At 68.8% G+C, this 230,686-nt stretch carries 195 protein-coding genes and 15 pseudogenes (2 of these 210 running past the window's edge); 95 read left to right on the top strand and 115 right to left on the bottom strand.

Annotation, left to right across the window (positions count from 1 at the left end; translation table 11 throughout):
- The 4 genes from IOD14_RS21235 to IOD14_RS21220 all read left to right on the top strand — a co-directional run.
- Positions 1-865 carry the 3' portion of an ABC transporter permease gene (locus IOD14_RS21235; RefSeq protein WP_123993010.1) on the top strand. Its footprint begins 212 nt before the window's first position, so the window shows 865 of its 1,077 coding nt (coding positions 213-1,077); its start codon lies off the left edge, out of view; the stop codon is at positions 863-865.
- Positions 866-870: 5 nt separating this feature from the next.
- Positions 871-1,788, top strand: a complete 918-nt coding sequence (locus IOD14_RS21230; RefSeq protein ID WP_212671155.1) for an ATP-binding cassette domain-containing protein — start codon at positions 871-873, stop codon at positions 1,786-1,788.
- A 124-nt stretch (positions 1,789-1,912) separates the two neighbouring features.
- Positions 1,913-2,911: a Gfo/Idh/MocA family oxidoreductase gene (locus IOD14_RS21225; RefSeq protein WP_212671154.1), complete on the top strand. Its 999-nt coding sequence runs from the start codon at positions 1,913-1,915 to the stop codon at positions 2,909-2,911.
- Between the two features lie 2 nt (positions 2,912-2,913).
- Positions 2,914-3,999 (top strand): Gfo/Idh/MocA family oxidoreductase, encoded by a 1,086-nt coding sequence (locus tag IOD14_RS21220; protein WP_212671153.1) that lies wholly within the window; start codon positions 2,914-2,916, stop codon positions 3,997-3,999.
- Positions 4,000-4,012: 13 nt separating this feature from the next.
- On the opposite strand, the gene IOD14_RS21215 is transcribed toward IOD14_RS21220, so the two are convergent.
- Positions 4,013-5,008, bottom strand: a complete 996-nt coding sequence (locus IOD14_RS21215; RefSeq protein WP_212673345.1) for a LacI family DNA-binding transcriptional regulator — start codon at positions 5,006-5,008, stop codon at positions 4,013-4,015.
- A 225-nt stretch (positions 5,009-5,233) separates the two neighbouring features.
- On the opposite strand from IOD14_RS21215, the gene iolC reads away from it, so the two are divergent.
- From iolC to IOD14_RS21165, 10 genes are all read left to right on the top strand, one after another.
- Positions 5,234-6,187 carry a 5-dehydro-2-deoxygluconokinase gene (gene iolC / locus IOD14_RS21210; RefSeq protein WP_123993014.1) on the top strand — a complete coding sequence of 318 codons (954 nt, stop codon included), beginning with the start codon at positions 5,234-5,236 and terminating at the stop codon, positions 6,185-6,187.
- Positions 6,177-7,049, top strand: a complete 873-nt coding sequence (locus IOD14_RS21205) for an aldolase (protein WP_123993015.1) — start codon at positions 6,177-6,179, stop codon at positions 7,047-7,049. The genes iolC and IOD14_RS21205 overlap by 11 nt, the downstream gene beginning before the upstream one ends.
- The gene (iolB, locus tag IOD14_RS21200; protein WP_212671152.1) at positions 7,046-7,927 is read left to right on the top strand and encodes a 5-deoxy-glucuronate isomerase; all 882 of its coding nucleotides are present in this window, start codon (positions 7,046-7,048) and stop codon (positions 7,925-7,927) included. Before IOD14_RS21205 ends, iolB begins: the two co-directional genes overlap by 4 nt.
- The gene (iolD, locus tag IOD14_RS21195) at positions 7,924-9,801 is read left to right on the top strand and encodes a 3D-(3,5/4)-trihydroxycyclohexane-1,2-dione acylhydrolase (decyclizing) (protein WP_212671151.1); all 1,878 of its coding nucleotides are present in this window, start codon (positions 7,924-7,926) and stop codon (positions 9,799-9,801) included. The genes iolB and iolD overlap by 4 nt, the downstream gene beginning before the upstream one ends.
- Positions 9,802-9,830: 29 nt before the next feature.
- On the top strand, positions 9,831-11,327 hold the full coding sequence (locus tag IOD14_RS21190; RefSeq protein ID WP_212671150.1) for a CoA-acylating methylmalonate-semialdehyde dehydrogenase: 1,497 nt from the start codon (positions 9,831-9,833) through the stop codon (positions 11,325-11,327).
- A 30-nt stretch (positions 11,328-11,357) separates the two neighbouring features.
- The gene (locus tag IOD14_RS21185; protein ID WP_212671149.1) at positions 11,358-12,308 is read left to right on the top strand and encodes a TIM barrel protein; all 951 of its coding nucleotides are present in this window, start codon (positions 11,358-11,360) and stop codon (positions 12,306-12,308) included.
- A 9-nt stretch (positions 12,309-12,317) separates the two neighbouring features.
- Positions 12,318-13,766: a sugar porter family MFS transporter gene (locus tag IOD14_RS21180; RefSeq protein ID WP_123993019.1), complete on the top strand. Its 1,449-nt coding sequence runs from the start codon at positions 12,318-12,320 to the stop codon at positions 13,764-13,766.
- The gene (locus tag IOD14_RS21175; protein WP_212671148.1) at positions 13,763-14,779 is read left to right on the top strand and encodes a Gfo/Idh/MocA family oxidoreductase; all 1,017 of its coding nucleotides are present in this window, start codon (positions 13,763-13,765) and stop codon (positions 14,777-14,779) included. Before IOD14_RS21180 ends, IOD14_RS21175 begins: the two co-directional genes overlap by 4 nt.
- Entirely contained in the window at positions 14,776-15,642 is an 867-nt protein-coding gene (locus tag IOD14_RS21170; protein ID WP_212671147.1) for a sugar phosphate isomerase/epimerase, read from the top strand. The genes IOD14_RS21175 and IOD14_RS21170 overlap by 4 nt, the downstream gene beginning before the upstream one ends.
- Positions 15,643-16,419: 777 nt before the next feature.
- Complete coding sequence (locus IOD14_RS21165) at positions 16,420-17,070, top strand: class I SAM-dependent methyltransferase (RefSeq protein ID WP_212671146.1); 651 nt, start codon at positions 16,420-16,422, stop codon at positions 17,068-17,070.
- 216 nt (positions 17,071-17,286) lie between these two features.
- On the opposite strand, the gene IOD14_RS21160 is transcribed toward IOD14_RS21165, so the two are convergent.
- Together IOD14_RS21160 and IOD14_RS21155 are read right to left on the bottom strand one after the other, a co-directional pair.
- A complete protein-coding gene (locus IOD14_RS21160; RefSeq protein WP_212671145.1) occupies positions 17,287-17,949 on the bottom strand; it encodes a response regulator transcription factor in 663 nt (220 codons plus the stop codon).
- Positions 17,924-19,096 (bottom strand): histidine kinase, encoded by a 1,173-nt coding sequence (locus IOD14_RS21155; RefSeq protein WP_212671144.1) that lies wholly within the window; start codon positions 19,094-19,096, stop codon positions 17,924-17,926. Before IOD14_RS21155 ends, IOD14_RS21160 begins: the two co-directional genes overlap by 26 nt.
- 175 nt (positions 19,097-19,271) lie before the next feature.
- On the opposite strand from IOD14_RS21155, the gene IOD14_RS21150 reads away from it, so the two are divergent.
- A complete protein-coding gene (locus IOD14_RS21150; protein ID WP_212671143.1) occupies positions 19,272-21,533 on the top strand; it encodes an MMPL family transporter in 2,262 nt (753 codons plus the stop codon).
- Positions 21,534-21,637: 104 nt separating this feature from the next.
- Here the strand turns inward: IOD14_RS21150 and IOD14_RS21145 are convergent, their stop codons facing one another.
- From IOD14_RS21145 to IOD14_RS21115, 7 genes and pseudogenes are all read right to left on the bottom strand, one after another.
- Positions 21,638-22,678 (bottom strand): LacI family DNA-binding transcriptional regulator, encoded by a 1,041-nt coding sequence (locus tag IOD14_RS21145; protein ID WP_212671142.1) that lies wholly within the window; start codon positions 22,676-22,678, stop codon positions 21,638-21,640.
- Between the two features lie 173 nt (positions 22,679-22,851).
- Positions 22,852-23,895, bottom strand: coding sequence for a Gfo/Idh/MocA family oxidoreductase (locus IOD14_RS21140; RefSeq protein ID WP_212671141.1), 1,044 nt, complete (start codon positions 23,893-23,895; stop codon positions 22,852-22,854).
- A 96-nt stretch (positions 23,896-23,991) separates the two neighbouring features.
- Positions 23,992-24,774, bottom strand: coding sequence for a TIM barrel protein (locus IOD14_RS21135; RefSeq protein WP_212671140.1), 783 nt, complete (start codon positions 24,772-24,774; stop codon positions 23,992-23,994).
- Positions 24,775-24,904: 130 nt separating this feature from the next.
- Positions 24,905-25,780: pseudogene (locus IOD14_RS21130) on the bottom strand (IS5 family transposase).
- A gap of 58 nt (positions 25,781-25,838) precedes the next feature.
- Entirely contained in the window at positions 25,839-26,609 is a 771-nt protein-coding gene (locus tag IOD14_RS21125; protein ID WP_212671139.1) for a DeoR/GlpR family DNA-binding transcription regulator, read from the bottom strand.
- Between the two features lie 185 nt (positions 26,610-26,794).
- Positions 26,795-28,969 carry an FUSC family protein gene (locus tag IOD14_RS21120; protein ID WP_212671138.1) on the bottom strand — a complete coding sequence of 725 codons (2,175 nt, stop codon included), beginning with the start codon at positions 28,967-28,969 and terminating at the stop codon, positions 26,795-26,797.
- A 191-nt stretch (positions 28,970-29,160) separates the two neighbouring features.
- Positions 29,161-30,291, bottom strand: coding sequence for a hypothetical protein (locus IOD14_RS21115; protein ID WP_212671137.1), 1,131 nt, complete (start codon positions 30,289-30,291; stop codon positions 29,161-29,163).
- 522 nt (positions 30,292-30,813) lie between these two features.
- On the opposite strand from IOD14_RS21115, the gene IOD14_RS21110 reads away from it, so the two are divergent.
- On the top strand, positions 30,814-31,263 hold the full coding sequence (locus tag IOD14_RS21110; RefSeq protein ID WP_123993028.1) for a DUF1931 family protein: 450 nt from the start codon (positions 30,814-30,816) through the stop codon (positions 31,261-31,263).
- Positions 31,264-31,508: 245 nt separating this feature from the next.
- Here the strand turns inward: IOD14_RS21110 and IOD14_RS21105 are convergent, their stop codons facing one another.
- From IOD14_RS21105 to IOD14_RS21055, 11 genes are all read right to left on the bottom strand, one after another.
- On the bottom strand, positions 31,509-31,901 hold the full coding sequence (locus IOD14_RS21105; protein WP_212671136.1) for a DUF2267 domain-containing protein: 393 nt from the start codon (positions 31,899-31,901) through the stop codon (positions 31,509-31,511).
- Positions 31,902-32,032: 131 nt separating this feature from the next.
- Entirely contained in the window at positions 32,033-32,530 is a 498-nt protein-coding gene (locus tag IOD14_RS21100) for an Hsp20/alpha crystallin family protein (protein ID WP_174269345.1), read from the bottom strand.
- A 47-nt stretch (positions 32,531-32,577) separates the two neighbouring features.
- Positions 32,578-34,359 carry an FAD-dependent oxidoreductase gene (locus IOD14_RS21095; protein ID WP_212671135.1) on the bottom strand — a complete coding sequence of 594 codons (1,782 nt, stop codon included), beginning with the start codon at positions 34,357-34,359 and terminating at the stop codon, positions 32,578-32,580.
- Positions 34,359-34,622, bottom strand: a complete 264-nt coding sequence (locus IOD14_RS21090; protein ID WP_123993032.1) for a UBP-type zinc finger domain-containing protein — start codon at positions 34,620-34,622, stop codon at positions 34,359-34,361. The genes IOD14_RS21095 and IOD14_RS21090 overlap by 1 nt, the downstream gene beginning before the upstream one ends.
- A gap of 5 nt (positions 34,623-34,627) precedes the next feature.
- On the bottom strand, positions 34,628-35,074 hold the full coding sequence (gene trxA, locus IOD14_RS21085; protein WP_212671134.1) for a thioredoxin: 447 nt from the start codon (positions 35,072-35,074) through the stop codon (positions 34,628-34,630).
- Positions 35,071-37,710, bottom strand: coding sequence for an ATP-dependent chaperone ClpB (clpB, locus tag IOD14_RS21080; protein ID WP_212671133.1), 2,640 nt, complete (start codon positions 37,708-37,710; stop codon positions 35,071-35,073). The genes trxA and clpB overlap by 4 nt, the downstream gene beginning before the upstream one ends.
- Positions 37,701-38,069, bottom strand: coding sequence for a chaperone modulator CbpM (locus tag IOD14_RS21075; RefSeq protein WP_174269346.1), 369 nt, complete (start codon positions 38,067-38,069; stop codon positions 37,701-37,703). The genes clpB and IOD14_RS21075 overlap by 10 nt, the downstream gene beginning before the upstream one ends.
- On the bottom strand, positions 38,069-39,013 hold the full coding sequence (locus IOD14_RS21070; RefSeq protein ID WP_212671132.1) for a J domain-containing protein: 945 nt from the start codon (positions 39,011-39,013) through the stop codon (positions 38,069-38,071). The genes IOD14_RS21075 and IOD14_RS21070 overlap by 1 nt, the downstream gene beginning before the upstream one ends.
- A 6-nt stretch (positions 39,014-39,019) precedes the next feature.
- Entirely contained in the window at positions 39,020-39,604 is a 585-nt protein-coding gene (locus IOD14_RS21065; RefSeq protein WP_212671131.1) for a nucleotide exchange factor GrpE, read from the bottom strand.
- 10 nt (positions 39,605-39,614) lie between these two features.
- Positions 39,615-41,531, bottom strand: a complete 1,917-nt coding sequence (gene dnaK / locus IOD14_RS21060; RefSeq protein ID WP_123993037.1) for a molecular chaperone DnaK — start codon at positions 41,529-41,531, stop codon at positions 39,615-39,617.
- 68 nt (positions 41,532-41,599) lie between these two features.
- A complete protein-coding gene (locus IOD14_RS21055; protein WP_212671130.1) occupies positions 41,600-42,127 on the bottom strand; it encodes a general stress protein in 528 nt (175 codons plus the stop codon).
- A 248-nt stretch (positions 42,128-42,375) separates the two neighbouring features.
- Between IOD14_RS21055 and IOD14_RS21050 the strand changes: the two genes are divergently transcribed.
- A complete protein-coding gene (locus tag IOD14_RS21050) occupies positions 42,376-44,133 on the top strand; it encodes a helix-turn-helix domain-containing protein (protein ID WP_212671129.1) in 1,758 nt (585 codons plus the stop codon).
- A gap of 154 nt (positions 44,134-44,287) precedes the next feature.
- Here IOD14_RS21050 and IOD14_RS21045 read toward each other — a convergent pair whose 3' ends face one another.
- Complete coding sequence (locus tag IOD14_RS21045; RefSeq protein WP_212671128.1) at positions 44,288-45,406, bottom strand: acetate/propionate family kinase; 1,119 nt, start codon at positions 45,404-45,406, stop codon at positions 44,288-44,290.
- A 644-nt stretch (positions 45,407-46,050) separates the two neighbouring features.
- Between IOD14_RS21045 and IOD14_RS21040 the strand changes: the two genes are divergently transcribed.
- A complete protein-coding gene (locus tag IOD14_RS21040; protein ID WP_212671127.1) occupies positions 46,051-46,626 on the top strand; it encodes a snapalysin family zinc-dependent metalloprotease in 576 nt (191 codons plus the stop codon).
- A gap of 138 nt (positions 46,627-46,764) precedes the next feature.
- Here the strand turns inward: IOD14_RS21040 and IOD14_RS21035 are convergent, their stop codons facing one another.
- The 3 genes from IOD14_RS21035 to IOD14_RS21025 form a co-directional block, all read right to left on the bottom strand.
- Complete coding sequence (locus IOD14_RS21035) at positions 46,765-47,493, bottom strand: SDR family oxidoreductase (RefSeq protein WP_212673344.1); 729 nt, start codon at positions 47,491-47,493, stop codon at positions 46,765-46,767.
- 882 nt (positions 47,494-48,375) lie between these two features.
- On the bottom strand, positions 48,376-49,026 hold the full coding sequence (locus tag IOD14_RS21030; RefSeq protein WP_212671126.1) for an HAD family hydrolase: 651 nt from the start codon (positions 49,024-49,026) through the stop codon (positions 48,376-48,378).
- 13 nt (positions 49,027-49,039) lie between these two features.
- Entirely contained in the window at positions 49,040-49,438 is a 399-nt protein-coding gene (locus IOD14_RS21025; protein ID WP_212671125.1) for a hypothetical protein, read from the bottom strand.
- Positions 49,439-49,616: 178 nt separating this feature from the next.
- On the opposite strand from IOD14_RS21025, the gene IOD14_RS21020 reads away from it, so the two are divergent.
- The 5 genes from IOD14_RS21020 (at position 49,617) to IOD14_RS21000 (ending at position 53,122) form a co-directional block, all read left to right on the top strand.
- Complete coding sequence (locus IOD14_RS21020) at positions 49,617-50,021, top strand: hypothetical protein (protein ID WP_212671124.1); 405 nt, start codon at positions 49,617-49,619, stop codon at positions 50,019-50,021.
- A gap of 38 nt (positions 50,022-50,059) precedes the next feature.
- A complete protein-coding gene (locus IOD14_RS21015; RefSeq protein WP_212671123.1) occupies positions 50,060-51,196 on the top strand; it encodes a sensor histidine kinase in 1,137 nt (378 codons plus the stop codon).
- Positions 51,193-51,810, top strand: coding sequence for a response regulator transcription factor (locus IOD14_RS21010; RefSeq protein WP_212671122.1), 618 nt, complete (start codon positions 51,193-51,195; stop codon positions 51,808-51,810). Before IOD14_RS21015 ends, IOD14_RS21010 begins: the two co-directional genes overlap by 4 nt.
- Positions 51,811-52,221: 411 nt before the next feature.
- Complete coding sequence (locus IOD14_RS21005; protein ID WP_212671121.1) at positions 52,222-52,968, top strand: hypothetical protein; 747 nt, start codon at positions 52,222-52,224, stop codon at positions 52,966-52,968.
- 13 nt (positions 52,969-52,981) lie between these two features.
- Positions 52,982-53,122, top strand: coding sequence for a hypothetical protein (locus IOD14_RS21000; protein WP_212671120.1), 141 nt, complete (start codon positions 52,982-52,984; stop codon positions 53,120-53,122).
- A gap of 222 nt (positions 53,123-53,344) precedes the next feature.
- On the opposite strand, the gene IOD14_RS20995 is transcribed toward IOD14_RS21000, so the two are convergent.
- Positions 53,345-55,354: a S9 family peptidase gene (locus IOD14_RS20995; RefSeq protein ID WP_212671119.1), complete on the bottom strand. Its 2,010-nt coding sequence runs from the start codon at positions 55,352-55,354 to the stop codon at positions 53,345-53,347.
- An 834-nt stretch (positions 55,355-56,188) separates the two neighbouring features.
- Here IOD14_RS20995 and IOD14_RS20990 point away from each other — a divergent pair.
- From IOD14_RS20990 to IOD14_RS20975, 4 genes are all read left to right on the top strand, one after another.
- Positions 56,189-56,341: a hypothetical protein gene (locus tag IOD14_RS20990; RefSeq protein WP_174269347.1), complete on the top strand. Its 153-nt coding sequence runs from the start codon at positions 56,189-56,191 to the stop codon at positions 56,339-56,341.
- A gap of 87 nt (positions 56,342-56,428) precedes the next feature.
- Positions 56,429-58,819, top strand: coding sequence for a DUF4135 domain-containing protein (locus tag IOD14_RS20985; protein WP_212671118.1), 2,391 nt, complete (start codon positions 56,429-56,431; stop codon positions 58,817-58,819).
- Positions 58,816-60,000, top strand: coding sequence for a hypothetical protein (locus IOD14_RS20980; RefSeq protein WP_249126003.1), 1,185 nt, complete (start codon positions 58,816-58,818; stop codon positions 59,998-60,000). Before IOD14_RS20985 ends, IOD14_RS20980 begins: the two co-directional genes overlap by 4 nt.
- Positions 59,997-61,286 (top strand): cupin domain-containing protein, encoded by a 1,290-nt coding sequence (locus IOD14_RS20975; protein WP_212671117.1) that lies wholly within the window; start codon positions 59,997-59,999, stop codon positions 61,284-61,286. The genes IOD14_RS20980 and IOD14_RS20975 overlap by 4 nt, the downstream gene beginning before the upstream one ends.
- Before the next feature lie 200 nt (positions 61,287-61,486).
- Here IOD14_RS20975 and IOD14_RS20970 read toward each other — a convergent pair whose 3' ends face one another.
- Positions 61,487-62,488 carry a winged helix-turn-helix domain-containing protein gene (locus IOD14_RS20970; RefSeq protein WP_212671116.1) on the bottom strand — a complete coding sequence of 334 codons (1,002 nt, stop codon included), beginning with the start codon at positions 62,486-62,488 and terminating at the stop codon, positions 61,487-61,489.
- Positions 62,489-62,715: 227 nt separating this feature from the next.
- On the opposite strand from IOD14_RS20970, the gene IOD14_RS20965 reads away from it, so the two are divergent.
- The 5 genes and pseudogenes from IOD14_RS20965 to IOD14_RS20945 all read left to right on the top strand — a co-directional run.
- Positions 62,716-63,606, top strand: a complete 891-nt coding sequence (locus IOD14_RS20965; protein WP_212671115.1) for a helix-turn-helix domain-containing protein — start codon at positions 62,716-62,718, stop codon at positions 63,604-63,606.
- A gap of 309 nt (positions 63,607-63,915) precedes the next feature.
- A complete protein-coding gene (locus IOD14_RS20960; RefSeq protein WP_212671114.1) occupies positions 63,916-64,242 on the top strand; it encodes a hypothetical protein in 327 nt (108 codons plus the stop codon).
- Positions 64,243-64,376: 134 nt separating this feature from the next.
- Positions 64,377-64,871, top strand: a complete 495-nt coding sequence (locus IOD14_RS20955; RefSeq protein WP_249126002.1) for a TerD family protein — start codon at positions 64,377-64,379, stop codon at positions 64,869-64,871.
- A gap of 104 nt (positions 64,872-64,975) precedes the next feature.
- On the top strand, positions 64,976-65,239 hold the full coding sequence (locus IOD14_RS20950) for a GlsB/YeaQ/YmgE family stress response membrane protein (RefSeq protein ID WP_212671113.1): 264 nt from the start codon (positions 64,976-64,978) through the stop codon (positions 65,237-65,239).
- Between the two features lie 156 nt (positions 65,240-65,395).
- Positions 65,396-65,724: pseudogene (locus tag IOD14_RS20945) on the top strand (transposase family protein); the annotation flags it as partial.
- A 151-nt stretch (positions 65,725-65,875) separates the two neighbouring features.
- Here IOD14_RS20945 and lpdA read toward each other — a convergent pair.
- The 4 genes from lpdA to IOD14_RS20925 form a co-directional block, all read right to left on the bottom strand.
- Positions 65,876-67,288, bottom strand: a complete 1,413-nt coding sequence (gene lpdA / locus IOD14_RS20940) for a dihydrolipoyl dehydrogenase (protein WP_212671112.1) — start codon at positions 67,286-67,288, stop codon at positions 65,876-65,878.
- 257 nt (positions 67,289-67,545) lie between these two features.
- Positions 67,546-68,055: a helix-turn-helix domain-containing protein gene (locus IOD14_RS20935; protein ID WP_249126001.1), complete on the bottom strand. Its 510-nt coding sequence runs from the start codon at positions 68,053-68,055 to the stop codon at positions 67,546-67,548.
- Positions 68,056-68,752: 697 nt separating this feature from the next.
- Positions 68,753-69,247: a MarR family winged helix-turn-helix transcriptional regulator gene (locus IOD14_RS20930; protein WP_212671111.1), complete on the bottom strand. Its 495-nt coding sequence runs from the start codon at positions 69,245-69,247 to the stop codon at positions 68,753-68,755.
- A 132-nt stretch (positions 69,248-69,379) separates the two neighbouring features.
- On the bottom strand, positions 69,380-70,606 hold the full coding sequence (locus IOD14_RS20925; RefSeq protein ID WP_212671110.1) for an acyl-CoA dehydrogenase family protein: 1,227 nt from the start codon (positions 70,604-70,606) through the stop codon (positions 69,380-69,382).
- Positions 70,607-70,669: 63 nt separating this feature from the next.
- On the opposite strand from IOD14_RS20925, the gene IOD14_RS20920 reads away from it, so the two are divergent.
- Together IOD14_RS20920 and IOD14_RS20915 are read left to right on the top strand one after the other, a co-directional pair.
- The gene (locus tag IOD14_RS20920; protein WP_212671109.1) at positions 70,670-71,497 is read left to right on the top strand and encodes an NAD(P)-dependent oxidoreductase; all 828 of its coding nucleotides are present in this window, start codon (positions 70,670-70,672) and stop codon (positions 71,495-71,497) included.
- Between the two features lie 384 nt (positions 71,498-71,881).
- Entirely contained in the window at positions 71,882-73,369 is a 1,488-nt protein-coding gene (locus IOD14_RS20915; RefSeq protein WP_212671108.1) for an amidase, read from the top strand.
- Between the two features lie 674 nt (positions 73,370-74,043).
- Here IOD14_RS20915 and IOD14_RS20905 read toward each other — a convergent pair.
- A pseudogene (locus IOD14_RS20905) lies at positions 74,044-74,667 on the bottom strand (FAD-dependent oxidoreductase); the annotation flags it as partial.
- Between the two features lie 82 nt (positions 74,668-74,749).
- Between IOD14_RS20905 and IOD14_RS20900 the strand changes: the two are divergent.
- Complete coding sequence (locus tag IOD14_RS20900) at positions 74,750-75,202, top strand: hypothetical protein (RefSeq protein ID WP_212671106.1); 453 nt, start codon at positions 74,750-74,752, stop codon at positions 75,200-75,202.
- Between the two features lie 49 nt (positions 75,203-75,251).
- On the opposite strand, the gene IOD14_RS20895 is transcribed toward IOD14_RS20900, so the two are convergent.
- The 3 genes from IOD14_RS20895 to IOD14_RS20885 all read right to left on the bottom strand — a co-directional run bounded on the left by IOD14_RS20895 (position 75,252) and on the right by IOD14_RS20885 (position 77,470).
- Positions 75,252-76,313 (bottom strand): LLM class flavin-dependent oxidoreductase, encoded by a 1,062-nt coding sequence (locus tag IOD14_RS20895; RefSeq protein ID WP_212671105.1) that lies wholly within the window; start codon positions 76,311-76,313, stop codon positions 75,252-75,254.
- Entirely contained in the window at positions 76,313-76,846 is a 534-nt protein-coding gene (locus IOD14_RS20890; RefSeq protein WP_212671104.1) for an SRPBCC family protein, read from the bottom strand. The genes IOD14_RS20895 and IOD14_RS20890 overlap by 1 nt, the downstream gene beginning before the upstream one ends.
- Before the next feature lie 114 nt (positions 76,847-76,960).
- Positions 76,961-77,470, bottom strand: a complete 510-nt coding sequence (locus IOD14_RS20885; protein ID WP_249126000.1) for a helix-turn-helix domain-containing protein — start codon at positions 77,468-77,470, stop codon at positions 76,961-76,963.
- 95 nt (positions 77,471-77,565) lie between these two features.
- On the opposite strand from IOD14_RS20885, the gene IOD14_RS20880 reads away from it, so the two are divergent.
- Positions 77,566-78,462: an SDR family oxidoreductase gene (locus tag IOD14_RS20880; RefSeq protein ID WP_212671103.1), complete on the top strand. Its 897-nt coding sequence runs from the start codon at positions 77,566-77,568 to the stop codon at positions 78,460-78,462.
- A gap of 48 nt (positions 78,463-78,510) precedes the next feature.
- On the opposite strand, the gene IOD14_RS20875 is transcribed toward IOD14_RS20880, so the two are convergent.
- A complete protein-coding gene (locus tag IOD14_RS20875) occupies positions 78,511-79,194 on the bottom strand; it encodes a TetR/AcrR family transcriptional regulator (RefSeq protein WP_212671102.1) in 684 nt (227 codons plus the stop codon).
- 209 nt (positions 79,195-79,403) lie between these two features.
- Between IOD14_RS20875 and IOD14_RS20870 the strand changes: the two genes are divergently transcribed.
- The 3 genes from IOD14_RS20870 to IOD14_RS20860 are packed head-to-tail and all read left to right on the top strand — an operon-like array spanning position 79,404 to position 82,805.
- The gene (locus IOD14_RS20870) at positions 79,404-80,375 is read left to right on the top strand and encodes an enoyl-CoA hydratase/isomerase family protein (protein WP_212671101.1); all 972 of its coding nucleotides are present in this window, start codon (positions 79,404-79,406) and stop codon (positions 80,373-80,375) included.
- 7 nt (positions 80,376-80,382) lie between these two features.
- Positions 80,383-81,303 carry an alpha/beta fold hydrolase gene (locus IOD14_RS20865; protein WP_212671100.1) on the top strand — a complete coding sequence of 307 codons (921 nt, stop codon included), beginning with the start codon at positions 80,383-80,385 and terminating at the stop codon, positions 81,301-81,303.
- 35 nt (positions 81,304-81,338) lie between these two features.
- On the top strand, positions 81,339-82,805 hold the full coding sequence (locus IOD14_RS20860) for an AMP-binding protein (RefSeq protein ID WP_212671099.1): 1,467 nt from the start codon (positions 81,339-81,341) through the stop codon (positions 82,803-82,805).
- 41 nt (positions 82,806-82,846) lie between these two features.
- On the opposite strand, the gene IOD14_RS20855 is transcribed toward IOD14_RS20860, so the two are convergent.
- On the bottom strand, positions 82,847-83,617 hold the full coding sequence (locus IOD14_RS20855; RefSeq protein ID WP_212671098.1) for a SpoIIE family protein phosphatase: 771 nt from the start codon (positions 83,615-83,617) through the stop codon (positions 82,847-82,849).
- Positions 83,618-83,721: 104 nt separating this feature from the next.
- Positions 83,722-84,594: an alpha/beta hydrolase gene (locus IOD14_RS20850; protein WP_212671097.1), complete on the bottom strand. Its 873-nt coding sequence runs from the start codon at positions 84,592-84,594 to the stop codon at positions 83,722-83,724.
- A gap of 65 nt (positions 84,595-84,659) precedes the next feature.
- On the opposite strand from IOD14_RS20850, the gene IOD14_RS20845 reads away from it, so the two are divergent.
- On the top strand, positions 84,660-85,265 hold the full coding sequence (locus tag IOD14_RS20845) for an ABATE domain-containing protein (RefSeq protein ID WP_249125999.1): 606 nt from the start codon (positions 84,660-84,662) through the stop codon (positions 85,263-85,265).
- 34 nt (positions 85,266-85,299) lie between these two features.
- On the opposite strand, the gene IOD14_RS20840 is transcribed toward IOD14_RS20845, so the two are convergent.
- Positions 85,300-85,809, bottom strand: a complete 510-nt coding sequence (locus IOD14_RS20840) for a helix-turn-helix domain-containing protein (protein ID WP_212671096.1) — start codon at positions 85,807-85,809, stop codon at positions 85,300-85,302.
- Positions 85,810-85,911: 102 nt separating this feature from the next.
- Here IOD14_RS20840 and IOD14_RS20835 point away from each other — a divergent pair, with 102 nt between their 5' ends.
- The 3 genes from IOD14_RS20835 to IOD14_RS44375 all read left to right on the top strand — a co-directional run bounded on the left by IOD14_RS20835 (position 85,912) and on the right by IOD14_RS44375 (position 90,005).
- Positions 85,912-86,925 (top strand): NADP-dependent oxidoreductase, encoded by a 1,014-nt coding sequence (locus IOD14_RS20835; RefSeq protein ID WP_212671095.1) that lies wholly within the window; start codon positions 85,912-85,914, stop codon positions 86,923-86,925.
- Positions 86,926-87,509: 584 nt separating this feature from the next.
- Positions 87,510-87,866 carry a hypothetical protein gene (locus tag IOD14_RS20830; RefSeq protein WP_212671094.1) on the top strand — a complete coding sequence of 119 codons (357 nt, stop codon included), beginning with the start codon at positions 87,510-87,512 and terminating at the stop codon, positions 87,864-87,866.
- Positions 87,867-89,018: 1,152 nt separating this feature from the next.
- A complete protein-coding gene (locus tag IOD14_RS44375) occupies positions 89,019-90,005 on the top strand; it encodes a hypothetical protein (RefSeq protein WP_249125998.1) in 987 nt (328 codons plus the stop codon).
- Positions 90,006-90,223: 218 nt separating this feature from the next.
- On the opposite strand, the gene IOD14_RS20820 is transcribed toward IOD14_RS44375, so the two are convergent.
- Positions 90,224-91,041, bottom strand: a protein-coding gene (locus IOD14_RS20820) for an IS5 family transposase (protein ID WP_249125966.1) whose coding sequence is annotated in 2 segments (ribosomal slippage) — positions 90,224-90,690 and positions 90,690-91,041 — 819 coding nt in all. Because the reading frame shifts where the segments join, the coding sequence is not laid out codon by codon here.
- Positions 91,042-91,343: 302 nt separating this feature from the next.
- Between IOD14_RS20820 and IOD14_RS20815 the strand changes: the two genes are divergently transcribed.
- Together IOD14_RS20815 and IOD14_RS20810 are read left to right on the top strand one after the other, a co-directional pair.
- Positions 91,344-97,391 carry a DNRLRE domain-containing protein gene (locus IOD14_RS20815; protein ID WP_249125997.1) on the top strand — a complete coding sequence of 2,016 codons (6,048 nt, stop codon included), beginning with the start codon at positions 91,344-91,346 and terminating at the stop codon, positions 97,389-97,391.
- A gap of 2 nt (positions 97,392-97,393) precedes the next feature.
- The gene (locus IOD14_RS20810) at positions 97,394-97,594 is read left to right on the top strand and encodes a hypothetical protein (RefSeq protein WP_212673536.1); all 201 of its coding nucleotides are present in this window, start codon (positions 97,394-97,396) and stop codon (positions 97,592-97,594) included.
- 280 nt (positions 97,595-97,874) lie between these two features.
- Here IOD14_RS20810 and IOD14_RS20805 read toward each other — a convergent pair.
- A pseudogene (locus IOD14_RS20805) lies at positions 97,875-98,382 on the bottom strand (AAA family ATPase); the annotation flags it as partial.
- Positions 98,383-99,049: 667 nt separating this feature from the next.
- Between IOD14_RS20805 and IOD14_RS20800 the strand changes: the two are divergent.
- A complete protein-coding gene (locus IOD14_RS20800; protein ID WP_212671092.1) occupies positions 99,050-99,268 on the top strand; it encodes a hypothetical protein in 219 nt (72 codons plus the stop codon).
- Between the two features lie 68 nt (positions 99,269-99,336).
- Here the strand turns inward: IOD14_RS20800 and IOD14_RS20795 are convergent, their stop codons facing one another.
- Together IOD14_RS20795 and IOD14_RS20790 are read right to left on the bottom strand one after the other, a co-directional pair.
- Positions 99,337-100,101 carry an IS5 family transposase gene (locus IOD14_RS20795; RefSeq protein ID WP_212671091.1) on the bottom strand — a complete coding sequence of 255 codons (765 nt, stop codon included), beginning with the start codon at positions 100,099-100,101 and terminating at the stop codon, positions 99,337-99,339.
- Between the two features lie 55 nt (positions 100,102-100,156).
- Complete coding sequence (locus IOD14_RS20790) at positions 100,157-100,909, bottom strand: AAA family ATPase (RefSeq protein WP_212671090.1); 753 nt, start codon at positions 100,907-100,909, stop codon at positions 100,157-100,159.
- Between IOD14_RS20790 and IOD14_RS20785 the strand changes: the two genes are divergently transcribed.
- Positions 100,851-101,390 carry a hypothetical protein gene (locus tag IOD14_RS20785; protein WP_249125995.1) on the top strand — a complete coding sequence of 180 codons (540 nt, stop codon included), beginning with the start codon at positions 100,851-100,853 and terminating at the stop codon, positions 101,388-101,390. The genes IOD14_RS20790 and IOD14_RS20785 overlap by 59 nt on opposite strands.
- Here the strand turns inward: IOD14_RS20785 and IOD14_RS20780 are convergent.
- The 3 genes and pseudogenes from IOD14_RS20780 to IOD14_RS20770 form a co-directional block, all read right to left on the bottom strand.
- Positions 101,301-101,921: a transposase gene (locus IOD14_RS20780; protein WP_212673339.1), complete on the bottom strand. Its 621-nt coding sequence runs from the start codon at positions 101,919-101,921 to the stop codon at positions 101,301-101,303. The two genes, IOD14_RS20785 and IOD14_RS20780, sit on opposite strands and share 90 nt — an antisense overlap.
- Positions 101,918-102,457 (bottom strand): winged helix-turn-helix domain-containing protein, encoded by a 540-nt coding sequence (locus tag IOD14_RS20775; protein WP_212671088.1) that lies wholly within the window; start codon positions 102,455-102,457, stop codon positions 101,918-101,920. Before IOD14_RS20775 ends, IOD14_RS20780 begins: the two co-directional genes overlap by 4 nt.
- A 501-nt stretch (positions 102,458-102,958) precedes the next feature.
- Positions 102,959-103,120: pseudogene (locus tag IOD14_RS20770) on the bottom strand (ATP-binding protein); the annotation flags it as partial.
- A 170-nt stretch (positions 103,121-103,290) separates the two neighbouring features.
- Between IOD14_RS20770 and IOD14_RS20765 the strand changes: the two are divergent.
- The 3 genes from IOD14_RS20765 to IOD14_RS20755 all read left to right on the top strand — a co-directional run bounded on the left by IOD14_RS20765 (position 103,291) and on the right by IOD14_RS20755 (position 104,603).
- A complete protein-coding gene (locus IOD14_RS20765) occupies positions 103,291-103,458 on the top strand; it encodes a hypothetical protein (RefSeq protein WP_212671087.1) in 168 nt (55 codons plus the stop codon).
- A 223-nt stretch (positions 103,459-103,681) separates the two neighbouring features.
- The gene (locus IOD14_RS20760; protein ID WP_212671086.1) at positions 103,682-104,077 is read left to right on the top strand and encodes an NUDIX domain-containing protein; all 396 of its coding nucleotides are present in this window, start codon (positions 103,682-103,684) and stop codon (positions 104,075-104,077) included.
- Between the two features lie 337 nt (positions 104,078-104,414).
- Positions 104,415-104,603 carry a hypothetical protein gene (locus IOD14_RS20755; RefSeq protein WP_212671085.1) on the top strand — a complete coding sequence of 63 codons (189 nt, stop codon included), beginning with the start codon at positions 104,415-104,417 and terminating at the stop codon, positions 104,601-104,603.
- Positions 104,604-104,783: 180 nt separating this feature from the next.
- Here the strand turns inward: IOD14_RS20755 and IOD14_RS20750 are convergent, their stop codons facing one another.
- The 3 genes from IOD14_RS20750 to IOD14_RS20740 form a co-directional block, all read right to left on the bottom strand.
- Complete coding sequence (locus IOD14_RS20750; RefSeq protein WP_212671084.1) at positions 104,784-105,080, bottom strand: hypothetical protein; 297 nt, start codon at positions 105,078-105,080, stop codon at positions 104,784-104,786.
- Positions 105,077-105,274 carry a YlcI/YnfO family protein gene (locus IOD14_RS20745; RefSeq protein WP_249125994.1) on the bottom strand — a complete coding sequence of 66 codons (198 nt, stop codon included), beginning with the start codon at positions 105,272-105,274 and terminating at the stop codon, positions 105,077-105,079. Before IOD14_RS20745 ends, IOD14_RS20750 begins: the two co-directional genes overlap by 4 nt.
- A 953-nt stretch (positions 105,275-106,227) precedes the next feature.
- On the bottom strand, positions 106,228-107,796 hold the full coding sequence (locus tag IOD14_RS20740) for an RHS repeat-associated core domain-containing protein (RefSeq protein ID WP_249125993.1): 1,569 nt from the start codon (positions 107,794-107,796) through the stop codon (positions 106,228-106,230).
- Positions 107,797-108,089: 293 nt separating this feature from the next.
- On the opposite strand from IOD14_RS20740, the gene IOD14_RS20735 reads away from it, so the two are divergent.
- From IOD14_RS20735 to IOD14_RS20720, 4 genes and pseudogenes are all read left to right on the top strand, one after another.
- The gene (locus IOD14_RS20735) at positions 108,090-109,085 is read left to right on the top strand and encodes a hypothetical protein (protein ID WP_212671083.1); all 996 of its coding nucleotides are present in this window, start codon (positions 108,090-108,092) and stop codon (positions 109,083-109,085) included.
- A gap of 341 nt (positions 109,086-109,426) precedes the next feature.
- Positions 109,427-110,362 carry a DUF6192 family protein gene (locus tag IOD14_RS20730; RefSeq protein ID WP_212671082.1) on the top strand — a complete coding sequence of 312 codons (936 nt, stop codon included), beginning with the start codon at positions 109,427-109,429 and terminating at the stop codon, positions 110,360-110,362.
- Positions 110,362-110,775, top strand: a complete 414-nt coding sequence (locus tag IOD14_RS20725) for a hypothetical protein (RefSeq protein WP_212671081.1) — start codon at positions 110,362-110,364, stop codon at positions 110,773-110,775. The genes IOD14_RS20730 and IOD14_RS20725 overlap by 1 nt, the downstream gene beginning before the upstream one ends.
- Positions 110,775-110,957 (top strand): annotated as a pseudogene (locus IOD14_RS20720) (transposase); the annotation flags it as partial. The gene IOD14_RS20725 and the pseudogene IOD14_RS20720, both read left to right, overlap by 1 nt.
- 238 nt (positions 110,958-111,195) lie before the next feature.
- Here IOD14_RS20720 and IOD14_RS20715 read toward each other — a convergent pair.
- The 4 genes from IOD14_RS20715 to IOD14_RS20700 form a co-directional block, all read right to left on the bottom strand.
- The gene (locus IOD14_RS20715) at positions 111,196-111,924 is read right to left on the bottom strand and encodes a cation transporter (protein WP_212671080.1); all 729 of its coding nucleotides are present in this window, start codon (positions 111,922-111,924) and stop codon (positions 111,196-111,198) included.
- The gene (locus IOD14_RS20710) at positions 111,921-112,259 is read right to left on the bottom strand and encodes a metalloregulator ArsR/SmtB family transcription factor (RefSeq protein WP_212671079.1); all 339 of its coding nucleotides are present in this window, start codon (positions 112,257-112,259) and stop codon (positions 111,921-111,923) included. Before IOD14_RS20710 ends, IOD14_RS20715 begins: the two co-directional genes overlap by 4 nt.
- A gap of 66 nt (positions 112,260-112,325) precedes the next feature.
- Positions 112,326-113,423: a magnesium and cobalt transport protein CorA gene (locus IOD14_RS20705; RefSeq protein WP_212671078.1), complete on the bottom strand. Its 1,098-nt coding sequence runs from the start codon at positions 113,421-113,423 to the stop codon at positions 112,326-112,328.
- Between the two features lie 63 nt (positions 113,424-113,486).
- Complete coding sequence (locus tag IOD14_RS20700) at positions 113,487-114,512, bottom strand: magnesium and cobalt transport protein CorA (RefSeq protein ID WP_212671077.1); 1,026 nt, start codon at positions 114,510-114,512, stop codon at positions 113,487-113,489.
- 56 nt (positions 114,513-114,568) lie between these two features.
- On the opposite strand from IOD14_RS20700, the gene IOD14_RS20695 reads away from it, so the two are divergent.
- Complete coding sequence (locus tag IOD14_RS20695) at positions 114,569-114,985, top strand: metalloregulator ArsR/SmtB family transcription factor (RefSeq protein ID WP_212671076.1); 417 nt, start codon at positions 114,569-114,571, stop codon at positions 114,983-114,985.
- An 11-nt stretch (positions 114,986-114,996) separates the two neighbouring features.
- Here IOD14_RS20695 and IOD14_RS20690 read toward each other — a convergent pair whose 3' ends face one another.
- From IOD14_RS20690 to IOD14_RS20670, 5 genes are all read right to left on the bottom strand, one after another.
- Positions 114,997-115,674: an MgtC/SapB family protein gene (locus IOD14_RS20690; protein ID WP_212671075.1), complete on the bottom strand. Its 678-nt coding sequence runs from the start codon at positions 115,672-115,674 to the stop codon at positions 114,997-114,999.
- Positions 115,675-115,678: 4 nt separating this feature from the next.
- A complete protein-coding gene (locus tag IOD14_RS20685) occupies positions 115,679-117,073 on the bottom strand; it encodes a nitrate/sulfonate/bicarbonate ABC transporter ATP-binding protein (protein ID WP_212671074.1) in 1,395 nt (464 codons plus the stop codon).
- Positions 117,074-117,107: 34 nt separating this feature from the next.
- Positions 117,108-118,862: an ABC transporter permease subunit gene (locus IOD14_RS20680; protein ID WP_212671073.1), complete on the bottom strand. Its 1,755-nt coding sequence runs from the start codon at positions 118,860-118,862 to the stop codon at positions 117,108-117,110.
- A 277-nt stretch (positions 118,863-119,139) separates the two neighbouring features.
- A complete protein-coding gene (gene lysA, locus IOD14_RS20675; protein ID WP_212671072.1) occupies positions 119,140-120,474 on the bottom strand; it encodes a diaminopimelate decarboxylase in 1,335 nt (444 codons plus the stop codon).
- Between the two features lie 14 nt (positions 120,475-120,488).
- A complete protein-coding gene (locus IOD14_RS20670) occupies positions 120,489-120,824 on the bottom strand; it encodes an SAV_915 family protein (RefSeq protein ID WP_212671071.1) in 336 nt (111 codons plus the stop codon).
- A 275-nt stretch (positions 120,825-121,099) separates the two neighbouring features.
- Here IOD14_RS20670 and IOD14_RS20665 point away from each other — a divergent pair, with 275 nt between their 5' ends.
- On the top strand, positions 121,100-121,666 hold the full coding sequence (locus IOD14_RS20665) for a universal stress protein (protein WP_212671070.1): 567 nt from the start codon (positions 121,100-121,102) through the stop codon (positions 121,664-121,666).
- Positions 121,667-121,672: 6 nt separating this feature from the next.
- Here the strand turns inward: IOD14_RS20665 and IOD14_RS20660 are convergent, their stop codons facing one another.
- The 8 genes from IOD14_RS20660 to IOD14_RS20625 form a co-directional block, all read right to left on the bottom strand.
- Complete coding sequence (locus IOD14_RS20660; RefSeq protein WP_212671069.1) at positions 121,673-124,216, bottom strand: sensor histidine kinase KdpD; 2,544 nt, start codon at positions 124,214-124,216, stop codon at positions 121,673-121,675.
- 1 nt (position 124,217) lies between these two features.
- On the bottom strand, positions 124,218-124,901 hold the full coding sequence (locus IOD14_RS20655) for a response regulator (protein WP_212671068.1): 684 nt from the start codon (positions 124,899-124,901) through the stop codon (positions 124,218-124,220).
- A 93-nt stretch (positions 124,902-124,994) separates the two neighbouring features.
- On the bottom strand, positions 124,995-125,663 hold the full coding sequence (locus IOD14_RS20650) for a potassium-transporting ATPase subunit C (protein WP_212671067.1): 669 nt from the start codon (positions 125,661-125,663) through the stop codon (positions 124,995-124,997).
- Positions 125,664-125,668: 5 nt separating this feature from the next.
- The gene (gene kdpB / locus IOD14_RS20645) at positions 125,669-127,801 is read right to left on the bottom strand and encodes a potassium-transporting ATPase subunit KdpB (protein ID WP_212671066.1); all 2,133 of its coding nucleotides are present in this window, start codon (positions 127,799-127,801) and stop codon (positions 125,669-125,671) included.
- Positions 127,798-129,462 (bottom strand): potassium-transporting ATPase subunit KdpA, encoded by a 1,665-nt coding sequence (kdpA, locus tag IOD14_RS20640; RefSeq protein WP_212671065.1) that lies wholly within the window; start codon positions 129,460-129,462, stop codon positions 127,798-127,800. Before kdpA ends, kdpB begins: the two co-directional genes overlap by 4 nt.
- A 7-nt stretch (positions 129,463-129,469) precedes the next feature.
- On the bottom strand, positions 129,470-129,559 hold the full coding sequence (gene kdpF / locus IOD14_RS20635; protein ID WP_016434100.1) for a K(+)-transporting ATPase subunit F: 90 nt from the start codon (positions 129,557-129,559) through the stop codon (positions 129,470-129,472).
- Positions 129,556-129,822 (bottom strand): hypothetical protein, encoded by a 267-nt coding sequence (locus IOD14_RS20630; RefSeq protein WP_212673535.1) that lies wholly within the window; start codon positions 129,820-129,822, stop codon positions 129,556-129,558. The genes kdpF and IOD14_RS20630 overlap by 4 nt, the downstream gene beginning before the upstream one ends.
- The gene (locus IOD14_RS20625; protein WP_212671064.1) at positions 129,819-131,660 is read right to left on the bottom strand and encodes an APC family permease; all 1,842 of its coding nucleotides are present in this window, start codon (positions 131,658-131,660) and stop codon (positions 129,819-129,821) included. Before IOD14_RS20625 ends, IOD14_RS20630 begins: the two co-directional genes overlap by 4 nt.
- Positions 131,661-131,933: 273 nt before the next feature.
- Between IOD14_RS20625 and IOD14_RS20620 the strand changes: the two genes are divergently transcribed.
- Complete coding sequence (locus tag IOD14_RS20620; RefSeq protein ID WP_212671063.1) at positions 131,934-132,479, top strand: hypothetical protein; 546 nt, start codon at positions 131,934-131,936, stop codon at positions 132,477-132,479.
- A gap of 343 nt (positions 132,480-132,822) precedes the next feature.
- Here the strand turns inward: IOD14_RS20620 and IOD14_RS20615 are convergent, their stop codons facing one another.
- Positions 132,823-135,318 (bottom strand): ATP-binding protein, encoded by a 2,496-nt coding sequence (locus IOD14_RS20615; RefSeq protein WP_212671062.1) that lies wholly within the window; start codon positions 135,316-135,318, stop codon positions 132,823-132,825.
- Between the two features lie 237 nt (positions 135,319-135,555).
- Here IOD14_RS20615 and IOD14_RS20610 point away from each other — a divergent pair, with 237 nt between their 5' ends.
- On the top strand, positions 135,556-137,133 hold the full coding sequence (locus IOD14_RS20610) for a Na+/H+ antiporter (RefSeq protein WP_212671061.1): 1,578 nt from the start codon (positions 135,556-135,558) through the stop codon (positions 137,131-137,133).
- Here the strand turns inward: IOD14_RS20610 and IOD14_RS20605 are convergent.
- Entirely contained in the window at positions 137,130-138,542 is a 1,413-nt protein-coding gene (locus tag IOD14_RS20605) for a hypothetical protein (protein ID WP_212671060.1), read from the bottom strand. The genes IOD14_RS20610 and IOD14_RS20605 overlap by 4 nt on opposite strands.
- 388 nt (positions 138,543-138,930) lie before the next feature.
- Here IOD14_RS20605 and IOD14_RS20600 point away from each other — a divergent pair.
- The 6 genes and pseudogenes from IOD14_RS20600 to IOD14_RS20575 all read left to right on the top strand — a co-directional run.
- A pseudogene (locus IOD14_RS20600) lies at positions 138,931-139,227 on the top strand (potassium-transporting ATPase subunit B); the annotation flags it as partial.
- A gap of 349 nt (positions 139,228-139,576) precedes the next feature.
- A complete protein-coding gene (locus IOD14_RS20595; RefSeq protein ID WP_212671059.1) occupies positions 139,577-140,392 on the top strand; it encodes an SDR family NAD(P)-dependent oxidoreductase in 816 nt (271 codons plus the stop codon).
- A gap of 220 nt (positions 140,393-140,612) precedes the next feature.
- On the top strand, positions 140,613-141,155 hold the full coding sequence (locus IOD14_RS20590) for a DUF1707 domain-containing protein (protein ID WP_212671058.1): 543 nt from the start codon (positions 140,613-140,615) through the stop codon (positions 141,153-141,155).
- A 204-nt stretch (positions 141,156-141,359) separates the two neighbouring features.
- A complete protein-coding gene (locus IOD14_RS20585; RefSeq protein WP_212671057.1) occupies positions 141,360-142,700 on the top strand; it encodes an aminotransferase class I/II-fold pyridoxal phosphate-dependent enzyme in 1,341 nt (446 codons plus the stop codon).
- Between the two features lie 215 nt (positions 142,701-142,915).
- Entirely contained in the window at positions 142,916-144,868 is a 1,953-nt protein-coding gene (locus IOD14_RS20580; protein ID WP_212671056.1) for an APC family permease, read from the top strand.
- Positions 144,869-144,973: 105 nt separating this feature from the next.
- On the top strand, positions 144,974-145,492 hold the full coding sequence (locus tag IOD14_RS20575; protein ID WP_212671055.1) for a hypothetical protein: 519 nt from the start codon (positions 144,974-144,976) through the stop codon (positions 145,490-145,492).
- 52 nt (positions 145,493-145,544) lie between these two features.
- On the opposite strand, the gene IOD14_RS20570 is transcribed toward IOD14_RS20575, so the two are convergent.
- The 4 genes and pseudogenes from IOD14_RS20570 to IOD14_RS20560 form a co-directional block, all read right to left on the bottom strand.
- Positions 145,545-147,515: a potassium transporter Kup gene (locus IOD14_RS20570; RefSeq protein WP_212671054.1), complete on the bottom strand. Its 1,971-nt coding sequence runs from the start codon at positions 147,513-147,515 to the stop codon at positions 145,545-145,547.
- A gap of 534 nt (positions 147,516-148,049) precedes the next feature.
- Complete coding sequence (locus IOD14_RS44370) at positions 148,050-148,262, bottom strand: hypothetical protein (protein WP_249125992.1); 213 nt, start codon at positions 148,260-148,262, stop codon at positions 148,050-148,052.
- Positions 148,259-149,041 carry a hypothetical protein gene (locus IOD14_RS44365; protein ID WP_249125991.1) on the bottom strand — a complete coding sequence of 261 codons (783 nt, stop codon included), beginning with the start codon at positions 149,039-149,041 and terminating at the stop codon, positions 148,259-148,261. The genes IOD14_RS44370 and IOD14_RS44365 overlap by 4 nt, the downstream gene beginning before the upstream one ends.
- A gap of 461 nt (positions 149,042-149,502) precedes the next feature.
- Positions 149,503-150,030, bottom strand: a pseudogene (locus tag IOD14_RS20560) (TerD family protein); the annotation flags it as partial.
- A 302-nt stretch (positions 150,031-150,332) separates the two neighbouring features.
- Here IOD14_RS20560 and IOD14_RS20555 point away from each other — a divergent pair.
- Both IOD14_RS20555 and IOD14_RS20550 read left to right on the top strand, forming a co-directional pair.
- Positions 150,333-151,150 (top strand): IS5 family transposase gene (locus IOD14_RS20555; RefSeq protein WP_249125966.1). Its coding sequence is split into 2 segments (ribosomal slippage): positions 150,333-150,684 and positions 150,684-151,150, totalling 819 coding nucleotides; the frame shifts between segments, so codons are not numbered across the junction.
- 9 nt (positions 151,151-151,159) lie between these two features.
- Positions 151,160-151,270: pseudogene (locus tag IOD14_RS20550) on the top strand (IS5/IS1182 family transposase); the annotation flags it as partial.
- A 64-nt stretch (positions 151,271-151,334) separates the two neighbouring features.
- On the opposite strand, the gene IOD14_RS20545 reads toward IOD14_RS20550, so the two are convergent.
- The 3 genes from IOD14_RS20545 to IOD14_RS20535 form a co-directional block, all read right to left on the bottom strand.
- Complete coding sequence (locus IOD14_RS20545) at positions 151,335-151,679, bottom strand: hypothetical protein (RefSeq protein ID WP_212671053.1); 345 nt, start codon at positions 151,677-151,679, stop codon at positions 151,335-151,337.
- The gene (locus IOD14_RS20540) at positions 151,680-158,573 is read right to left on the bottom strand and encodes a polymorphic toxin-type HINT domain-containing protein (protein ID WP_212671052.1); all 6,894 of its coding nucleotides are present in this window, start codon (positions 158,571-158,573) and stop codon (positions 151,680-151,682) included.
- Positions 158,574-159,478: 905 nt separating this feature from the next.
- Positions 159,479-160,108 carry a hypothetical protein gene (locus tag IOD14_RS20535; RefSeq protein ID WP_212671051.1) on the bottom strand — a complete coding sequence of 210 codons (630 nt, stop codon included), beginning with the start codon at positions 160,106-160,108 and terminating at the stop codon, positions 159,479-159,481.
- A gap of 455 nt (positions 160,109-160,563) precedes the next feature.
- On the opposite strand from IOD14_RS20535, the gene IOD14_RS20530 reads away from it, so the two are divergent.
- Entirely contained in the window at positions 160,564-164,457 is a 3,894-nt protein-coding gene (locus IOD14_RS20530) for a LamG-like jellyroll fold domain-containing protein (RefSeq protein ID WP_212671050.1), read from the top strand.
- A 164-nt stretch (positions 164,458-164,621) separates the two neighbouring features.
- Here the strand turns inward: IOD14_RS20530 and IOD14_RS20525 are convergent, their stop codons facing one another.
- The 4 genes from IOD14_RS20525 to IOD14_RS20510 form a co-directional block, all read right to left on the bottom strand.
- Positions 164,622-165,710, bottom strand: a complete 1,089-nt coding sequence (locus IOD14_RS20525; protein ID WP_212671049.1) for a site-specific integrase — start codon at positions 165,708-165,710, stop codon at positions 164,622-164,624.
- Between the two features lie 66 nt (positions 165,711-165,776).
- Entirely contained in the window at positions 165,777-165,983 is a 207-nt protein-coding gene (locus tag IOD14_RS20520; RefSeq protein ID WP_212671048.1) for a helix-turn-helix domain-containing protein, read from the bottom strand.
- Between the two features lie 216 nt (positions 165,984-166,199).
- Positions 166,200-166,766 (bottom strand): hypothetical protein, encoded by a 567-nt coding sequence (locus IOD14_RS20515; RefSeq protein WP_212671047.1) that lies wholly within the window; start codon positions 166,764-166,766, stop codon positions 166,200-166,202.
- Between the two features lie 397 nt (positions 166,767-167,163).
- Positions 167,164-168,648 (bottom strand): NF041680 family putative transposase, encoded by a 1,485-nt coding sequence (locus IOD14_RS20510; RefSeq protein WP_212673336.1) that lies wholly within the window; start codon positions 168,646-168,648, stop codon positions 167,164-167,166.
- A 319-nt stretch (positions 168,649-168,967) separates the two neighbouring features.
- Between IOD14_RS20510 and IOD14_RS20505 the strand changes: the two genes are divergently transcribed.
- The gene (locus IOD14_RS20505) at positions 168,968-169,507 is read left to right on the top strand and encodes a GNAT family N-acetyltransferase (RefSeq protein ID WP_212671046.1); all 540 of its coding nucleotides are present in this window, start codon (positions 168,968-168,970) and stop codon (positions 169,505-169,507) included.
- 145 nt (positions 169,508-169,652) lie between these two features.
- Here IOD14_RS20505 and IOD14_RS20500 read toward each other — a convergent pair whose 3' ends face one another.
- The gene (locus IOD14_RS20500; RefSeq protein ID WP_212671045.1) at positions 169,653-170,201 is read right to left on the bottom strand and encodes a hypothetical protein; all 549 of its coding nucleotides are present in this window, start codon (positions 170,199-170,201) and stop codon (positions 169,653-169,655) included.
- A 129-nt stretch (positions 170,202-170,330) separates the two neighbouring features.
- Between IOD14_RS20500 and IOD14_RS44775 the strand changes: the two genes are divergently transcribed.
- A complete protein-coding gene (locus IOD14_RS44775) occupies positions 170,331-170,465 on the top strand; it encodes a hypothetical protein (RefSeq protein ID WP_282959522.1) in 135 nt (44 codons plus the stop codon).
- A gap of 866 nt (positions 170,466-171,331) precedes the next feature.
- Here IOD14_RS44775 and IOD14_RS20495 read toward each other — a convergent pair.
- Both IOD14_RS20495 and IOD14_RS20490 read right to left on the bottom strand, forming a co-directional pair.
- On the bottom strand, positions 171,332-171,622 hold the full coding sequence (locus tag IOD14_RS20495) for a hypothetical protein (protein ID WP_212671044.1): 291 nt from the start codon (positions 171,620-171,622) through the stop codon (positions 171,332-171,334).
- Between the two features lie 322 nt (positions 171,623-171,944).
- Positions 171,945-172,784 carry an alpha/beta hydrolase gene (locus IOD14_RS20490; protein WP_212671043.1) on the bottom strand — a complete coding sequence of 280 codons (840 nt, stop codon included), beginning with the start codon at positions 172,782-172,784 and terminating at the stop codon, positions 171,945-171,947.
- Positions 172,785-172,921: 137 nt separating this feature from the next.
- On the opposite strand from IOD14_RS20490, the gene IOD14_RS20485 reads away from it, so the two are divergent.
- Positions 172,922-173,530 carry a TetR family transcriptional regulator gene (locus tag IOD14_RS20485; RefSeq protein WP_212671042.1) on the top strand — a complete coding sequence of 203 codons (609 nt, stop codon included), beginning with the start codon at positions 172,922-172,924 and terminating at the stop codon, positions 173,528-173,530.
- A gap of 81 nt (positions 173,531-173,611) precedes the next feature.
- Here the strand turns inward: IOD14_RS20485 and IOD14_RS44890 are convergent.
- Positions 173,612-173,835 (bottom strand): annotated as a pseudogene (locus tag IOD14_RS44890) (IS5/IS1182 family transposase); the annotation flags it as partial.
- Positions 173,836-174,041: 206 nt separating this feature from the next.
- Here IOD14_RS44890 and IOD14_RS44770 point away from each other — a divergent pair.
- On the top strand, positions 174,042-174,173 hold the full coding sequence (locus tag IOD14_RS44770; protein WP_282959521.1) for a hypothetical protein: 132 nt from the start codon (positions 174,042-174,044) through the stop codon (positions 174,171-174,173).
- A 139-nt stretch (positions 174,174-174,312) separates the two neighbouring features.
- Here the strand turns inward: IOD14_RS44770 and IOD14_RS20480 are convergent, their stop codons facing one another.
- Positions 174,313-174,900, bottom strand: a complete 588-nt coding sequence (locus tag IOD14_RS20480; RefSeq protein WP_212671041.1) for a TetR/AcrR family transcriptional regulator — start codon at positions 174,898-174,900, stop codon at positions 174,313-174,315.
- A 166-nt stretch (positions 174,901-175,066) separates the two neighbouring features.
- On the opposite strand from IOD14_RS20480, the gene IOD14_RS20475 reads away from it, so the two are divergent.
- Positions 175,067-175,780 (top strand): SDR family oxidoreductase, encoded by a 714-nt coding sequence (locus tag IOD14_RS20475; RefSeq protein ID WP_212671040.1) that lies wholly within the window; start codon positions 175,067-175,069, stop codon positions 175,778-175,780.
- 247 nt (positions 175,781-176,027) lie between these two features.
- Here the strand turns inward: IOD14_RS20475 and IOD14_RS20470 are convergent, their stop codons facing one another.
- The 4 genes from IOD14_RS20470 to IOD14_RS20455 form a co-directional block, all read right to left on the bottom strand.
- Positions 176,028-176,861, bottom strand: coding sequence for an enoyl-CoA hydratase/isomerase family protein (locus tag IOD14_RS20470; protein WP_212671039.1), 834 nt, complete (start codon positions 176,859-176,861; stop codon positions 176,028-176,030).
- A 117-nt stretch (positions 176,862-176,978) separates the two neighbouring features.
- On the bottom strand, positions 176,979-177,785 hold the full coding sequence (locus IOD14_RS20465) for a strictosidine synthase (protein ID WP_212671038.1): 807 nt from the start codon (positions 177,783-177,785) through the stop codon (positions 176,979-176,981).
- A gap of 28 nt (positions 177,786-177,813) precedes the next feature.
- Positions 177,814-178,680: an alpha/beta hydrolase gene (locus IOD14_RS20460; protein WP_212671037.1), complete on the bottom strand. Its 867-nt coding sequence runs from the start codon at positions 178,678-178,680 to the stop codon at positions 177,814-177,816.
- A gap of 66 nt (positions 178,681-178,746) precedes the next feature.
- Entirely contained in the window at positions 178,747-179,742 is a 996-nt protein-coding gene (locus tag IOD14_RS20455) for an NADP-dependent oxidoreductase (RefSeq protein ID WP_212671036.1), read from the bottom strand.
- Between the two features lie 158 nt (positions 179,743-179,900).
- Here IOD14_RS20455 and IOD14_RS20450 point away from each other — a divergent pair, with 158 nt between their 5' ends.
- Together IOD14_RS20450 and IOD14_RS20445 are read left to right on the top strand one after the other, a co-directional pair.
- Positions 179,901-180,524 (top strand): TetR/AcrR family transcriptional regulator, encoded by a 624-nt coding sequence (locus IOD14_RS20450; RefSeq protein ID WP_212671035.1) that lies wholly within the window; start codon positions 179,901-179,903, stop codon positions 180,522-180,524.
- A 123-nt stretch (positions 180,525-180,647) separates the two neighbouring features.
- A protein-coding gene (locus IOD14_RS20445; protein ID WP_249125990.1) for an IS5 family transposase occupies positions 180,648-181,465 on the top strand; the annotation gives its coding sequence in 2 pieces (ribosomal slippage) (positions 180,648-180,999 and positions 180,999-181,465; 819 coding nt in all).
- Between the two features lie 153 nt (positions 181,466-181,618).
- On the opposite strand, the gene IOD14_RS20440 is transcribed toward IOD14_RS20445, so the two are convergent.
- Together IOD14_RS20440 and IOD14_RS20435 are read right to left on the bottom strand one after the other, a co-directional pair.
- Complete coding sequence (locus tag IOD14_RS20440) at positions 181,619-182,629, bottom strand: enoyl-CoA hydratase/isomerase family protein (protein WP_212671034.1); 1,011 nt, start codon at positions 182,627-182,629, stop codon at positions 181,619-181,621.
- Positions 182,630-182,634: 5 nt separating this feature from the next.
- Positions 182,635-183,312: an iron-containing alcohol dehydrogenase gene (locus IOD14_RS20435; protein ID WP_282959520.1), complete on the bottom strand. Its 678-nt coding sequence runs from the start codon at positions 183,310-183,312 to the stop codon at positions 182,635-182,637.
- Positions 183,313-183,456: 144 nt separating this feature from the next.
- Between IOD14_RS20435 and IOD14_RS20430 the strand changes: the two genes are divergently transcribed.
- The 4 genes and pseudogenes from IOD14_RS20430 (at position 183,457) to IOD14_RS20415 (ending at position 188,227) form a co-directional block, all read left to right on the top strand.
- Entirely contained in the window at positions 183,457-184,368 is a 912-nt protein-coding gene (locus tag IOD14_RS20430; protein ID WP_212671032.1) for an alpha/beta hydrolase, read from the top strand.
- A 183-nt stretch (positions 184,369-184,551) separates the two neighbouring features.
- Positions 184,552-186,441 carry a propionyl-CoA synthetase gene (locus tag IOD14_RS20425; RefSeq protein WP_212671031.1) on the top strand — a complete coding sequence of 630 codons (1,890 nt, stop codon included), beginning with the start codon at positions 184,552-184,554 and terminating at the stop codon, positions 186,439-186,441.
- A gap of 136 nt (positions 186,442-186,577) precedes the next feature.
- Positions 186,578-186,854, top strand: a pseudogene (locus tag IOD14_RS44360) (ATP-binding protein); the annotation flags it as partial.
- A gap of 305 nt (positions 186,855-187,159) precedes the next feature.
- On the top strand, positions 187,160-188,227 hold the full coding sequence (locus tag IOD14_RS20415) for an alkene reductase (RefSeq protein ID WP_212671029.1): 1,068 nt from the start codon (positions 187,160-187,162) through the stop codon (positions 188,225-188,227).
- A 202-nt stretch (positions 188,228-188,429) separates the two neighbouring features.
- Here IOD14_RS20415 and IOD14_RS20410 read toward each other — a convergent pair whose 3' ends face one another.
- Positions 188,430-188,930 (bottom strand): PaaI family thioesterase, encoded by a 501-nt coding sequence (locus tag IOD14_RS20410; protein WP_212671028.1) that lies wholly within the window; start codon positions 188,928-188,930, stop codon positions 188,430-188,432.
- Between the two features lie 92 nt (positions 188,931-189,022).
- Here IOD14_RS20410 and IOD14_RS20405 point away from each other — a divergent pair, with 92 nt between their 5' ends.
- The 3 genes and pseudogenes from IOD14_RS20405 to IOD14_RS20395 form a co-directional block, all read left to right on the top strand.
- Entirely contained in the window at positions 189,023-189,490 is a 468-nt protein-coding gene (locus IOD14_RS20405) for a helix-turn-helix domain-containing protein (protein ID WP_212671027.1), read from the top strand.
- Between the two features lie 118 nt (positions 189,491-189,608).
- Positions 189,609-190,181 carry a TetR/AcrR family transcriptional regulator gene (locus IOD14_RS20400; RefSeq protein WP_212671026.1) on the top strand — a complete coding sequence of 191 codons (573 nt, stop codon included), beginning with the start codon at positions 189,609-189,611 and terminating at the stop codon, positions 190,179-190,181.
- A 347-nt stretch (positions 190,182-190,528) separates the two neighbouring features.
- Positions 190,529-190,652, top strand: a pseudogene (locus IOD14_RS20395) (AAA family ATPase); the annotation flags it as partial.
- A 243-nt stretch (positions 190,653-190,895) separates the two neighbouring features.
- Here the strand turns inward: IOD14_RS20395 and IOD14_RS20390 are convergent.
- Positions 190,896-191,492: a DinB family protein gene (locus tag IOD14_RS20390; protein WP_212671025.1), complete on the bottom strand. Its 597-nt coding sequence runs from the start codon at positions 191,490-191,492 to the stop codon at positions 190,896-190,898.
- A 269-nt stretch (positions 191,493-191,761) separates the two neighbouring features.
- On the opposite strand from IOD14_RS20390, the gene IOD14_RS20385 reads away from it, so the two are divergent.
- On the top strand, positions 191,762-192,265 hold the full coding sequence (locus IOD14_RS20385; protein ID WP_212671024.1) for a GNAT family N-acetyltransferase: 504 nt from the start codon (positions 191,762-191,764) through the stop codon (positions 192,263-192,265).
- Here IOD14_RS20385 and IOD14_RS20380 read toward each other — a convergent pair.
- The 3 genes from IOD14_RS20380 to IOD14_RS44355 form a co-directional block, all read right to left on the bottom strand.
- A protein-coding gene (locus IOD14_RS20380) for an IS5 family transposase (RefSeq protein WP_249125966.1) occupies positions 192,234-193,051 on the bottom strand; the annotation gives its coding sequence in 2 pieces (ribosomal slippage) (positions 192,234-192,700 and positions 192,700-193,051; 819 coding nt in all). The genes IOD14_RS20385 and IOD14_RS20380 overlap by 32 nt on opposite strands.
- Positions 193,052-193,558: 507 nt before the next feature.
- On the bottom strand, positions 193,559-194,935 hold the full coding sequence (locus IOD14_RS20375; RefSeq protein ID WP_212671023.1) for an IS1380 family transposase: 1,377 nt from the start codon (positions 194,933-194,935) through the stop codon (positions 193,559-193,561).
- A gap of 60 nt (positions 194,936-194,995) precedes the next feature.
- On the bottom strand, positions 194,996-195,484 hold the full coding sequence (locus IOD14_RS44355; protein WP_249125989.1) for a hypothetical protein: 489 nt from the start codon (positions 195,482-195,484) through the stop codon (positions 194,996-194,998).
- 72 nt (positions 195,485-195,556) lie between these two features.
- Between IOD14_RS44355 and IOD14_RS20365 the strand changes: the two genes are divergently transcribed.
- Positions 195,557-195,934, top strand: coding sequence for a hypothetical protein (locus IOD14_RS20365; protein ID WP_212671022.1), 378 nt, complete (start codon positions 195,557-195,559; stop codon positions 195,932-195,934).
- 10 nt (positions 195,935-195,944) lie between these two features.
- On the opposite strand, the pseudogene IOD14_RS20360 reads toward IOD14_RS20365, so the two are convergent.
- Positions 195,945-196,161, bottom strand: a pseudogene (locus IOD14_RS20360) (IS110 family transposase); the annotation flags it as partial.
- 57 nt (positions 196,162-196,218) lie between these two features.
- Positions 196,219-196,947 carry an NUDIX domain-containing protein gene (locus IOD14_RS20355; RefSeq protein ID WP_249125988.1) on the bottom strand — a complete coding sequence of 243 codons (729 nt, stop codon included), beginning with the start codon at positions 196,945-196,947 and terminating at the stop codon, positions 196,219-196,221.
- A gap of 265 nt (positions 196,948-197,212) precedes the next feature.
- Between IOD14_RS20355 and IOD14_RS20350 the strand changes: the two genes are divergently transcribed.
- From IOD14_RS20350 to IOD14_RS20335, 4 genes are all read left to right on the top strand, one after another.
- On the top strand, positions 197,213-198,766 hold the full coding sequence (locus IOD14_RS20350; RefSeq protein ID WP_249125987.1) for a hypothetical protein: 1,554 nt from the start codon (positions 197,213-197,215) through the stop codon (positions 198,764-198,766).
- The gene (locus tag IOD14_RS20345; RefSeq protein ID WP_212671019.1) at positions 198,763-199,656 is read left to right on the top strand and encodes a hypothetical protein; all 894 of its coding nucleotides are present in this window, start codon (positions 198,763-198,765) and stop codon (positions 199,654-199,656) included. Before IOD14_RS20350 ends, IOD14_RS20345 begins: the two co-directional genes overlap by 4 nt.
- A gap of 62 nt (positions 199,657-199,718) precedes the next feature.
- A complete protein-coding gene (locus IOD14_RS20340; protein WP_212671018.1) occupies positions 199,719-200,384 on the top strand; it encodes a hypothetical protein in 666 nt (221 codons plus the stop codon).
- A gap of 416 nt (positions 200,385-200,800) precedes the next feature.
- Positions 200,801-201,145, top strand: a complete 345-nt coding sequence (locus tag IOD14_RS20335; RefSeq protein WP_212671017.1) for a hypothetical protein — start codon at positions 200,801-200,803, stop codon at positions 201,143-201,145.
- Between the two features lie 247 nt (positions 201,146-201,392).
- Here the strand turns inward: IOD14_RS20335 and IOD14_RS20330 are convergent, their stop codons facing one another.
- The 15 genes and pseudogenes from IOD14_RS20330 to IOD14_RS20260 all read right to left on the bottom strand — a co-directional run bounded on the left by IOD14_RS20330 (position 201,393) and on the right by IOD14_RS20260 (position 215,296).
- Positions 201,393-202,259 carry an RNA polymerase sigma-70 factor gene (locus IOD14_RS20330; RefSeq protein WP_212671016.1) on the bottom strand — a complete coding sequence of 289 codons (867 nt, stop codon included), beginning with the start codon at positions 202,257-202,259 and terminating at the stop codon, positions 201,393-201,395.
- Positions 202,256-202,840: a carboxymuconolactone decarboxylase family protein gene (locus tag IOD14_RS20325; protein WP_212671015.1), complete on the bottom strand. Its 585-nt coding sequence runs from the start codon at positions 202,838-202,840 to the stop codon at positions 202,256-202,258. Before IOD14_RS20325 ends, IOD14_RS20330 begins: the two co-directional genes overlap by 4 nt.
- A gap of 289 nt (positions 202,841-203,129) precedes the next feature.
- Positions 203,130-203,540, bottom strand: coding sequence for a hypothetical protein (locus tag IOD14_RS20320; protein ID WP_212671014.1), 411 nt, complete (start codon positions 203,538-203,540; stop codon positions 203,130-203,132).
- Between the two features lie 63 nt (positions 203,541-203,603).
- A pseudogene (locus IOD14_RS20315) lies at positions 203,604-203,849 on the bottom strand (carboxylesterase family protein); the annotation flags it as partial.
- A gap of 46 nt (positions 203,850-203,895) precedes the next feature.
- Positions 203,896-204,900, bottom strand: a complete 1,005-nt coding sequence (locus IOD14_RS20310) for a sugar kinase (RefSeq protein WP_212671013.1) — start codon at positions 204,898-204,900, stop codon at positions 203,896-203,898.
- Positions 204,897-205,787 carry an SMP-30/gluconolactonase/LRE family protein gene (locus tag IOD14_RS20305; RefSeq protein WP_212671012.1) on the bottom strand — a complete coding sequence of 297 codons (891 nt, stop codon included), beginning with the start codon at positions 205,785-205,787 and terminating at the stop codon, positions 204,897-204,899. Before IOD14_RS20305 ends, IOD14_RS20310 begins: the two co-directional genes overlap by 4 nt.
- Positions 205,784-206,416, bottom strand: coding sequence for a bifunctional 4-hydroxy-2-oxoglutarate aldolase/2-dehydro-3-deoxy-phosphogluconate aldolase (locus IOD14_RS20300; RefSeq protein ID WP_123993083.1), 633 nt, complete (start codon positions 206,414-206,416; stop codon positions 205,784-205,786). Before IOD14_RS20300 ends, IOD14_RS20305 begins: the two co-directional genes overlap by 4 nt.
- A gap of 79 nt (positions 206,417-206,495) precedes the next feature.
- Complete coding sequence (locus IOD14_RS20295) at positions 206,496-207,314, bottom strand: hypothetical protein (protein ID WP_212671011.1); 819 nt, start codon at positions 207,312-207,314, stop codon at positions 206,496-206,498.
- Positions 207,311-208,456, bottom strand: coding sequence for a galactonate dehydratase (gene dgoD, locus IOD14_RS20290; RefSeq protein WP_212671010.1), 1,146 nt, complete (start codon positions 208,454-208,456; stop codon positions 207,311-207,313). Before dgoD ends, IOD14_RS20295 begins: the two co-directional genes overlap by 4 nt.
- Positions 208,453-209,190, bottom strand: coding sequence for a FadR/GntR family transcriptional regulator (locus IOD14_RS20285; RefSeq protein ID WP_212671009.1), 738 nt, complete (start codon positions 209,188-209,190; stop codon positions 208,453-208,455). Before IOD14_RS20285 ends, dgoD begins: the two co-directional genes overlap by 4 nt.
- Before the next feature lie 82 nt (positions 209,191-209,272).
- Positions 209,273-210,046, bottom strand: coding sequence for an SDR family NAD(P)-dependent oxidoreductase (locus IOD14_RS20280; protein WP_212671008.1), 774 nt, complete (start codon positions 210,044-210,046; stop codon positions 209,273-209,275).
- Positions 210,047-210,089: 43 nt separating this feature from the next.
- Positions 210,090-212,228 carry an alpha-galactosidase gene (locus IOD14_RS20275; protein WP_123993087.1) on the bottom strand — a complete coding sequence of 713 codons (2,139 nt, stop codon included), beginning with the start codon at positions 212,226-212,228 and terminating at the stop codon, positions 210,090-210,092.
- A complete protein-coding gene (locus tag IOD14_RS20270; protein ID WP_123993088.1) occupies positions 212,225-213,073 on the bottom strand; it encodes a carbohydrate ABC transporter permease in 849 nt (282 codons plus the stop codon). The genes IOD14_RS20275 and IOD14_RS20270 overlap by 4 nt, the downstream gene beginning before the upstream one ends.
- Complete coding sequence (locus IOD14_RS20265; protein ID WP_123993089.1) at positions 213,073-214,005, bottom strand: sugar ABC transporter permease; 933 nt, start codon at positions 214,003-214,005, stop codon at positions 213,073-213,075. Before IOD14_RS20265 ends, IOD14_RS20270 begins: the two co-directional genes overlap by 1 nt.
- Before the next feature lies 1 nt (position 214,006).
- Complete coding sequence (locus tag IOD14_RS20260) at positions 214,007-215,296, bottom strand: extracellular solute-binding protein (protein ID WP_123993090.1); 1,290 nt, start codon at positions 215,294-215,296, stop codon at positions 214,007-214,009.
- A 590-nt stretch (positions 215,297-215,886) separates the two neighbouring features.
- Here IOD14_RS20260 and IOD14_RS20255 point away from each other — a divergent pair.
- Positions 215,887-217,968: an NPCBM/NEW2 domain-containing protein gene (locus IOD14_RS20255; RefSeq protein WP_212671007.1), complete on the top strand. Its 2,082-nt coding sequence runs from the start codon at positions 215,887-215,889 to the stop codon at positions 217,966-217,968.
- A gap of 206 nt (positions 217,969-218,174) precedes the next feature.
- Here IOD14_RS20255 and IOD14_RS20250 read toward each other — a convergent pair whose 3' ends face one another.
- A complete protein-coding gene (locus IOD14_RS20250) occupies positions 218,175-219,014 on the bottom strand; it encodes an SDR family oxidoreductase (RefSeq protein ID WP_212671006.1) in 840 nt (279 codons plus the stop codon).
- Between the two features lie 157 nt (positions 219,015-219,171).
- On the opposite strand from IOD14_RS20250, the gene IOD14_RS20245 reads away from it, so the two are divergent.
- Both IOD14_RS20245 and IOD14_RS20240 read left to right on the top strand, forming a co-directional pair.
- Complete coding sequence (locus IOD14_RS20245) at positions 219,172-220,107, top strand: helix-turn-helix transcriptional regulator (RefSeq protein ID WP_212671005.1); 936 nt, start codon at positions 219,172-219,174, stop codon at positions 220,105-220,107.
- A 118-nt stretch (positions 220,108-220,225) separates the two neighbouring features.
- A complete protein-coding gene (locus IOD14_RS20240; protein ID WP_212673534.1) occupies positions 220,226-220,381 on the top strand; it encodes a hypothetical protein in 156 nt (51 codons plus the stop codon).
- A gap of 181 nt (positions 220,382-220,562) precedes the next feature.
- Here IOD14_RS20240 and IOD14_RS20235 read toward each other — a convergent pair whose 3' ends face one another.
- Positions 220,563-221,066, bottom strand: a complete 504-nt coding sequence (locus tag IOD14_RS20235; protein WP_212671004.1) for an N-acetyltransferase — start codon at positions 221,064-221,066, stop codon at positions 220,563-220,565.
- Between the two features lie 435 nt (positions 221,067-221,501).
- Between IOD14_RS20235 and IOD14_RS20230 the strand changes: the two genes are divergently transcribed.
- Entirely contained in the window at positions 221,502-222,011 is a 510-nt protein-coding gene (locus IOD14_RS20230) for a GNAT family N-acetyltransferase (RefSeq protein WP_123993095.1), read from the top strand.
- A gap of 218 nt (positions 222,012-222,229) precedes the next feature.
- On the opposite strand, the pseudogene IOD14_RS20225 reads toward IOD14_RS20230, so the two are convergent.
- Positions 222,230-222,308, bottom strand: a pseudogene (locus tag IOD14_RS20225) (IS5/IS1182 family transposase); the annotation flags it as partial.
- Between the two features lie 1,097 nt (positions 222,309-223,405).
- Here IOD14_RS20225 and IOD14_RS20220 point away from each other — a divergent pair.
- From IOD14_RS20220 to IOD14_RS20205, 4 genes are all read left to right on the top strand, one after another.
- Positions 223,406-224,338 (top strand): aldo/keto reductase, encoded by a 933-nt coding sequence (locus IOD14_RS20220; protein ID WP_212671003.1) that lies wholly within the window; start codon positions 223,406-223,408, stop codon positions 224,336-224,338.
- 330 nt (positions 224,339-224,668) lie between these two features.
- Positions 224,669-226,165 (top strand): HEAT repeat domain-containing protein, encoded by a 1,497-nt coding sequence (locus tag IOD14_RS20215; protein WP_212671002.1) that lies wholly within the window; start codon positions 224,669-224,671, stop codon positions 226,163-226,165.
- 322 nt (positions 226,166-226,487) lie between these two features.
- On the top strand, positions 226,488-227,354 hold the full coding sequence (locus IOD14_RS20210; protein ID WP_123993099.1) for a DUF4132 domain-containing protein: 867 nt from the start codon (positions 226,488-226,490) through the stop codon (positions 227,352-227,354).
- On the top strand, positions 227,351-230,686 hold the 5' portion of the coding sequence (locus IOD14_RS20205; RefSeq protein WP_212671001.1) for a DNA-binding protein. 1,569 nt of this gene lie beyond the right edge of the window; 3,336 of the gene's 4,905 nt are visible here — the first part of the coding sequence; the start codon lies at positions 227,351-227,353; its stop codon lies beyond the right edge, outside the window. The genes IOD14_RS20210 and IOD14_RS20205 overlap by 4 nt, the downstream gene beginning before the upstream one ends.

The following is a 230,686-nucleotide window of genomic DNA, read 5'->3' as shown; positions in this document are numbered from 1 at the left end:
CTACCAGTCGTCGACCCTCGGCATCATGACCGTCCCGGTGGCGCTGCTGATGATCGGCGGCGAGTTCGACCTGTCGGCCGGCGTCGCTGTGATCACCTCCGCCCTCACCGCGAGCATGCTCAGCTACCAGCTGACCATGAACGTCTGGGTCGGCGTGATCGCCGCCCTGATCGTCTCCCTCGGCATCGGCTTCCTCAACGGCTGGCTCGTGGTCAGGACCGGCTTGCCCAGCTTCCTGGTCACCCTGGGATCCTTCCTGATCCTGCAAGGGGTGAACCTCGCGGTGACCAAGCTGGTCACCGGCAACGTCGCCACCAACGACATCAGCGACATGGACGGCTTCAGCAGCGCCAAGAGGGTCTTCGCCTCCAGCTTCGACATCGGCGGCGTCCAGGTGAAGATCACCATCTTCTGGTGGCTGCTGTTCGCCGCGATCGCGACCTGGGTGCTCCTGCGCACCAGGTACGGCAACTGGATCTTCGCCGTCGGCGGCAACAAGGACAGCTCGCGAGCCGTCGGCGTGCCGGTGGCCTTCACCAAGATCTCGCTGTTCATGCTGGTCGGCGTCGGCGCCTGGTTCGTCGGCATGCACCAACTGTTCTCCTTCAACACCGTGCAGTCCGGCGAGGGCATCGGCCAGGAACTCATCTACATCTCGGCCGCGGTGATCGGCGGCTGTCTGCTGACCGGCGGCGCCGGATCCGCGATCGGCCCGGTCTTCGGGGCGTTCATGTTCGGCATGGTCCAGCAGGGCATCGTCTACGCCAACTGGAACCCGGACTGGTTCAAGGCCTTCCTCGGCGTGATGCTGCTCGGCGCCGTCCTGATCAATCAGTGGGTCCAGCGCACAGCGACCCGGAGGTGACCCCTATGACGAACCACGCAAGCGGCACCCACGGCGCCGTCCTCGCCCACGATGTCCCCGACGACGCCGAGCGCCTGATCGTCCAACTGCGCAACGCCGGCAAGGCCTACGGCAACATCCGCGCCCTGCACGGCGTGAACCTGAAGGTCCGGCCCGGCCAGGTCACCTGTGTCCTGGGCGACAACGGCGCCGGCAAGTCCACCCTGATCAAGATCATCTCCGGGCTGCACCAGCACACCGAGGGCGAGTTCCTCGTCGACAACACCCCGGTGCGCTTCTCCACCCCGCGCGAGGCGTTGGACAAGGGCATTGCCACCGTCTACCAGGACCTCGCCGTCGTCCCGCTGATGCCGGTGTGGCGCAACTTCTTCCTCGGCTCCGAGATGACCAAGGGCCCCTGGCCCATCCGCCGTCTCGACATCGAGAGGATGAAGAAGACCGCCGACCACGAGCTGCGTGAGATGGGCATCGTCCTGGACGATCTCGAACAGCCCATCGGCACGCTCTCCGGCGGCCAGCGCCAGTGCGTGGCCATCGCCCGCGCCGTCTACTTCGGCGCCCGCATCCTCATCCTGGACGAGCCCACCGCCGCCCTGGGCGTGAAGCAGTCCGGTGTGGTGCTCAAGTACGTGGCCGCCGCCCGAGACCGCGGCCTCGGGGTCATCTTCATCACCCACAACCCCCACCACGCCTACATGGTCGGCGACCACTTCAGCGTGCTGCGCCTGGGCACCATGGAACTGTCCGCGGCCCGCGATCAGATCACCCTCGAAGAGCTCACCAACCACATGGCCGGCGGCGCCGAACTCGCAGCCCTCAAGCACGAGTTGTCCCAGGTTCGTGGCGTCGACACCGAGGCTCTGCCGGAAGGGGAAGACCTCACCGCGCCCGTGGCGGCCACGGGCGAGGCGGCCGCGTCCTGACAACGGCACACGCCTCAACTGTCCACACAGGTGGGCGTCCGCGGTCCGGCCCCGGGACGTCGTTCCCAGAACGCCTGGCCGAAGGCGCCCACCGACATCCGAGCGAACAGGGGGAAAGCCTCGCATGAGCACCGTACGCGTCGGAGTGATAGGCGCCGGCAACATGGGCGCCGATCATGTGAACACCCTGCACCGTCATGTCTCAGGGGCCGTGGTCACCATGGTCGCCGACATCGACGAGGAACGGGCCGCCACCGTCGCGGACGCCGTCCCCGGGGCGCGTGTGACCGCTGCCCCCCACGCTCTGATTGATGATCCGGCGGTCGACGCCGTCGTCATCGCCTCGCACGACACCACCCACGCCGATCTGGCCGTCGCGGCCGTACAGGCCGGGAAACCCGTGCTGTGCGAGAAGCCCCTCGCCCCCACGCCGGCCGAGTGCGTCCGCGTCGTACGGGAGGAGCGGCACACGGGCGGGCGGCTGATCTCGCTGGGATTCATGCGCCGCTTCGACCCCGCGTACACAGAGCTCAGGGCTGCGATCGCGGCTGGTGCCTGCGGGTCGCCGCTGCTGCTGCACTGTGTCAGCCGCGGGGTCTCCTCGGCTCCCGGTGCCACGGACGAGCTCAGCGTCACCGGGTCGGCCGTCCACGAGTTCGACACCGTGCCCTGGCTGATCGACTCCCGGATCGAGGAGGTGAGTTGGCACGCCGGTCGCTCCACGAGCACGGCCACCGGCCTGCGCGACCCCCAACTGATACTGCTGCGCACCGCCGACGGCGCGCTGACCACCGTCGAGGTGTTCCTCAACGCCGGTTACGGCTATGACATCCGCTGCGAAGTGGTGGGCGAGCGCGGCACCTTGGCCCTGACCCACCCCGCGCGCGTCGTCACCGACGCCGCCGGCGCCCGGTCCCTCGGCCACCCGGCCGACTGGCGCCCCCGGTTCGCCGACGCCTACCGCCTCGAACTCCAGGCCTGGATCGACGCGATCGCCTCCGGCGCGCCCTCGCCCCTAGCGACCGCGGACGACGGCCTGGTGGCGAGCGCGGTGGCAGAGGCCGTCATCACGTCCATGAAGAACGGGGGCAGCAGCGTCGCCGTCCGGGTCCCGGAGGTCTGAGCATGCCCGCCTTTCCCACCGCTCTTCCCGCTCCGCGCACTCCGGCCTCGATGGATGCGCCCGTACTGCGCTGGGGCGTTCTGGGCACCGGCTGGATCGCCGAACGCTTCATCGCCTCCGTGCAGCGCCACACCCGCCAGATCTTCACGGCCGTCGCGTCGCGTGACGGCGCCCGTGCCGAGGAGTTCGCGGGCCGCCACGGCATCCCGCACGCCTACGGCTCCTACGAGGAACTGGCAGCCGCGGCGGACGTCGACGTCGTCTACGTCGCCACCGAGCACACCGCCCACCTCGACTGCGCCCGGATCTCCCTCACGGCCGGCAAGCACACGCTCGTGGAGAAGCCGCTCGCGCTCAACGCCTCCCAGGCCTCGGAGATCGCTCGACTCGCCACGGAGCGCGGCCTGTTCTGCGCCGAGGCGTTGTGGACCTTCTTCCTGCCCAGATTCGACGTCGTACGGCAGATCCTCGACGCCGGTGTCCTGGGTGGCATCCGCACCGTGCTGGCCGACCACGGCGAGCATTTCGCGGGCGGCCACCGCATTCTCCGCACCGATCTGGCCGGCGGGCCCCTCCTCGACCTGGGCACGTACCCGATCTCCTTCGCCGTGGCGGTCCTCGGCGAGCCGGTGGAGGTGCGGGCTTTCGCCCAGCCCCACCCGGCGGGCGTCAACGGCCAGACCGCCGCCCTCCTCCGCGACGCGGACGGCGGCCAGGGCATCGTCCACACCACGCTGTTCAGCGACACGCCCACCACGGCCACGGTCGCCGGAACCCACGCGACCCTGAGCCTGCCGGGCCCCTTCTACCAACCCGGCGAGGTGCTCCTCACCCCGGCGGGCGGCGGGACACCGCTGTCGTACGGCGAAGCGCGCACCGCACATGACGCCCTGCACTTCGAGGCGGCGGAGGTGGCCCGGTGCATCGGCGCCGGACGGCTCCAGACGCCGCTCCGGCCGCTGGAGGACTCCGTGTCCACACTTCGGGCGATGGACGAGATCCGCCGACTGTGCGGTATCTCCTGGCCCGGCGAGGACTCAGGAGCAGTCTGGGGAGAGGCGGCACCCCAGCCCCCACCGGCGGCCTGACCGCCGCTCGCCGTCAGCGCTTCGCCGGCGGCCCGCTGGTCCCCCGTACCACCAGCTTCGGCTCCACCACGGCCTCCCGCGGCTCGCGTTGAGGATCCTCCAGCCGTTCCACCGCGAAGCGGACGGCGTGCTCTGCCATGAGTCCCGCGTCCTGGCGCACGGTGGTCAGCCCGATCGGCATCAGGTGGGAGAGATGGCTGTCGTCGTAGCCGACCACGGACATGTCGCGCGGAACCTCGACGCCCGCGCGGGTCAGGGACATCAACAGGCCCATCGCGCTGCGGTCGTTGCCCGCGAGGACCGCGGACGGCAGCGGGTGCCCCTCCTCGCGCTCCGTCAGCAGCAGACGCCCGGTCTCGATGCCGGACTGCTCGGTGTGCTCGCCGGGGATGACGCATTCCTCGGCCTCCAGGCCATGGCGGCGCATCGCCGCCCGGTAGGCGCGCCGCCGTTCGGCCGAGCCGGGGCCGCGGCCGCCGTCGACGTGCACGATCCTGCGGTGTCCGAGCTCCACGAGGTGGTCCATCGCCTGGCGCACCCCCTTGCCCTCGGCGGAGTGCACGAAGTCCACGTGCGCGTGCGCGACCCTGCGGCTGACGGAGACCGCGACCGTACGGCGTCCCAGCTCGGCCAGGAAGTCGGGTTCGGCGAAGGAGCCGAGCACGATCACCGCCTCGCAGCGGTGACTGAGCAGCGCCTCCACGGCCTTCTCCTCGCTGCGGCCCGAAGTGGCGCCGGAGAGCAGGACCTCGTAGCCGAGCCGCTCGGCCTCGGGGTAGATCCCCTCGATCAGGTTGGTGTGGAAGGTCTGCTGGACGGTGAACATCACGCCGAGCGTGCGGCTGCGGCCACGCGCCAGCAGCCGGGCCGCGCTGTCGGGCCGGTAGCCGATCTCGTCGGCGACCCGCAGCACCCGCTGCCGGGTCTCCTCGCTCGCGCCCGGCTGATGGCGGAACACGATCGAGACGAGCGCCCGCGAGACGCCCGCCTTCTCGGCGACGTCCGCCATCGTGGGCCGCTGCTTGCCCGATGCATCCACCGTGAACCCACCTTCCGACGCCGTCCACCCTAGCGGTGATCAAGAAATCTTCCGGCAACAACCTATTGACATGACATTCGGACTGGGGTCATCGTACTCGCACTAGAGCGCGCTAGTAGAGCGCGGCAGGAACTCACCCGCGACAGCTCCCCGGAGTCCTCACCGGCGTCCGCGGAACGAAGGGAAACCAGCGTTATGCCGTTCGAAGTGCTGACCATGGGCCGCGTGGGAGTGGATGTGTACCCGCTCCAGACAGGCGTGGGACTGGCCGAGGTCACCTCGTTCGGCAAGTACCTGGGCGGCAGCCCCACCAACGTCGCGGTGGCCGCGGCGCGCTACGGACGTACGGCCGCGGTGATCACGAAGACCGGCCGGGACCCGTTCGGCGGCTTCGTGCGCACCGCACTGGCCGGCTACGGCGTCGACAGCCGCTTCGTCGGTACGTCGGACATCGCGCCGACCCCGGTGACGTTCTGCGAGATCTTCCCGCCGGACGACTTCCCGCTGTACTTCTACCGCCTGCCCAAGGCGCCCGACCTGGACATCGCCGCCGGCGAACTGGACCTGGACGCGGTCCGGGACGCGGCGGTCTTCTGGATGACGGGCACCGGGCTGAGCGAGGAGCCCAGCCGCTCGGCCACGCTGGCCGCGCTGGAGCACCGGGCGAAGGCCGGCACGACGGTGTTCGACCTGGACTGGCGGCCCATGTTCTGGGCCGACCCCGCCCGGGCGCGGACGTACTACGCCCAGGCGCTGCGGCACAGCACGGTGGCGGTCGGCAATCTCGACGAGTGCGAGGTCGCCACGGGCGAGCGCGAACCCTACGCCGCCGCGAACGCCCTGCTGGCCGCGGGCGTGGAACTCGCGGTGGTGAAGCAGGGCCCGAAGGGCGTACTGGCCATGGACCGCAGCGGAGCGGTCGCCGAGATCCCCCCGATGCCGGTCGACGTGGTCAACGGCCTCGGCGCCGGCGACGCCTTCGGCGGGGCCCTGTGCCACGGCCTGCTCTCCGGCTGGGACATGGGCCGCACGGTGTCCTTCGCCAACGCCGCCGGTGCCCTCGTCGCCGGCCGTCTGTCCTGCTCGGACGCCATGCCGACCGAGGCCGAAGTCAACACCAAGCTCGATGAGGTGACCCGTGCAGTCTGAGAAGCTGAGCCGGATCGTGTCCGCCCGCGTGGGCGACCCCGGCGCCGTCGAGGCCGCCGCAGCCCGCCGTATCAGGGCCACCTCGCTGCTGGGCGAGCACGGCAAGGCGATGATCATCGCGGCGGACCATCCGGCCCGGGGCGCGAACGGTGTCGGCTCCGACCCGACCGCCATGGCCGACCGCTTCGAGCTCCTCGACCGGCTGTGCACCGCCCTGGAACGCCCGGGGGTGACGGGGGTATTGGCCACCGCCGACATTCTCGAGGACCTCCTGCTGCTCGGCGTCCTCGACGGCAAGAGCGTCTTCGGTTCCATGAACCGGGCGGGCCTGGCCGGGTCGGTGTTCGAGATCGATGACCGGTTCACCGGCTACGACGCCGCCACGATCGCCGCGATGGGCTTCGACGGCGGCAAGATGCTCACCCGCATCGCGCTCGACGACCCGGCCACCCCGGCCGCCCTGTCCGCGACCGCGCGGGCCGTCAACGAACTCAACGACCGTCGACTCATCGCCATGGTCGAGCCGTTCATGTCGGCGTGGCAGGACGGCACGATCCGCAACGACCTGTCGACGGACGCTGTCGTCAAGTCCGTCACGATCGCGTCCGGGCTGGGCCGGCGTACCGCCTACACCTGGCTCAAGCTGCCGGTCGTCGCCGACATGGAGCGCGTCCTGGCCTCCTCGACCCTCCCGGCGCTGCTGCTGGGTGGTGAGGTGACCGACCCGCAGGCGGCGTTCGCCTCCTGGGGCAAGGCGCTCAAGCAGCCCACCGCGCAGGGCCTGGTCGTGGGCCGTTCCCTGCTCTATCCGGCGGGCGGCGACGTGGCCGGAGCCGTCGACAAGGCGGTGAGCCTGCTGTGAGCGACACCAGCAAGTACCACCTGCCCAGGGGCACTGCGGCCGACGGGCCCTACGACCTCCTGGTCACGCCCGAGTCGGCGGGCTGGGGATACTCCGGCCTGAGGATCCTGACCCTCAAGCCGGGCGAGGCACACGCCGTGTCCACCGGCGACTCCGAGTTCCTGGTCCTGCCGCTGACGGGCTCCTGCACCGTCACCACGGACGGCAGCGTCTTCGAACTCATCGGTCGGACCGGCGTGTTCGCCTCGGTCACCGACTTCGCCTATCTGCCTCCCGAGACGGAGGCCCTGATCGGCAGCGCACAGGGAGGTCTGTTCGCGCTGCCCTCCGCCCGTACCGAGCGGAGCTCACTCTCCGCCCGGTACGGGCCCAAGGAGGACGTGCCCATCGAGCTCCGCGGCGCCGGGGCGTGTTCGAGGCAGGTCAACAACTACTGCCTGCCCGGCACCTTCGACGCCGAGCAGCTGCTGGTCTGCGAGGTGCTCACACCCGGCGGCAACTGGTCGTCGTATCCGCCGCACAAGCACGACGAGGCACGGCCCGGCCAGGAGTCGGAGCTGGAGGAGATCTATTACTTCCAGGTCGCGGGGGACGGGAACGGCTTCGGCTACCAGCGGGTGTACGGGACCACCGAGCGGCCGATCGACGTGCTGGCCGAGGTGCGTTCCGGGGACGCGGTGCTGATCCCGCACGGCTGGCACGGACCGTCCATCGCCGCGCCCGGCTACGACCTCTACTACCTCAACGTCATGGCCGGCCCCGGCCAGGACCGCGCCTGGCTGATCTGCGACGACCCCGCCCACGGCTGGGTCCGCACCACCTGGGAGTCCCAGGAGATCGATGACCGGCTTCCCTTCGAAGGACTCACGCAGCGATGAACACCGTCCGGCTCACCACCGCGCAGGCTCTGGTGCGCTTCCTCGCGAACCAGTACAGCGAGCGCGACGGCCAGGAGCAGCGCCTCATCCCCGGGGTGTGGGGCATCTTCGGGCACGGCAACGTGGCCGGCATCGGCCAGGCGCTGCTGCAAGCGGCCACGACCGGCGAGGCCGACCTGCCCTACTACCTCGCCCGCAACGAACAGGGCATGGTCCACGCCTCCGTCGCCTACGCGAAAATGCGCGACCGGCTGGCCACCTTCGCCTGCAGCGCCTCCACCGGCCCCGGCTCCACCAACATGATCACCGGCGCGGCACTGGCCACCACCAACCGGCTGCCGGTCCTGCTGCTGCCGTCCGACATGTTCGCCACCCGCGCCGCCGACCCGGTGCTGCAACAGCTGGAGGACACCCGCGGCGGCGACGTCACCGTCAACGACGCCTTCCGCGCGGTCTCCAAGTACTTCGACCGCATCTCGCGCCCCGAGCAGCTCATCCCGGCCGCCCTTGCGGCGATGCGGGTGCTGACCGACCCGGTCGAGACCGGTGCCGTCACCCTCGCGCTGCCGCAGGACGTGCAGGCCGAGGCGCACGACTGGCCGGTGGCCTTCTTCCGGCGGCGGGTGTGGCACGTGGGCCGCCCGGTGCCGGAGCCGGCCGCCGTCGAGCGGGCCGCCCGTCTGCTGCGCGGCGCCCGCAAGCCGCTCATCGTGGCCGGTGGGGGTGCCGTGTACTCCGGCGCGGAGACCGCGCTGCGGGCGTTCGCGGAAGCCACCGGCATCCCGGTCGCCGACACCCACGCCGGCAAGGGCGCCGTCCCCTGGGACCACCCGTGCGCGGTCGGGGGCATCGGCTCGACGGGGTCGTACGCTGCGAACGAGCTCGCGAAGGAAGCCGATGTCGTCCTCGGCATCGGCACCCGCTACTCCGACTTCACCACCGCCAGCCACACCGTCTTCGCCCACCCGGACGTCACCTTCGTCAACCTCAACGTGGCCCGCCTGGACGCCGTCAAACACTCGGCGGAGCCGCTGGTCGCCGACGCCCGCCTCGGCATCCAGGCCCTCGCCGGTGCGCTCACGGATTGGGAGGTCGACCCCTCGTACCGCGAGCGCACCCGCCACCTGATCGCCCGCACCAGGGAGATCGAGGACCGGTGCTTCACCATCGGCCACGGACCGCTGCCCGCCCAGACCGAGATTCTCGGCGCGCTCAACTCCGTGCTGGACGACCGCGCTGTGGTCATCAACGCGGCCGGCTCCATGCCCGGCGACCTCCAGCAGCTGTGGCGTGCGCGCGACCCCAAGGCGTACCACGTCGAGTACGCCTACTCCTGCATGGGCTACGAGGTCGCGGCCGGCGTCGGCGCCAAGATGGCCGATCCCTCCCGCGAGGTCGTCGTGCTGGTCGGTGACGGCTCGTATCTGATGATGGCGCAGGAGATCGTGACCATGGTCTCCGAAGGCCTGAAGGTCATCATCGTCCTGGTCCAGAACCACGGCTTCGCCTCCATCGGCGCCCTGTCCGAGTCACTCGGCTCACAGCGGTTCGGCACCAAGTACCGCTTCCGCAACGGCGATTCAGGACAGCTCGACGGCGACGTGCTGCCCGTCGACCTGGCCGCGAACGCCTCCTCCCTGGGCGCGGACATCCTGCACGCCACGTCGGTGGAGGAGTTCCGGGCGGCGCTGGAGAAGGCCAAGGCCGCCACCCGCACCACCGTCGTGCACGTCGAGACCGACCTCTACGGGCCCAACCCGCCCGGCCACGGCTGGTGGGACGTCCCGGTCAGCCAGACCTCCGCCCTGGAGTCCACTCGCAGCGCGTACGAGACCTACGCCGCCCACAAGAAGACCCAGCGCCACTACCTGTAAGTCCCGTCCCCGCAAAGGAAACCCGCACCGTGAAGACCATCGAGCACTGGATCAACGGCTCCCCCACCCCGGGCTCCGCCTCCGACACCCAGCCGGTGTTCAACCCGGCCACCGGACAGGAGCAGGCCCAGGTCGTCCTCGGCGGCACCGCCGACGTCGACACGGCGGTCCAGGCGGCCTCCCGCGCCTTCGAGACCTGGTCGGAGTCGTCCCTCAGCCGACGCACCCAGGTCATGTTCGCCTTCCGCCAGCTGCTGGTGGAGCACGAGGAGGAGCTGGCCCGGGTCATCTCCGCCGAGCACGGCAAGACGGTCGACGACGCCCGCGGCGAGATCACCCGCGGCCGCGAGGTCGTGGAATTCGCCTGCGGCCTCGGCGACGTCCTCAAGGGCAGCTTCTCCGACCAGGTCTCGCGCGGCGTGGACGTGCACAACTTCCGCCAGCCGCTCGGCGTAGTGGCGGGCATCACCCCGTTCAACTTCCCCGCGATGGTGCCGCTGTGGATGCACCCCATGGCCATCGCCACCGGCAACACCTTCATCCTGAAGCCGAGTGAGCGCGACCCGTCGGCCGCGAACTTCGTCGCCGAGCTGTACAAGAAGGCCGGACTGCCCGACGGTGTCTTCAACGTGGTGCACGGCGGCAAGGACGCCGTCGACGCGATCCTCACCCATCCCGGCATCAAGGCCGTCTCCTTCGTCGGATCGACGCCGATCGCCAAGTACGTGCACGAGCAGGCCACTTCGCACGACAAGCGGGTCCAGGCCCTCGGCGGCGCCAAGAACCACGCCGTCGTTCTCCCCGACGCCGACCTGGAATTCGCCGCCAACCACATCACCGCCGGCGCCTACGGCTCCGCCGGCGAGCGCTGCATGGCCGTCTCCGTGGCCGTCGCGGTCGGCGACGCCGCGGACGGGCTGGTCGAGATCCTGGAGCGCAAGGCCCGCGAGGTGAAGGTCGGTCCCGGTGACGTGCCCGGCACGGAGATGGGCCCCCTGGTCACCAAGGCCGCCCAGGAGCGCGTCGAGAACGCGGTCGGCACCGCCGCCGCCCAGGGCGCCACCGTGGTCGTCGACGGGCGTGGGCTCAAGGTCGACGGCCACGAGGACGGCTTCTTCACCGGCCCGTCCTTGCTCGACCACGTCACCGCCGAGATGGACGCCTACAAGGAGGAGTTGTTCGGGCCGGTCCTGGCCGTCGTGCGCGCCCAGTCCCTCGACGAAGCGATCGCGTTGATCAACGCCAACCCCTACGGCAACGGCACCGCCCTGTTCACCGCCTCCGGCGAGGCCGCCCGCCGATTCCAGCGCACCATCCACGTCGGCATGATCGGCATCAACGTCCCCGTGCCCGTCCCGATGTCGTACTACTCCTTCGGCGGCTGGAAGGACTCCCTCATCGGCGACAACCCCATCCACGGCCCCGAGGGCATCCGCTTCTACACCCGCCCCAAGGTCGTCACCACCCGCTGGCCCGAGCAGACCCACAACATCGCCGCCGGCTTCGACTTCCCCACCTCCAACTGACCCACGCTCCCTCCCCCCGAAGGACACGCCATGGCAACGGCGCCATCCCCGCTCCGCACCACCGCCGGCAACCTGTGCCTGGGCTCCGCCCCCGACTCCTGGGGCATCTGGTTCCCCGAGGACGAGCACCAGGTGCCGTACACCCGCTTCCTCGACGAGCTGGCCACGGCCGGATACCAGTGGCTGGAGCTCGGCCCCTACGGCTACCTCCCCACCGACCCGCAGCGGCTCAAGGACGAACTCGACGCCCGCGGCCTGCAGGTCTCCGGCGGCACCGCCTTCGGCGCACTGCACCGGCCGGAAGCCTGGGACGACATGCTCGCCCACGTCCGCCAGATCGCCACGCTGACAGCCGCCGCGGGCGCCCACCACCTGGTCCTGATCCCGCCGATGTACCGCGATGAGAAGACCGGCGCGTTCACCGAGTCACCCGAGCTGACCGCCGAACAGTGGGCGGGCTTCGGCAAGGCCGCCGACCGGCTCGGCAGACTGCTGCTCGACGAGTACGACATACGCCTCGTCATCCACCCGCACGCCGACAGCCACATCCAGACCCAGCCCGAGATCGAACGGCTGCTGAACGAGTCCGACCCCCGCTACACCAACCTCTGCCTGGACACCGGGCACGTGGCCTACGGCGGCGGCGACAACCTCGACCTCATCCGCCGCTTCGGCGAACGCGTCGGCTACGTCCACATCAAGCAGATGGACCCCGCCGTGCTCGCCCAAGTGGCCGCCGAGGACCTCTCCTTCGGCGAGGCCGTCCAGCGCGGCGTCTGTGTGTCACCCCCGGCCGGTGTGCCGAACCCGGCCGACGTGGTGACCGAACTGGCAAAGCTGGCTGCCGAGTTGTTCGTGATCGTCGAGCAGGACCTGTACCCGTGCGCTCCCGAGGTGCCGCTGCCCATCGCGGTCAGCACGCGTGAGCATCTGGCGGGATGCGGGCTGACGGGCACCCGGCGCCCGAACCTCGACCGGTAGGGGGTGGCCATGGACGTCAGGGACGACGCGACTCACGCCCCCACCCGCACGAACGACGCCCCGCCCGCCGTCTCCCGGCGGCTGCGCGTCATCACCGTCATCGCCACCTTCGGCGGCCTGCTCTTCGGCTACGACACCGGCGTCATCAACGGCGCCCTGCCCTACATGACCGACGATCTCGGTCTGACCGCGGTCACCGAAGGCATGGTCACCAGCTCCCTGCTCCTCGGCGCGGCGCTGGGCGCGATCACCGGCGGCCGCCTGTCGGACGCGCGCGGACGACGCCGTACGATCCTCACCCTCGCCGTGATCTTCTTCGTCGGCGCGCTGGGCTGCACGCTCGCGCCGAACGTCGCGGTCATGGTGGTGGCCCGGTTCGTGCTCGGCCTCGCGGTCGGCGGCGCCTCGGTGACCGTGCCCGTCTACCTCGCGGAGGTCTCCCCCGCCGAGCGGCGCGGCGCACTGGTCACCCGCAACGAACTCATGATCGTCAGCGGGCAGTTGCTGGCCTTCACCTCGAACGCGGTCATCGCCCAGGTCGGAGGTGAGTCCGGCGGAGTGTGGCGCTGGATGCTCGTGCTCGCCACCGTCCCGGCCGTGGTGCTGTGGTTCGGCATGCTGGTGATGCCGGAGAGCCCACGCTGGCTGGCCTCCCAGACCCGCTTCACCGAGGCGCTCGACGTGCTCAAGCAGGTGCGCTCCCAGCAGCGGGCCGAGGCCGAGCTCGCCGAGGTGTCCGCGCTCGCCGTGAAGGAGGAGCAGGAGAAGCTCGGTGGCTGGCAGGACATGCGGTCCACGCCATGGCTGCGCAAGCTGATGTTCGTCGGCTTCGGCATCGCGATCGTGCAGCAGATCACCGGCGTCAACACGATCATGTACTACGGCACCCAGATCCTCACCGACGCCGGCTTCGCCGCCGACAGCGCGCTGACCGCGAACATCGCCAACGGCGTCATCTCGGTACTGGCCACCTTCGTCGGCATCTGGCTGCTGGGCCGGGTACCCCGTCGGCCGATGCTGATGACCGGTCAGATCGGCACCACGTCAGCCCTGTTGCTGATCGGGGTGTTCTCGCTGGTGCTGCCGTCCGGCGACGGACGGGCGTACGCCGTGCTCGCGATGACGGTCACCTTCCTCGCCTTCCAGCAGGGCGCGATCTCCCCGGTGACCTGGCTGATGCTCTCCGAGATCTTCCCGATGCGGATGCGCGGCTTCGGCATGGGCGTGGCCGCGGTGGTGCTGTGGCTGACCAACTTCGTGATCGGCCTGGTCTTCCCGTCCCTCGTCTCCGGGATCGGAATCTCCAACACCTTCTTCCTCTTCGTCGTGGCAGGCGTCTTCTCGCTCGCCTTCGTCAAGCTCTACGTCCCGGAGACCAAGGGCCGCACCCTCGAAACCCTCGAAGCCGAACTCCGGGCGCGCTTCTCCCAGCCGGACCCAGTTAGGAAACGATCATGACTGTACGTGTAGGTGTCATCGGCGCCGGCTGGATCGGCAAGGAGCACATCCGCCGTCTCACCGACACCGTCACCGGCGCCCGGGTCACCGCGGTGACCGACATCGACGCCGCCCGCGCCGCGGAGGCAGCGGCGCCGGTCGGCGCCCGAGTGCTGCCCGACGGCGCCGCCCTGATCGCCGCGGACGACGTCGACGCCGTGCTCGTGACGTCCTGGGGTCCGACCCACGCGGAGCACGTGCTGAACGCGATAGCCGCCGGGAAGCCGGTGTTCTGCGAGAAGCCCCTCGCCACGACCGCCGAGGACTGCCTGAGGATCGTCGAGGCCGAGGTCGCGCACGGCCGCCGACTGGTCCAGGTCGGCTTCATGCGCCGCTACGACACCGGCTACCGGCAGATGAAGCAGGTCATCGAATCCGGCCGGATCGGCGAACCGCTGATCGTGCACTGCGCCCACCGCAACCCGACCGTCCCCGAGTCGTACACGTCCTCCATGGCTGCCCTGGACACGGCCGTACACGAGGTGGACGTGCTGCGCTGGCTCCTGGACGACGAGATCGTCTCCACGCAGGTGCTCACCCCGCGCGCCACGAGCAAGCGGTTCGCGCACCTCAAGGACCCCCAGATCATGCTCTTCGAGACCGCCAAGGGTGTCCGGATCGACCTGGAGGTCTTCGTCAACTGCCAGTACGGATACGACATCCAGTGCGAGGCCGTCGGCGAGGAGGGCCTGGTCCGGCTGCCGGATCCGGCAGCCGTCGGTGTCCGCGTCGCCGCCCAGCACAGCACCGAGGTGCTCACGGACTGGGTGGGCCGCTTCGCGGACGCCTTCGACACCGAGTTCCGGGAGTGGGTCGCGGGAGTCGCCGCCGGTGACGAGCCCACGGGCCCCTCGGCCTGGGACGGCTACGCCGCCACCGTCATCACCGCCGCGACCGTCGAGGCCCTGGAGTCGGGCCGCGTCGTCGCCACCGACCTCAAGCCCCGACCCGCCTTCTACGGAGGTGCCGCGTGAAGATCGCCCTCGACCCGTACATGTTCCGTGCTCTGCCGATCGACGACATGGTGCGCACGGTGGCCGAACTCGGCTACGAGTACATCGAGTTGTCGCCACGCGACGACTTCATGCCGTTCTTCCTGCACCCGCGGGCGGACGACGAGCGCATCACGGAGCTGAAGAACGCCCTGCGCACGCACGGCGTGAAGCTGTCCTCCGTGCTGCCGCTGTACAAGTGGTCGTCGCCCGACGAGACCGAGCGACAGGCGGCCGTCCGCTACTGGAAGCGCATGATCGAGATCACCGCGGACCTCGAATGCCCCCTGATGAACTCGGAGTTCAACGGCCGGCCCGAACGCGCCGCCGAGAGCGAAGCCGCGTTCTGGCGCTCACTGGAGGAACTGCTCCCGCTGTTCGAGCGCGAAGGCATCGCCCTCAACCTGGAGGCCCACCCCGACGACTTCTGCGAGGAGAACACCCCCGCCGTCGACCTGGTCCGCGCCATCAACAAGCCGTGGGTCAACTACCTCTACTGCGCCCCGCACTCCTTCCACCTCTCCGGCGCGGACCCGACGGCGGACATCGCCGCGATGATGCACTACGCCGGCGACAAGCTCCAGCACGTCCACATCGCCGACTCCTTCAACCACAAGGGCTCCAGCGGCCTGCGCTACATCCTCAACCCGCCCGGCACCACGGCTCGTATCCACCAACACCTCGACATCGGCCAGGGCGAAGTCGACTGGGACACCTTCTTCGGCACTCTGCGCGAGCTGGACTTCGACGGCGTGGCCACGGCCTGCGTCTTCGCCTGGGAGGAACGGGCCCGCGAGTCCTCGGCGTTCATGCTCGACCGCATCACCAAGGAACTCGCGGCGTAGTCGTTGCGGTCTTTCCCCCGCCCCCGCCCTGTCGCGAGCCGTGGGCGGGCGGCGGCGGATCCGTCCGGCCGACCGGGCTCGCCTTGATCACCAGGGGGCGTCTGCGAGTGCCGGTCGTGGCCCCCGGGAGGGGAGCCCTGCCGCCGGAGTGGAGGGGGCGGTCGTGTCGCCGGTCCCCGCCCGCGCCGGCGTTCGCCCTGGGGATCGCCTGTGCCGGCTCGTTGCGGGGTCTTCCGCGCGTTCCGAGTCGGGGTGCCGGTAAGAACCATGTCCGTGGCACCGGCAGCAAGCGGAGAGCGCCTACTTCAGCCGGGAAGCGATCGCGCAGGCGGCCGAGCCCAAGGAACTGGTCGTCATCGACGGTGCCACCCATATCGACCTGTACGACAAGGACGAATACGTCACCCCCGCCGTCGCCAAGCTCACCGAGTTCTTCGGCAAGCACCTGGCGGGGTGACCGCCCTCCACTCCGGACCCGGCCCGCGGAGCGGGCCCGTTCCCGCGCGGTCGAACCAGGGAAGGCCCCCGGCTTGCGCAGGACCGCTCCCCGGTCGTCCCCTCCGTCGACCCGGAAGCCGGAATCCCCGTCCCCGGCACCACCACCGGTCCCCCGGCTCCGCCGGCACACCGACGACATCGAACAGGTCCGCGTCCCGTACTCCTTCTCTGAACCAACGAGGGTGTCCCGTGATCAGGTGACGGGACGGTCAGCCAGGAGGGAAGCGCCGGAATGGCTCCGGAGCACGGGCGCACGGCCCAAGTGTTAGGTTCCTGCCCGTGTTGGAACACCAGGACGAGACCAGGGCGGCCTACGACGGGGTCGTCGAGCTCTATGCGTCGATGTTCACCAGTCGGTTGGAGACGAGGCCGTTCGCGCGGAACATGATCGGCACCTTCGCGGAGCTCGTGCGTGCCACGGGGAACCTGCGGGTAGCCGACGTCGGATGCGGCCCCGGTCATCTGACGGCCATGCTGCACGACTTGGGGCTGGACGCGTTCGGGCTCGACCTCTCGCCCGCCATGGTTGCCCACGCTCGGCGGGCCCAGCCGGTGCTGCGGTTCGACGAAGCACGAATGGAGGCCCTGCCGGTCGAGGACGGTGCACTTGGCGGAGTGCTGGCCCACTACTCGATGATCCATACCCCACCTGGGGAATTGCCCGCGCTGCTCGCCGAGCAGGTGCGTGTCCTGGCACCAGAGGGCCTGCTCCTGGTGTCCTTCTTCGGGATGACCGAGGGATCTGAGCCGGTCCGCTTCGACCACAAGGTGACGCCCGCCTACAACTGGCCGGTGGACCGGTTCGCCGAACTGCTGGCCGAAGCCGGACTCGTCACGTTCGCCCGGCTGCTCCACGACCCGGAGTCCGAGCGAGGCTTCCTCGACACCCACTTGCTGGCCCGCCGCCCTCAGAGCGTGCCCCTGGCCTAGGCCGCGTATCGAGTCGTGATCATCGGGTGGTCATGGTGCGGTCTTTGATCCAAATCATCGAGGCGTGCAGGTGGAGACCGGTGAGGTAGCTGTCGGGAGTCTTGTCGTATCGGGTGTCTCACCGTCTGGGGCGGGTGAGGCACGTGGAGCCGACGTGAGCCGACCGGTGCACCGACGTCCGGGCAGGGACTCATGGGACATGGGCCGGCACCCGGCTCAGGTGGCGGGGAGGATACGGCGCGTTTCGTAGGCCCACATCGCGATCTCGACCCGGTTGCGGGCGTTGAGTTTGGCCATCAGGCTGGCCAGATGCGTCTTCACGGTGCTGAGGCTGATGTGCAGCACATCGGCGATCTCGGTGTTGGTCAGCCCGCGGGCGACGGCGAGGAGCACCTGCTCCTCGCGGGCGGTGACGGGGGAGACCGGCTGGGCCACGGGCCGGCCGGCGGGCAGGTCCGCGAACGCCTGGAGCAGACGGACGGTGACGCTGGGCGCGATGAGCGCCTCACCGTCGGACGCCGACCGTACGGCCTGGGCCAGAAGGTCCGGTCCCGTGTCCTTGAGGAGGAATCCTCGGGCGCCGGCACGCAGTGAGCCGTAGACGTACTCGTCGAGGTCGAACGTGGTGATGACAACCACGGCCAGCGGGTCGGCGACGTCCGGGCCGGCGATCAGCCGGGTGGCCTCCAGCCCGTCGAGTACGGGCATGCGGATGTCGAACAGGCAGACGTCGGGGCGTAGTTCGCGGGCCAGACGTACCGCTTCCCGCCCGTCGGCGGCCTCGCCGACCACCTCGATGTCGGGCTGGGCGTTGAGCATGATCCGCAACCCGGTGCGGATGATCGTCTGGTCGTCAGCGACGAGGACGCGAATGGACACGGCTCTCGTTCCTCGCTCTCGGCAGTTCGGCTTCGACGTGCCAGCCCCGGTCGGTACCCGGGCCGGCTCGTAGTGTGCCGCCGAGCAGGGTCGCGCGCTCGCGCAGTCCGGTAAGTCCGTATCCGTCGCGACCCCGGCCGGTGCGCCGGCCGTTGTCGTGCACGCTCACCCGTACCGTGTGCCGTTCCGCGGTGACCCGAACGACGAGCTCGGTCGCGTCGACCGCATGGCGCAGCGCGTTGGTCACCGACTCCTGCACGATCCGGTAGACGGCCGCGTCCACGGCCGGGGGCAGCGCGTCCAGTTCGCCGTCGAGCCCCAGGTCGACCCTGAGGCGACCACCCGGGGTGCTCACCAGGCGCTCCAGATCCGCGACTCCGGCAGGGGGCGCCAGCTCGGCGCCGACCCCGCGGTCGCGCAGCGCGGCGACCATGGCGCGCATTTCCTCCAGCGTGCGCGCCCCTTCCTCCTCGACCTCCTCCAGCGCCTTGACGGCGGCGGACGGGTCAGCGCCAGCGAGCACTCCGCCCGCCTGCGCGATGATCACCATGGCCGACACGTGGTGGGCCACCGTGTCGTGCAGTTCCCGGGCGAGTTGCTCGCGCTCGCGGGATCGCACCTGCTCCACCTGCCGCTCGCGAGCGGTCACCCAGAACCGCACGGCGGCCCCGAACACGCCGGGCAGCAGCAGGAAGACCAAGCCCGCGACGTTCTCGACGACCGGCGTGTCGTCCGTGACGGAACACAGCACGCCGGTCGCGAGGATCACCGCGCCGCCCAGCACGATCTCGCGTCCCGATCCCCACCGGGGCAGCGCGTACACCAGCACGAGCACGACCAGGCCGGTGTAGAGGCCGACGGGCTCGCGCGGGGCGGCGACCAGCGAGGCCACCTGAAGCAGGCTCAGCGAGCCGAACGCCAGCGTGACCATCGCCAGGGGGCGGGTGCGGCGCCACAAGGGCAGCAGGCACAGCCATACGGCGAACACCACCGCCACCGGCCGCCACACGACGTTCTCGCGCAGGGCGGCCTCCAGCACCACACCGCTCAGGCCCGCGGCGAGCAGAGCCCAGTCCCGCCACACCCGGGCGGGCGCGTCGGGCGGCCGGGGTTCGGTCCACAGGGTTCGCAGGTCTTCTCGCAGCACGGTTCTCAGCCTAGGGACCGTGGCGTGCCGCGCATCGGCCGAAAGGACGGTTCGTCACTCCGCCCCGGGGCCGACGGATCCGCGGCCCGCGGGCCGATGCCGCGGAGCGCCGTGGCGACGAGCCTCGGGATCGGCGGCCGTACAAGGACGGCCGACGAGGTGGTTGGAGGACCCGATGCTGTCAAATGCCCTGTTGCGCCTGGGCGCAAGCGCCGCCCGCCATCCCTGGCGGGTGATCGCGGCATGGCTGGTCGCCGCCACGCTCGCCGTCCTCGCCGCCGTCGCCTTCGGCGGGCGGACCACGGACTCGATGACCGCTCCGGGACTGGACTCCCAACAGGCCGCGCAACTGATCGAGAGGGCCGGCACCGGCCAGGAGGGGATGACCGCCCAAGTGGTCGTCACCCCCCTCGACGGCGCTGCGACGTTCTTCGACCACGGCGGCGCGCGCACCGCTCTGGCGCGGCTGCAGACCGAGGTGCGGCAGCTGCCGCACGTGCTCGGCACGAACGACCCGGCGGGGGCACTCGACGCACCCGGGGACACCGCCGTGCGCGGCGGCCTTGTCTCGGCCGACGGGCGGATCGCGGTCGTCCGGGTGCAGTACCCCGACCAGAGCCGGCTGTCGGCCGAAGACCTCGACGCCCTCGTCGGTCTCGGCGACCGGCTGCGCGCCGAGCTGCCGCTGCGCATCGAGATGGGCGGGAACCTCTTCTACGCCTTCTCCGACCCCGACGGCGGCGCGAGCGAGCTGATCGGCCTCCTCGCCGCGGCCGCGATCCTGTTCCTGGCGTTCGGTTCGCTCGTCGCCGCCGCGCTGCCGATCGGCATGGCGGTCTTCGCACTGACCGTCGGGGTCGCCACGATGACGGTACTGGCGGGGGTCACGGACGTCCCCACCTTCGCACCGGTCCTGGGCAGCATGGTCGGGCTCGGAGTGGGCATCGACTACGCGCTGTTCGTGCTCGCCAGGCACCGGGAGTACCTCGCGCGCGGGCTCGATCCGCACGAGGCGGCCGGACGAGCGGTGGCCACGGCGGGGCGGCCCGTGGTCTTCGCCGGCGGCACCGTCGTCGTGTCGATCCTCGGCCTGGCGGTCGCGAACGTGCCGTTCATGACGGTGGGCGGGCTTGCCGTCTCGATCGTCGTCCTGATCATGGTGCTCGCGTCGGTGACGCTGCTGCCGGCCTTCCTCGGAGCGGCCGGCCCGCGTCTGGGCCGGGCCGGCCGGATCGGCCGGGCTCTTCGGGCCGGGCGGCTCTTCCGACGGCAGGGCGCGGCGCCGGACGCCGTCCCCGCCGCCGGATGGCGGCGCTGGATCGGGCACGTCAGCCGGCACCCGGTGCCGTACGCGGTCGGCGCGGCGGGACTGCTGCTGACCGCGACGCTGCCCGTGCTCGGCCTGCGCGTCGGCCTGCCCGACGACGGCTCACTGCCCCACAGCCGTACCGAGCGCCGGGCCTACGACCTCGTCGCCGAGGGGTTCGGCCCGGGCACCAACGGTCCCCTCGTCATCGCCGCGGACCCCACCGGTGATCCGGGCGTGCTGGACCGACTCGTCGGGGCGGTAGCGGCGGATCCGGGCATCGCATCCGTCGCGCCGACGCACATCGATCGGGCCACCGGCATCGCGACCCTCGTGGTGTTCCCGACCACCAGCCCTCAGGACAAGGCCACGACCGACACCATCGCCCGGCTGCGCACCGACGTGCTGCCCACGGCGATCGGGCACGGCCCGGCCAGGGCCCACGTCGGCGGCGCCGCCGCGAGCCTGTCCGACGTGGGCCGACGCACCAGTGAGCGCCTGCCCGTGTTCGTCGCCGCCGTGCTGGCGATGTCGTTCCTGCTGCTGATGCTGGTCTTCCGCTCGATACTCGTACCGCTCAAGGCGGTCCTGCTGAATCTGCTGAGCATCGGCGCGGCCTACGGCATCATGGTCGCGGTCTTCCAGTGGGGCTGGGGAGGCTCGCTCATCGGGCTGGAAGCGACGGTTCCGATCGTGTCGTTCATCCCGATGTTCCTCTTCGCCATCCTGTTCGGCCTGTCGATGGACTACGAGGTGTTCCTCCTCTCCCGCGTACGCGAGGAGTACCTGCGCACCGGCGACAACGGCACGGCGATCGTCGAGGGCGTCTCGCGCACGGCCCGGATCATCACCTCGGCCGCCCTCATCATGGTGGCGGTCTTCCTGTCCTTCGCCGTCGCCGACGACCCCTCCACCAAAATGTTCGGGCTCGGCCTGGCCACCGCGATCTTCATCGACGCCACGGTCGTACGCATGGTGCTGGTACCGGCGACCATGACACTCCTCGGCCGGACCAACTGGTGGCTGCCGAAGTGGCTGGACCGGATGCTTCCCCGCGGCCCGGTCGGCACCGACGACACCGACGCGGAATCCACGGATGAGGCCCCGCGTCCACGGCTGGTTGACCGTTGACTCAGTTCCTGCCCGCCCTTGGCGTCCGGCACTTCAGCCCGTCACCCAGGCCGTGTTGGAGGCGCGTGGGACTGTGTGCGGTGCGAGGTTGGCCCGGGCGACGCTCAGGTGGCCGGTGCGGTGGAGGGCGGGGCCGTCGTCCCCCGGACCACGAGGTGTGGAGCGACCACCTGTTCGCCGGTACCGGTGTCGCGACCGTCCAGGCGCGCGATGGCCCGGTCCACGGCGAGGTGCGCGAGGCGGGGGATGTCCTGCCCGACGGTGGTGAGGTCGATATGGGCCAGGCGGGCCAGATGGCTGTCGTCGAAGCCGACGACGGAGATGGCGCCGGGGACGGGAATGCCGCTGCGGAGGAAGACATCGAGGACACCGGTCGCGCAGCGGTCGTTGAAGGCGAGGACCGCAGTGGGGCGCGGGTGGGAGGCGGCGAGAACCTGGGCGGCCTCGGCGCCCTCTGCCTCGGTGAGGCCCCCGGGCACGACGCGGATGTGCTCGGTGAGACCGTGGCGGCTCATGGCGGTGCGGTAGCCGCGTCGCCGGTCGGCTGCGCCGGGGGCCTTGCCGCCGTCGATGTGGGCGATGGCGCGGTGGCCCAGCGCCACGAGGTGGTCGACCGCCTGGCGGGCGCCCTTGTCGTCGGCGGTCCGTACGACCTCCAGGCCGGGGACGGGTGGCCGCAGGTGGCGGGCCACAGAGACGACCGGCAATTGCCCGGCGAGCTCCGTCAGCCGTGAGGCGGGGGCCTGTGGGCCTAGCAGGATCAGCGCCTCGCAGCGGTCGTCGAGCAGGGTTTCGACGGCACGCTGCTCACCCCGTCCGGCGCTCACGGCGCTCAGCGCGATCTGGTATCCGGCTGGTTCGGCGGTGGCGTAGATGCCCTCCACCAGGTCGGCGTGGAACGGATGCTGGAGGCCGAACTGCACGCCGAGCAGGTGGGAGCGGTGACTGCGCAGCAGTCTCGCCCGGGCGTCCGGGCGGTAGCCGATCTCCCGCGCGGCCTCCAGGACACGCTCGCGGGTGGCGGCGCCGGCCCCCTTCGCCCCGCGCATCACGATGGAGGCCAGCGCGGTGGACACACCTGCCCGCGTCGCCAGGTCGGCGAGCGTCGGCCGCTTCCCGTCCGGGACCGCCGGGGTCGCAGGCATACTGTCCTCTCCTGGTCGGTCTCGTCTGCTGGGGACCGATTGTAGAACGTTCCATTTGGGCGTTGCTTCAGGAGGGGGCTCGGCAACGGCACGGTGACGTGAGAGGTACTACCCTGGCGGCGGCCGCTCGGGCTGGAGAAGGCGCCGCCGAGGCGGCGTGCGTGTGCTCGGTGCTACGGCCGCACTGTCACCGGGCTCTCCCTGACGTCACCCACGCTGACCGCACCGCCTGTGGCGATCGAACCGATCGCGGCGAGGGCGATGCCCAGCGCGGCCCGAGCGTCCTCGCCGGTCACCGACGGAGCACGCTTGTCCCGGACGCTGTCAGTGAACTCGGCCAGTTCGGCTACGTAGGCCGCGTGGAAGAGATCCTGGTCGTAGCTGACGCACTCAGCGGCAGCGCCGGCCGCACCGTAGGACGTGAGGTGGCTGCTGCGCAGGTCACCCAGGGTGAGCATGCCGGTCGAGCCCTTGACCTCACCGCGGACGTCATAGCCGTACACCGCCTGGAAGTTGGCCTCCGCCGTGGCGATGGCGCCGTTGTCGAAGCGGATCGTCACCACGGCCGTGTCGAGCAGTCCGTGGTCCTTGAAGTCGGGCCGGATCAGGGCGTCGGCCATGGCGAAGACCTCGACGGGCTCTGAGCCGGGGTTGAGGTAGCGCAGGACGTCGAAGTCGTGGATGAGCGTCTCCAGGAAGATCGTCCATGGCGGGATGCGCGACGGGTCGTGCAGTTCGGGGTCCCGGGTGAGGGAACGCAGCAGCTGCGGGACGCCGATGTCACCGGCGGTGATCTTCTCGTGGGCGGCGCGGAAGCCGACGTCGAAGCGGCGGTTGAAGCCCACCTGGAGCGCCACGCCCGCCTCATGCGCGGCGGTGACGGCGCGGTCGGCTTCGTCGAGGGTGACGGCCATCGGCTTCTCGCAGAAGACCGACTTGCCGGCGCGTGCTGCGGCCTCGACGAGTCCGGCGTGGGTGCGGGCGGGCGTGACGATCACGACCGCCTCGATCTCGGGGTCGTCGAGCAGGTCACCGATCTCCGTGTACGTCTTGCGGCAGCCGAGACGATCGGCCAGAGCCTTCGCGGCCCCGGGTGCGGGATCGGCGATGGCGGCCAGCCGTACCCCGGGGAGGCGGCGGGCCAGGGTCTCGGCGTGGAAGGAGCCCATGCGTCCGGCGCCGATGAGGCCGACCGCGAGGGACTGGGGGGAGGTCATGACACATACTCCGTGATCTACGTCGTGGCTTCGGTGGTGGCGGCTGCCGTGGTGCGCGGACGCGAGGGCGGGGCAGATGTCCCGCGGACGCTCCTGTCAGACGGTGAAGGCGGCCCGGAAGCGTTCCAGAGCGGCCTCGCTGTCGCTGGAGGCCCATGCCTCCATGGCGACGGTGCCGTCGTAGCCGATGTCTGCGAGGGTGCGGGCGATGGCCGGGTAGTTGATCTCTCCCGTGCCCGGTTCGCAGCGGCCCGGCACGTCCGCCACCTGGATCTCACCGATGAGTCCCGCGCCGTGGGCGCTGCGCACCAGCTCGATCAGATTCCCCTCGCCGATCTGGGCGTGGTACAGGTCCAGGTTCATGCGCAGACCGGGCCGGTTCACTGCGGCAACCAGCGCCAGGGTGTCGGCAGCCTTCGCGAAGGGCACCCCGGGGTGATCGACGGCGGTGTTGAGATTCTCCAGGGTGAAGATGACCCCGGCGTTCTCGCCGAGCTCGGCGATCCGGGTGAGTGTGCGGTGCGCGGCCATCCACATCGCGCCGTTCGGCTCCCCGGGTACCGGCACCACAGGCAGCCCCTGGCCGTCCAGACCGGTTCCGTGGAGGTTCAGGCGAGTGCAGCCCAGGTGCTCGGCCGCCTTGAGCGACTCCTCGGCCGTGCACAGCAGTTCGGCGGCGCCGTCGTCATCGGTGAGGCTGCCGCTCACGTACCCCGTCATCGAGACGATCTCGGCGGACGAGCGGGCGAGGGCATCGAGATCGTGCTTCGTCCAGTCCCAGATCTCGACCTGGAAGCCGGCCTCGTGGATACGCCGCGCCCGCTCCTCGACCGGAAGGTCGCGGAAGACCATCTCCGCACAGACCGCCAGTGCGTACATCGTGGTTCTCCTCATCTCCGGACGACCGGGAACTAGAACGTTCTATATTCTCTGACCAGTACGCCAGTCACCATGAGCCACTGTCAAGTGTCCGGTGGCCATGAAGCCTGTAACGTTCTAGGGTCCGTCTTCAAACGGATCTTGCCCAGAGCAGGAATGACGCAAGACTGACCGCTGCCTCGTAGGAGGTGGCGGTCTTGTCGTATCCGGTGGCGATTCCGCGGAAGTTCTTGAGTTGGTTGAAGCATCGCTCGACGATGTTGCGCCGCCGATAGATCCGCGGGTCGAATGCCGGTGGCCGACCTCCGCGCCGACCCCGGTTGTGGCGGTATCGCTGCTGGTCCGTCTTCTCCGGAATGGTGTGCGCGATGCCGTGTCTGCGCAGGTAGGCGCGGAAGCCGCGAGAGCTGTAGGCCTTGTCCGCGACGACCCGGTCGGGCCTGCAGCGTGGACGGACGAGGCCGGTGCGTGGGACGCGGATGCGTTCCAGGAGAGGACGCGCAGATGCTGTCGTGGCGTTGGCCGGGTGTCAGCAGAAGCGCAAGCGGGCGTCCCTTGCCGTCGCAGGCGAGGTGGATTTTGGTGGTCAGTCCCCCTCGGGATCGGCCGAGGGCGTGATCGTCCGGTTCGTCCGGCCGGTGGATCCCCCTTTTCGGCCGGTGGCGGCGTGCTGGTGGACGCGGACGATCGTGGAGTCGATCTGAACGAGCCAGTCGATGTCGCCGGCCGCGTCCGCATGGGCCTGGATCTGCTGAAGGGCCCGGGTGAACACACCGTCCAGGGCGTAGCGGCGGAAGCGGGTGTAGACCGTCTGCCACGGCCTGTAGGGTTCCGGCAAGTCGCGCCAGGAGATCCCGGTCCGGATCTTGTAGACCATCCAGTTGACGACCTGTCGGTCCTCCACACGCGGACGGCCCGTCGCGGCCCGCGGTATCAGCGGAGCGAGTAACTCCCACTCCTGATCAGCAGGTTCATGACGGCGTACCACCCCACGATGATCCACCATCCGATGATCTTTGAAGACGGACCCTAGGACGGTTGGTGGAGCAGTCCGACGTGCCTCGTTACCCGTCGACGGTGGCCGAGGCTGTCGACACGACCCTGACACCTGCTTCCCGCAGGGCCACACAGGTCGCGTCGTCTTCGGATGCATCGGTGATGATCACGTCCAGGTCCTCGGGACCGCAGATCTTCACCATGCCGGTTCCGGGAAGCTTGGTCTTGTCAGCCAAGAGCACCACCCTGTCGCTGGCGGCGATCATGGCGCGGCGGGCGGGCACCTCGGCCACCGTGGTGTCCATGACCTGGCCCCCAGGCCGGAGGCCGCAAGCACCCATGAAGAGCCAGTCGGCGTGAACCTGACGGAGGTTGTCCTCGGCCATGAAGCCGTCCATCATGCGTGACTCACGAATGACCATGCCCCCCAGCAGCATCAGGTCGACGTTCTCGTCAGCGATGAGTTCGTCATACACCGCAAGGTTGTTGGTGATCACGGTGATTCGGCGACCGCGCAGATGAAGTGCCAGCCGGTGGACCGTTGTGCCACTGTCGAGAATGACCGACTGGCCGTCCTCGACCATTGTGGCTGCCCGGGCGGCAATGGCGTCCTTCTCCGCCACCTGGACTTCGGCGGCCTCGTTGAAGGGCGGCTGATCGTCCTCGATGACTGCCCCGCCGTGGACGCGGGTGATCAGCCCGTCCGCCTCCAGCTTGAGGAGGTCCCGGCGGATGGTCGCCGCGCTGGCGTCAAGCTGCTCGGCAAGGTCGGCAACGGAGGCAGTACCGCCGGAACGCAGGGACCGCAGGATGAGTTGGTGTCGTTGTTCAGCCAGCACGCAACGGGACACTACACGCCGCCGCTGAGGCAATCTGCCTGCCTCCAGGCGCAGTTGAAGGCCAGGCATGCAGACCCAGCCGGCGCGGTCGGCGAGGACGGGGACGCCCTGGCCGCGTTGGTGCAGGCATGGGCAGTGCCCGCCAGGTCCAGGAGACGCGGCGCTCCCCGGCGCCGGAGCGGCCGTCACCCATCCCGGTGCGCGGGTCCAGATCCGTCACCTTCCGCCACCACGGCCGCCCGCACCCGCTGCTCCTCGCGAGCGGAGCCGACGTCCCGTTCCAGGGGTGTGCGGCTCACGGCCGTCGCGAGGTCCTCCAAGGCCCGCTTCTGCAGTTCCGCCTCGCGCCGCACCACCGGGCTCCGGTCCCCGGCGGCGCCCTCCCACGCGTGGAGTGCCTCCTCCACGCGCCCCCAGTCCGGATTCCTGTGCTCGCGCACGTCGTCTGCCGCCTGCGCGGTGTCCGCTTCCAGGGCCTCGGCGAACCGCTGCGCCTCGGGTACGAAAGAGCTGTCGGCCCGCGGGACATGGCTCTCCATGAGCATCGCCGCCCGGTCGAACCCCGCGAGCGCCTCCTGCGCATCCTCCGCCTCCCGCGACGTCAGACCTCTGGGGCGGACCGGTTCCTGCCTTGCCTGGTCGTAGGCCTTCTGCCAGGCGGCACGTGCCTCCCTGCTCGCCAGCAGGGCCCTGCGCATGGCAGCCCGATGCTCCCGGGTCGGTTCGGCGTAACTGCGGAGCACCGCGGCGGCGTAGCGGCCGTTGGCAGCGAGCCAGTCCGCAAGCCGGCCCGCCAGCTTGGGCGTCTCCCATGCGGGGAACACCACGTACGCCAGCATGGCCAGGGCCCCGCCGAGCAGGGTGAGCACCACCCGATCCGGGACCGTCTGCTGCCATGCCTGGCCACCCATGCCGAGCAGGAAGACGACGTACGCGGCAGTGAAGCACTGGGAGTACGCGTAGCCGGTACGGATCAGCGTGTACGACAGGCCGGCCGAGACCACCGCCAGCGCGCCGAACACATAGGTGTCCGGGCCCAGGGCCCGCACCATCCCGGTGGCGAGTGCGACGCCGACAAGGGTCCCGGCGAAACGGGCTACGGCCCGCGCGTACGTCCGGTGGAAGTCCGGCCGCATCACCATCACCGAGGCGACGGGCGCCCAGTAGCCGTGGCCCAGCGGGAGCCGGGAAGCGATCAGATAGCCGAGCGTGGCCACCGCCGCCAGGCGGACGGCGTGCCGGAACACGGGCGAGTCCCGCCGGAGCTCACGGCGGACCGCCCGGACGACGACCGGGACCAGCCGGAACATGGTCGGGCGCACCAGGAACTGGGTGCCCGCGGGGCCGCGCGGCGTGGGCGTGCTCCTGTGCGCGTCGCCGCAGTCGGCGATCTCCAACGCCTCGCCGAGCAGTTCCACGAGCCGCTCGGCGGCCTGCCGCGCGGGCCCCTCCAGCACCTCGTGCTCCTCGTCGACGCGCAGCACGTCCGCTCTCGCGGGCGGCACCTCGGCGGGAGTGCCGCGGCGGACCGTACGGGCGGCCGCATCCAGGACGTCGGCGGCCGCGTCGAGCAACTCCCGTGCGCGGTCCCGCCCGGGTCCCTCCGCCGGGGCGCCGACGTCGGGGTCGGCGAGCGCGGCGAGGACCGGCCGCAGGCGCTCGGCCAGGCCCCGGGGGCCGTGGAGGACGGGCGGACGGGTCCGGGCCTGTGACGGCGTCACGGCGGCCGCGTCCCGGGCCGTCATCAACGGCTCCAGGTCGAAGGGGGCGGTCGGGTCGTGCCGCAGCCGGCGGGCGTAGTCCGCCACGGCGGCCAGGGCGTCGGCGAGCGCGTCACGATGCGCCCCCCAACGGCGGATCGGGAACAGCAGGATCAGTACGGCCTGCACCACGCCCCCGAGCGCGATCACCCCGGCATGCTCCAGGGCTCGCCCGCCACTCGTGGGCAGGGTGATGGTCACCAGCATGCTGCCGACCGTCGTCGCCGCGACGATCCCAGCGGTCGATCCGAGAGCCCACGCCATCCCCGCGGCAAAGGCCCATACGGCCAGCAGGGGAAGGAACGTCACGAGTCGCCCCGCCGCCAGGTAGCCCACGAAGGTGCTGAGCGCCAGACCCGCGCCCGCGCCCAGCGCGATCACCTTGCGCGGACGCCAGGTGCGCTGGAAGGTGGCCCCACCCGCGGAATAGGCACCGAGGGCGGCGGACGCGGCGTACGCAGGGGAGACCAGCCACAGCGCCAACCCGACGACGATCGCCACCCCGGCGGCCGTGCGCAGTGCGAGCAGGGGCTCCAGCCGCGTCTCCTCGATCGTGAGCCCTGATCGCACGACCTCCCCGAAGGTCCGCAGCCATCTCACGGGTGCGAGCCTAGCCGGAATGCCCTGCCGGGTCGCGTCGGCCGCGGCTCCGCCCCCTGACGGCGCCGCGCTCGCCGGGCGCGTGCCCCCCGGGCCGCGACCTGAGCGATCGATGACCACACTCCAGCACCGCCTGGTCAGCCCGGCGGCCACGGCTCGATCGTTCGGGAGCCTGTTGCGCCGGGGGCGGTTCATTTCGTGGGCTGATCACCGTGGTCCTCGAGCGTGTGGCGACGTTCCTGTTCGCGCTTGGAGTAGGCGGCCGCCCGGATCGCGTCGTCGCTCTCCAAGCCTGATCCCAGCGCACCGCCCACCGTGGCGACCGAAGCGACGAACCAGGACAACGTCCAGTACTCCGAGGGGTGAAGCGGGGTTCGTGTCATGGAAGCGAACACTTGGTCGTTGAGGATGAACAGCGCCCACACCAAGTTGATGAGCATCAAGCCCACGTAGCAGACAAGCACGCCGATACCCACGGTCAGGACGGTCGAGGCGTTGTAGAGAGCCGCCCTCTGCTTCGCCTCCGGCGAGCTTTCCGGTGGTCGATGCCACAGGTTCGCGTCCACGATCAGCCAGCCGATCATGATCCCGACGGACCCGACGGTGGCGATCACGAGGCGTGGCGTGCTCAGGGACGCGGCCAGGTTCCAGACGGTGGAGTTCACGGTGGCTACTGCTCCCGTGGCGAGTGCGGCCGCCAGGGCTTTCGACAAGCCCGGCACCAACCGCCACGGCCGGTTGGCGCGGACCATACCGAGGAGCACCCGCAGATAACCGCGCGCGCCGCTGACGACGTACCGAAGATCGGCGGTCTCCGTCTCGCCGATCGGGCCCGGACGGACAGGCGCGAGGCGACTGACGAAGGGCGCCAGAAGCGGCTGACTGCGTGGAGGTCCTTCAGTCCCGGTGGTCTCGGGACCCGCCAATCCGAGCACGGCGGCTTCGACGGCCCGCCGGGCCCTCGTCTGCAGCCGCAAGCCCCCCAGCGAAGGAAGAGAGAGAAGGGCCAGGCCGTGTTCGTGACTGAGATCCACCACGAGCTTGCGTCCGTGCGAGTGCAGCGGAAGGTCGGTGAGGGCCACGACGATGTCCCAGTTCTCCGCACGTCCGCGGTCCACCATCCGGCGCATCAGGGTGGGCAGGTCCTCCGTCCCTGAGGTGAAGGGCTCACTGACCACCTCGACGTCGAACCGCCGTCCCTGGCCCGACTTTTCGGCGAGCCGATCAGGAAGTGTCCGGGCCATGCGCTGCGCGATCTCCGTCGGCGCGTCCGGATCCGCCAGGAGAGCCACGACCGTAACGCCCTGAGACGACACTCGCATGACTGGATCCTCCTCGCCGACTGCCCCCGGAACCGGGGTGCCCAGGATGCCCCCGGGGTAACGCCGACGCCACGTGACACGTCGGCCTCCGCCAGCAGGTGCAGGCGGTACGACAAGATCTCCTCGGCTTCCCGGAGCAGGGCCCGCTTCCACAACCTGGCGACGATCGCGTGCGCCACCGCGCATACCTGCTTCGAGGCAGAGCATTGCGTCCTGCCCGGCGTCAGGGCGGCTGGGAGGCGGGATGGTCCCCGCCGATCGGCCGGCCCTGGCTGCTGTTCACCAGCCTCTCCCGAGCCTTCCCCTGCGCCCTCGCCGCTCCCGCCACGCGGGGTTCACCTGGCTGACGACTCCCCCGCTCGTCCGAACTCCCCGGCCAGTCGGACGCCTGGACCTGGCAGGGCGACAGAGGCAGGCCTATTGGGCCCGACAGGCGCATGCGTTCGCGCACCCCCTCGGCCAAGCTTGGGAAGCCCAGGGGGCCGGGAGTCACCCCGGCGTCCGGAGCCGGAGGTTACCGTCATGACCGTGATGTCCATCGCCAGGTTCGAAAGGTTCTTCCGCGCGGCCGCGGGGCTGGACGTCGACAAGAACGATCTCAAGCGCTACAGCGACTTCGTCGACGCCAAGCTCTACGATCTGCTGACGGTCGCCCAGGCCACTGCCAAGGCCAATGGGCGCGACGTCATCCGGACCTGTGACCTGCCGATCACCAAAGGGCTGCAGGAGAGCATTCATCACTTCCGGAAGATCGACCAGGAAGTGGAACTCAAGCCGATCCTGGAGCAGATGGCCACCCACCCCGCTCTGGACCGCACGCCGGACGAAGAGACCGAGGCGGCCTATCCGGACATCATCGGCGGGCTCAGCCTGGCTCTTGCCCAGACCTTCAAGATCCTCCACCCAGACCTGAAGAACCCTCAGACCCAGCACTGGGACGAGGCCCGAGCCGTCTTCGACCTCCTGGTGTGAATGGCGATACCTCCGCCGGCACCGCGCCAGGCGATCCGGTCCCCTTTTGCAGCGCCGCGTCCACGTCGAACTCAGCTCTCTCCGAGTGGAAGAAGGCCGCTCCGGCGGGCTGAACGTATGGCTTACGGAGCGGTGGGGCGTGCCTCGGGCGACGGGCTTCAGGTCCTCGGCCGCAGTGGCGCCAGGAGCTGATGGGCCTCACCCACCGTGGTGTCGAACGAGGTCGTTCTGGGCGCCTCGCAGGCTCAGTCCGCGAGGTCGGCCTTGCCGAACAGGACGGCGTAACCGGAGGGGAGTTGGCTGATGATCTGGTTCAGTTCCCCGCCGGTGACAGCGTCGACGACGGTGGTCAGGACCGCGCTGGCGTCCCACTGCGCCGTGCGGGGCCGGGCATGGCTGCGCTCGGCGACCCGGCGGTAGAACTCTTCGATCCCGAAGCTCTGCGCCCGCTGGGGCGTGGCACGGTCCAGGACTTGTCCCAGCGGGTCGGGCAGCTGGGATGCAAGGTCCTTGACCTCTCCCGGGCTGATCCGTTGGGCCAGCACTTCCAGCACGACGTTGGTGACATCCGCGGCTTCCTCCTGGTCCTTGTATTCGCCGCGCTCGCGTACATGGGCGAGGAATCCGTCGTATTTCATCGCTGCCTCCTTGTGCCACGGTCACCGCTGACGAGGAACCGCGTGCCGTGTCTGCGCCGCTTTGAGGGGGTGTCGTCGCCGGGCCGGCCGTGGTGCCGGAGGTGTGCCTCCGGCACCACGGTGTTCGGGTCTCAGCCGCTGCTCTGGGTGCCTTCACCCGTTTCACTGATCTCGATGTGCCGGGGCTTTGTGACCTCGGCCTTCGGGACGTTGACGGTGAGCACTCCGTCCGAGATCCGCGCGTTGATCTTCTCGGTGTCGACCTCTCCGGGCAGCCGCAGCCGGTACTCGAAGGATCCGGTGCGGCGGGTGCTACGGCGCAGGACGCCTTTGCGTTCCTTCTCCTTGATCTCTCCGGTGACCACCAGCTCCTGGCCGTTCGCTTCGACGCTGATGTCCTTGCTCTTGACGCCGGGGAGTTCGATCTCGACGTGGAAGGCGTCGTCGGACTCCGTGACATCGGCCAGGGGTGTCCACACGACTGCGGGCGCCGCGCCTCCCACTGTGGATTCCATCAGCCCGCTCATTTCACTGAGCAGTTGGTCGAACTCCGTCAGCGGATTGCGTGCCCAGCCAAGGGGCCTGTCCTGCATGGCGCCACCGCGGTGACGCCGGACGGGCGTGGCCATGTACATCGCCTCCTTCTCTTTCTCGTGATGTCGTCGCCCGCTGGTCGTCATGCGAGCCAGGCGGACTGCTTCGGGCGGGTGTGCGGGGAGGTGTCGGTGCCGCCGGGCGCGGCCGTGTGGCCCAAGTAGCGGTGCACGAAGTGGATGCTCATCGCACCTTCGCCGACCGCGGAGGCCACGCGCTTCACCGAGCCGCTGCGGAGGTCGCCGGCTGCGAAGACGCCGGGCAGGCTGGTCTCCAACGTGAGGCAGTCGCGGCCCTGGCTCTGCCACAGTTCGGGAACGGAGCAGGCCTGCGCCTCCGCGCCGGTGAGCACGAAGCCGCGCGCGTCGAGGGCGAGCGAGCCGGACAGCCAATCGGTGTGCGGGTCGGCGCCGGTGAAGACGAACAGGGCCCGCACCTCGATGTGGCGGTGCTCGCCCGTGCGGTGGTCGACCACGGTGACCGCCTCGAGCGTCTTGTCGCCGAGTGCCTCGGTCACCTCGGTGTGCAGCAGCACGCGCACTCGGGGGTGGCGCTCGATCTGATCGATCAGGTAGCGGGACATGTGCGCCTCGAGGCTCGGACCACGGACGAGCAGATACACCTGCGGTGCGTACCCGGCAAGGAACAGCACCGCCTGACCCGCGGAGTTGCCGCCGCCTACCACCGCCAGCGGGTCGGTACGGCACTGCTGGGCCTCGTAGACGGTGGCCGAGTAGTGGACGCTGGTGCCCTCCAACGGCTCGATGCCGGGCACACGGAGGCGGCGGTAGCGGGCGCCGGTGGCCAGGACGACGGTACGGGCGGTGACCTCGGTGCCGTCGGCGAACCCGACGGCGTAGTGGCCGTCCCGCCGTTCGAGCCGGACCGCCTCTGCCGGGACGCTGATCCGGGCGCCGAATTTCTCTGCCTGGAGCACGGCGCGCTCGGTGAGTTCGGCGCCGGAGATACCGGAAGGGAAGCCGAGCAGATTCTCGATGCGGGACGACGTCCCGGCCTGGCCGCCGGTGGCCAGCGCCTCGACCACGGTCGTGCCGAGGCCCTCCGAGGCGGCGTTCACCGCGGCGGCGAGACCGGCCGGACCGGAGCCGACGATGAGGAGATCGCCCCGGCCGTCTCCCGGTTCCAGGGCCGACAGGCCGATGAACCGGGCCAGTTCGGCGTTGCTCGGATTGCGCAGCAGGGTGGTGTCCCGCCAGATCACCAGCGGCGTCTGCTCCGGACCGACCCCGAAACGGCGCAGCAGCGCCTCGGCCTCCTCGTCCGTCTCCAGATCGATCCAGCGGTGCGGCAGCCGGTTGCGGGCGGCGAACTCACGCAGCCGCCGGGTGTCGGGCGAGTAGCGCGAGCCGATGATGCGGAAACCGGCGCCCTGCCCGACGAGCAGAGCGCGGCGCCCCAGGCAGGCGCGCAGCACCACATCACCGAGGGAAGAGTCCCGGGTCACCAGGTCACGCAGCTGGTCCATGGACAGGGCGAGGATCTCACCGGGGTCCTTGACCACGGCGGTGTAGAAGGCCACCTGCCCGTTGAGGAGACCGAGTTCGCCGATGAAGCGGCCAGGTCCGTGCACACGCAGCAGGCGCTCGCCGGGCGTGCCGTAGCCCTCGACGACGGCGAGCGAACCACTGAGGACGACGTAGAACGTCTCGCACCGCTCCCCCTCCCGGATCAGCACGTCACCGGCGTCAACCGCCCTCCGGCGACCGTGCTGCGCCAGGCGAGCGATCTGGTCGTCCGTCAGGCGGGGATAGGCGCCGTAGATGTCAGGAGTCTCAAAGGGGACGCTCTCCTCCGCCTCGTCCCGCACGGGCGCTGTGCCGGGCCGCGTCTCGTCGCCGGCCATCACACGAACGCCTCGTGGACGTAGCACCACCGCCAGTCCTCGCCGGGCTGGAACGACTGCACGATCGGATGGGCGTCGGCAGCCGCGTGCTTGCGTGCGTGCCTGTTCGGTGAGGAGTCGCAGCAGCCGACGTGGCCGCAGGTCAGGCAGAGCCTGAGGTGGACCCACGGGGAGCCGAGCAGCAGACACTCCTGACACCCCTGTGGGGTCAGCGGCTGGACCGGCCGGACAAGCGCGAGGTGGGGGTCTGCGTGCAGGGTCATGTGGATCACCCTTCCCGGGCCGTGATCGACTGCTCCACCCATCGCCGAAGGGCAGGGGCAGGTGCGGCACCCGCCTGCCGGGCGATGGTCTGTCCCTTGTCGAGGACCAGCAGTGTCGGTACCGCCTGGACCTCGAACCGCTGTGCCAGGCGCGGGTTCTTGTCGATGTCGACCTTGACCAGCTTGATCGTTCCCGCGAGATCGGTGGCGACCTTCTCCAGCGCGGGGCTGACCATGCGGCAGGGGCCGCACCAGGTGGCCCACAGGTCGACGACGACGGGCACGGTGGCCTGCTCGACGACCTCGGTGAAGTCGTCGTCGCCCGCGTCGGCCAACCACGGCAGCGGCTGCTTGCAGTTGCCGCACCTGGGGCGGCCCTCGGCGGCCGCGGGCACCCGGTTGGTGCGCCCGCAGTGCGGGCAGGTGACGTTGGTGGCTTGCAGGGTGCTCATGCCGCCCTCGCTCCCTTCACGTCCTCGGGCTGGTCGTAGGTGACCACCAGTTCTCCGTGCTCGGCGTCGACGCGGACCGTCGCGCCGTCCTGGACGTCGCCGCGCAGCAGGGCGCGTCCGACGAGTGTCTCGACCTCGTGGGAGATGTAGCGCCGCAGCGGCCGTGCCCCGTACACCGGGTCGTAGCCCTGGTGGGCGATCAACTCACGGGCCGCGTCAGTGAGTTCGACAGTGATGCGGCGTTCGGCGAGGCGGCGGCGCAGTTCGTCGAACTGCAGCTCCACGATGCGCTCGATCTGCTGCTCGCCGAGCGGCTTGAACAGCACGATGTCGTCGACGCGGTTGAGGAACTCCGGGCGGAAGTGCCCGCGCAGCTCCCCCATCACCAGGGCACGGGCGTCCGGCTTGATCTCGCCCTCGGCGGTGGCGCCGTCGAGGAGGTGCTCGGAGCCGATGTTGGACGTCATGATGATCACGGTGTTGCGGAAGTCGACGGTGCGGCCCTGGGAGTCGGTGATGCGGCCGTCGTCGAGGATCTGCAGCAGGGTGTTGAAGACATCGGTGTGCGCCTTCTCGACCTCGTCGAACAGCACGACCGAGTACGGCTTGCGGCGCACGGCCTCGGTGAGCTGGCCGCCTTCCTCGTAGCCGACGTATCCGGGCGGTGCGCCCATGAGCCGGCTGACGGTGTGGCGCTCCTGGTACTCGCTCATGTCGAGGCGGACCATGTTCTCCTCGGAGTCGAACAGGGTCCGGGCGAGGGTCTTGGCCAGCTCGGTCTTCCCGACGCCGGTGGGGCCGAGGAAGATGAACGAGCCGATGGGGCGGCGAGGGTCGCGGATGCCGGAGCGGGCGCGGATGATGGCGTCGGTGACGAGCTTGACGGCCTCGTCCTGGCCGATGACGCGCTCGCGCAGGATGTCGTCGAGGCGCAGCAGTTTCTCGCGCTCGCCCTCCTGGAGTCGGGAGACGGGGATGCCGGTCCAGGCGGCGACGATCTCGGCGATCTCCTCCTCGGTGACGACCTCGCGCAGCAGCCGGTTCTGCCCCTGCTTGGCGGCCAGTTGCTCCTCCTCTGCCGCCAGTCGACGCTCCAGGTCCTGCAGGCGGCCGTAGCGGAGTTCGGCAGCGCGGTTGAGGTCGTAGACGCGTTCGGCCTCCTCCGCCTCGTGGCGGACCCGCTCCAGTTCCTGGCGCAGCTCCTGCACACGGCGGATCGCCTGCCGTTCGGCCTCCCACTGGGCGTGCTTTGCGTCGGCCTCGCCGCGCAGGTCGGCCAGTTCCCTGCGCAGCTCCTCCAGGCGGGCCTTGCTGGCGGGATCGGTCTCCTTGGACAGGGCCGCGTCCTCGATCTCCAGGCGGGTCACCCGGCGGGTGATCTCGTCGAGTTCGGCGGGCATGGAGTCGATCTCCGTACGCAACCGGGCACAGGCTTCGTCGACGAGGTCGATGGCCTTGTCGGGCAGGAAACGGTCGGTGATGTAGCGATGGGAGAGCGTCGCTGCCGCGACCAGTGAGGTGTCCTGGATCTTGACGCCGTGGAAGACCTCGAGGCGTTCGCGCAGTCCGCGCAGGATGGAGACGGTGTCCTCCACGCTGGGTTCGTCGACCACGACCTGCTGGAAGCGGCGTTCGAGGGCGGCGTCCTTCTCGATGTGCTTGCGGTACTCGTCGAGGGTGGTGGCGCCGATCATGTGGAGTTCGCCGCGGGCGAGCATGGGCTTGAGCATGTTGCCCGCGTCCATGGCCCCTTCGGCGGCGCCCGCGCCGACGACGGTGTGCAGTTCGTCGACGAAGAGCAGGATGCGCCCCTGGGCGGCCTTCACCTCGGACAGTACGGCCTTGAGGCGCTCCTCGAACTCGCCGCGGTACTTGGCACCGGCGACCAGGGAGCCCATGTCGAGGGCGAACACGATCTTGTCGCGCAGGCCCTCGGGCACGTCGCCGCGGACGATGCGCTGGGCAAGGCCCTCGACGATGGCGGTCTTGCCGACGCCGGGGTCGCCGATCAGGACGGGGTTGTTCTTGGTCTTGCGGCTGAGGATCTGGGTGACGCGGCGGATCTCGGCGTCACGGCCGATGACCGGGTCCAGCCGTCCGGACCGAGCCTCGAGGACCAGGTCGCGGCCGTACTTCTCCAGGGCTTCGTAGGCCACCTCAGGGTTGGCGGAGGTCACGCGCTGGTTGCCGCGGACCTGGGTGAGCGCGCCGAGGAAGGAGTCCTGGGTCACGCCGTGCTCCTTCAGCAGGCGCCCGGCGGCGGTCGCCGAGCCCTCCGCGGTCAGCGCCAGCAACAGGTGTTCCACGGACACGTACTCGTCCTTGAGGCGTTTGGCCTCCCGCTCTGCCGCGTCCAGCAGCCGGGCCAGGCGCTGGGTGACGAAGACCTGGCCCGGCGCAGCGCCCGGGCCGGTCACCTTGGGCCGGCGGGAGAGCTCCTCGCGTACGGCCGCGCGCAGCTTCTCGGGTTCGCTGCCCGCCTGCTGCAGCAGGCGCGGGATCAGGCCCTCCTCCTGGTCGAGGAGGGCGAGCAGCAGATGTTCGCCGTCGACCTCGGTGTGGCCCAGGCCGCCGGCGGTGCTCTGGGCCTCCTGCAGGGCTTCCTGTGACTTCTGGGTCAGGCGGTTCATGTCCATGGTGGTAGATCACTCCTCCTGCCTGCATGCCGCAGCGCGGCTTCGAGCAGGCTGATGCGGTCGAGCAGGTCGAGCACCAGACCGAGGGATGCGTAGTTCAGGCACAGCCCGGTGCGCAGCCGCTGGACGCGGGCCAGGGCGGCCGGGGCCGTGGGGGCGAACACCAGCCGTCCTGAGGCGTCGGTGTCGGCGTCGACCAGTCCGAGGGCGACGAACCGGCGGATCAGGTCGGGATGGAGCCCTGAGCGGTGGGCCACGGTCTCCAGGGAGAGCATGGGTACGGGCACGATCGCGTACTGCACGCCCACCTCGTGCGTGCGTGCGCGGGACGGGGGGGCCTCGGCCGGTCGGTCGCTCATCACGTCCTCCTGGGGTCGAACGAGGAGACAGCGGCAAGTTCCTCCAGCAGCTCGCGCTCCCGCTCGCTCAGCCGGGGCGGCACCATGATCCGCAGCTCCGCGTACAGGTCCCCGTTCACGTCGCGCGGGCCCGGCATGCCCTCGCCGCGCAGCCGCAGGCGCCGTCCGCTGGAGGACCCGGCGGGCACGGTCACCTTCGCCGAGGCACCGCTCGGTGTGGGCACCGGAACCGTCGCGCCCAGCGCGGCCTCCCAGGGGGTGACCGGAAGCTGCACGTACACGTCCCGGCCGTCGAGGCGGAACCGGGGGTGCGGCTCGATCCGCACCCGCAGATACAGATCCCCTGCGGAACCGTCGCCGCTGCCGCGGCCGCCCTCACCAGCCAGCCGGATGCGCCGTCCGTCGGTGACGCCGGGCGGCACCTCCACCTCGTAGCGCCGCTGCCCGTCGGGCCCGGCGAGGGTGACGGTGCGGCGGCCTCCGCGGTAGGCCTCCTCGACGGTGAGCGGCAGTTCGGCCTCCTGGTCGGCCCCGGGGACACGCATCCGTCCGGCGCCCCCGAAGAACGAGCCGAACAGGTCGTCGACGTCGACGCCTTCCGCGCCGAAGCCGCTGGTGGCGTACCGGCCCCGGGGGCCACCCCCGGTGGACCACCGGAAGCCGCTGCCGGCTCCCGCGCCGGCACCGGCACCGGCGCCAACCCGTTCCTCCCAGTCCTCCGGGATCTTCCGGAAGTCCTCGCCGAAGCGGTCGTAGCGGGTGCGCTGCTCCGGATCGGACAGGACGCTGAAGGCCTCGTTGATCTCCTTGAACCGCTCCTCCGCCTGGGGGTCCTTGTTGACGTCGGGGTGGTACCTGCGGGCCAGGGTGCGATAGGCCCGCTGGATCTCGTCCCGCTCGGCGGTGCGCGGAACGCCGAGCACCTCGTAGAAGTCGCGTGCCATGGGCGTTCACTCCCGCTTGGCGACGGTGACGGCGGCGGGCCGCAGCTGCCGCTCTGCGTCCCCGTAACCGGGTCGCAGCACCTGCACCACGCTGTTGGGATCGGCGTCGGGTTCCTGGACGATGCCGACCACCTCGTGCCGGGCCGGGTCGAACGGCACGCCGGTCTCGGCATGGCGCGGGTAGCCCAGGCGCTCCAGGACGTTCACGGCCTGGTCACGCACAGCCCGGACGCCTTCGACAATCGCACCGGGGTCGGCGGCCGCGTGGCTCAGGGCGAGCTCCAGGTTGTCGATGACGGGCAGGAAGGCCGCAGCCGTACGGGCGCGTTCGGCCGCGGTCTCCCGCTCCAGCTCCCTGGCGTGGCGTTTGCGCAGGTTGTCGAGGTCGGCCAGGGCGCGGCGCCAGCGGTCCTCGGCCTCGCGCAGCGCCGCCGCGTGCTCGTCGTCGGCTGCGGCGCTGCCGGTTGCGGCATCGGGCCCCGGCTCAGCCTGTCCGGTCGGCGGTCCGGGCCGCGCAGGATCCCCGCGCGGCGGCTGTACGGCGCCTTCCGGCGGCGCGTCGGGCTCTCGGCCCCGGGGTGGGATGGGCATGGCGAGCACCTCAGCCCTTGTCGAACTCGGCGTCGATCACATCGTCGTCGCCTCCGACGTCGCCCGGCGCGGCTCCGCCGGCACCGGATCCGTTCGGCGAGCCGGTGCCCGCCGGACCGCCTGCGGCGCCTCCCGCCTGGTGGGCCGCGAGCCCCGCGAAGACCTGCTGGAGTTCGGACGTCAGCGGCCGGGCCTTGTCCGCCCCGACCTCGTTCTTGACCGCCTCGCGGGCCTCGGTCACCAGCATCTCGGCGCGCGCCTTCTCGTGTGCGGGGGCGGCGTCGCCGAGCTCGCCGAGGCGCTTTTCGACCTGGTAGGCGATGGCGTCCAGTTCGTTGCGGGCGTCGACCGCCTCGCGCAGTGCCTGGTCCTCGCCCTGGTTGCGCTCGGCCTCCTGGACCATCCGCTCGACCTCGGTGCGGTCGAGGTTGGAGCTCTCGCTGATGGTGATCCCCTGCTCCTTGCCGGTGTCCTTGTCCCGCGCGGTGACGTTCAGGATGCCGTTGGCGTCGATGTCGAAGATGACCTCGACCTGGGGCTCGCCACGCGGCGCGGGGCGGATGTCGGTGAGCTGGAAGCGACCCAGGACCCGGTTGTCGGCGGCCCTCTCACGCTCGCCCTGCAGAACGACGACATCGACGGCGGGCTGGTTGTCCTCGGCGGTGGAGAAGGTCTCGGAGCGGCGCACCGGGATGGTGGTGTTCCGTTCGATGATCTTCGTCATCACGCCGCCGCGTGTCTCCACGCCCAGCGACAGCGGGGTGACGTCGAGCAGCAGGACGTCCTTGACCTCACCCTTGAGGACCCCCGCCTGGATCGCGGCGCCCATCGCCACGACCTCGTCGGGGTTGACGCTCATGTTGGGGTCCTTGCCGCCGGTCAGCCTCCGCACCAGGGCCTGGACGGCAGGGATGCGGGTGGAGCCGCCGACGAGGATGACCTCGTCGATGTCGTTGTCGCTGACCTTGGCGTCGTCCATGGCCTGGCGCACCGGGCCCAGGCAGCGCTCCACCAGGTCGCCGGTGATCTGCTCGAACGTGGATCGCATGATCGTCGTCGTCAGATGCTTGGGTCCGGAGGCGTCGGCTGTGATGAACGGCAGGCTGACCTGTGTCTGGGTCACCGAGCTGAGCTCCGTCTTGGCCTTCTCAGCGGCCTCGAACAGGCGTTGCAGGGCCTGTGGGTCCTGGCGCAGGTCGATGCCGTTGTCCTTCTGGAACCCGTCGGCGAGCTGGTCGACCAGCCGGCGGTCGAAGTCGTCGCCGCCCAGATGGCTGTCGCCCGCCGTGGACCGTACCTCCACCACGCCGTCGCCGACGTCGAGGATGCTGACGTCGAAGGTGCCGCCGCCCAGGTCGAAGACCAGCACCGTCTCGTGCACCTTCTTGTCCATGCCGTACGCGAGGGCGGCCGCCGTCGGCTCGTTGATGATCCGCAGCACCTCCAGGCCGGCGATCCGTCCGGCGTCCTTGGTGGCGGTGCGCTGGGCGTCGTTGAAGTAGGCGGGCACCGTGATGACCGCCTCCGTGACCCGCTCCCCCAGCTGCTTGGAGGCGTCGTCGGCGAGCTTGCGCAGCACCTGCGCGCTGATCTCCTCGGGCGCGTAGAGCTTGTCGCGCACCTTGAAGCGGGCGGCGCCGCCGTCTCCCTCGACCACGTCGTACGCGACGGCCTTGACCTCTTCGGAGATCTCGTCGTAGTGCCGGCCGATGAACCGCTTGGCCGAGTAGATGGTGCCCTTGGGGTTGAGGATCGCCTGCCGGCGGGCCAGCTGGCCCACCAGGCGCTCGCCGGTGTCGGTGAAGGCCACCACGGACGGTGTCGTGCGGTTGCCTTCGCTGTTGGGTACGACCGTCGGCTCGCCGCCCTCCCAGACGGCGATCACCGAGTTGGTCGTGCCCAGGTCGATGCCTACTGCCTTGGCCATGAGGAACTCCTTCCGCGACGGGCGGTCTCCGTTTCGTCCACGGAGTCGGGCCCGTCTTGCGCAATGGCTCAGGTGACGACGGGACCGCTCTGCGGGTGGCTGCTCTTCCCGGCCCCGCTCCTTGTGCCGGTGCCGGTCCCGCCGGGCAGCTCGGCCAGCAGCCGCACCGCCTCGTCGGCGACCGCGTCGTCGGCGACGACGTCGTACCGGCTGGGCTGCATGAAGCTCACCGAGGCGAAGTCCCGGCGGCCACGCTGGGCCGCGTGCACCAGCAGGCCGAACAGCGCGCCGACGAGTGCTCCGAAAACCAGCCCGTACAGGGCGAGGAGCAGCCCCGACACGACCGGGTCCAGCCAGTTCAGCAGTCCGAAGATCCATCCGATCAGTGCGCCGGGCAGGGCACCGCTCGCCGCGCCCTGCAGGGCGGCCCCGCCAAGTCCCATGCGGCCGGTCACCTGCTCGACCAGGCGCACGTCCTGGCCGATGATGGCCACCCTCTCGACCGGAAAGCCCTGATCGGAGAGGTGATCGACGGCGCGTTCCGCCTCCTGGTAGGTCGTGTACGAGGCGATGGTCCTGCGGGCCTGCTCGTTCATCAGCCAGTCCTTCCTGCAGCGGTCTCCGGTGCGCCGGCGATCGATGACGGGCCCAGCCTGGCAACAAAGCAGCACGCTCCGCCTGCACCCGGCAGGTCAGAAGTCGGCGCACTCAGTCGGTCCATGAGAGCAAGGAAAAATCCAGACAACTCGGATGGCCTTGCCCGGGCTGGGTACCCAGAGCTCGCCCAGGCGTGGATCCCGCGACTCGCTCGATCGCCTCCGATGACCGCAGAACGGAGTGATCTATGGCCTGCAGTCCGTCACAGAGGCTGTCCTCTCACGTTCCCGACCAGGAAACCCGCCACCCGGGCGCCACCGCGGGCCCTGAACGGCGCGACTCCCGTCCGCTCGCGGCGCTGGACCCACACGGGCTGCTGGCCCTGTCCCACACCCTGTTCACCTGCGCGGAACAGAGCGAGATCGTGCGGTTGGCCATGCGGCACGTCAGTGCCCTTGGCCCCTACCACGCCGAGGCCGGATACCTCGCGACGGGTGACGGTTTGTCCCGCGTCCCCGCCCACGTCGCGGGAGCGCCCACGGTCGACGACGCACAGATGTCGGAGCTGGGCGAGGCCGACGGCTCCGTATCCCTTCCGGAGCGGCCCTGGAACCGGGCGTTCGGCCTGCGCGGGGCCGGCGGCCTGCTGGGCTACATCGTGGTCTCCTCCCACTCCGGGCCCGATGAGCAGGGAGACTTCCTCCTCTCGACCCTCGTGCGACTCACATCGACGGCCCTGTCACTGGCGGCCACATGCGCCTCGCAGCACGAGAGCGCCGGCGAACTGAGCCGACTCCGCACCGAACGGGACACCGCGCTACGGGGCTTGGACGCCATGCGCTCAACACTGCACTGGCAGAGGACCGTGGACGAAGCCCTCGCCCGTGTCGCTGCCCGGGGCGGCGGCGAGCACGCCATCACGCAAGCGCTGTACGAGCTCACCGGGCTGTCGGCGCTCGTCGAGGACCGGTTCGGCAACCTGAGGTCCTGGGCCGGTCCCGACCGGCCCGACCTCTATCCGGTGCGGTCCTCGACCGACCAGGAGGAGATGCTGCGGCAGGTCGCGCACGAGGCGGGCCCGGTCAGAGTCAAGGACCGGCTGATCGCCCTGGCACGGCCGCGCGGCGACGTCCTCGGCGTACTCGCCATCGAGGACCCCGAGGCGACGGCGGACGAGCACACCATGTTCGCCTTGGATCACGCCCAGCGCTCGCTCGCCCAAGAGCTCATGCACATGCGCGAACTCACCGAGGTCGAAGTGCGGCTGCGCCGCCAGCTGATCGACGACCTTCTGGAGGGCACTGACGAGACGAGCGCCTACGCCCGCGCCGAAGCCGTCGGCCACGACCTGCAACGGACTCACTACGTGGTCGTCGTGCACTGGCCGGGCAATGGCGCGACCAGCTCCTTCACCCGTGCCGTCGAGCGGGCGACGGCCACCACGGCGACCCGGCCCCTGATCACCCGTCGCGGCGACCGAATGGTCCTGCTGACCGAAGCGACGCCTGACGACGATGCCGTGCACGCGGCGCTGGCCCATGAGCTGGGAACGCCCGACGGAGCGATCGGGGTGAGCACCCCCTGCGAATCCCCGGACGGCGTTCCCCGCTGCTATCAGGAGGCACTGCGGGCCCTGGAGGTGCGGCAGAACTCCCGCCAGCGCAGCGGGACGACGTTCTTCGAAGACCTCGGGCTGTACCGGATCCTGGGGCCCGGCAACGATCTCCGGGAGCTCGAAGACTTCGTGCAGGAGTGGCTGGGCCGGCTGATCGACTACGACGCAGAACACGACACGGAACTGGTGGAGACGCTCTCGTGCTACTTCGACTGCGGAGGCAACTACGACGATGCGGCCGCCGCGCTGACCGTCCACCGCAGCACCCTGCGCTACCGGCTGCAGCGCATCCGTGAGATCAGCGACCGCGACCTGGCGGACGTGGACACCCGGCTCAATCTCCAGGTGGCAACGCGCGTCTGGAAGATCATCCTGGGCGGGAGGCACTGACCGCGGCCACCCGGAGGACCGGCGCCGCAGGTCGGCCCGGCCTCCGGAGCCCGCCGCCTGGAACGGTGCGGTGCCGGCCGGTCACGGCCCGCTCGCACTTCTCCTCCGAACGTGACGAAGGGAGGCGAGGCGAGGCCGAAGGCGCGTATGCGCCCTACGGGCCGCGGAGAAGGGTTCGGGTCTCGTGGTCGATCTGCTGGGCCTCTCCGGTGGGTACGACCACGATCGGTATGTCCGCCCCCGGCCCGCTGACGATTGCCGGACGGCTCACGTCGTCGGGCGTGCGCAGGCCGCCGGTCAGGCCGAGGGCGGTGAGCCGGGTGCACACCTCTTCGCGGACCTCGGGCTGGTCTTCGCCGATCTCCCCGGTGAAGACCAGGGCGTCGAGCCGGTCGAGGGACGCGGCCATCGCAGCGATACCGCGGCGACAGTGATGAGAGAAGACGTCCAGGGCGAGAGCGGCGCGCTCGTCGCCCGCTGCCCGGCTGCGGACAAGGTCGCGAGTGTCGTCGGAGGTGCCGGAGAGGCCGAGCAGACCGGAATGGTGATTCAGTACGTCCTCGATGTCGTCCGCGGACAGACGGTGCCGCGTCTGCAGCCAGGTCAGGGCGCCGGGGTCCACGCTTCCGCTGCGGTGGCTCATCACCAACCCCTCCAGCGGTGTGAAGCCCATGGTGGTGTCGACGCTGGTCCCGTTGCGCACCGCACAGGCGGAGCAGCCGCCGCCGAGGTGGGCGATCACCACGTGGAGCTGCTGGGGGCGCTGACCGAGCAGCTCTGCCGCCCGGCCGAGTGCCCAGGCGTAGGACAGCCCGTGGAAGCCGTAGCGGCGCATCCCGTACTCCTCACGCCAGGTGGCGGGCACCGCATACTCGCGGGCGGCGGCGGGCAGGCCGGCGTGGAAGACGGTGTCGAAGCAGGCTGCGTGCGGGACGTCGGGTAGCAGCTTCCGGGCGGTGTCCAGGACAGTGAGGGCCGGCCGGACGTGCAGCGGTGCCAGGTCGGCCACATTACCGAGAGCGGCCCGGACCTCGTCGTCGACCAGGACGTGGCTCCGCAGTCCGGATCCGCCGTGGACGATGCGGTGACCCACGGCAGTGGGCGATGGCGCTCGGGCCAGCAGCTGTCGCAGAAGGCCGGACACCTCTTCGCCGGGTGCGGAGGCGCTGTGATGTTCGGCCAGGACCTGCCCGTCGTCACCGAACACGGTCAGCCTCAGGCTGGACGAGCCAGAGTCGGCCACCAGGACCGGGCCGATGTTTCCTGCCGACACGGTGCTCCTTCCCCGCGGTCCAGGACCGCGTCGCACGGCTGTGCCCGCAACGGCTCGGCGTCTGTTCCGAGGCAGCCGGGTACCCGCCTGGCCTCGTGGAGAAACTGGGGCTCGCGGGATGAGCTCGGCGCGCCGGGACGGTGCGGCGTTCCGGCGGGCGGCCGACTGGGTGGCCGCATCAGGGCTTTTCCTGCGCGGCGCTCAACACGTTTGTCCGTGAGCGGGAGACCGATGGGCTGTTGGTGCCCGGTGCCGGCGACGGCGCACACGCCAACCTCTGCCTGGAGAGCAGCCACGAGGAGCACGACCCCGCGCGTGGGGATGATGCGGCGGGTGCGGGCCGCGGCCAGATGGTGAGAGCGGCCCGGCAAGTCGGGCGGCGTACGCCGCAGCCCTGACGGACGGTCACGCAGGCACCACCGGTGGCGTTCGGAGACCGGCCGGACAACTCTCGCTGCAGACTGGATTCTGACGGATATTCACCCATGGCAGGTACATGACGGACAGGGATTGCAGGGCATACCATCGCAACGCCCCGCAGGGGCGGTCGACGGTGCGTCCAGCCCCCACCGGACAACCCATGCCGCTCCTTCGCATCCCCGGCCCGCCCGGGCCGGATTCCCCCCACGGATGAAGGAGCACCAATGCCTCTCGGCACTTGGCTCAAGGCAGGCACTTCCGCCACAGCGCTCGTCCTCGCCATGGCGGGCGCCGCAACCGCCGCTCCCGCGGGCGAATCGTCCGCCGCGCAGGCCGCAGCGGTGACCCTTCGCTACGACGACAGCCGCGCCACAGGCTGGGAGGCCGCGATCGCGGCCGGAGTCGCCTCGTGGAACGCCAACGTGAGCAACGTCCATCTGGTGGAAGCGACGCCAGGAACCGCGGCCGAGATCGTGATCGTCGCCACCACAGGCTGGCCGCAGGCCACGCTCGGTCCCGTACGTCCCGGCCGCCAGGTCCGCGTCGAGCTCGGCAGTCAGGCCGTGGACCAGGGCTACAACAAGACCCGGATCGCCGCTCACGAGCTGGGGCACAGCCTCGGCCTGCCGGACACCAAGCCCGGCCCCTGCTCACAGCTGATGTCAGGCTCGAGTGCCGGAACGGCCTGCACCAACGCCACACCGAACGCCACCGAGCGCTCCCGCGTACAGTCCGCCTACGCAAGCGGAATCGCCGCGTTTGCGCCCGCTGACGAACGGATTCTCATCGACGCGCCCTGACCACACGCCATCAAGCGGACGTGCTTCCCGGGGATCCAGACGAGATCCCCGGGACGTGGTGAGCAGCCCTTGGCTGGCATCGGTGCTGAGGCCGATGGAGAAGCAGCCGACCGAAGTCCGTGCGGCCCGAGGGGCCCCTCAGACTGCCAACAGCGCCGCCAGGGCGCGGTCCATTGCAGCGTTGAACTCTTCCGGCGTCAGCGGCAGACGGGACTTGACGTCCCGACTCCACTGGTCGGCGAGGACCTCGGCGGAGCCCGCCTCAACACCGTCGAGCGCCGCGTCGGCCAGGTCCGACGGAGCGATCTTGTCCACGGGCCAGCCCGCCGCCATGTCGGTGTCGGCCAGGCCCAGGTGTACCGCTGTGACGAGCGTGCCCTGCTCGGCGAGCTCCAGGCGGACGCCGTTGGTCATGGCCCAAGCGGCGGCCTTGGTCAGGTGGTAGGCATTGGCGCCCTTGCCCCCGAACCACGACATGGCGGAGAGGACGTTGACGATCGCGCCCCCGCCGTTCCTGGCGAGCGCCGGCGCGAACTCCCGGATCATTCCCAGGTGGCCGAACATGTTGGTCTCCAGCTCGTGCCGCACCGCGTCCAGCGAACCAGTCACCAGGTCGGTCCCCGTACTGATTCCCGCGTTGTTGATGAGCAGCGAGACGTCCGGGGCGGCCTCGGCGGCGGCCCTCACGGATGCGGGATCGGTGATGTCGAGGGGCAGCACCTCGACTCCGGGCAGGTCCACGGTCTCCGGTCGGCGGGCCGTAGCGTAGACCGTGCGGGCGCCCCGTTCGAGCAGGCGCTGGGCGAAGGCGCGGCCCAGGCCGCGGTTGGCTCCGGTGACAAGGGCGACGGAGTTGCTGATATCCATGGCCGGAACGCTAGAACCTGACGCTGGCGTCAGAGGCAAGTGCTGGTCGTCAGGGCCAGGGGTGAGAGGAATCACCATGACCGGGCGGACTGGTGCGAGCACCTCCGTGAGGTCGGTCATGAACGCGTCGATTGTCTCTTCGCCATACCCCATGGCCAGCAGCGTCGGCACGAACGGCACCAGAGCGTCCGCGATCACCACGTCGTCGCCGCTGGCCAGAACCGAGTCAACGAACTCGGCAGATGCCGTGATCAACGTCCTCAGGCCGACGGTGCCGGTCGTCTTGAAAGCCTCAGCCACCGCGGCGAACTGCGGCCTGGTCAAGATCTCTTCCTCGCGGAAGTGGTCCACCCGCAGTCCTGCATCGGTCAGCCACCGAGACAAGCCGGCACACAACGTCGACTTGCCCACTCCGGGAGATGCTCCCCACACGGCGATCAGAACGGTCATGGCTGCCGAGCCTAGAAACGGCAGCCATCACTGCCAACCCCGCTGCATCTCCGCCCGCCTCTCCCGCCGTCGCCGGACTCGGCGCCGACCGGGCGAGCGGCGACCACGACCTGGGCGCGGCCAACAAGCTCGGCGCGTGCTGGGCACCCGCGTCCAGCTCCAGCCCGATCTTGATCATGCGCGAAGTTCGGCCCGGGCCCCACCCGGCCCGGGCTGCGGCCAACAGGCGGCCAGCGAAGTCGAGATCGAAGTCGTTGCCTGCCCAGCGGAGCTATCGCCAAGACTTGTGGATGAGTCATCAGAACCAGGTGATCGTGCCCTTCAGGAGGCGGCCAAGGTTCAGCCTGCTTCGTTCCGGCGAACCTGTGTGAGGTAGCGACAAAATTTCACGGGTTCCATCTGGTGGAGACGGCGAAGAGGGTGAGTCGTGCCTTATCTCGCCGCGCTGTTGACGTAGTCGATCGCGGTGGCGACGTCCTCGGCGACATGGGTGGGCTGGTTGGAGTCCTGGGCCCACGGCTGCCCGTTCGACACCCAGATGCTTCGAAGCCCGAGCGCGTTGGCGCCAGCGATGTCGGCGTGCGGGGAATCGCCGATGACCCATGCGCCGGTGAGGGGCACTCCGACGGTGTCCGCGGCAGCGTGGAAGATCTCCGGTTCGGGCTTCTTGCGGCCGACCTCCTCGGAGATCACCCAGCCCTGGACGAGCTGGTCGAGTCCGGTGCGGCGGATCTTCGCTTCCTGCTGGGCCGTGCGGCCGTTGGTGACGATCACGCAGGTCCAACCGCCTGCCTGAGCCTTGTCCAGGGCTTCGCGGGAGGAATCCGTCAACACAACGCGATCGGCGGCGCCACGGTCAAGCAGGTCATGGATGGCCGTGGCAGGCACGTTGCCCCCGTAGCGGTCGGTCATGGCCGCGGCGACCTCTGGGCGGGCGGTATAGCCGCTGGCATCGGCAGCCATCACCCACGTCAGGTCCGTATCGGGCAGGCGATGCTCAGTGAGGAATGCGGTGACGGCGTCACGGAAGGCCGCGTCGCGGTCGACCAGGGTGTTGTCGAGGTCCAGCATCAACAACGGCATGATTGACAGTAGATCACGAGCGATGAGCTCGGGACAGGCTGGTTTCCCGTCCAGGGTCGACGTGCTCGGTGAGGTAGATCAGGGTGGCCTGCGGGTCCATGCCGAAGGCCGCGGCGACAAGCTTGGGGTCCACGGTGTTCACCAGGTCGAGGAGGCGGATGCTGCGGATCGCTCGGGATGAGGATCCGTAGTCGTCAAGGACACGGGAGAGGAAGGCAGTTGAGGCTGAACTCCGCGCGGCCTTCGTTCCTTGGGTGACCATGACGTGCGGATTGGCCGTCGGCCACGGTGGATCCCTCGCGATCACCGCGGTCCGCTCGCCGCGGGCGAACCGCCCGCCCGCCTCATACCGGATCCGCTCACGAAACTGTCGTCGCTCGGCGGCCGGCCCGCCGCCCTGCGCGTACCGCATACCACCGGCCTACCGCAGGGATCAGCACCCGACAACAACCCGAAGAGATCAGTAACCAACTCCTGGAGCTCTCTGTCCGTGGCGACGGGGACGGCCCGTGCATCCCTGACAAATGTCATGGGCGAATCGTGGACCAGCTCACTGCCGGGCAGCCGGATGCCGGAACGACCATCGCCGTATGACAACAACCACGAGCTCGACCCACCAGGCTCTCCGTCCGGCCAAACGCCTCATCGGCTGGTATCTGGCCCTCAGCACCGCGACCCTCGTCGGCGTCGTCCTGCTGCGCCACGACGCGTCCGTCGTCGACGACGCAGTGTGGACCCGCACCGTGATCGTCGCCGCGAGTGCGATGCTCACGTATCTCTTCGCGGCCCGCGCTGCCCGGGGTTCGCGCGGCGCCTTCCGGCGGCTGCGCATCGTCACCGCCGTGATGACCGTGGCCATCGCCGTCATCACGGTGTTGCCCGGGGTGTTCCCTGTCTGGCTGCGTGTCGAGCAATTCGTGTGCGGTCTGCTGCTGCTCGCCGTCCTGATCGTCGTCAACGGCCGTGACGTACGCGCCCTGTTCCGGAACTCGTGACACCGTCCCAGGTCGGCAGCGGTGTTAGCGTGCCCGCCATGGACTCGTACGCCGCGGCGGCGACGAACCGCGATCCGCAGCGCTGGTCACAGGGCTGGCGCCGAATGGGGCTCGCCGCCGGCATGCTCGCCTACCCCGCGGCCACCGCGGTCGGTGTCGCCCAGTACACGAGCGGCGCGGTGGCGGTCGCCGGATACGGTGTGGTGGCCGCATTCTCCGTCTGCTACGTGCTGGCGGCGATCGCCTTCGGATCCGGTGCGCGGCGCAGCGTCCAGCTGTCCCTCGCGGCACTGACCGCGCTCTTTCTCGCCGCGCTGCCGTTCGCCCGGGAGTTCGCCTTCTTCCTGTGCGCGGTGGTCGTTTCCTTTGCCGTGCTCAACTGGCGCCAGTACGCCGCGGTGATCATCGCGGTCGGGACCGCCGGCGCGATCACCGTGCCGTGGGCGGTGCGGCCCTGGCACAGTGGGCCCGGCTGGCTGGAAGCCGTGGCGCTCGTGTTCACTGCCCTGACCGTGTACGCCTTCGGGGAGATCACCCGATCGAACCGAGCCCTGCTCGAGACGCGTGCCGAAGTCGCCCGGCTCGCCCAGCAGGCCGAACGCGACCGTATCGCCCGCGACCTGCACGACCTGCTCGGGCACTCGCTCACCGTCATCACCGTCAAGAGCGGCCTTGCCCGCAAGCTGGCGGCAGCCGGGGCGGAGCGTGCCGTCGACGAGATCACCGAGGTCGAGCAGCTGTCCCGGCAGGTCCTCGCGGACGTACGCGCCGCGGTGTCCGGCTACCGCGAGGTGACACTCACCGGTGAACTGGCCCGCGGACGTGAGCTGTTGCGCGCCGCCGGAGTCACGGCAGACCTGCCGCCGTCAACGGAGACCGTCGCCCCGGAGCACCAGGAACTGCTCGGCTGGGCCGTACGGGAGGGCCTGACCAACGTCGTCCGGCACGCGCGGGCGAGCCGCTGCAGCGTCGAACTGTCGCGGGCCTGCGTGGAGATCCGCGACGACGGCCTGGGCGGAGCCGCCGCCCCGGGCAATGGGCTGAACGGGCTGCGCGAGCGGGTCACCGCGGTCGGCGGCACAGTGGACGCGGGGCCCGCGCGGCCGCGGGGCTGGTGCCTGCGGGTGACGCTGCCCGAGCGGGATCACGACAACGCCGGGGAGAACGCCTCATGACGACCCAGACGATCCGGCTGCTGCTCGCCGACGACCAGGACCTGATCCGCGGGGCACTGTCCGCGCTGCTCGACATCGAGGACGACTTCGAAGTCGTCGCCGCCGTCGACCGCGGCGACAAGGTCCTCGATGCGGCGCGCGCACACCGGCCCGACGTCGCACTCCTCGACGTCGAGATGCCGGGCCTCGACGGGATCGCCGCGGCAGCACAGCTGACGGCACAGTTGCCCGCGTGCCGCGTCGTCATCCTCACCACCTTCGGCCGGCCCGGGTATCTGCGCCGGGCCATGGCCTCCGGGGCCGTCGGCTTCGTGGTCAAGGACGCACCGCCGGAGGCGCTCGCCGACGCGATCCGCCGGGTGGTACGAGGCGAACGCGTCGTCGATCCCGAACTCGCCGCAGCCACCCTGACGGCCGGCGACTCGCCGTTCACCGCACGGGAACGGGACGTCCTCGACGCAGTCCGCGGCGGCGGGTCCGTGGCGGACATCGCCGCGGCACTGTTCCTCTCCGAGGGGACCGTGCGCAACTACCTCTCGGCGGTGATCGCGAAGACAGGCACGCGCAATCGCATGGAGGCACTGCGGGTGGCCGACGAACGGGGCTGGCTGTAGGACGGGCGGGCGCGCGATGGCGGATGAGGACAGCCAGGAGCCCCGTCCTCGGCGGTGATGCCGAGTGAGGGCACGTCGCGCTGCGGCTGGCCGACGGCAACAACTGCGGCCTGCGCTGGACCGGGAAGTCCTGCAACAACTTGCAACCGAAGGCTGGCGCTGTAGCTTGCGTCGGGCCAACGAGCTGGGGCAGCAGCAGGGGTGCAGGACGTCCCTCACAGGACTGCGATCTGCTGATCCCCAGCAACAAATCGGCTGCGGCAACGTTACGCGGCCAGATAACGTGACGACGTGCGTTGATCTTCAGTGCGGCGGTGTTGCAGCCGCCGCGGACGGTGCGGCCATACCCCGTCGGCGTGACGGAGAGCGATCCGGCATGTTCAGCCCTGCGCCCTCACTGGAGAACACCACATGACCCCCAAGTCCCGCCTCACCTATGAGACGTTCCTCGCCCGTGCCACTGCCGACACCCGCGTCGTCGGGCTCGTGCTGAAGGGCTCCCATGCCCATGTCGGCATGGCCACCGAGCACTCCGACCACGATGTCTACGTGATCCTCGGCGGAAGCGCAGACGCAGACCTCGCGAGTCTTGACGGCTACCGCTCCGCGGAGCTCGACCTCGTCGTCACCACAGTCGACGCCTTCCGCCACCTCGGAGGCTACGAGCGTTACGCCCTCGCCCGAGCCCGTGTTCTCCTTGACCGGCTCGACGGCGAGATCACAGACATCGTCGCCCGCAAGGGGCGGCTCGGCGCCGACGAGGCGTTCCGAGGAGCGGCCGACTGGCTGGACGCCTACGCCAACTCCCTCTATCGATCCATCAAGAACGCCCGCGACGGCCACCTGCTCGCCGCCCGTCTCGACGCGGCCGACAGTATCCGCGCCCTGCTGGAGTTCCTGTTCGCACTCGACCGCCGTCCGCGCCCGTACAACAAGTACCTGGAGTGGGAACTGGAGAGGTTCCCCCTGCCGAAGTGCGAAACGGGAGCATTGCTCGACCGAATCGGGCGGATCATGGAGACAGGAGACCCAAGCCTGCAGCGCCAGCTGTTCGTTCGGGTCGAAAGCACGGCACGAGAAGCTGGCCACGGACCCACACTCGATGCCTGGGGCGAGGATCTGCTGCTGATGCGCCCCGTCGTCGGCGACCAATTGTGAGGACGCCCGGGCCATGACTTTCAGCCCTGATTGCCATCACGCTGAGGCCGGCGACGGCCTGGACCTTCTCGCCGACCGTGACGGGGTGCTCGACCCGCTGGCCGAGGCGTTCGACGGCTCGCAGCGGGCCGGCCGCCTGACAGGCAGTGCATGACTGGGGTGGCAGGAGGCGGCCTCCAGCACGGAACCGCGCACGTGCTGGAGGCCGACGCCGAACAAACCCGCAGTCACCCGGTGGCCGGTGTCTTCCTCGTCCACTGGCTCGGTTGGGCGCTCGTGCGCCGCCCCCCCCCTTCGGATCGTCGTAAGTCCGGCATGCCGGTCCCTCATGGGGACCCGATTCGGTTGAACAGGCGGCTGCCGGGACTCGGCCGGTTCACAGCAGGCCGGGCTGCTGCCATTCGGTGCCCAGGACGTGGTGGTCCAGGAAGTTGAGGAACGTCTCGTACCACACACGCGTGTGGTTCGGCTTCAGGATCCAGTGGTTCTCGTCCGGGAAGTAGAGGTACTTCGCGGGGACTTCGTGCCGCTGCAGTTCCTGGAAGAGCGCCGCGCCCTGCCCGACGGGCACGCGGTAGTCCTTGGAGCCGTGGATGACCAGCATCGGGGTGCGGATCTTCGCGACGTCCAGGTGCGGTGAGTCGGCCTCGTACCGCTCGGGGCGGGTCAGCGGGTCGCCGAAGATCCGCTGGAAGTACCAGGGCACGTCGGTGTCGCCCTGGAACATCCGCAGGTCCCACAGACCTGCATGGCTGATGATCGCCTTGAACCGGTCCGTGCTGGTGGCGACCCGGTTCGCCATATAGCCGCCGTACGAACCGCCGGCGAGCGCCGTACGTGAGGCATCGATGTCGTCCCGGGCCTCGGTCGCGTCGGTCAGCGCGATCACATCCGTGTAGGGGCGCCCGCCCCACTGCCCCCAGCCTCGCCGGTGATTGATCTGCCCGTAGCCGGTCGACAGGGCCGGATCCGGCAGCAGCACCGCATAGCCGCGCGCGGCGAACGGCCACGGGTTCCACCGCCAGGTCCAGCCGTTCCAGCTGGACTGCGGTCCGCCGTGGACGGCGACGAGCAGCGGAGCGGGCCGCTCGGCGGACGCGCCCTCGGGCAGTACGAGCCAGCCGCGCAGCACGAACCCGTCGTCCGCCTCCGCGTGCACCTCGGTGAGTGTGCCGGGCAGTTCCCCAACGCCACCCGGGGCCGGCAGCACGGCCGGAGTCTGGTCGACGGCGCCGGCGTCGATCCGGACGGGCGTCGGCGGCGCGTCGACCGCGTGGCGCAGGGCGTACAGCGTCCGCCCGTCAGGGGCCACGGTCAGCGAGCCGTACGCACCCGAGGCGGTCAGGCGTGTGACGCCACCGTCCGGATCGCGCCGGAAGACAGGCGCGTGCCCCTGCTCGTCGGCCGTGAAGAAGAGCGTGTCGTCCACCGGTGAACAGGCCACGCCACCAGGCCAGTTGTCGAACCCGGGCAGCAGGTCCTGCACCGAGCCGTCGGTCAGATCGATCCGGACGAGCGTCGCTTCCCAGGGGTCGTCGTACGTCGGGTAGCGCATCCGGCAGCACACGACGGCCGAGCCGTCGTGAGTGAACCGCGGCGCCTCGTAGAGGTGTTCCAGATCGCCGACGTCGTGGATCTCCTCGCCGCTGACCGCGTCGGCCACCACCACGGCGGTGCGATGCTCGTCCGGGACCCGGCCGGGCATGAACCGGCGGTACGCGACCCGTGTCCCGTCCGGCGACAACGCCGCGTCCCCCGGATCCTCCAGACCGATGCCCTGCCCGCCGACGACGACCGGCTCCGCATCAGCGCCGGCACGGACGAAGGTGTGCGGCTCCGCCGGCCCGAGGTCGTGGTCCCAGGCGCGGGTCGGCCCGGACTCGTACAGGATCGCGGTGACCTTCGCGTCCTTTCGCGCCGCGCGCAGCTTGCCGTGCGCCTCGGCGTCGGCGGCTCCCGGCAGCAGCCCCGCGGTGTGGCACACGGCGCCGGAGTCCCGGGCGACGGTGACCGCGGCGATCCCGCCCGGGTGCCGGGCCACGACGACGGCCTCCCCGCGCGGCGGCAGCGCCCACAGCGCGGCGCCCTCGTCATCGTCGCCGTCCGCGGCGGGGCGCCCGGACAGGAAGTACAGCGTCCCGTCCGGACCGAACACCGGCCCCGACTCACCCTTGTCGGACCGGGTCAGCCGCAGCGCGTCGCGCTCCCCGGTCGGATCGATCTCCCACAGCCCGGACACGAACCGTGTCCCGTCCCCGGACAGCGACTGCACGGCGGCGACTAGACGAGTGCCATCGACGGACAAGGCAAGGGAGTTGACGCGGGGGAAAGCGACAAGGGCGGACAGGTCGCGAAAGGTGGACGGGCCACCGGAAGACTCGGTCATGCAGGCGATTGTCACCCGCGCGCGACACGGACGGCCAGGGAGCATGACATGGAGCGCCCGTCCGACAGCAGCCCTTTCGGCACGGCCGCACATCCATGGATGTGACGCCGTTGGTGGTGGACAACTGGCCCTTGGCAGCCGTGACCGTGCGAGCACCCGCCTGCCGTGAGCGTCAGCGCCGTCGACGGCCTCAAGGCAACCATCATTTCGACGAGCATCGAAAACATGGCGGCGGACGTGCCTGCGCACGAACGATGTTGTGGACAGCGGATTGATCAACCGTTGAAGCACTTGCGGTGGAGCACTTGGTGGAGGTGTTGGGTTGACAGCCACGCACAACGCGGCGAGAGACGCATTGATCACGACCGTGGCCTTGGGAATGAGCACCCTCGCGCCCACGGCGGGGCCGTCCGCCGCTGCGACTGGGTTCGCCCACAGCGACTTCAGCGCGCAGGCGAAGGAGCCGGGGTCTGACCGGCGTACGGGCGCATGCTGTTCAAAGGCGCATGGACTCCCATCTGAACGAGACAGCATGTGAGCCTGCTGCAACTACCGCAACCCGGCGGGAACGTCGACAACGCCCTCAGCACGTCGTGGACTTGGGGCGGCAGCGGATGCTTCAACGGCGAGATCCGGGCCGTTCTCGCGCGACCTCGTCGCCCGTCGAAACCCCGACAGTGCACCTTCCTCACGCGAGCGGCTGAAGCAGACGACACCCGACTTGCCATTGCCAGATGCGTTTCAGCGCATCTCCCTTCGGCTCTCATCGGCCGAACACAGCCGTGCCAACCGAGCACGATTCATGTGAATCCAATCAACCCTGGAGGAATCATCATGACTCACGCACCTGCCCACGAGACGCAGGCCCGCACCGACAACCGGTCAGCCGAGGAGGACCTCGACCTCGTCATCGGCGAACTGGAGCAGCAGGTCCCGGACCGCACCAAGGCCGTGAGCAGCACCTGTATCGGCTGGTACTGCGTCTGATCTGACCCCGGCCAGGAAACCCCAACGGAGAACACATGGTGCCGCTCCGCGACATGCGGAGCGGCACCGCAGGGGAGGCAGACGATCATGACCGAGGTTCTGTGGGAGGCGGCAGCACCTGCCGGTTCGGATGACGCAGACCCCAATCGCTCCGCCGCCGCAGGGAAGGTCCTCCGGGCCCTACGGGCCGGCTCCACCGGCCGTTTGTTCCCCTCGGTGATGCGGCCCACCGAAGACGGTCTGCTCGCACACGAGCGATTCCTGGCGGGAGACGATGATGCGGCCGTCCTGGCAGCAGCCTTCGCCACACCCCGATTCGCGCCACTCACGGAACTGCTCGACGCCCTCGACGCCTGGTGTCAGCGCGCCTCGAAGCGGTATCACGACTTGCTCGCTCCCGGTCTGCTCGAGGTGACCGACAGCGGTCTCTTCGGGCCGCTGGTGACCGAGGCCTTCACTGCCTGCGCCGCGGGCATCCGCTATGAGGCCGACGAGCAGCGCCTCCGCTGGACGGCATTCCTGGACCAGTTCCTGCAGCGCCTTGCGCAGGATGTCACCGGTCCCTGGTTCGATCAGCCTTCGCTGCGACTGCCCGTGACGGGCATCGAAGCGCAAAGCGGGGAGACACACAACGGGCGCCGCAGGATCCTGCGCGTCAGCATGAGCGGAGGCGGCGCCGTCGCCTACAAGCCCCGCCCGCCGGGCGGCGAGCTGCTGTTCCTGGCCTCCGACGACTCGGTGTTCGCCTTCCTCAACTCACTGCCACCGGTGACGGGACCGGTCGACCTGCCCGTCCTTCGCTGCACGACGGGCAGCGGCCCCGATCGGCTGGAGTACACCTGGCAGGAGTGGCTGGAGCCGCCACCTGCGCAGTCGGGGCTGATTCGCTCGGCACCCGGAAGACGACTCGTCGGGACCAAACTCGGGCGCCGCCAGGCGGAACGCTACTGGCATCGAGCCGGGTCCCTCGCCGCAGCGGCGTTCCGGTTCGGCATCGCCGACCTGGGCGAGGGCAATGTCCTGTCCGGGACACGGCCGGGACAACAGGAACCGCTCCACTACCCCGTCGACCTGGAGATCTTCTTCGGCCCGATCGCACGCCTCTACGACACCGGGCTCATCGCCGATCCCGAAGCCGGCGACCACCACCACCCGGGACTCGAGGACCAGGCCCGCTGGTGCACCGTGGACGGTCCCGTCGCTCACTTCACCGAAACCACGGGCGGCGGCCTGCGGCTGACTCGGCGCAGCCGGCCCTGTGTGCGCGCCCGGACCCGCACGGTCGTCGCCGATACCCAGGGCCGCACCGGATACGGGCCGTATCTCTCCTCCTTTCTGCGGGGCATGTTCGACGCCTGGACCCTCATGTGCCGCCATCATGAGGCGATCCGTGCCTTCCTGGCACGCGCCGGACACGACCGTTACGTCCGGGTCCTGCTCAGACCGACAGCGGCATACACCCAGGTGCTCGCCGACCGGCTCACCGGGACGGGGCCGGGACTCACCCCGACACCCGATGCCGTACCGGGGACAACGCCGGAGACCGGTACGGACATGCGCCATACCGTGTTCAGCCCGGACGAGACCGCGCAAATGGATGTTCTGGACGTCCCCTACTTCTTACGCTCCGTCTCCGGTGGCCCACTGCTGAGCGTCGGACCGCCGCACAAGACCGTACCGGCGCCCGAAGACTCGCAGTGGGCCCCCGCGAGTGCCTTCATCGAGGACCGGGGTCGCGATCTGGCCGGCCTCGGTGTGGCGCTGCGAGACGCGGTGGAATACGCGTACGACCGTGTGGAGCCGTGCGCGCTGAACGCAGACGGGGTAGGTGTCCGCCTGCTCGACCGGCGCACCGGACAGGTGGGGTTCGACTGGCCGCAGGCCCGACGCCGGGTCGTCTACAGCTGGACCCGGAACACGGTCAGGATCCGCACCGATCCCCTCGTCCGTCCCCTCCACGCGGCCGATGTCCGGCGCCGCCTGCTCGCGGTCGACCGGACGGACGCGGCCTTGCGCAGCCGTTGGGCCGCCTCCGGCTTCGACGATGAGCAGACCGGAGAGAGGCTGCAGGCCCTGACCGCCGCGGCCATGCGCTGGCTGCAAGACGTAGTGCACCTGCACGGTTGGCCTGGAAGCGCTCTGGTCGGCCCGGCCGCCGCGGCTGCGGCCTGCCGACTCGTTCAGCACGCCGAGGGACCGCGGGACTTCCAGCACGAATGCCTGCGGCTCATCGAACAGGCCGCGTGCGACGGCGATCTGCCCTGGCGGCAGGTGGCCTACGTGACCGACGCGCTGCGCATCCGAGATGGCCGACCACAGCTGTACGGGACCAAGTTCCGCTTGCAGGAAGGAAAACTGGAGCCGTGCCCCATCGAGCAACCAGACCGGGTGGACGCACTCCGGCGCAGCCTGAGGATGGAACCACTCGCCCGATACGCCAGCCGCTTGCGCAGCCGATTCGAGCCGCAAGTCCAGTGAGCGAGTCCAGTTGGGATCTGTTCGCCACTCGCCACTGGGAGCAGAAGGCCGGGGTGACGGCCGCACCGGGCGGCCAGGGCACCGTCGACGCCCAACGCGCCTACGCGGCGATGGTCCAGGCGGCCAGGCCGTTCCGCGCCGGAACCCGATTCCGGGCCCTGCCCGACGTTCGCTTCCTCATCGATGACGGTCGGATCCGGGCACCGGGCGAGTTGCTGCCCGGTCCGCACGACACCAGTCCTCAGCAGTACGCCGAACGGCTCGACAAGGAGCTGCAGAGCCCGGGCCGACTGCTCGTGGTGGAGCAACCGCTCATGCTCGACCACGTCCTGTGGGGACAAGTACGCTCCCTGGTCGTTCCCTTGTGGGAGCGGGTCGGATACCCCGTGGTGCCGGTTGTCACGGAACTCCTTCTCGGCGAGCGGATCACGCAGTGCAGAGGCCTTGCCACGGAACCGCTGTATTCCACGTTGACCTGGGTCCTGCACGGCACCGTGACCGCCACCCCCCAGGACGCCCCGGCTCAGGCCGCCCTCACCGCCGAACCCGGTGATGTGCTGCACTGGCCGGCAGGCCGGCCGCACCAAGTGCGCTTCGGGCCAAGGACCTTGGCACTGCGCCTGCTGGTTCCCCGTGACCCCCGCCTGCTCACCGCGGCGGTCAAGGACGCCGTGGCCAAAATCGTGCACGAACAAGAGAGCCCGGGCTACGTCCCTTACCTGCCCTTCCCTCCGAGCGAAGCCCCCACGCCCCCTGATGTGCCCGAACTGGCCCGCATGGCACGGCTGTTGCACGAGACGACCGAGGGCGATCAGCTCGACCAAGCTCTCAAGGCGGCATGGGCGCGACGAGTCAGCGCGGCCGCGCTGGAACCTGCCCCGGACACCCGGCCCTCTGTCCCTCTCAAGCCGGGCGACCGGTTGCGGGCGGCCTCCCCGGTGGTCCGCATGCCCCTCGACGACGGCCGCACCTGGCTCTGGGCCGTTGACGGTCACGCCTTTTCCGTGCGGGGCACTCTGGGCGAACGCGTCCTGGAGCAGCTGCACCAGGGCGAAACCCCCGCCGTCCAGCAGCTGAGCACCCTGGCCGGCCCGGGCCGTGAGATATCGGTGATTGCACTGCTGGAGAAGCTGTACACGCTGCGCGGCGTGGACCTGGACCGACGGGAGAACACAGTATGAACGGGTCCGTGCCCGTGGAGACCACGTTCTCCTGGAGCACCTTCGTGCAAAAGTACTGGGACCGGTCCCCCGTGCTGTTCCGTTCCCCGTCCCTGTCCCCCGCGCCCTTCGAGGACGGCGACGTATTCCGTGCTGCCGTGCACGGCAGCCGGTCCGCGCGCCTGGACGGGCACATGCCGTCCCATGCGCAGTTCACGGTCGAGCGCAGGCAGCGGGACGTCGCGGACGATCTGCTGCCTGCCGCCGAGGACGGCTCCTTCGATGTGTACGACTCCCGTCTCGCCACCCGCCTCGACGGCCGTCGGCACGCTCTCGTGATCAACAGCTTCCACACCTTCGACCCCGCTCTGTGGTCGCGCGAGCGGACCTTCTTCGCGGGCCTGTGGGACATCGTCGGCCTGCCTCTGACGGGTGCCATCACCACCCTGTTCCACGGCACTTACGAGCACAGCCCCGTCGGGGTCCACAAGGACCGTTTCGCCACGTTCATGTTCGGTCTCCGTGGCCGCAAGCGCATGCGGTTCTGGTCGCACAGGCCGTGGGACGAGCCCGTTTCCACCAAAGTCGACTACGCCGACCACAGGAGCGAGTCATTCGCCGCCGAGATCGGCCCCGGCGACGTGCTGTACTGGCCGGCCGACTACTACCACGTAGGGGAGAGCGCTACGACGGCCCCCGCAACGAGCGTCAACGTCGGCGTGCCCCGGCACGACCACCATGTCGGCTACGAGTTGGAGACCCTGATCGCCGACATCGACCCGGACCGTCTCACCGGTGGCAGCAGCCTGGACACCCTGCTCCCCTGCCACGACGCCCCCGTCGCCGCGCCGGGGCCCCGCGCCGACGGTCTTCTGTCGGCCGCGCTCCCCGAAGGACTCAGCGCGCCGGTGAGGACTCTGCATGCCTTCGCCCAACCGGACCGGATGGCCGACCGAGTCACCACCGTCTCACTGCGCCGCTGGACAGCAGGGGGGTTCGAACCCGCTCCCGCTCCCGTCTCACCGCCTCCACTCGCTGACACCGACCTCCTGCGCGCCGATCCCCATGCGCAGATCCTCTGGGCCAGGGACAGCAAGGGCAGCACTCTGTGCGCGGCAAACGGTCACCACACCACGACACCGCTCAAGAACAGCGACATGCTTCAGCTCACTGAGGCCCTCACCTCGACGCGCCCAGCAGAAGTGGCTGCACTTCTGGAAGCCGTCTCCCCCGGCCTCCAGCGCGGCGCGGCACGCACCCTCTTGCAGCAGCTGGAGAGCTTCGGAGCAGTCCGGCGCCATTCCTGAGGTGGCCCCGGCACCATTCACGTCAGCCATGGGTGAGCATCACCCGTCAGTGCCAATGACCAGGTCGCTGAGGTTGCGCCACTGACCATCAGATGACGAGGTCCACTTGGCCCTCTCCCGCAGACCAGCACGCCGTCACAGCGTCCATCTGAAGCCTGTCGGCGCCAGGGCACCCTCCACGCTTCGGCTCGGCCGGCCTGTCAGACGAAGGGGTGTCTCTGCTCCAGCAGGGCGATACCCAGTGACGTGACGGTGTGGAGGACCGCCTTGCCTTCTTGTCGGGTGGTGACCAGGTGGGCATTGCGCAGCACCGTCGCATGGTGGCTCACGGTGGCCGGCGAGATGTGCAGACGGCGGGCCAGTTCCGTGGTGCCGCATCCGCCGACGGCCGCCCTCAGCACAGCGGCTCTGGTGCGTCCCAGCAGGTCATCGAGGGACTGAGCGGTGGACTCGCCAATGCCCTCCCACAGCGCGGTGTTGAGTGATGTTCCACTGAGGGTGGGGACGGCCAGCGTGGGTGCTCGGGCCGGGTCCAGTGGCGGATTCAGAAGTTCGATCTGCGGTGTGGAGAACATCGTCGGCGCGATGACGAGACCTCGCCCGCTCAAGTGGATGTCCGCATCGTGCGGGTGAACCACTTCGAGCACGGGTGGCCGCCAGCGGGCCCTCGGACCGCAGAGTGTGGTGAAGAGTTGTTCCACCCCGCCGTTGGCAATCGTGCCCACGTAGGCGGCTCGGACCTCGCTCAGATGAGAGCGCACCCTGCTCCAGAACGGGGCGACAGTGACCCTGTGGCAGGCTCTGAGCGCCGTGGCCACCTGGCGTCGAGCCTCACGGTCACCGTCCATCAGGTTCCGCGCCCAGGACCGGTGCGAAGGGCGGAAGTCGATGTTCTCCAGCTCAAGGCGCATCAGAGCTCGGGGCGCCGCCATGAAGTTGTCTACCGCCTCGTCGATGGATGCCGTGTCTCCCATCAGGCTCATCGCGTCGAGCAGCGGACCGCGCGCGGGCAGCAATGCGGCAAGCGGGCCGGCCTGATTGCCCAGCCGTCCACGCACCGATACCTGCCAGCGGCAGAAGGCGCGACTGGCGTCGCGATACCTCAACAGCCTCACACTGTCGCACGTCTCCGCCGCCACGCCGATCGTTGTGGCGACGCGGGTCCGCGCCAGGTCCTCAGCCGTGAAGTGAATCCGCTTCACTGGGCGCCGCACATTCAAGCCTTTCCTTCGTCACACTTGCAGGTCGAGTTCTGGCCTTGGGCTTCAGCTGCTGAGCATTCGACAACAACTGCACGTGAGCAGAATTGATGACGATTCTTGAGACGACAGCTGGATCAGGGCTCGGGTGGCCGAGCAGGCTCTAGCCTTCGGCAGCGACCGCCGGGAGTCTTGTACGAAGACGCAATCACAGCGGGGGAACATCAAGAGTGACCGAATCGATCGACCAACCCGGCGAGTACACCGGTCGTCCGACCGCATCCTTGCGTGGCATCGTCATCCGCTACCGAGGTCACCGCATGGGCAGCGCGCGGCCCGCACGGGTCACTCTTCCCTCGGCGGCCGTCACCGTCCTCCTGGGCTGGGGCCAGCCGCTGACCATCCGCAGCGGTCCAGAACAAGAAGTATCACCAGGTCCGTGGCCTGCGATGATCGCAGGCCTGCAGACGATGCCCATGCTGGCGGGTTTCGACGGATCCGCGTCTGCCGTCGAGATCGAACTCACGCCGCTGGGCGCGTACCGGCTCTTCAACCTCCCGCTGCACCACCTGGCGAAGACGGTCATCGACCCTGACCAGATCATGGGCGCAGGCTGGGCTGCGAACGCCACCGAACAGCTGGCCGCGGCATCGCACTGGCACGGCCGCTGGCGAATACTCGACACCCTGCTCACCCGGCGACTCAGTGACCGAGCGACTCCCCCAGCACCTGCCGCCGCCCAGGCATGGAGCCTGCTGTGTGAACGTGGGGGCGCAGTGTCCTTGCACCAACTGGCCCTGGACATCGGCCTGGGCCAGCGCCGCATACAAGGGCTGCTGCGCGAACACATCGGGCTGCCTGCTCAAACACTCTCCCGCATCATCAGGTTCCACAACGCCCTGGCCGTGGCATCGACCGACGTGAACTCGCTCGCCGACCTGGCCAGCCTGGCGGGATACCACGACCAGTCCCACATGAACAGAGACTTCCGAGCCCTGTCGGGACAGACACCACGCCAACTGCTCGACATCATGCGCCGAACACCAGCACGGCACAGCGTCGGGCACCTCCAAGCCTTCAACGACTTCGGTCTCCGTGACCCAGCAAGCCGCCCCACATGACGCTTAACTGCCTTACAGACAGCAGGAATTGGCCACTCACCTGCGCCAAAGACGTCTGACACCGGCCGCCGTCACGGCAGGCCGGGGCCACATTGCGTACGACGTCAAGAGCCGTCCCCGCGTGGCCGGTAGCCCAGCCACCATTTACTGGTGGTTTCAGAATGAGGTCGCGAGCGTATGGGGCGCCGCCGGATGAGCCGAGGGCCTGTCCGGTCTGCCCCATGCAGTTCTGTCTCACGGCCTGACCCACGACGGCCGGCAGCCGCGCAGGCTCACCCGGTTGGCCTAGGCACTGTGCATAGTGTGCTCATGGATCGATTCGTGGGTCGGGGCCGCCTCGAATGGTGGGCCAATCAATCGACTTGCCTTGAGATGTACGACATCGACATCACCGTCACTGTCGACGCGGTCGGCAAGTGGCAGGCAACCGGGCGGCATGCCAGCGCCCTTGACACGACCCAACGCGAGGGCTGGGACTTCCTCATGGAGATGGACCCCCACTTCTCCATTGCGTTTCCCGGTGAGGACCGCGGCGGGATCACGGTGCGAGTCGTCGAGGCCGAGGATGGAACCCTCACGCTTATGGAGGCACCGGACTGGGACGGCTCGGTGAGCGTCACCTTCGACCTCACCTGAGATCAGCTCGGAAGGGCAGGAACCCGACTTTGATGGGGCTCTTTGAGAATCCCCACCCCCTGCTCGGGGGTGACGCCAGACCTGCTCGATGGATCTCCCCACGTCGCTCGCAGCCAGCCGGTTCCAGGGGCGGTGTGTGGCCGACTCGGCCACACACCGCTCCGCCGTGTACGCCACGGCTGTCCGCAGCGGCCACAGCAACGGGTTGGCCTGCGAGGCGAGTTGGACGGCGAGGAGGAAGCGATGGTGACGGGCGGCCAGATGGGCACCTGGCCAGCGACGACGGCTCCGTACGACACACCGGGGACAACCTCACCGGCGGGGACGACGAGTCGATCGTCGTCGACCTGACCCGCGTACCCGCCCGCGTCGACCAGATCGTCTTCACCGTCAACTCGTTCAACGGCCAGACCTTCGCCGAGGTCCAGAACGCCTTCTGCCGTCTGATCGACGAGACGACGGGCACGGGGCTCGCCCGCTACACCCTCACCGGCGGCGGACGGCACACCGCACAGATCATGGCGAAGGTACGGCGCGGCGCCGGCGGCTGGGAGATGAAGGCGATCGGTGAACCCGCCAGCGGCCGCACCTTCCAGGACCTGCTGCCCACGATCAAGACGTACCCGTAGAACGCGGAGTTCTTTATCTGCCGCATACATGGGGCGGAGTGGTCTCGGTTCGAACGGGCACTCGTATGCCACCAACGACTGAACCGAGGAGTAGCAGACCGCTCATGGAGATCTCAGGCATCATCAGTGCAATCGTCATCGGCATCGTGATCGGTGTCCTCGGCCGACTCGTCGTCCCCGGACGTCAGCGCATCGGCATTCTCTGGACCATCGCGGTCGGCATCATCGCCGCGTTCGTCGGAAGCGCCATCGCCGCCGGCCTCGACGTCGCTGACACCAACGGCGTCGACTGGATCGAGTGGCTCATCCAGATCGCCCTCGCCGCCGTCGGCGTCGTCGCGATCAGCAAGGTCAAGGCCCGCCACTGACCACCGCCCAGAATCGGTTCCCCCTCCGCCACCGTCACAACACCCGGCGTCGACGTACTCCTGCGACTGCTCCACCGCGTGCGGAGACATCTGCACCAGCTTGAGGGCGGGACGGCCGGACCATGTCGCTGGCACGGCGGGGGGGGGATCCGTGACGCGCTGGCCGGCCGCTCGCGCGACCTGGCCATCGCCCGCACTCCCAAGATCATCCGGATCTGCGGATGCCAGGGCGTCCCCGTCCTCGGCGACCGCGCCTGCACCGGGGCCGGCACGCATGTCACCGCCGGCATCAAGCGTCCACCCGGCAGGGAACTCGCACCCACCCAGCGCACCGTCAACCGTGCCCTCGCCCGTGCCACACCGCCCCAGTCGAGGGCGGTGTGGCACGGCTGAAGTCACGCCGGATCTTCCGCAGGTCGCGCATCAGCCCCAACCGTATGACCGTCATCGCCAAAGCCGTCCTCACCCTGGAGAGGCAACGCTGAAGACGCTCAGTGGACTTGTTGTGCGCCGAGCCTCACGGCCCAACCCCGGCAACCGGTCCGGCGCCCGCAGATGATTTCCAAGAGAGCTAGAGCTCGCCAAGCGAAACCGATCCGAGCACAACCGCCTGTTGTCGCTGCGCCGAGGACCCGGTCACATATTGATCATGTGGCCTGCGAGGCCATGGACGGCTTCCTTGACCGCCTCGCCCAGGGTGGGGTGGGCGTGGACGTTGCGCGCGACCTCGTGGACGGTGAGATCCCACTGCTGGGCCAGGGTCAGCTCTGGCAGCAGCTCGGTGACGTCCGGGCCGATCAGATGACCTCCGAGAAGCTCGCCGTACTTGGCGTCGCTGATCAGCTTCACGAAGCCGGTCGCGTCGCCCAGGCCATGAGCCTTGGCGTTCGCGGTGAACGGGAACTTGGCCACCTGGACGTCGTAGCCCTTCTCCCTCGCCTGCGCCTCGGTGTAACCGAAACTTGCGATCTGCGGCTGGCAGAAGGTGGACCGCGGGATCATCACGTAGTCCAACTCCATGGTCTCCGCGCCCGCGATCGTCTCGGCGGCGACCACTCCCATCGCCTCGGCGGCGTGCGCGAGCATCAGCTTCGCGGTGACGTCCCCGATGGCGTAGATGTGCGGGACCGAGGTGCGGCAACGGCCGTCGACGTCGATCGCGCCGCGTTCGGTGACGCGCACGCCGGTGTTCTCCAGGCCGTAGCCGGTGACGTTCGGGGCGAAGCCGATCGCCTGCAGGACCTTGTCGGCTTCGAGCACCTGCTGGGTACCGTCCTTGCCGGTGACCGTGACACGGACCAGTGGGCTGGACTCGTCGATCGACTCGACGCGCGTCGAGGTGAGGACGTCGATGCCCAACTTCCGGTACTGCTTGGCAAGTTCGGCGGAGACCTCGGCGTCCTCCAGCGGGGCGACGCGGTCCAGGAACTCGACGATCGTCACCTTCACGCCGTAGTTGTGCAGCACGTAGGCGAACTCGACTCCGATCGCACCGGCGCCCGCGATCACGATCGACTGCGGCAGATCCTCGGCCAGGATCTGCTCCTCGAACGTCACCACACGCGATGTACGGCGCGTGCCGGGCAGCAGCTTGGGGCTCGCCCCGGCGGCGATGACGCAGTGGTCGAATCCGATGGTGCGAGTGTTGCCTTCGAAGTCGGCCACCTGGAGCGTGTGCGGATCGACGAACGTGCCACGACCGCTGATCTCCGTGATCTTGTTCTTCTTCATCAGGTAGTGGACGCCCTTGACCCGGCCGTCCGCGACCTTCCTGCTGCGACGGAAGGCCTCCCCGTAGTCGAAGGAGACCTCACCCTCGACCTTGATGCCGAAGGTCTTCGCCTCGCGCGTGAAGATGTGCGCGAGCTCGGCGTTGCGCAGCAGGGCCTTGGTGGGGATACAGCCCACGTTCAGGCAGACGCCGCCCCAGTACTTCTCCTCGACGACCGCGACGCTCTTGCCCAGCTGGGCGGCCCGGATGGCGGCTACGTATCCGCCGGGGCCCGCGCCGAGTACGACGACGTCGAAATGCTCACCCTGCTCGTCCATGGACTGTTCCTTTCCGCTGGGGCGGCCGACCTCCGACGGTGCGTCGGCTCACTCCCGATCGAACAACCAGTTCTGTTCACCGATTCAACAGCGTCAGCTTGCGCCACCGCCCGTCTCAGCACACCCCTGCGGGAGACGGGGGTGACCGGCGCGTGCGCATCTGCGCAGCGGACCGCTGCACACTGCGCTTCCTGGACCGCAAGCGCGTACACCACAGAACGGCCGGCATACGGAAAGCTGACGGTGGAGTCCTCGGTTCACTCGGACGACCTCATACGAAAGGCTGGGCCGGGGACGCTCTCGATGTCCTTCACTTCTACCGGGTGGCCTCGTTCGCAGCGAATCCCGACGTCGACGTGCCCGCCGCACTCGCGATGCCGAGCCAGTACCGCGGGCCCTTCCGGGTCGGCGCGGTACCGGTCACCCCACTGCAGCAGCCCCATCACGGCGGGCAACAGATCCATGCCCTTCGGGGTGATCACATACTTCGGCCGACTTCGCGAACCGGGCTCCTTGTACGTCTCGGTCGCGAGGATCCCTTCCTCCACCAGCATCCGAAGCCGCGTCGCCAAGAGGTTACGAGGACAGCCCAGGACGCGTTCGAAGTCACCGAACCGGGACGAGCCGTACCACACCTCACGCAGGATCAGGATCGTCCACTTCTCGCCCACGACCTCAAGAGTGCGCGCGATCGAGCAGTTGGACGTGTCCCGATCGAGCCGGGGGTCCATGCCGGCGTCCTGGGGAACTTCGGTCCACGCATCCATGGGGCCGATTCTAACCGAGTTTGAGTTCACATTCACATACCCAGCTATCGAGGCCCGCCGGAGCACTCCCCCTCACCGACGAAGAAGCCAGGGCCCACCCGGGTGGGGCGCCCGCTCCACATGGAGCCAAGGCGGCCATGGCGTCATGATCAACGGCAACGTCATGATCGAGCGCACACAGCTCGGCGAACCGGGCAACATCGCCATCGAGGACGAGCGTGATCTCGACGCGCTCTCACGCTGGGCCAGGTCAGCCCCGGGCTCGAGCCTCCCGTGCCCTGACCGACCGTCGACTCGCCGACCACCTCCTCGAACAGGGCATCCGCAACGCCCTCGCACTGCTGGATGCCGAGTAGCACGATCACCCGGTGCAGTCGGTGACCTGTCTTCCACGTGGGGAGATGAATACGGATGATCCCGGCCCGACGTGATTCCGGTGAAGACCACCTCCGACGGGATCCGCCACACCGATGGCCTCCGCATTCGCGGCTCATCCCGCCCGGGAGGCGCGTGCCCAGCCTGCACCTGGCCGAACGCGCCGCCCAGCCGGACGCCGGTGCCACCTCTACCGACTGACCTGGCCGGCATCAGCGCCGAGCGGCGCATTCGGCGCCTGCCCGGGCCGGACTTCGGACTGGTCTTCGGCAGCCCGACCTCAGCCCTCAGCGCCCTACCCCGGGACGATCCCCTGGAGCCGTTAAGCCCGTTTCCCGCCGTTCTGCTCCCGGACGGTGTCGAACAGGGAGGTCAGAGCGGGACTTCCTGCGAGACTGTCCAGGAGGACGTGAAGCGACTGTCGCTCCGTGCTGCCCAGGTCTGCGAGGATTTCGCCGTCGAGATCGACGAGCGTGCGGTTGAGTCGGGCCAGGACCTTGCGCCCTTCGCCGGTGATGTCCACGGCGTAGCGGCGACGATCCTGGGGATCTCGGGTCCGCTCCGCGTATCCGGCGCGCTCCAGGTCGTCGAGACTCGTCACCATCGTCGCGGGGTCGATGCGCAGGAACGAGCCAAGTGCCAGTTGCGGCATGGCACCGTTGTCCGCCAAAGCCTGCAGGACGCTGTAATGCCGCACTCGCAGGCCGGTCCCGCCGATGCCGTCCTCGGCGATCCTGAACGCCACCTGCCCGAGTTTGACCAGCAGGCAGATGGTGTGTTCGGCCACTGTCCCCGGTACCAGCGGAGCCTCGGACATCGTTTATTCCGCCCATGGTTAGTCGTACGTATGGTCCTGTCCATCGTACGAGAAAGCCCGAGGCGCCAGGACCGCTGCAGGCCGGCGGGATTCCCCCCTTCCGCCGGCTCACGGCCGGTGCGTCCTGGGTGGTCAGCCGACGATGGCCCGACCGAAGATCTGCCGGGCTATGACCCACTTCTGGATCTCGTTGGTGCCCTCGTAGATCTCGCCGATCTTGCTGTCCCGGTAGATCGCCTCGACGGGGCCGGGGCTGCCGTCGGCACCCAGTTCTCGCGCGAAGCCGAGGCCTCCGAAGGCCTGGACGGCGTCGCGCGCCATGTCCACCGACAGCTTGGTGGCGTAGTACTTCGCCATCGCGGCCTCGGGCTCCGGGGACGGGTTGCCCGCGTCCAGGCGCAGGGCGGCCTTGGTGTAGAGGGTGCGGGCGTTCTCGATCTCGGTGGCCCGTTCGGCGAGCAGGAACTGCCAGTGCTGGTTGGCGGCCACCGGCTTGCCGAAGGCGTGTCGCGTCGACAGGTGGGCCACAGTGTGGTCGAAGGCGGCCTGCGCCATGCCGACCCCGGCAGCCGCGATGCCGATCCGGCCGTAGGTCAGAGTGGACAGCGCATGGCGGAGTCCGTGTCCCTCGGCGCCACCGAGAAGGTCGTCGTCGGTCAGGTGCACATCCGTGAAGCGGATGTCCGCGGTCAGCTGGCCGCGGTTGCCCATCTTGCGGTCGGCAAGGCCGACTTCCACTCCGGGAAGTGCTGTGTCGACGATGAACATGCTCAGCCGGGTGCCGGTACGGGCGAGAACCACCACGAACCCGGCGACGGGCGAGTTGGAGATCCACCGCTTGTGGCCGTTCAGCACCCAGCCGGCCTCGGTGCGTATCGCCTCGGTCTGAACCGCCTGCGGGGACAGGTCACTTGAGGCGTTCGGCTCGGTGGTGGCGAACGCGCCGACCACTGAGCCCTCCGCGACCTTTCGCAGCCATCGCTGCTGTTGCTCCTCGGTGCCCTGCCGCAGAGCGTTGCCCGCCAGGATGCAGTGCACATCGAAGACGGCCGCGACGCTGCTGGAGTAGTAGGCCAGCTCCTCGATGGCCGCGGCGGTGGCGGTCGCCGGGTGGGTCAGGCCGTCGCCGCCGACCTCGCCGGGGAAGGGGATCCGGAAGACCCCCGCCGATGCAAGCCCGTCAAACACATGCCGGGGGAAGCCGTCCGTGCGCTCGTCACCCCCCGCGATCGCCACGGCGTGCGGAGCCACTTCGCGCTCTGCGATCCGGCGCACGGCAGCGCGAACGGACTGTGTCTCTTTGGGGGCGAGGAGCTCGTGGTAGAGCCGGTCGATCTGGCGTGTGGGAGTGGAAGTCATACGGGGAAGATATCATTAGCACCACGTATCATTCGCTCAGCAATCGATTTTGGAGGTTCGACCATGACACAGACGCTGGCCGACAAGACCATCCTGATGTCGGGAGGCAGCCGCGGCATCGGACTCGCCATCGCTCTGCGCGCGGCCCGCGACGGTGCGAACGTGGTGATGCTCGCCAAGACCGCCGTGCCGCATCCGAAGCTCGAAGGCACGGTCCACACCGCCGTTGACGAGATCGAGCGCGCGGGCGGCAAGGGGCTGGCCGTCGTCGGTGACGTCCGCAACGAGGACGATGTGCGCACCGCCGTCGACGCCGCGGTCACCGCCTTCGGTGGTATCGACATCGTGGTGAACAACGCCAGCGCGATCGACCTGTCGCCGTCGGAGCAGCTGGAGATGAAGCGGTACGACCTGATGCAGGACATCAACACGCGTGGCACGTTCCTGCTGAGCAAGGCCGCCATCCCGCACCTGCGCAAGGCGGGCAACCCACACATCCTCACGCTCTCCCCGCCCTTGAACCTCGCGCCGCGCTGGGTGGGGAAGCATCTCGGTTACACGCTGTCGAAGTACGGCATGAGTCTGTGCACCATCGGGCTCGCCGAGGAGCTCGCCGCCGACGGCATCGCCGCCAACTCGTTGTGGCCGCGGACCCTGATCGACACGGCCGCCGTGCGCAACGTGGTCGGCGGCGCCGGACAAGCCCGTAGTCCGCGGATCATGGCTGACGCCGCGTACGCCATCCTCACGCGTGACGCACGGAAGTGCACCGCCAACCTGTTCATCGACGACGAGGTCCTGTCGGACGCGGGCGTCACCGACCTGTCCGTCTACAGCCCTGCCGACTTCGAAGGTGATCTCGCGCTCGACATATTCGTCGATCCGGCCTGATCCCACACTGCTCACCAGATGAACGCGAGGGCGTTCTCGAGCTTCGAGTCGAAGGCGGCGCGGGACAGTTGCAGTGACCCAAGTCTTCGCAGCGGCCGAAATAGTCGGGCAGGGCGGCGGAGGGACATCCGACGCCGCCCTGGTCCCGGTGCTCGGGCGACAGATAGCCGCGAACGAGATCTTCGAGTCCCGAGCAGCCGGGCAGCCGGGCAGCAGAGTGCCGTACCGCGCCGCCTGCGTGCGTGGCTCCTCTCTGACGTCACAGGATTCTCCGTTCACTCCGCAGGGCCATTGCCTTGCACATCGTTCCGAGCCTATGGTCTGTCGAACGTAATGTTATGACTCACAGTTGATGGCACGTCAGAGTCAGAGATGAGGCATGCCGTGAGTGACATCCCCTTCCAGCCCGCGGTGGAGCAGTCACGCGCGCTGGCCGCGGGTGAGATCTCGAGCCGGGAACTCGTCGAGCTCCATCTTGAGCGGATCGCCACTCATAACACCGCGTTGAACGCGGTGGTGACCCTCGACCCCGAGCGGGCCCTTCGCGAGGCCGGTGAAGCGGACGCCGCGCGGGCGGCCGGGCGGGAGCTCGGCCCTCTGCACGGTGTGCCGATCACGGTCAAGGACAGCTTCGAGACGGCCGGGATGCGCACCGCCTGCGGGCGAACGGACCTCAAGGACTACGTGCCCGACCAGGACGCCGAGGCGGTCAAGCGGCTGCGTTCGGCCGGTGCCGTGATCATGGGGAAGAGCAACATGCCTCCGGGCAACCAGGATGTCCAAGCCGACAACCCGGTGTTCGGCCCTTCATCGAACCCGTGGGACACGAGCCGCACCTCGGGCGGATCCGCCGGGGGCGGTGCCGTCGCCACCGCCGCGGGCCTCACGGCGTTCGACTTCGGCTCGGAAATCGGCGGATCGACCAGGATCCCGTCCCACTTCAACGGGCTCTACGGGCACAAGTCGACCTGGCGGTCGATACCCCTCATCGGGCATGTGCCCTATGGCCCGGGCCCGGGACGATGGACCGAGGCCGACATGGGCTGCGGCGGCGCGCAGGTCCGCGACGCCCGTGACCTCATACCGATCCTGCGGGCAACGGTCGGGCCCGCCGACTACGACGGCGGTTTCAGCTACACACTCGCACCGCCCCGCGCGACCAAGCTCGCCGACTTCCGGGTCGCTGTCTGGGCTGAGGATCCCGCGTGTCCGGTCGACAGCGACGTCGCGGCAGCCGTGGACGACGCAGTCACTGTGCTGCGGGCGGCCGGCGCGAAGATCACGGTCCAGCCCGTCGGCCTCCCTGTCGACCTCGCGACGAATCACGGGAAGGCCTTCCAGCCCCTGCTCTTCGGCGCGGGCGACCGCACCGGCCTAGCTGCTGCCTCCAGCGCCGCGGTGCTGGCCCGGTTCGTCCAGCACCCGCGGGGTGACGCCGGTCCCGCCCTGCTCGGAACCTTCCAGTCGCACTATCACTGGCTGCAGGCCCACATGGTGCGCAATGAGATCCGGCAGCGATGGTTCGAGTTCTTCCAGGACTTCGACATCGTGCTCATGCCGGTCACCCCGACGGCCGCCCCCGCCCACCACAACAAGCTGATCGACTGGTTCGGGCGGCCATTCGAAGTCGAAGGTGTGCGACGCCCTTACTGGGACCAGGTCAAGTGGAGCGCCGTCGCCAACGTCTCCGGGGGGCCGGCGACGACCATCCCGGTGCGCCGAGGCAGGAGCGGACTGCCCATCGGTCTGCAGGCCATGGGCCCGAGCGGGGGCGATCTCACCACCATCGAGTTCGCCGCCCTGCTGGGCCGGGAAGTGGACGGCTTCGTGCCGCCTCCGGCCTTCGTCCAGACCTCCACCACTGGACCCTGACCACCCGCCCGAAAACTCCGAAGAACGACGATGCACAGCTTGAGCCGCAACGCGTCACGACTGCTGACGGATTCCGCGTCCAGCTACCCGGAACGCACCGCGATCGTCTTCGGCGACGACCCCATCACGTACGAGGCCCTCGACGCCGCGGCCAGCCCGGTGGCGAACCTGCTCGTCTCGCGCGGGGTCCAGCCCGGGGACAAGGTCGCGCTGTCCTGCCCCGATTCTCCAGCATCTGCTTCGGCATCCTCAGGGGCAGCGCAGCGGTCGTGCCGCTGAACGTGCTGTCGAAGGACCGCGAGGTCGACTACCACCTCACCGAATCCGACGCGAAGGGCGTACTTCGCCTTCAAGGCCACCCCGCAGCTGCCGATCGGGAAGACCGCCCGGGAGGGATGTCGGGAGAGCACGGGTTGCACCGAGTTCTTCCTGGTCGAGAGCGGCGGCGCGCCATGGTCCGGGGACGAGACGCCGGAGTCCAACACCTCGGTCGTAGCCGAGCAGCCCGTGACGTTCCGGACGGTCGAACGCGACGTAGACGACACAGCGGTGGCCCCCTGAACGTCCGGCGCCAACCGGCCGCTACAAGGGCGCGGAGCTGCGCCACCGCAACGTGTATGACAACGCGCTCGCCGGCATCGACCTGTTCGTTTCGAGGGGGCAGCACCCTGCTGCATGTTGATCATGTGACCCGCGAGACCGTGGACGGCTTCCTCGACCGCCTCGCCGAGGGTGGGGTGGGCGTGGACGTTGCGGGCGACCTCATGGACGGTGAGGTCCCACTGCTGGGCCAGCGTCAGTTCGGGGAGCAGCTCGGTGACGTCCGGGCCGAAGAGGTGAGCGCCTATGAACTCGCCGTACTTGGCGTCACTGATGAGCTTCACGAAGCCGGTCGCATCACCCAGGCCATGAGCCCTGGCGATCGCGGTGAACGGGAACTGCGCCACCTGGACGTCGAAACCCTGCTCCCTCGCCTGTTCCTCGGTGTAGCCGAAGCTGGCGATCTGCGCCTGGCAGAAGATGGTGCGCGGGATCATGACGTAGTCCAGTTCCATGGTCTCCGCGCGAGAGGGCGTCTCAGCAGCGACCACTCCCATCGCCTCAGCGGCGTGCGCGAGCATGAGCTTCGCGGTGACGTCACCGATGGCGTAAATGTGCGGAACGGACGTACGGCAGCGCTCGTCCACATCGATGGCACCGCGCTCCGTAACCTTGACGCCGGTGTTCTCCAGGCCGTACCCGGTCATGTTCGGGGCGAAGCCGATCGATTGGAGGACCTTGTCCGCCTGCAGGACCTGGGTGGGGATGCAGCCCATTTACGATGGTGGAGAGCCAAACCGCAAGGGCGCCTTCTAAGACCACTTCCCGGACAAGAAGGCGATGCTCGCCGAGCTGTGCACGGGGCTGCTCCAGCGGGTCGGAGCGCTCGCCGACGCGGCGTCCGAGGCGATCCGGGCGACGCCGGGCGAGCCCCCCTCGACGGCCGTGTCGGACCTCACGCACGCCTTCTTGCGGCGGACCATCGACGATCCCCTGCATCGAGAGCTGATGGCCCAGGCGCCCTCGGTGCTGGTGGAGCAGTACCGGCACATCAACGACACGGTGGCCCAGCCGCCGATCGAACGGATCTTGACCGTCCTGGCCGAACGCGGTGACGTGAAACCGGATGTTCCGGTCGCCACCGTCGCCCAGCTGCTGTTGGCCGTCCTGTGCGAGGGCAACCGGATCATCGCCGCCGCGGCGGACCGGGAGAACGCCCTGGCCAGGACGTTCCACACGATCACTCTGCTGATGTCGGGCCTGGCGGCGGACGGCGTCGGCGCGCACGGTTGACGGCGGCCAACGCCTGCAAAGCACTCCTCGACCGCACCCCGCCGTGCCACTACCGTGCCGCCGCGTCCTCGATGTCACGGACCAGGTCGATGGCCCGGCCGAGAGTGGTGAGCCGAGCATCGAGGGTCTCTCCGGCCGGATAGAAACGTACGGTGTCCACACCGGCGTCGCGCCACACACGCAGCCGCCGACGCACCATGGCCTCGGTTCCGATCAGAGTGGTCGCCAGGACCATGTCGTCGGTGACCAAGCCGGCCGCGCCGTCCCGGTCCCCGGCCTGCCAACGTGTCCGGACTTCGGCGGCCACCTCGGCCCAACCCTGGCGACTGTAGGCGTTGTTGTAGAAGTTCGTGGTCGCGGAACCCATGCCGCCGAGGCTGAAGGCCAGTTCCTTCTTGCGTCCGGCCACCATCGCGCTCAGCGCCTCCTCGTCGTCCGCGAAGGCGACCTCGGCGCCCTGGCAGACGTCGAGGTCGGCACGGGCGCGACCGGCGGCGGCCAGGCCCTGGTCCAGGTGGTCGAAGTACGCCTCCTTGGCGCCCTCGGGCACGAAACTGGTGCCCAGCCACCCGTCGGCGATCTCACCGGTCAGGTGCAGCATCTTCGGCGAGAGGGTGGCGAGGTAGACCGGAATGTCATGCTCGGCACGCATCGACAGACGCATGGGCTTCGCCTCCCCACCCGGCAGCGGAATCCGGAACTCCTGTCCTGAGTAGGAGACTTTGCCGCCCGCGGCGGCCTCCCGCACGATCTCGACGGTCTCCCGCATCCGCACCAACGGCCGGGCGAAGGGTACGCCGTGCAGCCCCTCGATCACCTGCGGCCCGGAGGGGCCAAGGCCGAGAAGGAAGCGCCCCTGGGAGATCTGCGACAGTGTGATCGCGGCGCGGGCGATGGCCATCGGCGTGCGGGTGCCGAGTTGGATGATTCCGGATCCGAGGAGCATGCGCTCGGTCTTCGCCGCGAGGTAGCCCAGCGGCGAGGGGGCCTCGGAGCCCCACGCCTCCGCCACCCAGCAGATGTCTAGACCGAGCTTCTCCGCCTCGGTGACATAGGCGACGATCTCCCGCCAGTCGCCCCCGGAAGCCTCGATCGTGGTGGAGGTGCGCATCAGAGCCTCGCCTCGCCCGCGGGCCGGGCCCTCTCGGCCAGCTTCTTGATCTCTTCGAGGGTGATGGTCATGTTGGCCTCGAACTCCCGCATGCGCACGAAGACGATCTTCTGCTCCTTCTCCGGCATGCGATCGATGGCGAAGGAGAGGCCCGAACGGGCCGGTCCCATCTGCATCCATTCGCTCAGCAGAGTGCCACCGCCCTGCGGCTCCAACGTGAACCGCCAGATCGCCGTCGGGTTCTGACGGTTCTCGACGGCCCAGGCAAGCACCCTCGGCGGCTCGCACTCGACGATGTGGGAGGTGGTGGCCCACTCCCCCAGTGCCTTGTGCTTGCTCCGGCCGATGAACCGGGCTCCCAGAGCAGGGGTGGTCCTGCCGTCCAGCCATTCGACGGACTGCAGCTCGGAGCTCATACGCGGCATCAACTCGATGTCGGACACGAGCGTCCACACCTGTTCGGGCGGAGCAGCGATCCAGGTGCGGACCTCCACCGTCGGCTTGTCCGCATAGCGCGCGCCTGTCCACTCCATGTTCCTGCAGCCTCCATGCCGATCCGAGAACTCCCATGACCAGACGTGACCAGTAAAGTTGCGTAGATAGACTCACCTGTCAAGGGAAAGCACAGCCCCGGCAGAGCCGCGGGGTCAACCGGCGAAACGCTCCCGCACATCCGGCCGTTCGGCCAGATGCGGCGGGTAGCCGGGGCCCATCCGAGGACTGGTGTTCTCCGCGGTCATCTGCTCGCCGCAGGAAGAACACACCACCTCGGCATGGGCTTCCTGTCCGCAGACCTCGTGACGCATGACCACCGGCGGGCCCTCTTCACCGGACAGCCAGCGGTCCCCCCACCGGCTCATCACCAGCAGCACACCGTAGAAGTCGCGCCCCTTCTCCGTGAGCACGTAGTCGTACCGAACCGGATCCGTCTGGTACGGCCGTCTCTCCAGCAGCCCCTCGTCCACCAGCCGGCGCAACCGGTCCGTCAAGGTGTTGCGCGCGATCCCCAGTGACACCTGGAACGCGTCGAACCGCCGGATCCCGTAGAACGCCTCACGCAGCACCAACGGCGTCCACCAGTCCCCGAGCAGGTCCATGGTGCGCGCGATCGAACAGGGCCAGTGCGCAAAGGATGTCCGCCTCATGACCGTCAGCATAGGTTCGTCCAGTCGTGAGACCCAGCAGGTGGAGCGGCGACAGTTCATCCGCGCGACATCTTGCGCTCAATAAATAACGAAGTTATGTTGCGGCCATGAAACGTGACTTGCTGGGCAGAAAGCTGGTTGTCACCGGAGCGGCGCGCGGCATCGGCGAGAAGGTGGCCCGCCTGGCCATCGCCCGAGGCGCTCAGGTGACCTTGATCGGACTGGAGCCCGATCGGCTCCGTGACCTCGCCCGCGAGCTGGGCCCCGCCGCTTCCTGGCGGGAGGCCGATGTGCGCGACGGCGCCGTCCTGCGGTCAGCGATCGACGAGGCCGCGGGGGTCATGGGCGGCATCGATCTGGTCGTCGCCAATGCCGGCGTCGTGGCGTACGGGACCGTGCGACAGACGGACGAGGCGTCGTTCGAGCGGGTCCTGGACATCAATCTGAACGGTGTCTTCCGGACCCTCAAGTACGTGACGCCCCATCTGGAGCGCAGCCGTGGACACGTGCTCGTTGTGGCGTCCGCGCTGTCCTTCATGCCGCTGGCGGCGATGGCCTCCTACGGCGCCAGCAAGGCCGCGGCCGAGCTGCTCGCCCTGACCTACCGCCAGGAGGTGGCGCACCTCGGCGTCACGGTCGGCCTGGTGCACCCCTCCTGGATCGACACGGATCTCGTCCGGGGCGCCGAGATGGACCTCCCCTCGTTCCAGGGCCTGCGCAACCGGCTTCCCTACCCGGGCAATGTCACCACTAGCGCCGACCGGGCGGCTGCCGCGATCGTCGACGGGCTCGCACGCCGCCGCAGCCGCGTGTACGTGCCGCGCGCCGTCGTCGTGGCCAACTGGGCCAAGGCAGCGCTGAATTCGCCACTGGCCTGGCCATGGGCGAGGCGCTTCGCGGCCCGTGCCGTTCCGTCCCTCGAACGGGAGGTCGCGGCGCTGGGGAGGCATGACCAGCTCACGCCGGGCCCCGGCACCTCTGCCGCCGAGACCAAGTCGCGCTAGCCGCATATGGGTTGTCCCGCGCGAGACAGCGACCTGCCCTACCGAATCTCACAGACCTTGAACGATCGAGTCGTAAAGGCGCACGCCCGCCTCGTGCGAGGCTTCGGCCCGTTCCCGCTCGTCGCCCAGACCGACAGAGAAGTTCACGCCCATCGGCAGCATCACCTGCGTCACGGGGTCCTCGAACTCGCCGAAGTGCTCGGCCAGCTCAAGGGTGATGTACCCGTGGACCAGACTCCACAACTGGGCGGCTACGACTTCAGGTTCCTGCCGCTCGGCCCTGCCGGAGTCCACGAGCCGTCGACATGCCGCAGTGATATGGACGTGGGCATCCCGGAAGGCCGGCGAATGTCCGCTCAAGCGAAGGTCCGCGTCCGTCAGCGGCCGGTACGTCGCACGAGTGGACAGGCCGAACATCAGGTCGTACAGGTGAGGGTTCTCGCGGGCCACTCGGCGGCAGGTCAATGCCATGGCGAAGAGATCCGCGATCGGATCATCCGTCACCGGCACCTGGGCGAACGCCGCGGCGAGTTCCCTGAAGCCGTGGTCGGCAACGGCGCGCATCAGTTCGGGGATCCCACCGAAGTGGCCGTAGACGACCATCGTCGACAGCCCGCTCGCGGATGCCACCGTACGCGCCTTGATGGCCGACGGCCCCTGTTCGGCCAGCAGGCCGACAGCGGCTCGCACGAGCCGCTCCGGTGCGTCATCGAGCTTCGGCCGCCCTGCCATGCCTCTCGCGCCTCCACCATTGACACTCTTGAAATAACTTGGTTATCTAACTCATCACGGCAATAGTACACATCTCGAGTGACGTGCCGTTTTGGACACGGGTGCGCTCCCCGGACGGGCTTCACGCATTGTCCCGGATTCCTGGCGTCGGCAGCCCCTCCCTCACTCGCTTTGCACTCCCCCATGAACCCAGCACGGGAGCAGAATCCATGCCATACAAAGACAAGGGTCATCTGGAGATCGAGGACCGCGGAGCCGTCCTCGTCGTCCGGGTCGACGGCGGCCCGCACCAGTTGTTCGGCCTCGACATCGCCCGTCAGCTGGACAAGCTGGTGACCCGGGTCGACCGCGATCCGAGCATCCGTGCCGTCGTCTTCACCGGGGCACATCCCGAGCGGTTCGTCAGCCATGCCGCGGTCCGGTGGCTGCAGGAAGAGGGCGCGGCGAGCCCGACGGTCGGCCGGCGCGGTGCCGCCGCCGTCGTGCGCATGGCCAAGCACGTGGACCGGTCCCGTCTCCTCGGGCCCGTGATGCGCAGGACCCCGATGCGCGGGGCCCTCCAACTGGAGCGTCTGCACACGACCTTCCTCCGGATGAACGCCAGCGGTGTCCTCTTCGTCGCCGCCCTCAACGGTTCGGCTCTCGGCCTCGGCGCCGAGTTCGCCTGGGCCTGCGATCTGCGGGTCATGGCCGACGGGGACTTCTTCATCGGCCAGCCCGAAATCCTCCTCGGCATCATCCCGGGCGGAGGCGGCACCCAGCGCCTGACCCGCCTGATCGGCACCCACCGGTCCCTGGCCGCGATCCTCGAAGGCAAGCCGTTCACGCCCGCGGAGGCGCTCGCCAACGGGGCGGTCGACAAGGTCGTGTCCCAGGACAAGGTCGTCGCGCAGGCGGTCGAACTCGCGGAGCACTTCGGCGCGCGGCCGAAGGGGTCGGTCGCGGCCGCCAAGAGGTCGGTGTACTTCGGCGGCTCGATGTCACTGGAGGACGGACTCCACGTCGAACGCGCCGAGTTCTTCACCAGGGTCATGTCGAAGGACGGCCAGGAACTGATGCTCGACTACATGGAGACGACGGACGCCACCGGCGAGCTCCCGCTCTACGACCCGGACACCTACGCCCAGGCGCTCGCCTCGGGCAGCGTGCCCGGGCACCGCTCGACGACGACGCGGCGGTGAGCCGACGATGACCACCGCGCACTCCGTCACCCGCCACGACATCACCTTCCCCTCCGGCGACAGCACCTGTGCCGGATGGCTCTACCTCCCGACCGGTGTCACCTCCCCGCCCGTCGTCATCCTCGGGCACGGCCTCGGCGCCACCCGCGAGATGCGCCTGGACGCCTTCGCCGAGCGTTTCGCGCAGGCCGGCATCGCCGCCGTGGCCTTCACCTACCGGCACTTCGGCGACAGCGGCGGCCACCCGCGCCAGCTCCTGTCGATCAAGCGTCAACTCGCCGACTGGGACGCCGCCCTCGCCTACGTCAAGGCCCGCCCTGACGTCGACCGCTCCCGCATCGCGGTGTGGGGCAGCTCCTTCGGCGGAGGCCACGCCATCACGGTCGCCTCTCGGCATCCCGAACTGCGCGCGGCCGTGGCCCAGTGCCCGTTCACCGACGGTCTCGCCTCCGCGCTCGCGCTCGGCCCGGTCGCCTCGCTCAGGATGACCCCCGTGGTCGCTCGGGACATGGCGGCCAGAGTGCGCGGCAAGGCACCCGCGATGGTTCCCATCGCCTCCGCCCCCGGTTCGCCGGCCCTCATGAACGCTCCGGACGCCTTGCCCGGATACCAGGCGCTGCAGCCGGCGGGGACGGCGTTCCGCAACGAGGTGGCGGCACGGGTCATTCCGACCATCGCCGCCTACCGGCCCGGGCGGGCGGCGAGGAAGGTCGCCATGCCGATCCTCTTCTGCGTCAGCAACACCGACTCCGTCACGCCTCCCGCCCAGACCCTCCGGTACGCGCGCACCGCACCCCGGGGAGAGATCAAGAGGTACGACGCCGGCCACTTCGACTTCTACACCGGCGAGACCTTCGAGGCCCTGGTCCGCGACCAGATCGAGTTCCTCACCCGGCAGTTGCACCCCGCGCCGGCATCGACTCCTTGACCGGATCGCACAACACCGAGACAGGTACGCCCGCCATGAACTTCGCTTCACTGCCCGACCGTCGCGCCGCTCACGACCCCGATGGGGCAGCGGTCTCGGACGGGCGCCAGTCACTCACCAACGCTCAGTTGCTGGACCGCGTCCGCGCGGCAGCGCGTCAGCTCCGGGACCTCGGCATCGGTCCCGGCGATGTCGTGGCCCTCAAGCTGACGAACCGCATCGAGTTCGTGCTGCTGTTGTTCGCCGCCTGGCGGATCGGCGCCACCATCACGCCGGTCAACCCGAGCATGACCGACGTCGAGGTGGACCGACAGGTCAAGGACTCCGGTGCGCGTCTGCTGGTGGTCGAAGACCACGCGGCGCCCGGCACGGACGGTACTGCCGTACTCGCCGTCGGCGCACTGCACGAGGAAGGGGCGAGTTCGGATCACGCACCGCATGTGGATCCGTCCGCGCTGGCTCTTCTCATATACACCAGCGGCACCACCGGGATGCCCAAGGGCGTGATGCTGGACCACGCCAACATCGACGCCATGACGGAGATGGGCCGCGTGTCCCTGGACATCGGGCCCGACGACCGGTGCCTGCTGATCCTGCCGCTCTTCCACGTCAACGGCATCGTGGTCAGCATTCTCACGCCTCTTCTCGCGGGGGCGAGCGTCGTCATCGCGGGCCGCCGGTTCGACCCGCAGAGCTTCTTCGACCTCGTCGAGCAGGAGCGCCCCACCTTCTTCAGCGCCGTGCCGACGATCTACGGCATGCTCGCTGCGCTGCCGGACGACGTGCGGCCCGACACGTCGTCGCTGAGGTTCGGAGTCTGTGGCGCCGCACCTGCCTCCGCCGAGCTGCTGAGCCGGTTCGAGGCCCGGTACGGGTTCCCTCTTGTCGAGGGGTACGGCCTGTCCGAAGGAACCTGCGGGTCCACCGTCAACCCCGTCGCGGGCCCGCGCCGTGCCGGCACCGTGGGGCTTCCCTTCCCCGGCCAGGAGATCCGGATCGTCGACGCCGAAGGTACCGAGGTGGGGCCGGGCACGGACGGTGAGGTCCTCGTGAAGGGCCCCAACGTCATGCGTGGCTATCTCGGCCGCCCTGAGGAAACGGCCAGAGTCATCGTCGACGGCTGGTTGCACACGGGCGATGTGGGGCACCTCGACGCCGACGGCTACCTGACCCTGGTCGGGCGCTCGAAGGACATGATCATCCGTGGTGGGGAGAACATCTACCCCAAGGAGATCGAGGACGTCCTCACAGGCGACCCGTCGGTGCTCGAAGCCGCCGTGATCGGCGTACCCGACGAGAAGTGGGGAGAGGTGGTCGTGGCCTACATACAGCCGCGACCAGGCGTGAGCGTCGATCTGACGGCGCTGCGGGATCTCTGTGCGCGCAGCCTCACCGGCTTCAAGCGTCCGACCGAGTTCTTCGTGGTGGAGGCCATAGCGAAGAACGCGGTCGGGAAGATCGACAAAGTCTCCTTGCGCGCTGCCCACGCCGCGGCTTCCTGAGATTCACCCCGCGCCGAGCCTGGAGTCGGCGTTTTCCGCCATCAGTCGGCACCGTCAGACGGAATCAGCTGTTGCGCCCAGATGACCTTGCCGTCGCGGTTGTGCCGCGTTCCCCAGTGTTCGGTCATCTGGGCGACCAGGACCAGTCCACGTCCACCCTCGTCGAAGGTCCTGGCACGGCGCAGGTGAGGGGCGGTGCCACCGGCGTCGGACACCTCGCATGTCACGGTGGACTGCAGGATCATGCGCAGTTGGATGGGGCTCTGACCGTAGCGGATGGCGTTCGTCACCAGTTCGCTGACCACCAGCTCCATGGTGAAAGCCATCTCCTCCAGCCCCCAGGCGGTTAGCCGGTCGGATGCGAAGGCACGCGCCTCGGATACGACAGCCGGATCGGGGGGAAGATCCAGTGTGGCGACGTGATCGGCGTCCAGCGCTCGAATACGTGCCACGAGCAGAGCGACGTTGTCGGCGGGGCGACTGGGCAGCAACGCATGGAGCAGTCCGTCGCATGTCTCCTCCAGCGAGGCGGAGGCCTGGGCGAGGACATCGGAGAGAACCGCGAGGGCAGCGTCCACATCGCGCGCGCGACTCTCGATGAGGCCGTCGGTGTACAGCACCAGAAGAGTGCGCTCATCCAGTTCGAACTGGGCGGTTTCGAAGGGAAGCCCTCCCAGGCCAACGGCGACCTGATCGGCAGCTTCGGAAAGTCGACCGTGCGGGGGTCCGCCGGGCCCCCGGAAGTGACCACAGCCGGCGGGTGTCCCGGTCTCGGCCAGGATCTGACTGGGTGGTGGCCCAGCCGGAAGCAACTGGGTCGCCCCTCGGTCCGGGAGGCTGCTCGGACGACTTGCCCTGGCCGGCCAGTGAGGCTGCGCACCCGCGCACCGGCGCCGCTATCGTCACGGTGGCAGAGTCACCGACTCGCCTCGTCGACCAGGAACGACCGCAGATGGCCCAGCAGCGCCTCCGGTTGCTCTTCCGGGATGAAGTGACCGCACTCCGGGATTTCCGCTCCGGTGACGTCGTCCGCGTAGGCGCGCCAGATCTCCAGTGTCGGCAGGCGGGACGGCAGCCCTACGGAACCCCAGAGCGCCAGTACCGGCATGGTGAGGCGGCGGCCCTCGGCGGCGTCGATGTCGTCGAGGGCGACGTCCTGCTCCATGGCGCGGTAGTCGTCGAAACTCGCGCGCAGGGCACCCGGGCGGGAGAAGGCTCGGACATATCCGTCGACCGCTTCGGGGGTCAGCCCGTGCCGGTTGTAGGTCCACCGCTCGAAGAAGTACTCGAGATACCCGCGTATGTCGTGCCCCACGAGCCGCTCGGGAAGGTCGGGCTGCATCTGGAACAGCCAGTGCCAGTACCCGGAGGCGAGCGAGGCGTCCAGCCGGCGGAACATCTCCCGAGTCGGCACGATGTCGAGCACAGCCAGCCGTTCCACCTGATCTGGGCGGTCCAGCGCCCAGCGGTGCCCCACGCGGGCGCCCCGGTCATGACCCACGACGGCGGTGGTCTCGAAGCCGAGTGCTTCGACGAGGCCCGCCATGTCGGCGGCCATCCGCCGCTTGTCGTATCCGGTCGAGGGCTTGTCGCTCAGGCCGTAGCCACGCAGGTCGGGTGCCACAACGGTGTGGTCGGCGGCAAGATCCGCCAGCACCGGCTGCCAGCAGTCGGAGGTCTGCGGCCAGCCGTGGAGCAGGACGAGCAGAGGACCGGATCCCGCGCGGAGGTAGTGCAGGCGGACCCCGTCCACCTGTGCCACGCCTGTGGTCACCTTGGGCTGTCCCATGGATGCGCCTCCCCGGCACGAACTAACCCTCTTAGACGGTTAAACCTAACGTGCAGAATGAAGGCGTGGCAACGGACGACATGTGGATCTGGGACGGCGGGCGGGTCTGTCTGGACTTCACCAACACCCTCCGCCACCGGTGGCAACCCACGCCGGGGGAGACGCTCCGGAACCCGGGCGATCTCACCCTCTGGCTTCAGCGGGCCCGACTGCTTGCACCGGGCGCCCCGGATCCCGTGGATGCCGCCGTGCTGGCATCGGGCCGACGCCTGCGCGAGGCGGTCGACCGGGCCGTACTCGCGGTCTCCGACGGACGGCTACCCTCCTCCGGCGACGTCGTGCTGCTCAATGGATCGGCAGCGCAGGCGCCCCGGCCGGCGCCGCAAATCGCCATCAAAGGCGGCCACTTGGAGCCCGCCGACACCACGACCACGGCACCTGATCCCGCGACCGCGCTGGCACTGATCGCGCAGGACGCCGTAGACCTGCTCCTGTCGACCGAGATCCGGCGCGTACGCGTGTGCGGCGCGGACACATGCGCCTTGCGCTTCCTGGACCGCTCCCCCGCCCACAACCGCCGCTGGTGCTCGATGTCCCGCTGCGGCAACCGCACCAAAGTCCGCCTCCACCAGGCCCGAGCCAGACGGAGTGAGCGCACCCCGGCGGACTGAGCCCACCCGGACTCCTGCCGCCACCGCGCTCAGCTCACTCCGCGGGCCTCAGACGAAATGCGGGGCCGGGGACGCTCTCGATGTCCTCCGCCGGCACGGCGTGGCCCCGTTCGCAGCGGATCTGGGCATCGACGTGCGCACCGCATCCGCGGTGTCGCGTCAGTACGGCCGCGCCCTCCGGGTCGGCGCGGTAGCGGTCGCCCCACTGCAGGAGCCCCATCACCGCCGGGACCAGGTCCACGCCCTTGGGTGTGATCACGTACTTCGGCCGGCTCCGCGAACCCGGCTCCTTGTAGGTCTCGGTGGCCAGGATCCCCTCCTCGACAAGCATCCGGAGCCGGGCAGCGAGAAGGTTGCGGGGACAGCCGAGGACCCGTTCGAAGTCACTGAAGCGGGACAAGCCGTACCAGACCTCGCGCAGGATCAGGATCGTCCACTTCTCCCCCACGACCTCAAGGGTCCGGGCGATCGAGCAGTTGGACATGTCCCGGTCGAGTCGGGTGTCCCTGCCGGCGTCCTGAAGAGCTTCGGTCCTCGCATCCATGGGGTGACTCTAACCCGTCTGAGTTTACTTTTCTATACTCAGCGAGTAGCGTCATGACCAGTACACAGGCGACCGAGAAGATCACGTGGAAAGGCGGCCGGCATGAAGGCATTCGTCGTCGAGAAGTACGGCAAGGACGGCGTGCGCGCCGCCGAGGTACCCGAGCCCAGCGTCGGTGACCGCGATGTTCTGGTCAGGGTGAGCGCCGCGAGCATCAACCCGCTGGACAAGATGGTCCGTAACGGGGAGTTCAAGCAGCTGTTGAAGTACAAGCCTCCGTTCGTGCTCGGTCATGACGTGGCCGGCGTCGTGACGCGGGTCGGTTCAGCCGTGCGCGGCTTCGAAGTCGGCGACGAGGTCTACGCCCGCCCGCGCGACCTGCGGATCGGAGGCTTCGCGGAGTACATCGCGATCGACATGGACGACGTCGCGCCCAAGCCGGCCTCGCTCACCTTGCAGGAGGCCGCCGCGGTGCCGCTGGTGGCCCTGGCCGCCTGGCAGGTCCTCGTGGACCAGGCCCATGTGAAGCCAGGTCAGAAGGTGCTCGTCCACGCCGGCGCCGGCGGACTCGGATCGACGGTCATCCAGCTCGCCAAACACCTCGGTGCCACCGTGGCGACGACCGCGAGCACTGACTCCGAGAAGCTGGTCCGAAGCCTCGGCGCCGACGTCGTCGTCGACTACAAGACGGAGGACTTCTCCAAGGTCCTGTCCGGCTACGACCTGGTGCTGGACGCCGTGGGCGGGGCGAACCTGGAGAAGTCGCTGACCGTGCTGAAGCCCGGCGGCCTGGCTGTCAGCGTCGTAGGCCCGCCGGACGCCGCGTTCGCCAGGCAGCTCGGCGCTCCCTCCTTCCTGGGGCTGGTCATGAACGTGCTCAGTCGCAAGATCCGCAAGCAGGCGAAGGCCCTAGGCGTTCGCTACCAGTTCTTCTTCATGCAGGCCAGTGGCTCCCAGTTGCGCGAGCTCGGCGCCCTCTACGACAGCGGGAAGCTCCGCCCGGTCATCGACAGCACCTTCCCGTTCGATCAGACGCTCGAGGCGATGGCGTACGTCGAGCAAGGTCGCACCAAGGCCGGCAAGGTCGTGGTCTCGATGACGCCCGACAGCAACTGACATCAGGCCGGCCACACGGCATACTCCTGACTCGATCACGCGGGCCGACGACGCGACGGCAGGGGCGAGAGACGCTCGCCGCGACGGGCGGAACGACATCGCGTGCTGGCGCAGATTCAGCTCGGTCAGTATCCGAGGTGGTTCTGGCGGGCGGTGACCAGGGAGCGCCAGCGGGCACGGACGGTGGGGCAGTGTCGTAGCATCACGTGCTCGGCTGGGCAAGCTGGGGCATACCGGTCCTGGCACCGACCACCCCGGACCCGATCGCGTCACCCGCATCGGAAACCAGGAGAGTTGACTGGACACCAGCCGCTGCACTCTCGGGTTTCTCACGCACGACGCCGAGGACGTCTCCTTCGGGTCAGGCGTCGCCTGCACCCATGAACATGTGGAGCGCGTCATCCGCGGGGCGTGCCACGGCTGAACACAGGCAGCCGCGGATCGCCAGCTCGGCGGGCGCGACCTGCGGTGCAGCCCTCGGCATGGACCTCACCTCGCCGGTCGTATCGACGTCGGTCGGCTCATGCAGCGTAGGGGTGAGCCATCGGGCGTCAGACAGTGCGTGACCCCGGCACAATGTCCCGGTGACCCTCTTTAGCTGCGCGAACTGCGATCACCTTCTGACGGGCGATCTCCAGGAATCACAGGCGTCCCCGGCAAGCGATCACCTGTCCGACCATCGCATCGCAGATCCGCGGGTGGCGCAGGGCACCTACGCAATCAACTACGACGCCACCCTATTTATCCTTCATCCTGACGACGTGCCAGGCACCGCTTTGCATGCCGACCTCGGGCGGCGCGCCGGCTGCTGCGGACTTCATGGCCAAGACGGCCCCAACCTCGTCTGCGCAAACTGCGGCGCCGAGGTCGCCACCAAGGAATCGGACTGCTGGACCGACAACCTGGTAGCGCTGACAGCCGCCGCAGTCGTCAGCGTCTGAAACTCAATGGTGCCGCTGAGGCCCTGCCCCGGCTGCTGGACCAGGCCCGCGCCGAGCGGCTCGCTGACCGCCGCCCTCGAACGGCTGTTGGAGCTTGAGGTTGAGACGGGAGACTCCCCGGCTGACCTCTCGGCTACTGTTCGTCTGTTTGCCCGAACCCTGGACGCTGCGGGACTTCGACGTCGCTTGATTCTCGAGATCCAGGCTCGCGGCTACCGAGGCAGCCACCAGGTCGTCCGCAAACGCCTCGCCGGCCTTCGCGTGGGCACCGCGAACCGGTCCGGGCCGACATCACGAGCGCCGCAAGACCACCTTGTGGATCATGCGACCTCGGGAGACGCTTATTGAAAGCCAGGACCAGCGACCTCTCCAAGTCTGGCTCACCCCGACCGGACATCACTCGGCGGTTTGCCAGACAGGCATTCACCCCACTGTTTGAGTGGCTCACCGAGCAACTGCAGTACCGCAGCAGCGTCGTCTTCGCCCTGCGCCGCTACGTCTACCTCACTGAGCGGTTCAACCGTGTCGCTCTGGACGCCCAGTTCCGAGAGAGGGCCCCGACCGGCGAGGAGTTGTACAAACCCACGCGAAGCCACGCTCCACGACAGGCGAACCCGACCTGATCGGTGAGCTCGATGGCGAGGACCCGATCACCCTGGACGGCAAGCTCTACTCCGGGAACGTCGCCTACGTCGCCAAGGGCGTCCGGCAGGTGTACGAGTACGCCCAGGACTACAGGAAGCACGTCGCCTACGTGGTGGTCTTCAACCGCACACCCGACCGGACCCTCGTGATCGACGGCGACGGCCCGGCCGACTCCTGGCCCCGTACTTCGAACTGGCGGGAGTCCGGGTGTACGTCGTGGTTGTCCGGGCACATCCGCCGGAGACCACCGCGAGCAAGATGGATCCGCTCAGCCCCGCCGCCCTCACCCGGAGCAACGTGCAGAAGGCTCTTGAAGACGACTGAGCACATCCGCGCTCGATTACGTTCCGTCCACCCGTCGTCGAGAGCGTGACACTTCCAGGCGTGAGGCCCGAAAACGGCTCTCAGGCCCGGGATTCCGGGCCTGATCGGGCAGCGTGACACCCGTGGGAGCGAGCCGTGATAGACAAGGGGCCTTTAGATCATCGATGCAGCCGGGGGGCAAGCGTGGCGTCTGAGGAGTTTGTGCTGGATCACGAGCTGATCTATGAGCACGGATTCGAGCCGTACGAGGGAACGGCACTCGACGTGCGCGCGGTGATCGCGAGGATGCCGCAGGAGGTCAAGGACGGGTTCCGCCTCGATGAGGTGCCCTGGGGCCGCTTCAGGCACGCTTACAGCTCGGGTGGCGATGTGCCCGAGCTTCTTGCCCGGCTGCGCGCCACGAACGCCGAGGTGGCCAGGAATGCGATGCGGCGCCTGTGGAGCAGCATCGTCCACCAAGGCACGGTCGGCTCCGTCACCCCGCTGACCGTCCCCTTCCTCCTCCGCATCGTTGCCGACCCCTCGGCGCATCACCGCGCGGACACCCTCGACCTGGCCACCGCGGCCGCCCGACAGCAGCATTGGGGGCAGGGCACACGCGACACGTTCCTCAAAGTCGCCACGCAGGACTGGCTCTACGACTGCGGCGGCTACGCGATGAACTGGTCCATCGAGGCGTCACGCATCGCCATCACCGCCGACGCCGACCTGCTCCTGCCACTCCTTCACGACCCGGACCCAGAGATGCGCACCTCTGCCTGCTACGCCCTGGCCACCGCTTCCAGCGAAACCGGCCGCATCGCAGACGCCCTTCGCACCCGCCTGGCCGTCGAGCAGAGCACCAGGGTTCGCGCGAGCCTCGTCCTGGCCGTAGCCGAACTCGCCCGCGAGCACGCCGACCCCCGCGCCGCAGTCTGGGCCCGCGCCCTTTGGCCCGACCCCGCGCAGCCGGCAGACGTCCGCGTGTCGGCCGCGCTCGCCTGGCTCTGCCTGGTAGACGACCCGGTCCCCGACGAACTGCGCACAACGCTCGACACCCTTGTCACCGATGACCTGGCCCGCATGCTCGACAACGTCCCATGGCTCGCACATGTCGACGACGAGCAAGGCCTCGCCCGCACACTCGACCAGATGCTGAACAAGCCTGAACCGGCCCTCCCGCCTTACTGACCCCAGCGAACGACGACGGATCTTTGCCCCCGAACAGGTGATCTTGCACAACTCTTGTGAATTTTATGCTGATTGATTCACCTCTTCTCTCATTTCTTGGGAAAGCATTAAAGGGACTCAAGGAACCCGCCCACCGCCCTATACGTCAATCGCGCAAGGAGCGAAGCGCGCAAAAGCGCCAATAAAGCAGCTAACCGGTCCACTGCATCTTACTGGCCCTAACAAAGCCTCTGGACGTGTCGGTGGGTGATCAGGCAGACGGCGAGGCCGAGGAAAGCTTCGTGGATGTCGTCGCGCCGTTCCCAGCGGATGCGCAGGCGGCGGAAGCCGTGCAGCCAGGAGATGGTGCGCTCGACGACCCACCGGAACGTGCCCAGGCCGGTGCCGTGAGGCTGGCCCCGTTCGGCGATCGCGGGCCGGATGCCGCGTTCACGCAGGAGCCGGCGGTACTTGTCGTGGTCGTAGCCGCGGTCCGCGAAGAGCATGTCGGGCCGCCTGCGTGGCCGGCCCACTACTCCCGCCACCGCCGGGATCTTGTCCAGCAGGGGCAGCAGTTGGGTGACGTCGTTGCGGTTTCCGCCGGTCAGCGACACGGCGAGCGGGATGCCCTGGCCGTCGGTGAGGACGTGGTGCTTGCTGCCCGGCCGTGCGCGGTCGACCGGGCTGGGTCCGCTTTTGGGCCCCTGCGTGCGGCCCGGACATGGGAGGAATCGATCACCGCCCGGGACCAGTCCAGCTGGTTCTTCGACCGCAGCCTGTTCAGCAGCAGCTGATGTAGCTGGTCCCACACGCCGGCCTCGTTCCAGGCCGCCAGGCGCCGCCAGCAGGTCATGCCCGAGCCGAAGCCCAGCTCCTGGGGCAGGTACTCCCACTGGATGCCGGTGTGCAGGACGAACAAGATGCCGCACAAGGCCTGCCGGTCGGGCACTCGCGGCCGTCCCTCGACCTGCTTGGGCGGTGGCTCGGGCAGCAACGGTTCGATGAGCGACCACAGTTCGTCCGACACGATCCACGGCCGCGACTGACGCTTCCCCATGACCACATCAACGAGCGATCAAGCACACAGTCACATGATCAACTCGCTTTTGTTAGAGCCAGTTAGAGCAATCTTTAATGCTCCTTGATCACTTGCGTGGGTTGGGTTGAACGTCTCCTGGGATCCCGTGAGCACGCCGCAGCCCTTCGGTGAAGATCAGTTCGTTTCGTTGAGCTCCGTAGTGCGGAGCATCAGGGAGGGGACTGATTGTGCGTCACAGACCTGTGACCCGTCACAGACCAAGAGGCCGCGTGCACCAAGCACGACGGCTGCGGCAGATAGCTATCAGCGTCGTGATGCTTATGGCCGCCGAGACGGCCGTGGTAGCCGAGAGCAGCGGACTTTCGTTCGCCGACAGCGCGACGAGCGCATCGTCCGCTTCCGCATCGTCTGGCACGAGTACCACGTTTGGTCCTGCGGAGGCGCAGAGCGAGGCGTCGGCAGTGCTGATGGCCCGTCTGCAGGACAGGAAGATCGAGGTGCTGTCGGCCCGGACATCGGACTCGACGACGTATGCCCTGCCCAGTGGGGAGCTGGAGACCGAGGCGTACGCGGGTCCAGTCCGGGTGAAGCAGGACGGTACCTGGAAGGACATCAACACCTCGCTGTCCGACACGGGTGCGGACTTGACGCCCGAAGCCGCAGCCGCAGACATCGCGGTCTCGGACGGCGGTGACACGGATCTGGCCTCGGTGACGAAGGGCAAGGAGTCCTTCGGGCTGGGCTGGCAGGACAAGCTGCCCACCCCCGAGGTAAAGGACAGCACTGCCTCCTACAACCTGGGCAGCGGCCAGACTCTTTCCGTCACCGCGCTGGCGCAGGGGTTCTCGGAGAACATTCACCTCGCCCAGCAGCCAGACGGCGGCACGGTCTCTTACCGGATCCCGCTGAATCTGGACGCGCTGAAGCTGTCCCAAGCCGATTCCGGCCACCTGTTGTTGAAGAACAGTGCCGACGACCTGGTCGCCGAGGCCCCAGCTCCCATGATGTGGGACGCCTCGAAGGACGACGCTTCGGGTGAGTCCGCGCACCAGGAGCAGGTCGCCACGAAGGTCGAGACTGCGGACAATGGCTCGCAGACCCTCGTTCTGACTCCGGACAAGGACTTCCTGGCCACCGCGACCTATCCGGTGACGGTCGACCCGACCTCCACCCTGGCGGTCACCACCGACACATGGGTACAGACGCCGGACTACCCCGATTCGCAGGTCTCCTCGCAGGAGCTGAAGTCGGGCACGTATGACGGCGGCACAGACACGGCCCGTTCGTATTTGAAGTTCGACATGTCGCAGTTCGCGGGCAAGCACATCACGTCGGCGACGATGTCGCTGTACAACTACTACTCGGCGACCTGCTCCACCTCCGGGGCTGCCACAGTGGCGAAGCGGATCACCTCCTCGTGGTCCTCGTCGTCGATCACCTGGGGCGCGCAGCCGTCGACCACCACCACGGGCAAGGCCTCCAACACCGGCCACTGGGGCTATACCGGCTGCGCGGCGAACTGGTCGAACTGGAACCTGCAGACGATCGCGCAGGCATGGGCGGATGGTTCTGCCAACTACGGCCTCCAGATCAGCGCCGACGACGAAAGCGACTCCTCCACCTGGCGGCGCTTCCGCTCGGCGAACTACACCACCTCCGGCTACGCGCCGAAGCTGGTAGTGACCTACAACTCGTACGCCACCACCGCGTCCCTGGCGATCTCGCCAAGTTCAGTGAACGCCTACAGCGGCAAGCGATACGTGGCCACCTACACGCCGACGCTGTCGGCGAAGGTGACAGACCCGGACGGCTCGACAGTCAAAGCACAGTTCGAGATCACCAACGACCCGTCGTACAGCGGCGAGACGTCCTACTCCTACGCCGGCACCTCATCTTCAGTGGTATCCGGAGGGACAGCGAAACTGACCATCCCGAGCGCGAGTCAGCTGGCCGGAGCACACCTGCGCATGCGGGTGCGCGGCTACGACGGCACCGACTACGGCAGCTGGTCTTCCTACATCTACTTCGTGCCGAACGTCGCCAAACCCAATGCTCCTACTATCTCGTGTGCCCCGTACAGCGAGAGCACCTGGACGCCGGCGGCTGACAGCGGCGCGACTTGCACCCTGGACACTTCATCGTCCGACGGGATGGGCTATTACTGGGGTCTCGACGACTCGTCCGTGCCTAACCGGGTCTACGACACCACTGACGGCAACGGCGGGGACGCACTGACGGTGGCGATCAAGCCTGGTGAAGACTGGCACAGGCTGTACGCCAAGACAGTCGACTCGGGCGGAAACGTTTCGGCGGCGGCTACGGAGTATGACTTCGGTGTCGGTGACGGCGCCGGTCTGCTCACCCCCGACGAAGGCGATACAGCCGCTCGGCGCGTCAGTCTGACCGCTACCGGTCAGAGTACCTACACCGGCGTGACCTACCAATACCGGCGCGGCGAGACCGACTCCTGGACGAATCTCCCGGTCGTGGATGTCACCAAGTCCTCAGACAGCTCTGCCGTCTCGGCCTGGCCGGTGACCTTTTCCGGTGGCACACCCCCGGCGCTGACGTGGAACGCCACCGACTCCCTGTCCCAGGACGGCGCTCTCGACATCCGGGTGGCCTTCACCGACGGCACCACCACCGCCTACTCCCAGCCGCACACCATCACGCTGGACCGTAACGCCGGCACCGCCCCCAGCGAGGACATCGGCACCGGATCGGTGAACATGCTCACCGGTGATTTCACTCTGTCCCCGAGCGACGCCTCGGCCTTCGGCCTGTCGGTATCGCGAACCGCTTCCTCCCGGCGCCCGACGGCTGGTGCGGACGCGGAGGGCCAGGTAGCGATCTTCGGCCCACAGTGGACCTCGGGCACCACGGCGGAAATCAGCAACTCGAACTGGGCCTACGTCCGCAGAACGTCAGCCACCTCCGTGGCTCTCGTGGACGCCCACGGCAACGAGACCGGTTTCACTGCCACTTCGGCCAGCGGCTGGAAGCCCGAACCGGGCTCGGAAGACCTCACCCTGACCGGCTCACTGACCAGCTCCTTCACCCTCAAGGACAACGGGGGCACCACCACCACGTTCACCAAGGTGGATTCGTCAGCGACCACCTGGCAGGTCTCCACCACCTACCTGCCCACCGACAACTCCACCACCAAGGTGGTCTCGGAGAAGGTCACCTCCGGCAGCACCACGCTGGCCCGGCCGAAGTACCTCATCGCGCCCACCTCGGCGGTGACGGCCTCGACGTGCGAGACCACGCCGTCGACCAAGGGCTGCCGGATGCTGGAGTTCGTCTACGCGACCTCCACGACCGCTACGTCCAGCGCGCTGGGCGACTACAGCGGGCAGGTCAAGCAGATCAAGGAGTGGGCCACCGACCCCGGTGCATCGTCGGCGACCGCCACGGTGGTCTCCCAGTACTCCTACGACAACTCGGGCCGGCTGCGCGAGCAGTGGGACCCCAGGACCAGTCCCGCGCTGAAGACCGCCTACACCTACGACAGCGCGGGCCGTGTCGCCACCCTGACCCCTCCGGGCGAACTGCCATGGACGTTCGCCTACGGCAAGGCGGGCAAGGCCGCAACTGCCGGTGACGGCATGCTCCTGTCGGCCTCCCGCCCAAACCTGACGGCGGGCAGCAAGAGCACCGTCGATGGCACGAACGCGACGACCAGCATGGTCTACGACGTGCCGCTGACCGGCTCCACGGCCCCCAACGCGATGAGCACCTCGAACATCGGAACCTGGGGCCAGACGGACGTGCCGACGGACGCGACGGCCATCTTCCCGGCCGACTCCGTGCCGTCATCCAACGCCGGCACGGACCTGGCTGCCTCCGACTACACGCGGGCCACCATCACGTACACCGACGCATCCGGCCGCGAGGTGGACACAGCCACGCCCGGAAAACACATCGCGACCACCGACTACGATCAGTACGGCAACATCACCCGCGAACTGACAGCGGCAAACCGCGAACTGGCGCTGGCCACGAGCGGTGACGAGCAAGGCGAACAGGTCGCACTGAACATCGATCAACTGAGCAGCGCGGAGCGTGCCGAACTGCTGTCGACCCGCTCGTTCTACTCCAGCGATGGACTGCGCGAAACCCAGGAATACGGGCCATTGCACCAGATCACCCTCACTTCGGCACTCAAAGCAGGTACCGGCGGCACAGACCTGGCCGCGGGCACCGAATGGCCGGCCCGGAAACACACTGTCTACTCCTATGACGAGGGCCGTCCCACCGACGGCACCGCCACCATCGCCGACCAGGTCACCACCACCAAGGTGGGCGCATACGTGGACGGTTACCCGTCCGACACGGACGTGCACACCACCACGACGGCCTACGACTGGACCAAGGGACTGCCCACCACGACCACCACCGACCCTGACGGCCTGTCCATTGCCAGAACCACGGTCTACGACGCACTGGGCAGAGTGATCAAAAGCCTTCAGCCCAAGTCGGACGGCACCGACGCGGACACCACCGTGACCACCTACTACTCGGCCACCGGTAGCGGCACCTGCAACGGCCGACCCGAATGGGCCGACCTGGTGTGCACCACCGGACCGGCTGGTTCCATCACCGGCGGCGGCACCAACCCGACCCAGCGCCCCACCAAGACGTACACATACGACCGGTGGGGCAACACCGCCACGACCACAGACAGCGCCAACGGAGTCACCCGGACCACCACCACCACGTACGACGCTGCCGGCCGCGTCACCAACTCCTCCGTCAGTGGAGGCGTAGGCACCGCAGTACCGGACACGACCACGACCTACGACCCCGACAACGGCAGACTCGCCACCATCTCCACCGGTGCCGGCACCATCACCCACACCTACGACTCACGCGGCCGCGAGATCTCCTACAACGACGGAGCGGGCAACACCTCAAGCACCGCCTACGACAGCCTGGACCGCGTGGTCAAGGTCACTGACTCGGCACCCTCCACGGTCACCTACACGTACGACACGAGCCAGGACCCCCGGGGCCTGGCAACCGGCCTGACCGACTCCGTCGCAGGCGCGTTCAAGGCCACCTATGACGCGGACGGAGCCCTGGCCACGGAGAACATGGCCGGAGCCGTCGACCTCGCCCGCACGGTCGACCCGACGGGCATGGTCACCCAACAGAGCTACACCACAAGCAGTGGAGTCCCGGTGCTGGCCGACACCGCGGACTACGACATCACCGGTCTGCGCATCGCACACACCCAGTCCGACGGCACCAGCGTCGGCTCCACCTATACCTACGACGAGGCCAACCGCCTCGCCCAGGCGGTGGACACTGACGGCACTTCCTGCACCACACGAAGCTACGGCTACGACAAGAACAGCAACCGCACATCCCTGGCCACCACTTCCAGTGACTGCGGCAGCAACGGAACCACAACGAACCAGGCTGCTTCCTACGACAGCTCCGATCGAACTGTGGACAGCGGCTACGCCTACGACGCCTTCGGCCGCACCACCACTGAACCCAGCGGATCATCGTTGGCCTACTACACCAACGACATGGTCCGAAGCCTCACCGCGGCCGCCAACCGGCAGACGTGGAACCTGGACGCTGATGGACGTCTCGCCTCTTCGGCCACCCAGACCCAAGGCACTGACGGCACTTGGACCACCACCGCGACCACGACAAGCCACTACGGCTGCGGCTGCGACTCACCCACCTGGACGGCAGAAGACACCAGCGGCACCATCACCCGGGACGTCACCGACCTCACCGGCAGCCTGGCCGCGATCACCGGAGCATCAGGCGCGACCGTCCTGCAGCTCACCAACCTGCACGGCGACGTCTCCGTGCAGTACAGTCCCGACGGCTCACAGGTCCGTGTGCTGCACACGGATGAGTTCGGCAACCCGACGGACACAGACACCGACCGGTACGGGTGGCTCGGTGGGCAGGAACGACCGACCGCCACCGCCACCGACGCCATCCTCATGGGAGTACGCGTCTACGACCCCGCCACAGGACGCTTCCTCCAGACCGACCCGGTCCCCGGGGGTAGTGCAAACTCCTACGAATACGCAGGTCAGAGCCCCGTCTCCTACGCCGACCCCGCAGGCACCTACAAGATCAGCTGGGGATGGACGCAGATGCACGTCACCCTCTCCCGAAAGCAGAACACCGCTCTCTATAGCGGGGCGGGCTGGGCCGCTGCAGCCATAGGCGGCATCAAGAAGCTCGGTGTCTACGGCCGCGCCGCGTACTACGCCTTCCTGGGCTACGGAGTCCTGGCCTGGATCGCCGAACAGTACGGCAAGTGCCTGCGAATGAACGTCCCGTACGCCTCCCCCTGGCTGGTGTACCCGTCCTATGCAAAATGCGCGAGGAGATGACAATGGACAACCCATTCCGCGACGACGGTCCCCTGGACAAAGTCACCCCATGGATAACGGCACTTCTGGCTGTAGTGCTGGCTGTGGCAGCTGTGGCTTCTGGCATCGGACTCATCATCAAAGCGATCGCCGTTCTGGCAGCCACGGCAGTGATCGCCAGAGCTGCGTACCTGATCATCCGCAGAAGACGCACATCACACTGACCTGACGACGGCCTCGTTTGTCGCTCTGCCGAAATCTGCAGCAGAGCGACAACGAGGCCGTCCTACGAAGCGGGACAAGTGACAAGCACGGAGGGCCATGTAGATGCACCAACACAAGTGACTCAACTGCCAATGTGGTCAGCGGCCCCATCGAGTCGAACGCGGGCAGTGAGAGAGAAGACTGCGCAGACCTCAAGAGAGCGGCGCGGCCGCACCCGCGGTCGGCCTCATGATCGGGGCGGGGCCAGCACCACTCAGCTGTCCACGGCGGGCAGGTGGGCAGGCCGGTGCCGTTCAGGATGCGGTCGACGGTCTCGTGCAGGGCGCTGTCGGCGCCAACGACGGTCGCGATGCCGCCGGGCAGGAGATTGCGCTCCCTGTACCAGTCGTGCAGCTGAGTCTCGTTGACGTCGTCGACGATCGGCTTGGTGGCGTGCCGGGGCGGAGGTTTCACCGAACGGAACATCCAGGTAGTAACCGTGGGTCGGGCCGCGGTGGTCGGCGCGGAGCTGGGCGAGCATGTCGCCGTAGCGATCGGCGTAGGGGATGCCTTCGACCACGACGTGGAATCCGGCGTCCAGGGCGTAGCGGGCAGTCAGGTCGATCAGGCCGATGTTCGCGGCCCCGGGCCGGTCGCGCTCTCGGAGCACGATGCGGCGGAGGTTGTCCTGGCCGACCAGGGCCAGGCCGCGGCCGAACCGCTCACACAGGCCGGCCGCAACGGACGACTTCCCTGAGGCGCTGTTGCCGCGGAGCACGACCAGCCGGGTTTCGTCGGTGCCCACCATCACGGCGGTCACGCTATCGACGGCCGGTGACAGCGTCAGGGGCGTTCCGGGACGGGTCCTGCTTCGACGCCCGGGCGGGTGCCTTTCCCCTCGCGTACGCGAGGAGGTATCTCAGCGCATGCGCCAAACTTGCCCGCTTTCCTGACACTTGACACCCACGTTTCTCCGGTCTTGATGAGTCGGTTCCGTACGGCGCGACAACCTGGTTCGAGAGCATCGCGCCGCGATGGGTCCGCGACCACGACCCGCTCTACATGCAGGGCCGTTCGGTCGTGAACACCTCCGCGGGCTTCCGGTCCGCCACCGATGTCCTGGTCAGGCTGGGCCCCGGTGACTCAAAGGAGATCGTCTGGACCGGCGAGCACCTTCGACCAAAGCATCAAGCTCACACTCGGCGGTTCGTCCAACCACCCGGCCGCTGCTTCCGAACGGGCCACCATCACCGGCATCTCTCCCGCTCAGGTGTGGACTCCCACCAGGCATGAAGGCTGAAACCAACCTGGCCAAAACTGAATCACGTTGCCCGCAGAGGAATCCTATCTTCCGCGATCAGCGACCTCTATGGTTACGATCACCGTCAACTTCGAACACCAGTATGAATTTTGGAGGCTCATCATGTCCTCAACACGCCTCGTACCTGCGAGGCGCCCTGGGTGCGGACGCGGTCATGGTGTTGCACGCGGCGTATCCGTTCAACGGCGAAGACTTCGCGTACTTCCTGCACCAAGTGTCCGGAGCGATGTTCTACCTCGGCGTCGCCAACCCGGAAGCGGGCATCAACGGGGTCCCCCACTCCCCGGACTTCGCTGCCGACGAGCACGCAATCGGTATCGGGGTCCGCGCGATGGCGGGGTTCCTGTCACACCGTCTCGATGCCCTCGCCTGAGCTGCATCCCGGTCGGCCGGGCAGCGCACCTCGCCGTGCCCTGCAGGGCACAGTGAGCCTTTCCATCCTTAGTCTGAGCTGGCCAGGTGGAGGGTGAGGACAGCCTGGACGAGGCTCGTGATTCGGGTTGTCGAGCAGCGGAGCTTGCGCAGGAGACGCCAGGACTTGAGGGTGGCGATGGTCTGTTCGACCAGTGCCCGCACCTTCGCATGGGACCGATTGACAGCCTGCTGGCCGGTGGAAAGACGGTCCCACCGGCCGCGGTACGGGAGGCGGACCGTGCCGCCCGCGCCCTGGTAGCCCTTGTCTGCCCAGCAGGTGATGCCGGCCTGGGCGAGGGCGTCGATGATGCCGTGCTCGCGTGCGGCCCGAATGTCATGGACGGCGCCGGCCAGGGCTGGTGAAGCCCACAGGAGACGGCCCTTCGGGTCGGATATGATCTGCACGTTCATGCCGTGTTTCTTGTGTTTGGCCGAGTAGAAGGGCCGGTCGGCGGCGATCCGGTCGATCGGCAGCAGCGTTCCGTCAAGGATCAGGTATGCCTTCATCGATGCGGCCCGTACTGCTTCGGCGAGAGTGGGGGCGAGTGCGGCCAGGAGTTCGACGGCCTCGGTGACGTATCGGTAGGCGGTGGTGGTGCCGATCCCGAAACCGGCCGCGAGCTGGGCGTAGGGCTGGCCGTTGCGCAGGTGGGTGAGAGTGAGCAGGGCCTGTCGGCCCGTGCTCAGGCGCCGCCATCGAGTTCCGAGAGCATGACGGTGTTTCCTCAGGCGGGCAGCGAGGAAGCGCAGGGTAGAGCTGGACACGTCGACGCCGGACGGGTAGACAAGCATTCGAAGCCTCTGGTGGAGACGGTTCTCTTGGTCGAAAACCCATCTACCAGGGGCTTCATCCGTTTGTCAGGCCAACTGCCCAGCCCGCACAGGAGGTTGGAAAAGGCTCATTGAACCGGTCGACAGCCTTCTTGATCTCGGCGTAGAAACCAGACCTCATCACTTCGAGTCCGAAGATCTCGTGCGTGAGTACCCCCACGTTCTCCCCGTAGGTCTCGATCCTGGGGCGCCGCCCCTGCGCGCGAGAACCAGAGCGGCCGATCTTGTAGACGCAGGACTTGGGGACCTCCTGGAGAACAACTGGCGAGTGCGTTGCGGTGATGGCGACACCGTTGCGCTCCGTCAGGAGGTCGGACAGCGCCCGGACGAAGGCAGACAGCAGCGGCGGATGGAGATGCGTCTCAGGCTCGTCGAAGAGTACGAGTGTCTGCTCCGCGACCAGGTCCACGAGTCGGGTAAGGGTGAGCAAGACGATCGCATGTCCGGAACTGAGGCTCATGAAGATGTTGCGCCACGAGCGTCCTGTGCCGGTCGCGAGATCGTCGTCCGAGAAGTGAACGAGGGTGTCGATCGGCCTGTTGTCGTCATCGGAGAGGAGGGGCTCGGTGACGTCAGCGAGGACAGCGGCGTCGAACTGGGGGTCGCTGGCCAGGGCAGCCACGGAATCGACCCAGCGGGCGTAGCGCCCAGAGGTCGAGATCGACTTGAGACTGTCGAGAAATTCGTCCGCTACTGAACTTGAATGAGTGATGTCGGGCTGGCGAGGCCTGCTGTTGATCCGCCAAGATCTGCGGGTGACGGAGCACAAAGACGATCTCGTGGCCTTGTTGCGCGAGCTCGATGATCCCGAGTGGCTGGAGTGGCCCCGGGACTACGACCGTGGTGGGATTGGCGCGCTGTTCAACGTCCTCGTGGAGCGGCTTGAGGACGACTTCGCTGCGCCATGTGTCAGCGAGCGGGACACGCAGGACTCCAGTGAGTACGGGCGGGTCACCGTGCCGGCTGATGCGACTGTGTGCGGAACCCGGATCGTTGTCTGCGTGAGCAAGTTCGGCTCCCTGGCACTGGTCTGCGCCGACAACCCCGGCGCCTTCTTGGGCACCGGCGAAGCGCAAGCCGAGGGCGAGTTGGACGCTGGGGATCTAGACAAGGTCATGGGGACGTTGGCCAGCCTCGGGTACGCGATCGTTCCCGAGGAGCTATTGGAGTGCGACTACACCGGGCCGAGCCAGCTGCCCTGGCATGTTCAGCGTCCCACCTGGTGGCACCGCTTCTTCGGCAGCTTCTGATGCTTGCGCGGTCAGGGACAAGCCGGTGCCTGCGAGACAGCCGTCGATCGCGTCCGGCCGGTACTGGAGCTGCTTGAGCCGGTGCTTGACCGCGCGAGTTACCTCGCCGAGGTGTGCTGCGGCGAAGTTGCCGATGTCACGCTTGACCAGCGACCAGATGCCCTCCTGCGGATTCAGGTCCGGCGCGTAGGTGGGCAGCTGGAACACGGTGAGCCAGGCGGCGTTCGCGTCGATGAACTCCCGCAGCGGCTTGGTGAGGTGGAGGCGGACGTTGTCCCAGACCAGCACGATCGGGCCGCCGAGCTGGATGCGGGCCCGGATGAGGAGGTCGCGGAAGTCCCGCCAGCCGAAGCCCTTCGGCTCGCCCTTGCGGCCCCGGTACTCGCGGACGGAGTAGATCAGCCGGGACCTTTCGCCGGTTCTGTAGCAGGCCATACCTGCCATCGAGACCCGGCCGGAGCCCCGGCCGCGAACCCGGACGACCGGGGTCTGGCCTGTCCGGCCCCACGTTCTGGCGCGCGGCGGCGTCATCGACTGGCCGGCTTCGTCCTCGAAGACGATCCAGCCGTTGCAAGCCGCCGCGGTGCTCTTACCCGCGGCCAGATCTCCTTCTTCCACAGCTCGACCGACGCGTCGTCGCGCTCGATCGCCCGACGTGTGGGCTGCTGCCACGACCACCCGTGCCGCTTCAGCAGCCGCCACGTGCCCTCGACGGTGTAGCTCACGTGGAATAGGCGGCCGATCAGAGTCTTGACCCGCGCCAGCGTCCACCGCTGGTCGGCCCAGCCGTGGACGAGCGGGCCACGCTCCAACTCCCGTTCCAGCCTGGCGATCTGGGACGGGCCGAGCCTGGGACGTCCCGGAGATCCCTTCGACCGGATTCCGGCCTCGCCACGTTCGCGCCATGCCCGGCGCCACCGTTCCACCGACCGCTCGCTCACCCGTAGGGCGGCAGCAATCTCCCGGTTCTTCTCCCCGCCCTTGAAGCGTTCCACGGCCTGCAGCCGGATCCGCTCCCGCGTGGCCCTGTCGGCGTCGGTCAGCCCGCCGCCCTGCGCGTACCTCACAGCACCACGGCTACCGAAGCCGGCCGCCCAGTGTCAGGCGAACGACCTCGACATCACTCAATCAAGTTCAGTATCTGCCGCAGCCGTCGTGCTTGGTGCACGCGGCCTTTTCTTGGTCTGTGATGGGTCACAGGTCTGTGACGCACAATCAGTTCCCTCCCTGATGCTCCGCACTGCGGAGCTCAACAAAACGAACTGATCTTCACCGAGGGGCTGCGGCATGCTCGCTGAAATCACAAGGGACGCTCAACCCAAGCTTGGGGAGTGATCAAGCAGCGGCAAAGATTGCCCTATGTCTCCGCAATCCGGTTGGCGGCAAATAGGCATCTTTGCATGATTCGCGCCATGCGCGATTGATGTGCGGGGCGGCGAACGGAGTCCTTGGGTCGCTTTAAGGTTTTCCTAAGAAATCAAAGAAGAAGTGAATTAATCGGTATGAAACCGGCATAATTCTTGCGTGAATGGCCCGGCACAGGTTCGCCGGAACATGTGCGCTTTACTGAAACTCTCGTTCGATGCGATGGCCACGCTGTTCTTCCCCTCGCTTTCGGTCAGCACCTGGAAGAGCAGTTCGGCGCCGCGTCGGTCCAGCTCCATGTATCCGAGCTCGTCCATGCAGAGGAGATCGATGCGGCCGTAGCGGGCGATGGCCTTGGTGAGCTGTGACGCGACCGGGCCTACCGGGCGCCCGCTGACGGGTCCTGACCACTCGTCCGCCGGCCTCGGAGGCCGCTCGTACCTGGCGAAGATCGAACGCTTGGGCAGGCAATTGACGGGGGAGGCAGCAGAGGCTGCCGGACGGACCGGTGGCATGGGGAGGTGCACGGATGCCGGTGAAGAGCGTGTGGGGCGACTACGCGGAGAGCAAAGCAGACATGGCGGCCATGCGGGAGGGTAAGGAGAAGCAGACCGATGCCATCGGAGAGGGACTGGCAGCTGTCGCCTACGCCCTGCTCGACGTCGCCTCTGCGATCCGCGAGCACACCGAGGCCACCCAGTAGGCCGACTCAGCTGGCGTGGTCGTCGGGCTCGGTGGCTGACGCTGTTCGCTCCTCGCTCTGGCGGCGGCCGCCGACTCCGAGCGCGCGGCGCCGGGCGGGTGGTCCGGCGGGCCGACTCCGAGCACACGGCGCTCGCGCGGTGTGCTGGCGCAGCCGGGGTCCGGTGGTGCGCCAGGAATGGGGTGCTGGCGTCGAGAGAGACCGAAAAGACGATGATGCCTGCATGCCTCTCTCCCCGGTCGCTGGCGCGGTGATCGTGCACTCTGGCCGTCTCCTCCTGATGCGCCGCGCCTCCCCGGTGGGTGTCCTGCTGTGGACGTTCCCCTCGGGGAAGGTCGAGCCGGGCGAGTCCGCGAGCGAGGCAGCGGTGCGCGAGGCCGGCGAGGAGGTGGGCGTGTCGGTGGCGCCGCTGGTGGTGTTGGGCTCGCGGGTGCATCCGTTGTCAGGGCGACGGGTGGTCTACGTGGCTTGTCGGCTGTTGGCCGGAGAGGCGCATGCGGCGTCGCCGCGGGAGGTTGCGGAGGTGGCGTGGGTCGACGGCGGCCAGCTGGCCGAGCTGGTGCCAGACGGGCTGTATGGGCCGGTGCAGGCCTGGGTCGACGGGCGACTTGCTGGATGAAGGCGGCACTCCTTCCACCCGGGCAATGATCTTCATCGGTAGCAAGGGCCTGCTCATGTTCCTAGCGGGCCGGCGACAAGCAGTTCGTCGAACTCGCCGATGAGCGCGCCGTTGTGGCGCTGACCTGATGCCAGAGCACGATTTCGTCCACATATTGAGACGGTGGCGTTCGTGCGCCCCCTTGTACACCAGGACAGCAGGGGAACCGCGGCTGCGCTCGACGCCGTGGAGGGTAGGTCTTGGGTAACCACCTGTGATGGCCCCGGCGCGTGTTCCTGGCTTCCCAACCTGAAACGCGCCGAGGCCCAAGCTCAGGCGAACCTGAGAGGAGAAGTACATGGAAGTACCTCAGTGTGTGGATGCCCCGGGAGCGGGCACGGCACACGATGCGAAGGGGTTGCACGTCATCGTCGTCATGGTGCTGATCACGGTGATCGTGCTCGCATGCGCCGACGTGAGCCCTGAGTGGCTCTCCGGCGCTGCCGCACTGGTTGGCGTATTGGCGAGCAAGGCCCAGCGCGGCTGACAGCCGGCCGCCGTCTGGAGTGAGCCTCCGTCTCGTCTTCCACGACGCGGAGGCTCGTGCCTGCCACCCAAATCTTCGCCTCGACGATCAAGGCGAAGATGACGAAGGCCGCCGAATCAGCGGCCTCTGGGGCGCGGCCGGCGTATGGCCTTCGCAATACCGGGTCTCCGGTAGGGGCGGCTACAGGTCCAGGGCGGCTCGCAGCGCCTGGTCGACGCGGGCCATCGCCGCGGGGTCGACTTCACCGAGGAGTTTCGCGCCGTCGAATCGGGCCGCTCTCAGCTGCTGGAGGTTGACGGCGACCGCGGTGCACGGGATCGGGTCTCCGATCACGACCGACATGGCCGTATCGGGATAGCGGCCGGAGGGATGCAGTACGATCGCGACCACCGCACCGTAGGCCTCTTCCAAGCCGGTCAGGGAGACGATCAGGACGTTGCGCCCGTCGCCGAGAGCCCAGATCTCTCCTCGTCTCACAGAGAGTCTCCCTCGCCCGCCAAGTCGTCGCCGAGACCCAGCGCTGCGAGCTGGTGCGCGGCGTCGAGAGTGGCGGCACGGCGAACGGCGCGCACGACGTACTGGTTCACGCTCAGGCCTGCCTCCGAGGCTGCCGCCTTGATCGAGGGCGCCAGCTCGTCGGGAATCCGCAGGGTCATCGTGGTGACAGACATGACCTCAGACTAGCCACCACTATGTGGTGGCGTAAATCAGTACCGTTAGGTTGTACCTCCTGGGTGGCTGCAGCGGTCGGCCCGGCTTCGCGGTCAGCGTTGCATCACGGTGTGCCATTCGATCTCGGTCGCCGTGGGCACGATCTTGAGTGTGTGCTTTCCGGCGGAGGACCAGATCTGGGTCCACACGCCGTTGCGATAGGCCGTGACGGTCGCACGGCTCGCCCCTGTACATCGATTTGTCCGTCGCGCGGTCCTCAAGGTCAGCCCCAGCCGGCCGACTTCGACCACGCCCCCTGCCCTGGTCAGCGCTTGCCCGGACAGCCCAGTCGGGGTCACTCGCGTGCGCTGAATGCAGGTCTGGCCCGCCGCTTCGGGGGAGTGCGGCGGGCCAACAGAGTCCACGGTGTCACAGCCTCGCGCCCGACGCATCCAGTGGAAGTGAAGTGGCTGCACTGCTACGCCGTATGGCGGCACACCCGCAGCCGTTGGCGCGCACCGGTCATCGCCCGCCAGGCGCACCTGCAGACCGGACGCTGAGACGGCGGCCCTCGCCCGAACTGGCTAATGCGTCCCGTCCCGCCATCGAGGCCTCGAGCCGCATGGAAGCCGGTTCCAGCGCCAGGGGGCGCAGAAGGCCCCTGGAAGTTCTGGTAGCCGTACCGTCCGTTTTTGCCTCAATCGAAGAGGTTGATTAGCTCAGAGATGACTGGATACATCGGAAGGAGGATGAAAAACCAGCCTGTAACTTTCACAACAGGGGCGACGCCCCCTCCTTCCTTGGAGAAAAATGCGCCAAGGTTGCGAAAGTTCGTCACGATAGCAATTCCTAGCGCGACCGGAACTATGGCGAAAAGGATTGTGTAGAGAAAACCCATAATCATTATTTTCCCCCGGCGAACATGATCGCCGGGGGAATCCTTTCGTGCATTGTTGGTTCAGGGTGCGGTGCTTCAGTTGCTGTACGGGTACCAGGTAACTCCATTACCTCGCGAATAGGTCAAGCCTATAAGCATGGGGCCTTGGAGGGCGGTTCCCTTGCCCCCAGCCCAGCCGTACTGGTAGTAGTTACCTCCGGTGGTTCTCTTTCCCCAGGCGAAGGTCCCTCCTCTGAAGCCGTTCGCCGACGTCACGCTGGCGACTTGGAATGCTTGCTCGTCGGGCTTCGCGGTATTGATTCCTGCCGATACGCCCGCATAGTTTCCCATATTTCCTCTCACTATGCCCTTGGTGCCGCCGAAGGTCAGCCCGCCTGTGATTCCGACCGTGGTAACCCCGCGCTGGAATCCGAGGTTCAAGCAAACCATGAGGCATGCGGAACCTGAGACGTAACCGTGGTCCCACATGTATTCGGCGCCCTTGTAGAAGAAGTACAGGGACATCTTCGCTTCGGGATTCATGTTGTCCCAGAGGTTCGAGCCCATTTCAGACAGGCCGTTTCCGATCCCGGATTTAATGGATGCGAGAATTCCTTTCTTGCGACGCTCGGCTTCCTGTGCTTTGCGTCGGGCCTCGGCTTGGGCTTTGAGGCGTGCGGCGATGCGGGCATTTGCTTGAGCGGCTTCTTTGAGCTGGTTTTTGTAGTAGCTGGAGGCGTAGTAGTTGCTCCAGCTCTTGTTGTAGGCGGTGAGTCGCTTCTTGTACTTCTTGGTGGTTCTGCCCTTGCTGTCGATGTAGCCGTTGGCTTTGTAGTAGTTCTTCATCACCTTGGCATTGCCGTATCCCTGGCCGGTGAAGTCGTCGTAGATCATCTGACCGTCGGGGTCGGATGCGGTGATGGGTCGGTTGTTGGCGTAGGCGTAGGCGTTCATCTGTTGGGGGTCATCGAGATCGATGAGCGGGTCGACGGAGATGAACCGGCCCAGAGCGGAGTCGTATTCGCGGGCGCCCAGGTGAATGAGACCAGTGAGATCGCTGGTGCCCCCGACGAAACCGCGGGTTCCTGGGAGTGCGGTGTTCGTCTCGGAACGCAGGCTGCCGAAGGGGAGTTGCTTGCGGCGGGTGATGGCGAGAGTGGTCATGGAGACAGCGGTCAGGGCCGTGCCCTGGTGGTCAGGCAGGAGGAACGAGAAGCCGCTGCTGGTGCGCACGGCGACAGTCTCGTCTTCGTGGGTGTAGTAGCGCACGCCTTGCTTGACGCCGTCCTTCGTGACCTTGAGTTCGTTGTCGCCCGGGAGGGTGAGGGTCTGACTCCCGTCCGCGTCACGCGTGATCATGCGGCTGCCGTCGGCGTCGTAGAGGTAACTGGTGGTCTTGCCGGATTCAGTGAGCGTCGCGAGGTGGCCTTCATCGTCCCACGTGAGGTCCTGGGTGCTCGCTCCGGTGGTGCGCTTTCTGGTGTTGCCGGCCGCGTCGTAGGTGAAGGTGCTCTTCTGGCCGTCCTTGGCGCCTCCCTTGATCGTGGCTTCCTGGACGGCGTGCGGCGGGCCGGTGCCGGCGGCTGTGGGTGTGTAGGTGGTGGTGGCGTCGGTACCGGAGAGGGCGCCGGTTCCGTGGTCGGTAAGAAGCTGTGCCAGAACCACTGATCTGTGACGTTCTGTGACGGGTGGCAGGGCCGTTCAGTGATGTGCTGAGGCAGCCATTGCGTTCGAGCACGAGTAGACGGCCCACGGAGGCCGCGGCCATCACCTCGGACTCAGGCCTGACGGTGGCATCGTCTCGGCCTCCGGGCCACCTTTGGTATCTGCTTGAACCGGACTGCCGCGGCCCGTCGCCGATATACGCCTCAACTACGCATACGGCGAGCCTATGTGAGCGGAGCCGACGGGAGGACGATGACGGTTCTTTCCTCACCAGAGCGTCGGAGGACAGTCGAATGTCCGATATCTCCTGGTCTCCAGAGGATGAAAAGGTCCTGCTGGCGGCACAGCACGAAGTACTCATGGGTGAGTCTCAATCTGAGATCGAGACTCTAGGCGAGCGGTTGGCGAACCTGCCTGTCGGACCCAAGGAGCGGAATCGCGAGCGGATCGGGGCTGTTGCGCTCGGGGCCCTCGGGGTGGAACCCGAGGTCTTAGCGGAGCCGATCGGAGACATGCGGCTAGCTCACTGCCAGGCGTTGGAGCGTCCCGTTTTTTCGCTCCAGTCCCCGGAGGACGAAAGCCTGACGATGTTCTCTCGCGCCAATGCCGAGGCAGCGACGTTAGAGGTCACAGCACGTGCCGGCGCTCTCAACGGACAGCGCTACCCGTCCGCGGAGTCGACGCCGCCCAATTCGGCGTTCAATACGGCCACGGCTTGGATAGGCGCCCCTGTTGCGCTCCCTGCGCACGAATCGCCCATACCGGGGTTGCCTCCGCTCGCGCACGGGCCGCTCATCCTTGACGTGCGTGTCGAGCTTCAAGTCGAGCACACGTGGAGCCACGCACCCGTGCAGCGGGGCACCGCAGCGAACTTGGTGTGGACGGCGCCGGGGAGTGCCGACTTGCCCCTGTATGGCAGCGCAAGGGTCTGGTGCCGCGCTGGACTGACAGTTCATGGAGCTGGCGGAGTCCGCTCGCGCAGGTCGGTCATATTCGTGGGCGAACGTGTGAATCGTAGCGGCAAGGTCACAACGGACCGTACCGACGACGGCTTGGTGACGCTTAGTCACGCAGTGGCCATCAGTTCCGAGCTTGTCGTCGCAGGGATCTTCGTGGACATCACGTGTTTCGCCTCGGCGGAAGAGTCCCCGGAGAATGAATCGGACTCGGCTTTCGCTGAATTTCAATGTGAGAACCGTGACGGTGCTTTCCCCCCGCCGTCACGCCTTAAGTTGAACCCCGAGCGAGTAAGGGTTCGCCTCTGTGAACTAGCTGCGCTTGTGAAGTGATGTTGCCCTCCGGCTTCGTCGGTTGGGATCATGCCGGCGTCGGCTGGAGGATCGTCACTCTTGTCATCCCCTGTGTCCTACCGGCACGGCTGAGGAGACGAGCATCGGCGTGGAAGGCCGGATAGCGCGGGCGGCCGAAGGTGTTGGCCGCTTCGTTCCCCCGGGGGTCAGGAGGGGACACGATCGAGCGCAAACGACGGGGTGTTCGGAACGAACCCGGGGGCATTCGGTCGGCCCTGGCGGTCATGGGTGGTGATGTGAACCCTCGGGAGCAGGCGGGCCGGTGTCATTCGCGGTGAGGGGCCGCGTTCCGGCCGTCGGGGTTGGTGATCGCTGTGCTCGTGACGATCGGGAGTGTGGACCGGGAGCGGTTCGAGGTACTGGTGAGTGACTCGCTCGACAAGGTCGAAATGGATGCACGGTGCCAATTTGCCCTCGGGGACGCCGCACTGGAGATCGAGCCCCTGCGTGGTCACGGCGGGCATCTCCCCGTCGAGGACGAGGACCAGCTGAGCGTGGAGGAATCGCTGCGGCTGTTCGCCGATCGGGTGGGGCTCTCCTTCTTCACCGTGCGGACCCAGCGGTGGGTGGCCGCGCAGTGGCCGCAGGAGCGCCGGCAGCCCGGCGTGTCCTACGACGTCCACCGGATCCTGGCCTCCTGCCCGGACCGCTTCGAGCTCATCAAGGACCCGCCGCTGAACGAACGCACCGGACTGCGGCAGTGGACCGGTGAGCTGGCGAAGAAGGCGGTGGGCTGGAAGCCCGACAGCCCGGCCACCGCGCAGGAGAAGGTCGCCGCCGTTCACGAGCTCGTACGCGACGACGAGGCGGTCGCCGCGGCGGTGGCCACTGACTTCCTGCGCCGTCCAGAGATCGCCTTCAATGCGATGCGTGACGCCACGGCCCGGGAGAACGTGAACGAGGCCCAGTTCGAGCAGGTCGAGCTGCTGGAGGAGGACGAGTTCGAAGAGGACTACGACAACACCTTCGGCGCCGACGGAGAAGCTGACCGGTTCGACGACCCCTCCCGCATCGTCCGCAGTTGGAGGAAGTCGATGGAGTACAGCGACCTGATCGCGGTCTGCCAGGGCTTCATCGCCGGCGCCGCCCGCCTGGTGCCCAAGCTGCGCACGCACGACCTGACCCAGGCCCAGGCGGAGATGCTGGGGCGGCAGGCCGAGAAGATCCGCGCGACGGCCGACTGGATGGAATCGGCCGTGGCCACGGGCAGGTTCGACCTGGACGAACAGCTCGCCCAACTCCTTCGGGACCAGTAGTGAAACGGGCGGGGCTGCCCGCCCACGTGCACGGCAGCGCGGTGAAGAAGGCCCTGCAGGAGGCGCGGCCGGCGGGACTGTCGCTCAAGCAGCTGTGCCGGGCGACCAAACGCACTCCGTCGCAGGTGTGGGCTGGCCTGCGGTACTTGCGGAAGATCGCGGTCAAGGAAGGACTGCCTCCCGTGACCTACAGCCGGAGCGAGGGGTTTCAGCTGTCCGACGACAGCGGCGTGTGGATCGCCTACGAGCGGGCGGTGTTCCGCTCCGAGCTGCATCGGGTCACCAACTTCATCACCGGGATCGTCGCCCCGCACGCGAAGAAGGAGGCTGAGGACGAATGGATCCGGCTCGTCCTCGAACAGCTCGGCGGGGTGAAGGCCACCCTGGAAGTCCTCACCCGGATGGAACGCTGATGACCAGCGCGAACGAGACCCAGCCGCCGATCGCACGCGAGCCGTGCTACCCCAGTGACACCACGGACGCCGAATGGGCCGTCCTCGAACCGCTGCTGCCTGTCCCGGCCTGCGAGTTACCCACAGGCGGCCGCCCGGAAAAACATCCCCGCCGCAACGTGATCGATGCCATCCGGTATGTCATCGGGAAGATGTCGGCCTGAGTGGGTTCCGGAAAAGACCAGGTCAGGGCCTTTTTCTCGGCTCATGGACCCGCCTGAAGGCGCCCAGAGCGTCAAACGAGCGTCACGACCGACAGGTCCATCCCTCCTGTTCCGGGGAGAACACGCCGCCACAGGAGCCTTCCGGGGACGTGCGGACGGCGACGACCGTGTGCGACGGGAACCCGTGCTGCCGATGCGGCCCGAGTCCCACATGCCGTCAAGCACCCGCGTCCGCGGCAGGCGGACAGCACGAGCAGCCAGCTCCGCAGCCGCAACCGTCCAGCTCGCCCGCTTGGGTGATTGTCCCGACAGGCACGGCACAACACGCATCACCCCGCCACGCCGCGCATCCTTCCTTGACCGCGACAGCCGCGATCACCAGGGCAGCGATCGGGTCGGCCCAGCTCCAGCCGAACAGGGAGTTGGCGAGGAGGCCGGCCAGGAGGACGGCGGAGAGGTAGGTGCACAGGAGGGTCTGCTTGGAGTCGGCGACCACGGAGGCAGAGCCGAGTTCTCGGCCTGCGCGTCGTTGGCCGGCGGACAGGAACGGCATGATCGCCAGGGAGAGGGCGGCCAGAACGATGCCCGGAGTGGAGTGCTGGGCTTCGCCGGTGCCGGTCAGGGCCCGGAGGGAGTCGACGGTGACGTAGGCGGCGAGGGCGAAGAAGGACGCCGCGATGATGCGGAGCGTGGTCTTCTCGCGGGCCTCGCGCACCGCATGGTCGGCCGCCGAGAACTGCCAGGCCACGGCCGCCGCCGAGGAGACCTCGATGACCGAGTCCAGGCCGAAGCCGACCAGGGCCGTGGAGGAGGCGAGGGTGCCGGCGGTGAGGGCGACGATCGCCTCGATGACGTTGTAGGTGATGGTCGCCGTGACGAGAAGGCGTATTCGGCGGGCGAGCGCGTCACGGCGGGCCGGGCTCGGCCCGAGGGATATCGCGGTCATCCGCAGCACCCCTGCTCGTCTGCGTCCGCGCAGGTCCGGTCGGCCTCGACGGCCAGGACTACGCCACGCAGGTCGTCCAGCGCGTGCCCGAGGCGCGGATCGGCCAGTTCGTAGCGGGTGCGGCGGCCGTCGGGGACGGTGACGACGAGGCCGCAGTCCCGCAGGCACGCGAGATGGTTCGACAGCCGGGTACGGGAGACGCCGAGCGCGTCGGCGAGGTCGGCGGGGTAGGCCGGGGCCTCGCGCAGGGCGAGCAGGACGCGGCAGCGGATCGGGTCGGCGAGAGCGCGACCGAACCGGGCCAGGACGTCGATGTCGGAGGCAGCAGTCAGCACAACCACGAGAGTACATGAAATCCTGAATTCAGGAAGAGGTGTACTCCGATGGTGCCGTTGTCGGCGTCACAACCAGCCGTTGCGTTTGAAGTTGCGGTGGAGCAGAAGACAGACGGTCGCGATGACGCCGAGGACCATGGGGTAGCCGAAGGTCCAGCGGAGTTCGGGCATGTGGTCGAAGTTCATGCCGTACACGCCGCAGATCATGGTGGGTACGGCGATGATCGCCGCCCACGCGGTGATCTTGCGCATGTCCTCGTTCTGGGCGACGGTGACCTGCGCGAGGTGGGCCTGGAGGATGGAGTCGAGCAAGGCGTCGAAGGCGTTGATCTGCTCGGTGACACGGGTGAGGTGGTCGAAGACGTCCCGGAAGTACGTCTGTATCTCCTTGTCCACGCAGGCGCGGGGCTCGGTGGCGATCCGGTCGAGGGGGCCGGCGAGCGGGGCCACGGCCCGCCTCAGCTCCAGCAGTTCACGCTTGAGCTGGTAAATGCGGCCGGCGTCGGCGTTCCGTGGGCTGTGAGGTGAGAAGACGTCGGTCTCGACCTGGTCGAGGTCGTTCTGGACGGCGTCGGCGACCGTGACGTAGTCGTCGACGACGTGGTCGGCGATGGCGTGCAGTACGGCGGAGGGGCCCTTGGCCAGCAGGTCCGGGTGGGCTTCGAGGTCCTCGCGCAGGGGGCCGAGGGAGCCGTGGCGGCCGTGGCGGACGGTGACGACGAAGTCGGGGCCGGTGAACACCATGATCTCGCCGGTGTCGACGACCTCGCTGGTCGCGGTCAGTTCGGCGTGCTCGACGTAGGTGACCGTTTTGAAGACGGAGAACAGGATCTCGCCGTACTGCTCGATCTTGGGGCGCTGGTGGGCGTGGACGGCGTCCTCGACGGCGAGGGGGTGCAGGCCGAACAGTTCCGCGACTCCGGCGAACTCCTCCTCGCCGGGTTCGTGCAGGCCCAGCCAGACGAAGCCGCCCCGGCGCTTGCGGGCCAGGCGGACCGCCTCCTCCACGGGGTCCCTTCCGGGCCGCCGGACGCCGTCGTGGTAGACGACACAGTTGACCACGCTCGAGCCCAGCGGCGAGCGGGCCGGGTGGCTGAGGTCCACGCGACGGCGGGTGCGCCGCGCCAGGTCCGCGACTTTGCGCAGGTTGCCGACCATCGACATGCGGGTTCTCCTTCACCGGGCGTTCGGGTCCGGACAGTGTGCCAAAAGGCGACAAGGCGGATGTCAGAGCCACCGCTTCCTGCGGAACACCCGGTAGACGACGGTGACCAGCGTGACCGTGGCGATGAGCATCGCCGGGTAGCCGAAGAGCCAACGCAGTTCGGGCATGTGCTCGAAGTTCATGCCGTAGACGCCCGCGACGGCCACGGGGATGGCGATCAGCGCGGCGGCGGCACTGATGCGCCGCATGTCGTGGTTCTGCTGGACACTCGTCTGCGCCAGAGCCATGGACAGGGCGTTGTCCACGAGCTCGGTCAGGGTGGTGACCCGGTCGGCGGCCTGGGCGCGGTGGTCGGCGACGTCACGGAAGTAGGCGGCCAGTTCCTTGTCGACTCCGGGGACACGGCGCTCGGCGAGGTCGCGCAGCGGCTGGGCGAGCGGTGCAATGACGCGGCGGAGTTCGACGAGCTCGCGCTTGAGCTGGTAGATGCGGCCGATGTCATGGCCGGCGTCCGGGGAGAAGGCGTCGTTCTCGATCACTTCGGCGTCGGCCTCCAGGGCGGTGACGACGTCGAGGTACTGGTCGACGACGGAGTCGGCGATGGCGTGCAGGACGGCGGCCGGGCCGTGGGCGAGGCGCTCGGGGTCGGCCTCCAGACGGCTGCGGACGCCGGTGAGCGGCTCGGAGGGGTCGTGGCGCACGACGACGATGAAGTCGCGGCCCACGAAGGCCATGATCTCGCCGGTGCCGACGAGGTCGGTGGTGGGGGTCAGCTGCTCGTGTTCGAGGTAGACGGCGGTGCGCAGGACGAGGAAGAGGGTGTCGTCGTACCGCTCCAGTTTGGGGCGCTGGTGGGCGTTGAGGGCGTCCTCTACTGCCAGCGGGTGGAGGGCGAACGCGCGGGCGACGACCTGGAGCTGATCGGCGGTGGGGGCGTGGAGGCCGATCCAGACGAAGGCGCCGGGGGTGGTGCGGGCGGCTTCCATGGCCGCCTCCGGGGACAGACGGCCCGGTCGGCGACGGCCGTACTCGTACAGGGCGCAGTCGACGACGGGGACCTGCCGGGAAGCGTTGTCGTGGGCCGTCATGGCTCACCTCCTTGCGGGGCGCGGATGTCGTCGGGACCACCGGTTAGCATATTTGCATGGAAGCGCAAGTAGCGTCATGGGACGAGGAACGGGCCGAACGGTCGGTGGCGGTGCTCAAGGCGGTCGCCGACCCCTCGCGCTACCGGCTGCTGTGGGCGCTCAGTGAGCGGGAGCTGCCGGTCAGCGGGCTGGCGGAGCTGATCGGGGCGCATGTCGCGGCCACCTCCCAGCATCTGGCGAGACTGCGGGCGGCGGGACTGGTCGCCTCCCGGCGGGAGGGGACACGGATCTACTACCGGGCCGCAGGGCGGCAGGTGCGGGCGCTGCTGGAGAGCGCGGTGCTCGCGGGTGACGCGGCAGACGCTCCCGAGGACGCGGCCGAAGCGGGCGGGACGTCGGCGGCGGCCGTCGCCGTCCCGCGGGAGCGCCCGGCCGCCGCGCGAGCACGGCGCCGCCCGGTCACCGATCACTGAGGCGTTGGCGGTCATACGGTCCGCCAGGCGGCGGAGACGACGGCCGGTTCCATGCTGATGCGGGCGACCGCGCTCTCCACCGGTGTGCTGTCGGCGCCGTCGGACGTGATCTCCGCGCGTATCCGCACCCGTCCCTCGCCCTGGCCGGTGGAGGTGACCGCGTGGAGGCGGCTGTCGGAGCCGGACAGGGACCGCACCAGCAGGGTGCGGACATGGGCCTCGTCGCGGGCGGCGACCACGGCCTCCACGTGGTACGGGGTCGGAACCTCGTCACCCGAGCCGGGCTGGCGGTCCAGGCGCTGGGCGAGTCCGCGGACGGCGGTGTTGACGGCGACGATCGCCGCCGCTCCGGTGAGCGCGTAGCCGGTGAGGCCGGCTCCGGCGAGGGAACCGACGGCGGCCGAACACCACAGCGTGGCCGCGGTGTTGATGCCGGTGACGTTCAGGCCGTCGCGCATGATGACGCCGGCGCCGAGGAAGCCGATGCCGGAGACCACCTGGGCGGCGACCCGGCTGGGATCGCCCGAGCCGAAGGAACTGGACAGCAGCACAAACAGGGCCGAGCCGGTGGCCACCAGGGTGTTGGTGCGCAGCCCGGCCATCCGCTGACGCCACTGCCGCTCGATGCCGATCAGCGCGCCGGCGCCCAGGCCCGCGCCGAGGCCGGTGGCGAAGTGGAGCGAGTTCACCGGCCTACCCCTTGCGTACGGCGTCGGTGTCGCCGTCGTCGAGGCGGTACTCCTGCGGCTCGGCGTCGTAGGAGTACAGCTCGGCGTAGCGGCCCCAGTCGGTGGCCGTCTCCAGCTGGCGGGCGACCTGTTCGCTGGTGAAGTGGTGGGCCAGCACGTCGCGGAAGAAGCCGGCACGCAGGGTGCCGTCGGGGTTCTGGCGCAGGCTGCTGGTGATCAGTCTGACCAGTGGGGCGCGCAGGGCGGCCTCGGCGAAGATGGTCTTGGACTTCTGCACGTCGGCCCCGGCGAACTCGCCGCCGGTGTCGGTGAGCAGCAGGTCGTCGCCGTGCACGACGGCGAAGCCGAGCAGGTCGAGGGCGTCGACGAGGGGCAGTACGTCGTCGACCTCCAGGCCGAGGTCGTCGACCAGGTCGGCGAGGTCGGCGCGGCCGTCGCGGTGGGCGATCATCTCGGCCAGGCCGGACAGGCCGTCCACGCTCGCGGTGGGCAGGGGGGTGTTGGAGGGGGTGCGCTTCTCCATCTCGACGGTCTCCACGGCCTCCGCCCTGCCGGGGGTGCGCCCCTCCTTGTGCCGTCCGGTCATGGTGCGGTAGACGCGGTCGATGAGGTCCTCGAAGGCGGGCGAGTTGCGGTCGCGCGGACGGTCCAGGCCGACCTCGAAGACCTCGCGGATCGTGCCGTAGGGCCGGGCGCCGAGGACGACGATCCGGTCGGCCATCAGCACGGCCTCCTCGATGTTGTGGGTGACCAGCACGATCGCCCGGGTCGGGAACTGGCCCGACTCCCACAGCTCCATCAGCTCGCCGCGCAGGTTCTCGGCCGTGAGCACGTCGAGGGCGGAGAACGGCTCGTCCATCATCAGGACGTCCGGCTCGACGACCAACGCCCGCGCGAAGCCGACGCGCTGGCGCATGCCGCCGGACAGCTCCTTGGGGTACGCCGACTCGAAGCCGTCCAGACCGATCAGGTCGATGGCCTGGCGGGCGGCCTCGGCGCGCTCGGCGGCGCCGACTCCCTTGGCCTCCAGACCGAGTTCGACGTTCTGCTGCACAGTCAGCCAGGGCAGCAGGGCGAAGGTCTGGAACACCATCGCCGTGCCCGGGTTGGCGCCGGTCAGCGGGGTGCCCTTGTAGGTGACGGTGCCTGAGCTGGTGGGGACGAGTCCGGCCAGGCAGCGCAGCAGCGTCGACTTGCCCGAGCCGGACTTGCCCAGCAGGGCGACGACCTCACCGGCGCGGACCTGCAGGTCGATGCCGGACAACACGGGCAGTTCGCCGTCGGCACCGGCGTAGGACTTGGTCAGGCCGACGGTCTCCAGCAGGACGTCGCCGTCGGCGGGGCGGGTGTGGCCGATGGCCGGGGTGGCGCGTCGGCCGCGCAGGGTGTTCAGCACCATGACGTGCTCCACATCTTTTGTAAAAGGGGGAAGTTCAGAGGGAGTAGCGGGTCTCGGCCAGCCGGTACAGGCGGCGCCACAGCAGCCGGTTCAGTGCGACGACGTACAGGCTCATCACCGCCACCCCCGCGATCAGGTGCGGGTAGTCGCCGCTCTCGGTGGCCTTGGCGATGTAGGCGCCCAGGCCGGTCGCGGTGAGCGTGGTCCCGCCGAAGGTGACGACCTCGGAGACGATCGAGGCGTTCCAGGCACCGCCGGACGCGGTGATGCCGCCGGTGACGTACGACGGGAAGATCCCCGGGATGATCAGCCGCCGCCACCGCTGCCATCCGGTGATGCCGAGGTCGTCCATGGCCTCGCGCAGATCGGTCGGGATGGCCATGGCGCCGGCGATGGTGTTGAAGAGGATGTACCACTGCGCGCCCAGCGCCATCAGCAGCGTGCCGCCGATGTTGATCGACAGGCCCGTCTTCAGGAAGAACCAGACAGCCAGCGGGAACATGAAGTTGGCGGGGAAGGACGCCAGGACCTGGACGACGGGCTGCGCAATGCGGGTGAGCCGGGGCGAGAAGCCGATCTTCACGCCGATCGGCACCCAGATCACGGTCGCCAGCGCGACCAGGATCACGACCCGGACCAGGGTGGCCAGGCCCAGCAGCAGCGGTTCGCCGAAGACCCCGAAGCCGGTGCGGTCGTAGAGGTAGTGGCCGAGGTCGGCCAGACCCCACACGATCAGTCCGCCGGCGACGAGCGTGAAGGCCACGTCTCCCCTGCGCCGCCGCACCGGGTCGACGGACAGCGGCCGGTCGTCGGTGCCCAGCAGGCGCCCGGCCCTGCCCAGCCCACGCCCCACCGGACGCAGCACCCGGCCGAGCAGCCGCGGCCAGTGCGAGGTGCGCAGGAAGTCCAGGACGTACGACCGCTGGACCTCGCTGGCCTCGGACTGCTCGTTCTTGAACTTCTCCGCCCACGCCGTCAGCGGCCGCCAGAACAGGAAGTTCACGCCGATCACCATGACCGCCATGGTGAGGATGGCCCAGCCGACCTTGGCGAGGTCGCCGTCGGCGATCGCGGCTCCGGCGTAGGAGCCGACGCCGGGCAGCGCGTACCGCTGGTTGTTGACGCTGATTGCCTCCGAGGCGACCAGGAAGAACCAGCCGCCGCCGAAGCTCATCATGCCGTTCCAGACCAGGCCGATCATCCCGGCCGGGACCTCGACCTTCCAGAACCGCATCCAGCGGGTGAAGCCGAACGACCGTGACAGCTCGTCGAGTTCACGCGGGAGAGAGGTGAGGGAGTAGTAGAAGCCGAACGTCATGTTCCACGCCTGGGAGGTGAAGATCGCGAAGATCGCCGCGCACTCCAGGCCTAGCATCGAGCCGGGGAACAGGGCGATGAACCCGGTCACGGCCACGGTGAGGAAGCCGAGCACCGGCACCGACTGGAGGATGTCGAGGGCCGGGACGAGGATCCGCTCCAGCCTTCTGCTCTTCGCGGCGGCGTAGGCGTAGCCGAAGGTGAACACGACCGAGGCGGCCAGCGCCGCGAACATCCGCAGCAGCGAGCGGGCCGCGTCGTACGGCAGCTGAGCGGGATCGGTGTCCACGTCGACGTTCTGATGGGTGCTGAAGGCGACGGTGGTGCCCTGGCCGACGCGCAGGACGACGTAGAGAAGGACGAGGACGGCGGCGGCGACGGCCGCGTCCACCCAGGAGAACTGCGACAGACGACCCGCCAGGGGCGTGCGCGCCGCCTTCTCGGGGGATCGGGTGTCGGTACGGAACGACATCACGGAGGACCTCCGCCCGCACTCTGGGCACACCCGCACGGCCCGGCCGCGGCGGACGCGCCGACGGCAGGGCAGGGCTCACCCACGCAGCGCGGGAAAGTGAAAGGCAGGGAAGGGGAGTCAGCGAGCGCCCGGGAGGCAGCGCGGACTGGGAGGGTCGGCACCCATGGCTGCCTCCGATCCGTGATGTGACTGTGCCCCGTGCGTACGCTCCACGCACGGAACCCGACTCCAAGAGTGTGCCCCTTGTTGCGTCAATACGCAAATAAGGCGGGGGCTACAGCCCCACGTCCCGGCTGCGGATGTCCTCCAGCGACTCGCGGCGGACCAGCAGACGGGCCAGACCGTCGTGCACCGCGGCCACCGGCGGGCGGCCGACCAGGTTGTAGCCGGAGGCCATGGACAGGTGGTAGGCGCCGGCGACGGGGACGGCGAGCAGGTCGCCGGGGCGGACGTCGTCCGGGAGCTCCACGTCGGCGGCGACGACGTCGCCCGCCTCGCAGTGGCGCCCGACCACGGTGACCCGGGCCGGGGCCGCGGTGCTGTGCCTGCCCACCAGGCGAGGGGCGTACCGGACGCCGTACAGGGCCGGGCGCGGGTTGTCGCTCATGCCGCCGTCCACGGCGACGTACGTGTGCGAGCCGGTGCGCTTGACGGCCAGCACGTGGTAGACCGCGACACCCGCAGGCCCCACGATCGCCCGCCCGGGCTCGATGATCAGGCGCGGGACGGGGAGTCCGTTCGCGGCACAGGCGTCGGAGAGCTCGGTGCGGACCCTGCGGGCCAGTGACGTCAGGTCCAGGGCCTCCTCGCCGGGGCGGTAGGCGATGCCGTGGCCGCCGCCGAGGTCGAGTTCGGGCAGCACCAGGCCGTGCTGTTCGTGCAGCCGCGCCATGAGGCCCACCGTGCGGCGTACGGCGGCGAGGTAGGGCTTGACGCTGGTGATCTGCGAGCCCAGGTGGCAGTGCAGGCCGGTGAGTCGGAGCTGCGGCTGGTCGAGTATGCGGGCGATGGCGTGCTGGGCGTAGCCGTCGGCGATGGACAGGCCGAACTTCTGGTCGTCGGTGCCGGTGCGGATCTTCTCGTGGCCGCCGGCGCTGATGCCGGGCACGACCCTCACCATCACCTTCTGGTGGCCGTCGGGCCCGACCGCCGCGGCCAGTCGGGCGATCTCGGAGGGGCTGTCGATGACGATCCGGCCGACACCGAGGCGCAACGCGGTGTCCAGGTCTCGGGGGGACTTGGCGTTGCCGTGCAGGGTGATCCGCTCCGGCGGGAAGCCGGTGGTGACGGCGAGTTCGAGCTCTCCGGCCGAGCAGACGTCCAGGCCGAGGCCCTCCTCCTCGACCCAGTGGGCCATGGCCCGGCACAGGAACGCCTTGGCCGCGTAAAGGACTTCGGCTTCGGGGAAGGCGTGCCGGTAGGTGCGGCAGCGGTCACGGACCTCGGCCTCGTCCAGGACGTAGACGGGGGTGCCGAAACGGTCGGCGATCTCCGCGAGCGACACACCGCCCACGGCGAGGTCGCCGTGCCGGGGCTCGGTGGTGGAGGCGGGCCACACCGACAGTTCGGCGGACGCGACCGTCGCGGTGGGTTCGTGGACTGTGGTCATCGATTGTGCCCCTCTCAGGCGATCCGCAGTGCGGGAACGGGAGTCGCGGCCTCGATCGGTGCCGGAGCCGGTGCCGAGAACTGCGGGTCCACCGTGACGGTGGTGATGCCGAGCGGCGCGGTCAGCGCGCGCAGGGCGGGCTCGGCGAGGCGGATCCACGCCTGGCCGGGGCCGAGCGTGGCGGTCAGTCGCCGTGCGGAGGTGAAGCCGACGGCCGTACGGCCGCCGAGCGGGGTGCGGAAGAGCCGGGCCGCACACCCGGAGGGGCCCGGCCGGACCGGGACGTACAGGGGTCCGGCCGGGAATCGATCGGCGGGCTCGGGGTCGTCGTCGTAGAGCTGCTCTGCCATGGAGTGCCTCCACAGGGGCGGGGAACGAGTGGTCTTGGACGCCCCGGACGCGGGGAGGCGGACCGGGGCTCGCATTCGACGTTATGCCCGGTGCCCCCGGCTTCCGGACGTGCCCTGACGGGACGCTGACGGTGATGCGGCCGACCTTGACGGAGCGCTGACGCAGCTGGTGAGAAGGCACGGAAGGACCGTCAGAAGGGCGTCAGGAACTGGCCGGAGGGGTGGTCCGAAGCCTCGTTACGGAGGTGAGATGGAAGCGTTCCGAGGAGGATCAGATGTCCGAGTCCCCCCTGCCCTCGCCCGCTCGCCTCGTGGTGGGCGTGAGCGGTTCGCCGGGCAGTCTCACCGCTCTTGTCCGGGCCGCCGACGAGGCCCGGAGCCGTGGCGCCGAGCTTTGGCCCGTGCTGGCCTGGGAGCCGCCCGGCGGAGACCTCGCCGCCCGCAGGTCCCCGGCCTCGGCCGTCCTGGTCCCGGAGTGGGAGCGGATGGCGCGGGAGACTCTGCTCACGGCGCTGCGTGACGTGTTCGGCGGCACGGGCTCCGGGCTGCCCGGGCATGCCTTGGTGGCGCGGGGCGCCCCGGGGCGGGCGCTGGTGCAGATCGCAGATCGGGAGCGCGATGTGATCGTGGTCGGCACCGGGCGGCAGAGCCGGCTGCGCCGCGCGTTCTGGCCGTCCGTCAGCCGCTACTGCCTCGCCCACGCCGCCTGCCCCGTTCTCGCGGTGCCGCCCTCCCCGCTGCAGGCCGCGCTGGAGGCCGCGCACCGCCGGAACATGCTCCGGCTGCGGCTGGACACCGGGCGGCTTCAGCGTGAGTTCGACACCGCGCCGCCCGGCGCCTGAACGCGGTCAGGACGTGGTCGCGGCCGGCAGGTCCGGCCGCTCCGGCAGCCGCTCGGGGGCGGTCGGTACGGCGAGCACCATGGTGAGGCCGCCCCCGGGCGTGTCCTCTGCGTGGATCGTGCCGCCGATCGCCTCGGTGAAGCCGCGCGCGACCGCGAGTCCGAGGCCCACGCCGGCGCCGCGAGGTGAGTCGCCGTACCTCTGGAAGGGCTCGAAGATGCGGTCCTTGGCCTCGTCCGGAACTCCGGGGCCGCGGTCGACAACCCGTACCTCGACCCGGTCGGCGATGGCACTCGCCGACACCAGGACCTTCTCCCCTGCCGGGCTGTACTTGACGGCGTTCTCGACGACGTTGGCGACCGCCCTCTCCAGCAGTCCCCGGTCGATGTGCACCATCGGCAGCGTCTCCGGGATGTCGAGTTCCACGCTGTCCTCCGGCACCCCGCCGAGCGCCATGGGCACGACCTCGTCGAGATCGGTCTCGCGGATGATGGGGGTGACGGTCCCGGTCTGGAGGCGGGACATGTCGAGCAGGTTGCCGACCAGGAGGTCGAGCCGGTCGGCGCCCTCCTCTATGGCCCTCAGCAACTCTGCCTGGTCCTCCTCGGACCAGGCGACGTCCTCGGAGCGCAACGAGGTCACGGCTGCCTTGATGCCGGCGAGCGGGGTGCGCAGGTCGTGGCTGACGGCGGCGAGCAGCGCGGTGCGGATGCGGTTGCCCTCGGCCAGTTCCTTGGCGCGGTCGGCCTCGCGCCGCAGGCGCTGGCGGTCCAGGACGACGGCGGCCTGGGCGGCGAACGCGGCCAGCACCCGGCGGTCGGCGGCCGGCAGCACGCGGCCGCGCAGGGACAGGGCCATGTCGTCGTTGACGGGAACGTCGACGTCCGCGTCGTCCGGGTTCTCGGCGGGCCGGGGCCCCACACTGCCGGCGCAGGTCCAGGGTTCCGTCTCGCCGGTCCGCTCCAGCAGGGCCACCGACTCCATGCCGAAGGTCTCGCGGACCCGCTCCAGCAGCGCCTCCAGTGAGGTCTCGCCGCGCAGGACGCTGCCCGCGAGATAGGAGAGGATCTCCGACTCGGCCCGTAGCCGCGCCGCCTGGTGCGTGCGCCGGGCCGCGAGGTCGACGACGGAGGCCACGGACACGGCCACGCCCACGAAGATGGCGATGGCGACGATGTTCTTGGGGTCGGCGATCGTCAGGGTGTGGACGGGCGGGGTGAAGTACCAGTTGAGCAGGAGGGAGCCCACCACGGCGGAGCCCAGTGCCGGGTAGAGCCCGCCCAGCAGGGCCGCCGCGACCGTCAGGGTCAGGAACAGCAGCATGTCGTTGGCGAGGCCGACGTCCGGGGTGGCACTGGTGAGCAGCCAGGTGAGCAGGACCGGACCGAGTACGCCGACGAGCCACCCCCGGATGACCCGTGAGCGTCCCAGCCGGGCTCCGCGCGCCACCGGCAGACCGCGGCCCTTGCCCACCTCGTCATGGGTGATGAGGTGGACGTCGAGGTCGGGGCCCGAGTCCCGGGCGACCGTGGCACCGACGCCCGGCCCGAAGATGCTCTGCCAGCTCCTGCGCCGGGACACGCCGAGGACGATCTGGGTGGCGTTGACCCCGCGTGCGAAGTCCAGCAGTGCCACGGGGATGTCGTCGCCGACGACCTGGTGGAAGGTGCCGCCGAGATCCTCGACCAGGGTGCGCTGGTCGGCGAGTTCCTTCGGGGAGGCCGAGGTCAGGCCGTCGCTGCGGGAGATGTACACGGCCATGACCTCGCCGCCGGCGCCCTTCTCGGCGAGGCGCGCGGCCCGCCGGATCAGTGTCCGGCCCTCGGGTCCGCCGGTCAGCCCGACCACGATCCGCTCGCGCGAGCCCCAGATCGTCGCGACCTGGTGCTCGTTGCGGTACTCGGTGAGATAGGCGTCGACGCGGTCGGCCACCCACAGCAGTGCCAGCTCCCTCAGCGCGGTGAGGTTTCCGGGGCGGAAGTAGTTCGACAGCGCCGCGTCGACCTTGTCCGACTTGTAGATGTTCCCGTGTGCCATACGGCGTCGCAGGGCCTGCGGGGACATGTCGACCAGCTCGATCTGGTCGGCCCGGCGCACCACCTCGTCCGGCACGGTCTCCCGCTGCCGCACCCCGGTGATCGACTCGACGACGTCGCCCAGTGACTCCAGATGCTGGATGTTGACGGTCGAGACCACGTCGATCCCGGCGGCCAGCAGCTCCTCGACGTCCTGCCAGCGCTTGGTGTTGCGGGAGCCGGGGATGTTGGTGTGGGCCAGTTCGTCGACCAGGGCGACCTGGGGACGGCGGGCCAGGACGGCGTCCACGTCCATCTCGGTGAAGACACTGTCGCGGTACGCGAGTTCCTTGCGCGGAACCTGTTCCAGGCCGTGCAGCATCACCTCGGTGCGCGGCCGGTGGTGGTGTTCCACGAAGGCGACCACGCAGTCCGTGCCCCGCTCGATCCTGCGGTGGGCCTCGGAGAGCATGGCGTACGTCTTGCCGACGCCGGGTGCCGCGCCGAGGTAGATCCGGAGTTTGCCGCGTGCCATGTCATCCCTCGTAGCGGTAGCCCATGCCGGGCTCGGTGATCAGATAGCGGGGGTGGGCGGGGTCGTTCTCCAACTTTCGGCGCAACTGGGCCATGTAGACCCGCAGGTAGTTGGTCTTGTTGCTCTGGGTGGCGCCCCAGACCTCCTGGAGGAGGTGCTTCTGCGTGATCAGCCGGCCGGGGTTGGTCACCAGGATCTCCAGCAGGTGCCACTCGGTCGGGGTCAGTCGCACGTCCCGCCCGCCGCGGACGACCTTCTTGGCGAGCAGGTCGATGCTGAAGTCGGCCGTCTCGACGAGGACCGTCTCGGGCACGAGCGGTGTGTCCTCGGTACGGCGGACGGCGGCCCGCAGCCGGGCGAGGAGTTCGTCCATGCTGAACGGCTTGGTGATGTAGTCGTCGGCGCCGGCGTCGAGCGCGGCCACCTTCTCGTCGGAGCCCTGACGTGCCGAGAGCACCAGGATGGGCACCCGGGTCCAGCCTCGCAGGGCCTTGATGACGTCGGCTCCGTCCATGTCGGGCAGGCCGAGGTCGAGCATGACGACGTCGGGCTGCCGCGCGGCGGCGAGCCGGAGGGCCGTGGCGCCGTCGGGGGCGGCGTCGACGCCGTACTGGCGTGCCTGCAGGTTGATCACGAGGGCCCGTACGAGCTGCGGGTCGTCCTCCACCACCAGCACCCTCGTCATGGGTGTGTGCCTCTCCTGTTGCATGGTGGTGGGAGCCGGCGGATCCGGGACGCTGTCCCGGCCGCCGGCTCCCCTCTGGGTCGTGTAAGGCCGTCACTTCTTCGCTACGAGGTCCTTGAGCGCGATGTTGAGCTCCAGGACGTTCACCCGGGGCTCACCGATGAAGCCGAGCGTGCGGCCGTCGGTGTGCTCGTCGACCAGCTTCTGCACCTGGGCGACGGTCAGGCCGTTCTTCGCGGCGACCCGGTGGACCTGGAGGTCGGCGTAGGCCGGGGAGATGTTCGGGTCCAGGCCGGAGCCGGAGGAGGTGACCGCGTCAGCCGGCACGTCCTGTGGCTTGACGGTGTAGCCGGACACGGAGTTGTCCTTGACGACCGCGGCCTTGGCATCCTTGACCTGCTGGATCAGGTCCTTGTTGTCAGCGGAGAGGTTGGTGGCCCCGGACAGGATCAGCTTGTACTGCGTGTTGACGCTGTTGGCACCCAGGCCGTTGGCCGGGCGGCCCTGGAACCACTGCAGGTCCGGATCCGGCGTCTCCTGGCCCTTCTTCAGCGGCAGGTTGTACGGCTGCCCGATCAGGGACGAGCCGACGACCTTGCCGTCCGACGTGATCTCCGAGCCGTTCGCCTTGCCGTGGAACAGCGTCTGCGCGACACCGGTGACGGCCAGCGGGTAGACGACGCCGGTCACCAGGGTCAGCACCAGCAGGGCGCGCAGGCCCGCCCACAGCAACCGGGCGGTGGTCGATACGGAGTTGTTCATGGCGTTCAGCCGATCCCGGGGATGAGGGAGATGAGCAGGTCGATGAGCTTGATGCCGATGAAGGGAGCGATCAGTCCGCCGATGCCGTAGATCGTGAGGTTGCGCCGGAGCATCTTGTCGGCGCTGACCGGCCGGTACTGCACGCCCCGCAGGGACAGCGGGACCAGCGCGATGATGATCAGCGCGTTGAAGACGACCGCCGAGAGGATCGCGGAGTCGGGCGAGGACAGGCCCATGATGTTGAGCTTGTCCAGGCCCGGGTAGACGGCCGCGAACAGCGCCGGGATGATCGCGAAGTACTTCGCGACGTCGTTGGCGATGGAGAACGTGGTCAACGCACCGCGGGTGATCAGGAGTTGCTTGCCGATCTCGACGATCTCGATGAGCTTGGTCGGGTTGGAGTCGAGGTCGACCATGTTGCCGGCCTCCTTGGCGGCCGACGTACCCGTGTTCATGGCGACGCCGACGTCCGCCTGCGCGAGGGCCGGGGCGTCGTTGGTGCCGTCACCGGTCATTGCGACGAGCTTGCCGCCCGCCTGTTCCCGCTTGATGAGGGCCATCTTGTCCTCGGGGGTGGCCTCCGCGAGGAAGTCGTCGACGCCCGCCTCCTCGGCGATCGCCTTGGCGGTCAGCGGGTTGTCGCCCGTGATCATGACGGTCTTGATGCCCATGCGGCGCAGCTCGTCGAACCGCTCGCGCATACCCTCCTTGACGACGTCCTTGAGGTGGATGACGCCCAGGACTCGGGCGCCCTCGGCGTCCTCGACGGCGACGAGCAGCGGGGTGCCGCCGGCCTCGGAGATGCGGTTGGCGGCGGTGTCCGCGTCTTCGGCGACCGCGCCGCCCCGCTCCTCGACCCACTTGATGACAGAACCGGCCGCGCCCTTGCGAATCCTGCGCCCGTCCACGTCGACACCGGACATCCGGGTCTGCGCGGTGAACTCGATCCATTCGGCGCCTGCGAGTTCGCCCTGGTGGCGCTCGCGCAGCCCGTACTTCTCCTTCGCCAGGACGACGATGGAGCGGCCCTCGGGCGTCTCGTCGGCCAGTGAGGAGAGCTGGGCGGCGTCGGCGACCTCGGCCTCCGTCACCCCGCTCACCGGCACGAACTCGGACGCCTGACGGTTGCCCAGGGTGATCGTGCCGGTCTTGTCGAGCAGCAGCGTCGAGACGTCACCGGCGGCCTCGACCGCGCGCCCCGACATGGCCAGGACGTTGCGCTGGACAAGGCGGTCCATGCCCGCGATGCCGATCGCGGAGAGCAGGGCTCCGATCGTCGTCGGGATGAGGCAGACCAGCAGCGCGACCAGCACGACCATCGTCAGGTGGGTGCCCGCGTAGTCCGCGAACGGCGGCAGGGTGGCCACGGCGAGCAGGAACACGATGGTCAGCGAGGCGAGCAGGATGTTCAGCGCGATCTCGTTGGGCGTCTTCTGCCGGGCCGCGCCCTCGACGAGGGCGATCATGCGGTCGATGAAGGTCTCGCCGGGCTTCGTCGTGATCTTGATGACGATCCGGTCGGAGAGCACCTTCGTCCCACCGGTGACGGCCGAGCGGTCGCCGCCGGACTCCCGGATGACCGGAGCCGACTCACCGGTGATCGCCGACTCGTCGACGCTCGCCACGCCCTCGACGACGTCACCGTCGCCGGGGATGATGTCGCCGGCCTCGCAGACGACCAGGTCACCGATCCGCAACTCCGTACCGGGAACCTGCTCCTCGGAGTCCCCGAGGAGCCGCCGCGCGACGGTGTCGGTCTTGGCCTTGCGCAGCGTGTCGGCCTGCGCCTTGCCGCGGCCCTCGGCGACCGCCTCCGCGAGGTTGGCGAAGACGACCGTCAGCCACAGCCAGGCGCTGATCGTCCAGCCGAACCAGTCGCCGGGGTCCTTGAAGGAGAAGGCGGTGGTCAGCACGGACCCGATCCACACCACGAACATCACGGGCGACTTGACCATCACCCGCGGGTCGAGCTTGCGGAAAGCGTCCGGCAGCGACTTGACCAGCTGCTTGGGGTCGAACAGACCCGCGCCGACACGGCCCTCGGGGGACTTGTGCCCGGTGGGTACGTCGCTGTGCGGCGCCCGGGTCGGGGTGGCTGTGGACATGGAGTCCTCTGGCTTCTCTATACGGGTGGTCATGACGCCAGCCCCTCGGCCAGCGGACCCAGCGCGAGGGCCGGGAAGTAGGTCAGACCGGTGATGATGAGGATCGCGCCCACCAGCAGGCCGGTGAAGAGCGGCTTCTCGGTGCGCAGCGTGCCCGCGGTCTCCGGGACCGGCTTCTGCTCGGCGAGCGAACCCGCGAGCGCCAGGACGAAGATCATGGGCAGGAAGCGGCCGAGCAGCATCGCGAATCCCGTCATGGTGTTGTACCAGTCGGTGTTCGCGTTCAGGCCGGCGAAGGCGGAGCCGTTGTTGTTGGCGGCCGAGGTGAAGGCGTACAGCACCTCGGAGAAGCCGTGCGCACCGGAGTTCAGCATCGAGTGCGGCGGGGTCGACAGGGCCATGGAGGCGGCGGTGAAGACGAGGACCAGGGCCGGCGTGATGAGGATGTAGCAGGCGGCGAGCTTGATCTCGCGGGTGCCGATCTTCTTGCCCAGGTACTCGGGCGTACGGCCGACCATCAGGCCGGCGATGAACACCGCGATGACCGCCATGATCAGCATGCCGTAGAGGCCGGAGCCGGTGCCGCCGGGCGCGATCTCGCCCAGCATCATGCCGAGCATGGTGATCCCACCGCCGAGCCCGGTGAACGAGGAGTGGAAGGAGTCCACCGCGCCGGTCGAGGTCAGGGTCGTGGACACCGCGAAGATGGACGAGGAGCCGACGCCGAAGCGCACCTCCTTGCCCTCCATCGCACCGCCGGCGATCTGCAGGGCCGGGCCGTGATGGGCGAACTCGCTCCACATCATCAGGACGGTGAAGCCGACCCAGATGGTGGCCATGGTCGCGAGGATCGCGTACCCCTGCTTGACCGAACCGACCATGACCCCGAAGGTCCGGGTCAGGGAGAACGGGATCACCAGCAGCAGGAAGATCTCGAAGAGGTTGGTGAACGGCGTCGGATTCTCGAAGGGATGGGCGGAGTTGGCGTTGAAGTAGCCGCCGCCGTTGGTGCCGAACTCCTTGATGGCCTCCTGCGAGGCCACGGCGCCGCCGTTCCACTGCTGCGAGCCGCCCATGAACTGCCCGACCTCGTGGATCCCGGAGAAGTTCTGGATCGCGCCGCAGGCCACGAGCACGATCGCGGCGATCGCGGCGCCGGGCACCAGGATCCGGAAGGTGCCGCGCACCAGGTCGGCCCAGAAGTTGCCGAGCTCACCGGTGCGCGAGCGGGCGAACCCTCGTACGAGGGCCACCGCGACGGCGATGCCGACGGCGGCGGAGACGAAGTTCTGCACCGCGAGCCCGGCCGTCTGCACGACGTGGCCCATGGTCTGCTCGCCGTAGTACGACTGCCAGTTGGTGTTGGTCACGAACGACACGGCCGTGTTGAACGACTGCGCCGGGTTCACCGAGTCGAAGCCGAGCGAGCCGGGCAGGACGCCCTGCAGCCGCTGGAGCAGGTAGAGGAAGAGGACACCGACCACGGAGAAGGCGAGGACCCCGCGCAGATACGCGGTCCAGGTCATCTCGGTGTCGGGGTTGGCACCGATGCCCTTGTAGATCCACCTCTCGACGCGCCAGTGCTTGTCGGCGGAGTAGACCCTGGCCATGTAGGTGCCGAGGGGGACGTAGACGAGCGCCAGTGCTCCGATGAGGGCGAGCAGCTGGAGGACGCCGGCGAGTACGGGACCCATCTGTGTCTCAGAACCTCTCCGGGAAGATCAGGGCGAGGACGAGATAGCCCAGCAGGGCGACGGCCACGACGAGGCCGACGATGTTCTCGGCGGTCACAGCTTCGTCACCCCCTTGGCGACGAGGGCCACCAGCGCGAAACCCGCGATCGTGGCGATGACGAAGGCCAGGTCGGCCATCGCGAACTCCTGGGGTGAGGTTCGATGAACAGGGACGAGTAGAGGAAAGCGCCTCTTTGGCCGGATCGGGTCGTCCGTTGACGCCTCTCTTACGGCGACGCCCACGGCTTTGACGGGACTCTTACGACCCTTGATCCATTCCAGCGGGCAGAACCGACGCAGCGGTCGATCGATCCGGCTCACAGAAGCCGGAAGCGGAGCCGGCAGATGACCGCGTCCGTCTCCCGCCGGACCGCGTAGGCGACGACGGCGCCCCGCTGGTTCTGCAGCAGCCGCTGCCACAGCCGCTCCGGCTCGGTCTCCGGAATCAGCACGGTGACGCGCGTGCCCGGCTCGGCGGCGGCCACCTCGCGGACGTAGGCGGCGATGGGGCGGCCCAGACTGCGCCGCTCGCAGGTCAGCCGGATCAGGGGGACCCCCGGATCCCAGGCGGCCCAGGAACGCTCCAGGGCGTGCAGCGCGGCCCGGTCCTCGGGGTCCGGATAGCACACGGTCACCGCGCGGACCTCGTCACCGAGGGAGGAGGCAGCCGTGAGGGCCTCCGAGGTCAGCCTGGACAGGGAGGAGACGGGGACGATCACCAGCGAGCGCTCGCGGTGCGGGGCCTCGGGGATGCGACCCCGGCCGAGTTGCTCGCCGATCCGGCCGTAGGCGCGGTGCACGGTCTCGAAGGCGGCCACCAGCAGCGGCAGGGCGATCACCACGAGCCAGGCACCCGCCGTGAACTTCTCCACGGTGACAACAACGGCCGCGACGCCGGTGAGCAGCGCGCCGAAGCCGTTCAGCAGCGCCTTGCCGTGCCGGCCCGGTCCTCGCTCGAGACGCCAGTGCCGGACCATGCCCACCTGCGCGATGGTGAAGCCGACGAAGACACCGATGGCGAACATCGGGACCAGGGTGTTGGTGTCGCCGCCGGAGAAGACCAGCAGGGCAGCCGAGACGAGCGCCAGCGCGAGGACACCGTGCCGGTGGACCTGGCGGTCGGCCTTGAGTGCGAAGACGTGCGGCGCGTAGTTGTCCCGGGCCAGCAGCTTCAGGAGCACGGGCAGGCCGCCGAAGGACGTGTTCGCCGACAGAGCCAGAAGGATCATCGTCGCGAACTGGATGACGTAGAAGGCCCAGTTGTGCCCGAGAGAGGCGTCCGCCAACTGGGCGAGCACGGTGACGCCCTGGACCGGCTGCAGGTGGAAGCGGCCGATCAGGACGGACAGGCCGATGAGCATCGCCCCGAGGACGGCTCCGAGGGCGACCTCCGCCCGCTGGGCCCGCTTGGCGCGCGGAACCCGGAAGGAGGGAACGGCGTTGGCGATGGCCTCCACGCCCGTCAGCGCGGCACAGCCGGAGGCGAACGCCTTCAGCAGGAGGAGTGCGCCCACGGCGGTGGCGTCGTCGGCGAGGACCGAGGCGTGCCCGGCGGCGGTCACCGTGCTGACCGGCTCGGACCGGAAGAGGCCGACGGCGATGAGGACGAAGATCGAGCCGACGAAGACGGCCGTCGGCACGATGAACACCCTGGCGGACTCCACGATCCCGCGCAGGTTGACGCCCGTGACCAGGGCGAGCACCGCCAGGCACAGCCACAGCCGGTCGTCGTAGAGGGACGGGAAGGCGGAGGTCAGCGCGGCGACGCCGGCCGTGACAGCGACGGCGACGTTGAGGACGTAGTCCAGGACCAGGGAGGCCGCCGCCACCAGGCTGGTGCGCGCGCCCAGGTGGGTCTTCGCGACGGCGTAGGAGCCGCCGCCGTCCGGGAAGGCCGCGATGACCTGCCGGTAGGAGGCCACCAGCACGGCCAGCAGGGCGGCGATGGCCAGTGTGACGGGCATCGTGAAGCCGAGGCCGTGCGCGCCCGCGGCCGCCAGCACCAGAACGATCGCCTCGGGGCCGTACGCGACGGACGCCATCGCGTCCAGCGACAGGGCCGCGAGGCCGGTGACGGCGCTCAGGCGGTGGCGTTCGCCGGTATCGGGCGGCTCCTCGCCGGCGGGGACGGCATTGGGCTCGGTGGTCAGTACGGACATGGGTGCGGGCTCCTTCTCGCCTCGGCCGCGCACGAGGGCTGAGGTGTGCACGACCGCACTCAGGTTCCGTCCTTTTCCGGCCTCCTCCGAGGGTTCCTTGCGGCTTCTTCGCGCCCAACCGGCCGACCTTGACGCGACATTGACGGGTGTGTGACGTGGGCGACGTCCGGATGCCCGCCGCGTCACGGGCAGGAAGCAGGGAACCGCTGGAAGTCCGTCAGAGCCGTATCAAGACGCGCCGACCGGATTCGCCGGGTGGCTACCGTCGACGCCATGGGACGCCGTGAGGACGTGTCCGGAGAGCCGCCCGACGGATCCGGTGAGGCGACGAACGACCGCGAGTGGAGGCAGGAGGTGTGGAGCGCCGTCCGCTGCGCGGGCGTCCTGCTCGCCCTTCTCCTGCTGATCGACTGGGGGTCCGGCCGGCTCACCCCGTGGCGCACCGTGCTGTGGTGCGCTCTCGCCGGGCTGCTGTTCCTCGTGCTGTGCCCCGACCGGATGTCGGCGGGCGGGAACTGGCTGGCCTCGCGCCGGCTGCTGCGCGAGCGGCGGGTTCGGACGGATCTGCTGGTGTCGGTCCGCTGCCTGGACGGCATCTCCCAACGGATCGTGCTGCGGGACGCACTCGGTGGGCGCGTGGAGCTCGACCCCGAGGTCCTGGTACGCAATCCACGGTTGTGGTCCCGCCTGGACGAGGGTGCGCGGAAGGCCGCAGAGGACGGACTCCTGCTGTGCGGAGCCACCGTCCTGCGCCGCATCTCCCGCCGGGTCGACCGCGAGACCGCCCGTGCCGTCTTCAAAGCCTCCGGTCTGGAGTGAGTGCGGAGCCTGCGCGAGGCCCGAGCGGTCGCCCCGGACCGGCCGTGTCCAGCGCCGAGCCCGTCTGATCGGCGAGGGTCACCGCCACGAGCCGGGCCTGGACCGGGGGTACGGGACCCGGGCCCGGGGTGAGCCTGAGGCGGCCGAGGCAGTGGCCGCTGTCATGCGGTGAATGTGTGCGGAGTGGGCCGCGTCCGTGATGACCTCCGGGTGGTGTGCGCGGAGCCCCAGGAAGGGGCCGACGGTGCCTGCAGTCAAGGGGAACCGGTCGCGCGGCGGCCAGGTTCCGGGTGGTGTCGGGTCCAGCCCCTGCGCGGTTTCCCTGCACTGGTCACCGTGCTCGTCACGCACCTCCCACACTCTGCTCCGTCGGTTCGGCACCCGCGTTCTGTGCGGCGAGCGGTAGCGACACGACCATGGTGAGACCGCCGCCCGGAGTGTCCTCGGGGGTGAGGGTGCCGTTCATCGCCTCGGTCAGGCCCCGCGCGAGGGCCAGTCCGAGGCCGAGTCCGGTGGTGTTGTCGGTGTCGCCGAGCCGCTGGAAGGGCTCGAAGAGCCGTTCCCGGCCGTCGGCGGGCAGACCGGGTCCCCGGTCCACGACCCTCAGTTCGACCCGGCCGGCCAGGGCACTGGCGGTGACCAGCACCTTCTTCCCGGGCGGGGTGTGGCGGTCGGCGTTGCCGGCGAGGTTGGCGATCACCCGTTCCAGCAGCGGCGGGTCGGCGAGCACCGCCGGGATCTCCTCCACGTCCGCAACGTCCACGGCGGAGACGTCCGTCAGTGCCATGGGCAGGACCTCCTCCAGGGAGGTCGGGCGCAGGTTCAGCGTGAGGGCTCCGGCCTCCAGGCGGCTGAGGTCGAGGAGGTTCTCCACCAGGCGGTTGAGCCGGGCCATGGACTCGTCGGCGGTGGCGAGGAGTTCGTCCCGGTCCTCCGCCGAGAACTCGACGTCCCGGCTGCGCAGCGAGGTGACGGCGGCCCAGCCTGCCGCCAGGGGGGTGCGCAGGTCGTGGCCGACGGCCCGCAGCAGTGCCGTGCGCAGCCGGTCGGCGGCCTTCACCGGCTCGACCTCGGCGGCGGCCTCGGCGAGCCGGGACCGCTCCACGGCGGAGCCGACGTGCGCGGCGAAGGCGGCCAGCACCCGTCGCTCGGAGGACGACAGGGTGCGACCGCGCAGGGCGAGGAAGGCACCGGGACCCGCCGGAACGGCCGTCACACCGGGCGCGTCGGGAGGCTCCTCCACCAGATCCGCCGACTCCATGCCGAAGGTCTCCCGGGTCCGCTCCAGCAGGGCCGGGATCGTCGCCTCGCCCCGCACGATGCTGCCCGCCAGCGACGACATGGTCTCCGCCTCGGCCGTCGCGCGGGCGGAACGGCGCGACAGACGCAGGGACCGGTCCACGACCGCGGCCACGGTGGCCGCTACGACCGCGAACACCGCCAGGGCCAGCAGGGCGTTCGGATCGTCCAGCGTGAACTGGCCGATGGGCGGGATGAACCAGTAGTTGAGCAGCAGGGACGCGGTCACCGACGCGATCACCGCGGAGGTGACTCCTCCTATGCAGGCCACGCCCACCACGGCGAGCAGGAACAGCAGGGCCTCGCTGGTCAGGTTCAGGGTGCCGCGCAGCTGGGCCAGGACGACCGTGAGCAGAACCGGCAGCACCAGTCCGGCCACCGGACCGGCGATCAGCCGGGCCGTCGACAGGGTGCGCCGCCGCGACGGCAGCAGGGTGCCGCGCCCGGCCCGCTCGTGCGTGACCCGGTGGACGTCGATGTCACCGGACAGCTCGGTCACGGTCTCACCCGTGCCGGGCCCGGTCAGGAACCGTGCCAGCCGACCGCGGCGGCTCGTGCCCAGCACCAGCTGCGTGGCGTTCTCCGCGCGGGCGAACTCCACCAGGGTCGCGGCGACGTCGTCACCGACCACCGAGTGATAACTGCCGCCCAGGTCCTCCACCAGCCGCCGCTGCCGGGCCAGGGAAGCGTGCGAGACCCCGGCCGCGAGGCCGTCGCTGCGGGCCACGTGCACGGCCAGCAGGTCGCCGCCCGCGGACCGGTCGGCGATCCGGGCCGCCCGCCGGATCAGGGTGTCGCCCTCCGGGCCGCCGGTCAGCGCGACCACCACCCGCTCCCGGGTCTCCCACACCCGGCCGATGCCGTGCTGCGAGCGGTATTCCTGGAGCGCCTCGTCGACCCGGTCGGCCGTCCACAGCAGCGCCAGCTGTCGCAGGGCGGTGAGGTTGCCCGGCCGGAAGTAGTTGGCGAGCGCCGCGTCGACCTTCTCCGGGGCGTAGATGTTGCCGTGCGCCAGCCGGCGCCGCAGTCCTTCGGGCGGCATGTCCACCAGCTCGACCTGGTGGGCCCGCCGTACGACCTCGTCGGGCACGGTCTCGTGCTGCGGCACCCCGGTGATCTTCTCGACCACGTCGTTGAGGGACTCCAGGTGCTGGATGTTGAGGGCGGTGATGACGTCGACGCCCGCGTCGAGCAGGATCTCGATGTCCTGCCAGCGTTTGGGGTTGCGGCCCTCACCGGGGACGTTGCTGTGGGCGAACTCGTCGACGATCACGACCTGCGGGCGGCGGGCGAGGACCGCGGCCAGGTCCATCTCCTGGAAGCGGCCGCCGCGATAGCTGCAGGGGGCGCGGGCGACGACCTCCAGGCCGTCGAGCATCGCCTCCGTGTGCGGGCGCCCGTGGCACTCCGCGAACCCCACCACCACATCCGCCCCGCGGGCGGCACGGCGCCGCCCCTCGTCGAGCATCCGGTAGGTCTTGCCGACCCCCGGAGCCGCCCCGAGGTACACCTTAAGTCGTCCGGGCCGTACGTCACTCATCGCCGCCGACGCGCTCCGCTCACTGGCTCAACTCCCCCTCTCATGAAGGAGGCTGCTCCTAAGCAAGCCCTTCCGCGAGCCCGGTGGGACGCCTGTTAGCGCTTCCTTGGCGCCGGTCCCGAAGACCTTGACACTGTCTTGACGTGACCTGCACCGGATAGGGTGAGGGCGGTGTGCCGGGAAGTCTGGTCGGCAGGGGAGCCAAGGCGGTTCCCCTCGTGAGTCCGGGGAGACGGCATGCGCGGCGTCGGGACGGTTCTCGCCCTCGTGGTCCTCGCCACGGTGGTGGCCACCTTCGCGCGCCGGTGGCGCATACCCGCCCCTTCTCTCCTCGTGGTCGCCGGTCTCGGCGTGGCGCTGCTGCCGGGCACCCCTCAGATCGAGATCAGCCCCGAGATCATCGGCCTCGTCGTGCTGCCGCCCTTGCTGTACGCCAGCGCGGAGGACATGCCCTGGCGGGAGCTGCGCGCGGTGTGGAGACCGGTCGGGATCCTCGCCATCGGCCTGGTGCTGGCCTCCGCCGCGGCCGTGGCCGCGGTGGCCGCGCTGCTCACTCCCCTGTCCTGGCAGATGGCGTTCGTGCTGGGCGCGATCCTGGCCAGCACCGACCCGGTGGCGGTGACCGCGCTCGGCCGCCGACTCGCCCTGCCGCCCCGCGTGCAGGTCCTGGTCCAGGCGGAGAGCCTGTTCAACGACGCGACCTCGCTGGTGCTCGTGCGGGTGGCCGCAGGCATCGCCGTGGCGTCCGCCGCCGCCAACTGGGGTGCGGCAGGGGCCGAGTTCCTGGTGCTCGCGGGCGGCGGCACGATGATCGGGGCCGCGGTCGCCGCAGTCGTCGCGCTGATCCGGCGCCGTACCGCGGACCCGGTGCTGGAGACGGTGATCGCTCTGGTCACCCCGTACGCCGCCTACCTCCTGGCGGAGATCGCGCACACCTCCGGAGTCACGTCCTGCGTGGTGGCGGGCGTGGTCCTCGGCGGGCGCGGCGACCGCCTCACCGACGCCCGCATCCGCCTCCAGCTGCACGCCGTGTACGGCACCGTCGTGTTCCTCCTGGAGAGCGTGGTCTTCAGCCTCATCGGACTGGCGCTCCCGGCCCAGGTGCGGGCCCTGGACGACGGCGACCGCGCCTGGCCGCTGTACGCCCTCGCCGTCGCCGCCACCCTCGTCGCCGTCCGCATGCTGTGGCTCGCGCCCCTGTCCGCGGTCGTGCAGCGCAAGGGCGGCCTGGACCGGGTGAACTGGCGGGTGCCGATGGTGCTGACGTGGGCCGGCACCCGCGGGGTGATGCCGCTGGCCGCCGCCCTGTCCATCCCGGAGCTCATGCAGGACGGCGCCCCGCTGGCCGACCGGCCGCTGGTCCTGGTCCTGACCACGTCGGTCGTGGTCGTCACCCTCGTCGTGCAGGGCTTCACCCTCGCCCCGGTCGTCCGCCGCTCCGGCCTCGCCCTGGAGCCCGCGCACACGGCGCGCGAGGAGGCCGAGGCCCGCTCCCGCCTCGCCCACGCGGGCCTGGCCCACCTCGAGGAGCTCGCGGAACTGGAGGTCGTGCCCGAGGTCGTCCTGGACCGGCTCCGCCGTGGTCTCAGCGCCCGCCTGGACGACGCCCGCGACCGCCTCGCCGAGCAGAACGGGAGCAACGGCGCGGCGACCGAGTCGGCCGACCGGGTCTACCGCCAGCTCCGCCGGGACCTGATCCTCGTCGAGGGCACCGAACTGCAGCGCCTGTACGACGCCCACACCATCAGCGACACCACGCGCCGCAGACTGCAGCGCTCCCTCGACCTGGAGGAGGCCCGGCTGGCGGACGCCTAACGGAACTCCGCCAGCCGGGGGCGCAACCCGAGCAGGGTCAGCAGAGCGGCAGCCCCCAGGAACCCGCAAGCGCACGGAAGAAGGCCGCCCACCGTCGACCTGCCCGCACCGACGGACGACGTGAAGTGGGCGCGGTTGATGCCCGCCACCTCGTCCAGCGCGGCCATCCACGCCCCGAAGTGCGCGTTGGACGTGCCCGCCGCCCACCCCATGCAGAACTCCACCGCCTCCTGTTCCTTCCCGGCCGCCAGCAGCGCGCGGATCTTCCGGTCGTCGCGCTGGTAGACGGCGTAGGTCCGCACCGTCTTCTCGGCCGCCGCCCGCTCGCCGGGGAAGGTGATGTTGTCCAGCTCGCGGCGGAACTCGCCGGTGAAGCGCAGGTCGTGGTGGTCGGTCTCGTACGCCTGCCAGGTGGTGGCGAGCCGGGAGTCGTACGTCGGGAGAGTCGCGCCCTTGACGCCGTACAGCTGCTGGGACTTGGCGAGGAACGCGTCCGCGTACTGCCCCCGGCGCCGCGGGTCGAGGAGGTAGCGGCTCTCGTCGGCGTTGGCGTCGTAGGCGATGGCGCGGGCGCGGTCGAGGGCGACCACGGAGTCGAAGGCGTCGTGCCGGGCCACGCGCAGGTCGTCGGCGGAGGCGGACAGCATCTGCGTCCCGAGGATCACGGCGAGCAGCGCGCAGACGGTGGCGGCCAGCACCGCGGGGTTGAGGACGCGCCTGAAGCGGCGGGCCAGGTACCACTGGAGGACGCCGAGCGCGGTCAGCAGCAGCACGCCGAGGGTGAGGACGGCGGTGAGCTGGGTGCCCAGGCCGGAGCGCGCCGAGGCATACTCGGCGTCGAAGGCCGCGTCGTTCGAGGCCACCAGCGTGCTTGCGGCGGGCAGGAGTCGCGTGCGCAGCAGGTCGGTCGCGCGACGGTAGTCGGCGAGGGCGCCTGCCTTGCCGCCGCGGTGGCCGGCGTTCTCCAGGGCCCGGCCGATCAGCTCCTGGTACTCGGCGAAGCCGTCGGTCAGCGACTCCACCGTCCTCTCGTCGGACCGGCTGCCCTGCGCGGCGACGGCGAGGGCGCTCAGATCGTGCCCGATCTCGCGCCGGGCCTCGCTGTAGTAGCCGACGGCCTTGGCGTACGGCGTCCGCAGTCGGCCCTGTCCCGCGTCGCCGTTGGACAGCAGGATGTTGGCGGCCTGGGCGTCCATGTCGTTGAGGGCCAGGTCGAGGTCGGCCGCGCTGGTGGTGCGGGGCGCGTCGTGACCTGCGACGCTGTTCCAGGTGCCCAGGGTGGTGAGCCCCGCCGCCAGGAGCAGGGCGGCGAGTGCGCCGGTGAGCAGGACCGTGGCCGCGCGCAGGAGGCGCAGCCGCGCGGGCACGGTGGCCCAGTAGCGACGGCGCAGAGCGGCCCGCGCGGCCACGGCCCGCTGTCTCGGGCGGCGTCCCGGACCGCCCGTCCACGGCTTCCCTCGCCGCCGCGGTCCGGGGCTGCCCCCGAGCGGGGTGACCGGCGGCCGCGCGCCGACCTCCGGCTGAGGTCTGTGCGATGTACCGGCCGTGATGGTCACGGTGCCTCCCCGTCACGCGACGGACGGTCGTCCGTCCCGCCGTTGCCGCTCAGTCTGCGACCGGATCCGGCCAGGTGCGGGCGTCGTTGACGGCCTTCTGACGGCACGCCGGGGTTGTTTGACGGGCTCTTGACGGTGTGCACGCCGGACCCGTATGAAGGCCGCAAATTCCTTGCTGAGCAGGGTTGTTCGGCCATCCGTCGCGGACAGGTTCCTGGAAGGTCCGCCGCCGGGGCCGTTGAAGTACTTCGCGATAATCCCGGCGATGTTCGCGGGCGCCTATCCGGGCCTGGAGTCACTGAACGTCATGGGCCTGCACAGCACGACCTCCGCCGTCACCTCGGCGATCATCTTCAACGCCGTGATCATCGTGGCGCTGATCCCGCTCGCCCTGCGCGGCGTGCGCTACACGCCCGCATCCGCCCATGACCTGCTGCGCCGCAACCTGCTGCTGTACTGGCTCGGCGGGCTGGTCCTGCCGTTCGTCGGCATCAAGCTGATCGACCTGCTGATCTCGCGCGTGCCCGGCCTCGGCTGAACCGGGCCCGCCCGGCTCCCCGTCAAGGCCCCGTATGCGCACGTCACACACACGTCAGAGCCCCGTCAGAGAAGACGCTCCAAGCTTGCCCCGGCCGTGCGCCACGGCTTCCATGGATGACGTGAACAGCGCCTGGCTTCTCTTCGACCGGCCCCCGAGTTCCGCTCGGCCGCCCCGTCGTGCGCCGCGCTGTGCGGAAACACCCGCGTCCGTGTCCCGCTGACGCGTTCCGCATCCCCCGGGGCGCCGTGAAGCCACACGGCGCCCCCTTCCTTGTCTTTCACTCCCGCACCTGACACCGCCCCCTTGCCAGGGCGGTGGGCCGCGGGCCTCAACCCCGGATAGGAACATGTCCGACACCACCTTTTCGTCCCGTACCGTGCTCGTCACCGGCGCCACCTCCGGCATCGGCCACGAGACCGCCCGGCAGCTCGCCGAGCGCGGCGCCACCGTGCTGCTCCACGGCCGCACCACCGAGGAGGCCCGCGCCGCCGCCGACCGCCTCATCGCCACCGCGGGCGTCGACGCCGGCCGACTGTGCACGTACGGTGCCGACTTCACCCGCCTCGACGAGGTCGAGACCCTCGCCGGCAAGGTGATCACCGAACACCCGCACCTCGACGCGCTCGTCAACAACGCGGGCATGGCCGCCCCGGAGCGGCACACGGTCACCGCCGACGGCAACGAGATCGCCTTCCAGGTCAACTTCCTCGCCCACTACCTGCTGACCTGCCTGCTGGAGCCGGCCCTGACGAGCGACCCGGGCGGCCGGGTCGTCAACGTGTCCTCGGCCCTGCACCGCACGGCCTCCATCCAGTGGTCCGACCCCAACCGTGCCCGCGCCCGCCGCTATTCCCGGCTCGCCGCCTACGCCCAGTCGCAGCTGGCGCTCACGGTCTTCGCCGCCGACCCGCGTGTCACCGCGGTCTCGGTGCACCCGGGCGTGTGCGACACCGCGCTGCTCCCCCTGTACTCCCACGAGGGCGTCTCCCCCACCGAGGGCGCCGCCCACGTGGTGCGGCTGTGCGACCCGGCCGTCGAGATCGTCAACGGCGCCTACTACGACCGCGACGAGCGCGTCGACCCGGCCCCGGCCGCGACGGAGGACCGCACCGTCAGGCGCCTCAACAAACTGGCGGACCTGCTGGTCGACCGCACCGTTTGAAGGCCCTTCACCGGCGGAGGAGCTGACGTTCATGTCGAAGCACGCCCGCGAGAAGAGGGCCCGCCGGAAGAAGAAGGCCAACCACGGCCGCAGGGCCGGCCAGAGCTGACGGAGCACCACGGACCGCAGGGGCGGGCGACGGGGAACAGCGAATCCCCGGTCGCCCGCCCCCGGTCGTCGTACCTGGTGGCCGTCGCGCGGTGCCGCTAACGTGTCGGCCATGTCGAACGACCTCCCGGACATGCGGGCATCGCACGAGGACCGCGACCACGTCGTGGAGGTGCTGCGGGTCGCCGCCGGTGACGGCCGGCTCGACGCCGAGGAACTCGACGCGCGGCTGGAGAGCGCGCTCTCGGCCCGGACGCTCGGCGAGTTGGCCGGGCTCACCGCCGACCTGCCGATCCCGCCCTCCCTCGTCAAAGGCTCAGACGTACTCGTCGTCGAGCAACACGGCGGCAAGTACGTACGGGAGGGCCGCTGGACGGTACCCGCACGCATCGCCCTGCGCACACAACTGTGCCGGGTCACCTTCGACTTCACCCACGCGGCGATCACCTCGGACGTCCTGCGCATCGAGGCGGACATGACGCACGGCAAGCTGATCTTCGCAGGCGCGCGGGACCTGGTGATCGACACCGGCGGGCTCGGCCTCACCTACTCCAAGATCAAGCTCCGCTCCAGGAACTCCACCGCCGACCCGCGCCTGCGCATCGAGCTCGTCGGAACACTCGTACACGCGAAGGTCGTCGAGCGGCGGTCGTAGCGCATCCCCCGCAGGATGCCGCCCCGGCGCTGACCCGACGTCAACCCGGCGTCAGAAAACACTCTCTGCCGATCAAGAACACATCAGGGCAGACCCGTTCTTTGCCCTCTGCGTCATAGCGTCACCGCAGGCCCACCGCCCCGGCGAGACCCGCCCGGTCGACAAGGTCCCGGACCTCCCCCATCACAGGAGAAGACGCACGACATGACCATCACTGTGCCCGCCACCCCCACTCAGGCAGGGCCGGACGACGGCCGGCTGGCCGATGCCCGGGAGAAGGACATCATGCGGTTCCGCACGGTGTCCGGCCCCGATCTCACCACCCGCAACGACGCCTACCTCGCCTGGCAGCGGGACCGCGAACAGGCCGACCTGTGGCCCTACTTCCGCCGCTACGACACGGCCCTGACCACCCGGGCGACCGCCGTGTCCGACACCGGTGTGATCACCCACGGCCCCAACTTCGGCGGCCAGGACTACCTCTCCCTCACCGGCCACCCCGCGGTCCTCGACGCCGCGCACCAGGCCCTGCGCGCCTACGGCCCGATCACCGCCGGCTCCCCCGCCCTCGGCGGCGCCAACCCGATCAGCAAGGCCCTGGAAGCCGGACTGGCCGAGGCCCTGCGCACCGACCACGTGGCGCTCTTCCCCACCGGCTGGGCGTCGGGCTTCGGCACCATCCGGGCCCTGATGCACCGCCGCGACCACATCCTGCTCGACAAGCTCTCCCACGACTCCCTGCGCCAGGGCGCCGCCGCCAGCGGAGCCACCGTCGAGTTCTTCCGGCACCTCGACAACGAGGCCGTCCGCCGCCATCTGACGGACATCCGCGCCACCGACACCAAGAACGCCGTCCTCGTCGTCACCGAGGGCGTCTTCTCCATGGACTCCGACACCCCGCAGCTCGCCGAACTCCTCGGCATCTGCCGCGAGTACGGCGCCCAGCTGATGGTCGACGTCGCCCACGACTTCGGCGCCACGGGCGAGAGCGGGGGCGGCCAGCTGGAGGTCCACGGGATCCTCGGCCAGGTCGACTTCGTCGTCGGCGCCTTCTCCAAGACCTTCGCCACCACCGGCGGCTTCCTGGCCACGCCGTCCGCCTCCGCGCGGGAGTACGTGCGCATGTTCGGCGGTCCGCAGACCTTCTCCAGCGCCATCACCCCCGTACAGACCGCCGCCGCCCTCGCGGCCCTGGGTGTCGTGACCTCGCCGGAGGGCGCGCGACGCCGGGCGGCCGTCGCCAGGGTCGCGACCCGGCTGAGGGAAGGACTGACGGCACGGGGCCTGGAGGTCATGGGCGACGTCGTCTGCCCGGTCGTACCCGTCCTCATCGGCGACACCCCGACCGGCCGCACGGCCTCGGGCCTCATCGCCCGCGCCGGCCTCATCGCCCACCTCGTCGAACAGCCGGCCGTCGCCTCCGACGCGGCCCGCTTCCGTCTCCAGACCATGGCGGACCACACCGACGACGACGTCGACACCGCGATCGGCATCCTCGACACCTGCATCCGCGAGGCCCGACAGGCCACAGCCCCGGCCCGCTGACCCCGGGGCGCACCCCGGCCGGGCGGAACCCTCGCCAAGGACCTCCGCTCGGCCGAGGTGCGGGACAAGTGGAGTACACCCGCCGCCCTTAACGGAGTCTTGACGCGTTCGGAGCACGCTCCCGTGGGCCCATGCGTCACTCTCTGCTTACGCTGGTGCCGCCGTCCGTGTGATGGCCCGAACCCCTCACCGAGCCGCGCACCAGGAGCCCTCCGATGGTCACCACCGAACGCCCTCCGCAGCGGCTGCGCGCGTGGATGCTGCAGGGCCTGTCCGAGATGGGCAGGGCGGGTGGCCACACGGGCCCCCACGCCGAACCGAAGCCCGCACACAAGGGCGAGCGGTGGTACCGGGTGATGTGCCTGACCGGTGTCGACTACTTCTCCACCCTCGGCTACCAGCCGGGCATCGCGGCCCTGGCAGCCGGCCTGCTCTCCCCGATCGCCACCATCGTCCTGGTGATCGTGACCCTGGCCGGCGCCCTGCCCGTCTACCGCCGGGTCGCCGAGGAGAGCCCGCACGGAGAGGGCTCGATCGCGATGCTGGAGCGGCTGCTGTCCTTCTGGAAGGGCAAGCTCTTCGTCCTGACCCTGCTGGGCTTCGCCGCCACCGACTTCCTGATCACCATCACCCTCTCCGCCGCCGACGCCTCCACCCACCTGGTCGAGAACCCGCACCTGAACAGCGCCCTGCACGACCAGCAGATGCTGATCACCCTCGTCCTGGTCGCCCTGCTCGGCGCGGTGTTCCTCAAGGGCTTCCTGGAGGCGATCGGCGTCGCGGTCGTCCTGGTGGGCCTCTACCTCGCCCTGAACGTCGTCGTCGTGATCGTCGGCTTCTGGCACATCATCACCGCGGGCCACGTCGTCACCGACTGGTCCAGCGCCCTGACCGCCGAACACGGCAACATCTTCGTGATGATCGGCGTGGCCCTCATCGTCTTCCCGAAGCTCGCGCTCGGCCTGTCCGGCTTCGAGACCGGCGTCGCGGTCATGCCCCACGTGAAGGGCGACGACAGCGACACGGAGGAAAGCCCCAAGGGCCGCATCCGGGACACCAAAAAGCTCCTGACGGCCGCCGCGGTCATCATGAGCGTCTTCCTGATCGCCACCAGCTTCATCACCACCCTCCTGATCCCGGAGAAGGACTTCGAGTCCGGCGGCCCGGCCAACGGACGCGCCCTCGCCTATCTCGCCCACGAATACCTCGGCGGCGCCTTCGGCACGCTCTACGACATCTCCACCATCGCCATCCTGTGGTTCGCCGGCGCCTCCGCGATGGCCGGCCTGCTCAACCTCATGCCGCGCTACCTCCCCCGCTACGGCATGGCCCCGCACTGGGCCCGCGCCGTCCGCCCCATGGTCATCGTCTTCACCCTCATCGGCTTCCTGGTCACCTGGATCTTCGACGCCGACGTCGACGCCCAGGGCGGCGCCTACGCCACCGGCGTCCTCGTCCTCATCAGCTCGGCCGCGGTCGCGGTGACCATCGCCGCCCACAAGGCCGGCCAGCGGAACTGGACCGTCGGCTTCGGGGCCATCTCGGTGGTCTTCCTCTACGTCACCGTCGTCAACGTCATCGAACGCCCCGACGGCGTCAAGATCGGCGCCTGCTTCATCGCCGGCATCATCCTTGTCTCCCTCCTCTCCCGCCTGGCCCGCGCCTTCGAGCTGCGCGTCACGCACGTTGAGCTGGACGACATGGCGGAACGATTCATCAGGGACATCGCCAGCCGCAAGATCCGCTTCATCGCCAACGAGCCCGACCAGCGCGACAAGGCCGAGTACCGCGACAAGATCGAGCAGATCCGCGCCGACAACGACATGCCGGAGCAGGAGGACTTCGTCTTCGTCGAGGTCACGGTCACCGACCCCTCCGAGTTCGAGGCAAGCCTGACGGTCCGCGGCGAGGTCCTGCACGACCGCTACCGCGTCCTGACCCTGGAGTCCTCGTCCGTCCCCAACGCGCTCGCCGCCCTCCTGCTCCACGTCCGCGACGAGACGGGCTGCACCCCGCACATCTACTTCGAGTGGACCGAGGGCGGCCCGTTCGCCAACTTCCTGCGCTTCTTCCTCTTCGGGCAGGGCGAGGTGGCCCCGGTCACCCGCGAGGTCCTGCGCGAGGCGGAACCGGACCGGGCACGCCGCCCGCGGGTGCACACCGGCTGAACCTCCGGCGCCCCCGTCAGGATGCCGTCAATACTCACCCGTACGGCGTCAGGACCCCGTCAGTGTCGGCAGCCGACCGCCCTACGGCCGCCTAGCGTCGGGGGCATGGAACGCAACGGGCCGGCGGCCGCGGCAGGCGACCGCCACTGGCGTGACAGCGCCCGGTTCGCGGTCGGCTGCGCGCTGATCTTCTGCGCCATGGATCTCCTGGTCGACTGGGATGCCGGAAGCCTGACACCTCTGCGCGCCCTGCTCTGGGTCACCCTGTCAGCCACGGTGTGCGCCGTGCTGCTGCCGCCGCGGGTGAGCGCGGGCCCCGGCTGGCTGGCGGTGCGCACCCCCTGGCGCAGGCTCGTCGTCCGCACGGACGCGCTGACCGCCGTACGGCAGCACGACGGCGTCTCCTCCCACCTGGTCCTGCGGGACGTCCACGGCCACACGTTGGAGCTCGACGCACGCACCCTCGCCGCCAACCCCCTGCTCTGGCACGAGCTCGACACGGGCGTCCGCCGCTCCCTGGAACGCGGAACGCTCCGCCACGGAGCGGACGTCCTCGACCGCCTGGGCCGCCGCATCGACGACGAGACGGCACGGGCGGTGCTCCGGGAGTCGGGACTGTCCTGACCCGGTCTGCAGATTCCGGTGACCGAGTGGGGCCCTCCGACGGCAGGGACGCCTACACCTCGATGTGCGATCCCATGATGACCGTGCGGTCGCGGGGCAGGCTGAAGTACTCGGCGGCGTCGGCGGTGATGTAGGAGGTGGCGATGAACAGCCGCTTGCGCCAGGGCGCCATCGTCGGGGCCTTCCCGCGCCGGAGCTCGATCTTGGACAGGAAGTAGGACGCCTGGTCGAGTTGCAGCGGCCCTTCGGTATCGGCCGGGTCGAGCATGGCCAGTGTGCCGGGCACGTCCGGCGTCTCCATGTAGCCGAACCGGGCGGTGACGTGGATGATCCCGTCGTCGCCGTACCCGAGGTCGTCGACAACGATCCGTCGGTCGGCCGGGACGCGAGGCACTGGCTCGGTACCGATGGACAGGATCACGACCTGCTCGTGCCGCACGTGGTTGTGTTCGACGTTGGCCCGCATGGCCAGGGGCGCGGTCTCCTTGTCCCGGTTCAGGAAGACGGCCGTGCCGGGCGCCAGGAGCGTCGGCTCCTGTCCTGTGCGGAGGTGGTCGATGAACTCGGGCAGCGGCCCTTCCTGGCGTGCTCGTTCCTCGGTGACGAGTTCGCGGCCGCGCTGCCAGGTCGTCATGACCGTGAACGCGGTGAGGCCGATCAGCAGCGGCAGCCACGCGCCGTGGACGAGCTTGGTCATGTTGGCCGCCACGAACAGCAGGTCGATCAGAAGGAGCAGGCCCCCGCCGATGCCGAGCAGCCAGCGGGGCGTACCCCACTTGGCGCGGGCGACGTAGAAGAAGAGCAGGGTGGTGATGGTGATGGTGCCGGTGACCGCCATGCCGAACGCGTAGGCCAGCGCCGCGGAGCTGCGGAAGGCGAAGACCAGGGTGAGGACCGAGACCATCAGGAGCCAGTTGATCCAGGGGACGTAGATCTGGCCGATGGTGGATTCGGAGGTGTGCGCGATGCGCAGCCTCGGCAGGTAGCCCAGCTGGGCAGCTTGGGAGGCGACCGAGTACGCGCCGGTGATCACCGCCTGGGAGGCGATCACGGTCGCCGCCGTCGCCAGGAGGACCATCGGCCAGCGTCCCCAGTCGGGCACGAGCAGGAAGAACGGGCTGCTGATGTTGTCCGGATCGTCGAGGATCAGCGCGCCCTGGCCCAGGTAGCTCAGGACGCAGGCGGGCAACACGAGGAAGAGCCAGCCCCGGGTGATCGCCCGGCGGCCGAAGTGCCCCATGTCGGCGTACAGCGCCTCGGCGCCGGTGACCGCCAGCACGATCGCGGCCAGCGCGAAGAAGGCCGTACCCCAGTGTCCGAACAGAAAGCCCAGCGCGTACGTCGGTGACAGCGCCCTGAGGATGCCCGGGTGGTCGGCGATGCCGACGACGCCGCACGTGCCGATGGCCGTGAACCAGAGGATCATGACCGGCCCGAACACCCGGCCCACCGCCGCGGTTCCCCGGCGCTGCACCAGGAACAGCACCACGATGATCACCGCGGTGATCGGCACGACCGCGCTGCCCAGCGAGGGCTCGACGACCTTGAGCCCTTCGACCGCGGACAGCACCGAGATCGCCGGAGTGATCATGCTGTCGCCGAAGAACAGCGACGCGCCGAAGATGCCGAGTCCGGCCAGTACGACGGTGGCCCGACGCCCGCGTTGTGAACTCCACCGCCGTAGCAGGGTGATCAGCGCCATGATGCCGCCCTCGCCGTCGTTGTCGGCGCGCATCGCCAGGAGCACGTAGGTGACCGTGACGATGACCATCACCGCCCAGAACACCAGCGACACCACCCCGTACACGTTGTCCGTGGTCACCGGCACGGGATGCGGGTCACTCGGGTTGAACACCGTCTGGAGGGTGTAGATCGGGCTGGTCCCGATGTCGCCGAAGACCACACCGAGCGCACCGATCACCACGGCGAGCCGCACCGCGTCCCGCGCGCTCGCCGGACGAGACTGAGGTGGCGGCGCCGCGGATACCTCGTTTCCCGCGACCTCGTGCCCACGATCGGCCATGGTGATCCTCCTCCTCGCGGACCGCGGTGCCGCAGGCCCGGTGCGTCGGAGCGGACACTACCGATGCACTAGCGCAATCGTCCGCAGGGGGCGCCTGCTCGTCCGAAGCATGTTTCCTCACTGACAATCCGTCAGAACGAGCGTCGACCGAGCGTCAAGACCACGCGCCGTAACCCCAGGCTGGACCGACGAAGCCGCAGAGGCTGCCTTCGCCTGACTCGCAAAACACCAGGTCAGCGGTGGATGATGAGCATCGGGCGAATTTGACGTCGTGTGCTTCGGGAAACAGGTCGAGCACCACAGACCACATATGGAAAGCCAAGAAAGTCGCAGGTCAGAGCCCCTTTGCGCCAGGCTCCAAAATCGCCACGCACTCCACGTGCGACGTCATCGGAAAGATGTCGGCTGGCGAGGAGGCATGCATCAGCGCAGGTCAGCGGCTATTTGCCACGCAATTGGAAGGCCCCTTCGGTCCCCGGAGCGTCAAACGAGCGTCACGACGGGCCAGAACAGAGGTCGGCCGAACGGACGCTCTCAAGGAGAATCCCAGCCGAAGCGGCGCGGCTCGGGGCCGTATGGGCTCCAGCCCTTCAGGTACGGCTTGAGGTCGTCCGGCGTCGGTTCGCGGTGGTTCGGCATGACCGGTAGTCGGCTGAGCGGGTCGCGGGCCTCGACGTACCGTCGAGCCCAGTCCAGCCACCGCCTCTCCCCTTCCGCGTCAATGTTGTCCGCTTCCTCAAGGCTCACGAGTCGGCGCTCCACTGCGTCGCAATAGGCCCGCAGCAGCATCGCTTCGCGCCAGTCGCCGGCCTGCTCACGGAGCACTTCGGCGAACTGGGCCTGCACAGCCTGTGCTCCCTCGCATTCGTCATGGCCTCTTTCCACCGGACCTCGCGGTCCGCCTCGGCTTGCGCCTCGTCCACCCTGCGCTGCGCCTCCTCCACGGCGCGGGCCTCGATCTCTCTAAGGACCGCGCCTAGCGCGTCCTCCACGACCCACCGCTTGCGATCGCCCCAGCGCCGTTGACGACCAGACCGGTTGTAGGGAAGCTCGATCACGAGTCTCCCGGAGCGTTCCGGGTTATCGGACTGGGGGAACTCCTGCTGAATCGTGACCGTGCAGGCGAAGTCGCCGACGACCACGTTCACTTCGCCCGCACGCCATGAGCGAGCCGGACTGCCCCTAACTTCGTACCCACGTCGCACGGCCTCGCCAACCAGGCCCTGCAGAAGAAGCAGCGTGCGTCGGCGAAGAGTGGATGGCATGGTCAGTCGCTCCTCGTCCCGGAGGGCTATAACCACCGGGTGCGGCGAGCGCAATTGGACCGGGACCTGGACCTGCGGCGCGTCGCTGGGCGCCTGCCCCCGGGAGTTGACGTGCGGGCCGGTCGCCAAGAACATCTCGAATCCGCTCCGGCTGTAACTCGTCTTCTCGATGCGCTTGCCCTGGGGTTCCAGACCGTGCCGCTTGGCATAGTTGATGGCGCGCCGCCACTCCGTGATCTCGTCCTCGTCGGGGTCACTCACGATCACGCGCCCTTCGGCCACGAGTCGTTCGACGAGTTCAGTCGCCTTCGCGCGTCGCGCACGAGCGACGGGGCGCTCGCTGCATGGAGTCGGACCAGTCGATGGCTTGCCGCCTGTCGCGCCCGCAGCCGCACGCTTTGCGTGCACGGGATGCTCCGGGTGGTGGCCGTTCCGCAGATAGAACGTCCCTGCCTCGGTGACCTGTAGATGCGCTCCGTCTTCGCCACGCCGGATCGCCAACAACCCTCGATCACGCAACGCATAGGCCGACCGCCACCCACCCGGCTCCCAGTCTCCGGAGTCCTCTCCGTCGGCAAGTCGACGGAGAAGTGTGTGCTGCCGTTCGTTCAGGGGAGACCAGCGATGCATGAGAGCAGCCCACACCGCCCCAACGCCCTCTGCAATGACACGTACGGGTGATAGGCCCTTGAGAGCCCGGCTCCGCCAGAGAGACCTGTCGGCTATTCCGCGACATCGACACCGTAGCCGCGAGCGAGGTCCGCGAGGCCGTGGTCGTAACCCTGTCCGATGGCACGCAGCCGCCAGCCCTCTCCTCGCCGGTAAAGCTCGGCGAGGATCATGGTGCGCTCCGTGGTGGCGGCATCCAGGGTGGCCCGCGCGGTCGGGGCCGCGCCGATCCCGCGGACGGCGGTGATCTCTACGTCCCCGACATCGGCGAAGGTCGCGGCGCCGTCGATCGCGGCAGCGATGACGACCCGGCGGACCTCCAAGGGCAGCCGCTCCAGGTCGGCGGTGACGGCCTGCTCCGTCGGACCGTCCATGGCGAGCCGTACGGTCCCATCGGGATGCTCGGGCGCGCCGTAGAAAACGAAGTCCTCGTCTCCAGCCACCTGTTCGCCCGCGTCGACCGCGAAGGCGACGACATCCAAGTCACACGAGGTCTGCTGACGCCACGCGGCGGACACCGTCCAGGCCGTGCGAGTGTCAGGCAGATCGAGGACGGCACCTCGGACGAGGACCGCCGCCGCGTCCGGCCGGTTTCCTGCCGCGTCTCGGGCGGGCGAGGTCAACCGCAACGACCGCAAGACGTGGGCGGAGTTCGGTGCGAAAGACACAGCCGGCAACACGGTGACCACGGACGGCTGCTATCCGGGCACCGGTCTCGTGATGCCGCACTGCCTCCGTAAAGGTGAAGAGTTGCCGTCCTGGCAAGAGAAGGCACCCAACACCTCTCGCAAACAGGTCCGCGCCCCATTGAGCTCCTCTTACTGGCTCTAACAAAAGCGAGTTGATCATGTGACTGTCGGCTTGATCGCTCGTTGATGTGGTCATGGGGAAGCGTCAGTCGCGGCCGTGGATCGTGTCGGACGAACTGTGGTCGCTCATCGAACCGTTGCTGCCCGAGCCACCGCCCAAGCAGGTCGAGGGACGGCCGCGAGTGCCCGACCGGCAGGCCTTGTGCGGCATCTTGTTCGTCCTGCACACCGGCATCCAGTGGGAGTACCTGCCCCAGGAGCTGGGCTTCGGCTCGGGCATGACCTGCTGGCGGCGCCTGGCGGCCTGGAACGAGGCCGGCGTGTGGGACCAGCTACATCAGCTGCTGCTGAACAGGCTGCGGTCGAAGAACCAGCTGGACTGGTCCCGGGCGGTGATCGATTCCTCCCATGTCCGGGCCGCACGCAGGGGCCCAAAAGCGGACCCAGCCCGGTCGACCGCGCACGGCCGGGCAGCAAGCACCACGTCCTCACCGACGGCCAGGGCATCCCGCTCGCCGTGTCGCTGACCGGCGGAAACCGCAACGACGTCACCCAACTGCTGCCCCTGCTGGACAAGATCCCGGCGGTGGCGGGAGTAGTGGGCCGGCCACGCAGGCGGCCCGACATGCTCTTCGCGGACCGCGGCTACGACCACGACAAGTACCGCCGGCTCCTGCGTGAACGCGGCATCCGGCCCGCGATCGCCGAACGGGGCCAGCCTCACGGCACCGGCCTGGGCACGTTCCGGTGGGTCGTCGAGCGCACCATCTCCTGGCTGCACGGCTTCCGCCGCCTGCGCATCCGCTGGGAACGGCGCGACGACATCCACGAAGCTTTCCTCGGCCTCGCCGTCTGCCTGATCACCCACCGACACGTCCAGAGGCTTTGTTAGGGCCAGTTAGCCCGCACGAAGTGCTGGGCGATCCTGCGGTATTGCCGACTCGAAGGCGATGGCGCCCATCACGCGATGCTCGGCATCGCCCACCTACACAACCTCAAGCTCGCCGGATAGCCGAGAGGCCCCATGGCAGTCAGCCGCGCCCTGACCCGATGCAAGATTATTTACAGGACAGCCCTCACCCATCAAGAGCGCTCCCGTCACCCGAGTTAACATTGATCTCATTTCTCAACTTCGACACCAGGTCTCCGTAATACGGGCTATTTGCCACCGCACCCCCCTCAGGCTTGATCGAAAGTTCCACCTGCAACTGTTCCACGACTGATAGAACCAACCGGGCCACCGAACTTCGACCATCCGGTTCAACTGACGGGAAATCAAGCCCAGTTTCATTCAGGAACCAATCGAAGGAGTCCCGGTCTGCGGGCTGAACTGTGCCCATGATGCGCTCGAGAATAACGCTCCAATTGCGTGAATTGATGAACCACGGGTCACCTTCGGTGAAAACAATTACCGCAGACATTTAGTAGCTATCTCCAAGGATGAGGAGCTTACTCGTGGGCTTCAGTCCAGGATCCGCATCCCATTTGTCAAGATGCTCGAATACAGTGTCAATCTGCCCACTCGACGCTCCCGTCAGATCAAGAACGGTGAAATTCATTCCGGTCTTGTGGTAGAGGTGGGACCGGATAGAACCCAACATCTGCTGCATGTTCCCTCGTGACCAAGCGGTCGGTCCGCCAACCGCATCATATGTTCGACCATACGAATCGACGTAATCAGGCGCGTTCGTGTCCACATAGCCGTGAAGATCCCCACCAGTAAATTGCGGATCCGCTCGCAAACGGTCTGCCGTGCCTGGCTCATCGCCCTTGAGAGCGGAAGTCGGGCACAGGTCTCCAGCGCTGTTGTGAACCAAGATCGGTGTCGATCCAGCCATCACATAATACGTGTGGAGTTGCTGGACTGTGAGGTTCCACCGGTCTGCGGTTCCCGGCGTGAGGCGTGTGGCAACTACGTCGACGTGCTGGTTACTGGCCGTATTGAGCGAGTCGCCCTTGCGAAGGCTGCCAGCCGGGACCCAGGCGTGGATGGTGTCGTCCCAGAAGGGGTGGTTGGCAGTGGTGTGGAGGGTGGCAGCGTGGCCGGTCTTGGTCCGAACCGTGAGATCGAGTAGGTCGTGGTCGTGGTTGATCCAGACGTGCTGGACGGTGCGGGTGCCCTGGTGCTTTCCGGTTTTCGGGCTAGCGGCTTGGACTTTGTCGCCCACCTTGATTTTGCTGATGGGTTTGGTTGTGCCATGAGCCATCAGGACCGCGGTGGAGGGAGCGAAGCTGCAGCCGATGCCTTCCTCCCCGAGGAGCCCTCCCTCCTCCCCGAAGAGCTCTCCGCCGAGCTCTCCACCGGCAATCAGATTGCCAGCTTCCTGGCCGGTTTTCTTAGAAGCCTGATAGTCAAGCGAGTCAGTGTCTGCGCCGAGGTCCTGCATCCAGCCGTCAACGGCACTGGCGTCTGGGCCACACCCGATCGAAAGAATTGAGCACCATGGGTGTGTCGCATCGCTTACGTGAGTGAGTACGTCAACCAGGCCGGCGACTTGGCCGAGTGCGATCGACTCGCCGTTTCCCTTGGGTCGTGTGACTGTTTGGCTTCCGCTACCAGAGGTCGAGTCCGAGCTCTTGGTTGTCGTGCCCCAGTTGTTGTATTTGATTGGTCCGCAGGTGGGGTGGCAGGTCCCTCTGCTGATGTTTTCAGGGTCGATAGGGGCGTTGCGGATGATGCCGCTTCTGCCGCCGACGACGTTGCCCTTGGGGACGCCATAGCCGCAGATGTCGGCCTGGCACAGTCCGCTGGGGTCGCTTTGGGTGACGGGATTGTCGCCGGCGTAGGTGTATCCGCCGATTTCTTGCGGGCTGGTGGCTTCGAAGAGAGGGTCGAGGCTGATGAAGCGGCCGAGGGTGGGGTCGTATTCGCGGGCGCCAATGTTGGTGAGGCCGGTGGTGGTGTCGGTGGTTTTGTTGAGGAAGGTGCGGTTGTCCGCCCAGGTTGCGGGGGTGCCGCGGGGGGTGCCGTAGGGGTCGAACTGGCGCCAGGTGGGGGTCTGGGCGGTGTTGTCGAGGTACAGGCTGTTGGTGCCGTGCTGGTCGGCGGCGAGTTCGAAGCCGTAGTTGGTGCCGGTGCCGGTGCGGACGATGGTGGCGCCGCCGGGGGCGCTGTAGTAGCGCACTCCGGTGGCCGTGCCTGCGAAGTTGTCAAGGGTGATCTGCTCGCTGCCCAGATACAGCGTGGTGGTGCTTGGGTCGATCTGGAGGAGCAGGCTGCCGGCAGCGTCGTAGATGTAGCTGGTGGTGGTGCCGGTGGTGCTGTTGGAGACGCTGGTCAGCTGTTCGGCGTTGTTCCAGACGAGAGTTTGGTCGCCGGTGCTGGTGTGGCGGTTTTGGGTGTTGCCGGCGTCGTCGTAGACGTAGCTGGTGGAGCCGGTGGTGCCGCCGGTTGTGCTTGTGCTGGTCAGGGTGTTGGGCTGGCTGGCGGAGTAAACGTTGTTGGTGACGGTGTCGCTGGCCGTGCCGGAGATGGCGTGCTGGGTCTGGGTGAGGCGATTACCGATGGCGTCGTAGGTCCAGCTGGTCCAGTACGCGCCGCCGGTGATGCCGTCACCAACGGTGCTGTGACTGCTGCTGGTGGGGGCAGCGGCGCAGCTGTCGGTGGCGGTCCAGGCATCGGTGAGACGGTCGAGAGGGTCGTAGGTGTAGCACTGGGTCTCGGCCGTGGTGCTGGAGCCGGAGCGGGTTTCGGTCTGGTGGGTGATGTTGCCGACGAGGTCGTAGCTGTAGGCGGTTTCGTCGACGCTGGCCGGGGTGGTGGTGGAGCGGGTGAGGAGCTGGTCGGTCAGGTTCCCGGTATGTGCGTCGTAGGTGTCGGTGGCGGTGGCATAGGAGGTGGAGGAGCCGAGCTGGACCTGAGCGACCTGGTTGTAGGCGCTGTAGCTGACGCTTTGCAGGTAGCTGTAGGAGGTGGAGGCCAGACCGGTGAGTTCGTCCTCGTTGTTGTAGGCGTAACCGACAGTCTCGGCAGGCAGGCCGGCACCAAGCGTGTAGCTGTCGGAACGCAGCAGGCCCAGGACGCTGGTGTAAGCGTGGGTGATCTTCCAGGTCTTGCCGAGGACTGTGCCCTGCGCGGCGGAGGGGATGATGGTTTCTTCGCCGAGGGATTCGCCGAAGACGTCGAAGTTCACGGCCTGTTGGACGTAGGCGTAGCCGCCGCTGTACGAGGTGGCGGTGGTTGCGTGGCCGACGGGGTAGGTCATGCCGGAGATCGCGGTGTTGGCGTTGTCGTATACCCAGGATGCCGTCTGGTTGCCGGGCGAACTCGTCGAACTGTAGGCGACTTGGCTGGCGGCGGCTGCGGCGTATTGGCCGGTCTTCCGGTCGAGGGCGTCGTAGGTGTACGAGACGTACACGCCGCGGACATCCTTGCTCTGCAGCAGGTTTCCGTCCGCGTCGTAGGTCATGTCCGAGGTCGTGCCGGCAGTGGGGTCGGTCTTGGTGGTCACCTCACCGGCCAGGTCGTAGGTGTTGCTCCACACCTGGTTCTTGGCGTCGGTGGTGGTGGCCTGGTGACCGTGGCCGTCGTAGCCGTAGGTGGTGGCGCTGCTGGTGCCGCCGGTGAGGTAGAAGATGCCGGTGGCGCTGTTCAGCGGTGTGGTCAGCGTGGGTGCGGCGGTGTATTCATCGAGTTCGGTGGTGCGGCCAAGGGGATCGGTGCGGGTGGTCTTGGTGACGCCCCCGGTGGGCGGGATGACAGTGGTGGCGTCGCCGTTGTAGACCGTCGTAGCGGTGGAGACGATGACCCCGTTTTTCTCGGAGGTGTCGTAGATGGGCCGGCCGAGCCCGTCGTATGTGTAGACGTCCTGGTCAGCGACCTGGTTGTCGGCCACCGATTTCAGCGACAGCGTGGGAGTGGTGGAAGAGTCCCAGTAGTCGGTGTTCTTCTTCGCCGTCCAGCCGCGAGAGTCGTACAGGGTGTCGTCGATGAGACGGCCGCCCTGCGGGGTGTAGGTCTGGCTCTGCCGAACGCGTCCCAGCGAGTCGATGATGCTGACCGAGGTGAGGTAGCCGTTGTTGTCGTTGAGAGTGTTGGTCACCACACCCGAAACAGCGCTGTTGGTCAGGGTGTAGGCGTAGGTGAGGTTGGCGAGCGAGGTGGTGGCGCGGGAGTCCTTCCACACCGAGGTCGCCCGGCCCAATGCGTCGTACTGGACGGTCGTCACCACATGGTTGGCGTCCGTGCTCGTCAGGGTCAGCCCGCGCTCGGGGTCGAATGTCGAGCTGCTGGTGTGGGCGACTCCACCGACGGTCGGCTGGGTGACGCTCTGTCCGGTGGTCAGATAGGCGGAGTTGACCGTGTAGCTGGTCGTGGTGGTGTTGCCGTTGCCGTTGGTGGTGCCGGACAGGCGATGGTAGGTGCTGTCGTAGGTGTTCTTCACGGTGGTGCGCCAGGTGAACGCGCCCGCCCCATAGTCGGTGGCGGTGCGGGTCATGGTGACCAGGCCCATGGTCGGGGCGCTGGACTGCGGGAACGTGGTGGAGAAGGTCGCGTCGTCGTAGAACGTGCGGGTGGCGGAGACGACCTGGTCGGGCCGGTTGACGCTGGCCGGTGCTGCGAGGGTGTTCAGCCCGGCGGGCACGGAGGCGACAGAGCCTTCGGTGAAGCCGGAGCAGGCGACCGAGTCCTCTTCCGTGGACGAGACGAGGCCGACGAGGTTGGCGCCGGTATTGGCTGGCGCATAGGTGGTGGCGGTGCACTGGTCGTAGTGGGAGTCGACCGGCACGGTGTGCTTGTAGACGTAGGTCGCCAGGCCGAAGTCGTCGTCCGAGCGGGTGGCGTCGTAGGTGGTGTCGGCCTCGGTGTAGCGCCAGCTGGTGGTGCCGCCGTCGGTCAGCCGCTGGCGGCTCCACACTTCGGCCGTGCCCATCGCGTTGGCGGTCAGGTCCGGCAGCCCGGAGCGGGTGCGGGTGGCGGTGGCCGCGGAGATCCAGTACGAGGTGATCGTGGAACTGTCGACGCCACCGCCGTTGCCCAGGTAGGACGTGGACTCCATTACCTGTCCGGCGAGTTGGGGTGAGTCGGTGTGGTGTCCGCCCTGGGAGTCGGTCAGCGAGATGCTGCGGGTCGAGGTGGAGGAGAGCCAGTCTCCGTCCATGCCTTGGTAGTAGGAGTCGACCTGCTTGGTTTTGGCGTCACCGGAGCCGTTGCCGGTGGTGGTGGTCACCTGCTGGTAGCCGCGCCATTGCCCGTAGGTGCGGTACTTCGGCTTGGTGTTCTCGTCGTCGTCGTAGTGCCAGGCCGCGCCGCTGTAGGCGTAGTCGGATTCCTTCGTCGCCGAGCCGCCGTAGGTGTCGGTCTCCAGGACTTCCTGCACCGCGTACTTGTTGAACCAGTCCAGCATCGGGCTGATGTAGCCGCTGGGCGTCCAGTACTCAGGGAAGCAGGAGGCGGTGTTCGAGGACGGTGTGGCGGAGGTCGAGCAGGCGGTCGGCAGGGTGTAGGAGACGCCGGTGACCCCGCCCATCTCGTTGGTGATCGCTGTGATGCGGTAGCGGAACAAGCCCGGGTAGGTGGCCGTGCTCACCCGGTTTTCCAGCGCCGAACCCGCGAACTTGACCGGCGGCATGGTAATCGCAGAGGTCGAGCCGCCTGCGGTGGTGTCCGATCCGGTGCTCTGGACGGAGGACAGCCACAAGGTCGCGCTGGTCGCATCCCCGGTATTGGGCTCGGTCTGCGTCAGGGCGTAGGAGTCGACCGTCACGTACCCGCTGGTCGAGGTGGAGTACTGCTGTGTGGTGATCGAGGTCAGACGGACGGTGGAGAAGAACGACGGCCCGTAGGCGCTGCAGGTCGCTCCGGTGGCGCAGACCAGGTCGTAGGGGACGTCGGGGTAGTAGGCGGCGTTGGAGGAGGTTTCCGCGCTGCCGCAGTTGGTGCTGGTGGAGGTGCAGCGCACCGACGTGCCGTAGACGATCTTGTCGGGGATGGTGCCGTAGGGGCCGGTGGCGGTGGTGAAGCCGTAGTCGATGTGCGTGAGGTAGGAGTCGCGTACGTACTTGACCTCGGAGGCCCCGTTGTAGGCGCCGTAGTAGTTGGTGTCCTGCTTGTAGTAGTAGGCCATCGCCGCGCCGGTGGCGGTGGTGACGTAGTCGAGGTGCCACTTGTAGGCCATGGTGCAGTAGCTGCTGGTGGCCGTGGAGTTGTAGCAGGGGTCGCCGGAGTGCGCGGCGTACACCCGCTCGGAGTCCACCGAGTTCGTCGTGTCGTTCCCGGACGCCCAGCCGGGCAGCTGGTTGCGGCCGAAGTAGTACTTGGTGCCGTCCCGCTCCGTGATCACCCAGTACGAAGTGTCATATGTACCGGATCCATTCGACGAGCCCGTCACCTTGCTGACCGTCGCACCGTCATCGCTGGCCAGTTTGTAGGTGGAGGTGTTCTTGTCGTAGACGATCGACGTCGACGAGCCGTTCAACGACATCGTCAGGACCGGACCGTCGTAGCACTCGTCGGTGGTCGTCACCGAACCGGCGCTGCCTTCCGGGGAATCGGAGCAGGGGGCGAACTCCTGTGAGACGAAGGAGTCTTGCGTGTCCCACCCGTCACCCACCCAGGACGACTGAGCCTGCGTGTTGGCGGTCTTCCCGTCGACACTGCCGGAGTCGTACGACAGCGACGCGTCCGGTGCCAGCGATGTCGAAGCGGCCGGCGATTCCACCTTGTAGGTGTAGGTGAAGTCACCCGACGATCCGGACTGGCCCCAGGAGCCGGCCGACGACAGCGTCGAGGCGTAGTTGCCCCCCGCCCCGCCCTCCTGTCCCGTCGAATCGGTTGCCGCGATCACCGTGGCTGCGCCCGAGGTCGAGGCCGTTTGCGCGGCAGCGACCGTTGAGGACGGTCCCGTGTAGACAGCCGCAACTGCCGCCCCTGCCTTGGGCTGACCGGCTCCCGTAGAGGCAGGCTTGACTGCAGTGGCTGTGGGAAGCGTGATCGCTGCTGATATGGCCGCGGACTTGGCGTCGTTGCGGGAGGTCAGAGGTGTCTGCTTGCGGCACTTGGCCAGTTGAGGAGTCGTCAGTGCGCAGGCGGGCAGTTGCACGAGGTGCAGACGGAAGGCGTAGTTACCTCCGATGGTTTGGCGGAACGCGCCATAGTCCAGACCTACCATCACGCGGGCCGAGTCCGAGGATGCAGCTCCGGCGTCCTGTGCGGGGGCAAGCGACCACACCGGCCCGGACACGCCCAATCGGGCGGAGAGCGAACGGGACTTGACGGAGACTCCCAGCGCTTTGGGGCCGGTGTAGGTGCCCTTTCTGGGAGCGAGGGCCTGGGCCCAGACCGGGGTTCCGGCGGCGGTGGCCTTGGCGCCCATACCGGCTGTGTGCGCAGGAGCGCTGAGGTGGAGGGTTCCGGTGTGGGCGGTCGGCCATGACATCTGAGTCGGTGTGATGGTGTGCCGGGTGGCTTCCGAGATGCGTACGCGCTTGGGCGAGACGGACTTCAGGCCCGTGACCGAGTGGCCCAGGTCTGCCTTGGGCAGGGCGGCCGTCGGGTGCTGTGCCGCGGGTAGCGCGCTCGCCGTGGAACCGAAGACCAGGCTGAGACTCAGGGACCACGCCAGGACCGCCGCCGACCCAACGAGCAGCCGCCGGACCCTACGGCGACTCCGCGCCACACCCGTTGTGCTGTTTCTGCGCGCGTCTCTACCTGACACGACCCACCCCTCGCCACGACGACATGCCGAAATGCCAGACGCTCGTATGGGGCTCACGCGCCTATTGCCGCTCCGCGTGATCGCTCGTCCGCAGACAAAGAATTACCTGAATGCGCAAACTCCAAGAATAAGGAGCCGGTAAAAACGAACTGTGAAGAGCCGATGAAGCGCTACAGATGCGGCCGCACCGGACATGCTCATGATGTGATCCGGATCACAGGAACCCCCTAACCAGGCACAACTGCTCATACGGTGACGCCCGTTCCGACCAAACCGCCGTGACGCCAAGCGCCCTCACAAGACCACCGGGAACCGCACATCAGGACGGTCAAGGCAAGCCCAACAGTGCTTTGCAAATACATGACCCATCACTGAGGGTTCAATCATTGCGACCAAAAATGCCGCGCCGAATTCCCCATGAGCCACAAGATTCAAGGAAAGAAAGTGCAAAAGAATAAGCGGACGCGTGTGCCCCTGGCCTGGGCACGCCGCATGATTGTTGGCGCTGCTGCTCTCGCGGTCACCGGGGCGTGGAGCGCTCCCGCTCTCGCCGACCCGGCTGGTCAATCGGCGCGCGCTGTCACGCCGCACGCAGTAGCCAAGTCGTCTACCTGGCTGACCGAAGACCAGGCCATGGCCAAGGCGCGCTCCACAGGCAAACCGGTCCAGGCGACAGCCGCCACCACAGACTCCTCCACGCTCACCGCCAACCCGAACGGCACGCTGACGCTCAGACAGACAGTGGCTCCGGTACGCCGGTTGGTACACGGACAATGGAAGAGTCTGGATCCCACCCTGGTGCGCCACGCCGACGGAACCATCTCCCCAAAGGTCACGACAGGCACGCTGTCCCTCTCCGGCGGTGGCACGGGGGAACCGCTCGCGAGCATGCGGGCCGGCAGCGGCTCCCTGGCCGTGTCGCTGCCCGCAGCGTTCGCTCTGCGCACGCCCACTCTCTCCGGTGCGACGGCAACGTACCCGGACGTGCTGCCCGATGTGGACCTCGCCGTGACCGCGCAGGACACCGGCGGGTTCAGCGAAGTCCTGATCGTCAAGAACGCCACGGCAGCCGCAAACCCTGCCCTGGCCAACCTCAACCTGTCCACCAAGGCGACGGGGGTGACCCTGGCCAGTGACAAGGCCGGTGACATCACTGCCAAGGACCACTCCGGACGCACCTTGTTCTCTGCCATCGCCCCCACGATGTGGGACTCCAGCCGTCCCGCGGCGAACACGCCAAAGGCCACCGACCCGCGCACTGGCCAAAGCGTGGACCGGCGCAACGGTGCCCCCCTCGCCTCGAGTCCCGCATCACCGGGTGACGCCGCCCGTAAGACGAGCCTGAAGGCCGCCTACCACCCGGGCCGCATCAGCCTGTCTCCCGACCGCGGACTGCTGACTGGCAAGGACACCGTCTACCCCGTCTACATCGACCCCACCATTACCTTCACACCTTCAGGGCAGACTGACACCGTCCAGGCATGGGCGTTCGTCGACAGTGAGTGGCCCGACACGGCATTCTGGAAGCCCGCCGCCTCTACCCCCGGGTCCGCTTCATGTCGGTTACACCGACTGGACCTCCGACGTCTCCACCAACCGCGCCTTCTACCAGACGAGCATCCACAGCAGTATCTGGGGCGCGCAGGACGTGATCGACTCTCATATCTCCTTCTACGAGAACTGGTCCGCTTCCTGCACCGCCGAAGCCGTCGACCTCTACTGGACCGGATCGATCACTTCGAGCACGACCTGGAACCACCAGCCCGCGAGGCTCGAATCCCTGGGCTCCCAGTCCGTCGCCCACGGCTGGTCCACCTCTTGCGGCCCCGCGGACGTCACCTTCGACATCCACGACCTCATGGTGCAGGCCGCCGCCGGCGAGTGGTCGAAGGCCACCTTCGAGTTGAAGGCCGACAACGAGAGCAACGACCTGGCCTGGAAGCAGTTCAGCAAACAGGCCACCATCACCACCACCTATGATCACAAACCCAACACTCCGACCTCGCTGACCACCAGCCCCGCTACGAGCTGCACCGCCACGACACCCACCTCGCTCGGGCTGGGCGACGTGACCCTGCGCGCCGGGGTGTCCGACCCTGACGGCACCACCAGCGGCCTCACTGCGGACTTCACTCTGAAGAACATGGCGAGCGGCAGCACGTATACGCGGGCGATCGACGCCACCAGCGGGACCACCGCCAGTACCGCCTTCTCTCACACCAGCAGCTCAGGGCCCTTCCAAGCCCTGACTGCCAAGACCGAGTTCGCCTGGTACCTCACCGTCACTGACCACGATCTGATCAGCGACCAGTCGAAGACCTGCCACTTCTACTACGACCCCACCGCCCCAGGCGCTCCCACCGTCAGTCCTGACACGTCATCGTCCACGACCCCGTGCCCGGAACTCAAGGACAGCCCCTCGGGCGGCAGCAAGTGCACTGTGGGCACCTCCGCGAGCTTCACCATCACCGACACCAACACCACTACGGCTCCCGGCAGTTACCGCTATCAGCTCAACGGCGGCAATCCCGTCAGCGTCACTGCCTCAAGCACCAGCCCCTACAGCGCGAGCTTCTCGCTGAAGCCGACCACCCAGACCAACGTCCTGACCGTCACAGCCGTGGGCGCCAGCGGCAACGTGGGCGACACCTACAACTACCTCTTCATCGCGCAGGCTCCCGCCACGGCCACCAGCGACGACCTCAACGGAGACTCCAACGCCGACCTGCTGACCGTCGGCGGCAAGAACTCGCTGCCCGCCGGCCTCTGGCAGGCCACGGGTAACGGCGGCGGAATGCTCAACCCCGCCGCCCGCAACATCGGCATCGACGGCAACGGCGTCTCCACCACCCAGACCGCCACCTCCTTCACCGGCACCCAAGTCATCACCGGCCACTTCTTCACCGGCAACGGCTTCAACGACGTCCTCGACTACAGCTACAACACCTCCACCGGGGCCATCCGCGGCGAGATCCTGCGCGGCCAGGGCGACGGCACCGACCTCCAGACACGAGCGGACGGCAGCGACTACACCCAAATAGCCGATTCCACCGCCACATTCGCATTTACCAACACGACCTTCAACGACGACGGCACCATCACCAAAACCATCACGCCTGCCACCTCGATCGCCAGCGGCGGCAACCTGTACCAAACCGTCAACGGCGACATCCCCAGCGGCTACCCGGACCTGCTGCTCCTGATCAACGGATCGCTCTACGACGAAGCCACTTTCAACGGGCGAGGCAGCTACGTCGGCACAGACCAGGCCACCGACCTGGCCGACTACAACCCCTACTGCCTGGCCCAGAACACCAGCACCACCACCTGCACGACCGGCTGGAGCGGCTGGACGATCACCAGCACCCTCGACGCAAGCGGCCTGCCGCAGCTGTTCGCCCGTGACACCAGCACCGACACCAGCGACCCCTCCCATGGCCAGCTGTGGTACCTCAGCCCCGCCAACCTCCAATCCCTGACCTACGACACCCTGTCCAACGGCGCCACCGACACCACCCTCACCTCCGTCGAGGCCGCCAGCAGCGGCTGGGACTCCGTCAGCCAGCCCACCCTTCAGGCCGCCGACATCAACAACGACCACTCCCCCGACCTTTGGACCATCAGCAGCACCGGCAGCGCTACCGCCCATGAGATGACCCTCAACGGCACCACCGCCAGCTTCACCACCCCCACCGGTCAGGCCCTGAGCACCGACACCCACGACTGGCCGCTGAACGACTACGACACCACCGCACTCACCGCCGACGACACCGCCACCAGCGCGATCACCCTCACCGGAACCAGCGGCGTCACCGCCCCGACCGGCGGCCTGTTCGACCCCGACATCCAACTCGACTCCGCCGACCACGACTACCTCCAGGGCAGCAAAGCCCTGGACCTGACCAAGTCCCTCACTGTGTCCGTCTGGGCCGACCCCACCGCCTACGGCGGCGCCGTGCTCTCGCAGAGCGGCAGCGCCGACTCCGGCATCCTGCTCCTGCCCACCAGCAGCGGCTGGCAGTTCAGCCTCAACACAGGCTCCGGCACCGCCTGGACCTTCGACACCATCACCGGCGGCAGCGTCCACCTCGGCACCTGGGCGCACCTGACCGCGACCTACGACAAACCCACCGGCGTGATGAACCTCTACGTCGACGACGTCTTCGTCGCCACCGGAAACCACACCGCCCCCACCACCGGTGCCAGCGGCAACTTCCAGCTCGGCGACGCCCTCAACGCCTCCGCCCGTACCGACTACTTCACCGGTGAACTCGCCCGCGTCCGCACCTGGACCGGCTCGGCCGTACCACCAGCCCAGCCATACACCCCGGCCGGATACCACCAAGCCGTCACACCCACCCGCATCCTCGACACCCGCAACGGCACCGGCATCACCGGCACCGGCATCACCGCCGGTGCCAGCACCGTCACCTCCGACTCCGTCACCCACCTCAAGATCGTCGGCAACAGCGTCACCTCACCCGTCAGCAGCGCCCCCACCACCGTCCCCGACTCGGTCACCGCCGTCGCCATCGACGTCACCGCCACAGGCGAAAGCGACACCGGCTACGTCACCACCTACGCCGACGGAACCCAACGCCCCATCACCTCATCCACCAACTTCGCCGCCAACACCACCGCCACCGGCTACCAGATCGTTCCGGTCGGCAACGACGGCAAGATCGACCTCTACACCCACATCGACAGCGCCGGCGGCACCACGGCCCTGATCGTCGACCTCACCGGTTACTTCACCAGCGACGCCACCGCGCCCGGAGACCAGACCTACACACCACTGACCAGCGCCATAAGGGCCCTGGACACCCGCTCCAGCATCGCCCACACCAACCTCACCAGCACCGGCACCGTGGCCGTCGGCACCAATTTCACCCTGCAGATCACCGGACAGAACAACATCCCCGCCACGGCCACCGCCGTAGCAGTCAACCTCGCCGCCGCCAACGCCGCAGGAGCCGGCTACCTCCAGGCATACGCCACCGGCTACGCCCCCACCGCCGACACCAGCCTCAGCTTCACCAGCGGAAACACCATCGCCTCCTTGTCAGGCGACGTCCCCATCGGCACCTCCGGAACCATCACCATCTCCGTCCACGGCAACGCCACCGCCGTCCTGGCCGACATCTCCGGCTACTACACCACCACAACCACCGGCCAGAAATTCCACACGCTCAACCCCACCCGCCTCGTCGACACCCGCAGCGGCATCGGCGGAACCAAGGGCGCCGTCGCCGCAAACGGCACCTACACCCTCACCACCGCCACCACCCAGCAAGTCACCACGGCCACCACCCCCACCCTCGCAGCCATGCTCACCGTCACCAACACCGCCAGCGGCGGCTACGCCACCGCCTACCCCACCGCCATCGGCAAACCCGCCACCAGCAACATCAACTGGGGCACCGGCGACACCCTCGCCAACCTCACCCTCACCCCCACCGACACCAACGGACAGATCAGCATCTACAACAACAGCTCCGGAAGCACTGACTTCGTCGTCGACTGCAGCGGCTACTACACCTGACACACAGCACTGACGCCGAAGGGCCGGCCTCTCCAGAGGCCGGCCCTTCGGCACAACGGCCGCTGGTCGCGTGCGACGACCAGTCACAACCGGCTCCACGACCCGGCGCCGTTCCGCGCATATACGCCTTCGCCCTGTCTACAGAGGACAGGGCGAAGGTCCGTTCATACGGCAATGACGAGCGGGGTTTCCATTCGCTGCCAGGCTCCAAGGACAGCCTTGTGGGCATCCGGCTGGAGGTGGGCGTACCGCTGGGTCGTCTGGAAGCTCTCGTGGCCGAGCAGATGCTGGACCTCGTAGAGCGAGACTCCCCTCTGGACCAGCCACGAGGCGCAGGTGTGGCGCATGGAGTGCGGCGGGTAATGCGGGACAAGTTGCAGCTCACCGTCGTCGCCGAAGTGATAGGCGGCCTCGACGGCTGGCCACCAGGTCTGCGTACGCCAGTTGCTGTCGGCGAGCAGGCGCCCGGAGCGGCCCTTGGTGATGGTGGTGAACACCACCGCGTCACGCTCGAGTCGGTGGATGTGGCGTTCGAGGGCCTCCAGGACGTGGGGCGGGAGCGGGACTTCGCGGCGGCTCTTGGAGCTCTTGGGGTACTCCTTGATGCCGCTTTTGGTATTGACCTCCACCACGAACAGGCGCGAGCGCCGTGTGTCGATACGCTGGCGGTGCAGGCCGGAGAGCTCTCCCCAGCGGAGTCCGGTGTAGAAGCCGAGCAGGCACATCGTCCGCCAGGCGGGGGCGAGTTCATCGAGGATGCTCTGCGCCTGGTCGGGCGTGAACCACTGCGGCGGTTTGACCGCGACGGTCGGCAGGTCGATGCTGCGGCACGGGCTCACCGCGATCACATCGTCGTCGACCGCCGCACGCATGATCGACGACATCAGGTTGTAGGCCCGCTTGATGGCGGAGGCGCCGACTCCCTTCTCGACCAGAGAGCGGATCCAGCTCTGGACGTCCATCCGGGTGATGGCCCGCATCTCCCAGTCCGCCCAGTTGGGCATGACGTGGTTCTTGATGCTGGACGCGTCGCCCCGCAGGGTGTGGGGTTCGACGATGCGGGCGTTCCACCACAGGTCGTGCCACTCCCGGAACACGGTTTCACCGGCCCGCGGGTCGCGCATGCCTCCGCGGGCGAACTGGGTCTCCAGCTCGATACCCCAGGCACGCGCCTGGGCCTTGAGGGGAAAGGACTCGCTGAACCGGTCTCCGGCCCGGTTGCGTACGGTCGCCTGCCACTTGCCGGACTTCAATTTGCGCAGGTACGCGGTACTACTCCTTCGTTCGGGAACGGTGGGGACCGGACGGACGGCGAGAGATCACCGGCGGGCACGCGGAGAAGCGACCAACCTGCTGGCGATAAACTCCTCCAGCCCGGAGGCGGGGACACGGACGCGGGAACGTTCCGTCCCGGTGCGCAGATCGACGACGGGGAGGTCTCCGGCGGCGATGAAGCGGTAGACGGTGCGGCGGTCGACGTCCAGGGCGGCGGCGACAGCGGGGATGGACAGCAAACGGGCAGGCAAGGGCGAGTCCTCGGGAACAGGGGGTGGAAGGCCAAGCCGGCGAATAGATTCAGCCGGGCTGCCAGGTGGTCCAGGACGAAGGTCAACCGCCCCGTCAGGGGAGTAGGACCACATCGCCGAGGCGCTGCGTCAGGGGATGGCCGCAGCGAGGCGTGGACCGCCGATGTTCGGGATGCGTGCGGCGGGTGGGCCCGCGCTCGTAGCGCGGGACGGAACTTACTGCTCGGGAGAGTCCGGAAGATCCAGCATCTCTTCCAGGCGATCCCAGTCGATCTCGACGTCGTCCACCCGGAAGCACTGCGGGTACCGCAAAGCAAGCCAACTCGCACTGACACCAGCCCACTCGGCGACTCCCCAAGCGGAGAGCCCCCTCCTGAGCCAATCCACCAGGCAGACCTCGCGAAGACCGGAGACCTTCTCCCCCAGGCCGGCCTCCAGCTCATCCGGCCGCAGCACAGCCTCGCGCGCCTGCCTCCACACCCGCCGATAGACCGACGACGACAGCGGTCCGCCCTGCTCACCGGGAAACAGCCGATCGCCTGGTCCCAGGTCGGCGCTGCTGATCCAGTGCCTCAGCACACCGGCAAGCTTGGGAGTAACAGGAACCTTCCTGCCCCTCTCTCCACGGACCAGCAACTCACCCAACCCCTCTTCCGGGAGGGTCACGTCGTCCACACGAAGGCCGATCGCCTCACCGGGCTGAAGCGCCGCCGCCCCCAAGGAGAGCAGGAACGGGTACACGGCCTGATTGCCGCCGGTGTCTTCCCGTACTCGTTCGAGCAAGGACCGAACCTGTACCGGGGACAGCATGGCCGCTTCGTCTATTGCAGGGACCGACACGTTTTCCTTGACTCCTCACATGGCACTTCAGGACGCACGCACGGCGCGTCCCCGGACTGGATTAAATGATCTGGACAATCGCCGGTTTCGGTAACCGGCGATCCCGTGCTATGTTGCCGCCCGCGCCACAGGATCGAGGTCACGTCACGGAGTGCCAGCGACTGCCTCCACCGCTTTCCACCAACCGTTCTAGGTTTGCTTGAAGTCGGCGCTCTATTCCAGTCTGTTCTGGCATCAACCTGTCTGCCGTCGGCGAATCATCGCGAGGGACGGACCCATCAGCACCCTCGACTGCACCACCAAACAGCCCAACAGAGCAGGCGTCTTCTAACCTTGTCATTTAACGATCGGGGTTGACTCTCCGTGGTTTCGTGCCGACTTTGTGATGGGCGGGGCGGCTGTATGCCTCGCCGGTCGCAAGGACGCGGCCCACGTCGTGACGGGTGGCCGGACCGCGGTTCTTCGAGCCACGTGGCCTTCCTGGTCCGGGTGTTGAAGGTTTCGGTGCACTGGCCGGAGAGCCGGTCTTCGTGCGCAGGTTCCTGAACCCCCGTCGGACGCGGGCGGGGGTGAGTCTGTTCGGCTCGGTCGGTTTCTCCCAGGGCCTGCGGAGGTCGGTGGCCAGTGGCCGGGCGAGCCGGAGCTGGGCGTAGGCGGCGATCACCAACCAGGTCCACCGGTCGGCCGCATCCGAACTGCGAAGCCTGGGCTTGGTCCAGCCGAGTGTCTGCTTGAGCAGGCGGAACGTGTGCTCCAGGTCGAAACGCCGGAGGAAGGACTGCCAGCAGCGGTCGACGTCCGCCGCGCTGGCTCCGGTGCCGGACCACCACAGCCAGACCGGCTTGTTCACCCCGCCGGACGGCAGTTTCTCCACGGCGAGGCGGATGACGGTGCCTTCGATGAGAGGCAGTGGTCCGTCGTGCTCGATCCAGGCCGCCCGCCGGGTGAGCCTTGGGTGCAGTCGGTCCCATGCCCGCGCGGTCGCCTTGCCGTAGAGGCGGGTGTCGGTGACCGTCACGGCCTGCTCGACGCCCCAGGTGGAGGGATCGCCGAAGACGAACTCGCCACCGTGCTTGGGTGGTCGGCCGCCCAGGGGGTTGGCCAGGGCGAACTCGTTGCGGGAGGGGGCCGGACGGCGCATCACCCGGTCTGAGCGGAGCCGGCCGAGGACTTCGACGGGCAGGTCAGCCAGCAGGTGGGCGATGCGAGGTGCGTCGTACCCGGCGTCCAGCACGACCAGGACGTGCGGGTCGCCCGGCTTCCACTGGCCGGCCTCAACGAGCTGCTCGACGACCTCGCGGATCTGGACGGTGGTCACCGCGGCGACGTCAGCGCCAGGCTCGAGGCGGACCGCGTCCAGCACCGCCGTCCACGACGTGCGGCCCGTCTCCAGCGCGGCCACGATCGAGTACGGCCAGCCGGGCACCATCTGGTGTTTGCCCTCGCCCCGGCCGAACGTATGACAAAAAGCCCGGTCAGGGCAGGTGTTGGCGTCCGGCCGCAACCACGGCGAGACGTCTGCGGCCAGCACGATCCGACCGTCCGCAGCCCTCGGCAGCGGCGTCGACACCAGGATCCGACGCAGCCGGGCGACGTCGATCCGCCCCTGGTTGAGGCCACCGTAGAGGGCCCCGTGCCCGCGGCGGTGTTCCGGGGCGAGCGCCAGATCGACGAGCGTCCGCACCGGCCCGTCCGTGCACAACAAGGCGTCGCATAACTCGAACAGCGCGTCGCCCCGGGCAATCAGACACTCGTACAACTCCGTCCGGAAGCGTGACACTTCCGCGAACGCGTCCCGCAGGACACCTGGGCACACCAGACTCATGACCACGGCCTTCGTACTGTTCCTCTGCCTCTGTGACGGAGCAAAGGATCAGACGGAGGCCGCCCTCACGTCCGCTGAACTGCGAAAACACCGAACAAGTTCGAGCCGCGTTCGACACCGGACCGCACGCTCCGAGCTCTCCAAGCATGTCAAGAGTGCTGGTCACGGAAGCTCCTCTCATGGAAGCGGCTCCGCCAGCGCGCTGGCGGAGCCGTGGTTGACGTAAAGCCCGGCCCGTTGGCGAGGTGGGGCCTGGGCCGGTGGCTTGATCGGTCTGCGAGTCTTGATCGCTGCCGAGCCTGCTGATTGGCTGGCCGGCATGACTGAGCTCGGACCCGTCGCCTGGCCACCTGCCCCGATTAGAACCGAGAGGCTCGTGCTCCGTGAGTCCGAGGCCCGGGACCGTGCGGCGTTCATCGAGTTGCATGCTTCGGCGGAGGTTCACACCTACCTCGGCGGCCCCCGGTCGCGGGACGAGCTTGAGCGCGAGGTGCCCGAGGTGCCTGGGCGGCGGCCCGGCACTTTCGTCGTCGATCTCGACGGGGCGATGATCGGACAGATCCAGCTCGTGAGGGAACCGGAGCACCATCGTCCAGCTGCGGCGGGGAAGGTCGATCTCGGCTACCTGTTCCTGCCGCGGGCGTGGGGATTTGGATACGCCGCCGAGGCGTGCGCGGCGGCACTCGACTGGTTCGACAGCGCCTTTCCCGGCGAGCCGGTGGTGCTCGCCACCCAGACCGCAAACGTCGCCTCGATGCGCCTCGTGGCAAAGCTGGGGTTCACCGAGGTAGAGCGGTTCCATGCCTGGGACGCCGAGCAGTGGCTCGGCATGCGGTCCCCGGCCACGCCGTCCGATTGACGAAGCCACGGGATCAGGCTCGTGCGGCAATCTCGCCGAACGAGGGCATTCCTAGGTAGATCGGCTGTCTGGTGGTCCACCGACCAAGTTCGAGCCGCGTTCGACGCCGGACCTTAAATGACAAGCTAAAGGGCCGAACTGGCTGTCAGGTGGCCGCTGCTTCGCTGAGTCGCCGTTGGACCTTTTCGATGAAGAACAGTGGCGCGGTCGCACCCTGGTAGGGATGGGAGTAGCGGCAGTGACCAGTCTCTTCGTCAAACTCGAAGTGTGCCGTCCACGTTCCCCTGCCGGAGTTGGATCGGATCTTTGCTTCCACGGTGAAGCCGTTCGTGGAGACACTCATGATCTTCCCCACGTCTTCTGCGGCAGCGCGCACGATGGCGGCGAACTCAAGCTCCGCGGGTGTCGGAACCCTGGCATCGAGTGACTCGTCGGTCTGGACGTCCTCGGTGGCGTAGTTCTTCTGGGCGAGCTTGACGAGCAGGCCGCCGACCGCGACGACGGCTCCGAGGGCTGCCGACGGCCGCGGCAGTCTGCGGAGCCCCGTGCCCCGCGTGCCTTGTTGTCGCGTGCCTTTGGTGATGCGCTGTTGAGCTGTCACCGGATTATCGTCCAGCGTCATGTCGATCACCGGTTGGCGAGCGTATTTCACCCGTCGAGATCTGGAGTGGCCGCGCGAGAAGGCCCCGTTCATGCGGGAGTTCAGCTCCCTGTTCGCCGATCTCGGTGAGGGGTTGGACGATCTGGGGGTGCCCGAGGGGCGGCCGTTCCCGATCAGCCCGGCGGGCGGGTACGACGTGGCGCTGAACCGGTGTTTCTCGGTGTGGCTGGCGTCTTGCCGTGGAACGCCCAGGCCGCACAGGCCCGGGACCTGCGCACGTACTTCGACTTCCTGTGGTTCGCGCGGGGCAGGCAGGACTGGCGTGATGCGTCCATGGACGACTGGGCGGCGTCGTGATGAGCGTGGACCTCGTCTGGAAGACACGAGGTGGGACCTGGAGGTGTCCACGGTCCACCAGTTCTACCTGTGGGCGATCGAGCAGGACCTTGTCCGGGCCAGTCCCATCCGTCAGCGCGCGGCTTCGGTGTGGTCGCCGTGGCGGGGCTGGGCTGGGCTGGTGGCACGATGGTGCGGCAAGTGCCGGCCGAGACGTCGCGCATGGGGCCACGACGCGAGGTGAAGTGGCTGCCACCGAAGTCGTATCGGCTGTGGCGCAATGTCGGGCTGTGCGGCTTCGGCTCGAAGGAGATGCCAAGGCGCGGGTTCCGTGGGGGGTGGGCGGCGCGGAACGCGGCATACGCGGGTTCGATGGTCCGTACGGGGCTGCGGTTGTGCGAGCACTCGGCGCTGACGGTGTTCGATCTGCCGCAGCTGCCGCCTGCGATGTCAGGGATCGTCAACGCGCGAGCAGTGCTGCCGCACGCGATTTCCAAGGGGCAGTCGGGCCGGGCGGTGTACTGGCCAGTGCCGGTGCTGCGAGATGTGCGCGACTACGTGGAGCAGGACCGGGCCAAGATGCTCGGCTACGGGCGCTCGCACGACCTCTACATCCCGACGCGCCGGTCGCTGCTGATGGAGGAACCGGCCGCACCCCGAATGCGGGGGGCCGGTGGGTGGCGGTGGCCGCCTGGATGCGGAGGAGCGGCGCCGACTGCTGGTGACGACAGCCGATGGCAGGTGGGAGCCGGCGATGGTGTGGCTGAACCAGTGGGGCCTGCCGATGACGATGTCCGGGTGGAAGCAGGTCTTCGCCGACGCCAACGCCCGGTGCCATGCCCAGGACGTAGACGTGAAGGCGACGCCGCACATGCTGCGGCACTGGTTCATCGCCCGCCGCCCGGGCAGCACCATCGCCGGCGCCCTGCAGTACCGCCACCAGCGCATCCAATGTTCGGGGCTACGCCGGCACCAGCGACTCCGGCCTCCGCGACGAGGTCGAGGCCGAAGAAGCCTTCGCCCGCGGCCAGTTCCTCGCCGAACTGGACGCCGACGACAACCGGCCCTCCCTCACGGGCCCCGCCGGAGAGGAAGCCGAAGCCCGGCTCGCCGAGCTCGCCCGTCACACCGTCTTCGACGGTCAGGTCGTCACCGACGAAGCCCACCTGCGTCGCCATCCTTGCCCGCCACGACACCCGCCTGTACCCGGGCACCTTCATGGAGAACACCGACCTGCGCCGCACTGTCGCTCTGTACGAGGAGGCCATCCGCCAGCTGGGCTTCGGTGCAGTCGCTGACGCCCGGTCCGTGATGGCGGGCGCAGGCTCACCGGATCCCGGAATGCGACACGCACACCTTCCCAGGTCAACGAGTCTTCTACGTCCCGGTGGTCGAAACGGAAGACAGTCCGGCCAACGCAGCGTCGCCGATTTCGCCGCCTTGACCAGCTGCGCGAGAATGCCGCTGCGCAGTGCGTCGCTTTCGAGAGCCCCGCAGGCGTTACTCGTCGAGGAACTGAATGGCGTGCTTCAGGAACCGCTCGGGATACTGGAACTGCGCTCCATGCCCGGCATCGGGGTAGATCAGCAGCTGAGCGTTGGGGATGTTCTGGGCGAGGTGCCAGGAGTTGATCGAGGCGATCATCACGTCGTTCTCGCCGTTGAGGACCAGCGTCGGCTGGGTGATCGCGTTCAGGTGGGCGTAGGGGTTCTCGCCCGGCAGCGGTTCCGCGTAGGCGACGGTCGCTTCGAACTGCGCCTGTGCGACCGCGGGCGAGCTCGGCGGGTCCTGGTCGGCCCGCTGGTGGCGGCGCTCCCAGAAGGCTTTGCCCGCTTGCTTCGCGGCTTCCGAGCGGCCGAAGAACAGGAAGAGGAAGTCCTCCAGGCTGGGGACCGGGTTCAGGGCGTACTGAGGCACCTGGGGGTCACTTGTCGGGTCCCCGCCGCGGAGGCCGGTGCCGAGCAGGAGGAGCTTGTGCACCAGCTGGGGATGGCGCAGTGTGACCTCCTGCACCTGGTAACCGCCGAGCGAGAAGCCGAGCAGGTCGACCTGCTCCAGCCCCAGCGCCCGGATGACCGCGGCGATGTCGTCGGCCATGTCCTCTATCCGGTTGCGCGGTGTGCCCGATGACGAGGCGATGCCGCGCCCGTTGAACAAGATGACCTCACGGCCTTCGGCCAGGCCGTCGGTGAGCAGCGGGTCCCAGTTGTCCATCCCCCCGCGGAAGTGCTGGACCAGGAAGATCGGGACGCCCGAGGGCTTGCCCCAGCGCCGGTAGGCGAACCGGTCGCCGTCGACCTCGATGTACTGAGTCGGTGCGGTCACATGCGTGTCACTCATGGCCTGAGCCTTTCTGGAGGGGTGAGCATTAGAATGACGATCGTAATCTTAAAAGTCAATCTCTTTGATGTCGATCGACATCTATGTATGGTGGACCGTCGAGCGTCGAGCGTCGACCGACGAAGGGACGGCTGGACATGCGGGTCACCAAGGCACAGGCAGAGCAGAACCGTGCCCACATCGTCGCGACAGCCTCCAGGCTGTTCCGGGAGCGCGGCTATGACGGCGTCGGCGTGGCAGAACTGATGGCAGCCGCCGGGTTCACCCATGGCGGGTTCTACAAGCACTTCCGCTCCAAGGCCGACCTGATGGCCGAGGCGTCCGCAAGCGGGCTGTCGCAGACCGTGGCACGGACAGAAGGCCTGGACCCCGCCGAGTTCGTCGAGCGCTACGTCTCGCGGGAGCATCGCGACGGGCGCAGCGACGGCTGCACCATCGCGGCCCTCGGCGGCGACGCCGCGCGTCAGCCGGCCGACATCAAAACAGAGTTCGCAGCCGGGATCGAGAACCTGCTGACGGTCCTTCAGTCCCCAAGCGATACGCCGGGGGATGCGGACCAGCGCGCGGCCCGCATGATGGTGATCGACATGCTCGCCCATTCGGTCGGCGCGATCATGTTGTCGCGGGCATGCCCGGACGGTTCTCCGCTGGCGGACGAAATCCTCGATGTCTGCCGCAAGGAGATTCTCGCGTCACTGGCACAGGGCAACAGCGACCGGCCGGCGGCAAGGAGTCCAAAAACCTGACCGCAGCCGACCGACGCAAGCCCAGCTCAGCACCACGAGCAGCACGACGCCGGCTCCCAGTCGCCTCAGTACGAACACCGGCAGGACCACCCCGCCGCCCTTTCGGGCGATCTTCTGCAACGCGCGGTCCAGGCGCGGGGCGCGGGCGGCCAGCAGGCGCACGACCTCGCGCACCCACCGGCTCACGATGGAGCGGCGCACCCCGTTCCCGCCGACCATATCGCCGGGCCGCTGGTCACAGCGCAGCACCGCCAGACGATCCCGGCGATCTTCCCGGCGAGCAACGCCCGCCACCGCAGGACGATCTACTTCAGGCGGCCGCATATCGGGCCCACGGCGATCACGCCACGGCACGCGGCACTCTCGTCGGCTTCTCCCTGCAGGCCGAGCACCGTGGCCAGCCCGGCACCGGTTGCCCCACCGCCGGAATCGCAGGGGCCATGGCTCGCGAGCCCACAGCCGCGGAGGTACGCGAAACCTACGCCGCCGAGTCCAGGAATCTGCCGCGTGGATGTCCACCGAGGCCGACGACGGCCTTCCCATGGTGGCCATCCTGGTCGGCGCGATCCTGCTCGCCCGCGCCACGGCGGGCACGGAACTGTCGGAGGAGATCCTGGAATCGACAACACGCAGTTGGCGGTAGCCATCCGGCCGGCCGCCCCACCCGTCCAGTCATGCCGGTATGGGCGGCAACGGCCGGATGACCTGCCATTGGGGATTCGGGCCATGCCGCAGCCAAGGACTACCCGGATGGTCACCTGGGCCTGAGGCCGGGCCGCGTTTCAGCGAGGCAGCAGGACCTCGACCTGCCCCCGGATGTCCTGCACGATCTCCTCGACGCTCAAGGCGATGTTCACGCCCACCGCCATGCTGAGGAACATCACGGCGGACACGATGTGTGCCAACGTCGCGGCGTCGCCCTCCGTGACCCGCTCGTCCCGGCGCAGCACGGCGGCGACGGCCTCCTCGGTCTGCGCGACGATGGCCAGTGCCGCGCCGTGCCGGGGCTCCTCGGGGTCGCCGAAGACCATCTCTCGCAGGTAGGTGCGTCCGTTGTCGACCTGAACGCGATTGCACTCGACGATCGGCCGGACGATCGCCAGCACCGCGTCCAGCACGCCGGGGACGGTATCGGCGTCCGCCCGGCCCCGCTCAAGTGCTTCGACGTACTTGGCGTTCTGGACAAGGAGGAGGAGCTCGCCCTTGGTCTTGGCATAAAGGAACAGCGTCCCGGTGCCGATGTCGGCCTTGTCCGCGATCTGCTGGGTCGTGACCTCGTCGACGCCGTGTTCGGCGAACAGTTCACTGGCGGCAGCGACAATGCGGTCGAGTTTCTCCTGCTTGTTCCGCTCGCGCCGTCCGAGAGGCATGGCGGTGTCCTCCAGGAATAGATTCTGACTGTAATCAGTTATGATTGTACTCACTACCATGTGGGCTCGAATGTGGCTCCGCTCATTCTCCCATCGCGGGGCGACGTGTCGTTGCCCCTCCATGCGCAGCCACGTACTTCACATCCCCCTGGGAAAGAAGGAACCAATGCCCTCCCTCGATGGAGCAGTCGTCCTCGTCACCGGCGCCAATGGCGGTATCGGCACCCACTTCGTCCACGACGCCCTCGCACGCGGCGCCGCCAAGGTCTACGCCACCGCCCGCACCCCCCGCGCCTGGGACGACGAACGCATCGTCCCCCTGCCCCTTGACGTCACCGACCGCACGTCGATCCACGCGGCCGTGGCCGCCGCGGCGGATGTCACCGTGCTCGTCAACAACGCGGGCGCCACCCCGCCGAGTGCGAGCCTGCTGGACGTCAGCGAGGCGGACATCCGGGCGAACATGGAGACCAACTTCTTCGGACCGGTCTTCCTCGCCCGCGCCTTCGCACCGATCCTCGCCGCCAAGAAGGGGTCCGCCCTCATCGACGTGCACTCCGTTGCCAGCTGGTATGCCTTCGGCGGCGCCTACAGCGCGTCCAAGGCCGCACTGTGGTCGGCCACCAACTCCCTGCGCATCGAGTTCGCACCCATGGGCGTCCACGTGACGGGTGTGCACATGGGCTACGTCGACACCGGTATGGCCGCGCACGCCGACGGACCCAAGATGCTGCCGACGCAGCTGGTGACGGCGGTCTACGACGCCGTCGAGGCCGGAGAATACGAGGTCCTGGCCGACGACTTGACCAAGGGGGTCAAGGCGGCTCTGAGCGGCCCCGTCGAGGCGCTTTACCCGGACCTGCACAGCACGGACGCCTGAGCTTGATCTTCGGTCCCGACGTGATCTCTTCACGTCGGGACCCAGTGATCCATGTTCGAACAGTTGGACGGCCGGTGTCCAAAAGCGGTGCGCCGTCGCGGCCGTCGAGCGGTGGATGACATCGGCGGTCGATCCGGCAGCAGCCCGATCCGACCACGGTGCCGAAGACGTCGGAAATCAGGTGGGCCCCCCGGCAAACGAGGACGGGCGCGGCATCGGCCGCGTCCGTCCTCGTTTTCGATGCGTGTCAGCGTTGCTGGTTGGCGATGCCGATGTAGTGCCCGAGCCGGTACTCGAAGTCGATGCCGGCCTGTTCGACGACGGCCTGCGTGCCTGCGGCCCGGGTGAGGAAACCAGGGAGGGTGAGGGAGTGGGCGAACTCACCGTACGCGGCGACCAGATCCGCGTCCGGGGGCAGGGACGCCCGGTTGATCTGGGCCTTGGCCGAGGCGAGTGAGGTGCGGTCGAAGGAGGCGAGCCGGGCGACGACGGTGCCGACGAAGGCGTCGAGTTCGCTGTCGGGCAGGGCGCGGGTGACCCAGCCCCAGCGTTCGGCGGTGTCGGCGTCGTAGTCGTCGCTGGTGAGGATGGCCTCCAGGGCGCGGTCGCGTCCGATGGCCCGGGGCAGGCGTTCGCTGCCACCACCGCCGGGCAACAGTCCGCTACCGACCTCGGGCTGTCCGAAGATCGCCTTCTCACGACTGGCGTAGCGCAGATCGAGGGCGAGGGCGAGCTCGTTCCCGCCCCCGCGGGTGCGTCCACGGATGGCCGCGATCGTGATGTACGGCGCTTTGGAGAGTTCCAGGACCAGATTCGTCCATGCCGGCACCGCGTCCGGGTCCTCGGAGGCCGGGAAGTCGGCGGCGGCGGCCAGGTCGAAGTGGTTGTAGAAGAAGTCGGGGGTGGCGCTGTCGAACAGCACGACCTGGATGTCCGGGTCGGTGGCCAGTTCGGTGACGATCTCGATGAGGCGCAGGACCGTCTCGCCGACGATGAGGTTGACGGGCGGGTTGGCGAAGGTGATCTTCGCGATCTGCGGTGAGGTGCGCTCGTAGTGGATGGTGCTCTGCTGCTCGCTCATGGTTGGCTCCGGATGCGTGAGGGGTTCAGACGGCGATTGGGGCGCGAGGAGGGGAAGGACGCCCGGGGCGGATGGACTTGCCGAGCAGGTCCGGCGGTCCCGCCCCACCTGCACTGCTCACTCCTCGTAGTGCGGGAGGATGTCGCCGTTCTTGACGTAGGTGAGGGCGGCGGCGACGTCGTAGGCGTGGATCGCGGAGACCTGCGGTGCCAGCCGGTTGGACAGGTCCTCGATCGCGTTGCCGGTGAAGAAGGCGTCCCGTGCCGCGGTGTCGGTGAACCCGAGGCTGACCGAGGCGTGGAAGTGCTGGTCGTGGGGGTTGTCGTGGGCGACGCTGGGGGTGTCCCAGAGTTTTTTCGTCCAGGGCAGGAAGGTCTGGGTGCGCAGTTCCTTCAGCACTCCGGTGCCGGCGAGCGCGGGGGCGAGCTGCTCGTTGACGAACTTCCGGAAGGCGCCGGCGCCGACCCCGTCTCTGCGGCGCAGATAGATCAGGGTGCGGGCTCCGACCGTCTGTCCGGGGCCTGCGAGGTCGTACCAGCGGGATGAGTTCGGCGGGCCGGTGTAGAGCAGGGTGCGGCGGAACACGTTGATCTCGTCGGCGTAGGCGAGCTTCGTCTGCTTGCGCCCTTTCAGGGGTGCAAGCGCCGATTGGAAGGTGACTTCCGCGACGCCGTCGATCTTCCGTTCCGCGGGGATCGCGGTCTGGACCCCGTCGATGGCCGGCCATAGGCCCGTGTTGTGCTCGGCGAGGTGGATCTGCCGGTACTCCTCCAGGCCCGGGGTGGCGGAGATGATCCCGGAGTGCGGGCCCTTCCAGTGGTCCATGCCGGTCTGGCGGGGCTGGTCGGTGCGCACCCACAGCAGGATCGAGGAGGTGAGAGGCTTCTTCACTTCCAGGGGCGCGGCGACCGGTGACGTGCTCATGATGTTGCCCTTTTTCCTGGTCAGGTGGTCATCGAGCCAGGAACTCGACCGCTACGGGGGCGAACTCCTGGTGGTACTGGAAGATGCCGCCGTGCCCGGAGTCGGGGTAGATGATCAGCTCGCTGCCCTTGATGCGCCGGTGCAGGTCCTCCGACAGGATCGACGGCACCATGCGGTCGTTGTCGCCGTTGGCGATCAGGGTGGGCTGTGTGATCGACGACAGGTCGTCAGGGGCGGAGCGCCCCCACTTCTTGATGGCCTTCAGCTGCGTCTGGAACGCCTTGGTCTTGATGTCCACGTCGCGGTCGACGGTGCGCTCCTTGAGCCGGTTGACGAACGCGCGTGCGGCGGGCTTGCCGGTGGCATTGCGGTTGAAGAACAGGAACTCCTTGGGGTCCGAGCGGGTCAACGTGGCGCGCAGGATGTCCCAGTAGGTGACTCTGGCAACCTTGTCCATGTCCTTGCCGCCCTTGGGCCCGGTGCCGGTGAGGACCAGCTTGCGGACGAGCTCGGGGTGCTTCACCACCAGGGCCTGAGCGACCATGCCACCGAGGGAGAAGGAGAAGACGTCGATCTTGTCGTACCCGAGCGCCTTGATGAAGGTGTAGGCGTCCTCGGCCATCGCCTCGACACTGTCCGGCACCTGACCGGTGGATGCCCCGACACCGCGGTTGTCGAAGGCGATGACGTGACGGCCCTTCGCGATGGGATCGATGATGCGGGGGTCCCAGTTGTCCAGGGTCGCGGCGAGGTGGACGAAGAAGACGACGGGGATGCCGCCCTTCGGTCCCAGCTCGCGGTAGGCGTAGGTGACGCCGCCGGCCCTGACGGTGCGGGCCGGGGCCTTCGCGTAGGAGGTGATGACGGCTTCGTTCGGGGTGTCTGTGCTGCTCATGACGGATTCTCCTTGCGTGTTCTGTGTCGCTGTGTGTTTCGTGTCGCCCGTCGCGGTTGCGGCGGGTCAGCTGTTGCCGATGACGGCCTTGCCGCGGATGCCGCCCTGGGACAGGGACCGCAGCGCGTGCGGGGTCTGGTCGAAGGGGAACACCTTTCCCACAACCGGGCGCACCGCGCCCTGGTCGATGAGGGTGGTGATCTGGCGGAGCTGGTCGCCGCTGGCGCGCATGAGCAGGAACTCGTACGTCACGCCGAGCTTCTTGGCCTGCTTGCGGATCTTGCGGCTCAGGGCTGCGACCGCGAGGCGCAGCAGCGGGTTCAGGCCGGCCTCGCGAGCGAACGCGGGGTCCGGGGGACCGGCGATCCCGATGGCCTTGCCGCCGGGCTTGAGCACCCGCAGGGACTTCTCGAGAGTCTCCCCACCGAGGCTGTCCAGCACCAGGTCGTAGCCGGTCAGGAGCTGCTCGAAGTCCTGGCTGCGGTAATCGATCACCGTGTCCGCGCCGAGCGCGCGCACGAAGTCCGCGTTGGAAGCGCCGGCGGTCGTGGCGACGTGCGCACCGAGGTGTGCGGCGAGCTGGATCGCGATCGAACCGACCCCGCCGGCCCCGGCGTGGATGAGAACCTTCTGCCCGGGCCGCACCCTCCCGCGCTCCACCAGCGCCTGCCACGCCGTGAGCGCCGCCAGCGGCAGCGAGCCGGCCTCTTCCATGCTGATGGAAGCGGGCTTGAGCGCCAGGTCGCCCTCCGCTACGGCGATGCGCTCGGCGAACGTGCCGATGCGGTCCTGGTGGGGCCGGGCGTAGACCTCGTCTCCGGGCTTGAAGCCGCGAACCGCCGTCCCGACGCGGACGACGGTGCCCGCGACGTCGTTGCCCAGGATCAGCGGCAGCTTGTAGGGCAGGACCTGCTTGAACTCACCGGCGCGGATCTTCTCATCCAGCGGGTTCAGCCCGGCGGCCTCCACTCGCACAAGCACGTCGTGCTCCCCCACGGTGGGCTCGGGGACCTCCGCCTCCTGCAGCGGCTCCTTGTACTTGGTGACGACGAACGCTCTCATGGGGCGCCGCTCCTAATTCTTGTCCTATTTATCCAGGTATGAGACTGGATCGGCAAACCCGGCGCGACATCCGGGGACCTCACAACCTCGCCCCACACCACTGATCCGAGTACACTCAACTATGAGTCCACTCAGAATTATTGTCAAGGGGGGTCCCCATGGGAAGTGATCACATGCCGATCGGGCGCCGCGAGAGGGCCAAACAGGACAAGCGCGAGCGCATCATGACCGCAGCCCGCGAGCTGTTCGTCGAACACGGCGTCGACAGGGTCACGACGCAGCAGGTCGCCCGCCGGGCCGATGTCGCAATCGGGACGCTCTACCTGTACGCGTCCACGAAGGCCGAGTTGCTGATCATGGTGCAGAACGAGAAGTTCGCCGCCGCCGTCGATTCCGGCCTCGCCGCCGCGAACGCCGCCGTCGGACAGGGCGCGCTGGAGCCGGTCATCGCTCTCATCCGCCCCGTGGTGGAGTGCGTGAGGGAGCACATCGAGAACGGCCGCACATACGTGCGCGAACTCGTCTTCGGCGACCCGGCCGAGCCATACCGGCAAGTGGGCCTGACCCTTGCCGGTCGCCTCGAAGACGGCATCACCAGTCTGCTCACCCGCAACGAGGACATCGGCGCCGCCGACGCGGCAACACTGGCGCGGGTGATCACCGCGATCATCCACATCAGCACCACCGCCACCGTGTGCCTGCACCGCAGCGACGAAGCCGTGCTCGCCGACATCCGCAACCAGATCCACGCCACCCTGGCACCACATGTCCGCGCCGCATGACCGCTCACTCCACGAGCCGACCATGTCCTCGGAACGGGGGCACTTCGTGAGCACGCACTAACTGGCTCTAACAAAAGCGAGTTGATCATGTGACTGTCGGCTTGATCGCTCGTTGATGAGGACATGGGGAAGCGTCAGTCGCGGCCGTGGATCGTGTCGGACGAACTGTGGTCGCTCATCGAACCGTTGCTGCCCGAGCAACCGCCCAAGCAGGTCGAGGGACGGCCGCGAGTGCCCGACCGGCAGGCCTTGTGCGGCATCTTGTTCGTCCTGCACACCGGCATCCAGTGGGAGTACCTGCCCCAGGAGCTGGGCTTCGGCTCGGGCATGACCTGCTGGCGGCGCCTGGCGGCCTGGAACGAGGCCGGCGTGTGGGACCAGCTACATCAGCTGCTGCTGAACAGGCTGCGGTCGAAGAACCAGCTGGACTGGTCCCGGGCGGTGATCGATTCCTCCCATGTCCGGGCCGCACGCAGGGGCCCAAAAGCGGACCCAGCCCGGTCGACCGCGCACGGCCGGGCAGCAAGCACCACGTCCTCACCGACGGCCAGGGCATCCCGCTCGCCGTGTCGCTGACCGGCGGAAACCGCAACGACGTCACCCAACTGCTGCCCCTGCTGGACAAGATCCCGGCGGTGGCGGGAGTAGTGGGCCGGCCACGCAGGCGGCCCGACATGCTCTTCGCGGACCGCGGCTACGACCACGACAAGTACCGCCGGCTCCTGCGTGAACGCGGCATCCGGCCCGCGATCGCCGAACGGGGCCAGCCTCACGGCACCGGCCTGGGCACGTTCCGGTGGGTCGTCGAGCGCACCATCTCCTGGCTGCACGGCTTCCGCCGCCTGCGCATCCGCTGGGAACGGCGCGACGACATCCACGAAGCTTTCCTCGGCCTCGCCGTCTGCCTGATCACCCACCGACACGTCCAGAGGCTTTGTTAGGGCCAGTAAGGCGTCGTCACCATCGGCGCCGGAACCGCGGGCACGTCACCGCGATCCGCGCCGCGCGACTCGGCATGAACGAACCACGCGCCGATTTCGGCAAGCTCCGCCTTGCCCCGGTCAGCTCTGAGAACCTGCTCACGGCGCACATGCTCAGGCCGGCAGCGTCCGTCCGCCCTGGGCCTCACGTTCCCAGGTGGGACTGCGGTCCTTGTCGACCAAGGCCGCTCGGACGCCCTCCAGGAAGTCCGGCGTGCGGATGGTCGTGCGCGTGAGAGTGAGCTCGGTGTCAAGGCACTCGCGCAACGTCTGCTGTCTGCCCCGGGCCAGCAGGTCGTGAGTGATCTCCAAGCTCTGCGGCGAGGCGGACTCCAAGGCGATCAACGCGCCTGCCGCCCAGGCGGTGTCGAGGTGACGCAGGCGTTTCTCGATCTCGCCTAGGTTCGGCGCGCCGAACGCCCAGTCCATCTCCCCGCGCACCTCCGCCAGCCCGCTCTCCCCCACCGGGGAACGGTCGGCAAGACGGTTCAGGACGACGTTTACGGGGACGCCTGGGCTGTCTGCCAGGGCATCTCCGACCGCACCGAGCCTGTCCGTGGGGACGAAGTGCGTGGCCAGCCCCGTGTACAGGGCGTCGGCAGCGTCGAGACGGTGCCCGGTCAGTCCCAGGTACATGCCGATCGCGCCGGGCAGCCGCGGCAGAAAGTAGCTGGCCCCGACGTCGGGGAAGAAACCGATGCCGGTCTCGGGCATCGCCAGCACCGCATGCTCGGTGACGACGCGGAAGGCTCCGTGGACCGACAGACCGAGACCACCGCCCATGCACATGCCGTCGATGAGCGACACGACCGGCACGGGATACTCAGCGATCCGGGCGTTGAGCCGGTACTCGGAGGCGAAGAACCGCTCACTGGCCTCGGCATCCCCAGCGAGGCTGTGCTCGCGGACCGTGCGGATGTCGCCGCCGGCGCAGAAGGCCTTCACACTGGTGCTGGCGATCACCACAGCGGACAGCGGCGTGTGCTCCCATGCGGCGAGCGCACCGTCAATGGCCGCGACCATGCCTGTCGTCAGGGCGTTGAGCGCCTTGGGTCGGTTCAGAAGGATCCGGCCGACGCCCCGGTGCTCGTCGGTGAGAACCTCGCCCTCAGCAGTGTCAGTCATGCGTCTCATCTCGTACTCCGCGCGGACCTGGCTGTTGTGCCATCACCGTTCCTCAGTCGCCGGCCCTCAGCCGTAGATCTGCGCGCAGAGGTCCTGGATCTCGTCGACAGTGGGCCCAACGGGATTGTCGGCGGGGAAAATCCGGACGCGGGCGCCTGCTCAGCCACGAGGGGCGACAGACTGAACCACTCGGCCTTGGCGATGCCGTTGACCTGAGGGGTGGGCACCTCAAGATCCTCGCACAGGTCCCGGAGCGCCCACACGAACCTCCCGGCCGCCAGGGCATCGCCGTCGCCGTCGGCGGCAACTCCGAGCGTGCGGGGGCAGTCGGCGTGCCGGCTCTCGGCGGCCGGTACGGAGAACGCCGTCGCCGCGGGGAAGAGCATCGCGTTCGACAGACCACGAGCAACGTGGAAGTGCGCGCCGATCGGGCTGCTCCTGCCGTGCCTGAGCGTCACGCCGGCCTTGGAGAAGGCGATGCCGGCCTGGGCCGCGGCGAGCATCATCGCCTCGCGAGCCTCGGAGTCTGTCCCCCGTCGGCCAGACGCGGCGGCGGTGGTAGTGGCCGATGGTCCGGGACCGCGTTCAGCGCAAGGCCGTCGGAGAAGGGACTGGCCTTGCGGCTCAGGTACGCCTCGACGGCATGAGTGCGCGTCGACGCCGCTGTCGAGGGTCGCCCGCACAGCGCCGCCGCGCCCCCGCAACCAGAGGCGCCCCCTCCTCCTGAGTTTACTTTTCTATACTCAGTCAGTAGCGTCAGGACCAGCACATCGACCTGGCTGCACGCGGGACGTGGGCGTGGCAGCAACCTGCGAAGGAGCACCACCATGGGAGCAAGCCCAGAGGCACAGCAGTTCGCCCAGTTCCTCGAGAGCGTGAGCGCGAAGTCCTCGACGCCGGGCCTTGACCTGGCCATCGTCCGCGACATCGTCGACTCGAACCACAAGGCGTCGACCGAGCCGGAGGGCGTCACGTACGCCGAGGTGGACGCGGGCGGCGTCCCCGCCCTCTGGGCCATCCCCGAGGGAGCCGATCCCGACCGGGCTCTGCTCCACTTCCACTTCGGCGGGTCGGTCACCGCCTCGATGCACTCGGACCGCAAGGCTGCGGGCCATATCGCGAAGGCGGCCGGCGCCCGCTCTCTCGTCGTGGACTTCCGCCTGGCGCCGGAACACCCGTACCCGGCGCAGCTCGACGACGCCGAGACGGCGTACCGGTGGCTGCTCTCGCAGGGCTACGAGCCGCGGAACATCGGCAGCACGGGCCATTCGATCGGCGGCACCCTCGCGGTGATGCTCCCGCTGCGCCTGCTCGCACAGGGGGAGGCGACCCCGGGCGCGATCGTCAGCGTCTCGCCGTGGACCGACCTCACCATCCAGAACGCGTCGGTGGACGAGAACGAAGACAACGACAAGATGCTCAGCAGGAACACTCTTGAGCTCTTCCGTGGAGCCTGGCTCCAGGAGCCCGGAGTGGACTTCGCCGATCCGAAGATCAGCCTCGTGAACGCCGATCTGACCGGCCTGCCTCCCACGATCGTCCTCTACGGCGAGTACGAGACCCTCGCCGACGACGGCGCCCAACTGGGCCGTCGCCTCAAGGACTTCAAGGTCACCTCCGAGGTCCACCCGCTGCCCGAGGGACAGCACTCGTTCGTCCTGGGCGCGGGGCGCGTACCCGAGGTGGACGAGGCGATCCAGCGGATGGGTCAGTGGCTCCGCAAGCACCTGGGCGCGTGAGCTGAAGCCGCACCGGGCGGAGCGGCCTTTCGGCCGGACCGCCGCACCACCGCGATGCCGGTGACCGGTCCGCCTGTCGCCGGCATCCTGCTCGACCATGTCGGCCGGCATGCGGTACCTGTGTCTGACACGCTTCCACACACAGCCACACCACCGTCCCTTGATGCCACAAAGGAGTGCGCGATGGGAACACACGAGGATGTCTTCCGCGCCAGTACCGAGGACCCGGAGAGCTTCTGGCTGAAGGCGGCGGAGGGCATCGACTGGGATGTCACCCCACGACGCGCCCTGGACTCCTCGGGTGCCCCCTTCCACCGCTGGTTTCCCGACGGTCGGCTCAACGTCTGTTTCAACGCGCTCGACCGGCACGTCGAAGCCGGCCGCGGTGAACAGGCCGCGCTCATCTACGACTCCCCCGTGACCGGCACCCGGCGCACCTACACCTATGTCCAGCTGAGGGACGAGGTGGCGGCTTTCGCGGGAGCGCTCGCGCGGCTCGGTGTCGGGCACGGCGACCGTGTGGTGATCTACATGCCGATGGTTCCCGAGGCCGTTGTCGCGATGCTGGCCTGCGCACGCATCGGCGCGGTGCACTCGGTCGTCTTCGGCGGGTTCGCCCCGCGCGAACTCGCGCTGCGCATCGATGATGCGGCCCCCAAGGTGGTCGTCTCCGCCTCCTGCGGCATCGAGGGCAAGCGTGTCATCGCGTACAAGCCCCTGCTCGACGAGGCGATCGAGCTCGCGGCGCACAAGCCGGAAAAGAGCGTGATCCTGCAACGCCCGCAGGAGACGGCCGAGTTGGGGCCTCACGATCTCGACTGGGCCGACCTGGTGGCTGCCGCGCCGCCGGCCGACTGCGTTCCCGTCCCCGCAACCGACCCCCTCTACATCCTCTACACCTCCGGAACCACCGGAAAGCCCAAGGGAGTCGTGCGTGACTGCGGCGGCTACGCGGTCGCCCTCCACTGGTCGATGGGGGCCGTCTACGACGTGGGCCCGGGCGAGGCGATGTTCACCGGCTCCGATGTCGGCTGGGTCGTCGGGCACTCGTACATCGTCTACGCGCCATTGCTGGTCGGCGCGACGACGGTGCTGTACGAAGGCAAGCCGGTGGGCACCCCGGACGCGGGCCAGTTCTGGCGCGTTGCCGCCGAGTACGGGGTCAAGACCATGTTCACGGCACCCACCGCGTTCCGGGCGATCAGGAAGGAGGACCCGAAGGGAACGCTCACCGCGGGATACGACCTGACCGGTCTGCGCCACCTCTTCCTCGCCGGCGAGCGCCTCGATCCCGAGACCTACCACTGGGCGAGCGATCTGCTGGGCATCCCGGTGATCGACCACTGGTGGCAGACCGAGACCGGCTGGCCCATCGTCGCCAACCCGGTCGGCATCGAAGCCGCCCCCATCAAGCCCGGCTCCCCCAGCCGCCCCCTGCCGGGCTGGAACGTCCGCATCCTCGATCCCGCGGGCGAGCCGGTACCGCCGGGCGTCGACGGCGCGATCGTCGTCAAGCTCCCCCTGCCGCCGGGCGCGCTACCCACCCTGTGGAACGACGACAACCGCTACATCGCCTCCTACCTATCCGCCTACGACGGCTACTACCTGACCGGCGACAGCGGTCACATCGACGACGACGGCTACGTCTTCGTCATGGGCCGCACCGATGACGTCATCAACGTCGCCGGACACCGCCTGTCCACCGGCAGCATGGAAGAGGCCCTGGCCGCTCATCCCGACGTCGCCGAATGCGCCGTCATCGGCGTCGCCGACGCCCTGAAGGGGCAGGTACCGCGCGGCTTCGTCGTCCTGAAAGCCGACGTCGACCGCGAACCGGGAGAGGTCGAGGCCGAACTCGTCCAGCTCGTGCGCGAGCGGATCGGCGCCGTCGCCTCCCTCAAGGACGTCGCGGTAGTAGCCGCCCTGCCCAAGACCCGCTCGGGAAAGATCCTCCGCAAGACGATGCGCGGCATCGCCGACGGACACGACGAACCCATCCCCTCCACAGTGGACGACCCCGGTGTCATCGAGGCCCTGCGCCCCGTTCTCCGCCGCGCCGGTCACACCCCGTGATCGCCTGGCGCCGTTCCTGGCTGCGGTGGGCGGGCGCGCCCGGCGGACTGCCCCACCGGAGCCTTTGACGCCGATCATGTCGCGACCCGGCGTTTCCCCAGCGACCGGCAGTCATCTGCACGGCCCGCGTCCAGGCGCATCCGATCAACTGACCGCCTGAGGGCTGGAAGAACTGGCCTTCACCACCGAACTCGTGGTCAGCGAACTGGCGACGACCGCCATCCGCTAGGGCACGAGCCCCGGTTGAGCTGCGGATGATCTTTCAGTCCGCCCTGACGGGCGAAGTCTCCGACGCCGGCCGCGCCGCCCCGCACCTGCGCCATGCCCGGGTCTTCGACGAGGACGGCCGGGGCCTGCTCCTCCTCGCCCAGCCCACCGGACACTGGGGCACGCGGCACAACCACGAGGGCTAGGTCATCTGGGCGGAGCAGGCGATCCCAGTTTCGGTTGCAGAAGTCCCCATCCGCTCTGGCGTGAGGTTCTCGCGCGAACTGCGCCGCGCGACTGCGTGCCGCATGCCGGCACCCACTTGCCACCGTCCACCCAACCGCATAACATTACGATCGTAATTTGATAGGCCGATTGCGGCTCCGACTCGGCCAGCGGGCGCAGTGCGGGTGCGTCTTCGAACCCGGAAACAGAAGAGCCCGGTGTCCACGTCCAGGCGGTGTCTGCGCCCCCCTTTTGGAACCACCACCCATCACCTGAGGAATCACCCATGCTCAACGCCCTGTGGAACCCGACCGTCGTCGGAGAGATCGCCCTGCCCCACCGGCTGGCAATGGCCCCCCTGACCCGCAGCAGGGCCACCCCGGACGGCGTGCCGACCGAGCTGAACGCCGAGTACTACGCCCAGCGCGCCTCGCACGCGCTGATCATCACCGAGGGCACCCAGCCCTCCGCCGACGGCCAGGGCTACCCGGTGACCCCGGGCATCTACACCGAGGATCACATCGCCGGCTGGCGCAAGGTCACCGACGCCGTACACAAGGCCGACGGACGCATCGTCATCCAGCTGATGCACACCGGGCGCATCTCCCACCCGGACAACACCCCCCACCACCGGCAGCCGGTGGCACCCTCCGCGATCAAGCCGGCCGGCCAGACGTTCACCCCGTCCGGGCTCCAGGAGATGCCGGAGCCGCGCGAGCTGTCCACCGAGGAGGTCGCCGCCACGGTCGACGACTTCCGACGCGCCGCCGCGGCCGCCATCGCGGCCGGCGCCGACGGCGTCGAGATCCACGGGGCCAACGGCTACCTGGTCAACCAGTTCCTCTTCCCCAGCACCAACCAGCGCACCGACCAGTACGGGGGCTCCCTCGACAACCGCATCCGCTTCGCGGTGGAGGTCGCCACAGCCGTGGCCGACGAGATCGGCGCCGGCCGCACCGGCATCCGGATCTCTCCCGGCAACCCCTTCAAGCTCAACGACCTCGCGGAGAGCGACCCGCACGAGCTCTACCCGCACCTCCTGCGCGCCCTCGCCCCCCTCAACCTCGCCTACCTGCACATCGGGCACGGCGGCGACGAGGAACTCCTCTCCACCCTCCGCAAGTTGTGGCCGACCACGCTGATCCTCAACCGGGCCGGTGCCGACATCGCCGCACGCGCCAAGGACGTCGAAGACGGTCTGGCCGACGTCGTCACTGTCGGCACCATGGCCCTCGCCAATCCCGACCTCGTCGAGCGCGTACGCTCCGGCGCCCCCCTGAACACCCCCGACCCCGCCACCTTCTACGGCGGCGGCGCGGCCGGCTACACCGACTACCCCACCCACGCCGCCTGACGAAGCGCAGCCCGGCGCCCGAGGGAACCACCACCTTCTGGCGCCTCGACACAGCTGCGGCGCACGGAGGCCGGCGACCCGAGGAGTTACGGGCCGCGACCGACGTGCGCCGCAGCGGTTTCACCTCACACCCCGGCGTTCTGCGCCGCGATCGAGGGAGTCCGGAATCACGGCCCGGACCGATACCGGTCGCAGCCGAGGCTCACCCCTGCGAGGGAGGTACCGGGAAGAGCATGCAGCTACTGGTGGCATGGGCGAGCAGACGATCCGTGCCATCGACCAACTGCGCCTGGGCCAGGGCGGTTTGACGGCCCTTGCTGACCACCGTGCCGATGGCGCGTACCGTGCCCGTGTCCACGGTGATCCGTCGCAGGAACTTCACCGTCAGGTCGAGCGAGGTGTACGCAACGCCCTGGGGAAGGGTCGACTGGACTGCGCAACCAGCCGCCGAGTCGAGCAGGGTGGCGAAGATGCCGCCGTGCACGCTGCCGATCGGGTTGTAGTGCTCCTCCCCCGGTGTCAGGGAGAAGACCGCCCTACCGGGCTCCACCTCGCTCAGAGTGAAGTCGATGGAGTAATTGATGGGCGGCGCCGGCAGTCGCCCCGCCTGCAACTCACGCAGGAAGTCGATACCGGCCATGCGTCCGGCGGCTTCCGCCAGGATCGCGGGATCTTCCCATTGATACGTACGCGTTCGTCCCACGACCGGGCACCTTCCATCTGGCTTTTGAAAACGAAGCTAGTTTCCCGCTCCCCTGACTGTCAATGACGAAGCCAGACCCTTACGCTGGCGGGATGGAGTGGCTTGAGGCGAGCACGGAGAACTGCCCCGTCCAGCGCACGCTCGACGTGGTCGGAGAGAAATGGACGTTGCTGATCCTGCGTGACGCCGTCAACGGAGTCCGCCGCTTCGACGACTTCCACCGCCACATCGGCCTGTCGGAAGCCGTCCTCAGCGACCGCCTCCGGAAGCTGATCGCGGCCGGCATCCTCAAGACCGTCCCCTACCAGGAGCCAGGCAGTCGCTCCCGCAACGAGTACCGCCTGACCCGCAAGGGCTGGGATCTGTGGCCTGTCCTGATGGCGCTGAGCCAGTGGGGCGAGGCGTACGCCCTCGGCCCCGAGGGGCCCGTACTGGACATCCGTCACACCGACTGCGACGCCCCGGTCCGCGTCGTCGTCGAGTGTTCCGCGGAGCACTCCACCCTTACCCCCGCGGAAGTCACCGCCCGACTCGGACCCGGTGCTCGCATCCGGACATGAGCACGTCGGCCATGCGGACGCCGGACATGGGCCCGCCAGTCATGGTATTACGCACGTCAGGCCATGGATTACCCTCGAGTGGGAAGCATCAGCCTTACGGAGCGAACGGAGGAAGCTCGTGGTGCGCTACGCCAAGGAGCACAAGCAGGTGACGCGGCGACGCATCATCGAGAAGGCCGGCCACCGGTTCAAGCAGGACGGCATCGACGGCTCAGGCATCGCCACGCTGATGGCGGACGCAGGGCTCACCAACGGAGCCTTCTACGCCCACTTCGCGTCCAAGGACGACCTCGTCGCCCATGTCGTAGCCGAGGAACTCCACACGCAGGTCGCGAGTTACAGCACCCTGCGGCCCGGCCGCCCGGGACTCGAGGACCTCATCCGCGAGTACCTGTCCCCCGAGCACCGGGACCACCCCGGCCTCGGATGCCCCTCCGCCGCCCTTCTCGACGAGATCGGCCGCTGCGAGGACGGGACCCGGCAGGCCTACAGCGACGGCGCGCGGGCCATCCTGGAGGAGATCTCCGCCCGCCTGACACCCGAGGACCCGCGGTCCGCTCAGGCCAAGGCCATCGGGCTGTTCACCATGCTGGTGGGGACGATGCAGCTGTCCCGCGCCCTGTCCGACCAGAAGCGCGCCGATGAGGTCCTTGAGCTGGGGATCGAGAACGCTCTCGCGTTCATGGGGTGAGACGGAAGGGAAGGCGAGGTCGCATCAGACGAACGGGTACCTCGAGCCGCTCACCCGATGGGCGCCACGGCCCTGAGGGCACCACCCGCGGCCCAGACCACGACCGCACCGCACGCCCTTTACCGCTCGAGGAACTCGAGAGCCGTCTCCACGAACTGCCCGTGGAACCGGAAGATGCCGCCACAGCCGGCGTCGGGGTATAGGACCAACTCGCCGTTCGGCACTCGCCGCGCCAGGTCGACCGAGTTCTGGGTCGGAACCATCCGGTCGCTCTCGCCCGCTCACTCTCTAATGGCTGCGCAGAACGTGGATCCGTGAACCGGAGCTCACCGAGCCTGCGGTCCGCCTCCAAGGCGATCGCTTGCTACGGCCGTGTCGATCTTCTATGCATTGAGCGAACTCGACTCTATGGAACTTGACCGCAGGGGTGCTGAGCTGCTGTTTCAAGTTCCAACGGAGCATGAGGAAAAGGAACCCTGTGGCCGATCTCATCACCGTCGAGGATCCCGATGGCCCAGATGGCGGCCAACTTCCTCGGCGGCGGCGCGGTCTGCAACGCCTTCGCCGGCCAGGTGGGCGCCGAGGTAACAGCGTCGCCATAATCGCTTCGAACGAGACATTCAGTGGCTGGAGCCCTGGCCGAGCAAACCGCAGCCGGATGAACGGCACCGCATGACCGACCCCGGAACCAACGGGGTCGGCAGCACGGCGAGATCAGCCGCCGACTTCCCGCGCCACACGCTCCAGCCGGCTCCGGTAGTCCTCCCACCACGCCTGATCCCCTGGCGGCAGGTTGTCCTTGCCTTGCAAGAGTCCGACGGATCCGTCGATGAGCTCTCGCACGATGTCGGCGTGACCAGCATGCCGCTGAGTATCGGAGATCACGCGCACCACGATGTGGTTCAGCGTCACCTCTCGGCGTTCCTCCGGCCACCACGGGACGTGACCGACCGCGTCAAGCGGCAGCGTCGCGATCGTGCTGTTGGAGTGCTCCCACGCCTGGCGATACAGCCCAACGATCTCTTCCCGTGATTCATCCGCAGTGGCCCACATGTCCGAGTTGGGCTCTGACTCCTCGGTATACCACCAGGACGGCGGCTCCCCGACGAAGAACGGCCGCCCAAACGTGTCGCCGAAATACCCCAGCTCCACGCTGGCGACATGCTTGACCAGCCCCAACAGGTTCGTGCCCGTGGGAGTCAGCGGACGGCGGACGTCGTACTCCGAGAGACCATCGAGCTTCCACACCAGGGCGTCACGCGCCTCTTGCAAGTACCGGAGAAGGTCCGCTTTCGGGTTCGGTGCGATCATGCGGGGCAGTCTCCCACCCGGCACTGACAACCGGGAGCGACATCAAAAGTCGGTTCTGGCACAGATCTTGGGGAGCAGTGACGGAACGTAGCCACGATGTTCGATTGCTAGGGACGGGTTCACGCAAGACCGCATACGTCTTGCCGTCCGGTTGGCCGGGAAAAAGCGATTGCCCGCGTGCGGGGCAGCGCACACAATCTCCGTCGTGCTCTCTCAACAACGCGACCGCAAGCATCCAGACTTCGCCACGCGCATTGAGGATCACCGTGTTGAACCACGTCATACGTGAGTATCGCCCTGCCGACCAGGTCTCCTGGCTACGCTGCCGAGTGCTTTCCTTCTTGAACACTCCTTACTTCGACGACGTCCTGACGAGCAAGCCCGAGGTGCCCGCCCCAGGTTTCGCGCTGGTCGTAGCCTCCGAGTCGGGAGCAGTCCAAGGACTCATTGACGTCACCGTCGGCGAAGAACTAGCGACCATCGACACCGTTGCTGTCCACCCCGACTACCAGCACCAGGGCCTCGGTCGTGCACTTCTCACCGAGGCGCGCGCCCGTGTCGGCGCCTTGGGTGTGCCGACGATGGATGCTTGGACGAGGGACGATCCCGCGACGTTGAACTGGTATCGGGCGATGGGCTTCACCGAGAGCCAGCACTACCTCCATGTCTATGCCAACTATTACGCCGATGCCGGCGAGCCGGACCGGGCCATCACCGAACGCCGAGAGGGGCTAACTGGCCCTAACAAAGCCTCTGGACGTGTCGGTGGGTGATCAGGCAGACGGCGAGGCCGAGGAAAGCTTCGTGGATGTCGTCGCGCCGTTCCCAGCGGATGCGCAGGCGGCGGAAGCCGTGCAGCCAGGAGATGGTGCGCTCGACGACCCACCGGAACGTGCCCAGGCCGGTGCCGTGAGGCTGGCCCCGTTCGGCGATCGCGGGCCGGATGCCGCGTTCACGCAGGAGCCGGCGGTACTTGTCGTGGTCGTAGCCGCGGTCCGCGAAGAGCATGTCGGGCCGCCTGCGTGGCCGGCCCACTACTCCCGCCACCGCCGGGATCTTGTCCAGCAGGGGCAGCAGTTGGGTGACGTCGTTGCGGTTTCCGCCGGTCAGCGACACGGCGAGCGGGATGCCCTGGCCGTCGGTGAGGACGTGGTGCTTGCTGCCCGGCCGTGCGCGGTCGACCGGGCTGGGTCCGCTTTTGGGCCCCTGCGTGCGGCCCGGACATGGGAGGAATCGATCACCGCCCGGGACCAGTCCAGCTGGTTCTTCGACCGCAGCCTGTTCAGCAGCAGCTGATGTAGCTGGTCCCACACGCCGGCCTCGTTCCAGGCCGCCAGGCGCCGCCAGCAGGTCATGCCCGAGCCGAAGCCCAGCTCCTGGGGCAGGTACTCCCACTGGATGCCGGTGTGCAGGACGAACAAGATGCCGCACAAGGCCTGCCGGTCGGGCACTCGCGGCCGTCCCTCGACCTGCTTGGGCGGTGGCTCGGGCAGCAACGGTTCGATGAGCGACCACAGTTCGTCCGACACGATCCACGGCCGCGACTGACGCTTCCCCATGACCACATCAACGAGCGATCAAGCACACAGTCACATGATCAACTCGCTTTTGTTAGAGCCAGTAAGGCCGATCGCTTCTTTCCTCCACGCCGGCGTGGAAGACGAACGGGTCATGCGCGAGCAATTCGCCCGGGTGTACGTCTGTCGTCGCTTCGCGATGGACGTCCTCTGAACACGGACGGCACTATTTCTGTCTCTGGCTTGTTCGAATCCAGCGCGCCCGTAGAGCTGCCGCTTGATCTTCTTGATTCGGTTCACAGCGCCCTCGACGCTGCCAGAGCTCGATTCCACGGTCAGTCGGCAGTCACGGCGTCGAGGTCGCGGAGCAAGTGGAGTGCGAAGTTAGCCTCGATCTTTCTTGACGGTCCGCCGACGGCGTCGGTGGACCGTTTTCGTGCCGTGGACTGAGCCTGCGCAGGCCGAAGACCCGAGTGCCGCCTCGGGAGGGCGCCGGATTCCGCTGCTCCGTGTGTTGAGGTGCTGTCGAAGGGACGGGGAATCTGCTGATCAGCCAGGGCCGGGCAGTTGGGTGAGCCGGTCGAAGGCTGCGGTGATGTGACCGGTCCAGGGCCAGTGCCGGGTAAGGCGGAGGATCCGTCGGCGGCCGGTGGTCACGAGTTGTCCGGCCGCGGTGAGCAGGCGGAGCCGTAGTCGGCGGGGCTCCCAGAGCCTGGCCGTGCCGGTCAGGGCGAGCATCGGCATCCAGGCCAGCGGGTCGAGAGCGATCTGCACGATCGCCAGCCAGATCCGGTTCTGGGCCGTGCGGTGCAGGGGCAGGTTGCGCAGGCCGGTGGCCCGGGCAGCGCGGATGCGGTCCTCGGCGCGGGCCCGTAGCCGTTGCCGGAGTTCGAGCTCGGCGATCGGCCGGCCCAAGGTGTTGGTGGCGAAGCAGGTCAGCCGCATGCCGTCCGCATCCGTGAGCCGCAACTGAGCCCCGGGGTGTGGCCGTTCCTTCCGGACGATCAGCCGCATGCCCTTGGGCCAGCCGTCCAGGACGTCGCCGGTGAGTTCGGCGACCCAGGCGCCGTCGCGTATCTCGCCGTCGGCCTCGACGGCCGCAGTCCAGGCCGATGCCGGAACCTTCAGCACATGCTGGTGGACCTGCTCGGTGATCACCATGCCGACCGAGTAGGACAGCCACCGTCCCCGCTGAGCGAGCCAGGCGACGAAGTCGTGGGTGCCGCCCGCGGAGTCGGTTCGGATCGGCGTCCGGCGCCCGCTCCGGTACTTCTTCGGCAGCTGGGCCAAGGCCGGTTGGGCGACGGTGATGTGGTCAGCGGCCGTGTTCGATCCCGCGTTGCCTGCTCTGAGCAGGGCCGCGACCGGTTCACCCGTGCCGCCCGGTCCGTGGTCGACGAACCCCATGAGCGGGTGGTGGCCGTAGGTTCGCTTCCACGTGGGTGCGGGGTCCTCCTTCTCCGAGTGCGCCACCACCAGCACCCCGTCGAGGTCCACGGTCACCGTCCCGCCCGCATCAGGCGCTTTCCGGTCGGCCAACCGCCAGACATGTCGGCGGACTTCAGCCCGCGCGGAACGGATGGCCCGCAGGGCGCTCTTCCCGGAGGCCGCGAGGGTGTCGATGAGCCGGGAGACCGTCGGGTCGGAGGCCACCGGCCCGAACACGGCCGGCTCGGCCCGCAGCATGGCGACATCCGCGAGGCAGTCCCCGCCCAGCGCGACCGCCAGGGCCACGTCCAGCAGGATCTTGCCCGGATCGTGCACGGCACGAGGCTTCCGCCACGGCGTCAGCGTCGCTGATATCGCGGTGTCCAGGCCGGCCTTGCGTACGGTCTCGACCAGCAGCACGCCCCCGGCCTGCGAGACCACCGTCCGGCCGCCGCCCTCGATGCGGACACGCGGGTATGACCCGATACGCTTCTTCACCGGGAGAGTACTTCTTTCCGTGCAGCCCACAGGACCCTAGACAAGTCCCATCGTTGCAGGTCAGGAGCATTTTCTGCTTATTTGATCAAGCCTCGGACGCCCCCAATTCGTGAAGAGGATCTCGCCGAAGTCGTGGACATGCCCGGCGGCATCCAGTTCCGGGCAGTGGGCCAGGACGTTCTTCAGGTCGGCGCGGTTCTCCTCGCTGAGGGCACTGGGGTGGCGGGTGAGCCAGCCGGTCACCTGCCGCACCGTCGGTGGCGGCGGCGCGTTAGGAGGCCTACTGCGCAGGGTGGCGATGTGGGCGCGGACCATCTGGTAGGTGACGGGAGCGTGATCGGCCAGTAGTTCGCCGTGCAGTATCGGTTCCTTGTCATGGCTTGCGCATGGCTCCCTGATCGCGCCAGAGTTCGGAAACGCGGAGTTCAGGGTTTGTTGCGGCAGGACGGGGACAGGCAAGTGTGCAGCACGGATCTGACCGCCAAGGAGACGGCGATATCTCGGTTCATCCAGGACTACCCGCATGCGGTTGAGGCTGGCCGTGGCCATCCCGCCCTCCACGGGTGTGAAGACGTCCGGTGGTCCGAGTTCCCGGAGTGCCCAGCCGCGATCCCGGTTCTGTTGCACGGACTCCTCGATCAGACTGCCGCGCCCGAGGCCAAGCGCGTACTCACCAACTCCATCCTCAACAGCATCACAGAGATGAACCTGGCCATGCCGACAGTGCTGCCGTTCCTGCTCCGCCTTGCAAGCGACCCTCAGGTTCCAGTGCAGTCTGGCCTGCTGGGTCTTCTGGTCTCGATCGCTGGATTCTCCGAGCCGGTCGACGGACGCAACGAAGCCGTGGTGCGGTGGTTCGGCAGTGACGGCGATCATCCCGAGCGTGAACAGTGCCGGGCCGTGTTCACGGAGAACGCGAGCCTAGTGGCGATGTTGGCGGAGAAACTGACCCGTCTCGACGATCGAGCGAAGCTTCGACAGGCTGCCGGACTCGTGTGAGTTCCCGCGTTCAGGCCGCTTCCGCGACCGTGGGTGGTGGTGCGGGGAAAGCGACGACCTCGTCCAAGAGTTGCTCATGCCGCAGGCAGTGGTAGAGCTGTCCGATCATGCGGTTGAACAGGTTGCACCGGGCTGAGGCGTGCCAGTCGCCCTGGTTCACGGCGGCGTCGGTAGTGGGCCTTGGCGCTGAGTGAGGCGGTGATCGAGGAGAAGGCCCAGAGGTAGCCGTGCCTCCTCCCGTGCGACGCCGACAAGGGATGGCCGGTGACGGGCCTGGAGCCGATTCAGCGTCGCTGGCCGGTTGTTGTGGAGCGAAGCAGGGGCGGGTTGAGCAGCCACGCCTGTCCACGCCGATACAGGGCGGCAGGACGGCCGGTAGGGGGCAGCCACTGATCTCCCGTCGGCTGCACGAATCCCGTGGTGTTGAGGATCTTGCGGCGGAAGTTGCTGGGATCCAGTTGCTGGCCCCAGATCACTTGGTACACCGTCCTCAGATCTCTGAGGGTGAACGTCTCCCCGCAGAAGGCGGTGGCCGCAGCGGTGTACTCGATCTTCCGTCGGACCTCCTCCAGAGCTTCCGCCAGGATGGCCTGATGGTCGAACGCCAACTCGAGTGTGCCGTCCTCCAAGTGCGCCACCGGCGCCCAGAATGCACGTGCGGCGTCAGTCCCGCCGACGGGGGCCGGCAGGTTCGGCCCCAGTGCAAGGTAGGCGACCGTCACCACTCTGCCCCGTGGGTCGCGTCCAGGATCTGCGTAGGCGCCGAGCTGCTCCAGGTGCAGCCGACTGCCGTCGATGCCGGCCTCTTCCGCCAGCTCACGCAGGGCGCCGTCGCGCAGGGTCTCGTTCTTTTGCACGTAGCCTCCGGGCATCGCGGGCATGCCGTGGAAGGGGTCCAGGCCGCGCTCGACCAGGAGCACCATCAACTGGTCGTCCCTGAGGGTGAAGATCGCGAGGTCCACGGTCAGCCAGGAGGGTCCGACCTCGTCCGAATCCTTCAGCCAGTCGTCCACCCGCACCCCTAAAGGTCTCATTGACTTAAACTCCGCCGACACTTATGGTCACAGCAACCATAACTGTAGGAGCCGGGGGTAGGACATGACCACGTCCGACGCGCTACCAGCACAGGAGACAACGCTCGAACCCACGGCCGCCACCCGTCATCTGTGTGCCGGCGTGTACGTGGACGAACGCTTCCGTGACCTTGTGATCGACGAGGTCTGCACCGCGCCGCACCGCAGGGTCGCCCCGTCCTACGGCTTCGACATCGTCCCCGTCATGCAGCACGCATGGCGTGCCGCTGCACTCAGGGCCCTCGCCCGGACCACGGTCATCGCCGCGATAGCCGCTCCCCTGCTCAACGGAAGCGTCCCCGCGGCCCTTCTGATCGCCAGCGGTTTCGGACTCCTGTTGCTGCTGCGTCTGGCCGTACTGCTGCGAGGCGTCGACAGCCAGTCGATGGCGGCCGGCAGGTCCCGACGCCGTGTCCCGGATCCCTTACGGGCTCATCGCCATCTCCTCAGGTTCCTCCTCCCACGCGTCACCACGCCCAAAGCACGTGTAGTCAAACGCGTCACCACGGCCGCACTGTGGCTGGCCCTGACCATCCTGGCCATCGGCCTCCTCTATCCCCGACAGGCAGTGGCGGCGCTCCTGCTGGCCGCGGCGCTCACACTCGTCTACCTGGCCGTGGGCGCCACACGCCAACTGATCCTCAACCGCATACTGCGCACACCTGCCCTGCGCCCCTCCCGCCTGTCCGGCCGTCAGCGAGCAGCCGACCGTCAGCAGCACCACATGTGCGCCGTGTACCGCCGAACCCGGCACAGCGACGACGAGGACGACGACCTCACCATGTTCACGCTCTTCGGTGACGAATCGCCTTTCATCGGAGCCGGCGAGCTCGTCTACCAGTGGAACCCGCCGATGAGCATCCAACTGCTGAGGGCCGAATCCGACGACGAACCTCTGCACGAGCGTGAGCACGCGGTGCCGCCCTTCAAGGCACACGAACTTGTCGAATACCTACGCGAAGCCGTTCTGCCGCTCAACGCCGACAGCCACGACGTCCGGCTGCCTGCTGAAGTCCGGGACCGCGTCTACGTCGCCGAGACCGATGTCGCCGTCGACCAGTCTCTCCTTCCGCACCACTTCACCCGCAGCGAACTGCGCTCCATCATCGACACGCCGGAATCGAAGCAGCACCACTTCCTCGAGATCATCACACCCGCCGACGGGTCCGAATTCGTCGCGACCGTCCTCCTGCACGTCAGCTTGCAGGGACGCACCCTGAGCCTGTCCACGGCAGCATGCGTACTCGCCCACACACCGCGCTCGTTCCAGCGGGGTGAGGAGTTCGGCCACCACGGTGCTGCGGCGGTCCTCTGGGCAGCCTTCAACGAACTGAGCGCGCTGCCCACCGACATCCAGTACTCATGGCGGGTCTTGCGATACCTCTACAGGGTGGCCAAGGCCGCCGTGCTGCCCCGGGACCTCACCAGGACCCCCATCCGCAACATCCTCATCGGCAGCCGCGTGAGCATACGGGAAGAGTCATCCCAGACCTGGACCAAGGTCCAACTGGAGAAGAGCGACATCCTCGGGCGCCTGAAAACCATAGAGCAACGTCTCTTGAGTGCCGCCAGTGACTTCCTCCAGGCCAGGGGCGTCGATACGTCCGGTTTCAACGACCGCGCCCTCAAGATCATCAACAGCGGAATCTTCAACTTCGGCGACAACAACAGCTTCACCAACAATGCCGTAGGAGACGCAGCTCAGGTCAACGTCTCCGCGAACCAGCCCGCACAGGCCGACAACGGAGCAGCCACATGACCAACAACAAAGGCATCATCAGCCGCGGCAACAACAACACCTTCAGCACCATCGCCATCGGCGATCATGCCCACGCCTCCGCGACCGCCCCTCTGCCCTCGGCCGAGCCCGCCACCGAAGCAGACATCCCGTGGGACCTCGGCATCGTCACCATCCTCAGTGAGGAACTCCGCTCCGTCATCGACGAGTTAAAACTACGCCGCCACAAGACACCCAGCGGCCTCTACTTCTACCAGGGCGAACACATCTCCTCCGACGCCACGTTGCGCATCGTGGCCACACAGACCCAGAGCCAGGGCCAGCGATCCACGATGGCGGCCCTGGAGAACCTCCGCCGCCATTACAACCCCCGGCTGTGGGCCCTCGTGGGCATCGCCGGAGGTCTCCACGACGACCACGCCCGAATCGGCAACGTCATCGTCTCCACCGATGTCGTCTACTACGAGAACCGAAAGATCAATCCTCAGGACACCCGCCGCCGCGGTGAACACCGCCAAGCGCCGGCGCACATCGTGCATGCCGTGAACGCCTACTTCACCGAGTACGGGACACCGGCACGCATCAACGGCCAGATGACCGCACACGCCGGCGAGCAGTACGAGGTCTACCCCGGAGTCATCGGGTCAGGCGAAGCCGTCATCGCCGACCGGGCCAGCGACATCCGCACCTACCTGACCAACTACCACGAAAAAGTCCTCGCCGTAGACATGGAAGCCGGAGGCCTCAGCCAGTACTGGCAAGAGAACTCGGTCCACGGCACAACCAACCCCGGCTGGATCGTCATCCGCGGCGTATCCGACAACGCAGACGAACACAAGGGCCACGGCCACCACGAACTCGCCGCACGAAACGCCGCCCACGTCCTCAGCTGCCTGCTCCCCTACTTCTGAAGTCCGGCCCCGAGGCAACACCGGCACAGCCCAAGGAGAACTCCCACCACCGGAGCCTCAGCATGAACGCCTTCCTGCTCGGCATTCTCAGCTCGCTCGCCGCCAGCGCCCTCCTGCTCGGCCTCAGCCTCGTGCACGCCGCACGCCCCCTGTGGTGGCTCACCGCCGCCTGCTCCTGGTTCAACGGCACAGGACTCCACCGCGTCTACCGCCGTCAAGCCTCCGCGGAGCACACCATGCGCCAGGACCTTGCCCGCGCCCAATGGGTCAAAGTCATGGCAGGACGCGGCAACATCCTCACCCGCGAAGCCTTCGCCCCCCTGTGGTCGGGCACCGTCTCACCCGCATCCGTCCAGATCCTGCTCCCCGACCCCGACACACCCCACGATTCCTGGCTCGACCGTCGCTCCCACAATGTCGCCCACTTCGACCCGGGCTTCACCCCCGACCTCCTCAGAAGCCAGGTCCGGGCCAACATCGACTACCTCACCCGGGCCGCCCACGCACAACCCGGCATCCGACTGCGCCGCTACAACCTCCCCCACACATGCCGCATCATCGCCACCGACAAGGTCGCCTACCTCACCTTCTACAGCGACACCGCGCACGGCAGGAACTCGCCCTGCCTCTACGCACGAGCACCCGGCCTCCTCTACAGCATCGCCCTCCAACAGTTCGACACCGCCTGGACCAACAGCACCGAAGCCCCCCTCACACAGCATCCCTGACATCAGATCGGACCTTTGATCACTGGCCTCCTCTCCCGCGCCTGCGGGGGCTGGGCGCAGAGCAGGGCTCCTCGGTAACGGCTGGCTGCGCACGGTGGGCAGACCTTCGAGGGTGTCGCCGTCCGCGTCGCCCGAGGCAGTGTCGTTGACCAACTCGATCAGTTGCCGCACCGACTTCAGGAGGCTCTCGCCCTTGCGCTTCTTCTCGCGCTTGAACGACGGCCGCAGCAACGCCGCGTCCCGGAAGGCCAGATCGGCCTCGAACTCCTTGGAGGCGCAGCCCTTGCCCGCGATCACCGGCAGGCCCGGCCGGTGCGGCGGCCAGGTGCGGTTCGCGGTCCAGCATCGCGGACCGCACCTCCCGCTCGTCCGTCCTCGGGTTCGCCAGCGCCCACAGGACGGACATCCTGGTCGGGGTGCAGACCAGGAACAGGCGCAGCCCCCAGAAGAACCCGGAGCGCGAGGCGCAGTACCCGTATCCGGCCCAGCCGACCATGTCCGACCGCTTCACCGTCGGACGCGAGTGGCCGTACTCCACCGGCGTGGAGTCGACGATCCTGGGGTTGTCGAACCAGAAGTCCGTCTCGACGGCCAACAACCGTATTGCCTTCTTGACCGGCGGCAACGCCGCCGGCAGCCACTTGTTCCAGCCCGGCTGCCTGGGCACGTACGGGAACATCGGTCCCAGCCGGGAGTCCACGAACCGCAGCGAGCGCGGCTCCGAGGTGAGGCCAGCAGAGCCTGCGCGTCGGCAAGGGTGACCAGCTCGGAATCCGTCAACTGCGGCGGTCGGCCAAGCCATCGGGTGGCCCCGATCTCGTCGTCGATCTTCACCTACGGTGCGGTCGACAGGGCGTCCAAGGTTGTTCGTCACATAGCGATCTTGGACGCCCTGTCTCCGTACCCGGACACACCGTCAACATTCGAATGACTCGTCCAGGACGCCCGCTGCGGGGAACGAGACGAATTCCAGCCGGAGCGGGCTGCCCCTTGTGCGGGGCGGCGGGTTCATCTGGCGAGTTCGGCGGGCTCGTCGAGCCGTGTCAGCTTCTGCGGGTTTCGCACGATGTAGATCCGGGTGACCTGCCCGTTCTCCACCACGAGGCTCACCGCGGTCGGCTCGCCGTTCATCTCGATCCGGCCCGCGGGAGCGCCATTGAGCCACACCGGTGTCATCTCGAACGGGACCGCGACCTGGTTCGCGCGCGCAAGCAGCCTCGCCACCGGTTCGGCCCCGTGGATCGGCGCCAGCACGGCGGGCACTATCCCTCCACCATCGGCGATCAGGACGACGTCCGGCGCCATGACCTCCAGCAGGTCCTGCAACTGCCCGGTGCGCAGGGCGAGAAGGAAGCGGTCGACGACGGTCCGCTGCTCGGCCCGGCTCACCCGAATGCGCGGCTGCCGGGCGGCCACGTGCTCGCGTGCCCGCCGCGCGACCTGTCGCACCGTCGCGGCGGACCTCCCGATGGCCTCGCCTATCTCGCCGTAGGGCATCTCGAAGACCTCCCGCAGCAAGAACACCGCCCGCTCTGTCGGCCCCAGCGTTTCGAGGACGGTCAGCATCGCGATCGAGACGCTCTCCGCGAGTTCGACGTCGTCGGCGACATCGGGGCTGGTCAGCAAGGGTTCCGGCAGCCACTCGCCCACGTACTCCTCACGGCTGCGGGACAACGTGCGCAGCCGGTTGAGCGCCTGGCGTGTGACGGTGCGGACGAGGTACGCCCGCGGTTCACGCACCTGCGACCTGTCGACGTCGGCCCACCGCAGCCAGGAGTCCTGCAGTACGTCCTCCGCGTCGGCCGCCGAGCCGAGCATCTCGTAGGCGACCGTGAAGAGCAGGCTGCGGTGGGTGACGAAGGGGTCCTCGGTCATATCGCCGCCGACGACGCCACGTCGGAGTTCCCCGAACGCGCGGCCAGCGGAGTCCCGCACGCGTCGGAGAAGCCCTGCGAGGTGATTCCGTGGGCCGTGTTGTTCCTGGTCGACAGGTTGGCGAAGGCGATCGACGCGGTGAGCTCGACCATCGCAGCCGGGCCGAGCCGGTCGAGCAGGCCCGCGTACAGCTCGTCGGTGACGGTCGGCGGCGTGTTCGTCATGGCCTCGGCGTACTCCAGCACGTCGCGCTCCAGCGGCGTGAACACCTCCGACTCCCGCCAGCGCGGCACCTGGCTCGCCTTGGCCAAGTCCAGGTCTTTGTGCAGCGCCTGGAAGTAGTTGATGTCGAGGCACCAACTGCAGCCGACCTGCGCGGCAACCGCCATGTGTGCGAACGTCTTGAGCCCCTCGTCGGCCATGTCCCACTCGCTCACCTGGCGCCCGAGCTCCGTGGAGTCCTGGGCGACCTTGGGGTTGTGCGCCGTCACTTCGAAGGGCTCGGGCACGGCACCGAACTGTTTGATCATGTTCTCGGTGAGCTCGGCGGGGAGTTCTGCCTTCGGGATGCGCAGTGTCACGGTGTGCTCCTTCTTCTTCATGGCCGTCGGCCTGTCGGCCTGTTGGACATGAAGACACCGCCGGGCCCAGGAATGTGACACCCAACGGCCGTACCTCCCCCAAGCGCGCGTCTGCGCACGTTCAGCCAGGCCCGCCTGGACGCCATCGCCCGTGCGCTCAACCATCGTCCGCGCGAGACCCGTGACTACCGCGGTCATGGCTGCCGCGGTCCGGCCGAGGTCAACGCCGGCTTCCTGAACATCGTTGATGCGCTGACCTCGCTCGAACTCGCCACCGTTTCCCGGCACTTCAGTCGCGGCGCCACCGATCGATGCGCTTCTGCCAGGCCCGATCGTCCGTGGTCTCCAGGAAGTCCCGGTGGTCGATGAGCAGGTACACCTCGTCGGCCGCGGCATGGGTGGTGCGGAGGATGAGGGGCCGGCCGGCGTTGAGCAGGCCGCCGAGGAAGCGGCCGTAGAGGTGGGTGAAGCGGGTTTCTGCCGCGGTGATGTCCGTGCGGGTGAGGGTGAGATCGCCGTTGTGGGACCAGCCGGTGAGGACGAGCAGGTCGGGGTGCAGGATGATCCGGCCGCGGCGCTGGAAGAGGGTCTTCTGGCTGATGCCGGCCGCGATCTTCGCCGCTGCTCGCTTCTCGCTCAACTCGTGGGCGGTGGCGCCGATGTAGTCGGCCTCGGCGAGCGGTGTGCCGGTTTCGTTCATGGGCTTCCTCCGGAGGGGTTCGTTCGTACGGTCCGTCCGCGGCAGGTGTGCGGACCAAGGGCGTCAGGGGTTGCGCGACCAGAAGGCGCAGCGGTGTTCGGCCGCCGCGTCCACGCCCGAGAGCGTGTTGCGAGCCAACCGCCGGGTGTGCGGGAAGGGCGGCCAGTCGTCGCCGGGTTTGCCGGTTCTGGCGAACGTCGTCCACGCGGCGATCATGCGTCGGGACAGGGCCGACTGCCCGTCGTTCAGGCGGAGGTCGCCCATGCCGAACAGGTAGGGCAGCTCCGCGCTGTGGTAGGCGCCCAGCGGGAAGTCGGGGCGGAGGTCGGGGGCGGGTGGATGGCGGTCGGCAAACTCATCCCCGCTCCGCGCCCGACCATGTCTCCTCGTGTGCCTGCCACTCCCTGTCCGTACGGGCGAGGAGCCGGTCGATGACGGGTGGTGGCGGGAGGGGGCCGTGGTCTCCGGTCACTCGCAGGGCGGAGACCGCCGTGATGTGGCCCAGGCGCAGACAGCGGAGCATGGTTTCGCCGCGCAGGAGACCGGCGAGGAAACCGGCTGCGAAGGCGTCGCCCGCGCCGACAGGTTCGATGACGGCTGTGCGCAGGGCGGGAACCGTGACCGGGTCCGAGGCCGTGAACGCCGTGGCCTCGCGGGAGCCGTCCTTGACGACCACGATCCGCGGGTCGGGCAGCAGTTCGCGTACGGCGGCCGCGGTCAGGTGCGTGCCCCACAGACTCTGGGCCTCGTCCAGGCCGACGAAGACGATGTCCGCGCGTCCCGCGAGGCCGCGCAGCACGTCCGGGGCGGTGTCCTCGGGCCAGAGCGGGGCGCGGTGGTTGACGTCGAAGCTGATCGCGTACGGGCGGTCGGGGGCGGGGACGCCGAGTGCGCGGGTGACCAGGTCGCGGCAGGACGCGGACAGGGCCGGGGTGATGCCGGTGAGGTGCACGAGGGCCGCCGTACCCATCGCCTCGTGGTCGAGGAGGTCGGGGCCGAGGGCGGATGCGGCCGAGTCCCTGCGGTAGTAGTGGACGCGCGTGCCCGAGGGAGTCGGGTTCTTCATCAGCAGGCCGGTGGGGCGCGCAGGGTCGATACGTACGTGGGTGACGTCGACGCCGGCTGCGGCCACGGTGGCCCGCACACGGTCGCCCATCGGATCGTCGCCGAGGGCTGAGAGCCAGGTGGCGGGGATGCCGTGGTCGGCGAGGTACATCGCCACGTTGGACTCGGCTCCCGCGACCGACAGTCGCAGGTGGTCGGCGTCGGCCAGCGGCAGAGCCGGGTCGGGGCTCAGAGCGGCCATGGTCTCGCCGATGCAGACCACGCGTCCTCGCGTGGGGCGCCAGGTGTCCCTCATGCGACTCCTCCCGGCACCGGTGCGGAGGGAGCGAGCCGGTAGGCGGGCGTCGGTGTGCCGGGGACGTCGACGGGCACGGTGAAGAGCGCGCCGTCGTACGGGCCGGGCGTGTCCAGGCCGACGGTGGCGGTGGTGACGTGCAGCAGCGTGCCTTCGAGACAGACGCCGGCAGGCTGAGCGGCGGGGAGGTGGACGACCTGGTCGAGACTCCCGTCGGCCAGATGGCGGCGGACCGTGCCCGTACCCCAGACGGCACACCACAGAGCTCCCTCGGCGTCGACCGTCATGCCGTCCGGGCTGCCCTCGTCGACGGTAAGAAAGTCCTCGGGGGCGCCCACGCTGCCCGTCACCGGGTCGACCGGGTAGCGGCGGACGATCCCGTGGGCGCTGTCGGCCAGGTACATGGTGCGGCCGTCCGCGGTGAAGGCGGGCCCGTTGGGGATGGTGACGCCTTCGACGGCGGGGGTGACGGTGCCGTCGTGGTCGACGCGGTACAGGGTGCCGGCGCCCTGGGTGGTGTCGTAGGCCATGCTGCCCGCCCAGAAGCGTCCCGCCGGGTCGGCGATCCCGTCGTTCATGCGCATGCTCGGGCCGGGGCGGTCCTCGGGAGTGGCCAGCCAGTGGGGTATGCCGTGGGCGTCGAGGAGGCAGACGCCGGTGCCGGCGGCGGCTATCCACGTTCCGGGACGGCCGGCGACGGGTGCCACCGCGCCCAACGGGACGGGGAGGCTGAGGAGTTCGCGCAGCGGGTGGTGAGGGTCGTGGGCCGTGGTCAGCAGCCGTCCCTTGAGGATGTCCACCAGGACGATGCGTTCGCCCGTCCAGCGGATGCCCTCGCCCAGCTCCAGGCGGTCGGGGCCGCTGGGCAGGGCCTGGTACTCGGTCATGCGGTCGCTTCCTCGACGGCGTTGCGAAACGCCCGGGCACGCCGGCGCAGGGCGCTCAGGCTGCCGCCGTCGGCCGCGTCGGCGACGAGCGGGGAGCCGACGCCGACGGCGGTGGCACCGGCAGTGAGATAAGCGCGAGCGGCTTCGAGGTCCACGCCGCCCACGGGCACGAACGCGGCGTCGGGGAAGGGCGCGCGCAGGGCTGTGAGGTAGGCCGGTCCCCCGGCGTGGGCGGCCGGGAACAGCTTGAGCGCGTCGGCGCCCTGGGCCTGGGCTGTGATGACCTCGGTCGGGGTCATGACGCCGGCCAGAACCGGCAGGCCCAGCTCACGAGCGGTGTCGGCGCCCGCGCCCAGGCCGGGGGTGACGGCGAAGGCGGCGCCGGCGTCCTGGGCGGCGCGCGCGTCGTCCGCGGTCAGGACGGTACCCGCGCCGATCGGCCGGTGCGGGCCGAGTTCCGCGGCGCTGCGCGCGATCACAGCGAGTGCGTCCACACTGCTGAGGGACACCTCGATGAGGTCGATGCCCTCCTCGGCCAGGGCGAGTACGGTGCGCAGCGCGGCGTCGGGGTCACCTCCGCGGACGATGGCGACGAGGCGGCGGTCTGCCAGGGCGGCTCGTAGGTCCACGGACCAGAACTCCTTGTGTCTCGGTCGGCTTCGGCGGCGGGGCCGGTGGGCCCGGTGCCTCCGGGTGCGGCGGAAGGGGTCAGGGGCAGCGGCAGTCGGGGGTCAGCGTGAGGCGCCAGTGGACTTCCCCGGAGGCGGGGACGCGCGCCGCGTCGCCGGGGCCTGCCTGGGCGAGGTCGAAGGTGCGGCCGAGCATGGGCTCGATCCCGATGCTGCGGTAGGGCGCGGCCTCGGGGAAGCCGCCGAGGTTCCGCCACAGGGCCATCGACACGGGCTGGCCCTCGGATTCGACGCCGAGGGCGAGCCGGTCGGCTCCGTCGTGGACGCAGGCACGGCCGTCGGCGAGGACGGCCCCGACGGCCGTACCGTCGGCGGGGCCGAACCGGTCGAGGCGCAGTCCGCACGGTGCGGGCCAGGGGCCTTCCACCCAGGCGGCGTCGTCCGGCCAGGGGGCGTCGAGCAGGGATGACGCCTCGGGGAAGAGCCGGGTGGAAACGCCCGTCCTGGCCCGGAGTTCGGCTCGCTCGGAGAGGTCGAGGAGCGCGTGGGCGGCCCACACGAAGCGGTAGCCGGGCTCGGCCAGGAGCCTGTAGTCCACCTCGACGCCGTCGGCGGTGGCCCGCACGGTGCGGACGAGGGTGAACGCGTCGCAGTGAACGCGCTCGGTGTCACCGTCGCGTGACCACGGCCGGGACCAGACGTCTCCGTGGTCGGGGGTGCCACGCACCGTGGGCACGCACTCCTCCAGTCCGCCCGCGTCCACGAAGGCGTCTCCGGGTGCGACGCGTTCGCGGGCGGGGTCCTGGCGGTGCCACAGCCATTCGCGGTCGCCGTCGCGCAGCGAGGTCCAGCGTCCGCCGTGGGCAGGGTCGGTGGCGAGGGCCAGGGACACGCTCACCACTCCGCGAACGAGCCGTCGGAGTGCCGCCACACCGGGTTGCGCCAGGCATGGCCGGTGCGGTCGGCGGCGCGTACGGCGTTCTCGTCGACGGTGATCCCGAGGCCGGGCAGGCCGCTGCGGTGGGCGTGGCCGGCGGTGAACCGGAACGGTTCGGGGTCGACGACGTAGGAGAGCAGGTCGGCGTCCTTGTTGTAGTGGATGCCCCGGCTCTGTTCCTGGATGAGGAAGTTCGGTGTGGCAAAGGCGACTTGGAGGCTGGCGGCCAGGGCGATCGGGCCGAGCGGGCAGTGGGGGGCGAGCTGGGCGCCGTAGGTGTCGGCGAGGGAGGCGATGCGGTGGACCTCGGAGATGCCGCCGGCGTGGGAGAGGTCGGGCTGGGCGACGGCGATGCCCGCGGCAAGGGCGGGCAGGAACTCGGTGCGGGAGTAGAGGCGTTCGCCGGTGGCGAGCGGGACGGAGCTGGCGACCACGAGACCGGCCAGGAGGTGGCCCTGCTCGGGCAGGACGGGTTCCTCCACGAACAACGGGTGCAGCGGGGCGAGTTCGGCCAGTGCACGGCGGGCGCCGGCGGCGGTGAAGCGGCCGTGGAAGTCGACGGCCACGTCACGGTCGGGGCCCAGCACCTCGCGTACGGCGGCCACCCGGTCGACGACGGCCGCGGTCTCGGCGGCGGAGGCGATCGGTGAGGTCGGGCCCGCCGCGTTCATCTTCACCGCGGTGAAGCCCGCGGCGACCTGCTCGGTGACCTGCTCGGTGAGTTGGGCGGGCTCGTCGCCACCGACCCAGGCGTAGACACGGACGCAGTCGCGGACGGGCCCGCCGAGCAGGGCGTGCACGGGGGCGCCGTAGGTCTTGCCGGCGATGTCCCACAGGGCCTGGTCGAGGCCGGCGACGGCGCTCGACAGGATGGGACCGCCGCGATAGAAGCCGCCCTTGGTGAGGACCTGCCAGTGGTCCTCGATGCGCAGCGGGTCCTGCCCGACGAGGTACTCGGCCAGTACGTCCACGGCGGCCCGGACGATCTCGGCCCGTCCCTCGACGACGGGTTCACCCCACCCGACCACGCCGTCGTCGGTCTCCACCCGGCAGAACAGCCAGCGCGGCGGGACCAGGAAGGTCTCGATACGGGTGATCTTCACTGCGCGGTGGTGCCTTCCGTGTCGTCGGCCGTGCCGATGCGGTCCAGGTCGCGGCCGGCCTGCTCGAGCAGGGCACGCATGGCTGCCTCGGCGGCCAGGGGATCCTGGGCGCGTACGGCGTCCAGGACGGCGCGGTGCGCCGGGATCGGGTCCTCGCTGTGCGGGGAGGAGTGCACGATCCGGTCGCGGTGGGCGAGCCCCGACTCGAGCACCATCTCCATGCGTTCGAGGAGTTCGTTGTGGGTGGCGGCGAGCAGCGCGCGGTGGAAGGCGAGGTCGGCGTCGATGACGTGCGCGGGATCGGATCCGGTGTGCCCCATCGCGGTGAGCGCGTCCTCGAGGGCAGTGAGGTCGGCGTCGGTGCGGCGCGTGGCGGCCAGGCGGACGGCGGCGGGCTCGATGATGGCGCGGACCTCGGCCAGGTTCCGCAACAGGGCCTGATCGGCCTCGCCGGCACGGCCGCCCTCGAACTGCCAGCGCAGGACGTCGGCGTCGAGGAGGTTCCAGTCGGCCCGGGCCCGCACGAAGGTGCCGCGCTTCTGGCGGGCGTCGACCATGCCCTTCGCGGCGAGCACCTTCAGCGACTCGCGCAACGCGGTCAGGCTCACGTCCAGCTCGCTCTGGAGCGCCACCAGGTCGAGCGTGGCCCCCTCGGGGATTTGGCCGCCCAGGATGCGACGGGCGAGGGCCTCCACCGTCTGGCCGTGCACGCCGCGGCGGGCGTAGGGCGTCATGTCGTCGAGCCTTTCTGCTGGGTCTGGTGCCCGGGGCCCGCAAGGGCCTGGGCGGGGTTCGTCCACGGCACGGCGTGCCCGGTCATGCGGAGGCCTTCACGACACTCCAGCCGCCGTCCACGACGAGACTCGTGCCGGTGATGTAGGACGCCTCGTCGGCGGCGAGGAAGGCGATGGCCGCGGCCACCTCCTCGGGGGTGCCGAAGCGCCGGGCGGCGGTCTCGGCGACGCTGCGCTCGCGCTCGTCCTCGGGCACCCGGTCCCAGGCCGCGGTCAGGATCGGACCCGGTACGACGGCGTTGACGCGCACCTCGGGCCCGTACTCGACGGCGAGCTGCCCGCACAGGGAGAGCAGGGCGCCCTTCGAGGCGGCGTAGGCGGGGTGACCGGGAATGCCTCGGTGTGCGTGGACGGATGACGTCAACACTACCGCGCCGCCTCCGGCCCGCAGATCGGGCAGGACCGCGCGCAGGCCGAGGAAGCTGCCGGTCAGGTTGACGTCGAGCTGGCGCTGCCAGGAGGGCAGGGTCAGCTCGTGGGCGGGCGTGACGTCGACTGTGAACGCGTTGCTGACCAGGACGTCCACCGGTCCGAAGGCGTGGGCCGCGGCCACGACGCGCGCCCAGTCCTCCTCGGCCGCGACGTCGGCGGTGACGAAGCGTGCCTGACCGCCGCCCTTGGTGATCCGCTCCGCCGCGGCCGTGCCGCGCTCCTCGGCGACATCGGTGAGTACGACGGCGGCTCCCTCCTCGGCGAGGCGTACGGCGGTGGCGGCTCCGATGCCGGAGGCCGCTCCGGTGACCACGGCCGTGCGGCCTGTGAAGCGGACGCCGTGCCGTCGTGCGGGCTGGTCCATCGTGGGGTTCGGCTCCTTCGTGGGGGGGGGCGGGGGCTTGCGGCTATCGGCGGGTCAGGACGGCGAGGTGGGCGTCGTGGCCTGCACTCCAGGTGAACGCATGACCGTAGTGCAGCAGATGGGCGCCGCTGTACTCGGTACCGGTCTCCTCATCCGTGTAGACGTCGGCCGGATGAAGTCCGCGCAGCCGGAGCCGGGCAGGGCGGCCGGGTACCAGCGGGGCCCCGTCCAGGCGGCCGGTGCTGAAGGCGGCGACCACGACGCGCGGCCCGTCGGCCTCGGTGTACTGCACGCCGCAGGTCGCGTCGTCGGGGGTGCCGAGCAGGTGGGTCTGTCCGTGGTGGACGACGTCGCGGATCTGTTGGTAGCGGGCGATCCAGCGGGCGGCCTCGGTGCGTTGTTCCGCGTTCCAGGAGCGCAGGTCTGCCCCCACGCCCAGGACGCCGCACATCGCCAGCACGAAGCGGAAGGCGAGAGAGCGGGGGCGCGGGTCGAAGACGCCGGGGGCGTCGGTGACCCAAGAGCTCATCAGGTGCGGGGCGTGGGCGTGCAGAAAGCCGTACTGGATTCGGAGCCGGTCCAGCGGGGCGGTGTTGTCGCTGGGCCAGACCACGTCGGTGCGGGCCAGGGCGGCATGCTCGACGCGTGCGCCGCCGCCGGCGCAGCCCTCGACGGTGACGTGCGGGTGGGCGGCGCGCAGATGGTCCAGGATGCGCAGGTATCCGGTGACGTGCGCGGCGTCCAGGTCGAGCCGGTCGGCGGGTCCGGCGCCGGGCCGGCCCCGCTCGGTGGGCGGCCGGTTCATGTCCCACTTGAGGTATTCGACGGGGTGGTCCCCCAGCAGCCGGTCGAGCGTGCCGATCACGAAGTCCTGCACGTCGGCGCGGCCGAGGTCGAGCAGGAGCTGGTTGCGCACCAGCCGGCCGGGGCGGCCGTCCACGCGGTAGACCCAGTCGGGGTGCTCGGCGTACAGACGGCTGTTGGGACTGACCGCCTCCGGTTCGACCCACAGGCCGAAGCCGAGTCCCAGCGCCCGCACGTCTTCGACGAACCGGCCGAAGCCCTGGGGGAACTTCGCCGGGTCGGGGTGCCAGTCGCCCAGGCCGCCGGTGTCGTCGGCGCGCCCGGTGAACCAGCCGTCGTCCACGACGAACAGTTCGGCCCCGATGTCGGCGGCCGCCTTGGCGAGTTCGAGCTGGCCGGCGGCGTCGACGTCGAAGCCGGTGGCCTCCCAGGAGTTGTAGAGGACCTTGCGGGGGCGGTGCAGGCGTTCGCCGCTGAGGTGGCGCTCGTAGCGGTGCCAGACCCTGGACAGGCCGTCGAGTCCTTCCGCGCTGAAGGCGCAGGCAAGGCGGGGCGTGGTCAGGGTGTCGCCGGGGGCGAGGATCACGGCGCCCTCGTGCGGGACCCGCCCGGCGCGGATGCGGACGGCGCCGCCGGGCTCGGCCTCGGCGGTGAGGTGCCAGTTGCCGGGCCACTCCAGGGCGATGCCGTAGGTGGGGGCCGTGTCGTCGTCGGGCAGGGCCGCGTCCTGGACGGCGATCCAGGGGGCGTAGGCGTGGCCGGGAACGCCCTGGGTGCTGCCCATGGTGAACGTGCCGCGCCGCAGGTGGAGTTGGGTGCGGGTGAACTCCTGCGACCATTGTCCGGTCAGGTAGGTGAGGCGGGCTCCGTCGGTGACGGGCACGTTGACGGCGGCCGAGTCGAGGCGTTCCAGGCGCAGTTCGTGCGCGCCGGTGCAGGTGAGTTCCGTCCAGCGCAGGATGACGTCCGTGTCGGGCACGGTGGCGTAGCACAGGGTGACGCGCGCGCCGGCGACGTCGTCCGTGAACGCCAGCCGGAGCCCTTGAGCATCCTGGGTGGCGTCGGCGAACTGCCACCACAGTCCGCGTTCGCCGCCGGAATGTCCGACGACGAGGTCGGCGCCGGTGAACGCGCGCAGGCCCTGCGGGATGTACTCGGCGGGGGCCGCGTCGGCGGGGGTGACGAAGTGGGTGCGGTGGGACCAGTCGAGCGCCGACGGCCCCATGTCGACGCCGTGCGGTCCCCAGGCGTCGAGTTCGGCCCAGGGACCGTCCGGGGAGAGCCGGACGGTGTAGCTGGTGTGCTGGGTGCGCAGGGTCCAGCGGTCGTGCGGGGTCCTTCGGTCCTGCGGGGTCCTTCGGTCCTGCGGTGTCGTCATTTCACCGCTCCCAGGTTGAGGCCGGCGACGAAGTGCCGCTGGAATCGCAGGAAGACGGCGACGGTGGGGGCGGCGGCGATCACGGATCCGGCGGCGATGACGTTCCACATCGACACGTACTGCCCTTGCAGGCCGATGAGGGCGGCGGTGATCGGCATCTTGGTGTCGCTCCGCAACACGGTGATCGCCCACAGCAGGTCGTTGAAGATCCAGGTGAAGGAGAGGGCGCTGAGCGCGGCCAGCGCGGGGCGGGTCAGGGGGAGGATGATCCGCCAGAAGATCTGCCAGGGGCCGGCGCCGTCGACGACGGCGGCCTGCTGGATCTCGTCGGGGATGGCCCGCATGAAACCGTGCAGGACGAAGACGTAGAAGCCGACACCGAAGCCGATCTGCACGCCGATGAGGGCGGGCAGCGTGTCGTAGACGCCGATCATCTCGCTGAGCTTGGAGACGGGGATGAGCAGGATCTGCGGGGGCAGCAGGTTGCCGCCGAGCATCAGCAGCAACAGCGTCCGGCGCAGGGGCACGTCGTAGCGACTGAGCGCGAACGCCGCCATCGCAGCCAGCGCCAGGGTGATCAGCACGCACGGGACGGTGACGAGCATGCTGTTGATCAGTGCGCGCTGCTGGCCCCCGTCGACCCATGCCAGGCGGAAGTTGTCGACGGTGAAGGAGTGCGGGAGGCTGCCGAGCCCGTGAGCGGCGATGTCGTCGAAGGAACGCAGGCTGGTCACCACCACCAGAGCGATGGGAAGCAGCCAGAGCACGGCCAGCGCCCCGGCCCCGAGGTGGAACCCCGCGGTGGCGGCTCGCCGGCGCTTCACGGCGGTCGAGTGGGCGGACATCAGTCGGCCTCCCGGAAGGCGCGCACGAGGTAGGAGCAGATGACGCCGAACGCCAGTACGAAGATGACGACGGCGAGCGCGGAGCCGTAGCCCAGGCGCAGGGACTGGAAGGCGGTCGAGTACATGTAGGTGCTCAGCAGTTCGGACGAGTGGTAGGGGCCGCCTCGGGTCAGCGACCACACGACGTCGAAGGAGCGCAGCGAGTCGATGACGATGACGGACAGGACGACCGCGTTGACGCTGCGCAGTTGCGGCAGGGTGACGTGGCGCAAGCGCTGCCAGGCGCTCGCGCCGTCGACCTTGGCGGCCTCGTAGAGGGCGGGGTCGATGCCCTTGAGGCCGGCGAGGTACAGCACCATCACGTAGCCGATCTGGCGCCACAGGGCCGGAACGATGACCGCGTACAGGGCGGTGTCCTGGTCGGCGAGCCAGGCGTGCCGCAGACTCTCCAGCCCGACGGCGTCGAGAAGCTGGTTGAGGACGCCGTCCGGCTGGTAGATGGCCTGCCACACCAGGGCGGTGGCGACCAGGGAGAACACCACGGGCAGGAAGAGAGCGGCCCGGTAGAACCCGACACCGCGCCGCTCCTGCTGCAGGAGCAGGGCCGTGGCGAGACCCAGCAGGGCCGACAGGCCGCCGAAGAGCACCAGCCACAGGACGGTGTCGATCGCGGCGGTTCTGAAGACCTCGTCGCCCGCCATCTCCCGGAAGTTGCCCAGTCCGATGAAGCGCGGAGGTGAGACGCCGTCCCAGGAGGTCAGGGCGAGGTAGAAGCCCTGCAGGGCGGGCCAGAACACCCACACCGCCTCGGCGAGCAACGGCACCAGGACGAACGCGAGGACGAGCGGCGGGACACGGCGGACGGGCCCCCGGCCGCGTCCGCGTGCGGGCGTGACGGCCGGGGCCGGGCGTGCGGGGGTGAGCACGGCCACCTCAGGCGCTCCAGATCTTCTGGGCGTCGCGCTGCCAGTCGGTGAGGATCGAGCCGATCGACTTGGGCTTGGCGATGAACTTCGTCAGCGCGGTGTCGGCGGTGGGCTGCAGGGCGTCGCTGGAGTCCCGGTTGAAGAACTGGGTGATCTCGACCGCCTCGTCGATGTGGGCGCGGCCCTTCTTCACGAGTGCGGTGCCGGCGTCCTTGGCGTCGGGGTTGCAGGGCAGGACGGTGCCCGAGGAGCCCTTGATGTAGATCTCCTGCGCCTGCGCGGTGGCGAGATAGCCCATCAGCTCGGTGACCCGCTCGGCGCGACCGGTCCGTGCGCTGGCGAAGTAGCCGTCCACGGGGGCCTCTTCGGCGAGTGGCACCTTGGGGTCGATGACCGGGAACCGGAAGAAGTCGATGTCGTCGAGGGCGTCCTTGGGGGCCGCGTCGGCGAAGAAGGTGCCGATCAGCATCATGCCGGTGCGGCCGTTGAGCAGCGCGGTCGTGGCGTCCTGGAAGGCGAGGGCGGTGCCGTCGGGGTCGAAGTACGGCAGCAGTTCCGTCCAGCGGTCGAAGACCTTGCGCACCTCGGGGTCGTCGAACCGGTGCTTCCCGGCCAGGAGTTCACGGTGGTACGGGGCACCGTTGATGCGGATGTCGAGGTAGTCGAACCAGGCGGAGGCCACCCAGGGTGTGTTGCCGCCGGCGCCGAGCCCGATCGGTGCCACCCCCTTGGACTTGAGCTTGTCGCACAGGTCGAGGAAGTCGTCCCAGGTCCTGGGCTCGCTCACGCCCCACTTCTCGAAGTTCGACTTCCGGTAGAACATGCCCCACCAGTAGTAGGTGGAGGGCACGAACACCTTCTTGCCGGAGCTCGCGGTGCACAGGGTGTTGAGCGCCTTGGAGTAGCGCTTGAGGTCCGGCGAGGAGGCCCACAGGTCGTCGAGGCCGAGCAGCAGGTCCTTCTTGGCGTAGGCGTCCGCCACCGAGCCGGGGTACCAGGTGTAGACGTCCGGCGGGTTGGCGGAGGTCAGGTAGGTCGGCAGCTGGGTGCGGAACGTCTCCGCGGCGACCGTGTTGAGGGTGACGCGTCCGGCGTCCTTCTTGCCGTAGGCGGCGACGAGATCCTCCATCGCCGCCTTGGCCTGCGGCGCGGACAGGTTCGACTGGAGGCTGACCGCGCCCGAGGACGAGGACTTCGAGGACGAGGTCGAGGTGACGCAGCCGCTGAGCAGCGCCGCTGTGCCGGTGGCGCCGAGCCCGGCGAGGAAGCGCCTGCGGCTGGTGTGCGGGTTCGACATGGAGGGTTCTCCCTGAGGGTTCACGCGGCGGGCCGTGGGGCGTTCGGGGCCTGGGGGTCCGGCGCGGCCAACCAAGGTTCGCGTGGCGGTGCAGCCACGTCAAGATAATTACTAATTTATTTTCTCTGGGCCGAGGGGCGGCCATGATGCGCCCCGGCCTGGGCAGCTCGGGCTGTGCGGTTCGGGGTCTCTGCTTGCCGCAGCATCAGCCGCGGATCGTGATCCTTGGCTTCCGGCGTGGACTTCGCGGCGTCAAGCCATGCGCCACTCCCCCGCATTCGGGGATCCGAGCGGGTCCCAGGGCGGCGCGGCGATGACTCTGGCAGCCGACCGGGACCCTGTCAACATTTATTCCTAATTATTTTCGTCGATGGTCACGTGATGACGTCCGGCCAGGCTCGGTGGACTTAATTTAGTAATTAATCTTGACGCGGTTCGGCACCGCCTGCAAGATCCTCGCAACCACCCGCAGGCAAGCGGACATCGACTGGTCCCGCGTACGACCGCCGCACCCATCACCGCGCAGCGGCACCCCCAGCCACACGACCGGGACGGTCCGGCACGCCTGATCGGACAACGAAGGATCCGACGTGAAACGACAACTCACCGTCCTCCTGGCCCTCCTGACCACGCTGCTGGTCGTGCAGGCCCCCGCTCACGCCACTCCCCCGCCCGGCGACAACGCCGCCACGACGTCGGCATCCCGACAAGTCCTCAGCCCGACGCCGTACATGGGCTGGAACACCTACTACGCACTCGGCGGCGACCCGACCGCGACGGAGATCGAGTCGACCGCCGACTTCCTGGTCAGCAGTGGCCTGCGCGACGCCGGATACAAGTACGTCTGGATCGACGGCAACTGGGCCGCACCCACCCCACGCAACGCGGCCGGGGACCTGGTGCCCAACCCTGCCCAGTTCCCCGACGGGCTGAAGCCGCTCGTCGACTACATCCACTCCAAGGGCCTCAAGGCCGGCATCTACACCGACGCCGGCCCCTACATCCCCGGCAAGTGCGGTCTGGGCAGCCACGGCTACTACCAGCGCGACGCCGACCAGTTCGCCGCCTGGGAGTTCGACGCCGTCAAGGTGGACTACCTGTGCGGCATCGCCGCCGACCTGGACCCGAAGACCGTCTACACCCAGTTCGCCACGGCGCTGCGCAACAACGCCAGCGGCCGCCCCATGCTCTTCAACCTCTGCAACCCCGTCACCTCCCCGGACTGGGGCACCTACCCCGAGACGCAGCAGTCGACGTACTCCTGGTCCTACGCGCCGGCCATCGCCCAGTCCTGGCGCACGTACACGGACGTGGGGTTCGTCGGTGAGATCAAGTTCAAGGACGTGCTGCGCAACTACGACGCGAACGCGCGGCATCCCGAGGCGGCCGGTCCGGGGCACTTCAACGACCCTGACTACCTGGGCCCCGAACTCGGCATGAGCGACGAGGAGTTCCGCACCCAGATGACCCTGTGGTCGGTCGCGGCCGCACCGCTGGTGATCGGCAGCGACATCCGCAACCTCAGCAAGACCTCGCTCGGCATCCTCGCGGACCGCGACGTCCTCGCGATCAACCAGGACAGCGCCGCAGTCCAGGCCGTCCGCGTCGGCCCGGCCGGCACGACGGAGACCTGGGTCAAGCGGCTCGCGAACGGCGACCGGGCCGTGGTGCTGCTCAACCGCGGCGACAGCCCCGCGACCCTCACCACGAAGGCGTCCTCGGTCGGACTGAGCGGGAGCCGTTTCACCCTGAAGAACGCCTGGACCGACCGGGTCACCGAGAGCGCCGGCACGATCAGTGCCGCCGTCCCGGCCCACGGCGCGGCCCTCTTCCGCGTCGCCCGGGCAACGGGCAAGCCCGGTCTCCCCCACGTCGTCGCCGGCCTGCCTCGGATCACGAAGGTCGGCGGCGACACGGTGCCGGCCGGTATCGCCCCCGTGGTCGCCGGCGGTGATCAGGCGCAGGTCGAGGTCGACGTCCGCAACGACAGCCCACAGCCCGTCTTCGATCCCCGCGTCCAGCTGTCGGTCCCCACGGGGTGGACGGCCCGCCCGACCGGCGCCCCGCCGAAACTGCTGGCGCCCGGCCGCTCCGCGGCCTTCACCTTCACGATCACGCTGCCGGACACCGCCGCACCCGGCAGCGCGAGCCTGGCCGCCACCACCTCCTACGAGACGACCGCCAAGCGGCGTCTACGGCAGGAGACGGCCACGACACTCGTGGTGGCCCCCGCGCCACCGCACGGCGACATCGCCCTGTCGCACCACGACTGGATCAGCGCCACCAGCGGATGGATGACCCCGACCGTCGACCGCAGTGTCGGCGGCTGGACGCCACTCAGCCTGCTCGGCCAGGAATACCCGACCGGCATCGGCGTCGCCTCCCCCTCCACCGTCCGCTACTACCTCGGCGACCGGTGTACCCGGCTGACGACCACCGTCGGCATCGACGACGCGGTCCGCAACGTCGGCCCGGAAGGGGGCACCTCGACGTTCCAGGTGCTCGGTGACGGCAAAGTGCTGTTCGACAGCGGTGTCGTCAACCGCGACGGCACCCGCCAGGCCGACGTCGATCTGACCGGCGTCCGCGTCCTCGACCTGGTGGTCGGTGACGCCGGGGACGGCGGCTACAACGACCGCGCCGACTGGGCCGGCTTGCACGCCACCTGCTGAACCGAACAGGCGGGCTCCGCCCCGCGGGAGAGATCACGCGGGGCGGAGCCCGCCACATGGGGCGCCCAGCGCACTCCAGTGCCAGTGAGGGAGAGCGGCCCCGAAGGACGAGCCCCATCGCACGGCGACCTCAAGGCCGCGCGACGTGTATGTGTGGTCGAGCAGGGCCTGCCGTCGCGGAGGCGGGCAGCTCAGCCACCCCACGCTCAGGCGCCGTCGGTGATGTCCGTCAGACCTGCCGTATCGCGCTGGGCCTCGATCTCGGCCAGCCGCTCGGACAGGGCTGCTCGGAGGAACCGGTAGGAGTCGCTGCCCAGGACCAGTCGCAGCGGGGCGGGCGTCTGCTCCACGCTGTCGATGATGCGGGCGGCCATCAAAGCCGGGTCACCGAGAGAAGGCCGGCTGCGGTCCCGGGCTGCGCGGGTCATGGCGGCCGGGGTGTCGTCGTACTCGGACAGCGGGGTTGCCATCTGGAGGCTTCCGTAGCGGAACTCGGTGCGCGCGCCGCCGGGCTCGACGATGGTGACGCCGATACCGAACGGGGCGACGTCCTTGGCGGTGGACTCCATGAAGCCCTCGATGCCCCACTTGCCGGCGTGATACATGCAGGCGCCGGGATTCGTGGCCTGACCGCCGTAGGTGGACATCTGAATGATGCGTCCTCCGCCCTGCCCCCGCAGATGCGGCAGTGCGGCCCGGGTGACCTGGATCGAACCGACCAGATTGGTGTTGAGGACACGGAGGATCTGCTCGTCGGTGACCTCCTCGGCAGCGCCGAACAGGCCGTAGCCCGCGTTGTTGACCACTACGTCGATCCGTCCCAGGTCGGCGAAGGCCCGGCCGACGACCTCCTTGACGGTGGGAGTGTCAGTGACGTCGAGGGAGGCCACCCAGAACCTGTCGCCGTACTTGGCGACGAGATCGTCGACAGACCCGGGCCGACGGATCGTACCGGCCACCTTGTCACCTCGCTCCAGCAGCTGCTCGGTCATGTGCCGGCCGAAACCGCTGTTGACGCCGGTGATGAACCAGGTGCGCCGTGTCATGGCGTGCTCCTTGCTGAGGGGGAACGGTGTGCGCCGCGGTGTTCCCGGCGACTCGTTCCCGATCCTGCGCCGAGACCGTGCGGTCAGGCAGTGCCTCCCTGTTCCAGGTAGTGACAGGGCCCCCTCAGGGAAAGGAGCAGCGCGTTACCGTCGGAGCATGGACACAGCAGACGGCCGCAATGCCCTCGGCGCGTTCCTGCGGGCCCGTCGTGAACTCGTCCGGCCCGAGGAAGTGGGACTTCCAGCCGCAGGACTCCGACGGGTACCAGGGCTGCGCCGTGAAGAGGTCGCGATGCTCGCGGGCATCAGCGCCGACTACTACCTGCGTCTGGAGCGCGGTCGGGACCACAACCCGTCGATTCAGGTGCTCGACGCACTTGCGGAGGTGCTGCGACTCGACGCCGACAGCGCCGCTCATCTCGTCGAGCTCGCCCGGCCCAAGTCCCGCCGCAGGCAGCCTCTCCCCCGCACCGAGCGCGTCCCGGACGGGATCGCGATGCTGCTGGACACGTTCGCCGTGCCCGCGTTCGTCCAGAACCGGTGCATGGACGTGCTCGCCGCCAACCGCCTGGCCATCGCCCTGTCGCCGCACATGGCACCGGGCGTCAACCGCCTACGGGCACTGTTCACCGATCCCCTCGCGCGACAGCTGCACATGGACTGGGAGCAGGGCACGGCCGGTGTGGTCGCGCAGCTGCGCGCCGCAGCCGGTGCCGACACGGAGGACCCCCGCCTGGCTCAGCTCGTCGGCGAGCTGAGCCTGAAGAGCGAGCGTTTTCGTCGTCTGTGGGCCCGTCACGATGTCCGCCGCTGGGAAGGAGCCACTACCCGATTGCGGCATCCGCAGGTCGGTGAGCTGCATCTGCGCCGCGAGAAGCTGGCTGTCACAGGATCCGACGGACTGCTCCTCGTCGTGCACCACGCCGAGCCCGGCACTCCTTCCGCCACCGCACTCGCTCTGCTCGGTTCCCTGTCTGCCACTGAACGGGAGACCGCTGAGAGGGAGACTGCCGAGCGGGAGGCCGCTGAGAGGGACGCCGCTGATGGGGAGGCCGCTGAGGCGGCCCGCCTCGACGACGGTCCCGTCCACTGATGCTCGTCCGGCAGGCCCGGGAGCGGCACACGGGCAGGGCCGGCCGCCACACAGAGAAATGTGCTCCGGTGCCGGTTCCTCGGGGAAGAGCCGACGTTCCGGCTGAATGTGGGGCTGTGTGACAGGCACCATCGAAGTGTTCGTCGACCGCGACGCGATCGCCTCCGGCGCCGCCGCTTGCGGCGAACGCTGGCAGTACGACGACCTCGGCCATGGCCGGTGCACCTACACCTTCTTCGACCAGTGCCAGAATCGCATGGCATGCGCACGCTGATCCAGATCAGCGCCCCCGCGCCCGCGTCGCTGCTGCTGGTCATCGACCTCGCCACCCGCACACGATCGTGCCGACCCGGTGAGCCATGCTGAGGACCCCTCGAGCACTATCCAGGTGACGACCACCCAGTCGAGACGGCCGTTCGAGCACCAAGTCCCCAGAGCATTACGACAAGAGCTACTTACGCGTCGCCGTGCTCCGGCAGAGCAAGCCACTCCGACCAGGAGATCTCGCGGCCGAGGAAGCGCGGCTTCTCGAACGGCCAGTCGGCGGCGATCCACCGCGGCACCAGCTCATCGAGGGCCTGCTCGACCTCGCTGCCCACCAGTTCGTCCACCACCCACCAGGAGATCTCGCCGTCCGCGCCGACCCTCTCCGGTGGGTCGATGTAGACGCAGCCGAGCAGGGCTGTCTCCGCCGCGTCGAACAGCGCGTAGTTGAAGGACTGGTGCGCGGCGATCTCCTTCTCGTGCCGCAATAGATCAGCCTGGTCGGCCTCGTAGGTCATCGTGGCCGCGGGCCAGCCCCAGGCTGGGCCGAAGACGGTCCACAGCCGCTCGCGCGAACCCATCACAGCCGGATAGTCGAGCGGGGTGTCCGACTCCCGGATCGGCCGCAGGTGATGACCACTGCCAGGCAGCGGTACCAGGTCGGGATGGACGAAATCATCGGGGAGCCAGCTCATGGCGCCCGACCGTAGCAGCGCGCGGGCCGTCCGCTCCCCTGGATTTTTCCCTGTACTGCCAGGCCCTGCTCTCATGCCGGGCAGTGCCCGCGATCGTCCTAGCGAGACTCCCGTCCACTCGACAGACTCCGTGATCGGTGCGGCAACGGCTTCTCACGCAAGCAGTCACGTGGGGACTCCACGGCCTGAAGGTCGTGGCGCCAAACACACAACGGTACGACGTCCTGCGTCTCCTCTGGCTGAAGTCCGTCGACGAGCACATCCATGTCCTCGCGGTAGCCGTTCGCCAGCCGCACGAGCACGGCGACCGGGCCGAGGACGTGAACCTCTCCCGACAAGCCTTGCCCGCAGCCGCGTTGGCACGGGCTGCGGTGGCGGGGCTCACGAAGTTCAAATCGTTCGCGGATCAACCGGTCAGTTCGTAGCCTGTTCCCCGTGATCACCCTTGGGCTTTCCGACAGAGCGGGCCGACGTGTTGTCCTGCATGAAGTAGATGACGCGAACTGGCGTGCCGTCGCGGACATCGCTCCGCTGGACGAGCAGCGCCGCTACGTGCCCGCGTTGGCGGCGCGCTACCTGCTTCTGTCGTCGCGGGAAGGCATCTGGCACTCGATGGCGGTCTGCGCCGATGACACGGTGGTGGGTCACATCATGTGGGGTCGTGACGACGACGGCTCACACTGGCTCGGGGGCATGGTGATCGATGGCCCCGAGCAAGGCAACGGGGTCGGGCGAGCGGCGGTACGAACCCTCATGGAGTGGCTGGCCCAACGTGAGGACTGCCGAGAACTTCGTCTCTCCTATCACCCGGACAACACCGTGGCCGCGAAGCTCTATGCATCCCTGGGCTTCCAGCCGACGGCAGCTCTTTCCGGTGACGAGGTCGTTGCCAGTCTGTCCGTGCTCGACGGCCACCCGAAGCACCTGAACTCCCCGTCCCCGTGACGTGAGGCGACGTGACGTGACGTGAATTATGTCGGGCTGGGTCAGTTCGTGGACGTGTCTCGCGCCGGGGCGGCCCGATAGCCGGCGTGCCGGCAGGACGGGGTGCCAGCCCCGATGATGCTCTCGCCGCGAGCGTGGGCAGAGCGATCGTGCCCCGCCACACGGCGGAACACCCCTTCTTCCAAGGGCGCGGCCCCAAGCTGCTGACGGGCCCTGGTGACGTAGCGGCAAGCCGTCGCGGTGTCGACGCCGAACCCTGCCGCGAGCTGGGCATAGGTGGTCCACCAGCAGGTGGGCGGGGGTGAACAGGGCTGGGCAGCCGGCGCTCCGACGCGGCCGGCGTGAGCCCGACATCGCGGTGTGGTGCCTCAAGTGCTGGGGAGGAAACAGCCCGACTTCCCTGCACCAGAGGTAGGTTCTGGGGGAACCTCGGAGAGGCGGCAAAAACCCGTCGCGAACATGCCAGGAAGATCACGCCATGCCTTCGCCGATAGCCGGCCGCCACCTGCTGTCAGCGCTTGCGCCCTCAGCTCCGAGCCCTATGGCTCCACCTTCACCCCAGACAACGCCCACTCCTCCAGCCATGGTCAGTGCGGCGAGAAGCGCACTCGGTTCCTGACCTGGCTAGGACGATAGGGCTCCCGTTGTTGTCGGTGCCCCTGCCACCCGATCCGAGCGGCGCGAGGCAGGATCAGCGACCAGGTGGGACAAGCCTCACTGTCGGGTGAGGACGGTAGCGAACCTGGCGTCGTCCGCAAGCCTCGCCCCCGGGATGGGGAGCAGTGTGCAGGAGGCGGCTGTTACGGGAGGCGCGCACCCGGAGATCGCAGACACGCACGCCGCCCGGCGCAGATGCATTCACATCCCATAGTTCTCAATATCAGAACCAACAGTTGTTGGATTTCTGGATCGTCCATTTCTAGAGTGAGCACGCGACGTCGCACTGCACCGCGCACTCGCCAAGGCGTCCGGGAGGAGGAAACTCATGCAGCATCGCATCCTCGGCAACCGGACCGTCTCCGCGATCAGCCCCGGCCACCGGCTCGGTGTCGAGGCGATCAGCCCCTGCCAGTTCCATCGTCCGGCCCGCCGTTCCGGTTGGTGCAATACGGGAGTTGCTCGACGCAGGGTGGCGTCATCATGGCCCAAATCTCAGGCGCCGGCATCGCACACATCTACGTGGCCCGCGAATTGCTCAGCGGTCGGCTCGTGTCGGTGCAGGACCATCTCGCCCGTTTCCGCTCCAGCTGGGGGGAACTCGAGCACTGCACCAAGCGCTTCCCGGCCCACCTGCCGCGCCCGTCGCCCTTCCGTTCCCCGGGACCTCACGCTCATAGCTGACCAGTTCGCACCTCCTCCCGTCTGAAACGTTCAAGTCACAGCGAAAGAGTCACATGAAGACCTTCACCCTGCCCGGCACCGACATGGTGGTACCCAACGTCGTCCTTGGACTGATGCGCATCCAGGACATGTCCGACGAGGCGGTGCGCACGCTCGTGAACACCGCACGTGACACCGGCATCACGTTCCTCGACCACGCCGACGTCTACGGCACGGACGACCACGGTTGCGAGCGTCGGTTCGCTGAAGCCATGAAACTCAGCTCGTCGGAGCGTGAGCAGTTCGTCATTCAGTCGAAGGCCGGCATCGTCAAGGACGGGCCGTACTTCGACTTCTCTCACGACCACATCGTCGAGTCCGTGAACGGTTCGCTCAAGGCTCTGGGCACGGACTATCTCGACATCCTGCTGCTGCACCGGCCCGACGCCCTCGTCGAGCCGGAGGAGGTGGCCCGCGCCTTCGACGAGCTGTCGGCGGCAGGCAAGGTACGTGCCTTCGGTGTCTCCAACCAGACCCCCCGACAGCTCGACCTGCTGCGCAAGTACGTGACTCAGCCGATCGTGGCGAACCAGCTGCAGCTGTCGATCACTCACGCCCCGATGATCGCGCAGGGCGTCGCCGCGAACATGCAGGGCCTGGATCAGTCGGTCGTACGTGACGACGGAATCGTCGACTACTGCCGCCTGCACGACATCACCATTCAGGCGTGGTCGCCTTTCCAGGCCGGATTCTTCGACGGCCCGTTCCTCGGTTCCGAACGCTTCCCCGAGCTGAACGCAGTGATCGACCGGCTGAGCGACAAATACGGCGTGCCTGCCGAGGCGATCGCGGTTGCCTGGATCACCCGTCATCCCGCGCAGATGCAGGTCGTGCTCGGCACGACCACGCCAGAACGCGTCACGGCCGCCGCACTCGGTTCCGACATCCCGCTCACCCGATCCGAGTGGTACGAACTGTTCCGCGCCGCCGGATACACAGTGCCCTAACCTCTGCCTCTTCCTGATGGCCTTTCCGTTCGGTCAGGCCTGACAGCACCGGATCCCTGCGCTGAGGCGACGGCCATAAGTGGCCGAGTCACTTGCGTGGGGCTCCGGTGCATTTCTCGTGGCACGGTCTCCGATTCAGTGTTGAGGCACCCACGACCCTGGAAAGCGAGGAAAACAGCAGTTCCTCCGGAGCATTCACTCTGCCCATCGCCGCCTCCCGGTCCCGCAGTTGGGCTCAAACTCTCGAGCAGGGCGATGTCAGGCGCGTGGCCCCGGCGTCCGTCAGCGCAACCTCCCGTCGACTCGGCAGTCCTACTTCCCGGGGTGCACATGACGGCGGGGCATCAGATCGCCTTCTTCCTGAGGGAGTTGGAAACGGGCGACACCTGGAGACGTGCAGCGGCGGCAAAAGGGCTCGGCAAACTGGGAGCCGCCGAGCACGCCGCAGTGCTCGTCCGGGCGGCCGCCGACCCCGCGCCTGAGGTGCGGGAAGGGGCGGCGGTGGGCCTGGGCAGGCTGGGGGTCTCCACGGCCATGGCGGAGACCCTGTCCGCGCTGATGGACGACGACGATCCGTGGGTGCGCAGGAAAGCCTCGCTGGCGTCTCTCCGGCTCGGGCTGCGCGATCGCGAGGTCGTGCACGCCTATGGACGACTGCTCGGCGATCCGGACCATCACCTGCGCATCAACGCGTTGGATGCGTTGCGGGAGCTGGGCGTGCCCGGTGACGGTCCCGCGCTCGTGCGGCTGATGGGTGATCCGGTACCTGGCGTCCAGGGCCGGGCGCACGCCATGGTCTGGGAGTTCAGGCAAGCCCCGGACATCGAGGCGGAGGTGGTCCGGACGGCCCAGTGGGGGGAGGAAGATGCCCCCGTGCGCGCCCTGTGGATGCTGCCGGACCAGCACGTCGACCGGCTGCTGCCGTCACTGCTGAGAGATCTGACCGGCGACCCCTCTCCCGAGGTGCGCTGCGCCTTGGTTTTCCGACTGAAGCGCGTGGACCGCCGAGAAGTGCAGGACGCGCTGTTCGCCGCTCTGGAGGCGGAGAGGGACCCGAACGTGGTGTCACAATTCCTGTTCCTGCTCGGGCGATCCGGTGACGAACGGCTGCTCGGTCCGGCCTCGCGCTGGCTGAACGACGAAAGGGCGGGACCGTCGGCCGCCGCTGCGCTGGGGTCCGTCGGCAACAAGGCGGCCACGAGGCTCCTGCGGGCTCTGCTCACCGATCGGACAACGGCCGCCCCTACGCTCAGGGCAGCAGCAATGGCCTACGGCGAGATGGGGAGATGGGACGCCGTGTGGCTGCTGCTGCCCCTGCTGGACCATGCCGCGCCCAACGTATACGAAGGTGCCGTGCGCGGCCTGGACGCCATGGCGGGCACCGGGTTCCGGCCGTGGGAACGCGGGGCGGTCGCCCGGGCGCTGGTGGCCGGTCTCGACGCCAACAGGACCCTGGTCGGGGTGGCGGAAAGAGTCCTGGCAGGCCTGGCGGAAGCCCTGCCGGGTCTGCGGGAACTGGTGGACCGGACCACCTCCCCCATGGTCCGAGCCGCCGCGCTCTCGCTCCTGGACCCGCACAACGCGACGGACGCCGGCACCCCGCACGATCTGCCGCTCTTCGTGAGGCACTTGGACGACGACGATTGGGGGGTGCGCCAGGCCGCCATGGCGGGGATCGCCCACTGGGTGGAGGAGACGGGCACGCTTCCCCCAGGCGAGGAGCAGCTGCGTGACCGGCTCGCCGCCCTGGAATCGGCCCCATTCGCTTCCGTTCGCGAAGCGGCGGCCGAGACGCTGCGGGCCCTGGACGGTTGCCGGAGCAGCTGACGGGCAGAGGAGTCGCCCTGGAGCCCTCGCCGGCACACAGCTGCCTGCTCAGAACCCCGTCACGCTCCGGCAACCGACCGCCACCTGGCCGAAACCGCACGCTCGGACACCGCCTCCACAGCTCTCCCCGCGCCGTGCAAACCCTTCAACACGCGCGCCCAGCAGGCCCGTAACGCCGGACGGCAGGAGCTCCGTACCCGTTCCCGCCACTGATTGTCAGTGATCGCCGCTAACGTTCCTCACATCGTCGCACTGGCGCCGGGATGTTCCCCGGCTGAACTGTGCTTTCTTCTTGCTGTCTTGATGTGGAAGGCGGGGACTCGTGGGTTGGCTCTCGGCGGGTGACGGGTACGAAGTCGCCCTGGTGGACGGGCGGGTGGCGGCGCGTGCCACCTCGGGCCGGGCAGCGGGGCGGCAGCTGAAATCACTGCCGCGCGCGCTGCGCGACCATCCTGAGGTGGACCGGCTGCGGCGGTTCGCCGAATGGCTGGATCGGCATGCCACGGCGTGCGTCGCTCAGGTCGACTCCTGGATGGTGTCGTCGCTTCCCGTCCCCACCGGTCTGCTGGCCCGGGTGTGGCCGGACGAGGCCTGGCAGTCGGCGCTGCGCGACCTCGCCGTGGTGGGCGACGACCCCGAGGAGGTCGGTTTCCTGCGCGGGGCCACCGAGGACGGCGAACTGCGCGTGGTGAACCTGGACGGCGAGACCGTACGGCTGTCCCCGCGCACGGTCACGCTGCCGCACCCGGTGCTGCTGCCGGACCTCGACGACATCCGCGAGTTCGCGGCGGAGCTGGGCATCGTGCAGCGCGTGGAGCAGATCCACCGGGCGACCTGGCAGCGACCTGACGACCTCGACCCGAAGGCCAGGGAGATACGGGAGTTCGCCGGAGGTTCCTTCCGTTCCCGCTTCGCCCTGGCCGCGCGGGCCAGTTCGCTCGGCTACCGCGTCTCGGGGGGCTATTCCACGGCCAGGGTCCGCGACGGCGGCGCCACCGTGGAAGCCAGCGTGTGGATCGGCGAGCCGTACTGGGAGGACACCGTGGAGACCGGCGGCCTCACCTGGCAGGACGACAACGGCCGCGCCCTGCCGCTGCGGGAGGTCGGCCCGGTGGCCTGGTCGGAGGGGATGCGGATGGCCGCGGCGCTGTACGCCGGGCGCACGATCGAGGAAGGCAAGAGCGCATGAGCGGGGGGACGCAGGTGTCACACGAGGAACTGCTGACGGCGGGCGCGGTCCTGCCGCCGGACACCGAGGAGGCAGGCGAGCGGGCGGTGCCGCTGACGGCGCGCGCTTACCGCCACCCGGGCCTCGACGACCGTGTCGTGGTCCGGCTGGTCGCCGGTGAGCTGGGCGCCGCCGAGGACCTGGCGGCCGGCTTCCTCGGCCTGGAACCCGCCGGCGAACCGGCCGTCGTGGGCCTCGGACTTCGCCAGTCGCTGGGCTTTCCGGAATGGGTGCTGGTGCACCACCCCGAGGACGGCCACCACGCGCTGGGCGTCGTCCCCGACCTGGAGCGGGCGGCCCGGCAGGCCAAGTCCCGCCCGAAGGCCGCACTGGACGCCTACCTGGAACTCGGGGGCCGGCTGGCCGCGTCGGTGCCGCACTTCCTGCCGACCTTCTACGAGCAGGCCGGCCGGGTGTTTCTCGCCGAGGAGAACCCCACCTACGCCGCTCAGTTGTTCACCCGCGCCCGCAAGGCGGAGGCGGAGCACGGACTGACCGTCGAGGAGGACCGCCTGGACGCGGTGTTCCTGGAGTTCGCGCTGGCCGGCGCGCTGCCGGTGAAGGTGCTCTCCGCCTACGGCAAGGAACTGGCGGGCCGGGTCTCCGCCGAGGAGGCGCTGGAGCGCTTCACCCGCCTGTGCCTGCGCCGCACCGCGGGCGGCCTGCCGCCGTCCGCCCAGATGGCCAACGACCTGCGCAAGCTGGCCCGCGGCGCCGGCCAGGACGCCGACCGGGTCGAGCAGGGCTACCTGGCCGAGCTGCTGGGACTGCCGGCCACGCTGCGTGCCACGGGCGGCTGGTGGAAGGGCCACCGGGCCGCACTGGTGGCGCTGGCCGAGCGGGAACCACGCGTGCGCGGCACCCTGCTGGACATGCTCCCCTCCGGCCCGGACGCGGACATGCCCGCGATGTGGCTCGAGGTCCTGGAGACGTCCGGCGCCACGACAGGGCTGTGGGACGACTCCCTCCCCCCGGAGCAGCGGCCGACCGACGGCACCGCGGGCTGGCTGGAGCGCTTCCTGGTGTTCCGGGAGCGGGCCCGGTCCTGGCGCAGCTCCACCCGGATGCCGGAGCTGTATCCCCTGGTGGAGCGTGCGGCGGCCCGGCTGCGCACCGAACTCGCCGCGTCCGGACGGGGGTTGAGGGTCACACACGACATCGACCTCATCGACCTGCTGCTGTCCCTGGACGTGCCGGTCGCCGCTCCTGGCAAGGACCAGGAGCTGCCGCTGACGGCTTGGGCCATCGGGGAAGGACAGCGGGAGCTGACCTTCCTCGGCGGCGACGCACGGTTCCGCGACGCCTTCCTGCTCGGCGCCGACCGTTTCCACCAGGGCGATCAGGCGCTGCGCGCCCTCCGTCTGTTGGCGGCCTCGCCCGGCGGCCGCCCCTGGCTGACGGAGTGGGTCAGCAGAGTGGTGGGACAGTTCACCGTGGTGGGCCTGCCCGGGCTGCCCCACGCGCTGAATCGGCTCGGGTGGCTGCCCGCCGAGGCACTGGCGCTGGCCGAGGACGACGTCCGCGCCGCCGTCGGCACCGACCTCGCGCCGGTACTGGCCCGCACCCTGCAAGCCGGGCTCTTCGACGAGCTGGGCTGGCCGGCCTGGGAGGAGGCGACGGCCGAACTCGTCGCCAAGGACCGGGTGGAGGACATCGTGGTCGCCGACGCCTGGCCCCACCTGGTGGTGGCCGGCCCGGCCCAGGCCCGTGTGATCGGCGCCGACGGCCCTGTGCTCACCCATGACCTGCGCCTGCCGGCGAACGACGTCTCGGGCGACCCGGGCTTCCACCACGTGGACGGCGAACTCCTCGTGTACTGGAACTCCCGCAGAGACGGCCTGCGCGGCTACTGGCACTCGCGCGCCGACCGCGTCGAGTCCCTCAAGGGGGCGCACGCCACGCGCGGCACCGAGATGGACTGGTACCGCGGGGACTTCCCGATCTCGCTGCCCCTGCCGGACGGTGGCCGGACCACCGGTCGCGGAGTGGTGCACGCCGGGGACACCACCCTGCCCGACGAACGGCCGCTGCTCTTCGACGGATCGTCCTACTGGGTGTGGCACGCGGACTCCGAGGACCGGGCGGCGCACGGCTGGTACGAGTACGACCCGGCCACGAACGAGCGCGGGCGGATGAGCAAGCCCACCTTCCTCGCCGACGCCCTGCGCGACGCCCCCGCGGGCAGCAGCTACGTGGGCGGCAGACTGCGTCTGTCCCCCAACACCGCCACCACCCCCACCTGCGCTCCCGTGGACGGCCTGGTGGGCCTGCGGGTGATCGAGCTGCCCGATGGCTCGCATCGCGCCGAGAACCTCGCCGGACACGGCCTCACTCTGCCCGCCGACGCCGGTGTGCCCGACGCGCTCGTCGTCTTCCCCGGCGCGGACCGGGCCACCGCCGTCGTCCGCGACAACTGGCAGCTCCGCCTGGTCGACGCCGACGGCGTCCACACCGCCTGGGCCAAGACCGACCGCACCCCCGGCGACTTCGGCGAGGGCACCCTGCTGCTGCCTCCCGTGCAGTTCTGGGAGTGCCTGACGGCCCGTGACCCGCAGGCGTCGAAGGCGCTGCGGACCATCGACCGGGCCACCGCCGCGGCCCTGCTGGCCGCCGCAGCCGGCGAGGACGCTCAGGCGCTGACCGACGCCATCCGCACCCTCCTCCCGGTCAGCCACGACGCGCTCGTGAAGGGCATCGCCGGAGTCGCCCGCTACGCCGCGGCCCAGCAGGCGGTGCTGGACGCGGCGTCCACCCGGCTGACCCGCGCCCTGGAAGGCGGCCTGGAGGAAGAAGGGCCGGCCGGACCCGCGGACACCAAGCTCATGGCAGCAATGAACGGGCTGGGCTCGTCCCGCGGCTACTGGTGGAACCGCGACGACGAGTCCGACACCGTCTTCCGCGCGCTGCGCGTCCTGGCCCGGGCCGTCGGACTCGCCGACACCGCGCTGCCCGACCTCGCGGATGTCCGCCTGCACCTCGACGGTCACCCTCTGCCCTCAGGACAGCCCGACCTGGCAACCCTGCTGGAGACGACGACCGCACTGGCCTACCGGGCTGCCTGCGCCACCACCGGCCAGGAGGACCGCGAGGTCCTGTGCACCCTCCTCGCCGAGTTCGACCGCCTCGGTCTGACACCGGACGACTCCACCGCCTGGCGCAAGGTGCATCTGCACCTGGAGGCGGCGCAGCTGCGCACCGCGGCGGGCGGATGGCGCGACGGCGCCTGGACCGGGATGCTCCCGCTGGCCGACGGCGCCTTCATCGCCGTCACGAGCCGCAACTCGCTCGACGAC

It is taken from the genome of Streptomyces sp. A2-16 (assembly GCF_018128905.1).
Lineage (GTDB): Bacteria > Actinomycetota > Actinomycetes > Streptomycetales > Streptomycetaceae > Streptomyces.
The sequence above is the reverse complement of the archived record's forward strand: the minus strand, read 5'-3'. Positions and strand labels throughout refer to the sequence as shown.

Bases quoted from the DNA above. Each gene is read 5' to 3' on its own strand.
- IOD14_RS21230 (WP_212671155.1), top strand. From the start codon at position 871: ATGACGAACCACGCAAGCGGCACCCACGGCGCCGTCCTCGCCCACGAT.
- IOD14_RS21225 (WP_212671154.1), top strand. From the start codon at position 1,913: ATGAGCACCGTACGCGTCGGAGTGATAGGCGCCGGCAACATGGGCGCC.
- IOD14_RS21220 (WP_212671153.1), top strand. From the start codon at position 2,914: ATGCCCGCCTTTCCCACCGCTCTTCCCGCTCCGCGCACTCCGGCCTCG.
- IOD14_RS21215 (WP_212673345.1), bottom strand. From the start codon at position 5,008: ATGGCGGACGTCGCCGAGAAGGCGGGCGTCTCGCGGGCGCTCGTCTCG.
- iolC (WP_123993014.1), top strand. From the start codon at position 5,234: ATGCCGTTCGAAGTGCTGACCATGGGCCGCGTGGGAGTGGATGTGTAC.
- iolD (WP_212671151.1), top strand. From the start codon at position 7,924: ATGAACACCGTCCGGCTCACCACCGCGCAGGCTCTGGTGCGCTTCCTC.
- IOD14_RS21185 (WP_212671149.1), top strand. From the start codon at position 11,358: ATGGCAACGGCGCCATCCCCGCTCCGCACCACCGCCGGCAACCTGTGC.
- IOD14_RS21180 (WP_123993019.1), top strand. From the start codon at position 12,318: ATGGACGTCAGGGACGACGCGACTCACGCCCCCACCCGCACGAACGAC.
- IOD14_RS21175 (WP_212671148.1), top strand. From the start codon at position 13,763: ATGACTGTACGTGTAGGTGTCATCGGCGCCGGCTGGATCGGCAAGGAG.
- IOD14_RS21150 (WP_212671143.1), top strand. From the start codon at position 19,272: ATGCTGTCAAATGCCCTGTTGCGCCTGGGCGCAAGCGCCGCCCGCCAT.
- IOD14_RS21145 (WP_212671142.1), bottom strand. From the start codon at position 22,678: ATGCCTGCGACCCCGGCGGTCCCGGACGGGAAGCGGCCGACGCTCGCC.
- IOD14_RS21140 (WP_212671141.1), bottom strand. From the start codon at position 23,895: ATGACCTCCCCCCAGTCCCTCGCGGTCGGCCTCATCGGCGCCGGACGC.
- IOD14_RS21135 (WP_212671140.1), bottom strand. From the start codon at position 24,774: ATGTACGCACTGGCGGTCTGTGCGGAGATGGTCTTCCGCGACCTTCCG.
- IOD14_RS21115 (WP_212671137.1), bottom strand. From the start codon at position 30,291: ATGCGAGTGTCGTCTCAGGGCGTTACGGTCGTGGCTCTCCTGGCGGAT.
- IOD14_RS21110 (WP_123993028.1), top strand. From the start codon at position 30,814: ATGACCGTGATGTCCATCGCCAGGTTCGAAAGGTTCTTCCGCGCGGCC.
- IOD14_RS21105 (WP_212671136.1), bottom strand. From the start codon at position 31,901: ATGAAATACGACGGATTCCTCGCCCATGTACGCGAGCGCGGCGAATAC.
- IOD14_RS21100 (WP_174269345.1), bottom strand. From the start codon at position 32,530: ATGGCCACGCCCGTCCGGCGTCACCGCGGTGGCGCCATGCAGGACAGG.
- IOD14_RS21095 (WP_212671135.1), bottom strand. From the start codon at position 34,359: ATGGCCGGCGACGAGACGCGGCCCGGCACAGCGCCCGTGCGGGACGAG.
- IOD14_RS21090 (WP_123993032.1), bottom strand. From the start codon at position 34,622: ATGACCCTGCACGCAGACCCCCACCTCGCGCTTGTCCGGCCGGTCCAG.
- trxA (WP_212671134.1), bottom strand. From the start codon at position 35,074: ATGAGCACCCTGCAAGCCACCAACGTCACCTGCCCGCACTGCGGGCGC.
- clpB (WP_212671133.1), bottom strand. From the start codon at position 37,710: ATGGACATGAACCGCCTGACCCAGAAGTCACAGGAAGCCCTGCAGGAG.
- IOD14_RS21075 (WP_174269346.1), bottom strand. From the start codon at position 38,069: ATGAGCGACCGACCGGCCGAGGCCCCCCCGTCCCGCGCACGCACGCAC.
- IOD14_RS21070 (WP_212671132.1), bottom strand. From the start codon at position 39,013: ATGGCACGCGACTTCTACGAGGTGCTCGGCGTTCCGCGCACCGCCGAG.
- IOD14_RS21065 (WP_212671131.1), bottom strand. From the start codon at position 39,604: ATGCCCATCCCACCCCGGGGCCGAGAGCCCGACGCGCCGCCGGAAGGC.
- dnaK (WP_123993037.1), bottom strand. From the start codon at position 41,531: ATGGCCAAGGCAGTAGGCATCGACCTGGGCACGACCAACTCGGTGATC.
- IOD14_RS21055 (WP_212671130.1), bottom strand. From the start codon at position 42,127: ATGAACGAGCAGGCCCGCAGGACCATCGCCTCGTACACGACCTACCAG.
- IOD14_RS21050 (WP_212671129.1), top strand. From the start codon at position 42,376: ATGGCCTGCAGTCCGTCACAGAGGCTGTCCTCTCACGTTCCCGACCAG.
- IOD14_RS21040 (WP_212671127.1), top strand. From the start codon at position 46,051: ATGCCTCTCGGCACTTGGCTCAAGGCAGGCACTTCCGCCACAGCGCTC.
- IOD14_RS21035 (WP_212673344.1), bottom strand. From the start codon at position 47,493: ATGGATATCAGCAACTCCGTCGCCCTTGTCACCGGAGCCAACCGCGGC.
- IOD14_RS21030 (WP_212671126.1), bottom strand. From the start codon at position 49,026: ATGCCGTTGTTGATGCTGGACCTCGACAACACCCTGGTCGACCGCGAC.
- IOD14_RS21025 (WP_212671125.1), bottom strand. From the start codon at position 49,438: ATGCGGTACGCGCAGGGCGGCGGGCCGGCCGCCGAGCGACGACAGTTT.
- IOD14_RS21020 (WP_212671124.1), top strand. From the start codon at position 49,617: ATGACAACAACCACGAGCTCGACCCACCAGGCTCTCCGTCCGGCCAAA.
- IOD14_RS21015 (WP_212671123.1), top strand. From the start codon at position 50,060: ATGGACTCGTACGCCGCGGCGGCGACGAACCGCGATCCGCAGCGCTGG.
- IOD14_RS21010 (WP_212671122.1), top strand. From the start codon at position 51,193: ATGACGACCCAGACGATCCGGCTGCTGCTCGCCGACGACCAGGACCTG.
- IOD14_RS21005 (WP_212671121.1), top strand. From the start codon at position 52,222: ATGACCCCCAAGTCCCGCCTCACCTATGAGACGTTCCTCGCCCGTGCC.
- IOD14_RS21000 (WP_212671120.1), top strand. From the start codon at position 52,982: ATGACTTTCAGCCCTGATTGCCATCACGCTGAGGCCGGCGACGGCCTG.
- IOD14_RS20995 (WP_212671119.1), bottom strand. From the start codon at position 55,354: ATGACCGAGTCTTCCGGTGGCCCGTCCACCTTTCGCGACCTGTCCGCC.
- IOD14_RS20990 (WP_174269347.1), top strand. From the start codon at position 56,189: ATGACTCACGCACCTGCCCACGAGACGCAGGCCCGCACCGACAACCGG.
- IOD14_RS20985 (WP_212671118.1), top strand. From the start codon at position 56,429: ATGACCGAGGTTCTGTGGGAGGCGGCAGCACCTGCCGGTTCGGATGAC.
- IOD14_RS20975 (WP_212671117.1), top strand. From the start codon at position 59,997: ATGAACGGGTCCGTGCCCGTGGAGACCACGTTCTCCTGGAGCACCTTC.
- IOD14_RS20960 (WP_212671114.1), top strand. From the start codon at position 63,916: ATGGATCGATTCGTGGGTCGGGGCCGCCTCGAATGGTGGGCCAATCAA.
- IOD14_RS20950 (WP_212671113.1), top strand. From the start codon at position 64,976: ATGGAGATCTCAGGCATCATCAGTGCAATCGTCATCGGCATCGTGATC.
- lpdA (WP_212671112.1), bottom strand. From the start codon at position 67,288: ATGGACGAGCAGGGTGAGCATTTCGACGTCGTCGTACTCGGCGCGGGC.
- IOD14_RS20935 (WP_249126001.1), bottom strand. From the start codon at position 68,055: ATGGATGCGTGGACCGAAGTTCCCCAGGACGCCGGCATGGACCCCCGG.
- IOD14_RS20930 (WP_212671111.1), bottom strand. From the start codon at position 69,247: ATGTCCGAGGCTCCGCTGGTACCGGGGACAGTGGCCGAACACACCATC.
- IOD14_RS20925 (WP_212671110.1), bottom strand. From the start codon at position 70,606: ATGACTTCCACTCCCACACGCCAGATCGACCGGCTCTACCACGAGCTC.
- IOD14_RS20920 (WP_212671109.1), top strand. From the start codon at position 70,670: ATGACACAGACGCTGGCCGACAAGACCATCCTGATGTCGGGAGGCAGC.
- IOD14_RS20900 (WP_212671106.1), top strand. From the start codon at position 74,750: ATGCTCGCCGAGCTGTGCACGGGGCTGCTCCAGCGGGTCGGAGCGCTC.
- IOD14_RS20895 (WP_212671105.1), bottom strand. From the start codon at position 76,313: ATGCGCACCTCCACCACGATCGAGGCTTCCGGGGGCGACTGGCGGGAG.
- IOD14_RS20890 (WP_212671104.1), bottom strand. From the start codon at position 76,846: ATGGAGTGGACAGGCGCGCGCTATGCGGACAAGCCGACGGTGGAGGTC.
- IOD14_RS20885 (WP_249126000.1), bottom strand. From the start codon at position 77,470: ATGCTGACGGTCATGAGGCGGACATCCTTTGCGCACTGGCCCTGTTCG.
- IOD14_RS20880 (WP_212671103.1), top strand. From the start codon at position 77,566: ATGAAACGTGACTTGCTGGGCAGAAAGCTGGTTGTCACCGGAGCGGCG.
- IOD14_RS20875 (WP_212671102.1), bottom strand. From the start codon at position 79,194: ATGGCAGGGCGGCCGAAGCTCGATGACGCACCGGAGCGGCTCGTGCGA.
- IOD14_RS20870 (WP_212671101.1), top strand. From the start codon at position 79,404: ATGCCATACAAAGACAAGGGTCATCTGGAGATCGAGGACCGCGGAGCC.
- IOD14_RS20865 (WP_212671100.1), top strand. From the start codon at position 80,383: ATGACCACCGCGCACTCCGTCACCCGCCACGACATCACCTTCCCCTCC.
- IOD14_RS20860 (WP_212671099.1), top strand. From the start codon at position 81,339: ATGAACTTCGCTTCACTGCCCGACCGTCGCGCCGCTCACGACCCCGAT.
- IOD14_RS20850 (WP_212671097.1), bottom strand. From the start codon at position 84,594: ATGGGACAGCCCAAGGTGACCACAGGCGTGGCACAGGTGGACGGGGTC.
- IOD14_RS20840 (WP_212671096.1), bottom strand. From the start codon at position 85,809: ATGGATGCGAGGACCGAAGCTCTTCAGGACGCCGGCAGGGACACCCGA.
- IOD14_RS20835 (WP_212671095.1), top strand. From the start codon at position 85,912: ATGAAGGCATTCGTCGTCGAGAAGTACGGCAAGGACGGCGTGCGCGCC.
- IOD14_RS20815 (WP_249125997.1), top strand. From the start codon at position 91,344: ATGGCCGCCGAGACGGCCGTGGTAGCCGAGAGCAGCGGACTTTCGTTC.
- IOD14_RS20810 (WP_212673536.1), top strand. From the start codon at position 97,394: ATGGACAACCCATTCCGCGACGACGGTCCCCTGGACAAAGTCACCCCA.
- IOD14_RS20800 (WP_212671092.1), top strand. From the start codon at position 99,050: ATGGTGTTGCACGCGGCGTATCCGTTCAACGGCGAAGACTTCGCGTAC.
- IOD14_RS20795 (WP_212671091.1), bottom strand. From the start codon at position 100,101: ATGCTTGTCTACCCGTCCGGCGTCGACGTGTCCAGCTCTACCCTGCGC.
- IOD14_RS20785 (WP_249125995.1), top strand. From the start codon at position 100,851: ATGTCGGGCTGGCGAGGCCTGCTGTTGATCCGCCAAGATCTGCGGGTG.
- IOD14_RS20780 (WP_212673339.1), bottom strand. From the start codon at position 101,921: ATGACGCCGCCGCGCGCCAGAACGTGGGGCCGGACAGGCCAGACCCCG.
- IOD14_RS20760 (WP_212671086.1), top strand. From the start codon at position 103,682: ATGCCTCTCTCCCCGGTCGCTGGCGCGGTGATCGTGCACTCTGGCCGT.
- IOD14_RS20755 (WP_212671085.1), top strand. From the start codon at position 104,415: ATGGAAGTACCTCAGTGTGTGGATGCCCCGGGAGCGGGCACGGCACAC.
- IOD14_RS20745 (WP_249125994.1), bottom strand. From the start codon at position 105,274: ATGTCTGTCACCACGATGACCCTGCGGATTCCCGACGAGCTGGCGCCC.
- IOD14_RS20735 (WP_212671083.1), top strand. From the start codon at position 108,090: ATGTCCGATATCTCCTGGTCTCCAGAGGATGAAAAGGTCCTGCTGGCG.
- IOD14_RS20715 (WP_212671080.1), bottom strand. From the start codon at position 111,924: ATGACCGCGATATCCCTCGGGCCGAGCCCGGCCCGCCGTGACGCGCTC.
- IOD14_RS20705 (WP_212671078.1), bottom strand. From the start codon at position 113,423: ATGTCGATGGTCGGCAACCTGCGCAAAGTCGCGGACCTGGCGCGGCGC.
- IOD14_RS20700 (WP_212671077.1), bottom strand. From the start codon at position 114,512: ATGACGGCCCACGACAACGCTTCCCGGCAGGTCCCCGTCGTCGACTGC.
- IOD14_RS20695 (WP_212671076.1), top strand. From the start codon at position 114,569: ATGGAAGCGCAAGTAGCGTCATGGGACGAGGAACGGGCCGAACGGTCG.
- IOD14_RS20685 (WP_212671074.1), bottom strand. From the start codon at position 117,073: ATGGTGCTGAACACCCTGCGCGGCCGACGCGCCACCCCGGCCATCGGC.
- IOD14_RS20680 (WP_212671073.1), bottom strand. From the start codon at position 118,862: ATGTCGTTCCGTACCGACACCCGATCCCCCGAGAAGGCGGCGCGCACG.
- lysA (WP_212671072.1), bottom strand. From the start codon at position 120,474: ATGACCACAGTCCACGAACCCACCGCGACGGTCGCGTCCGCCGAACTG.
- IOD14_RS20670 (WP_212671071.1), bottom strand. From the start codon at position 120,824: ATGGCAGAGCAGCTCTACGACGACGACCCCGAGCCCGCCGATCGATTC.
- IOD14_RS20665 (WP_212671070.1), top strand. From the start codon at position 121,100: ATGTCCGAGTCCCCCCTGCCCTCGCCCGCTCGCCTCGTGGTGGGCGTG.
- IOD14_RS20660 (WP_212671069.1), bottom strand. From the start codon at position 124,216: ATGGCACGCGGCAAACTCCGGATCTACCTCGGCGCGGCACCCGGCGTC.
- IOD14_RS20655 (WP_212671068.1), bottom strand. From the start codon at position 124,901: ATGACGAGGGTGCTGGTGGTGGAGGACGACCCGCAGCTCGTACGGGCC.
- IOD14_RS20650 (WP_212671067.1), bottom strand. From the start codon at position 125,663: ATGAACAACTCCGTATCGACCACCGCCCGGTTGCTGTGGGCGGGCCTG.
- kdpB (WP_212671066.1), bottom strand. From the start codon at position 127,801: ATGACCACCCGTATAGAGAAGCCAGAGGACTCCATGTCCACAGCCACC.
- kdpA (WP_212671065.1), bottom strand. From the start codon at position 129,462: ATGGGTCCCGTACTCGCCGGCGTCCTCCAGCTGCTCGCCCTCATCGGA.
- IOD14_RS20625 (WP_212671064.1), bottom strand. From the start codon at position 131,660: ATGTCCGTACTGACCACCGAGCCCAATGCCGTCCCCGCCGGCGAGGAG.
- IOD14_RS20620 (WP_212671063.1), top strand. From the start codon at position 131,934: ATGGGACGCCGTGAGGACGTGTCCGGAGAGCCGCCCGACGGATCCGGT.
- IOD14_RS20615 (WP_212671062.1), bottom strand. From the start codon at position 135,318: ATGAGTGACGTACGGCCCGGACGACTTAAGGTGTACCTCGGGGCGGCT.
- IOD14_RS20610 (WP_212671061.1), top strand. From the start codon at position 135,556: ATGCGCGGCGTCGGGACGGTTCTCGCCCTCGTGGTCCTCGCCACGGTG.
- IOD14_RS20595 (WP_212671059.1), top strand. From the start codon at position 139,577: ATGTCCGACACCACCTTTTCGTCCCGTACCGTGCTCGTCACCGGCGCC.
- IOD14_RS20590 (WP_212671058.1), top strand. From the start codon at position 140,613: ATGTCGAACGACCTCCCGGACATGCGGGCATCGCACGAGGACCGCGAC.
- IOD14_RS20585 (WP_212671057.1), top strand. From the start codon at position 141,360: ATGACCATCACTGTGCCCGCCACCCCCACTCAGGCAGGGCCGGACGAC.
- IOD14_RS20580 (WP_212671056.1), top strand. From the start codon at position 142,916: ATGGTCACCACCGAACGCCCTCCGCAGCGGCTGCGCGCGTGGATGCTG.
- IOD14_RS20575 (WP_212671055.1), top strand. From the start codon at position 144,974: ATGGAACGCAACGGGCCGGCGGCCGCGGCAGGCGACCGCCACTGGCGT.
- IOD14_RS20570 (WP_212671054.1), bottom strand. From the start codon at position 147,515: ATGGCCGATCGTGGGCACGAGGTCGCGGGAAACGAGGTATCCGCGGCG.
- IOD14_RS20545 (WP_212671053.1), bottom strand. From the start codon at position 151,679: ATGTCTGCGGTAATTGTTTTCACCGAAGGTGACCCGTGGTTCATCAAT.
- IOD14_RS20540 (WP_212671052.1), bottom strand. From the start codon at position 158,573: ATGGGCGCCAAGGCCACCGCCGCCGGAACCCCGGTCTGGGCCCAGGCC.
- IOD14_RS20535 (WP_212671051.1), bottom strand. From the start codon at position 160,108: ATGGCAGAGAACAAGGTGCGTCCGGAGTGGTCCTTGGCAGTGATGTCA.
- IOD14_RS20510 (WP_212673336.1), bottom strand. From the start codon at position 168,648: ATGAGTCTGGTGTGCCCAGGTGTCCTGCGGGACGCGTTCGCGGAAGTG.
- IOD14_RS20505 (WP_212671046.1), top strand. From the start codon at position 168,968: ATGACTGAGCTCGGACCCGTCGCCTGGCCACCTGCCCCGATTAGAACC.
- IOD14_RS20500 (WP_212671045.1), bottom strand. From the start codon at position 170,201: ATGAACGGGGCCTTCTCGCGCGGCCACTCCAGATCTCGACGGGTGAAA.
- IOD14_RS20495 (WP_212671044.1), bottom strand. From the start codon at position 171,622: ATGGCGACGCAGGTGGGCTTCGTCGGTGACGACCTGACCGTCGAAGAC.
- IOD14_RS20490 (WP_212671043.1), bottom strand. From the start codon at position 172,784: ATGAGTGACACGCATGTGACCGCACCGACTCAGTACATCGAGGTCGAC.
- IOD14_RS20485 (WP_212671042.1), top strand. From the start codon at position 172,922: ATGCGGGTCACCAAGGCACAGGCAGAGCAGAACCGTGCCCACATCGTC.
- IOD14_RS44770 (WP_282959521.1), top strand. From the start codon at position 174,042: ATGTCCACCGAGGCCGACGACGGCCTTCCCATGGTGGCCATCCTGGTC.
- IOD14_RS20480 (WP_212671041.1), bottom strand. From the start codon at position 174,900: ATGCCTCTCGGACGGCGCGAGCGGAACAAGCAGGAGAAACTCGACCGC.
- IOD14_RS20475 (WP_212671040.1), top strand. From the start codon at position 175,067: ATGCCCTCCCTCGATGGAGCAGTCGTCCTCGTCACCGGCGCCAATGGC.
- IOD14_RS20470 (WP_212671039.1), bottom strand. From the start codon at position 176,861: ATGAGCGAGCAGCAGAGCACCATCCACTACGAGCGCACCTCACCGCAG.
- IOD14_RS20465 (WP_212671038.1), bottom strand. From the start codon at position 177,785: ATGAGCACGTCACCGGTCGCCGCGCCCCTGGAAGTGAAGAAGCCTCTC.
- IOD14_RS20460 (WP_212671037.1), bottom strand. From the start codon at position 178,680: ATGAGCAGCACAGACACCCCGAACGAAGCCGTCATCACCTCCTACGCG.
- IOD14_RS20455 (WP_212671036.1), bottom strand. From the start codon at position 179,742: ATGAGAGCGTTCGTCGTCACCAAGTACAAGGAGCCGCTGCAGGAGGCG.
- IOD14_RS20450 (WP_212671035.1), top strand. From the start codon at position 179,901: ATGGGAAGTGATCACATGCCGATCGGGCGCCGCGAGAGGGCCAAACAG.
- IOD14_RS20440 (WP_212671034.1), bottom strand. From the start codon at position 182,629: ATGACTGACACTGCTGAGGGCGAGGTTCTCACCGACGAGCACCGGGGC.
- IOD14_RS20430 (WP_212671032.1), top strand. From the start codon at position 183,457: ATGGGAGCAAGCCCAGAGGCACAGCAGTTCGCCCAGTTCCTCGAGAGC.
- IOD14_RS20425 (WP_212671031.1), top strand. From the start codon at position 184,552: ATGGGAACACACGAGGATGTCTTCCGCGCCAGTACCGAGGACCCGGAG.
- IOD14_RS20415 (WP_212671029.1), top strand. From the start codon at position 187,160: ATGCTCAACGCCCTGTGGAACCCGACCGTCGTCGGAGAGATCGCCCTG.
- IOD14_RS20405 (WP_212671027.1), top strand. From the start codon at position 189,023: ATGGAGTGGCTTGAGGCGAGCACGGAGAACTGCCCCGTCCAGCGCACG.
- IOD14_RS20390 (WP_212671025.1), bottom strand. From the start codon at position 191,492: ATGATCGCACCGAACCCGAAAGCGGACCTTCTCCGGTACTTGCAAGAG.
- IOD14_RS44355 (WP_249125989.1), bottom strand. From the start codon at position 195,484: ATGGCCACGGCCAGCCTCAACCGCATGCGGGTAGTCCTGGATGAACCG.
- IOD14_RS20350 (WP_249125987.1), top strand. From the start codon at position 197,213: ATGCAGCACGCATGGCGTGCCGCTGCACTCAGGGCCCTCGCCCGGACC.
- IOD14_RS20345 (WP_212671019.1), top strand. From the start codon at position 198,763: ATGACCAACAACAAAGGCATCATCAGCCGCGGCAACAACAACACCTTC.
- IOD14_RS20340 (WP_212671018.1), top strand. From the start codon at position 199,719: ATGAACGCCTTCCTGCTCGGCATTCTCAGCTCGCTCGCCGCCAGCGCC.
- IOD14_RS20330 (WP_212671016.1), bottom strand. From the start codon at position 202,259: ATGACCGAGGACCCCTTCGTCACCCACCGCAGCCTGCTCTTCACGGTC.
- IOD14_RS20320 (WP_212671014.1), bottom strand. From the start codon at position 203,540: ATGAACGAAACCGGCACACCGCTCGCCGAGGCCGACTACATCGGCGCC.
- IOD14_RS20310 (WP_212671013.1), bottom strand. From the start codon at position 204,900: ATGAGGGACACCTGGCGCCCCACGCGAGGACGCGTGGTCTGCATCGGC.
- IOD14_RS20305 (WP_212671012.1), bottom strand. From the start codon at position 205,787: ATGACCGAGTACCAGGCCCTGCCCAGCGGCCCCGACCGCCTGGAGCTG.
- IOD14_RS20285 (WP_212671009.1), bottom strand. From the start codon at position 209,190: ATGACGCCCTACGCCCGCCGCGGCGTGCACGGCCAGACGGTGGAGGCC.
- IOD14_RS20280 (WP_212671008.1), bottom strand. From the start codon at position 210,046: ATGGACCAGCCCGCACGACGGCACGGCGTCCGCTTCACAGGCCGCACG.
- IOD14_RS20275 (WP_123993087.1), bottom strand. From the start codon at position 212,228: ATGACGACACCGCAGGACCGAAGGACCCCGCAGGACCGAAGGACCCCG.
- IOD14_RS20270 (WP_123993088.1), bottom strand. From the start codon at position 213,073: ATGTCCGCCCACTCGACCGCCGTGAAGCGCCGGCGAGCCGCCACCGCG.
- IOD14_RS20260 (WP_123993090.1), bottom strand. From the start codon at position 215,296: ATGTCGAACCCGCACACCAGCCGCAGGCGCTTCCTCGCCGGGCTCGGC.
- IOD14_RS20250 (WP_212671006.1), bottom strand. From the start codon at position 219,014: ATGACACGGCGCACCTGGTTCATCACCGGCGTCAACAGCGGTTTCGGC.
- IOD14_RS20245 (WP_212671005.1), top strand. From the start codon at position 219,172: ATGGACACAGCAGACGGCCGCAATGCCCTCGGCGCGTTCCTGCGGGCC.
- IOD14_RS20235 (WP_212671004.1), bottom strand. From the start codon at position 221,066: ATGAGCTGGCTCCCCGATGATTTCGTCCATCCCGACCTGGTACCGCTG.
- IOD14_RS20220 (WP_212671003.1), top strand. From the start codon at position 223,406: ATGAAGACCTTCACCCTGCCCGGCACCGACATGGTGGTACCCAACGTC.
- IOD14_RS20215 (WP_212671002.1), top strand. From the start codon at position 224,669: ATGACGGCGGGGCATCAGATCGCCTTCTTCCTGAGGGAGTTGGAAACG.